Below are 230,686 nucleotides of genomic sequence, written 5' to 3' on the forward strand. Positions count from 1 at the left end.
AGGCTCAACCAGATGGGGGCGCCGCTGCATGACGTGCTGCCTTATCTCGGCGTGCTGCTGTTGCTCGCCCTAGCGGGACTGCTGGTTCTTTGGGCGGCCGCCACGCCGCGCAAGGTGGACCGCGAAACCGCCTAGCGCTGGCTTTCGGCCGCCACGGCGCGCACCAGCCGCGTGGCGGGTGCCACCAGTTCGCGCAGGTCGCCCGCACGGTTTTGCTCGATGGCCTGCAGCACCAGTTCGTTGATGCCGCCTACGACCGTCATCGCCATCTGGCTCGTCAGGTGTGCCGCCGGGCAGCCATCCATGTCGCTGCTGTTGATGGCCACCTGGATGAAGTTGGCGATCTCGTCGTTGACGCGGCGCCGTGCCGCGAGGCCCGGCATGCCCAGGCCCAAAATCTCGACGAAGAGGGTGCGCAGCAGCACCGGGTCCTGCGCCAAGTAGTCGAAGTACGCGGTCATCGCCTGCTCGACCTGCGCATGCCAGGGCTGCGCGGGGTCGAAGGCCTCGCTCACGGCCTGCAGCGCGAGGCGGCTGGCGGTTTCGTAGAGCGCGATCAGGCACTCGGTCTTGGTGCTGAAGTGCTCGTAGAACGTGCGGCGCGAGACGGCGGCCTCGCGCACGATGTCGGCGATGGTCGTGTCCGCGTAGCCCTTGGCCGCCACGGCGTGCGCCATGCCCTGCAGGAGGCGCGCATAGTGCTCGCTTTCCGTGCCCTCGGCGGATTTGAAGGCCACGGTTTTTTCGATGGTGTCGCTCATGGATGGCACATTTTCCTACGCCTCGGTACTTGACAGTACCAGCATCGACCCGCACCATGGAGGCATGCGGTACGAAGCTGTACCAACCTTTCTTCCCCCGCCTGCCCGAGGATTGTTTTCATGACTGAACTCGTTGTCCGCCGCCTGCTGATCGACCTGCAATCGCCCTTTGCCCGCAACTGGTGCGGCGGCGATGCATTCTCCAGCGCCTTCTTCAATGCCCTGTCGATGAGTTTCCCCTTCGGCGAGCAATTCTTCATCGATGCCGTGCGCGATGCGGTGGCCACGCTGCCGCCCGAGGTGCAGGAAAAATACCGCGCCGACGTGCGCGGCTTCATCGGCCAGGAGGCCACGCACCGGCGCATCCATTCGCTCTTCAACAACCACCTCGAGGAACAGGGACTGGTCGACGGCTGGACCTCGCGCGCCAACAAGCGCATGACGCTGATGGAAGAAGCCGATCCGCGCCACGCGCTGGCGGTCACGGCGGCCACCGAGCACTTCACCGCGATGTTCGCCGAGTGGCTGCTGGCGCGCCCCAAGATCCTCGATGGCGCGGAGCCGCGCCTGCGGACGATGTGGCTGTGGCACAGCGCCGAGGAGCTGGAGCACAAGTCCGTCGCCTTCGACATCTACAAGGCCGCGGGCGGCTCGGACGAATGGCGCCGGCGCTGGTTCCGGCGCGTGACCGTGATGTTCCTCGGCGACCTGATGCACCAGACCATCGACAACCTGCGCCACGAAAAGCAGTTGTGGAAGTGGGCGACATGGAAGAGCGCGGCGCGCATCCTGTTGGGCAAGGGTGGCCTGTTGCGCGGCAACCTGCGCGGCTGGCGCAGCTACCTGCGGGCGGACTTCCATCCGGCGCAGCAGGACAGCAGCCTGTCGGTGCGCTGGCTGGCCGACAACCGCGCGCAGTACACGCCCGTGAGCGCTGCGCCTGAAACCGCTGCGGCAGCTGCGGCCTGATCGTTCCTCAGTACATGCTGGCGCGGTGCGTGCCGCCGCCAGTGCCGCTGCGCGCCTGCTGCTGCTCGGGACGCAGCGACAGGTCGTGCAGGGTGTCGAAATCCGACGGGGCGTCGGGCACGCGCATCACCACTTCGAGCTCGTGCATCGACGCGACCCAGCGGCCGGCGGGCGAGTCGGCCGGCTCGTCGTTGGCGAAGGTGCCGTCGCGGATGTAGAAGGTCTCGCCCTCGGGGCGCTCGGCGTGGAGCTCGACCAGGCGCGAGATCGAGAAGTTGTACGTCACGAGCTTCTCGCGCGTCTTGCGATCCTTGCCGCCGCAGTTGAAGGAGCCTTCGGCCGCGATGACGATGCAGGAGCCTTCCACGCCCCCGTCCATGTCGATCTCGTTGCCCGAGCGCCAGATGGCGTTGGGCAGGCGCACCCTCACCTTGTCGATCACCAGGTCGCGCTGCTTGTTGAGGCTGCCCAGGGGCGGCACCAGCGAGCGCAACTGGCGCAGGCGCTCCGCGAAGTTGTCGTCCATGAGGAATTCGACGTGGTGCGTGGCGCTGCCCGAGGAGCGCTTGACCACCTGCATGACGACATGGCGTGGCTTGCTCACGGCAGGCCCCTTTCGCACGCGTCAACGTCAACGTCCACGCCCAATGCCGGGCAGCCAAGGCCTTGCTGGAATTGATTTGTCATCGGCTACAGATTAGAACTTTTGAATGAATGCAATTACATGCATCAATTGTGTCTAACTGTATATCGATTAAGTCCGTTGTGGAAGGAAATCTGCGACATGTTCACGCGGGCATGTCGCCAAAACGTCTCCGCTTCGTGCTAGCCGAAAACTAGCCCGACGACGCTTCCGATTGCTCCAGCGCTTCGTCGAGCGCCTTGCACGAAGGCGCGCACACGGTCTGCGACTTGCCCAGCACCTGGCGCGTGCGCAATTGCGAGCGCACGCGGTGCTTGCCGCACATGAAGCAGGACATGGTCGCCCCGCTGAACGACGCCGAAGCGCGGAACGGGGAACCCGGTGTCTTGGTCTTGTAGCGCAGGCCGTCCGCCACCACTGCCGTCTTCACTTCACCCTTCGCCATGCGTCTTGTCCTTGTTCGTTTTGGCACCGCCCATGGCGCGTGCAATGGCTTCCCTGGCGCTGACTTCTGCCGCCAGGGAAACGTCCAATGCCGAGCGGCAAAGCCCGGCGTGCTGATAGTTGAGGTTCTCATAAACCTCGGATGCGGCCGGATAGGCATCGAGCAGGCGGCCCAGCTCGGCGCCTGGGGCGACATCCTCGAACTCATGCACCAGGTGCTCGACCACCGAGCGGTACTGCTCGGCGCCTACGGGCACGGCGCTGTGCTCCAGTCGCTCCAGCAGTTGCGCCAGCACCTGGGTCACTGCCAGATCGGTCTTGGGGGACGGATTGTGGGTCGTGTTCATGGTTCGCATCTGGGGGCAGCATACGCCTATGCAAGTGGCTGATCGTAGAGGGCCGTCTCCGGCTCCCCTGCTTTTTGGGCCGCCTGCATGCGCTGCAGCAGGCTGTGGAGCATTTCCGTGGACAGCCCGTGGATCACCAGCCGGTGCCCCGCCCGCAGGGTCGACAGGGGCACCAGCGGGTGCTTGTTGTTGACCAAAATCAGGTGCTCGGGCGCGTTCAGGATCGTCGCCGTGTAGATGCCGATGGTTTCGTCCAGTTGCAATGAATTGGCCGCGCGCCAGAAATCGTTGTCGGTCAGCATCAACTGGTAGAGCGGCGTGAACAGCTCGATGGCGCTCTGCAGGTCGAGGAAATTGAGCTTGCCGTGCGGCATGTCCTCCAGCCGCAGCCCCGGCTCCTTGATCATCGAGAAATCGACCTCCTCCGCCTTGCACAGCGCCACGCCCTTCTCGCGCAGCGCCGTGTTCAGGCGGATCACGAAGTTGAAGAGGTTCAGGTCGTGCTTCAAGAACATCTCGTCCTTCAGCGCGTCGATGTCCGCCGGCTCCAGCGGATTGGTGGCGACAGGTGCCGGCGAATTGCGCCCGATGAACGCCAGCACCTGCGACCCCAGGTGAAAGTGCCGCAGGATCAGCCAGTTCGCCTCCGGCGACACGAAGCGCTTCAACCCCCACGCGAGAAAGCGATGCAGCAGCATCGAATGCGACCAGTTGCGCGGCACGAACACCTTCACGATCTGGATCAGGATGATCGTGAGCCGCGCAATCGGCCTGAGGAACGGCAGCAGGTACTGCCGCGAGCCCGAGCTCGAATCGGCCAGCCACGCCGACTTGACGTTGTCCGGCAGCGGCGTGCTCTGGTCCAGGTAGAGCGCGAGCCACGGGCTCGGATCGCGCTCGTCGTGGGCTTGGGTCAGGAATTCAGGCGTTCGGCTCATTGGAAACCTCCGCCTGCGGCTGCGGTATTCGCCTTGGGGCGGCCCGGCGGCTCATGCGGCATCCGCTCCGTGATGTGCTGGAACTGCATCAGGTACAGCGCGGCCGTGTGGCGCGCCGTGTCGATGATCTGGCGGGCCGCGCGGGCCTGCCCCTCGATGGCCATGACCATCTCCACCGCGGCGAGCCAGCGATTGAGGTGGTTCTCGTCGTTGTGGCCGTGGTATTCGAGAAAGCGGAAGGCATCGGGCGGCAGCTTCACGCTCGTCTTGATGAGCGGCAGCAGCGCCGGCACGATGCGCTGGCCCGTGCCTTCGATGATGTAGATCGCCCCCAGCAGGCCGATCGGATCGCGCGTGGCCGCCAGGCCGTGCAGGTACGCATTGAGCGCCTCGCCGCCGGGGTTGCGGCGCAGGTCGTCGATCTGCGCGACCGTGCCGCCGGCTTTCTTGTAGTCGCTGAAGAGGATGTTGAAGTCGTCCTGCTCCTCGCCCGCGTGCACGCCGATCAGCGATGCCAGCATCTGGTACGGCTCGCTCAGCGACGCGGCGCCTTCGCGCATCCACTTGCTGCCTTCGCGCACCTGCGGCACCCATTGCTCCATCCAGTTCAGGTAGTCGGGCAACGCGAGGCGGCGCTCGCGGATCTGGCGGACGAGCGGCGTGCGCCAGACGCGCGAGCGGTAGTCGTGCCAGATGGCGGCCAGTTCCGTCAGCAGAGCGCCCAGGCCTTCGGGCGCGGCCGCCGGATCGTGCGGGGGCGCGATGACGAGATCGTCGTCCGGCACCGCGGCGCGGGGCGCCACCGTCGTCACGGGCGCCGCATCGGCCGCTTCGACTTCCAGCAGCATGTACGCCGCCATGAAGCGCCCCGACTCGGGCACGTAGCAGAAGATCTGCTCGCCGGGCTTCAACGTCTTCGTGTGAAGGAATTCAGCCAGCATGACGAGGATCGACGCAGCCCCCGTATTGCCGCGCCACGCGAGGTTGCTCCACCAGCGCTCGCGCGGAATCGACAGGTCGGCCTTGCTCATCAGGTCCTCGACAACCGGGATGAATTTCTCCGACGAGTAGTGGCACAGGAAGTGATCGATGCGCTTCGGATCGACCCAGCCGTCGCGCACCAGGCCCGCGTATTCGTGGATGCCGATGTCGAACAGGTGCGGCAGCAGGCGGATGTCCTGCCGCAGCGAGAGTGCGCCGGCGGCTTCGGCCTCGGCCCAGGAGCCGAAGTCGAGGTGGCCGCGTGCGCGGTCTTCGGTCAGCCCCATCTGCATGCACACCGGGTAGTCGCCCGAGAACGCGCGCTGGTGCACCCACTTCAACTTCAGGCGCAAGCCGGGCGCGCCCGCCAGTGCGGGTGAGCCATCGGACAGCAGCAACGCGCCCGCGCCGTCGGACAGCATCCAGCGCAGGAAGTGCGAGTCGAAGTCGGTCTCGTAGCCACGTGCCGCGAAACGCGAGCGCTTGAAGAGCCGCGACGGCATCTCGCTCGCCACCGCCATCGCGCTGCGGTGCGCGCCCAGCTCGATGCCCTGCGCAGCCGTCTGGATCGCCGACACGCCGGCCGCGCAGATGCCGTGCACCGAGTGCGTCTCCATCGGCTGCGCCGCGAGCTCGCCCTGAATCATGTTGGCGAAGCCCGGCATCAGCGTGTCGCCGCCCGAGGAGCCGCTTGCCAGCAGCGACACGCGCGACAACTCCGCGCCGCCGCGCCGCAGGCAGTCGCGGATGGCGCCCGCGGCGAGCTGCGCATTGGTGTGCTGCGTCACGCCCTCCGCATCGATGGCGTAGTGCCGCGTGAGGATGCCGTTCTCCGCAAGGATGCGCCGCTTGATGCGCTCGGACATGCGGTTCAGCGGCGCGATGTACGCGTCCATGCGGTCATTGGGAATGGGCTCGCCCGGCATGAAATAGCCGGCGCTCTCGAGGTACACGCGTTGGAATGAAACAGGCATGGTTCAGTGAGTGGAGGAATCGGGAGGCATCAGCGAGCGGCTGCGAAAACGCGGCCACACGGTCCCCAGCACGAAGACCCGCACCATGTAGGGAACCAGCCCGCCCTCGTTGAGCATGGGATCGACCTGGGCGCGATAACGCGTGGCGTGCAGGTGCGTGAGCTCGGACCAATGGGCATGCGGGTTCTCGTGGTGTGCGGTGTGCAGGCCGATGTTGAACAGCAACGGGTTCACCAGTCCTTCGAAATTGCGTGCGTAGTTCAGCCTGCCCCCAGGGGTATCGCGCAACGCTCCTTCGCACGATGGCTTCCGGCCATCGGCGTGCGCATGCTGCAGATAGTTGGTCGCGAGCAGCCAGTGCAGGCCATGCAGCTGCGGCACGATCACGAAGAGCAGCGCCTTGCGCCAGTCGAGCGCGAGCAGCACGGCCCAGCTCGCGAGCCACAGCGCGTACTGCGCGATGCAGTAGCGCCAGGCGCCGCGCCGGTGCGCCCGCAGCCGCGCGAGCCAGCCGACGAATACCGGCATCAGCACCCACACGGCCTGGAACGGATGCAGCAGGTAGCCCCACAGATGGTTGGTGTCGCCGCCGAAGCGGTAGGTGCGCGCGACATCTTTCGGGCCATGCCGGTGGCGATGGTGATTGGCCACGTGCGCAGGCCAGAACACGAAGGTCGGGTGGCCCTGCAGCAGCGTGATCCAGAAGTCGGTCAGCCGGTTCATGCGCCGCCCGCGCCACATGCGCAGGTGCACGTGGTTGTGATGGATCACGCCGACACCCAGCGTGAGGAACAGCATCAGCGCATAGAGCAGCGCGTTGAAGCCATTCACCCACTGCCACGCCGCCAGCGCCGGCAATGCAATCAGGTACGCGAGGCTTTGCCAATCGCGCCAGTGCCGCAGGCGCGGCAGGCGCGGCAGGCGGCGCGACGCCTCAGGCGGGCGTGCCATGCTGCCGCGCCTGCTTGTCCCGAAAGGCCTGGAAGTGCGGCTCGGCCGCGTCCGCCGCGATGCGCGTGCCGAACAGCCGGTCCATGAAGGTGAACTGGAAGCCGTAGTTGCCGTTGTGGCAGGCATGGTGCAGGTGATGCCGCCGGCTCGCGGCGAACCAGTGGCCGTACGACACCCCTGTGAAGAAGTCGTAGTTCGAATGCCCCACGCAATTGAAGAACAGGCTGAACACCGGCACCGCGGCCAGCGACCAGAAGCTGAAGTCGTGCACCACCATCGGCAACAGGATCACGTTGCCCAGCATCAGCGCCTCCATCGGGTGGAAGCTGTAGGTGGCCCACGGCGTGGTCACGAACGAGCGGTGGTGCGGCCCGTGAAAGCGGCGCAGAAGGCGCGTGTGCAAGAGGCGATGGTTGATCCAGAAATGCACGTCGTTCCATACCGCGAGCACGAGGATCTCGAGGGTGATCTGCCGCCATCCCGCATCGGGATCGAGCCGCGCCCAGCCCAACTGGAGCAAGCCCCACGGAAACACCATGCCCAGCCCGAAGATCAACACCGAGATGCCCGACTGCCCCAGCTCCCGCCGCAACTGCCCCGGCTGCAGCGGCCGCGGATCGAGCACCCGCCCGATACGCATCGCCGGCAAAACCCGCTTCGTCAACAGCCAGGTGATGGCGCCGAAGCCCAGGTAGATGCCGCCGAAAAAAAGCACGCCCCACAGCATGACCTGCAGGGCGGGCAGTGAAGTGAAGGTCTGCGCCATCCCCCGAGGCTACAACAGCATCTCGGGAACGATGGGTGCGATGAGCATGTTGTAGAAGCGCTGGAAGAAGCCCGACTCGGGCTCGGAGGTCAGGATCACCTCTTTCTCGCCATCGCTGGTGAGCCACTGCAGCGTGCCGGTGTCCTTGGCCAGCCTGAGGCGGTAGGAGTTCTGCAGCTTGCTGATGTTGATGATGCGCAGCATCTCGCGCGCCAGCTGCGGGCTGTCCACCACCAGCCCCATCTCGGTGTTCTGGCTCGCCGAACGCGGATCGAGGTTCATCGAGCCGATGAAGATGCGCGTCTTGTCGATGGCAGCGGTCTTGGCGTGCAGCCGGCCGAGCGACTTGCCGAACATGCCGAAGCGCTCGCCCTTGCTGGTGCGCTGCGGGCTCAGCTCGTACAGGTCGGCGCCGCTTTGCAGCAGCCGCTCGCGGTAGCGCGCATAGCCGGTGTGCACCAGCGGCTCGTCGTTGGCTGCCAGCGAGTTGGTCAGCAGCGTGAGCTTGACCTTGCGCTTGGCCAGGTCGTCGAACGCCGCCATGCCGCGCTCGCCCGGCACGAGGTACGGCGACGTCAGGTCGACCTCGGTCTTGGCGTCCAAGAGGAGGCCCCAGACCTTCATCGTCACGCTGGTGGCGATGGCCTCGTCGGCCGTCATGGTCGCGGGCTTGGTCGGCGGGTCGGCGATGGCGCGCGCCTCGCCCCACAGGAGGCCCATGCGGCCGCCGTCGAGCTCTTCGGCGATCGGGCCATAGCCCAGGATGTCCGACGGCGGCAGCACGATCTTGGGCGGCGGCGCGGCCATGCCGATCCAGTCGTCGAACTCGGCGCTGCCCGGCATGCGACCGCCCTCGCCCTTCACGATGTCGGCGATGGGCCAGACCTGCACGCTGTTCCAGTAGGCGTCGAAGATGGATTCGAGCTGCGGCACCACCTTGCCCACCACCAGCGCATCCATGTCGATGAAGTTCTGCGCTTCGCTCAGCACGAAATACTCGTCGGCGATATTGCGCCCGCCCACCACCGCCATCGCGCCGTCGGCGATGAAGAGCTTGTTGTGCATGCGGTGGTTGAGCCGCACGATCTCCCAGGGCGAGGCCGCGAAGCGCGAGAGAAAACCGTCGCGCCCGCAGCAGAACGGGTTGTAGAGCCGCACCTGCACATTGGGCGTTTCCGACAGCGCCAGCAGCAGCTGCTGGCTCTTGACGGTGTAGAGGTCGTCCACCAGCACCCGCACCTTCACGCCCCGTGCCGCGGCTTCGCGCAGCGTGCGCAGCAGCAGGCGGCCGACGGCGTCGTTCTCGAGCTGGTAGTACTGCACCACCAGCGACTGCTGGGCGCGCTGCGCGAGCTGGATGCGCGCGTCGAGCGAATAGACGCCCAGCGGCATCAGCCGGAAGCCCGAATGCTCGCCGGGCGGGGTGGAGGCCGCCGCGATCTTCGCAAGCCGGGTCGACGGATCGGCCGAGGCGGCGTGCTCGGCGGGCCGATCTTTCGCCGGCGGCAGCGAGCCGCAGGCAGCGAGCACTGCCAGCAGAAAGCCCGCGAGCGCCATGCGCAGAAGTCGGTCCCAGCCGTTCATGATGATGATTTCCGTCGTTCGTTTTTCAATCGCTGCCATGAATACGCGGGCCGGAGGGCGTCAGTTTCGTTCTGCCCCTGCGAAAGGTGCGCCGTCCTAGAATTCGTGTCACACCCGCACGGAGTTACACCATGGCCCGACCGATCCTCTCACGCATCGCGCTGATGACGGCCCCTGCCGCCCTTTACGCCCTGTCCGCGCTTGCACACCCCGCCTGGGCCGCCCTGGACATCGGCGACCCCGCGCCCAAGTTCACCGCCAACGCGGCCCTTGGCGGCAAGACCTTCCGCTATTCGCTGGCCGACGCGCTCGCCAAGGGACCGGTGGTGTTGTACTTCTTTCCGGCCGCCGACTCCAACGATTGCTCGATCGAGGCCCACGCCTTCGCCGAGGCGGTGGACCAGTTCGCGGCATTGGGCGCCACTGTGATCGGCGTTTCGGCCGACGACATCGACACCCTCTCCAAGTTCTCGGTCAAGTCCTGCCAGAGCCGGTTTCCGGTGGCCTCGGACGAAGCCAAGACGGTCATCAACGGCTTCGACGCGCTGATGCAGACCCGCCCGGACTTCGCCAACCGGCTGTCGTACGTGATCTCGCCGGACGGCAAGGTGGCGTACTACTACCAGAACCTGAATCCGGACAAGCATGTGGAGCGCACGCTGAATGCGGTGCGGGCGCTGCCGAAAGCCACGGCGGCGAAGTAAGGCAAGCCAGCCGCGGGCCCGCGGGTTTGGCGTGCTTCGCGCAAAATCCCGCCCCATGCAGCTCAACTACATCGCCAACGCCGACGTGCCCTCCGCCTCCGGCAGCACCCTCCCCGTCATCGACCCCTCCGACGGCCAGCCCTTCGACGACATCCAGCGCAGCAACGCCGCAGACATCGACTCGGCCGTGCGCGCCGCGCGCGACTGCTTCGAGGGCGTGTGGCACAAGGTCAGCGCCGCCGACCGCAGCCGCCTGCTCTACAAGCTCTCGCTGAAGATCGCCGAGCACGTCGACGAGCTCGCGCTGATCGAGCAGCGCGACTGCGGCAAGCCCGTGAAGCAGGCGCGCGCCGACGCGGTGGCGCTGGTGCGCTACTTCGAGTTCTACGCCGGCGCCTGCGACAAGCTGCACGGCGAGACCATCCCCTACCAGGACGGCTACAGCGTCTTCACCTGGCGCGAACCGCACGGCGTCACCGGGCACATCATTCCGTGGAACTACCCGATGCAGATCTTCGGGCGCAGCGTGGGCGGCGCGCTCGCGGCGGGCAACGTGTGCGTGGTGAAGCCGGCCGAGGACGCGTGCCTTTCGCTGATTCGCGTGGCGCAACTCGCGGCCGAGGTCGGCTTTCCGGCGGGCGCGCTCAACATCGTGACGGGCTACGGCCATGAAGTGGGCGACGCGCTCGCGCGGCACGAAGGCATCGACCACATCAGCTTCACCGGCAGCCCCAAGATCGGCACGCTGATCCAGCAGGTGGCGGCCGAGCGGCACTGCCCGGTCACGCTCGAGCTGGGCGGCAAGAGCCCGCAGATCATCTTCGCGGACGCAGACCTCGATGCGGCCATTCCGGTGGTCATCAACGCCATCGTGCAGAACGCCGGCCAGACCTGCTCGGCGGGTTCGCGCGTGCTGATCCAGCGCAGCATCTACGAACCGCTGCTCGAGCGCCTGGGCCATGCCTTCGAAGCCCTGCGCGTCGGCCCGGCGGCCATGGACCTGGACGTCGGCCCGCTGATCCGCCAGACGCAGCAGCAGCGCGTGTGGGATTTCCTGAGCGACGCCCAGCACGCCGGCATCCCGATGGTGGCGCAGGGCATCGTCGTCGAGGAAGCGCCCGAGACCGGCTTCTACCAGGCGCCCACGCTGCTGCGCGACGTGCCGGTCGGCCACCGTCTCGCGCAGGAAGAAGTGTTCGGCCCGGTGCTCGCCGCGATGCAGTTCGCCGACGAAGACGAAGCGGTGGCGCTCGCCAACGCCACGCAGTTCGGCCTCGTCGCCGGGGTGTGGACGGCCGACGGCTCGCGCCAGTTCCGCATGGCCCGGCGCGTGCGCAGCGGGCAGGTGTTCATCAACAACTATGGCGCGGGCGGCGGTGTCGAACTGCCCTTCGGCGGCGTGAAGTCCTCAGGCTACGGCCGCGAAAAAGGCTTCGAGGCGCTGTACGGCTTCACGACGCTCAAGACCGTCGCCGTCAAGCACGGCTAGGACCTGGCGCTCCCCCAGGCTACGCACACTTCGTGTCGCTTCGCCAACCCCCTCGCCGGGGGCGACACCTGCGGCCCGGCAAAGCCGGTTCCGCGGTGTCCTGCGGATGGGATGCCTACCCCAGCGCGGTGTCCAGCAGCATCATCAGCACGAAGCCGAGCATCAGCCCGCTGGTTGCAAAGGCTTCGTGCCCCTTGCGGTGCGACTCGGGAATGATCTCGTGGCTGATGACGAACAGCATCGCGCCCGCCGCGAAACCGAGGCCCCACGGCAAGAGCAGCGCCGAGTGGCCGACCACCGCCGCCCCCAGCACCGCGCCCAGCGGCTCGACCAGCCCGGAGGCCATGCCGATCGCCACCGCGAACCAGCGCTTGTAGCCAGCCGCCAGCAACGCCACCGCCACGACCAGCCCTTCCGGCACGTCCTGGATCGCGATGCCCGTGGCCAGCGCATCGGCACGCAGACCGTTGTTGCCTGCGTAGCCCACGCCGATCGCCAGGCCTTCGGGCACGTTGTGCAGCGCGATCGCGAACACGAAGAGCCACGTGCGCCGCAGTTGCTTGGCCGACTGCCCTTCACGTCCCTTGATGAAATGCTCGTGCGGCAGCACGCGGTCCATCACCATGAGCACGATGCCGCCCAGCAGGATGGCCGCGCCGATCACGCCGCCCGCCGCCCAACTGCCCCCGCCGAAGACGCCGATGTTCCTGGCCGCATCCAGGCCGGGAATGATCAACGAGAAGGCGCAGGCCGCCAGCATCACGCCGGCGCCGAAGCCGAAGAGCGTGTCCTGCAGCCGCTCGGGCAGCTTCTGCGAGAACACCACCGGAAGCGTGCCCAGCGCCGTCGCCAGCGCGGCGACCGAGCCGCCGAGCAAGGCGTTCCACACCACCTGATCGACCCGCACGAACTGCCAGAACTGCGAGGCCAGCGCCAGCGCGCCTGCCGCGACGATGGCCAGGCCGATCCATTCGCGCACCGAGGGCGTGGGCCGCGCGCGCACGGTGGCGACCTGCGGAAACTGCGGCTCGTCGTTCATGGGCGATGTCCTCAGCCGCCGGTCAGGGCGGCGGCGTGGCGCCGGGCCACCTCGGCCCAGTTGACGACGTTGTAGAACGCCGCGATGTATTCGGGGCGGCGGTTCTGGTACTTCAGGTAGTAGGCGTGCTCCCACACGTCCAGCCCGAGGATCGGCGTGCTGCCCGAGCCGATGCCGCGCATCAGCGGACTGTCCTGGTTGCCGCTGCTTTCCACCGCGAGCTTGCCGCCCTTGGCGACGACCAGCCATGCCCAGCCACTGCCGAAGCGCGTGAGCGCAGCCTTGGTGAAGGCCTCCTTGAAGGCGTCGAAGCCGCCCAGATCGGCATCGATGGCCTTGGCCAGATCGCCCGCGGGTGTGCCCCCGCCGCCCTGGTCGGCGGGCGCCATCACGGTCCAGAACAGGCTGTGGTTGGCGTGGCCGCCGCCGTTGTTGCGCACCGGCGCGCGCAGCGCCTCGGGCAATCGGTCGATGTCGGCGATGAGTTGTTCGACCGGCGTGCCTTCGTGCGGCGTGTCCTCGACGGCCGCATTGAGGTTGTTCACATAGGTCTGGTGGTGCTTGCCGTGGTGGATTTCCATCGTCTGCGCGTCGATGTGCGGTTCGAGCGCATCGAAGGCATAGGGCAAGGCTGGCAGGGTGTACGGCACGGTCGGAGGCTCCTTGGTTGAAGGGCCCTTTGCGTCGTCGACGTGCTGCGTACTCAGGCGTTCAGATGATAGTAATTCTCATTGGCTACGTCAAGACATCGCTCCTGGAGATGGCGCAAACCGGCCAGATCCGGTCACACGACGAAACGGCCCGATACACTGCCCCGCGTTCCCCTGAAAGGCTTTGCACCGATGAAATTGCACCGCATCCTGCCCCTCGTGCCGACCTTCCTGCTGCTGTTCGGCGCGGGCATCGCCGGCGCCCAGGTCGCCACTCCGCCGGCCGGCGACTACATCTACGAGGGCGGCGCCGGTTCGCTGCGCGTCAAGTCCAACGGGCATTTCGACATCACCACCGTCGGCGCCAATGCCCATCTCTGCTCGCTGGACGGCACCATCGTCCGCGGCAAATCCAAGATCGACGACACCGGCTGCGTGGTGAATTTCACCCTCAAAGGCGGCGCGGTCGAGGTCAGTTCCAACGGCTCGGACGACTGCCGCCAGAGCTGCGGCGCGCGCGCCTCCTTCGAAGGCACCTACCTCAAGCCCAGCCCCGCCTGCACCGACAAGGCCGTGGCCGCCTCGCGCAAGACCTTCAAGCGCCAGTACGACGCCAAGGATTTCGCAGCCGCCCAGGCCACCCTCGCCCCCGTGCTTGGCGAATGCAGCAGGACGCTCGACTGGATCACTACCGGCCGCGTGCGCAACGACCTGGCGATCACGCAGTTCAGGCTCGGCGACCGCGCGGGGTGCCTCAAGACCCTGGAGCCGCTGGCCGAAGACGCCGCGAAGACCGACCAGGGCGTGAAGGACTCCTACCCGCCGGCGGACGCCGAGGACATCCTGCCGGTGGCCCGCGCGGCCCGCACGAACCTGAAGCTCTGCAAGGGGTAGCCCCCGCACACTGAAACACCAGGCGGCGCCAAGACCGTCATGCCGACTTTCCATCAACGACAGGACGGAGACACCACCATGAAGTTCTTCCAGCGCACCCTGCGCACGGCCGTGCTCGGCCTGAGCCTGGCCGCACCGCTGCTGGCCGCGGCGCAATCGCTGCCGACCGCCACCCCGGAGCGGGTCGGGCTCTCGACCGAGCGCCTGCAGATGCTCACCGACGTGCTCAAGGCCGACGTGGCCACGGGCAAGATCCCGGGCGCGGTGCTGCTGGTAGCGCGGCAAGGCAAGGTGGCGTGGTTCGAGCCGGTCGGCAAGCTCGACCCCGCGGCCGGCACGCCGATGCAGCGCGACGGCATCTTCCGCATCTATTCGATGAGCAAGCCCATCACCACGGTGGCCGCGATGATGCTGGTCGAAGACGGCCGCCTGAAGCTGGACGACCCGGTTTCGGCCTACCTGCCCGAATACGCCAGCATGACCGTCGGCGTCGAGAAGCCCGGCGCCGACGGCAAGCCGGTGCTGGAGACCGTGCCCGCGCGCCGCCCGATCACCGTGCAGGACCTGATGCGCCACACCTCGGGCCTGACCTACGGCTTCTTCGGGCCGGGCCTGGTCAAGCAGGCCTACAACGCGGCGGGCCTGGGCGCCAACGACCCGACCAACGCCGAGTTCTCGCAGCGCCTGGCCAAGCTGCCGCTGGCCTACCAGCCGGGCACCACCTGGGACTACAGCCAGTCGACCGACATCCTGGGCCGCGTGATCGAGGTGGTCTCGGGCCAGTCGCTCTACCAGTTCGAGAAGGCGCGCCTCTTCGATCCGCTGGGCATGAAGGACACCACCTACTACGTGCCCGAGCCGGCCCGCCAGCCACGCATCGCCGAGCCGCTCCCCACCGACCGCAGCTTCGGCGTGGGCGCCGACCTGAACGATCCGCGCATCGTGCGCAAGCTCGAGTCGGGCGGCGGCGGGTTGGTGTCCACGGCCGGGGACTACGCGCGCTTTTTGCAGATGCTGCTGAACGGCGGCTCGCTCGACGGCAAGCGGTACCTGGGCCCGCGAACCATCGCGCTGATGACCGCCGACCATTCCAACGCCGGCGCCGGCATCGTGCCCGGCCCGCTGTACCTGCCGGGCCCGGGCTACGGCTTCGGCCTGGGCTTCGCGGTGCGCCGCAACGACGGCGAGGCGCCCTACCCCGCGGCCGGCGGCGAATACAACTGGGGCGGCGCGGGCGGCACCTACATGTGGGTAGACCCGAAGAACGAGATGTTCGTGGTGCTGATGCTGCAGTCGCCGAAATACCGGACACATTACAGATCCTTGACCCGGGACATGATTTATGCGGCCGTGATCAAGTAGCCTGCACCGGACAGGTCCTTGAGGCCTGGCGCAAAATCGGGTCCTCCCCTCGAAGCCATGAAGAACAGCAGCAGCACCGTCATCCCGATCGCCCAGATCGGCCGCACGCCACCCGCCGTGGCCGTGCCGGACATCGCCGTGCCCGCCACGGGCCTGCTGCAAGACCGCCTGGGCCGCCCGCTCACCGACCTGCGCATCAGCGTGACCGACCGCTGCAACTTCCGCTGCAGCTACTGCATGCCCAAGGACGTGTTCGACAAGGACTACAAGTACCTGCCGCACAGCGCGCTCCTGAGCTTCGAGGAAATGACGCGCCTTGCGCGCCTCTTCGCCGCGCACGGCGTGCGCAAGATCCGGCTCACCGGCGGCGAGCCGCTGCTGCGCAAGAACATCGAGGGGCTGATCGAGCAACTCGCCGACATCCGCACGCCCGACGGCCAGCCGCTGGCCCTCACGCTCACCACCAACGGCTCGCTGCTCGCGCGCAAGGCCGCCGCGCTCAGGGCCGCCGGCCTGCAGCGCGTGACGGTGAGCCTGGACAGCCTGGACGACGCGGTGTTCCGCCACATGAACGACGTCGATTTCCCGGTGGCCGACGTGCTGGCCGGCATCGACGCGGCGCAGGCCGCGGGCCTGGGGCCCATCAAGGTCAACATGGTGGTCAAGCGCGGCACCAACGAGCAGGAGATCCTGCCGATGGCGCGCTACTTCCGCGAGCACCACGGCGGCAACGTGGTGCTGCGCTTCATCGAATACATGGACGTGGGCGCCACCAACGGCTGGCGCATGGACGAGGTGCTGCCCTCGGCCGACGTCATCGCGCGCATCGCCGAAGAGTTTCCGCTGGTGCCGCTCGAAGCCACCACCCCCGGCGAAACCGCCCAGCGCTGGGCCTATGCCGACGGCGGCGGCGAAGTCGGCGTGATCAGCAGCGTGACCCAAGCCTTCTGCCACGATTGCAGCCGCGCGCGCCTGTCCACCGAGGGCAAGCTGTACCTGTGCCTCTTCGCGAGCGCCGGGCACGACCTGCGCCCGCTGCTGCGCGGCGCCGCCAGCGACGACGACATTTCCTCGGCCATCGGCCACATCTGGCAGGGCCGCGCCGACCGCTACTCCGAGCTGCGGGCTCTCCGCGGCCCCGACCACGCCGCCGATCGCGGCGACGCCAACGACAAGGCGCCGCGCCGCGTCGAGATGAGCTACATCGGCGGATGACGCGGGCTGCCGCCATGCCCGCGCACCCCGCCATCGCGCCCGCCGGCATCACCGGCCTGCTGCTGGCCGGCGGACGCGGCACCCGGATGGGCGGCGTCGACAAGGGCCTGCAGAATTTCAACGGCGAACCCCTCGCCCTGCACGCGGTGCGCCGGCTCGGCGCGCAGGTCGGCCAGGTGATGGTCAACGCCAACCGGAATATCGCGGCCTACGAAGCCTTCGGCGTTCCCGTGCTGACCGACAGCCTCGCGGACTACCCGGGGCCTCTCGCAGGTTTTCTCACGGGCCTGGCGCACTGCGCCACGCCCTTCCTGCTCACCGTGCCATGCGACACGCCGCTGTTCCCGCTCGACCTCGCGGCGCGCCTGTCCGAAGCACTGGCCGCTGACGACGCGGAAATCGCCATGGTCAGCGCGCCGGATTCCGAAGGCGACGGCGGGCCCACGCTGCGCCCTCAACCCGTGTTCTGCCTGATGCGCACGAACCTGCACGAAAGCCTCCTGCGCTTCACCGAAGCCGGCGGCCGCAAGGTGCAGGCATGGACCGCGCAGCACCGCACCGTGCTTGTCCCCTTCGATCGGCCCGGCGACGCGCCCGACGCCTTCTTCAACGCCAACACGCTCGCCGAATTGCAGGCGCTCCAAAACCGATGAGCCCGATGAGCAGCCTCGCCGACATCGCCGCCGCCCTCCCGGGCCATGACACCGACGCGCTGAGCGTCGATGCCGTCCAGGCCTTTTTGGCCCGGCTGGTCGCACCCCTGGTCATCACCGAGCGCGAGAACGTGTCGCTGCGCGAAGCGCTCGGCCGCGTGCTGGCCGAAGACATCGTCTCGCCCGTGAGCGTGCCGCCGCATGACAACTCGGCGATGGACGGCTACGCGTTCGACGGCGCGATCCTCCCGACCGACGCGCCCGCCGACCATTCCATCCAGCTGCGCGTGGTGGGCACGGCGCTCGCCGGCGCGGCCTGGCGCGGCGCGCTGGCACCGGGCGATGCGGTGCGCATCATGACCGGCGCGATGATGCCGGCCGGCCTCGATACCGTGATCCCGCAGGAGTTCTGCCAGGTCGAGGGCGACGTCGTGCGCTTTCCCGACCGGGTGCTGCGCCGTGGCGACAACCGCCGCTTCGCGGGCGAAGATCTGATGAAAGGCCAGCCGGCGCTCAAGCGCGGCGAGCGGCTCTTGCCGGCCGCGCTCGGCATGGTCGCGAGCCTCGGGCTGCCGGGCGTGCGGGCGCTTCGGAAGCTGCGCGTGGCGTACTTCTCGACCGGCGACGAAATCCTCTGCATCGGCGAGCCGCCGCGCGAAGGCGCGGTGTACGACAGCAACCGCTACACCGTCTTCGGCCTGCTCACGCGCCTGGGCTGCGAGGTGATCGACCTGGGCCTCGTGCACGACGACCCCGCCACGCTGGCCGCGACGCTGCAGCGCGCCGCGCGCGAAGCCGATGCCATCGTCACCAGCGGCGGCGTGAGCGTCGGCGCGGCCGACCACACGCGCGACGTGATGCAGCAGGTCGGCGAGATGGCCTTCTGGCATGTCGCGATGCGCCCCGGCCGGCCGCTGGCCGTGGGCCTGATTCCACGCGACGGCGGCGAAGCCGCGAGCCCCGCCGTGCTGTTCGGCCTGCCCGGCAATCCGGTGGCCGTGATGGTCACTTTCCTCGCGTTCGTGCGGCCCGCGCTGCTGCGCATGATGGGTTGCCACGACGCCGCTTCGGCGCCGCCTCCGCTGGTGCGCGCACGCAGCGCGGGCCCGATCCGCAAGAAGCCCGGCCGCACCGAATACCAGCGTGGGTTCGTGAAGACCGTGCCGGGGTCATTGCCCGAAGTCTGCGTCGCGGGCAACCAGGGCTCGGGCGTGCTGAGCTCGATGGTCGAGGCCAACGGCCTCGTGGTGCTGCACCACGACCAGGGCCACGTCGCCGCCGGCGAAGAGGTCGATGTGATGCTGTTCGACGGCGCGATCTAGCGGCTCAGGGCATTCAGGGCGCCAGGTACTGCTTGGAGATGCCCGCGCCCACCGTGTACTTCGGGTCCACGAAGTTGCCGAGCCGCACCTTGCCGCACTGGCTCAGCATCATGTAGGCGTCCCAGCGGTCGTAACCGTACTCCGCCTCCATCCAGAGGATGAGTTCCTTGTAGGCGATGCGGGTCGCGTCCTCCAGCGGCCGCGCGCTGCCGATCGCCATGATCATGTCCTCGGTTTCCAGCCGCGGCCATTCGAGCTTCCAGCCTTTGATGAGATCGACGCGGATGGTCGTGAGGCTCGGGTATTCCACCGCCGTGCCGCACACCTCGCCGTCGCCCTGGCAGGCGTGCGCATCGCCGATGAAAAGGCGACCGCCCGCAGTGCGCACCGGCAGGTAGGTGATGCTGCCGGGCCCCATGTCGGGCAGGTCCATGTTGCCGCCGTGCTGGTCGGGCGTGAGGCTGTTGATCGAGTCGATCTCGGGCGAACAGCTCAGCGTGCCGATGTGCGGCCTGTAGGGCAAGGTGACGCGCTTGCTCCAGTAGACGCCCTCTTCGTCCACGTCGATCTTGCGCACCGTCTCGGGCAGCGGCTGGTTCAGCAGCGCGGTGAAGGCCGTGCCGCTCAGCGCGCCGAAGTCCGGGATCATGCAGCAGGTGCCGCGCGGATTGGGCCCGCGCGGCGCCATCGATTCGATGTGCACCGCGATCGTGTCGCCGGGCTCGGCGCCCTCGATCATGATCGGCCCGTTCTGCGGATTCACGAAGGGCATGGTCAGCACCTTCGAGGGCAGGTCCTGCTCGGTCTTGACCTTGCCGTCGAACGCGTCGCGCGTCTCCACCACGATGCGGTCGCCGGGCTTCACCGTCATCACGGGCTCGGTGTAGGGGCCGATGGTGAAGTGGAACTTGCCCTGCTTCGCCTCGGTGAGTTCGTGCGTGTCCACGCTGCGCCCACGGCCCAGGCCGCGCGTGTGCATGATCGATTGGTCGAGCCAGTTCATCCGGTGTTCTCCTTGAGGGGTTTTGTTCAAAGCATCAGGTGCGCGCGCACCGCCTGCGCATTCATCTGGCCGGGCTCGATGCGCCCGACGATGCGGCCCTTCTCCATGACGTAGGCGCGCTCGCCCACGTCCAGGATCGTGTCCAGGTTCTGCTCCACGAAAAGAATGGTGGTGCCCAGGTCGCGTCGTATCGCGCGCAGCACGTCGCAGATGAGCTGCACGATCGAGGGCTGGATGCCCTCGGAGGGCTCGTCCAGCAGCATCAGCGCGGGGTTGCCCACCAGCGCGCGGCCGATGGCCAGCTGCTGCTGCTCGCCGCCGGACATGGTGCCGGCCTGCTGGTTGCGGCGCTCCGCCAGCCGCGGGAAATACTGGTAGACCAGCTCGGGCTGCTTCTTGCCGCGCGGGCCGCCGACCAGTTCGCCCACCATCAGGTTCTCGGCCACCGTCATGCGCGCGAACACCTCGCGGCCCTGCGGCACGTAGCCGATGCCCAGGCGCGCGCGTGCATCGCTGGAGAGCGCCGCGATGTCCTGCCCGTGCAGCCGCACGCTGCCGCCGCGCGTGCGCAAAAGGCCCATCAGGCAGCGCATGGTGGTCGTCTTGCCGACGCCGTTGCGGCCGATGAGGCTCACGATCTCGCCCTTGCGCACCTTCATGTCCACGCCCTGCAGGATGGGCGTCGCGCCGTAGCTGGCCTGCAGCCCCTGCAATTCCAGGATGGTCTCAGTGGTCATTGGAAACCTCCGCGCTGCGCACTTCGGTATTCGCCTTGGGGCGGCCCGGCGGCTCATGTGTCTTGCCCAAATAGATCTCGGCCACGCGCGGGTCCGCGATGATTTCGCCGATCGAGCCTTCGGCGAACACCTTGCCGAAGTGCAGCACCGTCACGCGCTGCGCGATCTGGCGGATGAAGGCCATGTCGTGCTCGACCACCAACACCGTCATGCCCTCGGCGTTGAGCTTCTGGATCAGCTCGCCGGTCTTGAAGGTTTCCTCGGGCGAGAGGCCCGCGGTGGGTTCGTCCATGAGCAGCAGCACCGGCTTGAGCGCGAGCGCCATGCCGATCTCCAGCCACTGCTGCTGGCCGTGGGCCAACTCGCCCGCGGGCTTGGTGGCGTCCTGCGCGAGATCGAGCAGTTCGAGCAGCCGGTCTTCCTCGCGCTTGAGGTCCGCCAGGCGCGTGTGGTGCTGCAGCGCGATGTGGATGTTCTGCCGCACCGGCAGCTCCTTGAACACGCTGGGCGCCTGCATCTTGATGCTCATGCCCTGCTGCACGCGCTGGAACGGGCGCTCGCGCGTCACGTCGCGCCCCTGGAACGCGATGCTTCCTTCCGAGGCCTCGTGCGTGCCGACGATGAGCTTGAACAGCGTGCTCTTGCCCGCGCCGTTGGGCCCGATGAGGCAATGGATCTCGCCCTGGCGCACCGACAGGTCGACCTCCGACACCGCCGCGTGGCCGCCGAAGCGCTTGGAGAGCGCCCGCGTTTCGAGCAAGGCGTTCATGCGCGCGCCTCCTCTTGGTTGGTTGGCACGGTGGGCACGACAGGCGCCGTGGGCTCCTTCGGACGGCGGCGCCCGAAGAGCCGCCGCGCCGCCTGCACCACGCCGATGACGAAGCCCTGCGGCGCGACCATCACCGTGCACAGCAGCATCGCGCCCATCAGGAGCAGTGCCGCCTGCTGGCTGTAGACGGTGATCGTCTGGAAGGCCCAGAGCACCAGGAACGAGCCCACCAGCGTGGCGGTGATGTCGCCCCGGCCCGAGAACGCGACCCACACGATCGGCATCGCCGCGGCCGGCAGCCCGACGCTCGCCGGCGTGATGAACTGGCCCCACGAGGTGTAGAGCACGCCGCTCAGGCCCGCGAGCGTGGAGCCGATCACGAAGGTGGCGAGTTGGTATTTGCGCACGTCGTAGCCCAGGAGCTCGGCGCGCTGCGGGTCCTCGCGCACCGCGACGATCACGTTGCCGAAGCGCGAGTTCAGCATCATCCGAAGGCCCAGGTACACGATGAGGATCAGGCCCACCACCAGGTAGTAGAGCGCGATCCCGTCGAACACCAGCGGGTCGTCGCCGAACCACGGGATGTTCAGCGGCGCCATGTCCTTCATGCCGTTGAAGCCGTTCAGCCGCGCGCTGCCGATGTGCCATTCGGGCCCGGCCGTCTGCCCGAGAAAGAAGGCCAGCACCAGCGTGGCCGACAGCGTGACGATGCCGAAGAACACGCCGCCCACGCGCCCCCAGATCATGAAGTAGCCCAGCACCGCCGCGGCCACGGCCGCCAGGCACAGCGCGATCGCCAGCGCAAGAAAGGTGGTGCCCGCATCGCCGCCCAGGTTGACCGCGGCCACGCCGTAGCCGTAGCCCGCGATGCCGAAGAAGAAGGTCTGCCCGAACGACAGCATGCCGCCGTAGCCCCACACCAGGCACAGGCCCATGGCCATGAAGACCCAGGTGAGGAGGTAGGCCATGTTGCCCACGTCGTAGCCGTCGGCGAAGGCCGGGTACAGCAGCACGGCCGCGAGCACCGCCATGAAGGGAAGCCAGAAGACGCGGGTGGCACCCAGCGTCTGCGGCCCGTTGATGAGTTGGAACATTCGTGTGACTCCGTGCAGGTTCAGCGCGTCTTGCGGGCCAGCCATCCGGACACCCCTTCGGGCAGGATGCGGATCACCACGATCACGGCCAGCAGCATGCCGATCTGCCCCACGATCTGCCCACCCCAGCCATTGAGGCCGGTGCGGATGACCGCGAGCAAGATGCCGGCCGGCGCGGTGCCCAGGAGCACGTTGGCGCCGCCCACCACCACCGTGACGAAGGCCTCGACCAGGAAGGCCGCACCCATCGTGGGTATCAGCGTCATCGTGGGCGCATAGAGCGCGCCGCACAGGCCCGCCAGCGCCGCGCCGATGCCGAAGCTCAGCGCATACACCCGCCCCACGCGCACGCCGGTGGCCTGCGCGATCGATGCGTTCTGCATCGTGGCGCGCGCATGCACGCCGAAGCGCGTGCGCATGAAGATGAAGTAGATGCCGCCCAGCACCGCCACGGCGGCTGCGAACAGCACCATGCGGTAGACCGAGAAGGTGTAGTCGCCCACCACGAAGCTGCCCTCGGGCGTGCCCACGCCGGTGAGCGTGGAGCCGAAGACCAGCAGCATGCCCTGCGTCACGATGAGGCTCAGGCCCCAGGTGGCGAGCAGCGAATCGAGCGGCCGCTTGTAGAGCTTGCGCACCAGGCTCCACTCCACGGCCACGCCGATGAGCCCTGCGGCGAGCGTGCCGCACAGCTGCGCGAGCGGCAGCGGAAAGCCCGCGTGCACCAGGCCCACGGTGACGTAGGCGCCGCACATGATGAATTCGCCGTGCGCCATGTTGATCACGCCCATCATCCCGAACACGATGGCCAGGCCGGCCGCCGAGAGGATGAGGAACGCGAACACGTCGGCGAACTGGTAGAAGAACGAGAAGATTTCGGCGAACACCGCTGCTCCCTGCTGTACCGGTCGATCGGATGGGGCGAGGCGCGATGCGTCAGAGCTTCTTGGGCAGGTCCGACGGCGTGTACTGCTTGCGGTCGTTCTTCTTGGTGAGGTCGCAGCCGATCTTGCCGAGCCAGTACGGCTGGATCGTTCCGTAGTCCTTGAGCACCTTCACGTTGTGCTTCTCGTCCACCGCGATCAGGCGCATCTCGTGCGAGGCGTGCTGGCTCTTGGGGTCGATGCAGACCTTGCCCTCGGCCGCCTCGATGCAGGCCTCGCCCGCGGCGATCACCTTGCGAATGTCGGCCAGCTTGGTCGACTTGGCCTTCTCGACCATCGTCTTGTACATGTAGAGCGCGTTGTAGGCGTTGTAGCCCATGTCGTTGATGTAGGGCTCGTTCGGGAACTTGGCGTGCCAGCGCTTCTTGAACTCGTTGGCCGCGGGCGTGTCGATTTCCTCGAACCAGTTGGCCGTGGCGTGCATGCGGTTGAGCGCGGGCGGCGCGAAGCGCTTGTGCTCGAAGCCCAGCATGACCTTCACCGACGAGCCCATCGGCAGGTTCAGCTTGGCGGCGGCGGCCTGCTCGAAGAACGAGTCCTGCGCGGCGCCCACGTTGAGCATCAGGAGCCAGTCGGGCTTGGCCTTCTGGATGTTCTGGATGGTCTGCGCGAACTGCGAGACGCCCAGCGGAATGAATTCCTCGCCGACCACCGTGCCGCCCACGTCTTTCAGGATCGTGCGGTTCCACTCGGCGGAGATCTGGCCGAAGTTGTAGTCGGCCGCGACCACGTACACCTTCTTGCCGAACTTCTCGACCATGTAAGGAATGAGCGTGGAGAACTGCTGCTCGGGCACCGCGCCCATGCTGATCATGTTCGCATCGCAGACGCCCCCTTCGTACTGGTTGGTATAGAAGTACGGCGTCTGCGTGCGGTCCACGATCGGGCGAATGGCTTCACGCGAGGCCGAGGTGATGCCGCCGATGAGCACGTCCACCTTGTCCTTGCTCAGGAGGCGCCGCGTGAACTCCTGGTAGCGCGCGTTGTCGCCCTGCGGGTCCAGGTGGATGAGCTCGATCTGCCGGCCCAGGATGCCGCCGGCCTTGTTGATTTCTTCCACCGCCAGTTGCGAGCCGTCGAGCTTGGGCTTGCCCAGCACGGCGAGGTCGCCCGAGACGTCTTCCATCAGGCCGACCTTCAGCGGCTCGGCGGCCACAGCAGCGGCCGCAGCGGCGGCCAGCACCATCGTGCAGCCCAGGGAGAAAAGCGCGTGACGTAGTTTCATGGTGATGTGCTTTCAGGAGAGAGAAAAAAAGAGACAGGGAATCGGGAAGCCGCGGCGGCTCAGAGCGCCGGGTGTCGGCGGTGCCAGTCGGTGACCTCCTGGAAGGCGGCGCCCGCGCGCACCAGCAGTGCCTCGTCGAAATGCCGCGCGACGAACTGGAACGCCACCGGCATGCCGGCCGCGGTGAAGCCGCCGGGCAGCGTGATGGTCGGGCTGCCGGTCATGTCGAACGGGCAGGTGTAGCGCAGCATCGCGGCCATGAGGTCGGCGTCGACGCCCATCTGCGCCATGCGCTCCATGGTCGGCGAAGCGATGCCCGTGGCGGGGATCAGGAGCAGGTCGATGTCCTCGAACATCGCGCGCACCTTGCCGCTGAAGTCATGGCGGCGCAGCACGATCTTCTGGTAGTCCACGCCGCGCTGCGCAAGGCCCAGCTCGATGAGGCCGGCGACCGCCGGGCCGTACATGTCCTTCTGCGCGGGATAGGTCTTCTCGTGCACCACGGCGGCCTCGATGCCGCACAGCGGGAACCAGTCCTCGATGGCCTGCGCGGGATCGGGAAAGCGCACCTCGCGCAAATCGCCACCGAGCGTGCGCACCGCGGCGATGGCGGCGTCGAGCACCTCGCGCGTCGGCGCATCGACGCCCTCGGTGGCCCAGCGCATGTCGATGCCGATGCGCAGGCCCGCGAGGCCCTTGCCCAGGTCGGCGAGGTAATCGGGCACCGGCGCGAGGCTGGCGGTCGGGTCGTTCACGTCGGCGCCGGCAATCGCGCCGAGCATGGCGCCGGCATCGGCGGCGCTGCGCGTCATCGGGCCGATGTGGTCCAGCGTCGCGGCCAATTCGAAGGCGCCGTAGCGGCTCACGCGGCCCCAGGTGGGCTTCAGGCCCGTGAGGCCGTTGGCGGCCGAGGGAAAGCGGATCGAGCCGCCGGTGTCGGTGCCCAGCGAGCCGTAGCACAGGCCGGCCGCGGTCGCGACGCCCGAACCGCTGGACGACACGCCCGGCCAGTGCGCCGGGTTCCACGGATTGACCGGCGGCGAGACCGAGGGGTGATGGTCCGCATAGGCGCTTTCGGTGAGCTGCAGCTTGCCCAGGATGACGGCGCCCGCCTCGCGCAGCTTGCGCACCACGGTGCCGTCGGTGGTGGGCACGAAGTCCTTGTAGAGCGTCATGCCGGCGGCGGTCGGCACGCCTTCGGTCCAGCACAGGTCCTTGATGGCGATCGGCACGCCGTGCAGCGGGCCGCGGATCTCGCCCTTGGCGATTTCCGCTTCGGCACGCGCCGCCTCGGCGAGCGCGGAATCGCCGAGCACCCGCACATAGCTCTTGAGCTTTCCATCGAGCGCGCCGATGCGCTCGAGCTGCGCCTTCGTCACCTCCACGGGCGAGAGTTCCCTGGCCTGGATGCGGCGGCCGACTTCCAGAAGTTCGAGGTAGTGCAGATCGTTGTCCGGCATGGCGGGGAGACTCCGTTTCGTTGGGGATCAGGGCGAGGAACAGGCTTGTCTGAAGCTGCGCGTCGAAGGTATTGAAGGTATTGAAGGTACCGAAGGGCCGACGCGAGCGCTTGGCTCGCAGCGCCATCGCGATGTGCTGGAGCGGCCAGCGACGCTTTTTCTTTCAGCGCAGCACGGGCGCGCGCTGGTGGAAGCCCGTGGCCTGCTGGAAGGCATGGCCCACGCGCAGCAGCGTGGCCTCGGCGAAGGGCCGGCCGATGACCTGCATGCCGATGGGCAGGCCGTCGGGGTCGAACCCGCAGGGTACGTTCAGCGACGGCAGCCCCGTGAGGCTCGCGACGCCGGTGAACTGCATGATGGCCGAGAGCATGTCTTCCTCCTGCCCGGGCTCGATCTCCACGCGCGTCTCGCCGATGCGGGTGGCGACGAAGGGCAGCGACGGGCAGACGAACACGTCCACCTTCCTGAACGCCTCGAGGAATTCGGCGCGCAGCAGCGCGCGATAGCGCTGGGCCTGCAGGTACTGGGTGGCCAGCAGCATTTCGCCAGCTTCCAGCAGGGTGCGCACGTCGTCGCCGTAGTCCTGGGGGCGCTCGCGCAGGTTGCGCTGGTGGTAGGTGCTGGGCTCGGCCGATTCGATGGTGAGCTGCGCGGAGATGTTGCCGTGGATGTTGCGGATGTCGATGTCGACCAGCTCCGCGCCCAGGTCCACAAAGGTGGCCAGCGCCTCTTTCACCGCGTCGTGCACCGGCGCCTGCAGGTGCTCGAAGAAGTAGCCCGGCACGATGCCGATGCGCAGGCCGCGGCAGCCGCCGCCCAGGTCCTTCAGATAGTCGTCGCAGGTGCGTTGCGCGCTGCCTGCGTCCTTCGGATCGAAGCCCGCGATGGCGCCGAACATCAGCGCGCAGTCTTCGACGGTGCGCGTCATCGGGCCCACCGTGTCCATGCTCCATGCGAGCGGAATCACGCCGTGGTTGCTCACCCGCCCGTAGGTCGGGCGCAGTCCCACGATGCCGTTGATGGCCGAAGGCAGGCGGATCGAGCCGCCCGTGTCGGTGCCGATCGCGCCGAAGCAGAAGCGCGCGGCCACGGCGACCGCAGAGCCGCCGCTGGAGCCGGCCGGAAAGCGCGCCGGGTCCCAGGGGTTGCGCACCGCGCCGTAGTGCGGATTGGCCGAGGTGCCGCCCCAGGCGAACTCGTGCATGTTGGTCTTGCCGATGAAGATCGCGCCGGCCTGGCGCAGCCGCGTGGTGACGGTGGCGTCGGCCGCGGGCAGCCAGTCGGCCAGGATCTTGCTGCCCGCCGTGGTGCGGCTGCCGCGCACCGCGACGTTGTCTTTCAGCGCGAGCGGAATGCCCTGCAGCGGGCCGAGCTCGTGGCCCGCGCCCGAGAGCAGTTCGGCGGCGCGTGCCACCTGCATCGCCTGCTCCTCGAACACCGTGATGAAGGAGCGGAGCACGCCGTCGTGCGCGCGGATGCGTGCGAGCGATGCCTCCACCAGCTCCACGGGCGAGACCTTGCGTGCGCGCACCAGGCGCGCGGCTTCGGCGAGGCCGAGTTCGAGCAGCGCGCTCATGCGGCGTCCTCGGGCAACTCATGCGCGTGCGCGAAGGCGGTGACCGGCATCAGCGCGCTGTAGGCCGCATCGCTCATCTTGCGGCTCAGTTCGTTGGCCGCGGGAATCCAGGCGGACAGCACGGCCTGGACCGCAGCGCGGCGCTCGGGGCTCAGGTCCAGGGCCGCGCAGCGGGCGAGCGCACCGACATCGACCGCATCTGCGGGCGGGGAAGCATTCATCGTCGTCTCCATTCGTGAAGGAAGCTTGTGGACTTCACGATAGGGAGCAACGCCGCGCGCGGCTTGGCTGCAAAGGCCAGCGCGATGGGCTGGAACCGCCAACCTCTGCGCGTGCGGCGGATGGCCGGCTGTGGTGACGCGGTGCGCGGTGGCGCGCTGGTGCTAGTGCCCGCGCAGCAGCGTCTGCGGCGTCACCCCATAGGCCTTCTTGAAGACCCGGCAAAAATGCGAGAGATCGCTGAAGCCGTACTGGAACGCCGCCTGCGTGACCTGCCGCACGCGGCCTTCGCGCAGCGCGCTGTGGCTGGCCTCCAGGCGCTGCTTCCAGAGCCACTGGATCGGCGTGGTGCCGTGCTCGGCGAACACGCGCGCGAGCGTGCGGGCGGACACGTGCTGCGCGGAGGCGATCTGCTCCACGTCGAGTTCGCAATCGTCCAGGTGCGCGGCGATGTAGTCGCGCGTCTTCTGGAACAGCGCGTGGTGCGAGGACTGCACGGCGTCGGTGCATCCGACCTGGAACTGCAGCACCGCCGAGAGCATGTCCAGCAGCGAACTCGCAAGGCTGGCCTGCATGCCCTCCTGCCCCGAGAGCTCGAGCACCGCGGCCTCGCGGATCATGCTGCCCAGCAGCCTGGCGATGGGGTGGCCGTTGGCCAGGTGCATGGCCGTGAGGTTCTGGGCCTCGGGAAACCTGCAGAGCAGCTGCAGCCGTGGAATGCGCACGAGCAGGTTCGATTCGGGCGAAAGGTCGAAGGTGAAGGGGCGCGCGGCGTCGTAAAGAATGATGTCGCCGTTGCGCTGCACCACCTCGCGGCCCGACTGCGACAGCACGCCGTGGCCGGACACCATGAGGCTCAGCATGAAGTCTTCGTTCGGCCCGCTGCGCAGGTGCTGCGCGTCGCGCTCCCAGTAGTGGCGCGGCGAGGACATCTCGGCCAGCGTGAGGTTGCCGAGCGAACGGACGGAAAAGTGCGCGTTGAAATGCTCGCGGTCAGGCACGCGGCTCGCGGCGGGTATGAAGTGCTTGCGCACCACATCGCTCCAGTAGTCGAAGCGCTGGCTGCGTTCGACCGTGTCCGTTGAGTAGTCGAGGTTCATGCTGCGAACGAATGGACGGTGCCACCGGCGTGGTGGAATACCAAAACCCAAGCAACAATCGTGCCCCTGCGTCGGCCGGCTTCGCTGCGTTGGGGGCACTCTAGCAAGCGCCCGCCCCGGCAGCGTCGGGGCTGACCCTACGTCAGATCCGTCCCAGTGCCTTGTCCACGCCCTTGTTGGCCAGCATGTCGGCGCGCTCGTTGCCCGGATCGCCCGAATGGCCCTTGACCCAGCGCCATTCGATCGTGTGGCCGCCCTCGGCCACCAACTTGTCCAGCCGCTGCCAGAGCTCGACGTTCTTCACCGGCTGCTTGCTGGCGGTCATCCAGCCCTTGGCCTTCCAGCCGCGGATCCATTCGGTGATGCCCATGCGCACGTACTGGCTGTCCAGGTAAAGCAGCACGTTGCAGGGGCGCTTGAGCGCGGCCAGGCCTTCGATGACGGCGGTCAGCTCCATGCGGTTGTTGGTGGTGTTGAGTTCGCCGCCGAACAGTTCCTTTTCGGTGGCGCCCGATTTGAGCCACGCGCCCCAGCCCCCGGGTCCGGGGTTGCCCTTGCATGCACCATCGGTGTAGATCACGACTTCGTTCAAGCTCTCTTTTCCTTGTTTCTCTTCATTCGATTCAATCTGTCCGGTCCGGCCCTTGCCGATGCACCTTGCCCGCGATCGACACGGGCGCCGTGGCGCGTGCCGCGGCCCGGCGCCAGTCCGCGCTCAGGAGACGCATGCCCCGCACCCGCTTCACGGCCACGAGGAAATACGCCGCGCCGAAGATCGGCCACCAGCGCTCGCCGGCCTTGTCCATCCAGCGGCAGCGCTCCAGCCACGCGTCGCTGCGCACCGCGGGCCGGTAGACGCCGAAGCGCCCCGACTCCACCTCGAAGCTCAGGAGCCGCAGCCAGTCGCGCATGCGCCAGTAGCCGATGAACTCCCCGCCCTCGGGCAGGTAGAGATCGCCGATGCCGAGCTTGCGGTACAGGTGCGCGCGCCGCTGGCGCATGCCCCAGAGGCTGGCCGGGTTGAGCCCGCAGATCACCACGCGGCCCTCGGGCACCAGCACCCGCTCGACTTCGCGGAGCGTCGCGTGCGGATCGGGACTGAGTTCCAGCGCATGCGGCATCACCACCAGGTCCAAGCTGTTGGCCGCGAAGGGCAGCGCGGTGAAGTCGGTCAGGAGCGTCGCCTTGGCGGGCCGCATCGGGTCGCTCAGGGCCAGCCAGCGGTGCGGCATGCGGTTGGTGCGCAGTCCCTCGACCTCGGCCGCGCCCAGTTGCAGCGCGTGGTAGCCGAACACGTCGGCCACCGCCTGGTCGAACTGGGCTTGCTCCCACGCGAGGAGGTAGCGTCCCGGGGGGGTCGCGAACCAATCCTGCAAACCTATAATTTGACCGCTCATGACCCTCGTTCCGCTGCCCGCCTTCGCTGACAACTACATCTGGATGCTGCACGACGGGTCCAGCGCCATCATCGTGGATCCGGGCGACGCCCAACCGGTGTTCGATGCGCTGGCGCACCACCAACTGCAGCTGGCCGCGATTCTAGTCACGCACCATCACGCCGATCACACCGGCGGCGTGGCCGCGCTGCACGCCGCCACGGGCGCGCCGGTGCACGGCCCCGCGCGCGAACGCATCCCCGAGCCCTTCACGCCGTATGTGCAGGGCGACGTCGCCCAGGCGCTCGGCCTCGGCTTTGAAGTGATCGACGTGCCGGGCCACACGGCCGGCCACATCGCCTACTTTCTTCCCGCCGCCGAAGGCCGCGCACCGCTGCTTTTTTGCGGCGACACACTGTTTTCTGGCGGCTGCGGCCGGCTCTTCGAAGGCACGCCCACGCAGATGCTGGCCTCGCTCGATGCGCTCGCCGCGCTGCCGGGCGACACGCGCGTCTGCTGCGCGCATGAATACACACTTGCTAACCTGCGATTCGCCCGTGCGGTGGAACCGGGCAATGCCGATCTGACTCAGTACAACGCGCGTTGCGAAAGCCTGCGTGCGCAGGGGCAGCCCACGCTGCCCGCGCAGTTGGCGACCGAACGCCTGATCAACCCCTTTCTTCGCAGCCGCGAAGCCACTGTCCTTCGAGCGGTGCGCGCGCACGCCGAGCTTTCCGCCGACGCGGCCGAAGCCGATGTGTTCGCCGCACTGCGCCAATGGAAAAACGACTTCCGATGAAATTTCTCGCTGCCACCTGCCTAGCAGGTTCCCTGGTGCTCGCCGGCTGCGCGGCACCCACCGACAACAGCTCCTCCACCACTTCCCCCAAAGCCGGCACCACCGCCGGCGGCACCGGCGCCAAGGTCGCCGGCAGCGCGGCCCCCGTCTATCCGCGCGACGCCCTCTCGCCCCTGTCCAGCAGCGAGGCCCACTCGCAGAGCGTGGTCACGCTGGCACCGCCGACCGACATGTGGGACCGCATCCGCCGCGGCTTCAAGATGCCCAACCTGGAGAGCGACCTGGTGCGCGACCGCGAGCAGTGGTATGCCAGCCGCCCCGACTACATCCAGCGCATGACCGAGCGCTCGAACAAGTACATGTTCCACATCGTCGAGGAACTCGAGCGCCGCAACATGCCGACCGAGCTCGCGCTGCTGCCGTACATCGAGAGCGCGTTCAACCCGCAGGCCGTCTCCAGCGCGCGCGCGGCGGGCATGTGGCAATTCATGCCCGCCACCGGCACCGACTTCGACCTGAAGCAGAACATCTTCCGCGACGACCGCCGCGACGTGGTGGCCTCCACCCGCGCCGCGCTCGACTACCTGCAAAAACTCTACGGCATGTTCGGCGACTGGCAGCTCGCGCTGGCAGCCTACAACTGGGGCGAAGGAAGCGTGAGCCGCGCCATCGCCAAGAACCAGCGCGCGGGACTGCCCACCACCTACAGCGACCTGAACATGCCGGCCGAGACGCGGCTGTACGTGCCCAAGCTGCAGGCGGTGAAGAACATCGTGGCCAATCCGCAGGCCTTCAACGCCGAGTTGCCGCTGATCGCCAACCACCCGTACTTCCAGACCGTCACGCTCACGCGCGACCTGGACGTGGAGCTGGCGGCCAAGCTGGCCGACGTGCGCCTGGACGACTTCCGCGCGCTCAACCCCGCCGCGCACAAGCCGGTGCTGATCGCCGCGGGCACGCCGCAGATCCTCTTGCCCTGGGACAACGCGGCCGTGTTCCAGCGCAACTTCGACGCCTACGCGCAAGGCCAGTACGCCAGCTGGACCGCCTGGGTCGTGCCCAACACCATGACGGTGGCCGACGCCGCCCAGCGCTCGGGCATGAGCGAGAGCGACCTGCGCGCGATGAACAACGTGCCGCCGCGCATGCTCATCAAGGCCGGCTCGACGCTCATCGTGCCGCGCGGCGCCCGCGTGAAGGAAGACGTCGCAGCCGTGGTGGCCGATGGCGGGCACCTGAGCTTCCAGCCCGAGATCGTCAATCGCCGCACCACCGTGAAGGCCGGGCGCAACGACAGCGTGACGAGCATCGCGCGCCGCTACAACCTCAAGCCCACCAACGTGGCCGAGTGGAACGACGTGAAGCCCAACCACGCGTTCAAGCGCGGCTACAGCGTGGTGGTGTACCTGCCGGTTCGCGCGGCGCCCGCGGCCCGTGTCGGCGCCGGCGTGGCGGTGGCGCGCGGCCATGCCGCGGTGGCCTCCTCCAAGCGCGGCGCCGCTCCGGCCCAGGCCAACACGGCCCGCGGCAAGAACGTCGTGAAGGTGCCGGCGGGCAAGCAGGTCGTGCGCGAGAAGCGCGGCGGCACGCCCTCGAAAAAGAAGCGCTGAAGAAGCGCTGAAGAAGCGCTGAGGAAGCGCTGGACAAGGCGACAGAAGCGCTGACGCGGCGGTGCCCGCTCAGTGCGCCTGGGCGACCACCGCCCGGCGGCGCACCACGGCTTCCAGCGCGGCCACGCCGATCATCACCACCGTGGTCAGCGTGCCCACCACCAGCACCGTCAGGTGCGAGGCGAACGCGCCCAGCACCGCGAGCCCGATGAGCCCGAAGAGGTGCGACTGCGGCAAGAAGCCCCGCACCACCCGCTTGAACAGCGCATTGCCGAAGAGATAGATGGCCGGCCCGCCCAGGAGCGGCCCGAGGTACTTGAGCTCGGCATGGTGCGAACCCTCCCCGATCACGAGCTCGTCGGCGACCGCGCACACGATGATGCCGGCCACCAGGATCACGTGCGTGTAGTGGTAGCTGGCGCCCATGCGGCCCGTGTCCTTCGCGTGCTCGATCGCGTGCGTGGCCTCCCTGGCGCTGGTGTCGAAGTACATCCACCACATGGCCAGGCTGCCCGCGAAGCCCACGAGCAACGCGTACACGTCGACCGGATGCCACTCGGCGTGGTGGCCGAACGCGATGCCGCTCGCCAGGATGGATTCGCCCAGCGCCACGATCACGAAGAGCTGGCAGCGCTCGGCGAGGTGGCCGCCGTCGATGGTCCATTCGGCGGTCGACGAACGCCCCAGCCCCGGAAAGACCAGCCCGACCATCGGCGCAACGTATTCGCACAGCACGCCGACGAACCAGAACGCAAGGCGCCACGGCCCTTCGGAGAGTCCGCCCGCGATCCAGAACACGGCCGCCACGCAGTTCCATGCCAGGAGGCGCCGGAAGTTGGGCGCGAGGTCGCTCTTCGGGCCGACCGCGATCAGCATGCACAGGGTGCGCCCGACCTGGATGCCCGCAAAGCAGCAGGCGAACACCAGCCCCCGCTCGGCGAACGCGCCCGGCAGCGCCGACGCCATCACCATGGCCAGCAGCATCACCCCGAACAGCATGCCCCGGATGCGCAGCGACCCGGGGTTGAACCAGTTGGTGGCCCAGGCGGTGTATTGCCAGCCGAGCCAGACGGCGAACCACATCACCAGCGTCTGCAGCGCGCCCAGGAGGCTCAGGTGGTCCAGCAAATAGTACGACAGCTGCGTGACCGAGAACGCATAGACCAGGTCGAAGAACAGCTCTTCGTTCGAGACCCTGGCGGCCTCGTTGCGCGATCGCAAAGTCGTTGGCAGTCCGTTTTTCTTGCGCAACATGACTCTCTCTCCCTTTCAGTTTTCAAATTTCGAGCCGCTAGAGTTTTTCGGTTTCTCCGCTGCGTGGCTGCCACTTCATGAGGCGCTTCTCGATCAGGCCGACCAGCCCGTCGAGCGCCAGCGCAAAGGCCGTTAGCACGACGATACCGGCAAAGACGGTGTTGACATCGAACGTGCCTTCGGCCTGCAGGATGAGGTAGCCCACGCCGCGCGCCGAGCCCAGGTACTCCCCCACCACCGCGCCGACGAAAGCCAGCCCCACCGAGGTGTGCAGGCTGGAGAACACCCAGCTCGTCGCGCTCGGCAGGTACACGGTGCGCAGCAGCTGCCGCTGGTTGGCCCCCAGCATCTTCGCGTTGGCCAGCACCACCGGGCTCACTTCGCGCACGCCCTGGTAGACGTTGAAGAACACGATGAAGAACACCAGCGTGACCGCCAGCGCCACCTTGCTCCAGATGCCCAGGCCAAACCACAGCGCGAAGATCGGCGCGAGGATCACGCGCGGCATCGAGTTGGCGGCCTTGATGTACGGATCCAGGATCAGGCTCGCCGTGGGCGCGAGCGCCAGCCAGAGCCCGCATGCCAGCCCCATCACGGTGCCGATGCCGAAGGCCAGCACCGTCTCCAGCAGCGTGGTGCCCAGGTGCAGGTAGATGTCGGCGTTGCCCTTGAGGCCCTCGGGAAACAGCAGGTTCGGCGGCACCGCGAACGGCAGGAACCAGCTCCAGATGCGGCCCGCCACCTGGATCGGCTCGCCGACGAAGAAGGCGAACTGCTGGTTGCGCGATGCCAGGTGCCAGCCCACCAGGATCAGCACCAGCAGTACCAGCTGCCAGAAGCGCGCGTTGCGTTCGTTCAGGCGCGGGATCATGCGGCCTTCCTCAGCTGCTGCGCGTAGCCCTTGAGCACCTCGTCGCGCAGCACCTCCCAGATCTGCGTGTGCAGCTCGACGAAGCGCGGCTGCGTGCGCACCTCGGCCACGTCGCGCGGGCGCGCGAGATCGATGGCGAATTCGCCGATCGGGTGCGTCGCCGGGCCGGCCGACAGCACCACCACGCGGTCGCTCATCGCAATGGCTTCATCGAGGTCGTGCGTGATAAAGAGCACCGCCTTTTTCTTGGCGCTCCAGATGTCGAGCACCTCGTTTTCCATCAGCTGGCGCGTCTGGATGTCGAGCGCGCTGAAGGGCTCGTCCATGAGGATGATGTCGGGGTCGAGCACCAGCGTCTGCGCGAGCGCCACGCGCTTGCGCATGCCGCCCGAGAGCTGGTGCGGATAGCGGTCGCCGAAGCCCGAGAGCCCCACGCGCGAGAGCCAGGCCTCGGCCTGCTCGCGCGCATCGGCATCGGAGACGCCGCGGTACTGCAGCCCCACCATGACGTTGGCGACGGCGCTGCGCCACGGCATCAGCGCCTCGGTCTGGAACATGTAGCCCGCGCGCGCGTTGACGCCCGAAAGCGTCTCGCCGAACACCTTGACCGTGCCCGACGACGGCTCGAGAAGCCCCGCGCCCACGTTCAGCAGCGTCGACTTGCCGCAGCCCGTGGGCCCGACCACCGAGACGAACTCCCCGGCCTTGATGCGCAGCGTGGTGTCGGCGACCGCGGTGTAGCGCTGGCCCGGATCGTCCTTCGAGTGGAAGGTGCAGCTGATGGAGAGAAGTTCGAGTGCGTGGTCGGACATGTCGGCAGGATTAAAAAACCCGGCCAAGGCCGGGTCGCGGGGACGTTCGGAGTCAGGCTTTGAACCTGTCCTTCGCGCGCCTAGCAAAATCGTTGGTGTAGGTCTTGGTGAGGTCGATCTTGTCGGCCTTCACGCTGGTGTCGAAGCTCGCGATGGCCGCAAGCGCCGTCTTGGGGCCGTCGACCGGCACGAGGCCGTCGGTGGCAATGGATTCGCGCACCTTGTCGAAAGACGCGAGGTACAGCGCGCGATCGCCGAGCAGGTAGGTCTCGGGCACCGTCTTGATGATGTCGCCCGGCCCCGCGGTCTGCAGCCACTTCAGGCCGTGCACGATGGCATTGGCCAGCGCCTGGCAGGTGTTGGGGTTCTTCTGGATGAACTCGCTGGACGCATAGAGGCAGGCCGCCGGCATGGTGCCGCCGAACACCTGCTGCGTGCCCTTGAGCGTGCGCGTGTCGCTGATGATCTTCACGTCGCCCTTCTGCTCGAGCATGGTCATCACCGGGTCGGTGTTGCTGATGGCGTCGATCTGGCCCGAGCGCAGCGCGGTGAGCGCGCCGGCCGCGACGCCCACGCCGATGTAGCTCACGTCGCTCGCCTTCAGCCCGCCGCGCGAGAGCACGAGGTTGGCCACCATGTTGGTCGACGAGCCCGGTGCCGAGACGCCGATCTTCTTGCCCTTCAAGTCCTGGATGCCGGTGTAGCCGGCCATGTTCTTGGTCGACACGCCCACCGCGATCTGCGGTGCGCGGCCCTGCAGCACGAAGGCCTGGAAGAACTGGTTCTTGGCCTGCAGGTTGATGGTGTGTTCGTAGGCGCCCGAGCAGACATCGGCCGAGCCGCCCACCACGGCCTGCAGCGCGCGCGCGCCGCCGGCGAAATCGGAAATCTCCACCTCGAGCCCTTCGGCCTTGAAGTAGCCCAGCTGTTCGGAGATCGTGAGGGGCAGGTAGTAGAACGCGGCCTTGCCGCCGACCGCGATGGAGATCTTCGTTTTCTCCAGCTTGGCTTGCGCAAAAACCCGCGGCAGCGCAATCGCGGCGGCGGCGACTGCGGAGGCGGAAATGAGGGTTCTGCGATGGAGCATGAAGCGGTCCTGCGGGCTCTTTGATTCTTGTGAAGTGAATCGAGCTTAGGGGTGCGCGCCCGTTGCCTGCATCGGGGTCATCCCGTGCGGGTTTCCACGTAAGCATGAAGGCCTCCACGGGCCCTGTGCCGAATGGCCTTTGGCGGCCTATTTCGCGAGGAAAAGAATCGCGATGTTCACGAGGAACGCGAGCGCCCAGACCGCGCTGCGCACGCCGCCCAGGCCCTTGATGTAGATCGCCAGGTAGATCGCGCGCAGCACGACATAGGCCACCGCCAGCATGTCCAGCCGCGCCTGATTGGCGCCCAGCTGGTGCGCGATGATCACCGCGCCGATGAAGAACGGCAGCCCTTCGAAGGTGTTGGCCTGCGCGCTGTTGGCGCGCGCGCGCCAGCCGTTCTGCCGGGCGGCCCATTCGCGCGGATGCACGTTGTCGCGCGGGCCGAAGGCGCCGGCCTTGGCGGTCCACGCGGCCAGGTACGGCAGGCCGCAGGCGACGAACACGCACCAGTAGGCGATGGTGAGGAGGGAAAGGGTCATGGCAGGTTCAGTCGCGCTATCGCTGTTGCTTGCGCTATCGGCGATCGACCAGCGCGTGCGCGATGGTGCCCAGGTCCACGTACTCGAGCTCGCTGCCGGCCGGAACGCCGCGCGCGAGGCGCGTCACGGTGAGGCCGCGCTGCTTGAGCGCTTCGCCGATCACATGCGCGGTGGCTTCGCCCTCGGCGGTGAAGTTGGTGGCGAGGATGACTTCGCTCACCGTGCCGTCGAGCGCGCGGTCGAACAGCTTCTGCAGGCCGATGTCTTTCGGCCCGATGCCGTCGAGCGGACTGAGCTTGCCCATCAGCACGAAGTAATAGCCGCGGAACGCACCGGTGCGCTCCAGCGCGGCCTGGTCGGCAGGCGTCTCGACCACGCAGAGCTTGGTTCCGTCGCGGCGCGAGTCCATGCACACGCTGCAGATCGGTGCTTCCGTGAAGGTGTTGCACAGCTCGCAGTGCCGCACATTGCCCGCCGCCTGCTGCAATGCACGCGACAGCAGCTGCGCGCCGTCGCGGTCGTGCTGCAGCAGGTGAAACGCCATGCGCGAGGCCGACTTCACGCCGACGCCGGGCAGGCGGCGCAGCGCATCGACCAGGGCGTCGAGCGAACTGGCGTCGGCCATGTCAGCGCTTCCCTTCGCGCGAACACCGTGGAACCGGCTTTGCCGGGCCACAGGTGTTGCCCCCTGCAAGGGGGTTGGCGGCCACGCGCAGTGGGCAAGCCTGGGGGTGAGCCATTAAAACGGGAGCTTCATGCCCGGGGGAAGGCCCGGCATGCCCGCGGTGAGCTTGCCCATCTTCTGCTCGCTGGTTTCCTCGGCCTTGCGCACCGCGGCGTTGAAGGCGGCGGCCACGAGGTCTTCGAGCATGTCCTTGTCGTCGGCCAGGAGGCTCGGGTCGATGGTGATGCGCTTGACGTCGTGCTTGCAGGTCATGACGACCTTCACGAGGCCGGCGCCCGATTCGCCTTCCACCTCGATGTGCGCCAGTTCTTCCTGGGCCTTCTTGAGGTTGTCCTGCATTGCCTGCGCCTGCTTCATGAGGCCGGCCAGTTGTCCTTTGTTGAACATCGTTGGTCCTGTGTGTGTGGTGAAGAAAATGGGTGAAGGATAAGAGACGTGGCTGCCCGGCTCAGACTGGCCGCAGCGTTCCGGGGACGATCTTCGCATCGAAGTCGCGCATCAGCATCTGCACCTCGGGGTCGCTGTGGATGGCCTCCTCGGCCACGCGCTGGCGCGCCTCGGCCGCATGCCGGTTGCGGCGCGCGGGGCTGTCGACCACGCCGCCGATCTCGATGGCGAGCTTGATGTCGTGGCCGAGCGCGTTGAGCGCGGCCGTGAGCTTCTCGCGGCTGGACGGTTGGTTGAGCGTTTCGCGCTCGATGCGCAGGATCCACTGGTCGGTGTCGCGCCCCACGAGCTGCGACTGCAGCGCGAGTTCGCGCGAGAGCGCCGTGATGCTTTCGGCCGCGACCAGCTGGGTGACCGTGGCGTACCAGAAGTCGCCGTCTTCGCTGGGCGGGATCGGTGCGGCCGGGCCGCGCTGCTCTTCGGTGCGCGGCGCATCGCGCTGGCCGGGAGGCGGCTGCACGCGGATCGGCATGCCGACAACCTTGGCGGGCGCGTCCGTGGGAGAAGGCCTGTGGTCCGAGGGACGCATGGACTCGTCGACCACCGCCAGACGATGACCCGCGGGCGCCGATGCCGGCGCATTCGATGCGGCGGCGGGTGCTGGAACGGGCGGCGTGGGAGCGGTCGAAGGCGGTGCTTCGGCCGCGGGCCTGGCCACCGGCGCCAGGGCCGGCGCAGCAGGCACAGGACGAGCGACGGGAGCGGGCGCCCTTTTCGCCGCGCCCTGGGCGTCATTCAGAGTTTTTTTTTCCGGGGTGGCCGTCGAAGCGGCCGCATTGGAAGGCTTGAAGGCCAGCAGCCGCAGCAGCACCATGGTGAGCGCGGCGTACTCGTCGGGTGCCAGGCCCAGCTCGCCGCGGCCGTGCAGGCACAGGCTGTAGAGCAGTTGCGTTTCGTCGGCCGGCATCAGCGATGCGAGGCGCGCGGTGTCGGCGGCGTCGGGGTCGGTGGCCGAATCGGCGGACTCCGCCCGCGAAGGCACCGCCTGCAGCACGGCCATGGCCTGCAGCACCGATGTCATCTCCTCGAGCGTGGAAGCAGCCGACATGCCATCGCGGCGCAAGGCCTCGGAGGTGTCGACCACCGTCTTGCCGTCGCCCTCTGCGAGCGCCTCGATCAGCTTGAAGACATGGCCGCGGTCCACGCTGCCGAGCATCTGGCGCACGCCGGTCTCGACCAGTTCGCCGTTGCCGAAGGCGATGGCCTGGTCGGTGAGCGAGAGCGCATCGCGCATCGAGCCGCGCGCCGCGCGCGCCAGGAGGCGCAGCGCCTGCGGCTCGGCCGGCACCTCTTCGGTCTGCAGCACGCCCGTGAGGTGTTCGAGGATCGTCTCAGGGGCCATCGGCCGCAGGTTGAACTGCAGGCAGCGCGAGAGCACCGTGACAGGCACCTTCTGCGGATCGGTGGTCGCGAGCACGAACTTGAGGTATTCGGGCGGCTCCTCGAGCGTCTTCAACATCGCGTTGAACGCGGTGTTGGTGAGCATGTGAACCTCGTCGATCATGAAGACCTTGAAGCGCCCCTGCACCGGCTTGTAGACGGCCTGCTCGAGCAGCGACTGCACTTCGTCCACGCCGCGGTTGGAGGCCGCGTCGAGCTCGGTGTAGTCGACGAAGCGGCCCGAATCGATGTCGCGGCAGGCCTGGCACACGCCGCACGGCGTGGCGGTGATGCCGCCCTGCCCGTCCGGTCCCTGGCAGTTGAGCGACTTGGCCAGGATGCGCGAGACCGTGGTCTTGCCCACGCCGCGCGTGCCGGTGAAAAGATAGGCGTGATGCAGGCGCTGCGTGGTCAGTGCGTTCTCGAGCGCCTGCACCACATGCCCCTGACCGACCATCTCACCGAAGGTTTTCGGACGGAACTTGCGAGCGAGCACGAGATAAGACATTGCGGGCATTCTAAAAGGCGCGGAGAGGCGCTTCACGCTTGTTTCCCCGCCGCCCCCGAAATCATTCACGCCCCCGCGAAGGGGGCAAATTCACCCGGTTAGAATGCAGGTTGACGGGCCTCCCTGCATGGTGAAGTGGCCAACCGGGTCAGGTGGGGAACCAAGCAGCCCTAACTGCGTAGTCAGTGCCAGGGGTAAGGCTCGTCAACCTCTTCAGCCGCTCGTTTCACTTCATGCAAAGTGAAACGCAGCTTGCAAAATCTCTCAGCGAAAAACCCTCGGGCGCGAGGCCTTCACAGGCCCAGCCTCTGGATGGCGCCGCGCGCTGCGGCTGCACCGCTGGCCATCGACGCGGTCAGCAGGTAACCGCCGGTCGGCGCTTCCCAATCGAGCATTTCCCCCGCCACGAACACGCCCGGCAATGCGCTCGCCATGAGCTGCGCATCGAGCGCATCGAAGCGCACGCCGCCCGCAGTGCTGATCGCTTCGTCGATGGGCCGCGTCGCGACAAGCTTCAGCGGCACGGCCTTGATCGTCGCTGCCAGTTGCACCGGGTCCTGCATCGCCTCGCGGCTCAGCGCCTCGTGCAGCACACCGGCCTTGATGCCTTCGAGACCCAGCCGGCTCTTGAGGTGACTGCTCAGCGACCGCGCGCCGCGCGGATGCTTCACGGCCGCCAGCACCTGCTCTGCGCTGCGATCAGGCAACAGATCCAGCAACAGCGTGGCACTGCCCTGCGCGGTGATCTCGTCGCGCAGCAAGGCCGACGCCGCGTAGATCAGGCTGCCCTCGATGCCCGTCGCCGTCGCAACGAACTCGCCCTTGCGCGCAAAGCTGCGCCCTTGGCTGTCGGTGAACGAAATCGCCACCGACTTGAACGGCTGTCCCGCGAAGCGGCTGGAGAAATGCTCGCTCCACCCTGCCCCGTCGAAGCCGCAGTTGGCCGGCAGCAGCGGCGCGACTTCGATGCCGCGCCCTTGCAGCCACGGTGCCCACGCGCCATCGGACCCCAGCCGCGCCCAGCTCGCGCCGCCCAGCGCCAGCACGACCGCGTCCGCCTTCACCGAGGTCTCGCCGGTCGGCGTGGCGAACCGCAGCGCGGCCGCATCGAACGATGCATCGCCCAGCCAGCGATGGCGCATATGAAACTGCACGCCCGCCGAACGCAGCCGATGCAGCCACGCGCGCAGCAGCGGCGCGGCCTTCATGTCCTTTGGAAACACGCGCCCCGAGGTGCCGACGAAGGTCTCGATGCCCAGGCCCGTCGCCCAGTCGCGCGCCTCCTGCGGCCCGAACTGCGCGAGCATCGGTTCGAGCTGCGCACGGCGCTCGCCGAAGCGGCTCATGAAGACATCGAAGGGCTCCGAATGCGTGAGGTTCAGCCCGCCGCGGCCGGCCAACAGGAACTTGCGGCCCACCGAGGGCATGGCGTCGTAGACGTACACTTGCGCGCCGGATGCGCCAAGGACTTCAGCCGCCATCAGGCCGGCAGGTCCGCCGCCGATCACGGCGACGGTTGGGGAAAGGGTCATTCGAGATTTACCAGTTCGCCCTGCCCGGTGAGGAACGCGACGCGGACCGTGGCACCGGGGTAGGCATGTTGCACGGCCGCGCGGTAGCGCTGCATCTGTGCGATCAACGTCGCGTCCCGTTCGGGGCGCGCTGCGGATTTGTAGTCGAGGATCCACCAGGCACCGCCCTCGCGCTCGCGCACCAGACGGTCGATGCGCAGGGTCTCGCCTTCGTGGACCAGCGTGACTTCATTGCCATGCCAGTCGACCCTGCGATCGTCCCACACCCAGGCGCCGGCTCCCGCGCGGATGCGTTCGGCCAGCGTCGCGGCGCCGCGCGCCTGCTGCGGATCGAGCATGAACTCGCGGGCCGCGGCGCGCACGTGGGCAGGCGGCAGCGCCTCGCCCGGCACCGCCCATTCGAGCAGCCGGTGCATGGCCTGGCCGAAGGCGGCGGCGCGCGCGTCGACCGTGGCGTCGGCCGCTTTCCTGGCGGAAGGCTGATCGATGGCGGCGGGCGCCGGAGGCATCTGTTTCATCGAGAAGCTGGCCACGCCGGTCTCGACGGGCAGTGCCACCAGCGGCTCATCGGCCTCGGTCGGTTCGCAAGCCGATTCCAGCCGCGCCCACCAGCTGCCCTCGTTGGCACGCGCCGGCTTCACCGACGAGAGCACCAGCCGCTCGCGCGCCCGCGTGGTCGCGACGTAGAGGCCGTTGAGCTCTTCGCGATGGCGCGCGCGCTGCTCTTCTTCGAGCAACGATGCCGCGCAAGCCGGCGGCGTTTTCTCGCTCGCAAGGAACACGAAGCGCGTCGGCGCGCTGTCGCTGCCCTTCCACTCGACCAGCACGCCCATGGTCTGCGCGCGCGGCGGTGCGGCGTCGCAGTCGAGCATCAGCACGGTGTCGGCTTCCAGCCCCTTGGCGCCGTGCACGGTCAGCAGTTGCACCGCATCGGGCGCGGCCACCGACGGCGCGCGCACGCCGCCGGCACGCAGCGCCCGCACCAGCGCATACGGTGTGGCGAAGCGCGCGCCTTCGATCTCGAGCGATGCGGACATCAGCCCGCGCAGGTTGGCCAGCGCGCTCTGGCGCATCGCGGCGGGCACGGCGGCGCCGAACTTCGCGAGCACATCGCCATCGTGAAAGATCGCGTCGATGGCGTCGTGCGGCGGCAGGGTCACGAGCCAGCGCTGCCACTTCTTCAGGCTCGCGCCCGCCTCGACCAGCACCGGCGGAAGGCCCTCGCCTTTCTGGATCAGCGCGAACCAGCTCGACGCGTGCTCGCGCTGCCGCAGCGCCAGTTGCACCAGCGCCTCGTCGTCGATGTTGAAGAGCGGTGACTTCAGCGCCCGCGCGAGCGAGAGATCGTGCGCGGGCGACACCAGCGCGTCGATCAGCGCGACCATGTCCTGCACCTCGGGCGCATCGTGCAGCTCGTTCTTCTCGGGCTGCTGCACGGGGATGTGGCGCTGGCGCAGCGCGTCCTGCATCGCGGAAAGGCGATTGCGCCGGCGCGCCAGCACCATGATCTGCCGCGGCGGTATGCCATCGGCGATGCGCTGCGCCACCCAGCGCGCGGCCTGCTCGCATTCCTTTTGCAGCAGTTGCTCTTCGGGCAGCACGCGCGGCGTGACGAGGCTGTCGCGCCAGTGCAGCATGCCGTCGTCGGCGGGCGCGGCTTCGGCCACATCGCCGAGCGCATCGCGGTCGATGGCTGGCAGCTTGAGCAATTCGCCCTCGTCGCCGCGCTCTGTCGTGTGGGCGCGGTAGCCGTCGAACTCGCCCGCGTCCTGCGCGGCCAGCATCGCCTGGTTGACCAGCCCGACCACAGCGCGTGCGTTGCGGTGCGTGTGGTCGCAGTTGAGCAGTTCGCCATCGAGCCCTTCGCGCACGAATTTCTTCGCGGCGATGAACACCTGCGGCTCCGCGCGGCGAAAGCGGTAGATGCTCTGCTTCGGGTCGCCCACGATGAACACGCGCGGCGCGCTGCCGCCCGCGCCGGTGTAGGCGCTGAGCCAGCCGTAGAGCGCCTGCCACTGCAGCGGGTTGGTGTCCTGGAACTCGTCGATCAAAAGGTGCGCGATGCGCGCGTCGAGCCGCTCCTGCACCCAGCCCGACAGCGCCGATTGGCCCAGCAGCAGCTGCGCGGCCTGCTCGACGTCGTTCATGTCGACCCAGCCATGGGCGCGCTTGACGTCGGCGAAGGCGGCGATCAGGAGGCGCGTGAGCCGCGTCATGCGTCGCTGGTAGAGCCACGCCGCGTGCTGGGCCTGCGCGGCGCACAGCACCTGGAGCTCGGCCTCTGCCTCCTGCGCGGCGGGAAATTTCTGCAGGTTCTTGGTGAGACGGTCTTCGCTTGCGACGAAGAAGTTCTTTCTCAGGTGCGCGAGTGCCGCCGAGAGCGATTCGGCCGGCGGCTCGCCCACGCCGAACACGTCGATGATGGCCTCGGCGGTCTTCTGCGGCGTCTTGTTGCTTTCCTTGCCGAGCGCCGCGGCGCGATCGAGCCACCGGCGGCGGACCGGTTCGCCGCGCAGCGCATCGGTCGGCTGGTCCAGGCCTTCGAGCGACGGATGGAGCGCACTGAAATGCTGCACGGCGTTTTCGGCATCGGCCAGCGAGAACTCGACGCGCTTGGTCAGCGCTTCACCCAGCGCCTTGGCCGTCTGCGAGCGGCCGTGCGTCGCGACGACGGCGTAGTAGTCGGCCAGTGCGTGCTTGTCGGCCGTGACCGCTTCGAAGAAGGGCCGCCAGGTGTGGCCGCGCGCCTCGGCGTCGTCTTCGAGCAGTTCGTAGTTGGATGGCAGGCCCAGTTCGCGCAGCACCGCGAGCGGCGCGTTGCGCAGCAGGCCCGCGAACCAGGCGTGGAAGGTGCGGAACTGCACCGGGCGGCCGCCTTCGAGCAGGCGCCTGTAGAGGCCCTTCAGTCGCGGCACGGCAGCGAGCGCGGCGGCAGGTTCGACGCCGCGCATCACGAGTTGCTTGACCAGTTCTTCGGGGCTCTCTTGCGCGAACTGCTCGAGCCATTGATCGAGACGCTCGCGCATCTCGCCGGCCGCCTTCTTGGTGAAAGTGATCGCAAGGATCTCGTGCGGCTCGCAGGCGGAGTCGCCCTCTTCGAGCAACGCGCGCAGGATGCGCGACACCAGCATCCACGTCTTGCCCGCCCCCGCGCAGGCTTCGACGGCCACCGAGCGACGCGGATCGCAGGCGACGGTGTAGAAGGCCTCGCGCGTGACGTGCCGGCCGTTGTGTTCGTAGGCTGCGCCGTTCACTTCGACACCTCCCAGAAGTCCTTGCGACAGAGGCCACGGGCCGCGCAGTAGTCGCAGACCGCACCCTCGCCCAGCGGCGGCAGCGCCGCGCCCTCGGCGATGCGCGTGAAGTCGCTCATGATGCCGGCCACCAGTGCGTCCCTTGCCTCGACCACCGCGGGCTGCTCGACGGTCTGCGTGCCGGAGGATTTCTCGCCCACGTTGACGTAGGCGGCGCGCAAGGTGTCGTCGGCCACAAGGGCCGCGTAGAAGGCGAGCTGCGTGTCTTCGGTCGGGTCCTTCACGCGCTCTTTGGTGACGCTTGCGGACTCGGTCTTGTAGTCGATCACGAAGGCCTGGCCGTCGGAGGTGCGGTCGATGCGGTCGAGGCGGCCGACCAGGCGCAGGCCACCGAGTGGCTGCTCCTTCCAGGGCTCGGATTCGACGAACACCGCGCCGCTTGCCTCATGTCCTGCGAGCCATTCGAGATAGCCGTCGCGCACCGCGGGCCATGCCGCGGCAAAGGGGAGGAACTCAGCGTCGGAGAGTGCGTACTCGCGCGTGGCGCGTTGCGCGGCTTCTTCGATGCTTGCCACGCGCTCCTGTGCATCCTGCGTCGGGCTTTCGATCAATGCCTCGTGGAAATGGCCGAGCACCGCGTGCAGCCAGTTGCCGAAGTCGCGCTTGTCGACCTCCACATCGAGCTCGTCGGCACTGCGCAGGCCCAGTTGCCGCAGCGCGAAGAAGCGATAGGGGCAGCGGCGCAGGTCTTCGTACACGCTGGTCGAGATGTTCTCCAGCGGGAGCAACGCGCCCGAGGGCGTCGGATATGCGGTCGGCTGCACGGGCACGTCGCGCCCGGGACGCGGATCGACCGCGGGCTGCAGCACGTGGTCGAGCTGCAGCGCCTGCACCAGCGGGCTCGGGCGGACCGGCTCGCCGCTGGCGTCGGACTGGCGCCAGACCAGCTCGCACCAGGGGTTGTGCAAGGCCGCGGTCCAGGCCGAGCGCTGCGCGGCTTCGAGGGTATCGCGCGAAGGAAGGCCCAGTTCGAGGCGCTGGGCGGCGCTCCAGTTGCCGGGCGGCTCGGGCGATGCGGGCAGGCGGCGGTCGTCGCAGCCGGGGATGACCACGGCGCCGAATGCGCGGCCGAGCAGTTGATAGAGCGGCAGCACGATCACCCGGGGCGCCAGGTCGCCGGTGGGCGGCACGAAGCTCGCGTCTTCGAGCACGTCGCGCACCCAGGCGGTGAACTCGGCCAGCGTGTGGCGGCCGCCGGGGAACTCGTCGGCATCACCGTGCGAATCGGCATCGAGCCACAGCGCGGCGATGACCTTGCCACCAGCCATGTCGTCGGCCAGCGGCGTCCATTGCCCGCTGCCTTCGAGCAGCTCGCGCAGCGCGCGCAGCCATTCGGCCACGGGCCTGGACTTCATCATCGATGCGCGGCGTGCCTCGATGGCTTCGGTGTAGGGCAGCAACGCGATGTCCTGGGGCTTCTCGCTGCGGGCCGCGAGGCCGCACCAGGCGGACCAGTCGCGCAGGCCTTCGCGTCGCAGGCGCACTTCGAGCGCCTGCACGGCCAGTGCATCGCCGTCGGCGCCGCTCTTGAGCCATTCCAGAACCTGATCGCTCGCCGCATCGTGGGCGCAGGCGCGCAGCGCGCTCATCAACGTGGCGGCGGCGCGGGTGGTCGAGAGCTTCCAGCCGGTTTCGTCGTGCGTGACGATGCCCTGTGCCTTGAGCTGGGCGCTGATGCGGCGCGTGAGCGCGCGGTCGGTGGCGATCAGCGCGACCGGTGCACGGCCCTCGGCGAGATGGCGCAGTACGCAGGCGGCGGAGAGTTCGGCCTCGTCCTCGGGGTCTGCTGCCACATGCGAAGCCGCGGGGTCCACGGGCGTGTTCGCGGGCACCAGCGAGAGATGCAGCGCGTGGTCGCCCCACAGGGTGCACAGCGTCTGGGTGAGCGGATCGGTCTGGAAGCCTTCGAGCACGATCAACGCATCGACCTGGTTGCGCGTGCTCTCGCGCAGCAGCACGTCGGTTGCATAGCCCGAGGTCGCGGCCCAGGCGACGGCGATGCGGATCAGCGCGCTCTCGATGCGGAACCACTCCGACTCGCTGCCCGCTTCGGCCACCTGCCCAGCCCGCTGGGCCCATTCGCCGACGCGCGCGTCGGGCAGCGATGCCGATGCAAGCGGCGCGAGCTGGTAGGCCAGCTCGACGACGCGACCTGCCAAGGCGAAGCGCTCGTTGTTGAAGCCGGCCTGCGACAGCAGCGCCTGGGCGGTGATGAGATCGCGCGCCATGTCGAACGCGATGTCGTAGCCTGTCGGGAGAAAGCCGCCCGCGCTGCGCGCCCAGTTGTGCGTGGTCTCGAAGCGCGGCACGAAGCCCGCGCTGCCGCAGCGCGCCCACATGCCGCGCGCCACGCCCATCAATTGCGCATACGGCACCAGCACCACGGTGCGCGCCGCGTGCAGCTCGCGCTCGGCGAGCGCGCGGACGATGCGCGTGACGACGCCTTCGGCGGGGTCGCACCACAAGGCGTGGACGGGGTGGCCTTCGTTCATGTTCTATCGAGGGGTTTGAGAGGGCGGTGAGGTGACATGCCGGGCCTTTGGCTATCGCCGCCATAGCGGTTGCGCATGGCACGTCACCCCTTGGTTTCTGTCACAATGACCTGCACTTTAGCTGCACCGAAACTCTCTGCGCACAAGGACACATCACATGGCCAGCGAACTCATCAAACACATCTCCGATTCCTCTTTCGAAGCCGACGTGCTCAAGTCCAGCCAGCCTGTGCTGGTCGACTACTGGGCCGAATGGTGCGGCCCCTGCAAGATGATCGCCCCGATCCTGGACGAAGTGTCGGCCACCTACGAAGGCAAGCTGCAGATCGCCAAGCTGAACGTGGACGAGAACCGCGACATCCCCGCCAAGTTCGGCATCCGCGGCATCCCCACGCTCATGCTGTTCAAGGACGGCCAGCTGGCCGCCACCAAGGTCGGCGCCATGAGCAAGGCGCAACTCACGGCCTTCATCGACCAGCAACTCGCCTGAAGGCATTTCACCCGGCCAATGCGCAATGCATTGGCCGGCGCGTTTTTCCTGTCATAATCTCCCACAGATCACCGGCCCTTTCAGGCAACCGGTTCGAGTTCCCCGGTTAGTGCAGCAGTTCTCGCTACACATTCAACCTCCCCCCGTTTTCCGTTTCGATTACCCCGCGAGGGGTCATTCCATGCACTTAAACGAACTCAAGGCACTCCACGTGTCTGAAGTCCTCAAGCAGGCTGAAGCGCTTGAGATCGAAAACGTCGGCCGCATGCGCAAGCAGGAGCTGATGTTCGCGATCATCAAGAAGCGCGCAAAGGCCGGCGAACAGGTCTTCGCCGACGGTGTGCTCGAAATCCTGCCCGACGGCTTCGGCTTCCTGCGCAGCCCCGACACCAGCTTCACCGCCAGCACCGACGACATCTACATCTCGCCCAGCCAGGTGCGCCGCTTCAACCTGCACACCGGCGACATGATCGAAGGCGAAGTGCGCACGCCCAAGGACGGCGAGCGCTACTTCGCGCTGACCAAGCTGGACAAGGTCAACGACGGTCCGCCCGAGCAGAACAAGCACAAGGTGATGTTCGAAAACCTGACGCCGCTGTTCCCCAAGGAACAGATGAAGCTGGAACGCGACGGCGTCAAGGGCGAAGAGAACATCACGGGCCGGATCATCGACATCATCGCCCCCATCGGCAAAGGCCAGCGCGCCCTGCTCGTGGCGCCGCCCAAGAGCGGCAAGACGGTGATGATGCAGCACATCGCCCACGCGATCAGCGCCAACTACCCCGACGTGCACATGATGGTGCTGCTCGTGGACGAGCGCCCTGAAGAAGTGACCGAAATGCAGCGCACGGTGAAGGGCGAAGTCATCGCTTCGACCTTCGACGAGCCTGCTGCCCGCCACGTGCACGTCGCCGAAATGGTGATCGAGCGCGCCAAGCGCCTGGTCGAACTGAAGAAAGACGTGGTGATCCTGCTGGACTCGATCACGCGTCTGGCCCGCGCCTACAACAACGTCGTGCCCTCGTCGGGCAAGGTGCTGACCGGCGGTGTGGACTCCAACGCGCTGCAGCGTCCCAAGCGCTTCCTGGGCGCCGCGCGCAATGTGGAAGAAGGCGGCTCGCTGACTATCATCGGCACCGCGCTGATCGACACCGGCAGCCGCATGGACGAAGTGATCTTCGAAGAGTTCAAGGGCACCGGCAACTCCGAAATCCACCTGGACCGCCGCCTGTACGAAAAGCGCGTGTTCCCCTCGATCCAGCTCAACCGCAGCGGCACGCGCCGCGAAGAACTGCTGCTGGCTCCCGAGATCCTGCAGAAGACTCGCATCCTGCGTCAGCTCATGTACAACATGGACGAGATCGAGTCGATGGAGCTGATGCTCAAGAACATGAAGGCGACCAAGACCAATGTCGAGTTCTTCGACATGATGCGTCGCGGCGGCTGAGCACCACGCTCTCCCGCAAAAGCGCGTCGGCCCCCACGGGCCGACGCGCTTTTTTCATGGGCGCTCGATGCGGATGGCGCGGCCTTCGACTGCACTTCGGCGGCCGATGTCGAGCAGTTCCATCAGCGCGACGGCCTGCTCGGGCGGGACCGGGTTCGGCCCGTTGCCCAGGATCGCATCGCGAACTGCCGCGTAGTAGTCGACGTAGTTGCCGAGCCGCGTCGGCAACGCGCGAAAGTGCGGCGCCCCGTCGCTGCCGATCAGCGTGAGTTCGCCATCGAGCGGATCGGCGCCCCACCCTTCGGCGGGCGGCCGCTGGCCGGCACGCAGCGCATCTTCCTGCGGATCGACGCCGTGCTTGACATAGCTGCCTCGCGTGCCGTGCACGATGTAGCGCGGCGCCGCATGGGCCGCGAGCGTGGTGGCGTGCAGCACCACGCGCAGGGGTGCGTGCGGGCCGCTCTCGTAGCGCAGCACGGCATGGAAATAGTCTTCGACCAGCGCGCCGTCGCGCAGAGCGGCCGTGTCCAGTTGCAGCGTGTCGGGCCGGCCGAAGAGTTGCACGGCCTGGTCGACCAGGTGCGAGCCCAGGTCCACCCAGAGGCCCGAACCCGGCACCGGTTGCTCCCGCCAGCGCTCGCGCACCTCAGGGCGGAAGCGGTCGAAATGCGACTCCAGGTACACCGGCCGGCCCAGCTCGCCGCTCGCAAGAAGGTCCTTCAACGTCAGGTAATCGGCGTCGAAACGCCGGTTCTGATAAACCGCCAGGACACGATTGTTGCGCCGAGACAACGATTCGAGCTCCTTCGCCTCGGTCACGTCGAGCGTGAAAGGCTTGTCCACCACCACGTGCTTGCCGGCCTCCAGCGCCGCCTTGGCGACCGGATGGTGCTGGGCATTGGGCGTGGCGACCACGACCAGGTCGATATCAGCCCGGGCGACGAGTGCCGCCACGTCCGGCACCACGGCCACGCCGGGCCAGTCCGCGTGGACCTTGTGCGGCTGCGAACTCGCCACGGCGGCCAGTTCGAGCCCCGGAACCGCCGAAAGCACCGGCGCATGGAAGGTCTGGCCGGCAAAGCCGTAGCCGACGAGGCCGGCGCGCAACGCTGTGGAAGTCATCTGTGGGCCGCTTTTCGCTCAAAACGGCCAGTATGCGATAATCGCTGGCTCCGCGAAAAGTGCAGCCGGGCGTCCTGCCCAGCGATCCCTCACCCCGGGACAGCCGCCGACCCAGTCCATCTCGACCCGTCGACGCGCTTGTGGCTCTCGCATCGACCGCGCATTGATTCCAACAGCGCAAAAGGAAACACCATGGCAAAAGAAGGCATCCACCCCAATTACCGCGAAATCCTGTTCGTCGACATGTCGAACGGTTTCAAGTTCGTGACCCGTTCGTGCGCGAACACCAAGGAAATGGGCAAGACCGACGACGGTCGCGAGCTCCCCCTGTTCAAGCTGGACACCACCAGCGAATCGCACCCGTTCTACACCGGCACGCAGAAGTCGGTCGACAACATGGGCGGTCGCGTCGAGAAGTTCCGCAACCGTTTCGGCAAGACCACCGGCGCTGCTTCGAAGTAAAGCACGCGCTTTGGCGTCGAGGGCAGCCCGGTTTACCGCGCTGCCCTTTTTCATTCCGAATCTCCTTCCCCCCTTCCCCCCTTCCCCCTTTCTGCCCGCCCCCCGCCCTTTGAACCAGCCCACCCCCGCGATCGTTGCCCAGAATGCCGTGCGCCGGCTGCCGCGCATCGCGCTGCTGCTGCTGTGCGCGGCCTACCTGCTGCCGGGCCTGGTCGGGCGCGGACCGTGGAAGAGCGCCGACATCACCGCCTTCGGCTACATGGCCGAACTGGCCCGCAGCACCGAAGGCATCGCGCGCTGGTTCGATCCCCTGTTGCTGGGCATGCAGCCCGAGACGCCCGCGCTGGTCCCTTACTGGATCGGCGCCATCGCGATCAAGCTCGCCCCCGCGTGGCTGAACCCCGACCTGGCCGTGCGATTCGTCTTCGCGCTGATGCTCTGGGGCACCTTCACCGCCACCTGGTACGCCGTCTACTACCTCGCCCGCACGGCACGCGCCCAGCCGGTGGCGTTCGCCTTCGGCGGCGAGGCGCGCCCGACCGACTACGCGCGCGCCATCGCCGACGGCGGCCTGCTCGCGCTGATCGCCTGCCTGGGCCTCGCCCAGCTCGGCCATGAAACCACGCCGGCGCTCGCCCAGCTGTACTTCGCCTCGCACCTGTTCTATGGCGTGGCCGCATTGCCGTACCGCCGCGCGGGCCCGGTGATCGCGCTCGTGGTCGGCACGCTCGGCATGACGTTGAGCGGCGCACCGACCGTCGGCCTGGCGCTCGCCACGGGCAGCGCGATCTACATCGCCTACGAGCGGCGCCGCACCGCCAAGGCGGGCGCGGACGCCAGCACCGACGACGGCCCCGGCTACACCCGCGGCGCCCTCTTGACGATGATCGGCGTCACGCTGCTGGCGGCGGCGCTGGTGTTCGGCCTGGGCCTCTCGCAGTGGAAGATCACGCTGGACGGCAACTCCATCGGCGGCGAAATCCGCAGCCAGGCCAAGCTCTTGCTGTGGTTCACCTGGCCGGTCTGGCCGCTCGCCCTCTGGACGCTCTGGCGCTGGCGGCGCCAGCTCACGGCGCGCCACGTCGCGCTGCCGTTCTGGTTCGCGCTCGTGCCGCTGGCCGCCACCTGGACCACCGACTACTCCGACCGCTCGCTGCTGCTGGCCCTGCCCGCCTTCGCCACGCTCGCGGCCTTCGCGCTGCCCACCTTCCGGCGCAGCGCCGCGGCGCTGATCGACTGGTTCAACGTGCTCTTCTTCAGCGGCCTGGCCGTGCTGGGCTGGCTCTACTGGATCGCCATGCTGACCGGCATGCCACGCAAGCCCGCGGCCAGCGTCGCGCGGCTGGTGCCGGGCTTCGTGGCCGAGTTCTCGCCGATCGCGTTCGTGCTCGCGCTGGCCGCGACCATCGCCTGGTGCTGGCTCGTGCGCTGGCGCACCGGCCGCCACCGCGCCGCGCTCTGGAAGACGCTGGTGCTGCCGGCCGGCGGCACGGCCCTTTGCTGGATGCTGCTGATGACGCTCTGGCTGCCGCCCATCGACTACGCACGCAGCTACCTGCCCCAGGTGCGCGCCGTCGCCGAGCGCGTGGGCCAGCCCAGCTGCATCGCCGAACTGGCACTCAGCCGGCCGCACGCGGCTGCGCTGCGCCACCACGGCAACTTCAACCTGCAACCACTGTTGCTGGGCACCGACTGCCCCTGGCTGCTGGTGAGCCCCGACACGATCGAGCGGCTGCACACCATCATCCCGCTCGAGAAGTGGCGCTTCAGCGGCACCCTGCGCCGTCCCAGCAGCGCGACGGACGACCTGCTGCTCTACCAAAAGATCGTGCCCTGAACGGTGACGGGCGAACGGGGACTGATCGCACGCCACGCCGGCACGGTGCTGGTCGGCCAGCTGGCCGTGATGGCGTTCGGCGTGACCGACACCATCATCGCGGGCCGCTATTCGGAGCACGCGCTGGCCGCGCTCTCGGTCGGCGCGGCGATCTTCGTGAGCGTGTACGTCTCGCTGATGGGCGTGCTGCAGGCGCTGCTACCGGTGTGGGCCGAGCTGCACGGCGCGGGCCGCAGCGGCGAGGTGGGCCGCTCGGTGCGGCAGTCGCTCTACCTGGCCGGCATCGCCATCGCGGTGGGCATGGTGGCGCTGCTGCTGCCTGGCGGCGCGCTGCGCTGGACGCAGGTACCGGCGGAGATGCGCGGCGAGGTCGAAACCTACCTGGCGGTGCTCGCCTTCGCGCTGGCGCCCTCCCTTCTCTTTCGCCTCTTCAGCACCCTGAACCAGAGCCTGGGCAAGCCCCAACTGGTGACCTGGCTGCAGCTCGCGTCGCTGGTGGTGAAGCTGCCGCTATCGATCTGGTTCACCTTCGGCGGCGCGGGCCTGCCGGCGATGGGCCTGGTCGGTTGCGCCTGGGCCACGTTGTGCGTGAACTGGGCGATGCTCGGTTGCGCGGTCTGGCTGTTGCGCAGCAGCGCCTTCTATCGCGGCTATGCGCTCTGGGAACGCATCGAGCCGCCCGACTGGCACCAGATCCGCCAGTTCGCGCGCCTCGGTGTTCCCGGCGGCTTGGCGGTGCTCGTGGAGGTGACCTCGTTCACGCTGATGGCGCTGTTCATCGCGCGCCTGGGCACCACGGCGGCGGCCGCGCACCAGATCGCCTCGAACCTGCTGGCGGTGGCCTACATGATGCCGCTCTCGCTCGCCATCGCGACCAGCGCGCGCGTGAGCTTCTGGCTCGGCGCCGGCGATCGCGCGAAGGCGCGCCATGCCTGCCGCCTCGGCTTCGAGCTGGCCATGCTGTGCGCGCTGGTCTATGCGGGCGCGATGGTCGCGCTTCGCCACCAGCTTGCGAATGTGTATTCGGACAATCCCGCCGTGATCGCGCTGGCCGCTTCGCTGCTGCTGGCCGTGGCGGTCTACCACGTTGCCGATGCGCTGCAGACGCTCTGCGTCTTCGTGCTGCGCTGCTACCGCGTGACGCTCGCGCCGCTGGTCATCTATTGCGCGATGCTCTGGGGCCTGGGCCTGGGCGGCAGCTATCTGCTGGCCTACCGCGGCCTCGGTCCCTGGGCCGCGATGCAATCGCCGCTGGCGTTCTGGATCATGAGCGCCGGGGCGCTGGTGCTCACAGGCCTGCTCTTCGCCGCGCTGCTGCGGTGGACGATGAAGAAGCGGGCGGGCTGAAGCTCACTTCGCAAGCACGCGCGCCTCGCGCACCCGCGCCGCCGGAAACACCAGCGCGAACCGGCTCCCCTTGCCCACCATGCTCTCGATGCGCAGCTCGGCCCCGTGCCGCTGTGCGATGTGCTTGACGATCGCCAGCCCCAGCCCCGTGCCGCCCGTCTCGCGCGAGCGGCTGCGGTCGATGCGATAGAAGCGCTCGGTGAGCCGCGGAATGTGCTCGGCGGCAATGCCCGGCCCGGTGTCCTTCACGGCGTACTCGCCGCGCCCATCGGGCAGCACCCGCCAGCTCACCGCCACCTCGCCGCCGCCGGGCGTGTAGCGGATCGCGTTGCTCAGCAGGTTCGACATGGCGCTCTGCAATTCGGTCGGCGCACCCGAGAGCTCCGACTCGGCGTCGATGGTGAACGACAGGCGGTGGCCCAGCGGCGCGAGCCGGCCCGAGAGGCCGCGCCCTTCGTCCTCGCACTGCGCGAGCAAGGCGCGGATGCGAATCCACTGGTTGCCCGACGGCGAGGCGCTGCCCTCCAGGCGCGACAGCGTCAAGAGGTCGTTCACCAGCGTTTCCATGCGGTGCGACTGCTGCCCCATCAGCGAGAGGTAGCGCGTGCGCTCGTCCGCATCGAGCGGCAGGTTCTGCAGCGTTTCGACGAAGCCCGCGAGCACCGTGAGCGGCGTGCGGATTTCATGCGACACGTTCGCGACGAAATCGCGCCGCATCGCCTCGGCCTGTTCCAGCGCCGTGATGTCGCGCGTGAGCAGCATGCGGCGGTTGCCCGCGTAGGGATGCACCTGCACCGACAGCCGCACCGGATGGCTGCGCTGGTGCGCATGACCCGGGCCGGAGGCGTCGATGACGACGTCGCGGCTGTAGTTCCAGGAGGCCAGGTACGCCACGAACGCCGGGTCGCGCACGAGGTTTGCCAGGTGCTGCAGCAGGTCGCGCTCGGCGTCGATGCCGAACTGGCTGGCCGCCGTCTGGTTGCACCATTCGATGCGGCCCTGCTCGTCCAGCAGGATCACGCCGTTGGGGGATGCCTGGATCGCGGCCAAAAATTCTTGCAACCGGTCTTCGGCCTGGCGCGTCTGCTGTTCGCGGTCGCGCAGCAGCTTGCGGATGCGTTCGGCCAGCTCGCCCCAGACGCCCGGTCCGCGGGTCGGCAGGCCCGCCGCGTCGTTGCGCAGCACCTGCAGCAGCCGCTCGGCACGCCAGGCGTCGAGCGCGAGCCACAGCACCGCGCCCAGCCAGGCGCCCAGCCACCCGAACTTCCAGCCAAAAATGCCGACAGCGCCCGCGCCTATTGCAAGGGACGCTATTAAAAAAGTAGCGATTCGGAAGGGCATGGCGGGCGATTATCCGCGCCCGCGGCCAAGAGACGCCACGGCGTTCAAACCGTGACTTGGGCGGTCAGGCGGTAGCCTGCTCCCCGGACGGTTTCGACCATCGGCGCGGCGGCACCCAGCGATTCGCGCAGGCGCTTGACGTGCACGTCGACCGTGCGTTCCTCGATGTAGACGTGGTCGCCCCACACCTTGTCGAGTAGCTGTGCGCGGCTGTGCACGCGCTCGGCGTGCTGCATCAGGTAGGCCAGCAGCTTGAACTCGGTCGGGCCGACCTTCAGCGCAGCGCCCTGCCAGGTCACGCGGTGCGTGGAGGTGTCCAGCGCGAGCTCGCCGATTTCCACGCGCTCGGTCACCACCTCGGGGGCACGGCGGCGCAGCACCGCACGGATGCGGGCCAGCATTTCCTGCGTGGAGAAGGGCTTGGTGATGTAGTCGTCGGCACCGGCATCCAGGCCCGCGACCTTGTCGGGCTCGTCGCCGCGCGCGGTCAGCATCAGGATCGGGATGGCCTTGGTGCGCGGGTCCTTGCGCCACTGGCGTGCCAGCTGCAGGCCGCTCTGGCCCGGCAGCATCCAGTCGAGCAGGATCAGGTCGGGCAGGAAGGCGTCGATTTCGCGCTGCGCTGCGGCACCGTCTTCCGACCAGATCGGCTCGAAGCCGTTGTGGCGCAGGTTGACGGCGATCAGCTCGGCGATCGAGGACTCGTCTTCGACGATCAGGACTCGGGGTTTTTTCATGTTATCTGCTCACTTGATGGTCACCCCGGTCCCTTCCAGCGAACGCCGCGGAACCGGCTTTGCCGGGCCGCAGGCGTTGCCCCCTGCAAGGGGGTTGGCGGCCGCACGAAGTGGGCAAGCCTGGGGGTTTGTCATTGAAGCGCGGACTCGATTTCCTGCATCGAAGTGTGCCGCACATCGGCACCCTTGACGATGTAGATGATGAATTCGGCGATGTTCTTGGCGTGGTCGCCGATGCGCTCGATGGCCTTGGCCAGGAACAGGAGGTCCAGGCTGGCCGAGATGGTGCGGGGGTCTTCCATCATGTAGGTGACGAGCTTCCGCACGAACCCGTCGAACTCCTTGTCGATCAGGTCGTCGTCCTTCAGGATCGACAGCGCCGCGGCCGTGTCCAGGCGCGCGAACGCGTCCAGCGCGGTGCGCAAGAGGCCCGAGGCCAGGTCGGCGGCGATGCGCAACTCGGTCGTGGGCAGCTGGCGGGCCGAACCGCTCTCGATGATCGACTTGACCATGCGCGCGATCTTGTTGGCCTCGTCGCCCACGCGCTCCAGGTTGGCGGTGGTCTTGCTGATGGCGATCAGGAGGCGCAGGTCGCGTGCGGTCGGCTGGCGGCGCGCGATGATCGACGAGAGCTCGCGGTCGATGTCGATTTCCATCGCATTGACGCGGTGCTCGGTCTCCATCACGCGGTCGGCGGCATCGGCGTCGAACTGCAGCAGCGCGTAGACCGCCGTGTGGATCTGCGACTCGACCATGCCGCCGAGCTCCATCACGCGCGACGAGACGCCGTTGAGTTCGCTGTCGAACTGGCTGGAAAGATGTTTCTCGCTCATGGTGTCTCCTTAGCCGAAACGGCCGGTGATGTAGTCCTCGGTTTCCTTGCGCTGCGGCTTGAAGAACATCTGCTCCGTCGCGCCGAATTCGATCAGGTCACCCAGGTACATGTAGGCGGTGTAGTCGCTGCAGCGGGCCGCCTGCTGCATGTTGTGCGTCACGATGACCACGGTGTACTCGTTTTTGAGCTCGGCGATCAGTTCTTCGATCTTCGCGGTGGAAATCGGGTCGAGCGCGGAGCACGGCTCGTCGAGAAGCAGCACTTCGGGCTTGATCGCGATGCCGCGCGCAATGCACAGGCGCTGCTGCTGGCCGCCGGAGAGGCCCGAGCCGCTTTGCTGCAGCTTGTCGCGCACTTCGGTCCAGAGCGCGGCCTTCTTCAGGGCCCACTCGACGCGGTCGTCCATCTCGCTGGCCGAGAGGCTCTCGAACAGCTTCACGCCGAAGGCGATGTTGTCGTAGATCGACATCGGGAACGGCGTGGGCTTCTGGAACACCATGCCGACCTTGGCACGGATGAGCGCCACGTCCTGCTTGGAGGTCAGCAGGTTTTCGCCGTCCAGGGCGATCGTGCCCTCGGCGCGCTGCTCGGGGTAGAGCTCGAACATGCGGTTGAAGGTGCGCAGCAGGGTCGACTTGCCGCAGCCCGACGGGCCGATGAAGGCCGTGACCTTGTTCTCGGGAATCTCGAGGTTGATGCCCTTGAGCGCGTGGAATTTGCCGTAGTAGAAGTTCAGGTCCTTGACCGAGATCTTCGAGCGCGACGGTTGTGCGACGGTATTTGGCATGGGAGATCTTCTTCTTCAGTCAGTGTTTGTTGCGCGTGAGGACCCGCGCCAGGATGTTGAGGGCGAGCACGGCCACGGTGATCAGGAACACGCCGGCCCAGGCCAGCTGTTGCCAGTTCTCGTACGGGCTCATCGCGAACTTGAAGATCGTGACCGGCAGGCTGGCCATCGGCTGGCTCACGTCGGCGGTCCAGAACTGGTTGTTCAGCGCAGTGAAGAGCAGCGGCGCGGTTTCACCCGCGATGCGCGCCACGGCCAGCAGGATGCCCGTGACCACACCGGCGCGCGCGGCGCGCAGCGTGATGCTGATGATGACCTTCCACTTGGGCGTGCCCAATGCGTAGGCCGCTTCGCGCAGGCCCGGCGGCACCAGCTGCAGCATGTTCTCGGTGGTGCGGATCACCACCGGGATCACGATCAGCGCAAGCGCCAGCGCACCGGCCAGGCCCGAGAAGGTCTTGAAGTAGGCCACCACCACCGCGTAGACGAACAGGCCGATCACGATCGATGGCGCCGACAGGAGGATGTCGTTGACGAAGCGCGTGACCGAGGCGAGCCAGCCCTTGGGGTTGTACTCGGCCAGGTAGATGCCGGCCATGATGCCGATCGGCGTGCCCACGAAGGTGGCGAGCATCACCATCACGAACGAGCCGAAGATCGCGTTGGCGATGCCGCCCACTTCGTTGGGCGGCGGCGTCATTTCGGTGAAGGTGGCGATGGCCAGCCCGCCGATGCCAAGGCGCAGCGTTTCCCAGAGGATCCACACGAGCCAGAACACGCCGAACACCATCGCGGCGAGCGACAGCGTGAGGGCGATCTTGTTGACGCGGTTGCGCGAGGCGAACCGGGCCTGGCGCGTCTCGTTGAGCGCCTTGGCGTTGAGGAGGTCTTGCGCAGTGCTCACGACTTGGTTCCTTCGCTCTTCTTCATCTTGGCCAGCAGCACCTTGGAGAGCGTCAGCACGACGAAGGTGATGAAGAACAGGACGAGGCCCAGGTACATCAGCGCCGCCTGGTGCAGGCCCGCGCCGGCTTCGGCGAATTCGTTGGCCAGGGCCGAGGTGATGCTGTTGGCAGCCTCGAACACCGACAGCGAGTTGAGCTGGTTCATGTTGCCGATCACGAACGTGACCGCCATCGTTTCACCGAGCGCCCGGCCGAGGCCGAGCATGATGCCGCCGATGACGCCGGCCTTGGTGTACGGCAGCACGACCTTGGAGACGACCTCCCAGGTGGTGGAGCCCAGGCCGTAGGCGGACTCTTTCAGGAGCGGCGGCGTCACTTCGAACACGTCGCGCATCACCGAGGCGATGAACGGAATGATCATGATCGCCAGGATGATGCCGGCCGACAGGATGCCGATGCCCACGGGCGGGCCGGACACCAGGGCGCCCAGGTACGGCACGCCGGCCAAGAGCTTCTGCAGCGGCTGCTGCACCCAGGTCGAGAGAATCGGGCCGAACACCAGGAGGCCCCACATGCCGTACACGATGGACGGCACGGCGGCGAGCAATTCGATGGCCGTGCCCAGCGGGCGCTTGAGCCAGTTGGGCGACAGCTCGGTCAGGAACAGGGCAATGCCGAAGCTCACCGGCACCGCGATCACCAAGGCGATGAACGAGGTGGCCAGCGTGCCGTAGATCATCACGAGGCCGCCGTACTCTTCCTTGACCGGGTCCCACGTGCTGTTGACGAGAAAGCCGAGGCCGTACTTGGAAATGGCGGGCCAGGCGCCGGCGATGAGCGACACCAGGATGCCGATCAGCATCGCCAGCGTCAGCAGCGCGGCGCCTTTGGCGGCCCAGCCGAAGAGGCGGTCGGCCATGGGGCCGGAACGCGGCGCCTTCACCGGCGGTGGCGGCGCAGTGGCGCGGCCACGGTCGGCCGCCAGGTCGTAGGTGGCGGCAGCAGGAAGAGTGGATGACACGGGTCGCTCCGGCAAAGACGAAAGCGGCGCGTCCTCGAGCGAAGTGCTGCTCATGGATGCGCCGTTCTGGGCTGGTGGGTGGGTGGCTTACTTGAACGCGACGGGCTTGCCCGAAGCGTCCTTCACGTCACCCCATGCCTTGGCGATGGTGGCCTTCACGGCGTCGGGCATCGGCACGTAGTCCAGGTCGTCGGCGGTCTTGTCGCCACCCTTGTAGGCCCAGTCGAAGAACTTGAGCACCGTGGTCGCGCTGGCGGGCTTGTCCTGCACCTTGTGCATCAGGATGAAGGTCGCGCCGGTGATGGGCCATGCGCCCTTGTCGGCCTGGTTGGTCAGCACCTGGTAGAAGCTCTTGTTCCAGTCGGCAGCGGCGGCGGCGGCCTTGAAGGCGGTGTCGTCGGGCGAGACGAAGTTGCCGGCCGCGTTCTGCAGCTGGGCGTAGGTCATCTTGTTCTGCTTGACGTAGGCGTACTCGACGTAGCCGATCGAGTTGGGCAGGCGGTTCACGAAAGCGGCGACGCCTTCGTTGCCCTTGCCGCCCGCGCCGGTGGGCCAGTTCACGGCCGTGCCTTCGCCGACCTTGGTCTTCCACTCGGCGTTGACCTTGCTCAGGTAGTTGGTGAACAGGAAGCTGGTGCCCGAACCGTCGGCGCGGCGAACCGGAGCGATGGCAGCGTCAGGCAGGGCGAGCGAACCGTTCAGTGCCTTGATGGCGGGGTCGTTCCACTTGGTGATCTTGCCCAGGTAGATGTCGCCCAGGACCTGGCCGTTGAGCTTGAGCTCGCCCGGCTTGATGCCGGTGATGTTGACCACGGGGATCACGCCGCCGATGACGGTGGGGAACTGCATCAGGCCCTTGGCCTGGAGTTCGTCGTCCTTCAGGGGAGCGTCCGACGCGCCGAAATCGACGGTCTTGGCTTCGATCTGCTTCAGGCCCGCGCCCGAGCCGACCGACTGGTAGTTGATCTTGACGCCGGTGGCCTTGTTGAAGTCCGAAGCCCACTTGGCATACAGCGGTGCCGGGAAGCTGGCGCCGGCGCCGGTCACGTCTTGTGCGAGGGCGGGAATGGAGAACAGCGCGGCCACGAGACCGGCGGTTGCAAATTTGAACGTCGTTTTCATGAAGCTTCCTTTAGAAGTAAGAAGTAGTCCCTTTCGGGCTTGGGACGGACTCTAGAAAGCTTGTGTGACATCAATATGACACCCCGCTGTCGAGGGAAAATGCCGGCATTCCCCTCCCCGGCCGTGTGACGCTGTCACATAACCGTCATGCGGCGCGCCTAGCCTTCCCGACCTCGCCGCTGCGCGATTCGGGAGGCGGCGCGCCTGTCACGGCGCTACGATCAAAGACAACGCCCTCTTCACTACAACTACATGCAAAACGGCACCCGCCTCGCCGCAGTCGATCTCGGTTCCAACAGCTTCAGGCTCGAAATCGGACAGGTCGACCATGGCCAGATCCACCGCACCGAGTACCTGAAGGAAACAGTGCGCCAGGGCAACGGCCTGGACAGCGCCCGCAATCTCACGACCGAAGCCATGCAGCGCGGCTGGGATGCGCTGGCGCGTTTCGGCGAGCGGCTGGCCGGCTTCAAGCGCTCGCAGGTGCGCGCCGTGGCCACGCAGACGCTGCGCGAAGCGCGCAACCGCGAAGAATTCCTGCTGCGCGCGCGCACCATCCTGGGCTTCGGCATCGACGTGATCCCGGGCCGGGAAGAAGCCCGCCTGATCTACCAGGGCGTGGCGCACATGCTCCCGCACACCGACGCCTCCGACAGCGAACGCCGCCTGGTGGTGGACATCGGCGGGCGTTCCACCGAAATGATCATCGGCCGCGCGCTCGAGGCCGAACTGGTGGAGTCGTACCGCGTCGGCAGCGTCGCCTGGTCGATGAAGCACTTCGCCGAAGGCCAGTTCACGCCCGCGGCCTTCCGCGCTGCCGAAGTGGCCGCCAAGGCGGTGCTCGACGACGCGCTCGGCAGCTACACGCGCGACCAGTGGGACGTGGCCTACGGTGCCTCGGGCACCATCGGCGCGGTCGGCGACGTGCTGGCCGCGGCCGGCGCGGAGCCCGGCCTCGTCACCCGCGAGGGCCTCGACTGGCTGCTCGACCGCCTGCTCAAGGCCGGCAGCGCCGACAAGCTGCGCATCGACGGCATGCGCGAAGACCGCAAGGCCGTGATCGGCGGCGGCGTGAGCGTGCTGCGCGCGGTGTTCGACCTGCTCGGCATCGAAGAAATGAAAGTGGCCCAGGGTGCGCTGCGCCACGGCGTGCTCTACGAACTGCTGGAACGCGACGAGAGCGTGGCCGACATGCGCACCGCCACCGTGGCCCGGCTCGCTACGCGCTTCGCGGTCGATGCCGCGCAGGCCAAGCGGGTGGGCGAAGCCGCCGCAGGCCTCTTCGTGCAATTGGCCCCGGCCGCACGCGGCGGCAGCACCTCCAACCGCGCGGGCCGCGCGCTGCGCAAGCTCGGCTGGGCCGCGCAGCTGCACGAGATCGGCGCGCTGGTGTCGCACAGCGACTATCACAAGCACGGCGCCTACATCCTCGACAACACCGACGCCCCCGGCTTCGCGGTGAACGAACTGCACGCCCTCGGCCAGCTGGTGCTGGGACAGCGCGGCAAGCTGCGCAAGCTCGAGGCGGCGCTCGACGACGAGACCTTCGTGATGCAGTTGCTGGCGCTGCGGCTGGCCGTCATCCTCTGCCACGCGCGGCGCGATCCCGATCCGCAAGCGCTGCACCTCGCGGCACTGGGCGCGCGTGCGTTCACGATCGTGTGCGCACCCGACTGGGCCGATGCCTATCCGCAGTCGGCACACCTCCTGCGCGAAGAAGTGCTGGCCTGGCAGAAGACCAGCAACTGGCGCGTGGAACTGAGCGGCGCTTGAGCCGGACCTAAAGGAGTTCGGGCGACTGCACCGTCACCACGACGGTCTGCACGTCCCCGTCGCGCTCGCGCGTGCGGATCCACCACAGCGCGCCCTTGCGCACCGGGCAGCTGTCTTGCTTGAGGCCCAGCAAGAGCGAGATGGCCTGCCCCACCGAGGGCTGGTGGCCGATCATCAGCACCACCGACTTGCCGTTGGGCCAACCCGCGGCACCCAGCATGGCCTCGGCCGTGGTGTCGGGCGCCAGCTCGTCGCGCAGCTTGTACTTGCGGCCCAGCGCCAATGCGGTCTGCTCGCAGCGTCGTGCAGGGCTGCAGATGATGCGGGTGCCGTCGGGCAGTTGCCGATCGAGCCAGCTGGCCATGCGCTTGGCCTGCTTTTCGCCACGTGCGGTGAGCGAGCGCTGCATGTCGTCGCAACCCTCGGTCCAGTCCTCGGCTTCGGCGTGGCGCCAGAAGATCAAGTCCATGGTCATCGTCTTTCGAACATCAGTTGCTGGATGCATCATCGTGATGCCCTCGTGATGCATAGCGGTTCATGAGTGCAGTCTGGGCGCCGTGCGCCTCGATGGCGCGCGACGCACCCTCTTCGCCCGGGTGCGTGTCGCGTTCCACGCGCGTGTAGATGCCGTCGCCGCCCAGGTCCCAGGCGTCGCGCCCATCGTGCAGGTAGGCCACCAGGCACTCGTCGATGAGGCGCTGGCGCAGGCCCGGGTCGGTCACGGGCCAGGCCAGCTCGATGCGCCGCATCATGTTGCGGTTCATCCAGTCGGCGCTGGAGAGGTAGAGCGATTCGTCCTCGCCGCTGCGGAAATAGAAGACCCGCGAATGCTCCAGGAACCGCCCGATCACCGAGCGCACGCGGATGTTGTCGGTGAGCCCCGGCACCTGCGCCGGCAGCGTGCACGCGCCGCGCACGATGAGGTCGATCTTCACGCCCTTCTGCCCTGCAAGGATCAGCGCGGCGATCAGCGCGTCGTCGGTCAGCGCGTTCATCTTGGCGACGATGCGTGTCGGCTCGCCGTTCGACGCGGCCAGGCCCAACGCGTCGATCTGCGCGACCAGGTTCTTGTGCAGGTCGAAGGGCGCGAGCCACATGCGGTTGAGCTTGGGCAGCCGGCTCTGGCTCGCCAGGTGGACGAACACCGCCTCCATGTCGGCCGTGAGCAGCGGATCGGCCGTGAGGTGGCTGATATCGGTGTACAGGCGCGCGGTGCGTGGGTTGTAGTTGCCGGTGGACAGATGCCCGTAGCGGCGCAGTTGCTTGCCCTCGCGGCGGGTCACCAAGAGCATCTTGGCGTGGGTCTTCAGGCCCACCACGCCATACACCACCTGCGCGCCGATCGACTCGAGCATCTCGGCCCAGTTGATGTTGGCCTCTTCGTCGAAGCGCGCCTTCAGCTCCACCACCACGGTGACTTCCTTGCCGCGGCGCACGGCTTCGCGCAGCAGGTCCATCAGCTCGGAGTCGGCGCCGGTGCGGTAGATGGTCTGCTTGATGGCCAGCACCTGCGGGTCGAGCACCGACTCGCGCAGGAAGGCGAGCACTCCGTCGAAGCTCTCGAAGGGCTGGTGGATCAGCACGTCGCCGCGCTGCAGGCGCTCGAAGAACGACTGGGCGGGCGACAGCGTGACGGGGAACGAGGCGGAATACGGCGCAAAGCGCAGCTGCGGCTCGTCGATCAGGTCGATCAGCTGCGTGAGCCGCGCCAGGTTCACCGGCCCGTGCACGCGGTACAGGGCCTCGGGCGGCAGGTTGAACTGCGCCAGGAGGAAACTCGCGAGCGATTCGGCGCAGCTGGCCGACACCTCCAGCCGCACGGCCTGCCCGTAATGGCGATGCTGCAGGCCCTGGCGCAGCGCGGTGCGCAGGTTCTTGACGTCTTCCTCGTCCACCGCGAGATCGGAATGCCGCGTGACGCGGAACTGAGAGAAGTCGCCCACCTCGCGGCCCGGGAACATGCTCGAGAGGTGCGCGCGCACCACGCTGGAAAGCGCCACGAACAGCGTCTTGCCGTCCGACACCTTGGCCGGCATCTTGATCAGGCGCGGCAGCACGCGCGGCAGCTTGACGATCTGGATCGGGTTCTCGCGTCCGAAGGCGTCCTTGCCGCCCAGGCGCACGATGAAGTTGAGCGACTTGTTGGCCACCTGCGGAAACGGGTGCGCCGGGTCCAGCCCGACGGGAATCAGCAGCGGGCGCACCTCGCGCTCGAAATACTCGCTCACCCATTTGCGCTGCGCCGGGTTGCGCTCGCCGTGCGAAATGATGTGGATGCCGTGCGTCGCGAAGGTCGGCATCAGCTCGTCGTTGTACAGCGCGTACTGGCGTGCCACCAGGGTGTGCGCCGCCTCGGCCAGCCGCTCGAACGAATCGACGGTGTAGGTGCCCTTGTGGTCGCCGGCGCTGCCGGCGATCAGGTGCGGCGCGGCGCGGACCTCGAAGAACTCGTCCAGGTTCGAAGACACGATGCACAGGTAGCGCAGCCGCTCGATCAGCGGCACCTCGGGCCGATGGGCCCAGTCGAGCACGCGCTCGTTGAACGACAGGATGCTGTGATCCCGGTCGAGCAGGGTGAACGTGGGCGCCGCGACGGCGAGCGACCGGTCTGCGGGGGCTGGTGACATGGACACTGATTCTGGAGCAAGCGGCACGGGAGCAGACGTAGACTGAAATATGACAGTGTCCATGTCATTTGTGACAGTTGAATGACGCTCGCGTGACGCCGCATCGCCCGCCTTGTGCGGCTCCATCATGCCCGGGGAGTGGGCCGGCGGCCCGTCGTCAGGACGGACGGCCGACGGTTTCATGCGCCGAGAAAATGCTTGCGGTAGCGTGCCGGCAGGTCGTCGATGCGCATCAGCATCGGCAGGTCGGCGGCGTTGAAGTCCGGGTCCCACGCGGGCGCCCCCAGCACCTTGGCGCCCAGGCGCAGGTAACCCTTGATGAGCGCCGGCGGCTCCACGTCGAGCGTGCTGTCCAGCCGCTCGACCGGCAGCGGCAGGCGCGGCTGCACCTGGTACTGGATCGGCGCCATGTGGCTGGCCGAAACCTGCCGCCAGATGCTGGCGGCCGCGTCACCATTCGTCACACCGTTGTGTGACATCGGGATGCTCGCGCAGCCGATCATGGTGTCCAGCTTGTTGCGGTGCATGAAGCCGGCCAGGGCCCCCCACAGTGCGAGGATCACCCCGCCCTGGCGGTGCTCGGGGTGCACGCAGCTGCGGCCCAGCTCGACCATGCGCTCGCGCAGGTCGCGCAGGCGGGTCAGGTCGAATTCGGTGTCGCTGTAGGTGCTGCCGACGCGGCGCGCCTGCGCCGGCGTCAGCACGCGGTAGGTGCCGATGACCTGGTTGGTGAGTTCGTCGCGCACCAGGAGGTGCTCGCAGAAGTCGTCGAACAGGTCGATGTCGTGGCCGGCCAGCGGCGAGGAGACGCGGGCGCCCATTTCGCCGACGAACACGTCGTAGCGCAGGCGCTGCGCGGCGCGCACGTCGTCCAGGTGACGGGCCCAGCCGACCGTGATGCCTTGCCGGGCTTCGACGGGCGGGGGAAGAATGACGGCGGGCGCCTGCGGCACCGACACGCGGGCCGCGGTGGAAACACTGGCGGCAGCGACCGTGGGCGCAGGCCACAGGGCCGCGCGCAGCCCGATCTGCGAAAGCGGAAACGTCGGGTTGGGCAGTTCTTTCATGGGGAACCCTTTCTGCCGAGGGAGTCTCCGCACCTGCGATGAAGCCGGCGTGTCAGGAAGATTGCACGCGTATGACGGTGTTACAGCCGGTCTGGCGCACTTCGTCGTTTAATTCGGTGAACCCGCGACATGGAGCTTGGACACATGGCCACCGCAGCAAACGGCACCGATAGCAGCCGCTTTCACCAGACCTTTCCCGTCCTCAGTGACACCGAGATTGCACGCATCGCGCGCTTCGGCAGCGTGCAGCAATTCGCGCGCGGGGAGCGGCTTTTCACCGCCGGCGAAACCGGCCCCGGCATGTTCGTGCTGCTCAAGGGCGTGGTCGCTGTCACGCAGCGCGACGGGCTCGGGCGCGTGGTGCCGATCGTGCGGCAGGGCCCGGGCGAATTCCTGGCCGAAGTCGGCCAGCTGAGCGGCCGCCCTGCCCTGGTCGACGGCCAAGCCGACGAAGACGTGGAGGCGCTCCTCGTGTCGCCGCAGCAATTGCGCGCGTTGCTGGTGGCCGAAGCCGATCTGGGCGAACGCATCACCCGAGCGCTGATCCTGCGGCGCGTGGCGCTGATCGAATCGGGCGCCAGCGGGCCGGTGCTGATCGGCAAGCCGCAGTCGGCCGACATGGCGCGGCTGGAAAACTTCCTGCGCCGCAACGGCTATCCCTATCACCTGGTCGATGCCGCCGAAGACCCCGACGCGGCCGCGCTGCTCGAACAATATGGCACCTGCCAGCTGCTGGCCGTGTGCCCCGACGGCTCGGTGCTGGTGAACCCGGCCGAGGATGCGCTGGCACGGTGCCTGGGCATGGTCGACACCGTCGAGCACAACGAGCTGTTCGACGTGGCCGTGGTCGGCGCCGGGCCCGCCGGCCTTGCCACCGCGGTGTACGCCGCCTCCGAAGGCCTGCGCGTGATCGTGCTCGACTGCCGCGCCTTCGGCGGCCAGGCCGGCGCCAGCGCGCGCATCGAGAACTACCTGGGCTTTCCGACCGGCATCTCAGGCCAGGCGCTGGCCGGGCGCGCGTTCGTGCAGGCGCAGAAGTTCGGCGTCGAGATGCTGATTCCGGCAAAGGTCACGTCGCTGGACTGCTCGCGCGAGAACGAGCGCGAGAGCCTGGGCATCGCCCTGGCCGACGGCCGCACGATCCATGCGCGCACGGTGGTCATCGCGAGCGGCGCGCGCTACCGGCGGCCCGACGTTCCACGCCTGGCCGAGTTCGAAGGCCGCGGCATCTGGTACTGGGCCTCGGCGATCGAAGCGAAGATCTGCTCGCAGCAGGAAGTGGCGCTGGTCGGCGGCGGCAACTCGGCGGGGCAGGCGGCGGTGTTCCTCGCGCGCCATGCAGCCAAAGTGAACGTGCTGGTGCGCGGACCGTCGCTGGCCGCCAGCATGTCGCGCTACCTCATCGACCGCATCGAGGCCACGCCCAATATCGAGCTGCAGCCCCACACCGAACTCGTGCGCCTGCACGGCGGCTCCGACGAAGGCCTCACGGGCGCGACATGGCGCTGCCACACCACCGGCAACGAGCACGACTGCCCGGCGCGCAACATCTTCCTGTTCGTCGGCGCCGAACCCGAAACCTCGTGGCTTGAGGGCTGCGCCGTCGCGGTCGACAAGCATGGCTTCGTGCTGACCGGCGCGGCGGCGAGCAGCGGCTTTCCGGCGCGGCCGGCCACGGCGCTCGAATCCAGCGTGCCCGGCGTGTACGCGGTGGGCGATGTGCGCTCGGGCTCGGTCAAGCGCGTGGGTGGCGCGATCGGCGAAGGTGCGGCCGCGGTGGCGCTGATCCACCAGCACCTGTCGCAAACCTCTGCCGTCGCCTGATCCCGTTATCTTCAACCCGTCATCCATCAAGGAGTTTTTCGGTGCCCATCAAAGCCTGCGACCACGTGCCCGCCACCATCGCGCAACCCCATACCCAGCACGGCCAGCGCGGCTGCGAGGACTGCCTGAAGACCGGCGATACCTGGGTCCATCTGCGCCTGTGCGTGCACTGCGGCCACGTGGGCTGCTGCGACTCGTCGAAGAACCGGCATGCCACGCAGCATTCGCGGGCCGAGGATCACCCGGTCATCAAGTCCCTGGAACCCGGCGAAGACTGGATGTGGTGCAACGCGCACCGGCTGCAGGTGGGCTGAAGCGCGCTGCCGCAACGCGAATTCCCGGGCCGGCACGGGTTTGGATGCGCACGTATAAGCTGCGTCCCTCCCATCACATCCCTCCCCTGGAGCCCGAGACATGCCCGCATCGCCCATCGAGGTCTATTCCTGGCCCACGCCCAACGGACACAAGGTCCACATCATGCTGGAGGAGTGCGGCCTGCCCTACCGCGCGCATCCCGTGAACATCGGCAAGGGCGACCAGTTCGCGCCCGAGTTCCTGCAGATCAGCCCCAACAACAAGATCCCCGCCATCACCGACCCCCAGGGGCCGGACGGCAGACCGATCTCGCTGTTCGAATCGGGCGCGATCCTCGTCTACCTCGCGGGCAAGACCGGCAAGCTGCTGCCCACCGGCGACCGCGAACGCTACGACGTGCTGCAGTGGCTCATGTTCCAGATGGGCGGCGTCGGCCCGATGCTCGGCCAGGCGCATCACTTCCGCCTGTATGCGCCCGAGAAAATCGCCTACGCGATCGACCGCTACACCAACGAAGCCAAGCGCATCTACGGCGTGATCGACAAGCAGCTGTCCAAGACGAAATTCATCGCCGGCAAGAGCTATTCGATTGCCGACGTCGCCATCTTCCCGTGGCTGCGCAGCTGGGAAAACCAGGGCATCACGCTCACCGACTTCCCGCACCTGAAGGCCTGGTTCGATGGCATCGCCGCGCGCCCGGCCGTGCAGCGCGGCGTGAAAGTGCTGGCCGATCTGCGCCAGCCGCTGACCGGCGACAAGGAGCGCCAGGTTCTTTTTGGCAAGACCCAGTACGAGAAACGCTGAGAAAGCCCGGGAGCCGGTCAATATCCGGGCTAGAATAGAAGGCTTGTCGGGGTGTAGCGCAGCCTGGTAGCGCATCTGGTTTGGGACCAGAGGGTCGAAGGTTCGAATCCTTTCGCCCCGACCAAGTTTTCTTTTCGGTATTTCTCGTTTTTGCTTCTGTCCGGCCCGGAATCTGCCCGTAGCTCAGTTGGATAGAGCACCTGCCTTCTAAGCAGGTTGTCGGGGGTTCGATCCCCTCCGGGCAGGCCAATCCCTCATTTCTTGCAGCTTCACGCTGCCTCGGAACTTGCACTTCTCACAGGGGTGGCGGGTTTTTCTTTGCCTCTTGCGATGTCGGTGTGTAGCCCCTCAGGGCCGCATATGACCGGGCGGAATTCATGGACAAGCGCAAAGACATGATGCAGCGCTGGGCAGACTATTCGGACCAACCTTGCCGCTGGCGCACCAGTCCTCGTGCCCAAGGCGGCCTAGAGCAGAAAGAAGCTCGCCGTTCACCCGCAGCAGCGAAGCCTGCGTATCTCCTGCTTCAGAGACAAGGGCCATCCGAGGCGGTCCGCATCAACGCTGCGTGGCAACTATGGATCCTCACGCTCAGGTCAGCGAAGTCGGCTCGGAGTCCGCGTTCACAGTGGGCCTGGGCGCGGCGCCTTCAAGGGAAGCCACAGCCGGAAGCGCGTCCCACCCTCAGCCGCCTCCCAGGTCACTGTCCCCCCAATGGCACGTGCCCGGCGCAGCATGTTCGAGAGCCCGTGCCCCGTGGCGCCCTCTGGCTGTGCAGAGATGCCACGGCCGTTGTCGAGCAAGACCACAGCCACACCGTCTGCCTCGCGCACCGTCGCCACACGCAGTTCAGTCGCGCCAGCATGCTGAATCACATTCGAAATTCCCTCCTGCAGGATGCGCAGGATGTGAAGCGCACTGCGCGGGTCGAGCCATTCGAGCGGTGGCACGTCGATGACTTCCCAGCGCAGGCTCAGGCTCGAATCGCGCAGCCGAGGCAGCAGCCGGTAGCGCAGCGTCGCCAGCAACAGCAACAGGTCAGCCTCGACTGGCTCGAGCGAGTCGACCGTGAGCTTCAGATCGTCGATGCATTCGCGCAGCACCAGTGCCATCTGCGGCTCGCTGAGCTTGCCGGCCTCGGCCACCTTCAGCGCGCTGATCAACTGGGAGCCCATACCATCGTGGATGTCCTGCATCAGCCGCTGGCGCTCGCGGCTTAGCGTTTCGCGCTGCTGCACCTCACGCAGCGTCGCGTAGTTGACCGCCAATTCAGCCTCGCGTTCCCGCAGGCGTTCGGCCAGATGGGCGTTGGCCTTCTCCACGTCGTCAACGGCGCCGACGTAGCGTCGCAGGATGATGTAGATGAACATCAACAGGCGTGCGGTCGTCGAAACCGGCCAGAGGTAGATATCCTCCGGACTCACGAAGTAGTTCTGCATCAGCCAGTCGTGGATGGCCACCGGCAGATCGATGACTCCCACGAACGAGGCCAGGATGCCTTCGCGCGCGCCCTGCCTCCAGGCGGCCCACGCAATGATCAGCACGGCCGGGATGCCCGCCAAGATGGTCAGCAGGTACGACAGCGGCGCCAACGCCTCCATGCCCGGCACCACCTGCAGCAACGGCATCGTCACGGTCCACGAGAGTGCCAGCAACACCAACAGCCCGCGCCCCACCCAGCGCGGCGCGCGCGGCACCAGCGTCGCGACGAAGAAATACCAGGTCACCAACAGCGCGTTGACCGAATTGACTGTGATCCAGCCGAACCACGCTGACGGGATCGGCAGTGGTTCCAGTCCCGTGTAGTAGTGCACCCCGCGCAGCACCATGAACAGTGTGTACAGCGCGAACAGCAGGTAGATGCTTTCGCGGCGGCGCAGGAGCCAGACGGAAAAAGCGAACAGCCCCAAGCCCATCACCGCGATGCTCATGACCTCGGAGATGCGCGACTGCAATGCGCTGCGCCACCGAAAGCGCGGCTCCAGGTCAGCCTTCGGGCCGACCCACGCTGTGGAGACCGCGCCGCCGGCGCTCCTGAGGCTGTCGATGCGGATGCGCAAGGTGCGCGGTGAACCGGTTTCGCGGTCCTCGTCGCCATCGACCGGCATCCAGAGCGGGAAGTTGAAGCTGTTCCATACCGTGTCGCCGGACGACTTGTAGATCAGTCGATCGTCCGCATAGACCGCGACGCGGCCGATGGTCTGCCAGCGCGGCAGGTAGAGGAACGCGTCGTGCGCCTGCACGCCGCTCAGGTCCAGCTCGATCCAGGTGCGCAGCCACTCCTGGGCGCTGCTCGAAGGCACCACGGCACGCGGCCAGGTGTAGGGCAAGGCGACCTGCTTCCATTCGCCCGCCAACGCAGCTGCGTCGAGCTGCCTTGGCAGTTGGCCGTAGGGAGCGTCGATTGGCTGCGTAAGTACGCGCGCCTGGGTGAAGTGTTGTACGCGCGGCGCGTTTGCATCGGTCAGCGCAATGGCGACGGACGGCCCCGCCAGAAACGCGGCGGCGAGCAGCAGCAAGCCCGCGAAGGCCCGCCTAAGGTGCGAGAAGGCCCTGGCTGCGGGCTTCATGGATGGCTTCGACCTGCGAGCGCACTTCCAACTTGGCGTAGATGCGCCGCACGAAGCTCAGAACGGTGTTGCGCGTCACGTCCATCAACCCGGCGATCTCTTCGTAGCTGAAGCCCTTGGTGATGTACTCGAGCACTTGTCGCTCGCGTGGCGAGAGCTGTGCCTGCTCTGCCGCGGGCACCTCGACCGCGGGACTCGCGGGCGTGCGCGCCTGCTTGAAGCGCGTGAGCAGCTGGCGCGCGATGAGCGGACTGATCGGGCTCCCACCGGCCTGCGCGGCGCGGATCTCGTCGACGATGTGGCGCGGAGCACTGTCCTTGAGCAGATAGCCGGTCGCGCCGGCTTCAAGGCTATGCATCACGAGCTCCTGGTCGTTGAACGACGTGCTCACCACCACGGCGCAGTCGGGCCACAGCCTCTGCGCCATGCGGATCACCTCGATGCCCGAGCCATCGGGCAGCCCCAGATCAACCACGAGCACATGCGCGGGCGGCAGAGCCAGCAGCGTTTGCGCCTCGCCCACGCTGCGGGCCACGCCGTGCAGTTGCAGGCCGTCGGCGGTGCGGATCGCCGTTGCCAGGGCGTCGGCGATCAGCGGATCGTCTTCGACGAAAGCAACACGGATCGTTGGCAAGGCGGGGGGATTCGGCATGACAGCGGCGTTTGGGGGTGCCGGATTGTCACCGAATGTGATTCATCGCGCCCATTGGAATGATCCGTGAGGCACGCTCGCGCCGATGACACCGCCGCACACGGAGGCGGTGCATCGACGCTTGCCCGGCGCCCCGCGTCTCTACTTGACCGACATCGTCAACGGCGTATGCGCGACCGATCCATTCGCCTGCGGCACGTTCACGACCACCTGAATGTCGCCCTTGAAGCCAGCGGGCGGCGTACCCGTGACCTTGCCGGTCTTCGCGTCGAAACTGAGCCACGAAGGCAGCGGCTTGCCGTCGGACGTGGTGGCCGTGACACGTGTTCCCTTGGGCAGTTGACTGGGCAGCGGCACCTGGGCAGTCACTGTCGGCACGCCGCTTTTCGTGTTCGAGACGATCGTCATCGCGCCGAGATTTGTCTGCTGCTTGCTCTTGTCGTTCTGCACGTCGACGTTGAAGGTGCCGGAACCGTTGCCGCCGCTGAGCTGCTGGTTGGTGATGGTTTTCTCGGTCCCTGGCGCGGGCGCGGGGGTGCCGGCGGCGGCGGGTGGCGCCGCGGCCGCTGGCGCAGGCGCAGGCGGCGTGCCAGACGCGGGGGGAACCGAGGCGGTAGCGGCAGGCTTGGGCGCCGGTGCCGGTGTGGTCGATGTGGTCTGTGTGGCCGGCGTATTCGGTGTAGCCGGTGTGGCTGTTGGCGTGGTCGCCGGCGGGGTTGCCGGTGCCGCCGTGCCGCCGTCGGTCTTCGGCCGCGTGCCCTTCTTCTCCGTGTCCTCGCTCGCTCCCGCGGCGGCGAACTGCGCTCCGAAGGCAAAGCCCTTGGTCGTGCTGACCGCATCCTTGATGACGACGTTTCCGCCGGCTTCCACCGATGTCGGTGCAACGCCGCTGGCCTGCGTGCCCGTCATTGTGGTGTCCCCGCCCGAACTGAAGCCGACCTTGCCGCCCTTGCTGTCGAACGTGGCGCCGGTGGCGGTGTCGCTCCTGGACATCTCCACGCCGCCCGAGGCCGACGCGCCACCGCCGACGCCTTGAGCGCCGCCTCCGACCGTGGCCGCTACCGACACCTGCACCGCGCTGCTGTCGGTCTTGCCGCTTGCGGCCTGGATGTCCAGATTGCCACCGGCCGCAACCTTGATGTCACCGCCCGCGGTCACCTGGGTGCCGGCCAGCGTGGTGTTGCCGCCGGACTTGAGCGTGACGCCTTGGCCGCTGGCAATGGTGGCGACCTGGTCGCGCCGGCCCGAGGTGTTCGACTGCCCGTAGTCGAGGCTGGCGCTGGCGCTGACCTGGTCGGCGCCAGCGGTCGCGGACGCGGTGGCGCCTGCGGATCGCGTGCCGGCCTCGAAGGTGTCGCGCGCGGCATCGATCTTCAGTGCCCCGCCTGCGGCGATGTCGATCGGGCCCGCGGCCGCGATCTTCGTGCCTTCCAGGCGGGTGTCGTTGCGCGTCACGATATTGACGCCGCCCGTGCCCGCCGTGATGCTGCCGGCCACCGCCGTGTTGGTCCGGGAGCCCGCCTGGCTGTAGTTGCCGTAGCCGCTCACGGTGCCGGTCGAGTTCACTAGGTCGACGCTGACCGCGCCGCCGACGCCGGCGGCCATGCTGTCATCGCGGGTGGTGTTGCCCGCCGCCTTGAAGTCGAGCGAGCCCGCCTCGATGTTCACGCCCTTGCCCGCCTGGATCCTGGTGCCTTCGAACACGGTCTCGTTGTTCGACCTGCTGTTGACGCTGCCGCCGACCTGGATGGTGCCTTGGCGTGCAGTGCTGCTCGATGAAGCATTGCTCGTCGTGGCCACATCGAGCGTCATCGTGATGCCGGCGCCGGCCATGGCGCCCGCGCCCAGACCGGAATTGCCCTTGCTCACCTGGTTTGCGGAGCCGGTGTCCGACGGCGAAGCGCTGGGCGCCGCCGGCGCGGCGGCAGGTGCAGCCGCGGCCGTGGTGGCGCCGGCGCCGGTGGCAGCGGTCGTCACCGCGCCGGTTCCTGCCGTAGCGGCCGTCCCAGCAGGTGCGGCGGTTCCTGCCCCCGTGCTGGGGACGGTCGTGCCCGGCGTCACTGTCGGCTTGGCCGGCGCGTTCGCCTCGGGGTCCAGCGTGGTCGTGGCCTGACCCCTGTGTTCGGCGCGGCCCTGGGCCTGCGCGTTCGCACTCGATTCGCCGTAGAAGCCCGTCTTCGTCTCGAATGTCGTGCTGCTGGCACTGCTGCTGTGCGTGTCCCGGGCGGCACTGCTCACGATCCTGTCTGCCGACTGGTCCAGGTTGCCCTTCACCACGATGTCGGTGCCGACGTCGGCGATGGTGTCGCGCGCGGTGCGCGTCAAATTGCCGCCCGCTTCGATCTTCGACACGCTGGCCTTGGTGTCCGTCGTCGCGCTGTTCGACAGCGTGATGTTGGTGTACGAGCCGACCTCGCCATGCACGCCCGCGGCCGCCGTGGACCCCACGGCCGTGCCGGCGCCGGTCGCCGCGCTGGTCTGCGTGTCGGCGCTGCCGCCGGCACTCGCATAGAAACCGCTGGCGGTCTGCATGCTGTCCACCTGGGTCTCGTGCACGTCCTCGGCCGCCCGGGTGATGATGTTCCCGGCCTTCAGCACCATGTCGCCGCCGGATGCGACGCGCGAACCCTCTACCGTCATCGTGTCGTTGACGTTGGCCTGCAGGCCCTTGCCCGCCGTGAGGTTCGAGCCGACATGCACGACGTCGCGCGTCTTCGTGTCGACGATGGACTGCTCCATGTAGCTCACGCGGTTGTCGCTCGATGCGCCCAGGTTGGCGCCTGTGCTCGCGTTGCCGCCCGGCATGCCCTGGCCCGATGCCGAGGAGTTCGCCGTGGCGCCGCCCGAGCCCTGGTTGCTGGTGCTGCTCATGAGCCCGACGTTGCTGGTGTTGACGTTGGTGTGCGAGCTCTTGGTGTCCTGCCCGGCCAGCACATCGAGCCGGTTCGCGTTGACGACGAGGTTGCCGTCCGACGCCACGTTGGATCCCTTGAGCGTCACCGTGCCGCTGGCGTCGATCTGCCCGTTGCCGCCGAAGTGGATCACCGAGGCGAGGTTGCGCGTCTGGCTGGTGTCTGTCACCTTGATCTCGTGCGAGACCGCCGCCACGCCGGCCGAGGCATTGGCGCCGCCACCGGCGCCCGCTCCTGCGTTGGCCTGCGCGGCGCCTTTGCCTGCGCCCGCGGTGGTCACCGTGCCGGCATCGGTGCTGGTGTTGGTCGAGGGCCCGCCGACGTTGCCCCTGGCCTGGTTGGAGCCGACGATCTTGCCGATGCCGGTGGTCACGTCGCGCCGGTGCGAGGTATCGCTGTTGGTCCCAGCCAGCACGTTCACGTTGGTGCCGGCGACGTAGCCGTCCTTGGCGATCGCCAGCACCGAGCCTTGCAGCGTCACGTCACGGCCGGCCACCACCGCGCCGTCGCCGCCCACTTCCACGCTGCCGCCGTTGTTGCGCGCCGAGTTCTTGTTGATGGTCGTCTTCTGCACGCCGAAGGCAGCGCCCCCAACGCCGATGCCCGAGCGCTTCCTGCTGATGTCGGTGGTGGTGGTGTTGTCGCGCGAGACGATGTTGACGTTGTTGCCCGCCTGCAGCACAGCATCGCCCGCCACCTTCGTCTGACTCCCGGCGATCGTGATGTCGCGGCCCGCGGCCATCGCAAGATCGCCGCCCACCTCCAGCTGCGAGCCGACCTGCCTGACGGTGGTGACGGTGGTGGCCTTGGTGCTCGAGCCGAAAAGGCTCGACGAGCGCTTGACCGTGGTGTTGCTGCTCTTGTCCTGGAGGGTGTCGAAGGCGATGTTGCCGCCGGCCGCCAGCACCGCGTCGCCGCCGGCCGAAACCTTGGCGCCTGTCACCAGAATGTCGCGCTTGGCGCTCAGCACCAGCGAATCGGTGGCCTCGATGGTCGCGGTCTTGCCGATCTGTGTGCTGCTGTTCTTCGCATTGCCGCTGGTCACCGCCGTGGTGCGGTTGACGATGTTGCCTGCCGTCGAGGCCAGTGCCACGTTGGTGGCTTTGATGGTGCCCGAGACGTTCTTGATGTCGCCCACCGCGACCACCTTCAGCGTGTTGGACGCAACGATGGTGCCGCCGGTGTTGGTGAGCGCTGTGAGGTTCAGGTTGGCGTCCTTCACCGAGATCACGGTGCCCTGCACCACGCTGTTCTTCGTCGCGGCCGACAGGTACACCACGGGCGCGAGCACGACCTTGCCGCCGATCTCGGTGGCCACCATCCACACCATGTCCTGCTTGAGCGATGCCTGTTGTTCCGGCGTGAGGGCCACGCCGTAGGTGAGCTTCAGCTCGGTGCTCTGCTGCGCGGCGCTGTCCATCAGGCCCTGCATCTGCGCCCCGGCGTTCTGGTAGCCGTCCAGCACGTCTTCGCCAGTGCGAGCGATCAGCTGCTGCTTGACCAGGAAAGCCTCGTAGCTCGCATCGCCCAGGCGCAGCACCGTCTGGTCAGGGCTGAAGCCGAGCAGACCCGCGAGGTAGTCGGAGCCCGGCGTCGTGGGCGCGACCTGGAACAGCGGATTGCTCTGCACGAGGTAGCGTGCGTCGGGTTCCCGCGCGATCACGAAGAAGCCGTTCGGGTTGGTCGGCAGCGTGATGCGGATGCCGCCGAAGGAAGTGCCCGAAACGCCGTTGGCCGCGTTGGCAGCCAGCGTGCCGGCGGTCACCGGCCGGATGGTGGCGGTGCCGCCGGTAGCCACGGCGGCGGAGGTGGTGGCACGGCCGCTGGCGGTGCCGGCGCCGCCGGTGGGGGCGGCGGCGTTGCCGGTGGTCACCGTGCCGCCGCTCACCGATGTGGACGAGCCGGAGCCCGCGGCCACCGCGGTCGTCGTCGGTGCCTGCCTGGTGTTCACGGCATTCGCCGGGCCGGCCGTCATCGCCTTCAGGTTCTGCGCTGTCGGCGCGGGCGTGCTCAGGCCGTTGTTGATGAGTTCGAAGCCGCTGCCCGTGAGCGTGCCGGCGTAGACGCCGCCCCCCACCGCGACGCCGCTCGGCGCGACGGCCGGCAGGAGCCGGCCGTTGAGCATGGCCTCCTCCTTGGTGGCCCAGGCCTTGCTCACCGCCGGGAAGGCGCAAAGCGACTGGCAGCCGGAGAACCACTGCCCGTTCGACTGGTAGTAGTAGCTTATGCCGCCCGAACTCGTGGGCAGCGCGAGCGCGTCGTTGGTGAATGCCGCGGCAGCGCCCTGGCCCGTCAGGCTCACGTCGTTGGCCGAGAGCACCGCGCCAAGGTTGTAGAACTTGTTGAACTTCGCCACGATCGCGCCGGCGGTGATCTGCGCCTTGATGCCGGGCGTCGTCGCATAACCCGGCGAGGACGTCCACCCGGTCTGGTAGACGAGCGGCGCGTTGCTGAACACCGTCTCCTGGCCAAAGGTCACATTGGCTTGCCGCGTATCGCCGCCCAGCACCTCGTTGCGGATCGTCGTGGCCGCAAGGCTCACGGTGCCCGGCGTGCTGATGGTGCTGTTGTTGACGATGGTCTTGGCGCTCAACGCGATGCCGGCGCCCGCGTCCATCGTGCCCAGGTACTGGGTCGCCGTGGCCGCGTTGGTGATGGTGCCCGCTGCGGCATAGCCGTAGAGCGTGCCGCCCGCGTACAGCGCGCCCCGGTTCAGCAGGTTGCCTTCAGTGGCGTTGACGATCAGGTCACCCAGCGCCGCGACGCCGCCGGTGGCGGTGTTGGTGAGCGAGGTGCCGCGCAGGCTGAAATTGCTGGCCGAGAAGATCAGCCCGATGTTGCTGAAGCCGCCCGGGCCGGTCACGGAGAGGCCGCTGTTGGTCACCGCCCCGGTGTCCAGGCTGCCCATCGAGGCCATGATGCGGCTCGTGCTGTCGGCCTGCGTCAGTGTCTCGGTGCTGATGCCCATTGCGCCGCGGGTCTGCAGCACGGCGCCCTTGCCGAGCGTGAGGCTGTGCAGGCTGAAGTCCATCGCGTTGGCGGCCAGTTGCTCGCCATCGCCGAGCGCAAGGTTCGCGCCCACGAGCTTGAAGGTGCCCCCAGCGTAGAGCTTGCCTTCGGGCGTGAAGTCGAAATAGTCGCCACCAACGCGGGTGATGATCGACAGGTCGCCCTCGCTCACGATGCTGCCATTGCCGTGCACGCCGGCGGCGCCGACACGCAGTCCCAGGTCGCCTGCCGATTGCAGCGTGCCGCTGTTGTCGATGCGCGCGCCCGAAAGTTCCGTGTAGCCGGAAGACGTGGTGCCGAAAGTGATCGTGCCCGTGTTGGTGACGTTCGAGGACGCGAACACGCTGCCCAGCGCGGAGCTGCCGTTCTGGATCGTTCCTTCGTTGACCAGCGTGCTGCGCGACTCGAGATCGAGCCGGTCGCCCAGCATGAGGCTGCCGGCGCCGCTGTTGCGCATGCCGGCAAGCGAATAGGCTTTCAGTGTGCCGCCAGCCTGCATCGTGCCGGCGTTGACGAAGCTGTCCGCCGCGCCGGTGTCGTCGTGGGCGCTGATGGTCAGATTGCCGCCCGCGACGATCGTGGCGTTGCCACCGGGGTCGCCCACGCGCTGTGCGTTGTCGATCGTGCCTACTCCGAAGGCGGCATGGCCCACGGTCTGGATGTCGCGCGTGTTCGTGAGCGCGCCGGTGAGCGTGACGTAGGAGTACGAGCTCGCGTCCTTGGAGCCGAGCAGCCACACGCCATCGTTCTGCAGGCTCGTGCCAGTGATCGTCGTGCCTCTGGCCGACTCGATGCGTGCGCCGGCCGCGTTGCCCAGCGCCGTGCCCTGTAGCGTCATGGTGTTGTCGCTGTAGATGGCGCCGGCGTTGTTCAGCGATTCGCTGCCGCCGCCCGCGCGGTCGGCAATGTCGACCAGCTGCTTGCCGTAGATGGTGCCGCTGTTGGCGATCGTGCCGTTCACGCGCAGCGTGACGCCGCCGTCCCGTGCGTTGACGGTGCCCTGGTTGTCCAGGCCGTTGGGCTCGAAGGCCGTCCCGCTGGAGCTCAGTGCCACGCTGTTGCCGGCGAGCAAGGCGCCGGCGCCGTTCTTCAAGGTGGCGCTGCTTGCAAGGCTCAGTGCCTGGCCGGCCTGGATCGCGGCGCCGGCCTGGTTGTCGATCGCGCCCGCAGGCGCGTTGACGCTCAGGTTGCCGACGGCAGAGACCGTGCCGCTGTTCGTGAGGTTGCCGCTCATGCCGAGGCTGCGCCCGCTTTGCAGCGTGCCGCTGTTGTTTGTGTTCGCGCCGATGGCCAGTGCGTCGTCGCTCGTGCCTGCCTGCGTCGACAGCAGCCACGTGCCCGCGTTGTCCACGAAGTTGCCCGTCACCGTGCTGCCGTCGGTGGCCTGGATCCAGGCCTTGCTGGCGTTGGTCACGCTGTTGCTGGCGATCGTCATGCGGCCACCGGCCAGCAGGCTGCCGGCGCCGGTGTTGAGCAACTGGATCGCCGCGCCTGCGCCGGCCCCGGCACCATCCCCCGCGATGACGAGGTCTTGCGCCGCGCTGACCGTGCCTTCGTTCTGCACGGTGTTCTGGCCGCGCAGCGTGACATTGCCCGTGTTGGCCGCGACGGTTCCGTTGTTGTAGAGCGTGTCTCGCGATGCGAGCGCTACGGCGCCCTGGTCGCTCACGATATTGCCCCGGTTGGTAAGGGCGCGCGCCCGCGCACCCAGGTCCTTCTGTGCCGCAAGGTCGCCGTTGTTGATGAGTTCGTCGCCCGCATCGAGCGATAGCTGACCCACGCGCGCCGCGATCACGCCGTCGTTGGCGAGCATGCCGGTGCTGCCCAGCGCCACGTTGCCGCCGGTGCTGACCAGGTTGCCGCTCGCCGTGTTGGCGATGCTGCCCGCCTGCGCGCCCAGATCCAGCGCGGCCGTGACGAAGTTGTTGTTGGTCAATGCGCCGGTCGCATCGAGGCGCACCGCTCCGTTGGTGGCAACGATCTCGCCGTCGTTGGTGAGCGCGCCAGTCGAGCCGAGGGTGACGGCGCCGCTGTCGCTGAGCACGTAGCCGGTGGCGGCATTGGTCAGGCCGCCGGCCTGCACCGTCAGCGCCCCCTTCGCGGCGAGGTTGCCGCTGTTGGTCAAGAGCCCGCCGGCCGTGAGCGTGGCGCTGCCCGCCTCGGCCAGCACGGTGCCTGCGTTGTCGAGCGTACTGGCGGTGGTGAGGATCACCGCGCCATGGCCGCTGCCGATGTCGGCGCCCGCGCGGTTGGCAATGTTGTCGGCCTGGACACGTGTGGTCTGCGCGGCGCCCACATAGCCGCTGTTGTCGAGCGTGCCGGCCAGCGTCATGTCCAGCGACCCGGCCACGGCATAGATGGCGCCCGTGCCGCGGTTCGTCACGTCCGTCGCGGCGACGCTGTTGTCGCCCGCCGAAGCCTGCAGGTAGCCGCTGTTGTCGATGCTGCCTGCCTGGATGGCGAGGCCAGCGCCCCCGATGACCTTGGCGCTGTTGTCAAGGAGGCCGGCGACCGCCAGGGTCTGCGTGCCACCGGACTGCATCACGTTGCTGTTGGTGAGCGCCCGGGCTTGCACGTTCAGCGCCTGGACGGCGAGCATGAGGCCGGCGTTGTCGACGGTCTGGCTCGCGCCGCCCGCGGCGTCTGCGAGTGACAGGTTACGGCCGGCATTGAACGTGCCGGTGTTGTTGATGGCGATGCCGGCACGCACCGCAAGGCTGCCCGCGTCGGCCGTGACGATGCCCGCGTTGTCCAGGCCCAGGCCAGCGTTGATGGTGATGTCGCCACCGGTGCTTTGCACACCGCCATTGCTGCTGGCCGCGATCTGCGTGGCGCCGGCACTGTCGAGCCGGATGCCGTTGGCGGCCACGATGGCAGCCGTGCCCAGGCCCAGGTCGCCCGCCGTCGCGCGCGCGGTCAGCGTGTTGCCGGACTGCAGCACCACGCCATCGCCCAGCGCGACGGTGCCCGCGCCCGCATCGACATTGTTGCCTGCCTGGATGCTGCTTCGTGTGAGCAGCGCGTGGCCGGCTCCGCCGGAGACAGTCGCATCGCGCGTCGCGCTGAGACGGCTGTCAGTGAGGGAGAGCGCGAGGACGCTGGCGTCGGCCGCGGCGGTGGCAATGCGCAGGTCCTGGCCAGCGACGAGCTGGCTGCCGTCGATGGCAATGGCCCCTTGCCCGGCCGCGACCGCGATGTCGCGGCTGGCCGTGAGACTCGCGCCCGACAGCGCGATGGTCGATGCAGCCGGCCCGGCGGCGGCGATCGCGATGTCGCGCTGCGCCGAGATGCGATTCACCAGTTCGATGCGGCCCGCCGCTGTGAGCGTGAAGTCGTCGATCGTGGCTGCCGCTTCGCCCAGCATGCGCACGCCGACGCCGGCCTCGGTGGCACTGATGCGGATGCGGTTGGCGTACATGCCGCCGAGCGCGGTGCTGTCAATGGCATAGCTGCCGGCCACGCCGACCGCGCCCGCGTTGCCGGTGACGGTCCGGCTCGCGTAGTCCCAGTTGTTCGTGCCGGTCGTGATGCCCAGGTCGCCGGTGCGCACCGCGCCGTCGATGCGCACCGTGCGCGCCACCAGGTCAAGGATCTGCTGGGCCGTCGCGTTGAGCCCGCTGCCGTTCACCAGGATGTCGCCCTGCTGGACCGAGAACCCGCGCAGGCTGCCGTCCGCATTGAGCGTCGGCAGGCCTGTGGTGAGCGTGACGCGGTCGGTGTTCAGGAAGCCGCAGCCCGAGCAGGTGATGCCGTAGGGGTTGGCGAGCACCACGTCGGCCCGGCCGCCGAGCACCTCGGTGAAGCCAGCGAGCGTGCTGCGGTTGTTCGAGGTCACCTCGTTCAGGATGATGCGCGCCGCCGCGCCGAGGTTCGGGTTGGCCGCCACCTGTGCGTTGGCGAGCACCGAGGCCCAGGCGGCCTGCGCGGCGTTGCCATTGTTGAGCACCAGACCGGCGGCGTTGACGTTGAAGGACTGGTAGCGGTTGTGCGAAAGCCCGGCCGCATTGGCCGCGTTGATGTTGACCACGGTCGCACCGTTGGGCGCGAGGAAGGCGCGCAATGCGCCGCCCGCGGGCACCGCCGAAGGCTGCGCCTGTGCGTGGACGAGTGTCGGCAGTACAAGGGCGGCGGCGGCGCTCAGCATCGCGGCGCTCGCGCTCTTTCCCCTGCCGCGGGCGGTCTCGCACACGGCGGTCCAGAGGCCCAGACTGGCATTCCAGACGACGCGATAGATGTGGTTCATGGCAGCACCTCAGAGGGAATAGGAAAGACGCAGGCCGACCTGCGTGGACTCGCGGCGCATACCGGTGGGCAGGCGGATCGCACGTGACACGAACAGGTCCACACTGGCGCCCGCGGCCTGCACCGACACGCCGACCGTTGCGCCGGACATCGAGCCCGAGGGCACGCCCGCCGCGCGATTGCTCACGCGCCCGGCGTCCAGGCCGATGTAGCCGCGCCCAACCACCGGCACACCGCCGACCTGCTGCGAAAAGGGCAGCGCGAGTTCGTTGCGCCATAGCAAGCCGTTGTCGCCGCTGAGCGTGTTTACGAGCGAGCCGCGCACGCTGCCCGGGCCGCCGATGAGGAACTGCTGCGAGCCGTAGAGCGTGTCGAAGGCCTTCTGGGCGCTGAACTGGCTGGACCAGGCGAATGTCGTCTCGGCCAGCTTGAAGCGGCGGTCGAAACCCAGCTCGACATTGAGCTTGTCGAATTGCGCATGCGGCTGGTCGCGCGCCAGGTCCGCCGGGTCGTGCAACGCGCCCAGCCCCTTGAGGCCATGCGCCCAGGCCAGTCGCCCGTTCAGCACGCCGCCGCCCAGCGCGACGAAGCCGCTCACGCTCACGTCCGAGATGGCGAGCTTGCGGCTGGCGACACCGAGCAACTCGCCGCCGACGTAGCTGGTCGTGTCCTGTGTGCCGATGCGCGCGCTCGCATTGAGGCGGCTGCCGGCATTGCGGAACAGCACCCGGTCAACGGTCAGGCCGATCGTGTCGGTTCGGCCCTCGGCGAGCAGGGTGTTGCCGCTGGCTTGCGTGATGCGGTTGCCGTAGCTGGTGCGACTCAGGTCAGCGCCGAAGTTCCAGTATCCCCATGGCACCGAAAACAACAGCGCCGTGGCCTTGGAGCGGTGGTCCGCGTCATGTGGCACCGAGTTACGCTGCGTGATCGCAATGAGTTCGTTCAGGCCGAGCAGGCTGCCCAGGCTCAACGTGCCGGTCAGGCTGTCGCGGCCCGTGGCGGGCGTGCCCAGGTTGTCAGCCGAAAGGAACAGGCGCGCCGGCGATCGCGAGGGGTTGCGCACGACGACGATGCTTTCGCCGGGCTGCTGGCCGGGACGGATGTCGAGCGTGGCGCTGTTCGATGCGAGGCGGTTGAGTTGATCGGTGCCCTGTTCGAGATCGCGAAGGTTCAGGAGGTCGCCAAGCGCCGCCGGAAAGGCGCCAGACAGCGAAACGCCGCCGGGACGCGTGGCGTCCAGTTCGTATTTCTCGATGCGGCCTTCCACCACTCGGATCGTCAGCGTCCCTGTGCGCAGGTCTTGCGCCGGCAGGTACGCACGGCTGGTGATGAGACCCTGGTCGATGTAGCTCTTGGTGATGAGGGCGAGGATGTTCTCCAGCTTCTTCGAGTCGAGACACTGTCCGGCGTAGTCGGTGTCGATCTGCTGGCGCAGAGTGGCGGGCAATTGCGTCGCACCGTCGATCGCAATGCGCTGGATGTCGCGGCAGCCGCCGAGATCAGGCACGGTGATGCGCGGCGCTTCGACCTCCAACTCGGTGCCCGGACGTGCCGGCACGGCATTGCGGGCCCGATCCTGTTCTTCGCGCAGACGATCTTCGAGCTGGCGTTGCACAGTGTCGTTTTGCCGGAGCACTGCCGGTGGGACGATCTGTGCCAAAGCCGAGGGCCCGGCCAGCGTGCAGACCAGTGCCGCAAGGCCGATTGCAAATGCGCGGGAGAACCCCTTCGCCGATGGCTGCGGCTTCTTCATGAGCGTCCACAGATGAATCGAGAGTCCACTTGCGAAGGCTGACAACCAACGCACTGGGCGTGCGGGGTCGGTGGACTACTTACCGATAAGTTCTAAATTGTGAGAATTTGTTGGCGACGTGTATGTCGCTATCCATAGCTACACCGAACGGCAAGCATTGGGTGCACCCACCCTCCGCAAGCTCTGGCAGCCGGAAGCGCCAGGCGCGATGTGGTCGTCAGTTCATCCGTCGCTTTGGTGAATCTCGAGGCTACTCAGCTACCGACGCAGTCGATCACGAGATTGATGCCGCTGCTGCCTGAAGCGTCTCCGTGAACCGATTTGGCGATTCAGGATCCACCAGCAAGAATGGTTATCCTGACTGCGAGTTTTTTTCGCCTACCTTGTCAAAAGAGATCTACCTGATGCCAGATGCAAGAAATATGAGTTACGCGGAAATCCAACAGCGCATCAAGGACATGGATGCCGAGCGCGTAGAACTCGAGACCGCGCTCCAAGCCAAGCGCGGTGAGGAAATCAAGGTTCTCGCTGACGCATATGCGAAGAAGCTCCAGGCCGGAGGATTCTCGATCTCCGAAGGTATCAAGGCATTGGCGCCCTACGACACGTCAACGGCCAAGCGTTCAGGCGCCGCACCGCGGCCGCCGCGCGAGGTCGAAACCGGCACAACATACAAGAATCCTGAGACCGGCGAGACATGGAAGGCCGGCGCGAAAGGTCGTGTAGTCGGATGGCTCCAGGCGCAGATCGACGCGGGCAAGCGCGCAGCATCCTTCGCAACGGAGCCAGGCTAGCACTGTCGCTCCGAGCGACTTGATGTGACTGCGCTCGTCGAGCCCTGACTGCCATCGTGACGCTAAAAAAGATGGCAGCGCAAGGCGTGCCGAAGGTCGGTATCGCCAACCTCGTGCATCGCAACGACGACGCGCTCATCGACGATCTGGCGAGAGATGGAATTGCGTATGTTCCATTCTTCCCGCTCGGCGGATTCACTCCGCTTCAGTCCTACGCACTGTCCGACATCGCCCAGCGCCTTGGCGCTATTCCGATGCAGGTGGCGCTCGCCTGGCTCCTGCGCCGATCACCCACATCCTGCTCATCCCGGGGACTTCGGTGGTCGGGCATCTGCGTGAGAACCTGGCTGCCCAGAAGCTGGCGCTGCCGACGGATGCAATGGAGGCGCTCGACCGCGTGGCTGTGCCCCTGGTCGGATAGCGGCGTTTGCTGCACGCACAAGAACCTGCTTACGCAGCCGATGCTCGCCGAGCCGGCTGCGGGAAGCGGCGCCGTTGCCTTCTTGGGTCAGTAGGAGCCGGGCGGCTCCGACTTGCGAAAGAGCTTGTAGCGTGTAGCGCCGAGCACGTGCCCCAGCGGCGCCTTCAAACTGTCCCGCAAGACCGAGCTGCCGGGTTCGGCCGGCGAGAGCTTCAGTGTCCGGCGCAGGAACCTGTTGAGATGGTGAACTTGGGCATGGCGCCTGGTGACCGACGTGAAGAACGTCACCCCGAGAGAAACAGAGACGCCGTCATCGGACTTGACCCAGTCCGGGTCGGACCGCGTCATGTGCGGCGAAGTGCTCGGAAAATAGATGCCATCGCCCGGCGCCGTTTCGAAGTCGTGGCTGCGTTCGCGATGCTCGTCTTTAAGGCGCACCCCTTCGAGCGTCTGGCCGACGATGAAGTCTTCGATGGCCGAGGCGCCCACGACGGAACGATCGGTGCGATCCCACACGCTCATGGTTTTGCGGCCATGCAATTGCAGCCAGAAGTTGTTTTCGCGATCGATGTGAAATGGCGTGACCGAGGGCGGCGCCGACAAGAAGATGAAACCTGTGACCAGGAAGATGCCCGGCTGCTCGCGCTCGATGCTCGGCCGCACGGTGTTGATGATCTGTTCCAGCAAGGCAGCGTAGACCGGATGCGCTTCGATGTTATAGAGCGCCACCCACGACCTCGGCTCATGGATGCGTTGGAACACCTCGTAGATGCTCTTGCCTTGGGGATCCCTTGGGTCATGCTCGAAGCTCGACGCCTGCGTGATACCCGGCCGCACGAAGCGGCACTGGTTTCGGGGCGCGAGGTATTTGGCCAAGTCCGCCAGCGCCGACAACTGCAGCAGCGGATGCTCATGGAAGTCATGCTTCAGCTGGCCGATTCGATCGATGCTGAATTTGGCTGGGTCGGCAGGCCTGACGTGATAGTCGGTGCGCAGATCGCGTGGATGGGCTTGCCGTATCCGGCCAAGCTCAATGACCTGGGCAGAACGCGAGTCCAGTAGTTGGGAAACCATTCTTCTCTCTCCATTTTTTTCTCTGACCGAGGAAGAAGATTAGGCGTAATACAAAAGTACGGCGATACCCTGCTGCCGCAGTTGCTTTGCAACAAATGCAACATACTGAAAGAAAGTCGATGTGAGTGTCGGCAGAGTCTTTCGGAGCGTCGAGGGCGGGGCCATGGAATCCACGACGTCGCCGCGTGCGGCCGGCGGCCCTTGTAGAAGTGGTGCAAGGCCGCGCGGTGCTATTTCGATCTGGCGCGCGGTGGGCCCATGGGAGATGAAACAACACGGCGTCCCTGCCCGGGAAGCGCCCCGAACTCAACCCCTGATCGTGACGTGCGTATGGAAGCGGTCCGACGGTCCGCGCAGGATCTGGAATTCGAAGGGCCTCCCCTTCTTGTCGTAACCAATGCGCATGACGTCGACCAGCGCAGAGCCGATGGCCACGTCGAGCAGCTTCGCGAGCGAGACGTCGGCCAGCGTGGCGCGGGTGACCATCTCGATGCGGTCGTCAAGACCATGATGGTTTGCTGCTCGCGCGCTTGCAGTTCGACGCTGGTGCTGGATCTCTAGAGCACCTTGCGACCAGCACTGCCGCAGGGCCTTCCCGCTCCCGATTTCGCCTGACGACGCCGTCCGTCCAACCGGATACGGGGCTTCTCAGAGACTACGGCGCGGCCTACACACCGCTGCGTAGACGCCAGACTCATTCGGCCGTGACGTTCGCCGTCTTGATGATCTGCGCCCACTTGCGGGTTTCGCTCGCAATGAACGCACTGAAATCCTCGCTCGTGCTCCCGCGAAGTTGCAGTCCCGCGGCATCGGCCTTGCGACGGACATCCGCGTCGGTGACCGCGGCATTGATCTCCGCATTCAGCCGCGCAACGACGCTGGCCGGCGTGCCGGCCGGCGCGAGCATGCCGTACCAGCCGTAGCCCACCACGGAAGGCAGTCCCTGCTCCCGGATCGTCGGAGCCTGCGGGTAGAGCGGCGTGCGCTCTTCCGTGGCCACGCCCAGAACGCGCAGCTTGCCGGCCTGTATGTGCGGAATGGCGGTCGAGATGGCGGTCAGCGTGGCGTCGATCCGCCCGGCAAGAAGCTCGGTGTAGGCCGCCGCGTCGCCGCGGTACTGCACCACGATGCCCTTCGCGCCGGAGGCACGCAGGAGCAACTCGGCCGTCAGATGCGGCGCGGACCCCGCGCCGGGCGACCCGAAGGTCGCGCCCTTCGGGTCGGCCTTCGCGTGCTTGAGGAACTCCGCAAGCGACTTGTACGGCGCGTCGGCATTGACCACCAGGAACAAGGGAGCGATGGCCGTGCTGGCGATCGAGGCGAAGCTCTTGTGCACGTCATACGGCAGGTCCTTGTAGAGCGCCTCTCCGATGGCGATCGGTGCCGCCGCATGAAGCAGCGTGTAGCCGTCCGCCGGTGCCTTGGCGACGAAATCGTTGGCAATCCGCGTGCCGGCGCCGGCCTTGTTCTCCACCACCACGCCCTGCCCGAGCCTTCGCGCGAGGAAGTCGCCAAGCACGCGCGTCAGGATGTCGTTCGATCCGCCCGCGCCATAAGGAGAGATCAGGCGTATTGGCCGCGCCGGCCAAGCCTGCGCGAATCCCGAGGCACTCCACGGCAGTGCCAGGCCGGCTGCGGCGGTTGCGAGAAGGTGTCTGCGATTCATTGTCATGTTCTTGTCTCCGTTTGATTTTCTAGGCTTCAGATGCGCTGGATCGGCGGATAGTCGAATCGCAGCGCCAGGTGATCGGCATGCGGTTGATAGAGCCGCAGCACGACATAGAACGATTCACCCTTCGGCGTGGGAAGCCAGTTGGCCCCGGGTCCCGGATCCTCGGCCTGGAGCCTGATGGCAAGGCCGCCGTCGGCGTCGCAGTGCAAGCCCGGCGTGCGATCGCCGATCGAGTACCGATGGATGGGGTTGGCAACAAAGAGGCAGTCGCTGCGACGGTACATCGTGAGCGACCAGAAAGCGTCCACCTTCAGCCCTTTTCCCTGCGCGAATCGCAGTTCGTAGCGCTGCGATCCATCCAGCGGCGCCCCGCGCGAGTCCACTTCCGCGGTCGGGTACATCGCCTCCTCCACGCCCAACGCACCGATGAAGTTGCGCGCGATGCGCGCGCGCGTCAGGTAATCGTCACCCCAGTTGTCCTTCACCATGACAGGGATGGCCCAGCCGCCGCCCAGATCGTGAGGCTGATTGCTCTTTCGCAGCCGCTCGTAGACGGCCACAAGCGCCGGTGCGAGATCGTCGGCCGCTGGAGGCCATGTCAGGTTCTCGCTTGGCGCCGGCGGATTGCGTCGCAGCACAGCGCTCACGATGCGCAGATACAGGTCTGCCGACGGGACAGCCGCATCGCGGCCATCGATCCACGTGTCCACCCGCATCGCCGCATCGGCGCCATCCAGGCGGACGAGACGCATCGAGGATTGCGACGCGCGCACGCGAGCGGCATCTTCGCCGTCGTCCTCCACGAGGTGGCGACCGATCATCCAGACGTCGTTTCCCGGCGCGGCGATCGTGCTGGTGATGTCGGCCGGAACGATGCCATGCCAGCCGGGGCCGTGCACCAGCGTGCGCTGAGGCCGGTTGCCTGTCGTGCGTCGCCCCACATAGGCGAAAGGGTTGGTCCACGCGTCAAGCAGCCCCAGCGTCCAGTAGCGATCGCCCATCTCGGGCGTCTCGACGATCACCGGTCCTTCGGACAGATCCAGCCAGGCGTTGCTGTAGACCGTGTCATTGTTCGGACTCACGACCTCCTTGTCTTCGGGACCCAGGCGACGATGCGTATGGGTGAACTGGTTGACCCACCGCGCGTTGGACTTCGGGTCCGCCGCGGCGAATCCGAGCGTGGAATGACGGCGCGCGGTCGTTGCGGCACGCATCCTCATCATCTCGAAAAGCGGCAGCGTCTGGATCACCAGGTTCTCGCAGCCTTGCGAGATGGAAAAATTCTTCAGGTTCATGGAATTTATTTCTCGCGTCATGCCACCGCCCCGTCGCGGCGAAGCTCGTCGATCTCGCTCTGCGCGAATCCGAGTTCGGCAAGAAGCCGATCGGTGTCGGCCCCGCAGGAAGGCGCGGCGGCCGGAGTGGCCCGGGGCGCATCGCCCAGCCGGTAGGGCAACGCCAGAGAGGGGTAGCTGTGGCCGTCGGCGCCGATGGCATCGACCAGGATTCCGCTCGCCTTGACGTCCGCGCTTTGAAGCACTTGCCCGTAGCTGCGCACGAAGCCGACAACGATCTGGTTGCGGCTCAACAGCGCCACGCACTCCTCGCTGGTGAAGGACGAGAGGCACTCGCGCAGCACGATGCGAAGCTCTGCGCGGTGTTGCACCCGCAGCGCGTTGGTGCGAAACCGTGGGTCCGCGGCGAGCGGCTCGCGCCCCACCACGCGGCAAAACCGCGCCCAGTGCTCCTCGGCATACGCAGACAGCACGATGTGTCCGTCGCGCGTCGGCACCACCTCTGCCGCGGGCGCATTGTTCGGCTGGCCGTCGCCGATGCGCGTCGGCTCGGGTGCGCCCCCCAGGTAGTCGCACCAGGTGGTGGCCTGCAAGTGCATCGCCACCTCGAGCAGCGAGGTGCGCAGCGTCTCGCCCCGGCCCGTCTGCGCGCGGCCATAAAGCGCCGCGAGCACCGCCTGGGCGCCCAGGTGCGCAGCGGCCGCGTCGATGATCGGAACGCCCACCTTCTGCGGCAGGCGGTCCGGCTCGCCCGTGACCGACATCAATCCGCTTTCCGCCTGCGCCGCGATGTCGTAGCCGGGGCGTTCGCTCGAAGGCCCCAGGTCTCCGAAGCCCGAGATCGACAGGTAGATGACCCTGGGGAAACGCTCCCGCACCGCAGATGGCCCGAGGCCCAGCGCCTCCACCGCGCCGGGGCGCAGGTTCTGGATCACGACGTCGCTTTCACCGATCAGGCGCCAGGCGATCTCCAGGCCCTCCTTGCGCTTCAAGTCGAGCGCGATCGACTGCTTGCCGCGGCTGTAGGCGCGGATCATCGACTCGCCATAGCGGCCGATGTGCCGGGCCTGGTCCCCCGCCACCGGCTCGATCTTGATCACCTGCGCGCCAAGCTCCGCGAGGACCATGGCTGCGCCGGGTCCGGCGATGTATTGCCCCATGTCGATCACGCGCACGTTCTTGAGCGGGGCGGCGGGCCTGATTGTCTCTCTGGATTCGAATGTCATCGGGGCAACGTTATCGCCTGCCCCGATTCTTGAAAATTCGATAATCGTGAGGGAGTGATCACGATTGGCTATGACCCAGGATTCCCGAATGGACACGAAAACCGACCGGCTCGTCCGCACCCTGCGCCTGAGGCACCTCGAGTTGCTCGTGGCACTGTGCGAAACACCCACGATGCGCGGCGCCGCGGCACGGCTGCACTTGAGCCAGCCTGCCATCAGCAAGATGCTCGGCGAGCTCGAAGGCTGTTTCGGCGCCAGGCTGTTCGAACGCAGTCATCAGGGCATTCATGCGAATGCGCTGGGTTCGAGTGCCGCATCCAGGGCACGCGCGGTGCTGCACGAATTGTCCCGGGCCACCGAAGACGTCGAGGCCATGCAAAGCGGCGTGACGGCGGTTCTGCGGGTGGGCGCGCCGTCCGTCACTGCTGCTGTTCCGGCGGCCATCGTCAGGCTGCGGGAGCGGCTGCCGCGAGCGGCCGTGCAGTTGCGTGAAGGCCGGGTCCATGAACTCATCCATCGCTTGCTCGATGGGGAGCTCGATTGCGTTTTCGGTGCCATCACGCCCGAGTTGATCGCCAGCGACCTCATTCCCTTGCTCGAGCCAGTCGTGCTGTTGAAGGACGAGCTCTGCGTTCTCGCTTCCACCTCCAACCGCAGCTACGCCGGGCGCAAGTTGAAGTGGGCCGACCTGCAAGCGGCGCAATGGGTGCTTCCGCCCAAGGAGACGCTGGTGAGGCAGGCTTTCACGACGGCCTTCCTGAACAGCGGCGCGACACCGCCCGTTCCGGTCATCGAAGCGATGTCCTCGGTGACGATCGGCACTGTGCTGCGCCAGGATTCTTCTCTGTTGTGCGCGGTGCGGCTGGAGCACGCCGTCGACGAAGTTGCCAGAGGCAGCGTGCAGCGGCTCAAGCTTGCGCCGCGGGTCGTGCTTCCTTCGTTCGGCTTGTTCTTTCGCCGGGATGGACTGGAAAGACCGGAAATTCTCACGGCGTTCGCGGATGCCATACGGAGCGTCAGCAGAGCTGCCGCATCAGGAAACGAGCGACGAACCAAGCGTTGACCTGGATTGGATGATCGAGCGCCGGCGGGCCGCGTCTGCCCGAGGTTTCAGCCAACCCCGCCAAGCGATGGGATCTTCGTCGCAGGCGCGCTCGGGTTCAAGTTGGGATTCGTCTGCGTTGTGCCGCTCGCAACGTTGCGCTTGCACTTTCGGTCCCACCATTCGTGCGCGACCTTCCGCACGACGGCTTGCTGCCGCGGTCATCGCAACAAGGGAATCTTTGATCATTGGCATGGCGCCATTCAAGTGTCTGACTGCCAGGCCCGATCGGGCCTGGTAGTCAGCCGCTTGGGCTGTCGCATCTGTTTAAGCCCGCCTTTTCAAGGATGAAATGTCGACGGGTTGTTCCCCAGCTTCCTTCGGAACATGGTGGAGAAAGCGCCGGGACTGTCGTAGCCCAGCTGAAGCGCCACGGTGGTCACCGGCTGCCCCATGGCCAATTGCGCCATGGCCCACAGGAGGCACGCCTGCCCTCGCCATTCGAGGAACGACATGCCGGTCTGCGCGCGAAAGTAACGGCTGAACGTGCGTTCGCTCTGGTGCAGTTGTCGCGCCCAGGCGATCGGAGAAATGCGCACGTCTGGCCGATGGAGAAATTCGATGCACAAGGCGGCCAACCGTTCATCGCTTGGCAGCGGCGCAAAGAACGGCAAGGCTTCGGCACGACCGACCTCCTGCAGCGTCAAGTCCATCAGCAGGCCATCGCGGCCGCGCTTGTCGTAGAGAGCCGGCAAGTCCGTGGCCTCGATCAGGAGGTGGCGCAGCAACGCAGACACGGCCAGCACCTCGCACAGCGTGCCGCGGCGCGGCGCGGCCGCCGGCTCGATGTAGAGGCTTCGGGTACTGACACCGACCATTCGCACCCGGTGCGGCTTGCCGGCCGGGATCCAGACGCCGCTGTGTGGCGGCACGACCCAGGCGCCGTCGTCGGTTCCCACTTCCATCAGCCCGGTCGCACCGTACAGAAACTGGGCGCGGCGATGGCTGTGAGTCTCCAGCATGGTGCCCGGCGCGTAGTCGGTGCCGATGGCCAGCACTGCACGAGGGGTGTGATCGAGGCTCTCGAGCGATTGGTTGCGCACGGCATTGAATGATTGGCGAAAACGCGAATATTGTTGGCCAAACATCGCAAGCGCGCCAGATCGTTCGACCCTAACCTGAGGGCTCTCGTATCCATGGAGGCCTCGTGTCGCTGTATCTCTTGTTGGCAGTTTGCGGATGCCTGACGGGCATCACCACCGTGTTGTTTGGCTTCGGCGGCGGATTTGTCGTCGTGCCGCTGCTCTATCAACTCCTGTCCCAGGTGAACGCCGTTGACAGTGTCATCGGGCGGTCCGCCATGCAGATCGCGGTGGCGACCTCCACCTGCGTCATGATCTTTGGCGCCCTCCTGGCCACTTTGCGCCACCAGCGCGCAGGGACGTTGGATTGGTCGCAGTTGAGGCCCCTGCTGGGATTCATTGGCGCGGGCGCGGTGCTTGGCGCGCTGGCTGCAGCTGCCGTCCATGGGGATTGGCTGCGTTGGGCCTTCGCGGCCTACCTGGCGCTGACCATCCTCGACTGCTGGCTGCGACCCGGGTTTCTGTCGCAGCCTGCGGAGGGTCGTGCGGCGCCCTCTTCCATCGCCACAGCGTTGTCGGGGCTGGTCATCGGCTGGATTGCCGCATTCCTCGGCGTCGGCGGCAGTGTGATGACGGTTCCGCTCATGCGTCGTCGCGGCATCGCGATGGGGCGCGCGACGGCCATGGCGAACCCGCTGTCGCTGCCCGTTGCGCTGGCGGGCACGGCCACCTATGCGACGTTGTCTGCGGGATCGACCCCATCCTTCGGAGCCTGGCATCTGGGGTACATCGACCTGCGCGCCACGGCGGTCCTCATGGTCGGCTCCTGGATCGGCATTCGAGTGGCTACACCATGGATCGGAAGGATCCCAGATCAGGCGCACGCGAAGATCTACCTTGCATTGCTCGTCATTGTGCTCATCGCCATGGTGGCGCGCTGAGCAGGGCTGGTCATGCGAGGGATAGGCGCAGGTCAGTCGGTCCGAGGCCCCACTGAAAGGGATCGGGCGGCGTCGATTGCCGCTCGCTCGAGCTGGGGCGCGCCGAGGTTCTCATCCGTTCTAGGCGGGCCGCGCGGGCCTGGGCACCATCGGCGCCATGAACTCTTCCACATGGTCCCATCAAAGCTTCACCGCGCCATTCACCACCACGGGCCGTTCTGCGCTGGTGCCCAAGCCGCCCTGGCACTATGCAGGCTGGCTGCTGAACGTTGCCTTCCGCTTCGATGCCACGACTGCGGCGCCTCTCGTGCCGCCCGAAGCAGGCAAGGCCGTGGGCACAGGGTGCGTGCACTTCGCAGACTGGCAGGCCTGCACCGACGGCCATGAATTGCTGGACCCGGTGCTGGCGCAGTACCGCGAAACCATTGTGGTGCTCGAGATCGAGCGTCCGGACGGAAGCCGTTGCATGTATTGCCCTGCCATCTGGGTGGATCAGGACATTTCCTTGTTGCGCGGCCTGTTGCAGGGGTGGCCCAAGAAAATGGGGAGCACCTGGCTCACCCGAAGCCTGCCCCTGGAGCACCCTGCCGCGGCGCCGATGATTTCGGGCAGCCGGTTGGGAGCCAGCCTGGCAGTGAAGGACCGCCGCGTGTTCGAAGCCCAGGCCACGCTGACGGGACAGGCTGGCCGTCCGCTGGGTTTTCTGACGCAGCCGACGATAGGCGCCGTCGGATGGCCAGACCTGCGACAACCGCGGCAGCTGCCCGACCTCGTACTCGTCAAGCCCGACATTGGTCAACGCGTGGCCAGCGACTGGCACCACGCCACGGCGTCGCTGCGCCTGATCCCCCACCCCGAAGAAGACATCGGTCTGCTGGGAAACATCGAGGCGCAAGAGGCCAGCGCAGGATGGATGGGTCTCACCGTGGCCGGGGCACACGATGCCTGAAGCCAGCGCCTCTGCGGCGCCGGACAAGGTTGCCATCGTGCTGGCCGAAGGGCTGACGCCTGGCCCGGCCGCCAACATTGCTTCATGCATTGCCGCCGGCCTGGCGGCCTCAAGCCCGGGCTGGGCCGGGCAGTCGCTGATGGACGCCGCGGGGCTCCAATCGGCCGCCCCTTCCCACCTGCCGATCGCAATCCTCCGTGCCGAGGCGGCCACCATGCATGCGTTGACTCAGCGTCTCGCCGCTGGCGCCATTGCCGAGGGCGGCGCGCTGTCGCTGTTCCCCGCTTACGCGCAGGCCATCCATGAGTGCGGTGAATACTGGCATCGCCACGGCCTTTCCGCACATGCGGATGAAACGATGCTTGGCATTGGCCTCGCGGGGCCCAGGCGCTGGGTGAATCGCATGACTGGTAATCTGGCGTTGTGGCGTTGAATCGATCTGAAGTCCGGCGGCTGCGTGTGTTCGATCTGGAGCAGGTGCGGCATCACCAGGACGGACAGGAGTGGATTCCCCATTGGCACGACGAATGGTCTTTCGGCGCTGTCGTGGAAGGCGAATGCCGTAGCAGCGTGGCGGGCCGTTCCATCCTGGCTCGCGCGGGCGACCTCATCGCGATCGCGCCAGGCATCGTCCATACGGGCGCACTCACCGCCCACTCCAACAGCGCCTCGGTGCTGGTAATGATGCTGTACGTACCGGTAGGATGGGTCGAGCAGACAGGCCTCACAGGGCCTGCGTGCAGCGGACTGACCCGAGCGCCCGCGCTGGCCAGCGAAGCACGCCATCTGTGTTCCCCGGAAGCTGCGCAGGCTTGGTTGCGCCAGGCAGTACCGGCCCTTGCGAGGGCACTGCGGCCACAGCCTTCTGCCGCGAGCGAGGCCGTTCCAAGCGAGGCCGTGCGCGCGCTACTCGGCCGCGTGCAGTCCGCTGTCCTGGGTGGAGAGCAGACCGTCGCCGGCCTGGCCATCCGATGCAACGTCAGCCGCGAGCGAATCCACAGAGTGCTCACACAGTGGATCGGCATGGCGCCGGCGGACTACCTGCGTGCCGTGCGCCTGCACCGAGCCAAGCAGATGGTGTTGAGCGGTGAGTCGGTCGCTGCGGTGGCCGCCGATTGCGGGTTCGCCGACCAGGCACACTTCACGCGCTGGTTTCGCAGAACGTTCGGATATACCCCAGGCGATCTGGTGCAGGCCTCGTTGCAACAGGCCACCGCGCTTCCTGGCCAGCGCCATTGAGCCTCGCCTTACGCAGACCGCCATGTGCTCCTGCTAGCTTTGCGGCACAGCGAATACCAACGTGACTTGGCGCTGCGCCTGACATCGGCAGGGCAGCCGTTGATCTCGCTAACGCCCTGGGCTAGGTCGCCGCTCTGCTGGTGACACAGCCCCCGTCCTCGATCTCCCGGAAACTCATTGCATCTTTACGTGAGCGTCAGGCACGCGACGAGCAACTTTTGTCAGGGCCAGCTTGATCTGCAGACGTGGCGCGTGTTCGCGGTGTTGAACTCCGTGAACTGTTGATTGCCACCGAAAACTGACCCTCTAAACACTGTAATTTCCGTCTGAGACCGACCCATGCAAAACCCTGAACTGCTAATTTTTAAAGCAAGGATCCTCGGAGTGATAGACGTGGCGACATTGAGTGCCATCAGACCCTGGGCCCTGCGCGAACCGATGTCGATCCGCGAGATAGCCAGGCGCACAGGCCTGCCTCGCAACACCGTCAAGAAGTACCCGCGCGCCGGCGCTGAAGAGCCCGTTGCATCAAGCGGGCAAGCTCAAGCGAGCTCGACCTCCATGAAGAGAAGTTCGCGACCTGGCTTGCGATCCAGGCCACCAAATCGCGCAAACAGCGGCGCGATCTGCGGCAGATTCACACACACCCGCTACTCGTCCAGTCCCCGCAACCCCTCCAGCCCCCGTACGACTCGACGACACGACAACACGACGACCCACTGTCACTGCCCGAGGCACTTCATTGCACATTCGCAGGACGCTCGATAAGCCTTAGACCCGCCTCTAAGTGTCTAACGACTAGGTGTTTCTACTATCGTTAACAACATTGTCGACATTGTTGTTGACGTCAATTTCGACAAAGCCTAAATTCCGCTCCACAGCCTCGGTGGCGCACTGGCCCGGACCAGCCCGACCCGCGACTGCAAAGTTCGCCAGCGTGCCGGGTCTTTTCCTTGCAGGTTGGCATCCGTGCCACTGCAAGGAGACAAACCGATGCAAAACACCATGACGGACGGCGCCAAGGCGACCGCCGCAGCGCCAGACGCCGCTCTTCAGCCCACCAAGGTGCGCTGGAAGATCTTCCTGATGATGTTGTTCCTCATCTCGATCAACTACATCGACCGGGCCTCGCTCTCGGTGGCCATGCCGCTGATCGCCAAGGAATTCGACATCGGCCCGGCCTTGCAAGGCTTGCTGCTCAGTTCGTTCTTCTGGACCTATGCGCTGATGCAGATCCCGGGCGGAATGCTGGCGGACCGCTATGGCCCACGCGTGGTGATCGCCGGTGCAACACTGGGCTGGGGCTTCTTCCAGGCCATCGCCGCCCTCTGTACGGGCTGGGTCCCCTTGTTGCTGACCCGACTGGGCCTAGGCGCGGCCGAGGCCCCGATCTACCCGGCCGGCGGCAAACTCAACGGCATCTGGATGACCCAGACAGAACGCGGGCGCGGCGCCACCTTGCTCGACGGCGGCGCGCCCTTGGGTGCGGCGCTGGGAGCGATCCTGATCTCCGCTCTGATCGCCGTGCTCGGATCCTGGCGCCTGGCGTTCGTCATCGCTGGCGTGGGCACCGTGCTTGCCGGCTATTTCGCCTGGAGCTACATCCGCAACCATCCGCGCCAGCATCCCGGCGTGAACGAGGCCGAAGCCCGCTACATCGAGGCCAGCCATGCCGCCGACGCCGCCAAGGAATCAGCCGACGCGAGCGGTCGCGTGCTGGACTTCTTCCGCTACCGCTCCGTGTGGGGCATGTTCTTCGGGTGGATGTGCTTCAACGCTCTGTTCTACGGCCTGCTCACGTGGATGCCGAACTACCTGTCGAAGGTTCACGGCTTCGACATCAAGCAGATGGGCGGCGCGGTGTTCATCATGTTCTTTTCGGGCTTCGTCGGCGAAATGTTCGGTGGTTGGCTGGCCGACAAGTGGATGGCGGCCGGCGCCTCGCAAAGCAAGGTGCTGCGCACGCTGTTCGGCATCTCGTCGATCATCGCCACTGTTGCAATCTTCATGGTGACGCAGATCAAGGACCCGATCGCCGTGGTCGTGCTGCTGTCGGTGACGCTGTTCTTCCTGCGGTGGTGCGGCCTGTTCTGGTGCGTGCCGTCGATCCTGGGCACACGCGCCCGGGTCGGCTTCCTCGGCGGCACCATGAACCTCGGCGGCAACGTAGCGGGTATCGGCGTGCCGATCGTGGTTGGCTTGATCGTGCAGGCGACCGGTTCCTACTTCATGGCACTGATGCTGTTCACGGCGGCCGGTGCTGGCCTGTTCATCTGCTCGACGGTGCTGATCGACTACAGCAAGAAGCTGCCGGTCTGATTCATGCGCCCCCAGGAACAGACAACCATGTCCACTTCCCACGTCGGTCTTGCAGCGGTCGCAATCGCCCTGCAAATCGCCTTCGCTGGCACAGCCCTGGCGCAGCCAGAGGCCGATGCGGAGCCCGGTATCGCCATCGCGGCGCCCGAAGCCGTCGGCGTCGACTCTGCCCCGCTGGTTCGCATGTCCGAATGGATCCGCAAGGACAAGCTCGACGTGCGCAGCCTTCTGGTCATCAAGGATGGCAAGCTGATTTTCGAGCGTTACGCCGCCGGCCTCGGCCGCGGGCATAACTACGAGCTGTATTCGGTCACCAAGACGATCACTGCCCTGACCTTCGGCACGCTCGCGGGACAGGCGAAGATTGCAACCACCGATCGCGCCGCGACATGGATCACCAAGACCCATCCGCAATTCAAGGATGCACTGAGCGATAAGAAGGACATCGAGCTGGGGCATTTGATGTCGATGTCCAGTGGATTGCTCTACAAACAGGTCGAAGGTTCCGACCCGCTGTACTTCCAGGCGCCCGATCGGTTGAAGGTGGCGCTCTCCACGGTGCCGCGCATTCCGCCGGCCACGCGCTTCGAATACACCGACGCCAACCCGGTGCTGGTCGGCGCGGCCATCGCGGCCGCTGCCGGCCAGCGCGAAGACCGCTACGCCGAGGAGCACCTGTTCAAGCCGCTGGGCATGCGCAACTACCGCTGGACCGGCGCGGACCAGACCGGCACCGTCTCGGGCGGCTGGGGGCTGCGCCTGCGCGCGATCGACATGGCCAAACTCGGCATGCTGATGCTCGACGAGGGGCGCTGGCAGGGGCGGCAGGTCGTCCCGGCGTCGTGGATCCGGCAGATGACCGCGCCGCAGCCCGGCGCCACGGCACAGGACTACGGCTACTACTGCTGGATCAACCACATCGTCGAATCCGAGCCCGAGTTCGGCGCCATGGGCTTCAAGGGCCAGTTCATCACCGTCCTGCCCAAGGAGCATGCGGTGGTTGTAATGACCGCAATCCTCCCCACCGACGGCGGCCTTCGCACCGGCACATACCTGAACATTTACCGGCGCATGGTCAACGACTTCATCCTTCCGGCCATGCAGACCCTTCCGCCGGCCCAGCCCGGCGAGGGCGCCCGGCAGGCGCTCAAGCGCGAGCTCGATCTCAGCGCCCGGGTCGCCGGTTTGCCGGGTACCGATCTGGCCTTCAACGATGCCCCCGAAAAGTAAACGTCGCAACGCGCTTCGCCAACACGCGGCATGCGCGCCCCCACCTCTCAACGAAGGTTGACTCGCCATGAACATTGCAAAGCCTCCGGGCTATCGCGTTGCCCTGTTGGCCACGCTCGCCGCACTCGCCGTCCCGCTCGCCTGCGCCGCTGCAAGCAGTTCGGATCTGCCCTCCTCCACGCCCGAAGCCGTGGGTGTCGATTCCCAGCCGCTGGTGCGGCTGTCGGAGTGGATTCGCAAGGAAGACCTCGACGTGCGCAGTTTCCTCGTGGTCAAGGACGGCAAGGTGGTCTTCGAGCGCTACAGCCAGGGGCTCACGCGCGACCACAACTACGAGCTGTACTCGATCACCAAGAACGTCACTGCGCTGGCCGCCGGCGTGCTGATCGACGAAGGCCGCACACGCCTGGACGAGAAGATCGCCCCCATCCTGGCCAAGGCACGCCCCGACCTGCATGACGCACTTGCGGACAAGCAGGCGATCGAGCTGCGGCACGTGATGTCGATGTCGACCGGCCTGTTCTACGACTTCAAGCCGACTGACGACCCGATCTACTACAGCGCGCCCGACCGCTTGAAGCTCGCGGCCGGAACCACGCCCCGGCGCCCGCCCGGCGAGGCCTTCGACTACACAGACGTCAACCCCATTCTCGCGAGCGCAACGCTCGGTGCCGATGCCGGCATGCCCCTGCAGGAATTCGCCGAACAGAAGATCTTCAAGCCGATGGGCATGACGCACTACGCCTGGGAGCGCGCCGACGCTAAGGGGCTCGTGTCCTCCGGCTGGGGTTTGCGGCTGCGCGCCGTCGATATGGCCAAGCTCGGCATGCTGGTGCTCTCCGGTGGCCGCTGGAACGACCGGCAGATCACGTCGCAGGCCTGGGTGCGGACCATGACCGCACCGTCGTCCGCACCCTGGTACGGACAGTACTGGTGGATCAACGACATCGTCGCCACCGAACCCGAGGTACACGCGATGGGCTTCAAGGGCCAGTTCATCGTCGCGCTGCCACAGCGCAACGCGGTGGTCGTCATGACCAGCATGCTGCCCATCGAGGGCGGCCTGCGCGAGTCGAAGAACGTGCTTGCAATCCGACGCATGGTCAACGAATTCGTGCTGCCAGCCCTGGACAACGCCTCGCATGCGAACCCGACGCCCGCGCGCCGCAAGGCCTTGGCGCGCGAACTCGACCTGGCCGCGCACCACCAGGGCAAGCCCGACGCACCGGCCGACCCCACGGACACCCCCCGACTTTGACGATCCTCACGACCATGCCCTCCCGAAAACTCATCGGCGTGCTCACGCCTTCCTCGAATACCGCGCTCGAGCCGCTGACCAGCGCGATGGTCGCGGGCGTACCCGGCGTGTCGGCGCATTTCTCACGCTTCACTGTCACCGAGATCTCGATGCGCGACGCCTCGCTGAACCAGTTCGACGACAGCAAGATCCTCGAGGCTGCACGGCTGTTGGCCGACGCGCGCGTCGACACGATCTGCTGGAGCGGCACCTCGGCCAGTTGGCTCGGCTTCGAGAAAGACCAGGCACTGTGCGCGCGCATCACCGAGGCAACCGGCATCCCTGCAACGACCTCGGTGCTGGCGCTCAACGAACTGCTGGCCGCGCAAGGCGCGCGCACGCTGGGCCTGGTATCGCCGTATGTCGAGGACGTGCAGCGGCGCATCATCGCCAACTATGCGGGCATCGGCATCGATTGCGTGGCCGAGCGGCACCTCGACCTGACCGTCAACTTTGCATTCAGCGAGGTCGAGCCTCACACGTTGCGCCGCATGCTGCGCGAGGTTGCTCAGCAGCGCCCCGATGCCATCTCCATCATGTGCACGAACCTGAGCGGCGCGCAGCTGGTCCAGGAGATGGAGCGCGAGCTCGGCATTCCGATCTACGACTCGGTGGCCACCGTGGTATGGCGTGCGCTGAAGACGGTCGGTGTCGATCCGAGTGCCGTGAAGGGCTGGGGTCGCCTGTTCGACGCGAAGGCCTGAGCCGTTGCTCCAAATCCATCGACCACCCAAGACAGACCCACAAAGCAAAGCAAGCAAAGACCATGACTTTTCGTGACCTCGATCTCGTAGTGCGCAACGCCCGCGTTGCCACCGCCAGCGACACCTTCGATTCGGACATCGGCATCCGCGACGGCCGCATCGTGCAGCTTGGCCTCGGCCTGCCGCCCGGGCGCCAAGAGATCGACGCGGCCGGGCGCTACGTGACGCCCGGCGGCGTGGATGCCCATTGCCACCTCGACCAGCCGATGGAGCCGCCCGTGCGCATGGCCGACGACTTCGACACCGGCACCCGCGCTGCGGCCTGCGGCGGCACGACCACGGTGATCCCCTTCGCTGCGCAGCACAAGGGCCAGTCGCTGCGCGCTGCGGTTCTGGATTACCACCAGCGCGCCGAAGGCCGCGCGCACGTGGACCATGCCTTCCATCTGATCGTCAGCGACCCGACCGAGGAGGTGCTCAAGCACGAGCTGCCGCAACTGATCGCCGAGGGCTACACCTCCTTCAAGATCTACATGACCTACGACGATCTGAAGCTGGACGATGGCCAGATCCTCGACGTGCTGTCGGTGGCCAGGGAGCAAGGGGCGATGGCAATGATCCACGCAGAGAATGCGGACTGCATCGAGTGGCTTACCAAGCGGCTCGAGGCCAGTGGTCGCACCGCGCCGCGCTTTCATGCGCATGCGCGGCCGATGCTGGTCGAGCGCGAGGCGACCCATCGCGCGATCGCGCTGTCGGAGCTGGTCGACGTACCCATCATGATCGTGCATGTGTCCGGGCGCGAAGCCGTCGAGCAGATTCGATGGGCGCGTGCGCACGGCCTGAGCGTATTTGCCGAAACCTGCCCGCAGTACCTGTTCCTGACCGCCGAAGACCTGGGCATCGACGACAGCTACCAGGGCGCGCGCTGCGTCTGCAGCCCTCCGCCGCGCAACCGCGAGAACCAGCAGGTGATCTGGAACGGGCTGTCCGACGGCCTGTTCACGATCTTCTCCTCGGACCATGCGCCGTTTCGCTATGACGCACCCGAGGGCAAGAAGCCCGGCGGCGAAGAGGTGGCGTTTCGCCACATCCCGAACGGCATTCCCGGCATCGAAACGCGGTTGCCGCTGCTGTTCTCGCACGGGGTGCTCGATGGGCGCATCACCATCAACAAGTTCGTCGAGCTGACGTCCACGAACCCTGCCAAGGCCTATGGGCTGCACCCGCGCAAGGGCACGATCGCCGTGGGTGCCGATGCCGACCTCGTGGTCTGGGGCACCACACCGCGCCCGATCCGCAACGTCGACCTGCACCACGATGTGGACTACACACCCTACGAAGGCATCGAGGTCAAGGCTTGGCCGGCGCTCACGTTGGCACGCGGCGAGGTTGTCTGGGACGGCGAACGCTTCCATCCGCGCGCCGGACGCGGAGAATTCCTGCGCCGGGGCGAGCCCACCTTGCTGCCGAGCCGCCGGCCGGCCTGAGCCATTCGTCTGGAGACATTGCCATGAACCTGCTGCTGATCAACCCCAACACCTCGCAAAGCGTCTCCGACCTGATCGCGGCGGAAGCCCGGCGCGCGGCCGCGAGCGACACGCACATCGAGGTGCTGACCGCACCATTCGGCGTGGCCTACATCGAGACCCGCTTCGAATCGCTGATCGGCGCCTATGCCGCCGCCACGCTCGCGGCCGAGCACCACGCGCGGCACGACGCCATCGTGGTCGCGGCCTTCGGCGACCCCGGCATCGACGGCCTGCGCGAGGTGCTCGACATTCCCGTGGTCGGCCTGACCGAGGCCGCGCTGATGAGCGCATGCCTGCTGGGCAAGCGCTTCTCGATCGTCGCGATCTCGCGCCGCATCACGGCCTGGTATCGCGAGTGCGTGCAGGCCAACGGCCTGATCGATCGGCTCGCGAGCATCCGCAGCCTCGACGGACCGCTCAAGGACATCGGGCACGTGCAGGACGACCACGGTCAGCGCCTGGAGGCCTTGTGTCAGTCGGCGATCGACGACGACGGCGCGGACGTGATCATCATTGCCGGTGCGCCGCTGGCAGGCTTGGCGCGCTCAATCAAGGACCGCATTCCGGTGCCGGTGGTCGATGGCGTGTCGAGTGCGGTGTGCCATGCCCAGACGCTCGTGTCCCTGGCGCCCGCGCCGACACGCCTTGGCAGCTTTGCGCCGCCGCCGAACAAGCCGAACCAGGGACTTCCCGAGGCGTTGGCGCGGCTGTTGGCACGCGATGCCGGCCGCGCTCCGAGGTGAGGTGATGGGCTCCGTGGCGCTCTGCAGTCCAGAGGAGCCATCGATAGAATCGGCGCCGATGTCCACCAAAGCCTCAGCCCGTAAGACCAGTGCGACCGCTACCACTGGTGCCACCAGCGCGCGCGAACACACCGTTGACGAGATCGTCGAGAAGATCTCGGCTGCCATCCTCGAGCACCGGCTCGCCCCGGGCACGAAGCTGGGAGAAGACCGGCTGGCCACGATCTTCGTGACCAGCCGCGCCAAGGTGCGCGAAGTGCTTGCCCGGCTGGCGCACGAGCAGATCGTCGAGCTGGTTCCGCAGCGCGGCGCCTTCGTCGCCAAGCCGACCATCGAACAGGCACAAGACGTGTTCGAGGCCCGCCGCCTGATCGAACCCGGCGTGCTGCGCCGACTCATCCGCACGCTCGATGACGTGAAGAAGCAGCGCCTGCATCGCCACATCGAGCTCGAGGCCGACGCGCGGCGCCGCGACGACAAGCGCGCCATCGTCCGGCTGTCGGGCGAGTTCCACGTGCTGCTGGCCGAGCTGGCCGGCAACTCGGCGCTGGCACGCTCGATGCGCGAACTGTCGGTGCTGACCTGCCTGATCATCTCGCTGTACGACGCGCCCACGGCCACCAGTTGCCGCGCCGACGAGCATGAGGAAATCGTCGCCGCCGTGAACCGCGGCGACGCCCAACGGGCCGAGAAGCTGATGTTGCATCACCTCGATCACATCGAGCAAAGCCTCAAGCTGGACGACAGCGCGGAAGAGGTCGATCTCGAAAGCGTCTTCAGCTGAACGCCGTTGTGCGATCGAGTCGGAAGTCTTTGGCATTTTGAATGCACCTCGATAGGTACCTGCGTCGTTCAGATAGGCAAGCGGGATGCCTCACACCATGTCTGAGGTGGGCTGACTCGACCACGTTGAGGATGTAATCTGTGACGACCCCTATGCATGCGAAGCGCCAGGACCCCTCGGCCATTCAGATAGGTGCGCTGGTGCCTCTCACGCGACCCGGCTGGGTGGAAGCCGGCCAGCAGTTGCTGGCCGGGCTCGAGTTGGCGGTTGCTGATGTCAACGACGCCGGCGGACTGAACGGCAAGCGCCTCAAGCTGATCGTTCGCGACTCTGCGGCAGACCCCCAGAAAGCATCCGCCGCCGTGGACGAAATTTCCGCCCTCGGTGCCGTCGCCGTGGCGGGGGAATATCACAGTGTCGTTGCGCGAGCGGCGGCTGCGCGCGCGGAAGCAATCGGTCTTCCATTCCTCTGTTCCTCGGCAGTGCTCGACGCGCTGACCGAGCAGCCCAGCCGATGGGTTGCACGGCTCGCACCGCCGCAATCGCGCGGCTGGCGGTTCTACGCCGACCATCTCCTGGAGTCGGGCTGCAAGCATGTGGCCGTCGTGAGCCAGTCCAGCGTCTACTGGGCAGCGGGCATCCAGATCCTGAGAGACCATTTGGGCCCGCGAGGTGCCACCCTCGTCGAGCTGAGCAGCCAGTCGCCCTCGAGCGTCTGCAACGAACTCGCCGGCAGCAAGGCCACAGCGCTTGTGCTTCTGGTCGGTTACCCGGAACCGGCAGTGTCGATAGCCAAGGCTGTTCGGCAGGATGCGCGCCTCGCCGGCCTGCTGATCGGCGCACCGGCAGGGCAACCGGAGTTCGCCGATTGGGCCAAGTTGCTGGACGGCCAAGGCGCTGCCGTGCCGTTCTTGCGCTACCTTCCCGAGCGGCTCAGCCCCCTCGGGCAACGCGCGGGCGCGGCCCTGCAGGAACGTCTCGGCGGAACGCCCTCCTTCGTGGCATTCGAGGGCTACGACTCGGTCGCGGTCCTTGCCCAGATGATTCAGACCTACGGCGAAGATCGCGCGCAGATTGCCGACGCCTGGCCGCGGGTCGCAGTCGAGGGCACACGCGGGACCATCCGGTTTTCCCGCCTGCCCGGGATCAGCGTTTGGCAGTGGGCGTCGGCCCCGGTGCAAGTCGCTGATCGCGATCCTGCCGATACCGCTCGCTTCCGGATTCTCCGATCGGGCTGATCAGCTTCTTTGCCTGAAGGCCGCCGCCTTATGGTGAAGGTTGTTACCAGGTCGAGAGGCGCCGCAAGCAGTTCGAGAAGATCGGCCTCTGGCTCCCGCGTGCGCCTTTACGTGTCGCCCGCGTCGAATCACAGCGGTACGGCGGCAAGCCTTGCGACAGGCGCCGAAATTCCCACCAACCACGATTTGCTCACGACGCTCGACAACTGGGTGACGAGCGGCAGCGCGCCGGCCGACGCACTCGTGCAGGTGCGCAACTCGCCCGCCGCCCCCTTTGCCACTCTCGCGACGCGCCCCATGTGCCGCTACCCGAACTACCCGGCGTACGTGTCGGGCGACGTGACGAAGGCGGAAAACTATCGTTGTGGTCCGTCGTTGCCATGACTCGATGCGCTTTCAGCGGCAGCACGCTCGCTGTTCGATTTTTTCGAACGGACTCCTCGCAATTCTGATCCCACGCGCCCCACGCCCGCTGTTAGCCTTTGAGGAATGAAACGATGCGTTCGCCCCGATCGAACGCCTCCGAAACAACCCCCCATCCCGCACATGACCGACCGCGCCCAATTCATTCGTCAACTGCCAAAGGCTGAGCTGCACATGCATCTCGAGGGCAGCATCGAGCCGCAGATGATGCTCAGCCTCGCCGAACGCAACGGCATGACCCTGCGCTGGCAAACCGCAGATGCGCTCCGCAGCGCCTATGAGTTTTCGAACCTGCAGGACTTCCTGAACCTGTACTTCGAAGGCTGCAAGGTGCTGGTGCAGCAGCAAGATTTTTACGACATCACGCGTGCCTACCTTCGCCGGTGCGCGGCGGACAACGTGCTGCATGCCGAGATGTTCATCGGCCCGCAGAGCTTTACCGAGCGAGGCGTGACGATCCGCGCTCTGATGGACGGCGTGCTGGGTGCCGTGGACGATGCGCGCCGCGAAGATGGCGTGAGTTCGGGTCTTCTCATCAGCGCCCATCGCCACCGCACCGAAGCAGATGCCTTTGCGCTCCTGGACAGCATCGCGCCCTGGCAAGACCGCGTCGCGGGCGTCGGCATGGGCGGGCCCGAAGTGGGGAACCCGCCGTCGAAGTTCGTGAACTTCTTCGCCGAGTGCAAACGCCGTGGGTTCAAGACCTCCATTCACGCCGGAGAAGAGGGCCCCGCCGCATATGTCCGCGAGGCCGTCGAGCTGCTGGATGTCGATCGGATCGATCATGGCAACGCTGCCCTGAGCGATCCTTCATTGGTCGAACTGTTGAGGGCACGCGCCATTCCCTTGACCGTGTGCCCGCTGTCCAATCTCCGTCTGAAAGGCGTGAGTTCGCTTACCGAGCATCCGCTGCGCGAGATGCTGCAGAAGGGCCTGTTCGCGACGGTCAATTCGGACGATCCGCCCTACTTCGGCGGCTACGTCAACGAGAACCTGATCGAGGTCCAGCGCAGCCTGGACCTTGGCCGCGACGACATCGTCACGCTGGCGAAAAACAGTTTCCGCGCTGCGTTCATCGACGAGGCCGACAAGGCCCGCTATCTGTCGCTCATCGACCAATACGTGAAACAGAACGCGCACTTCTGACCGCCGCGCACTGCACAGCAGTGCGTTCGACCTCGCCGAACTTCCTGCATCGCCCCCGGCCGGTGGGCGCATCGCATTCCCATGCACAGCTTTTCCGATCCGGGCACCGAGACAGCCCGGTTTCAGCGGCGCGTTGCCGTCGCGCGCGCGCTCACGCTGATCTGTTTCGGGCTCATCGCTGCCCGGCTTTTCTACCTGCAGGTCCGGGAGCATTCGTCCCTCAGCGCCAAAGCCGAACGCAACAGCACAGCCATCGTTCCCATCGCTCCGGAGCGGGGCCTGATCTTCGACCGTCAAGGCGTGGTGCTGGCGGCGAACAAGCCCGTGTTCTCGCTTGAGATCACGCCGGCAAAGACGCAAGGAAATCTCGACGCGCTCTTGATCAGCCTCGCCGAGTTGGTCCGGATCGAAGCACGCGACATCGGTCGCTTTCGAACGCTGCTGGCGGAATCGAAGGGGCTGAATCCGATCCCGCTGCGCACGATGCTCAGCGAAGAAGAGATCGCGATCGTCTCCGCGCAACGCTTCCGTTTTCCGGGCGTGGAGATCAACGCACGAAGTCTTCGAACCTATCCTTTCGGCCCGCTGGCAAGCCACGCGCTGGGCTACATAGGCCGCATCAACGACGCAGACCGCCGCGCACTCGAAGATGCCGAACCGACGCGCCAGAACTACCTCGGCTCGGACCACATCGGCAAGCTGGGCATCGAGCAACGCTATGAACCCCAACTGCACGGCACCACAGGATTCGAGAGGATGGAGACTGCGGCGTCCGGTCAAGCCATGCGCAGCCTGTCGGTGCAGGCTGCCCGCGCAGGCCAGGGCGTGCAGTTGGCGCTCGATATCCGATTGCAGCGGCTCGTCGAACTTCTGCTGGGCAACCGCCGCGGTGCGGCCGTGGTGCTGGACCCGCGCAATGGGGATGTGCTGTCCTTTGCAAGCACCCCCACATTCGATCCCAACATCTTCGTCACCGGCGTCGACCGGGACACATGGAAAGCATTGAACGAATCGCCCGATCGTCCGCTGCTCAACCGCGCTTTTCGCGGCACCTATCCGCCCGGCTCGACCTACAAGCCCTTCATGGCCATGGCCTCGCTGCAACTCGGAAAGCGCGCTCCGGGTGTCCTCATCAACGATCCCGGCTACTGGGACTTCGGTAACCATCGATTCCGCAGTCACGAAGGTGGCCTGGGCCCGATGAACCTGTTCACCAGCCTGGTCTATTCAAGCAACGTGTACTACTACACGCTGGCCAACGAGATGGGCGTCGAGACCATCCACGACTTCATGTCGCCCTTCGGTTTCGGACAGCCGACGGGCATCGACCTGGACGGCGAGGTTCGCGGCGTGCTGCCCAACCAGGCGTGGAAGCGAAAGGCCTATCGCACCGCGGCGCAACAGAAATGGCAGGCCGGCGAGACGATCTCCCTGGGCATCGGCCAGGGGTACAACAACTTCACCATCCTGCAACTCGCGACCGCCACGGCTGCCCTGGCCAACAACGGCCTCCTCCACACTCCCCGCATGGTGACGGGGCTGCAAGACCCCGACACGCACGCGATCCATCCGACCGAACCGCCGGCGCCGCGCGACCTGAAGCTGCGACCCGAGAACCTGGCGCTCGTGCGCGACGCGCTCATCGGCGTGACGGTGCAGGGCACCGCGAGAAAGTCGTTCCTCGGGGCCAGGTACGTCAGTGCGGGAAAGACCGGCACCGCGCAAGCGGTGACGATCAAGCAAGGCCATCGCTACAACGCCGCGCGCATGCAGGAGCAAGAACGCGATCACGGGCTCTACATGGGCTTTGCGCCCGCCGGCGCACCGCGCGTGGCGGTCGCGGTGATCGTCGAGAACGCCGGCGGCGGCGGACAGGTCTCCGCGCCCATCGCGCGGCGCATCTTCGACTACCTGCTCGAAGGCGAATACCCCAGCGAGGAGGACATCGAAGCCGTGCAGCAGGGCATCGGCACCACACCGCGCGGAAAGCCCGTGCGCGTCGAAGACGTCAGCTGGCCCGAGGGCATGGCGCTTCATCCGGACGACATACCGCCTCAAGAACGAATGTCAGCCGGAGGGCGCTGAACGCCGATGGCCCGGGCAACGATCCTGAACTTCGAAGCCCGCCATCCCCTTGCATGCCCGTGCCGCGGCGATGATCGTTACCGATCGGAAAAGGAGGGTCAGTCGTCAGCCGTAGCGCGCCGCACCGCCTCTTGCAGGTGCTCGAGAAAGATGCGCACCGCCACCGGGAGATTGCGGTCCGTGTGCACGCAGATGTTGAGCGGCCACTTCTCGACACCCCTGCCCCGCAGCGGCACGTACTTCAGGCCGCGCGGCGGCGTCGGACCACCGAAGTATTTGTTGACGATGGCCACGCAAAGCCCCGTGGCGGCCGACGCGCGCATCAACTCGAAGGAGTTCGTCACCATGACGCCGCGCGGCTTGATCTTCGCCTTTGCGAACATCCGCACATAGCTGCCGCGGATGGTCAGCGTTTCATCCGGCAGTGCCATCTCCTCATCGCCGCACTCGCTGATGTCCACGAACTCGCGCTTGGCGAAAGGATGGCTTCCCGAGACGAGAAGGCATGGCTTGATGAACCGTTGCTCCACGACCGTGACGTCGAACGTGTCGGGGCTGATGTACGACAGCGAAATGTCGAGCTCGTCCTTCGACAGCTGTTCCACCAGCCTGGACCCTCCGGCCACCACGACCTCGAAATTGATGCCCGGGTACTGCGTGTGGAAGGTCCGCAGGAACTGCGGAAGAAACTCCCTCGTGAAGGACTCCGATATGCCCAGCCGCACCGTCCCGCGCTGCAGGGTCTGGATGGACCGGATGTCCGTCCTGACCTGGTCGAGCCCGTTCTCCACGGTGCGCGCGTAGGCCAGCACGACCTCGCCGGCCGAGGTGAGCTTCATCACCTTCTGGCCGCGGTGCCGCTCGAAGAGCGGGCTGCCCAGGTCTTCTTCCAGCAGGTGGATCTGGCGCGATATGGCGGATGCTGCAACGTGCAGTTCCTCTGCCGCGCGCCGGATGGACCCCACCCGCGCGACGCCTGCGAAATACCGCAACCCAATGCTGTTGATCAAGGAAAAAGACCTCCGACGATGTCTGCGCTTCTGCGCGGCCTGCAAATCTTATACAGGACACAAAGCAAACCTTGTGCCGTCTGCCAAAAGATCGCAACGCTGCGCGAGCCCTCGATCCACCGCGCCTGGGGCATGCGCCCAGCGGCCGCATCCACGGACGCGATCAGACGCGATCAGACGTTCCTACGCGCGATAGCCGAGACCGTCGGCAGCTTCCAGCCGCCGCTTGAAGGCATTCCATTCCCGTGCGTGCGGATCAGCCTGCGAGGCGTTCGCGCCGCCCTTCTCGAACTGCAATGCCGTCTTCTCGGACACTTCGGGCGACAGCGGCCGCACCGGCTGCCCGGAAGACTGGATGGCGAGCTGCACCCGGCATGCCCGCTCCAGATTGAACATGAGGATGAATGCTTCCGCGACGGACCGCCCCACCGTCAACAATCCATGATTGCGCAGGATCAGCGCCTTGGCCTTGTCCCCGAGGCTTGCCACCAGCCTCGCCCGCTCGTCCAGATCGAGCGCCAGTCCTTCGAAGTCGTGGTAGGCCACCCGGCCGTAGAACTGCAAGGCCCACTGGTTCGTCGTCTGAAGGCCATCGCGCAGCGACGCCACCGCCATGCCGCCCACCGTGTGCGTATGCATCACGCAGGCGGCATCGTGCCGCGCCGCGTGAACCGCGCTGTGGATCGTGAAGCCCGCGGCGTTGACTTCGCTCTCGCTGGCGTCCACCTTGTTGCCATCCAGATCGATCTTGACCAGCGAAGACGCCGTCACCTCGCTGAACAGCAAACCGAAGGGATTGATCAAAAAATGATCATGCCGGCCGGGCACACGCACCGAGAGATGCGTGTAGATGGCGTCGTCCATTCCGAACAACGCGAACAGACGGTAGGCGGCGGCCAGGTCTTCTCGCACCGACTGCTCGCTGCGTTCGCGCTGTTCGCCTGAAACAGCATCGTGCTGCGTTGTGCTCATGACTGCGTTCTCGGTGTTCATGACCCGCACCCTCAGGCCTGCGCGAAACGGCTCGCGGCGCGCTTCTCGACGGCGATCTTCGGCGCGATGGCCCGTGCATGCGTTCCCTTGCCGATGATCCCCGCACCATCTTCGGCCCACACCTCGAAGAGGAAGAGAGGCCCCTTCTTCTCCAGGAACCTCGCGTGCGCGGTGATCTTCTGGCCGATCGGCGTCGGCGCGAGATGCTCCAGCTCCACCTTCGCACCGACGGAGAGCTGCCCTTCCGCAAGAAGCGGCCGGAGTACCTTTGCGGCGGCGCGTTCGAGCTGCGCGAGCAGCCACGGCGTCGAGAAGACCTCGGGAAAGGACTCGCCGGGCTCGGAAGAAAGGCCGGCTGCGAGATGGGTTTCGGTGACCGTGACGTCGACCGATGCGTGTGCGTTTTCTTGAAGTTGTTCCATGGCTTGAGGTCCTGTGTGTAGAGAGGGGGAAAAGCCCCTCGGATCAGCGCGCGTCGGCTTCAGGCGCCGACGATTTTTTCGGCTTCATGGTTGACCCAGAAAACCACCTTGCGCTTGATGAGATCGACGGCGCCGTGCAGCAGGATGCCCATCACGGAAAGGATGATGAGAATGGCGAACACACCCGCGGTGTCCATCGAGAAATTGCGCTGCAGGATCAGGTAGCCCAGCCCGGCTTGCGAGCCCACGAACTCGCCGACGATGGCACCGATCACGGCCAGCACGATGCCCACGTCGAGACCGACGAAGATGTACGGAAGCGCATTGGGTACCTTCACGTACTTGAAGGTCTGCCACCGAGAACCGGTGAACGCGGTGATCAGGTCGATCTGCTCCCGGGGCGAGGAGCGCAGACCGACGATCGTGTTCGCCAGCACCGGAAAGAACACGATGGTTGCGGTGATGACGATCTTGGACGTGACGCCGAAGCCGAACCAGATCACGAACAACGGCGCGATGGCGACCTTGGGAATGGTCTGGAAGGCCACCACGTACGGATAGAGCGTTCGCTCCACCAAGGTGAACTGTCCGATCAGGGCGCCCAGAACGAGGCCGAACAACGCGCCGACAAAAAAGCCCACGAGCGTTTCGTACAAGGTCACGCCGGTGTGCCACACGAAGGTGTTGTCGGCCAGGCCGTTCCACAAGGAGATCACCGTTGCGGTCGGCGACGGAACCACGAGGGACGAGACTTCGAGAAGCCTGACCGCGAGTTCCCACCCGCCGATGATGACGATGAACAGGAGGATGGAGAGCGGGCGCTCGGGCTTGCTGCCAAGAAGCCCCGGGCCGCCGCGTTTTGGCGTGCTGGTGGTGGTCATGCGTCGAGCGCTCCTTGTGAACTGAAATACTTGCGGATGTGGGAGACGACCTCTCCGAACGGCGCCGAGTTGATCATCTCCAACCTGCGTTCCGCCGGCAGGTCGACGTTGAGGATTTCGGTGATCCGCCCCGGACGCGGCGACATCACGATGACCCGGTCCGCCAGGAAAACCGCCTCGGGAATGCTGTGCGTCACGAGCAACACGGTCTTCTTGCTGGCGGCGCGAATGCGCAGCAGGTCGAGGTTCATGTTCTCGCGCGTCATGGCATCCAGCGCACCGAAGGGTTCGTCCATGAGCAGCAGCGCCGGATCGTGGGCCAGCGCCCGTGCGATCCCCACGCGCTGCTGCATGCCGCCCGACAGTTCATTGGGGTACTTGTCCTCGAAGCCGGCGAGCCCGACCATGGCCAGGTACTTCCTGGCGTCGGCGCGGTTCGCATCCGTGATGGCGCCATGCAGCTGGCTCGGCAGCAGGATGTTCTCGAACACCGTGCGCCACGGCAAAAGTACCGGCGCCTGGAACACCACGCCGATCTGGCGATTCGGCCCGTCGATCGGACGTCCGTCGATCTCGACCGAGCCGGACGTGCGACGCAGGATGCCCGCAAGAATCTTCAGCAACGTCGATTTGCCGCAACCGCTGGGGCCCACCACCGTGATGAACTCTCCATCGGCCACCGAAAAATTGACGTCGGACAGCGCGTGGATCTCGTTCCCCTCGCGTGTCGCGTACATCTTGTTCAGGCCTGAAACATGAATCATCGGGTCTCCTCAAGCGGCGTTGTCGCCGGACCGGGAAGCGGTGACGGGTGAAGCGAAGCGCTCGTCTCGCCACTTGAACGCAGCCTTCATGCCATCGCGCCCCATGCGTTCGAAGAATTCCTTCGCTTCGTCCGACTCCGACATCAAGACCTGGGTGAAGATCTCCGCGCCGTATTCGATCGCCGGCTGGAACCCGCGCAGCTCGTAGGAGCGATTGAGTCCGAGCTTGTTGAGCTCGACCGCCGGTGGAGGCAGCTTCGCAAGGCGCAGGGCAGTGCTCATCGCTTCGGCGCGAAGCCGGTCGGCAGGAACCACGCGGTTCGCAATGCCAAGGCGCACCGCGTCCTCGGCCGACACCCGATCGCCGAAGAGCAGAAACTCCTTGGCGCTTTTCATTCCCATGATCCAGGGCGTGATGTTGAAAGGCGGCGCGGACTGGAACTGGATCTCCGGCTCGCCGAACACCGCCGCCTCCGAGGCAAGCGTGTAGTCGCAGACCATGGACAGGTCGCACCCCCCGCCGAGCGCGAAGCCGTTCACGGCCGCGATCACCGGCAGGCGCGACTTCCAGATTCGCCACCACGTGTCGTTTCCGAGCTTCACGTGACCGCGCCAGTCCTGCACGCTCGTGAACGGCTTGTCGCGCGGCGCGAGATCGAAGCCCGCGCAGAAGGCCCTGCCCTGCCCCGTGATGATCAACACTCGCACGCCGGTGTCGTTCTCCAGCACGTCCAAGGCATGCTGCATGTCGATCAGGATCTGATCGTTCAGCGAGTTCATCTTGTCCGGCCTGGCGAGCTCGAGCGTCGCCACCGTGTTCTCGATGCTCAGTTCGATGCATTCATATTTCATTTTTGCTTGTCTCCTGGTTTTTTCGATGCAGGCACCTTCGGCGCGGCTATTGCCGAGCCTTCGGGATCACCAGCGCGTCCAGCACCACCGCACCCTGGCCTTGCGCTAGGACTGCGACGGGATTCAGGTCGATGGCTTCGATCTCGTTGGCGTAGATCACTGCGATGTCGGACAGCCGCTCCAGCGTTCTTGCCAACGCGTCACGGTCCGCCACGACACCGCCTCGATAGCCCGCCAGCAACTTGCCCAGCCGCGTCTGGTCGATCAGCGCGGCGGCGGTCTTCACGTCCACCGGCGCGAGTTCGAACGTGGCGTCCTGCAGGATCTCGACCAGCACGCCGCCGGCGCCGACCACGACACCCGGTGCAAAGGGTCGATGCGTCACGACACCCAGGATCGCTTCGACACCACCGCGAACCATCTGCTGCACCAGCACGCCGGCAACCCGCGCTTCGGGCGCCTTCCTTGCAACGCTGTCCAGGATCTGACGGTATGCCGCTCGCACAGCGGCTGCGTCCGGTAGATCGACGACGACGCCACCTACTTCGCTCTTATGGGGAAGGTCCGCGGATTCGATCTTCAGCACCACGGGGTACCCGATGGCATCGGCGTGTGCGACGGCGTCTTCCTCGCTCGATGCCAGGCGCTCGGCGGTCACGCGGATTCCGTGCGCCTCCAGAAACGACTTGCTTTCACGTTCGGTCAGCGGCTCCGCGGATTCGAAGCGGCGCGCCCATTGCTGTTGACGATCAATACCCGGCGTCTTGGGAATGACCTCGGTGGCGATGAACGCCGCATGGTCCACCAGATGCTTGATGGCACGCAACGCATTGCGCATTCCGCACAGCGTGGGCACTTCGCTCAATGGCGCGAGCACGGCCGGATGAATCCTGGCAGACAGGTTGTTGAAGAACACGACGGGCTTGTGCGCCCGCGCGCTGCGTTCGGCCACGGTGATCGCGAGCTTCTCGTAGATCGCCGCCTGGTCTTCCCCCATGGAGGCCGGGCAATCCTGCGACACGGCGACGATATGGATCGCAGGATCGTTCAGCAGCGCATCCAGGCAATCGCCGTACATCCGGGTGTCGAACACACCGACACCCGTTGCATCGAGCGGATTGCGCGGAGCGCCGAACGCGGGGAGCACGGTCTTGAGGTGCGCCACGGTCGCATCGTTCAATTCCGGCAGAACGAGGCCGCAGCGCTCGGCGATGTCGCAGGTCATCGACAGTTCGCCGCCGCTCACATTGAGAACGCCGAGTCCCGCGCCCTGCGGCATGGAGCCGATCGTGGAAAACAGCGCGACGGTCTCGACCAGTTCGTCGTAGTCTTCGACCAGGGTGACGCCGTGGCGCCTGAAGAATGCCAGCAGCGCCGTGTCGGAGCTCGCGATCGCACCGGTGTGCGCGGCGCTCGCGGCAGCACCGGACACGGACCGGCCGACCTTCAACGCCACGATCGGCTTGCCTGCCTTTCGCATCTGCGCGGCGGCGCGTGCGAAGGCCGAAGGATCGCGCAACGTCTCCACGAAGAGCGCGGCGACCTTGGTGCGCGGGTCTTGCGCCACATAGTCGAGGTACTCGGGAATATCGGTCACCGCCCCGTTGCCCAATGACACCAGATGGCTGAACTTGAAGCGGTTCAGGCTGCTCAGGGCGATGCATGCCGAACCCGAATGCGAGATGAGCGCGATGTCGCCCGCCTCCAGCCCCTCCGGCACGGCAGCGCTGTACAACGCCACGCCGTTCTCGACACTGAAAATTCCCAGGCAGTTGGGCCCGCAAAGATTGATCTGGTTGTCGCGGCAGAAGGTGCCGATCTCCGCCTGCAGAGCCGCCCCTTGTTCTCCGGTCTCGGCAAACCCGCTCGCGTACAACACCGCACTGCGCGCACCGGCGGCATGCGCGTTCTTGAGGGCGTCGAGGGCCTTGTCCGCGCCCAGCGCGATCACCACGCAATCCACCGATCCGGACAACGCCGTCAGGTCGCGATGGCATGCCAGACCCAGCACGGACTCGGCGCTGGGATGAATGGGATAGATGGCCCCGGCATACCCGACGCGCAGGAGATTCCTGATCACGGTATTGCCCATCGCCTCGGGTCGCGGCGACGCGCCCAACACCGCGATGGACTTGGGATTCATGAGCGTGGACAGGTAATGCAAAGAGGGGCTCCTACGGGCTTGAGAGGCATCGCTCGATCGCCGCGAGAGATGCGGCACCGATGTCGAGAACCGCGACTCTAGGGAGCGCACATGTGCGGGTCAATCACAGATTTTCGGCATCCGCGTACTAATTTTTGACACACACCAGGAGCGGTCGAACACTAGAATTTTTGTTCACCGAGGAGCGCTGCAACGATCACGCCCGCCACTGCGCGAGCTGCGATCCGTCAGGCTCGGAAGACTGCCCGAACCGGCATCCTTAACTGCGCTCACCGACAGAGTGCGGTGAGCCCCGGTGTTCATCTCGCTCTGACGACAACCCATCACAAGGAGCAAGAGATGAGCGAAAGATTGACATCGAGCCAGCCCGGCGATCACGTCGTGGCGGACATCGCGCTGGCCGATTGGGGCCACAAGGAACTGCGCATCGCGGAGACGGAGATGCCGGGCCTCATGGCCATCAGAAACGAGTTCCTCGAGCAGCAGCCGCTCAAGAGCGCACGCATCGCCGGGTCCCTGCACATGACCATCCAGACCGGCGTTCTCATCGAGACGCTGCAAGCGCTGGGCGCCACCGTGCGCTGGGCGTCGTGCAACATCTTTTCGACGCAGGACCACGCCGCGGCGGCGGTGGCTTCGAAGGGAACTCCCGTCTTCGCCTTCAAGGGCGAAACGATGGAGGAGTACTGGGACTACACCCACAGGATCTTCGAGTTCGGAGGGGCTCGCGGCGAACCTGAAGAGGGCCCTAACCTGATCCTTGACGACGGTGGCGATGCGACCACGCTGATGCACCTGGGCAGCCGCGCAGAAAAGGATCGCAGCGTGATCTCGCAGCCGGCGAGTTCGGAGGAACGCATCCTCTTCGCAGCCATCGAGAAGAAGCTGGCCGCTGACCCCACGTGGTACAGCCGCCGTCTTCGTCACATCATCGGCGTGACCGAAGAAACGACCACCGGTGTCTTCAGGCTCAACGACATGAGCATCAAGGGCGAACTCGCCATCCGCGCCATTGCCGTGAACGACTCCGTGACCAAGAGCAAGTTCGACAACACCTATGGCTGCAGAGAATCTCTGGTCGACGCGATCAAGCGCGCGACCGACGTCATGATCGCCGGCAAGGTTGCCGTGGTGGCCGGCTTCGGCGGCGTCGGCAAGGGCTCCGCGCAGGCGCTGCGCGCCCTCAGCGCCCAGGTCTGGGTGACGGAGATCGATCCCATCAATGCGCTGCAGGCGGCCATGGAGGGCTACCGCGTCGTGACCATGGACGAGGCGGCCAGCCAGGCGGACATCTTCGTCACAGCGACCGGCAACCGCGACGTCATCACCTTCGCGCACATGAAGCGCATGAAGGACCAGGCGATCGTCTGCAACATCGGGCACTTCGACAACGAGATCGACGTGGCGTCGCTCGAGGCCTGCCAATGGGACGAGATCAAGCCGCAGGTGGACCATGTGATCTTTCCCGATGGAAAGCGGATCATCCTGCTCGCCAAGGGCCGCCTCGTGAACCTGGGGTGCGCGACGGGCCACCCCAGCTTCGTGATGTCCGCCAGCCTTGCGAACCAGACGCTGGGACAGATCGAGCTTTTCACAAGACAGGCGGCCTATGAAAAAGGCAAGGTCTACGTGTTGTCCAAGCTCCTGGACGAGAAGGTTGCGAAGTTGCATCTTGCAAAGTTGGGCGCGCAGTTGACAGAGCTCTCCGACGCGCAGGCCACCTACATCGGCGTGAGCAAGACGGGCCCGTTCAAGCCCGAGGCCTACCGCTACTAGGGCACATGCCGCACATGCCGCACATAGCCTTTGCCCGGCGATGTGCGGCAAGTGCTTCGCCGATCAGTCAGCGGTCGGCGGCAACCGAACGCACCGCCGTGCGCAGGTGCTCCACGAAGATGCTCGCGGCCGCAGGCAGGTCGCGGTCGGCATGGATGCTGACGTTCAACGGCCAGCGATCCAGCCCCTGCCCGCGCAGCGGCACATAGGCCATCCCCGCGGGCGCTTCGTGATCGCCGAAGTACCTGTCCACGACGGCAATCGTCAAACCCGCGCCCGCCGACGCGCGCATCAGCTCGAACGAATTGGTGACCAGCAACCCACGCGGACGGACCCTGGCTTTCGCGAACATGCGAACGTAGCTCTCCCGAATGGTCAGCGATGCATCGGGCAATGCGATGTCTTCGCCGGCGCACTCCGCAACATCGACGAACTCCCGCTGCGCGAACGGATGACTGCGCGCCACCAGCAGGCAAGGCGTTGTCATGGCCTGTTCGACCACAGAGACATTGAAGGCGTCCGGTGTGATGTACGACAGGGACACGTCGATGTCGTGATTGGCCAGCATTGCAGTGAGCTTGTTGCCGCCCGCGACGATGACCTCGAACACGATGCCCGGGTACGCGGCATGAAAGCGATGCAGGAACTGGGGAACGAACTCCCGCGTGAAGGATTCGGAAATGCCGAACCGGACCTTGCCGGTCCGGATGGTCTTGAGCGACCGGATATCGTCGCGAACCGCGTCCAGGCCCGCTTCGATGCTCTTCGCATAGTTCAGCACCACCTGGCCTTCGGCCGTGAGCTTGAGACCCTTGTGCCCCCGGTGCCGCTCGAGCAGTTCGGCGCCCAGTTCCTCCTCCAGCAACTGGATCAGCCGGGAGATCGCGGAGGCCGCCACTTGCAGTTCTTCCGCGGCGCGGCGTATCGAGCCCGACCTCGCAACGGCCACGAAGTATTTGAGCGCGTTGCTGCTCACCGGGCGCAGTTCCGCCTTTCGGCGGCCGTGCGGCCCGACGGCCCCCGGACCCGTCGCAGTCACCAGTTCGCGCACTTTTCGGCGGCCTGTCGGATCGCCGATGCATCGAACTGATTGGCTCTCCGATAGAAATCCGCGTCGGCAATCATCAGTGCGCTTGCCGGCACCGCGCGGCTGACCTGGCCCGACTTGCGCATGAATTGCTCCAACCGGGACACCGCGGCTGCGTCGACGTTGCCCCAGTATTTCCCGCCGTTGACCTTGTATGCGTCCCGGAAGGAATCGAGCTGGGCCTTGAGCAGATTGGCATCCCACTGCGCCAGCACCGACGGCTCCACCTGCCCCGTGGGCTTCGTGTTCGGCCAGGACTTCCACTGGATTCGGCGAACGCAGTCGGGGTTGGCAAATGCAAACTCGGAAGCTTTCGCCATGCCGCGCGCGATGGCTTCCACCATCTTGGGGTCCGATTCGATCGTTTTGGACATCGCCGCGATGCTGAAGTCGGGCAACGCACGCCAGTCTTCACCGCGCAGGTAGCGCATCTTCAAGCCCGCGTTCTCGAAGCCCGCCATGGCAGAGGCCCAGAACATCAGGCCTTGTACCCGCCCGCTCTTGAGCGCATCGATGGCCGGTGCGCCCGCGCCGGTGGCGATGAACTGGACGTCCTTGTCCGGATCGATGCCCTTCTCCTTGAGGTAGGCGCGCAGGATGGCGACCCCGCCCGAGCCCAGGCCGAACACGCCGATGGTCTTGCCCTTGAAATCGGTGATCGAGCGCAGGGGCGAATCCTCGAGCACGCCGATGCTCCAGTCGACCACGCCGTTGTTCACCACGAGCTTCACCGGCTGGCTGTTGAGCGACTGCGCCTGCACGGCAACGCTCGCGTTGATCTGCGCGAAATCTGCTTGCCCCGCAATCAGCAGCGCGATGGTTTGTGCCGGCGGTGCCAGCGGAATGAGTTCGACGTCGTAGCCTTCGTCGCGCCAATAGCCGAGCGCCAGGGGAAGGTTCAGCGTCGGATAGGAGATGTTGAGAACCTGCGTCCCCACCACGATGCGCACCTTCTTCCTTGGCGTCTGCGCCTCTGCGTGCGTGGCCGAGAGCATCGCGACGGCTCCCATCAAGATGCCGATCCATCTGACTGCGCTTTTGAACATTTGCTTCACCTGTGAGGAAATCGGATCGACCAGAACTGATCCATACCGGCCATCGGTTCTGCCTTGCGTTCCGTTGGCGCGAAGGAAGCTTGAAAGCCATTGCGCAACAGCGAAGAGACATCGCCATCCGACAGCTGAAGTGCGGACGCGACGTGCATGAGGTTCTCGTGCATGCGCGCGAGATGGCTCTTTGGGGAGGCCGCCACGCATCGATGATTTCGTCTGCGTCGCCTCGCCGGCCTGTTGGGGTGGGTTCATTTCACAATCCTAGGGATTGTGAAAGGTGCCCGGGTTAGCATTTTTCGGTGGCCGCGTTCGCAAAAGTCGCACACCTGCGAAGACCTCGGCAACCGGTCGGCTCGTTCCGTGAAAGTTCTGTCGCCTTGGTTGGCTGTGATGTTGAGCCGGCAGGAGCGACAGGAGGCCGAAGCCGCGATCGCGCAGGTCTTCAGCTCCCGGTCGCGCCCGCGCAGAGCCATTGCGACGGCGAGCTCTGGTCGAAGGCGCGTTGGGAGTTGGCCGCGTTGGCCGCGTTGCCTGCGCTGTCGTTCGCGGTGCCGCCTGCGGCGACGTTCACCGTCGCGCGACCGGTGTGGCGCTGTCCGACGGAGAACTGTCGCTCGTTCCAGCGGAGTTGCTCGCCGTCACGGTGTAGTAGTAGGTGGTGCCGTTGACCACGGAGGTGTCCGTGTAGCTGCTGCCAGCAACGCCGGACGCGACGGCCTCGTAGGGCCCGCCGCTGAAGGCGGAGCGGCCGACCGTGTAGCCGGTGGCCCCGAAGGACGCCTGCCAGCGCAGCGGCACGGCGCCATCGCCCGGCGAGGCCAGCAGCATGGCGGGCGCCGCGGGGACGACGCTCGGCGCACCGCCGTCGCCACCTGTGATCTGCACATTGCTGAAGACGCTGTTGTTCAGCTTGCCCGTGACCGACGAGACCACCAATCCAACATAGACCGTGTCGGGAACGGGGGCGTCGATGCGGCCGACATCGGTGGCGGCCCAATTGGTGCCGTCGGGAGAAACGTAGCCGGTGATGATGTTCCCGATGCGCTCGAGCTTCACCCAGTGAGTGGGCCCGGAGCTCGCAACCTTGTTCGCGTAGTTGGAGCCCCCGTACACCGCCAGTTTCGTCATGTTCTGCAAGACTTCACTTTTGTAGTTCATCGCCATCCAGGCGCGCGGAGCGCCTGGTTCCAGGCTTGTGCGCATCATCACGCCCGCCACCGCGGACGGGTGGGTGTTCTCGAGCGACTCGACCTTCGCGACGATGGTGCCGTTGCCGGTGAGCGCCTTGTAGGCGAAGTGGCAACTGTCGCGTTCGCCCCAGATGTCGTAGCCCGCCCCGGCCACGTTCCATTTGCCGGCGGCGTAGGTGGCCGAGCCGGCCGGGCTGGCGCCCCCGATGTCGGCACTGCTGAACCCCGAGGTGATCGATGCGGCCGAGGGAATGGGCAGCGCCGGCGGCGGCGCCGCCTTCGACGTGTCGGCGTCCTTCAGGAACATGAAGCTGGCGCCGTCCACCGGCATCCGAAGGCGCCTCTGCGCGATGAAGGGTGCCTGCAGGCCCTTGCGCAGCACGTAGGCGCCATAGATCTGTGTCAGCGCCAGGCTCCCGCCATTGGCGCCGTCCCAGCCGTGCCCGGTGACGTCGGTGAGGTAGTAGCGATCGGTCGTGCCGAAAGGAAGCGCCGGCGTGGGCACGCGCTCGTTCACTCTCGCGAAGTACTCGCCCGCGGCCAAGAGGCGGTTGTCGAAATCGGAATAGATGTCGATGCCTTGGCTCCAGAGCGCCTCGGCCAGCACGGTCAGCGACTTGAGCTGCCCATAGGCATGCCCCTGGTCGCGCAGCGAGTCGCCCAGCATGCCGATGTCGTTGGAGTTGCGCAGCCCGATATGGGCGAGCGTGCGGGTCTGGTAGACGACCCTGTCCAATGTCTCGATGTCGTCGGTGTAGATCGCCATCAGCCCCAGCGCGGCGAGGGACAGCGCGCCCTTGTTGGCTGCGCCGAACGAGCTTTCGCCGTAGGGGTTCGCCGCCGGCATCAGCACGTCCTTGAAGTACTTCTTGACGACCGCCGTGTCGGCCTCTTTCCAGCCCGACCAGGTGGTGCGCAGGATTTCTGCGCCGCCCACGAACTGGAGCGCGTAGTCGCCCAGGTCGAGCATCGACTCGCGACCCGAGAACTCCGTGTGGGTGGTGGCCCACCCGAGCAGGAACTTGCGCGCGTTCACCGCGTACCGCTCGTCACGGGTGAAGTACCACATCAGCGAGAGATTCGATATCGCGACCATGTCGTTGCGCCAGGCCCAGAGGTTCTCGTCAGGGGCGCGGCTCACCTTCGCGAACGGGCCATACCCTCCGTAGCTGAGCCTGGACATGGGGTTGCCCGCCACTTGCTTGAAGCCGGACGTCCACGGCTCCCTGCCCTGGTCGATGTATGTCTTGAGCGTCGCGAGATCCGAGAGGGAGACCCCAACGCCCGGGTGCTTGATCACGCGGGCCACCGGCGTGTCTGCCGGGGCGGCGGGAATCTCCGGTGTGCCTCCCGTCGCAACGGGCACCGCGGGGGCGCCTCCGGTCGCAACGGGAACCGCTGGTATCTCTCCTGTCGCAGCGGGGGTCTGCTGCGTGCCGCCCGGCAGGGCAAACCCCTCGCTTCCGCCACCGCAACCCGGGAGCACGACCGAGCCCAACACGAGCAACGCAGCAGCAAAGTTTTTTTTATCGAACATGGAAGCCTTCTCGGCGAGTGCATGGAAAGTCGCGAAGCCCGCTATGGCGCCGCAAGCTTTTTTCGAGGTGTTGATTTCAGCGATGAGCCTGCGATCCGCATCGGAGGCTTTTCGGCGCGCGAGGCGGGCCAATCCTGGCACCCGTCCAAGAGGGAAATATGAGCACCGAAGTATCGATTTCCATCGAATGTGAATCCGCCTTCTTTGCGGGCCATGGCTCAGCTGGGGACAAGGTTAAGCCTTTGGTTTTCTATTGAAGTAGGACTGCATAGATGAGGTGCGCCGCCCCGTGTTGTACCGGGCGCTGCGATCAAGAGGCCACCCCTTGAGACGAGGCGACAGATGGGACGACCCCTCCCACCGAATCAACAGTTTCACATATGGCAACAAAATAGCAGGCACCGGATTGCACTGAAAAATGAGTGGCTGAATTTCATTTTTGGCGCAATGGCTGCCCTCGCGCGATGCTGGAGGCGCACGAGGAACCGGATCGCTCGACGGGCTCTCAGCCGAAACGATTTATCGGGAGCGGACTCAAGGCGGGCGCGTGTTTCATGCGGGGCGGCATAGGCCTGGTGCCGAAGCGACACCTTCCACGGCTCGCGCGCTCAACCAGTTGGCGACATCGGCGTAAAGACGCCTTGGAACGGAACCGGAATTTGAGTTGGAGCTGGGCGGCTAGTCGGGCAGCCTTGCCGACTGGCTGCAGCCCCGCATGGGAGATGGGAGCTGGAGCGTTGGAGCGGGTGAAGGGAATCGAACCCTCGTATGAAGCTTGGGAAGCTGCCGTTCTGCCATTGAACTACACCCGCATTGGCAACCCGTTGAATTCAGACGGGTTGCAGACCCAAGCGCGCGATTCTACAGAGGAATCACGGGCGCTCTGCGCCGGGCGTCGCCGCTGCGCGGGGCGGCCCGCATCACTTTGCGCATATCGAAGCACGTTTTTGTTCGTTAACGAAAGAAGCACCGCTGCCTAGCATCCGGCCTCATTCAACCGGTCATGACAGGTCAGCCGCATGTCTTTCGCCAGGGCGCTTGAGCCCATCGCCTTTTCACCCGTTCCGCTCTACACACAGGTGCGCGAGACGCTGCGCGAGCGCATCCTCGATGGCACCTACGCGCCGCATGCGCAGTTGCCCTCCGAGAGCGAGATGGTCGCGCTCTTCAAGGTCAGCCGCATCACGGTGCGCCAGGCGCTCAGCGACCTGCAGCGCGAGAACCTGATCTTCAAGATCCCGGGCAAGGGCACCTTCGTCGCCAAGCCCAAGGCATTCCAGCAACTGGGCCAGCTCGAAGGTTTTGCCGAATCGATGGGCCGCATGGGCTACGAGATCCGCAACCAGGTCACCAGCCACAAGACCGTGCCCGCCTCGCCGCGCGTGGCGCAGCGCCTGGGGCTGGCCGAGGGCACGCCGGTCGCGCAGATCAAGCGCGTGCGGCATCTGAACCGCGCCCCGGTGTCCTACGAGGTGACCTACCTGCCCCACGCCATCGGCGAGCGGCTGCGGCAGGCGGACCTTGCGGGGCGCGACATCTTCCTCATCCTGGAGAACGACTACGGCATCGCGCTCGGCCACGCCGACCTGCAGATCGACGCGATGCTCGCCGACGAACTCCTCGCCCGCTCGCTGAGCGTGCCCGAAGGCACCGCCGTGCTGCGCGTGGAGCGCCTCACGCACACGGCCGAGGGCGCGCCGCTGGATTTCGAAGACCTTTATTTCCGCGGCGATGCGTTTCAGCATCGCCTTCGCATCGCGCGCAGCCACCCCACGAAGGCCCACCCATGAACATCCTCACCCGCACCGTAGACGTGCTGGTCATCGGCGGCGGCACGGCCGGCCCGATGGCGGCCGTGAAGGCCAAAGAAGCCAACCCCAAGCTCGAAGTGCTGCTGCTCGAGAAAGCCAACGTCAAGCGCAGCGGTGCCATCTCGATGGGGATGGACGGCCTGAACAACGCGGTCGTCCCCGGCTTCGCCACGCCCGAGCAGTACGTCAAGGAGATCACCACCGCCAACGACGGCATCGTCAACCAGAAGACGGTGATGGCCTATGCGCGCAACAGCTATTCGATGATCGAGGAGCTCGACCGCTGGGGCGTGAAGTTCGAGAAGGACGAGACCGGCGACTACGCGATGCGCAAGGTCCACCACATGGGCACCTACGTGCTGCCGATGCCCGAGGGCCACAACATCAAGAACGTGCTGTACCGGCGCCTGAAGCGCACGCGCGTGGAGATGTCGCAGCGCCTGGTGGTCACGCGCCTCTTGACGGCGGCCGACGGCAGCATCGCGGGCGCGATGGCCTTCGACTGCCGCACGGCCGAGTTCCACGTGATCCGCGCCAAGTCGGTGGTGCTGGCCACGGGCGCGGCCGGACGGCTGGGCCTGCCTGCGTCGGGCTACCTCTTCGGCACCTACGAGAACCCGACCAACGCGGGCGACGGCTACAGCATGGCCTACCACGCGGGCGCGGAGCTCTCGGGCATCGAGTGCTTCCAGATCAACCCGCTCATCAAAGACTACAACGGCCCCGCCTGCGCCTACGTGACCGGCCCCTTCGGCGGCCACACCACCAACAACAAGGGCGAGCGCTTCATCGAGTGCGACTACTGGAGCGGCCAGATGATGATGGAGTTCTACAACGAGCTGCAGGGCGGCAACGGCCCCGTCTTCCTCAAGCTGAGCCACCTGGCCGAGGAGACCATCGCCACCATCGAGCAGATCCTGCACACCAACGAGCGCCCCAGCCGCGGGCGCTTTCACGCCGGGCGCGGCACCGACTACCGGGAGCAGATGGTGGAGATGCACATCTCCGAGATCGGCCTGTGCAGCGGCCACTCGGCCTCGGGCGTGTGGGTGGACGAGCACGCACGCACCACGGTGCCGGGCCTGCACGCGGCGGGCGACCTGGCCTGCGTGCCCCACAACTACATGCTCGGCGCCTTCGTCTACGGCCGCCTCGCGGGCGAGAGCGCCGCGCGGCATTGCGCGGAGACCGAGCTGCCCGCGCTCGATGAAGAACAGGTCGCACGCGAGCACGCCCGCGTCAGCGCCCCGCTCCTTCGCAGCGGCGGCCTGCCCCCCGCGCAAGTCGAATACAAGCTGCGCCGCATGGTCAACGACTACCTGCAGCCGCCCAAGGTCACGCGCAAGATGGAGATCGGCCTCTCGCGCTTCGAGCAGATCCACGAAGACCTCGAACAGCTCGCCGCGCCCGGCCCGCACGAGCTGATGCGCGCGATGGAGGTGCACGCGATCCGCGACTGCGCCGAGATGGCCGCGCGCGCCTCGCTCTACCGCACCGAGAGCCGCTGGGGCCTGTACCACCACCGCGTGGACTTTCCCGAACGCAACGACCGCGACTGGTTCTGCCACACGCAATTGCAGAAGCAAGGCGACGCGATGGTGAGCTTCAAGCGCCCGGTCGACGCGTACATCGTGCCGCTCGACGCGCACGAGATGTCGGCCTACCAGCACCTGCGCGTGCCCGCCGCCGCGCGCGAGCCGGTCGCGGCCTGACGCCTGCACCACGACAAAAAAGAGAACCCCACATGCCCATCGCCTTCAACCCCACCAGCGTGCCCGTGCGCATCGACGACGACAAGTGCATCGCCCACAAGGGCTGCACCGTCTGCGTGGACGTGTGCCCGCTCGACGTGCTCGCCATCGACCTCAGCAAGGGCAAGGCCTACATGAAGTTCGACGAGTGCTGGTACTGCATGCCCTGCGAGAAGGACTGCCCCACCGGCGCGGTCACCGTCGACATCCCCTACCTGCTGCGCTGAGCCGCCGCGCCCGCATTTCAACCCGGAGCATCACGATGAAGACCCAGAGAATCCTGTCCCTGTGGGGCGCAACCCTCGGCCTGCTGCTGACCCTTCCCGCAGCGCAGGCCGAGACCATCCGCATCGCCATCGGCACGCAGGACACCACCATCAACTGCGCCACCGGCGGCCTCCTGATCCGCAAGCTCAAGCTGCTGGAAAAATACCTGCCCCGCACCGGCAAGTACAAGGACGCGCAGTACCAGATCGAGTGGAAGAACTTCACCTCCGGCGCGCCGCTCACCAACGAGATGGTCGCGGGCAAGCTCGATCTGGGCTCGATGGCCGACTTTCCGGGCAGCTTCAACGGCGCGGCCTTCCAGAAGGCGGGGCGCAAGAGCATCTTCATCACTGTGCTCTCGGGCAGCACCACGGGCAGCGGCAACGGCATCGTCGTGCCGAAGGATTCGAAGGTGCAGTCGCTCGCCGAATTGAAGGGCAAGACCATCTCCGTGCCCTTCGCCTCGACCTCGCACGGCATGCTGCTGCGCGCCATTCAGGCGCAGGGCTGGGACCCGCTGAAGGACGTGAACATCACCACCCAGGCGCCCGAGGTGGCCGGCCCCGCGCTGCAGGCCGGCAAGGTCGAGGCGCATGCGGACTTCGTGCCCTTCGCCGAGCTCTTTCCGTACCGCGGCTTCGCCCGCAAGATCTACGACGGGTCGCAGGCCAACGCGCCCACCTTCCACGGCAGCCTGGTCGACGAGGAGTACGCGAAGAAGTACCCCGAGGTCGTCACCGCGTACCTGCGCGCCGCACTGGAGGCCGACCGCCTCGTGGCCGCCGAGCCCGAGAAGTACAGCGAGCTGATCGCCAAGGTCACGGGCATCGAGGCGGAGGTCAACTACCTCTTTCACGGCCCGCTCGGCCTGCAGACGCGCGACCTGAGCTGGAAGCCCGAGTACCGCCAGGCGGTGAAGACATCGCTCGACACGCTGCGCCTCTTGAAGCGCACCGACAACGACATCGACGCCAACGCCTTCGTGCAGGACGGCTACATCCGCACTGCGTTCACGGAGGCGGGCATGGACTACGACAAGCAACTGAAGAACTACGCCCGCGCCCCGCTGGTGGCCAAGGACGCATCGACCGGCAAGCCCATCACCGACGTGAGCCGCGTGGCCCAGGTGTGGGTCGCAGGCGAGCCGCTGGTGCGCCACTACGCCTCGCCCGAGAACGCGCTGGGCGACCTGCAGAAGCTGGAGAAGGCCGGCAAGAAGGCGCGCGTGGTCTATGCGCAGGACCGCAACAGCGGCAACAAGCTGCTGGCCGCCGACGCGTGGTTCGTGCTCGGCGCCAAGGGCGAAGTCGATGCCTTCCTGCTCAAGGACCAGGCCGAGGGCTGGGCCGCCAAGCACGGCGGCAAGGTGCAGGACTTCGCGGGCGTGCGCGCCGCACTCGCGGGCTGACGCCCTCCTCTGTTCAGAGAACGTCACCATGGCCAGCTCCTTGAACGACAAGCTGCCGCGCGCCGCGTGGCGCATCGCCGCGCTGCTCCTGTGTGTGCTCGCATGGCACCTGGCCACGCGCGAGCGCATGAACCTGGGCTTCATCACCTTCCAGAACGTGCCGCCGCCGCGCGAGGTGGCCGAATCGGCGTGGTCGCTGGTGCAGTCGCCGCTGGTGCTGCAGCACCTGTCGGCGAGCTTGCGCCGCGTGTTCATCGGCTTCGGCCTTGCGGCCGTGGCCGGCGTGGCGCTGGGCCTGGCGATCGGCCGCGCCCGCTGGGCCGAAGACACGCTGCTGCCGCCGCTCGAAGTGCTGCGGCCGATTCCCGCCGTCGCGTGGATTCCGCTGGCCATCCTGATGTTTCCGTCGTCGGAGGCGTCGATGGTCTTCATCACCTTCGTCGGCGCGCTCTTTCCCGTGCTGCTCAACACCGTGCACGGCGTGGAGGCGGTGGATGCGCGCCTGGTCGCCTCGGCGCGCAGCCTGGGCGCGGGGCGCCTTGCGGTGTTTCGCGAGGTGATCCTGCCGGGCGCGCTGCCCAGCGTCGTTACGGGCCTTGCCATCGGCATGGGCACCGCGTGGTTCTGCCTGGTCACGGCCGAGATGATCTCGGGCCAGTTCGGCATCGGCTACTACACGTGGATGTCGTACACGATCCAGAACTACGCGGACATCGTGGTCGGCATGCTCTTCATCGGCGTGCTCGGCATGGGCAGCAGCGCGCTGGTGCGCCGGGTCGGCCAGTCGCTGATGCCCTGGCGCGCCGTGCAGGAGCAACGCGCATGAAGGCCGACGTGCAGACCGGCCGCATCGCCATCGACGATTTGCGCGTGCGCCTCGGCCAGGGCGCGCAGGCCTTCGATGCGGTGCAGGACATCACGCTGCATGTGGAGCCCGGCGAGTTCGTCTGCCTGCTCGGGCCTTCGGGCTGCGGCAAGTCGACGCTGCTGGGCGCGCTCGCGGGGCACCTGACACCTGCGAGCGGCGCGATCCGCGTGGACGGCGAGCCGGTGCGCGGACCGCACCCGGACCGCGGCCTCGTCTTCCAGCACCACACGCTCTTCCCCTGGAAGAAGGTGCTCGACAACGTCGCCTTCGGCCTGAAGATGCAGGGCGTCGGCCGCCGCGAGCGCCATGCGCGCGCGCACGAGATGCTGCGGCTCGTGGGCCTGGACGACTTCGCGGGCTTCTACCCCTCGCAGCTCTCGGGCGGCATGCAGCAGCGCGCGGAGATCGCGCGGGTGCTCATCAACCACCCGCGCGTGATGCTGATGGACGAGCCCTTCGGCGCGCTCGATGCGCAGACGCGGCTGATGATGCAGCGCCAGCTGCTCGACGCGTGGGCGCGCGTGCGCACCACCATCGTCTTCATCACGCACGACATCGACGAGGCGCTGTTCCTCGGCGACCGCGTGCTCGTGATGGGGCCGCGGCCGGGGCGCATCGTGGCCGAGTTCGCGCTCGACTTCGCGCGGCCGCGCGATCCGTCGCTGGTCACCTCTTCCGAATTCACCGCGCTCAAGCGGCACTGCCTGCAGTTGCTGCATCCGCACGCGGCCGCCAGCGCGCCGCTGGAACGCCTCACGCCGCTGGGCGCGCCCACCGCTGCGCAACTGCGCTTTGCCATCTAGAAAAAGAATGAACCCCTCGACCCTCGACGACCCCGAACTGCAGGCCATCGCCGAACGGCTGGCCTCGCCCGACGCCGAAGTGCGCCGCATCGCCGTGATGGACCTGGGCGACCTCTCCGACGAGGCGCACACGCCGCTGCTGGTCGCGGCCCTGCGCGACGACACGCCGGCTGTGCGCGCCGCCGCCGCATTGGCGCTGGAGACCATGGAGAACCAGTCCGCCGTCGAAGGACTGGCAGAGGCGCTCGACGATGCCGATGCGCAGGTGCGCGAAGCCGCCGCCCACAGCCTGGCCGAGCTGAAAGAGCCCGCATCGGCTGCGTGGCTGCTGCCGCATGCGGGCACCGGGCCGGCGCGAGTGCGCGCCGCCGTGCTGCGTGCATTGCGCGAACTGCGCGTGCCTGCGAGCGCCGCGCCCGCGCTGGCGGTGCTGCAGGAGCCGCGCGCCGCGCAGGACACCGCCGATGCCATCGCCCTGCGCCGCGAAGCGATCGGCGTGCTCGGCTATCTGAAGCACGCGGCCGCGCTGCCTGCGCTGGCCGCGCTCGCCGCCTCCGACCCCGTGGACGAAGTGCGCCGCGCGGCCGTGGGCGCCCTCGCCTTCGCGGCCGGCGACACCGATGCGCGCGAGGCACTGGAAACCGCGCTGCGCGATGCGAGCTGGCAGGTGCGCGAGGAAGCTGCCACGGCGCTTGGCAAGCTGCAGCAGCCCGCCGCGACCGCCGCGCTGCTGGTGGCGCTGGACGATCCTTACTGGCAGGTGCGCCTGCGTGCGGCCCGCAGCCTGGGGCGGCTGCGCAGTGCCGAGAGCGTCACGCCGCTGCTCGTTGCGCTGGGCCACAGCATCAGCAACCTGCGCAAGGAAGCCGCGCTGGCGCTGGGCGAGATCGGCGATGCAGCGGCGCTGCCTGCGCTCGAACTTGCTGCGGACGATGCCGATCCCGAAGTGCGCAAGTCCGCCCGGCTGGCGATCGTGCAGATCGGGAAGGCGGGCCATGGCGCCTGAGTCCATCGTCGACCATCGCGCGCGGGCTGCGCTGGAGTTTTGCTGGGGCGATGGGGAGCGGTATCTGGCCACGTACCAGCTGCTGCGGGACAGTTGCCCTTGTGCGGATTGCAAGGCGCTGCGTGCGGCTGGTCGCGGTGGCGATGCAGTCGATGTGCAACTCGCGGACATACAGCCGGTGGGGGCTTATGGCGTGCAGTTCGTGTTCAGCGATGGGCACGACCGGGGGATTTTTCCTTGGGGGTTTTTGAAGGAGCTGCTGGAGGAAGATGTGCAATCGGCCGTGACACCATGACCACTTCATAGCCTTTTTGCTCCAAGGCCGTCGCTATTCCATTCTTCTGATTTCTGTGACTATTGCAGGCCGGCTTCCAAAGTCTACTTTGGCCGAACACCGATATACGGTGCAAATGGAATTGATTTACTGATAACACCCCTGACTCACGCGTGAACTAGTCTTTATGCCATTTTTTGGCTAAATCCTCGTTAGTATTCCACTACCAGGAGTGCGTAGCGCTTTAAGCCAACGAGCAAGTGAGGCTCTTTCTTCAAACCTCACTGGATATGACCGTGCACTACACACCCGTTGAGATCCAGGAGCAATGCGAGATGACGTAACTATTAATCCGGATTCTGCTCCTTCGTGAACCACATCGGCCCAAAGAGCCTTGACAATCAGCTGCTCAATTGAAGATTTTTGCCTCTTGCATTGAATGAGGATTGTTGGAGGATCGCTATTTCGGTCAATTTCTGGCTTCCACGCCCGGATATCCACCCCCCCATCTCCACGACCAGGCCCCATTTCCACGTCGTATCCAGCACGCGAAAAAAATTCGCCGACCAAGCCTTCGAACTTTCGCCAGTTCATCGCGTCAATGGCTGAAAAATTCGCCCCTAAGTAGTCAAGAAGCCGTTGATCGATAAAACGTCCATCAGATGCATCTAATGATTCACTTGAAAATAGTTCTTTTAATTCTATTGTATTCGTCCAATCTATTCTTCTGAAGCGGTCGAACTCGCATAAGGCGCCGATTCGATAGAGGTACATCATATCGATGATCTCTCTTGCCAGTTTTTGCCCCAAATGACCCCACCTTTCTTCTGTATTTCTAAGAAATTGACTCAACTCCAATCCGGGCTTTGGTAATAGCCAATCACTCTCCCCTGCGAGTAAGTCAAAAATTCCATCGATCACTGGCTGACGAATCGCATCATTTTTGGATGAAAACCGAAAGAATGTTGGGGCATGATAGGCGACTGGATGGGGCAGCACTCCCAATCGATGAAGAATTTTCTGAAATGACTCCAGCAATTCGTCGTGATGTATGGACACATGAGTGGCTTCAGCGCTGGAAAGTTGGGTGCGCAGGTTGCTTTTGATGTCGGTATGCGATATCAACTCATCAAGCGACAAAGCCAGTCCGGATTTGAATCCAATTTGTTCGCTGATGTATGCAACAAAGAGGTCGCGAGGCATAAGAAAGCCGCTCATAAGATTTTTTTGGGATTCATTTTTATAATTGACTGCCATTTCAAAATGGCAAAAATAAACGGCGGCTCGAATCTTGTGTTGATCCACCTATCGGGAAGGGGCGCGGCCTATTTCGAACTAAATTTCTGCTCCTGGTCGGCTGCAGCCATATCGGTGCATCAATTATGCTACTGCGTGCCGATGCAGCCTTTCGGCGAGATCTCCACTACTGGATCGTGGCAACGTATTTGTCGCATTCCTTGATAACAAAGTGCGGCACCAATTGATATTCACGCGGGTTGAGTTGATAAATATAGTTGTTCTCGATGTGAAAGGCCTCGTTGATAAACTTCAAGATGACATTGGACTTGACCTTGTCTTCTTCATGATCAAAAAGAATGCGGTAGAGGTGCAGCTTCTCGTAGTTGCTGGTTGAAGCGTGGTAGAGCTGCTTCATTTGCTGTTTATCAGTGACCAGACTAAGAGCTGCCGCGTAACTGAAGTCGGGGATTTTTTCGACGACAGCCTCACATCCTGCTTTGATTTCTTCTTCGGTCATATCTCGCAGTTCTCCATCGTCGAATTTCTTTGGAGCGGGACGCTTGTGAAAGACGTTTGACAGAATGTCAAACGCATCGCCCTTTTGCTGGGTAACTTCCAGCAAGCGGCGAAGGTAGACAAGTCGGTTTAAAAGCGGGATCGGCTGGGTAATATTTTCATGATTGATGTCAATGAAAGTCTTAACCTGCGCCCGCGTAACGATCTTCTCGGAAAGAATGCCATCCTTGTTTTCAAGGAAGGCGACGGCTGGTTTGGTGAATCGGTCTGCATGGTGAACGACCATGTCCACCACGGGGTCCAGATCATGAGTCAGCAAAAGCACGGTTTTCCCGCGCAGTGACTGGGCCCCCCGGAAGAGCATTTCGATGATGGCGTACTTCTTGTTCTTATCGAACGATGAAATTGGGTCGTCCAGTACGATCAATTTGGGATCGGACTTGACCGCATCGAACATGAAAAGGACCAAGGCGATGGCATTTCTTTCGCCAAAACTCAGGTGATCCCGCACATTGCTGACCGATTGCTCGGGAAATTCTAAATGCGTGAGCAGTAGCTTGTGCCTGGAGTCCGCACCTGCTCGCAGTTCAACTCTATAAGAGTAGCCCGCATTCGCGAGGAAGTCATTAATGTGCGTGCTGTAGGCTTTGACTAGACGTTCAATCGTAGTCCGTTGCTTAATAATGGCGCCCTGCAATGCTCCCGCCTTTTCGATCAAAGGCTGAATACTCTCGTTGATGATCTGGACCTTGACTGCGGTTTCTTCCGATTGCAGATGGTAATAAAGTCCTAAATCAATCTTGTATGATCCTAATTCGTCAATAATTTTTGTGACATCTTTGAGCGAACTGAAGCCGATGGCTCGGTTTTGCTTGAACTTCCCGGCTAAGCGTTCAATTTGCGTTTTAACCTCATTCAGAAAGGCGACTTGCTCGTCCGTATACTTTTCCGTATTTTTGACGAATTCTGAGATCTTGTCTTTTGTGGCCGCTGAGAAGTATTTGTTAAGGCGGTCGAAAGTGCTGACGATCTTGTTGAGCGTTTCAATGGATTTCGGGTCGTAGGCTTGAGCGACCTTGTCTATTGTTTCGCGTTTGGTCTTGATGTCGCTGGTGCAGTACGGGCAATCTGAGCCGAAGGGGAGGTAGCTTGCTCCCTCTTGCTGCCACCGAATCCACTTGTATCCAGATTCGTGGCGGATGTACGGCGTATATGCTTCCAGTCCGGCAGGGATGTTTGCAACCTTGTTTCCATCCTTAAAGGCCTTTGCGATGTTGCCGGCTGCGTGGATTCCGGTCTTAACCGGCCTGCCGAAACTGCTGCTGATCTCCTCAAAGTCGGCAAGAAGGATATCGACTTCGGGGTCCGTCGAAATCGAACTCTTGAAGTCTTGAATCAGTTCCTCGATCTTCTGCAGTCCATCGTCATAGTCCTGCGTCTTGATAAAGATCTCGAAGCTGCCTTTCAGCAAGTCATCTTGCTGAAAAACAAAGCTGTTGATGTAATCTTCGTTGAAGATCCTCGTGGCCGCGATGTCGTCTATACCCGTGATGCTGGGGACTGCCGTGGCATTTGCGCGGTGTTTGAACGGGATCAGGTTAGCGAGTTTCTTTGCGGCACCATTTTTTTCTTCGACTGCGTATGCTATTGCCTTTGCGATGGTGCTTTTGCCTGTGCCGTTGATCGCGTATTTGATGTTGAGTACGCCCTCGGCGATCTCGATTTGACCGCGTTCGATGTTATTGCAATGCTCTAGTTGGATCTGCATCCCGCCCTCCGTTGTAAGTACTCGTCACATATCGGAAGGGTAGCCGGAAATCCCGATATTTGCGCCTTCTTCGATTAGGTTTTTCCGCCGAAGATGAGCCGGTGTGCGGCGGCTATGCGCCACCTTCGCTCGGTCGAAGTGAACCTCGGTGCGGCTTTATCTGGCAACACACGAGCACATCATCGTTGTCCAACTAACGGCCAATGACCTTTGCCTTCTTGCCCCGGAGGGGGGTACGTCCGTGAGCTTCCGTTCCAACTGGCGCTGGAGTGCGGGAAGGCCGAGCGGATGGTTCAGGCACCGGAAAGGCAGTCGCCAGTTCAGACTTTCAGGACTAGTGGCAATACTCGCGCGGCGCTTCGACAAGCTCAGCGTGAACGGACAGTGGTTCCGTCCTGATCTCAATCGCCGTTCGTGGCGGAGATCACGCGGGCTGCAAAGGCAAATACATCCGCGTAGCTATACTCCGCCCCGTCACGTCAAAAACAGGCGTGATCGGGATTGGACTCCCGTTGAAATCACTGCGACGAAAGCCGCAGTTACCGCAAGGACTGCGGCTTTCTCATTCGTGCAACCTTTTTTAGGCGGCTCGATGAGCGGGCGCAAGCCCGGCCGGTTTCACGCAAGTGGTTTCCCGGTAGTCCAACTCGTCGAGCCGCCGCCCTCGATTGGACTCGGGTGCGGTGGTTTCAGTAAATCGAAACCCTTGGAGGCCATACATGGCTCACGTCCCCTCGTCCCCCGAATCCTTCGCCCCTCACAGCGCCGCATCGCTCGCGCTCCAGACCTGCGACGACATCGACAGCCTGCACGACGTGCGGCTCGCCTACGCGTGCATCGAGAAGCTCGTCGTTCCGACGCATGCGAGCGACGCGGAAGATGCCTACCCCCTCCGCACCGAATTGAGCGCCCTGATGCGGCTGGTGAACGAGGCGCTGCAGCGCCGCATCGAGACGGCCGATGCCACGATGCAGGCGCTGCGCCTGGCAGTGAACAAGGCCGACGCGGCGCCGTGCTGAGGCCTTCGATCGTCGGCGTTCGTCAGAAGGCGCTCTTGACGACGCCGCCATCGACGCGAAGGGCCGCACCCGTGGTCGCCGAGGCGAGCGGACTTGCCACGTAGGCCACGAGCGAGGCCACCTCCTGTGGCGTCGCGAAGCGCTTGATCAGCGAGGTCGGGCGCACGTGGTCGAAGAACTCCGCCTCGACCTGCTCGAAGCTCTTGTCGCTCGAGCGCGCCATGCCCTCCACGAAGTCGCCGACGCCGCGCGATTTCGTCGGGCCGGGGAGCACGCTGTTCACCGTGATGTTCGTGCCGGCGAGCGATTCCGCGAGCCCGCGCGACACGGCGAGCTGCGCGGTCTTGGTCATGCCGTAGTGGATCATCTCGGTGGGGATCTGCACCGCGCTTTCGCTCGAGATGAAGATGATCCGCCCCCAGTTCGTGCGCTTCATGTCCGGCAGCACCAGGCGTGCGAGGCGCACGCCGCTCAGGACGTTGACGTCGAAAAAGCGCTGCCAGTCTTCATCGGGAATGTCTTCGAATGCCTTGGCCTCGAAGATGCCCAGGTTGTTCACCAGGATGCCGATGCCGGGGTGGCGGCGCACGGCTTCCTCGGCAGCATCGGCCCGGCTGAGGTCCCCGGCGTAGCCGAGAACGGTGCCGTTCGTCTCCGAGCGGATGCGCTCGGCCGCCTCGTCGACCGCCGCCTGCGACCTGCCGTTGACGATGACGCTCGCGCCCTCCTGGGCCAGCGTGCGCGCGATGGCATAGCCGATTCCTGCGGTGCTGCCGCTTACCAGCGCGAGCTTGCCGTTGAGTTGAAGGTCCATGTCGATGCTCCTTGGTCAGTTCGAGGTTGGTGTCCGTTGGCGGCATGCGGTGGGCAGCGGCCGTTCGGCGACGAGGCCCATTTTTCGCTATGCCAGGAAGTTGATCAACGCCGGAATGACCTGCTCCGGCGCCTCTTCCATGAGCCAGTGCCCGGACCCCTTGACGATCACGCCCTGCACGTTGGTCGCCACCATCCTGCCCTGCTCGATCAGGAAGGTACCGCCGGCCTTCTCGCCGGAGAGCACCAGCATGGGCATGGGCAGCGGCGTCTTGCCCAGTTCTGCGAACTCGGCCGCGTCCTGCTCGAAGGCCTTGAAGTATTCGAATCCGGCGCGCATGCCGCCGGGCTGCGCGTAGGCCTTCGCGTAGAACCGGCGATCGGCCTCGGGCACCGAGTGCTTGGGGTCGGCCGCGAAGTCGTTCCAGAAGTGCTCGAAGTAGATGCGCTCGCGCCCGCTCACGAGCGCCAGCGGCGTCTTGCCGTGGAAATGGAAGTGCCAAAGGTCGCGCAGCAGCCACACGTTCTGCCATTGGCCGATGCCGGGCAGGAAGGCGTCCATGAGCACCACCTTGTCGGTCTCCGAAGGGAACTGGGCGGCATACGCGTAGGCCACCATCAGGCCGATGTCGTGGCCGACGATGCTCGCGCTGCGGATGCCGAGCGAGCGGACGAGCTCGTGGATGTCGACGGCCATGTTCTTCTTGCCGTAGCCCGTCTCGGGCTTGGACGAACTGCCGGCGCCCCGAAGGTCGGGCACGACCACGGTGTGCGTCTTCGCGAGCAGCGGCATCAGCGGGTTCCACATGTGCGCGGTCTCGGCGTAGCCGTGCAGCAGCACGACGGCCGGCCCGGTGCCGCCGATGCGGTAATGGATGCGGGTGCCGTTCACCTCTGCGGAGCCCGCGCGAAAGCCCGGCACCGCGTCGGCGGCAGGTGCGGCGTGCGCTGCGGAGCCCACCGTCAGGGTGGCGCCGAGCGCGACTGCGCCGGCAATCAGCGAGCGGCGGGTGGGTGCGGGGGTGAGAGTGGCATCGGTCATTTTCGAAGGTCCTTTCTGTTGGGGATGGCGTGAATTTATGATTCAGCTTCGCTTTCAGGAAGGGCGCAAAGATGGTTAAATCATTCAGCTTTACTGAATGATCAAAGACCACCCCCATGGACCGATTGCGCGCGTACGAGGTCTTCGTCACCGTCGTGGCGAAGGGCAGTTTCACCAAGGCGGCGGACGCGCTGGACACCTCCCCGGCCAATGTGACGCGCTACGTCAACGAGTTGGAAGCGCACTTGCGCACGCGGCTGATCAACCGCACATCGCGCCGCCTGTCGCTCACCGAAGGCGGCGAAGCATTGTTCGAGCGGGCCACGTCGATCCTTGAAGAAGTGGCGGAGACCGAGGCGCTGGCCACCACCGCGTCGCTCCAGCCCCGTGGGCGCCTGCGCATCAACGCGCCGCTGAGTTTCGGCAGCCTCGTGCTGGCGCCCCTGTGGCCCAAGTTCATGGCGATGTACCCGGATGTGGAGCTCGACATCGCGCTCATCGACCGCGTGGTCGACATCGTCGAAGAGGGCTACGACCTGGCCATCCGCATCTCTCGCACCACGTCGGGCAACCATATCGCGCGCCGGCTGGGCGGCTCGCAGAACCTGGTCTGCGCTTCGCCCGCATACCTGGCGACCCACGGCATGCCCAAGGTCCCGGCGGATCTTTCGCGGCATGCGTGCCTGGGCTACACGTACGGTGCGACCTCCGACGAGTGGCAGTTCGCCGGGCCCGGCGGGACGCTGGAATCCGTGCGCGTGCGCTGGGCCCTGCGCGCCAACAATGGCGAGACCGCCCGCGCCGCGGCGCTCGCTGGTGCCGGCGTCATCTGGCAACCGAGCTTCGTGATCGGCGAGGATGTGCGGGCCGGTCGATTGGTCGAGGTGATGACCGGTTATCACATGCCGCCCGTCGACATCCTGGCGATCTACGCGAGCCGCCGGCATCTGAGCGCGAAGGTGCGGGTGATGGTCGACTTTCTGGTCCATGCGTTTCACGGCTCGCCGCTGGTGGTGAAATAAATCGACGCGGCGCCATGCCGAGGTCTTCGATCGTCGGCCTGGCGTCGCCGCGATCCGTGCACTGAACCCGGCAGCCTCACCGCCCCAGGATCAACACCCCGAACAGCACCACCGACACGATCGCCAGCAGCGCGGTGGTGCCCTGCCAGAAGCGCACGGGGTGCCTTTCAATCAACGGCGGCAGGCGCGGGCGCAGAAACTCCTGCCCCGGTGCCCGCAGGTCGTGCGCGAGCTCCGACACCGCCTCCTGCCGCTTGGCGGGGTTGGGGTTCAGCGCCTTCTGCAGCACCGCATCGACCCACTCGGGCAGCTCGGGCCGCAGGTGGCGCGCCGGCACGTAGCGCAGCCGGTTCACATCGGCCGGCGACCGCACGCGCGACACGTGCAGCCCATACGGCAACTGGCCCGTGAGCATCTGGTAGACGATCACCGCCATCGAGAACAAGTCGGACCGCGCACTGCCGCCCTGCCCCGTGAAGTACTCGGGCGCCGTGTACTGCAGCGTGCCCGTGATCGCGAGCGGCCTGCCCTCGCCCGCGCCATCGGCGAGCCCCGCTACATGCGTGGTCGCGAGGTCGATGATCCGCACGGTGCCGGTGCGGTCGATCATCACGTTCTCGGGGCGCACGTCCTGGTGCAGCATCTCCTTGCCGTGCAGCGCCTGCAGGCCGCTCGCGAGCTGCTCGGCGATGCGGCGCACGCTGTCGAGCGATGGCTTGGGGTGGTCGACCATCCACTGCGCGAGCGTCTGGCCATCGACGTATTCCATCGCGACGTACAGGTGCCCGCGCGCACGCTCGATCGCGCTGGCCTTGAGCACATGCACGTTGTCGATGCGCCGCGCCACCCACTCCTCGAGCACGAAGCGGTCGAGGTACTCTGGGTCGTCGCCCAGGTCGACCGACGGGAGCTTCAGCACCACCTGCTGCCCGCTCGCGTCGTCCACCGCCAGGTGCACATGGCTGCGCGAGCTCACATGGAGTTCGCGCACGAGCGTGAAGCCCTCGAAGCGCGCGCGGGGCGCGAGCGGCGGCGCGATGGCGAGGCCCTCGCGCTGCAGGGGCAGCGGCGCGGCGTCGGCGGGCGGGAGTTCGTCGATGCGCACGAGCTGCACCGTGCAGTCGTCGTCGCTGCCGCGATGCCGTGCGGCCTCGGTGAGCAATCGCGCGGCTTCGTCCAGGTCGTCATCGCACCGCGCGATCGCGTCGTGCACCGCGGCGGCATCGAGGTACGCATAGGCGCCGTCGGTGGCCAGCAGATAGACCTCGCCCACCTCCGCCTCCCAGCAGCGGTAGTCGATCTCCACGTTCGGCCCCGCGCCCAGCGCGCGCCCGAGGTACGACTCCACCGACGACAGGTGCACGCGGTGGTCTTCGGTCAGCTGCTCCAGCCCGTTGGGATGCAGGCGATGGATGCGCGCATCGCCCACGTGCAGCATGTGCACGTCGCGGCCCTTGAAGATGAGCGCGCTGAAGGTGCAGACGTAGCCGCTGTCCTTGTCGAAGCGCGCATCGCTGCGCATGGTCTGCGCGTGCAGCCACGAGTTCGTGGCGCTCAGCACGCGCTGGGCCGCGCGGCGAACCGACCACGCATCGGAGGTGGCGTAGTAGTCGTCCAGAAAACCCCGCACCGCCGCCGCGCTCGCCACCTGGCTCACGCGGCTGGAGCCGATGCCGTCGGCCAGCGCCACCGCGATGCCCTTGGACAGGCGCGGCGTTCCCTCGGGCAGCATCGCGCCGTGGAAGTCCTGGTTGACCTGGTTCACTGCATCGGGCTTGGCCAGCGAGTGCTGGCCGAGCGCGACGCGCAGCGCCTTGTGCGTGGGCATCAGCATCGAAGCGATGCGTGCGGGTGTGCGTGGCCGCGACCGGTGTTCAGCTGGCCTTGCGCTTGGGCGCCGTCTTGTAGTGCGTCGAGTACAGCGTCAGGCCCACGAAGGTGAGGCCGCCCACGAGGTTGCCGATGACGGTGGGAATCTCGTTCCAGATCAGGTAGTCCATCAATGTGAACTTGCCGCCCAGCAGGAGGCCTGTGGGGAACAGGAACATGTTGACGATCGAGTGTTCGAAGCCCATGTAGAAGAACACCATCACCGGCATCCACATGCCGATCGCCTTGCCCGACACGGTGGTGGACATCATGGCCGCGACCACGCCGGTGGAGACCATCCAGTTGCACATCACGCCGCGGATGAACAGCGTCAACATGCCGGCCGCGCCATGCGCCGCATAGCCCACGGTGCGGCCTTCGCCGATGTGGCCGAGCTTCTCGCCGATGGCGTTGGGCGCCTCGCTGAAGCCGAAGGTGAAGATGATCGCCATGAACACGGCCACCGTGAGCGCGCCCGCGAAGTTGCCCACGAACACCAGGCTCCAGTTGCGCATGACGCCGCCCCAGGTGGCGCCCGGGCGCTTGTCGAGCACCGCGAGCGGCGCGAGCGTGAACACGCCCGTCAAGAGGTCGAAGCCCAGCAGGTACAGCATGATGAAGCCGACCGGAAAGAGCATCGCGCCCACCAGCGCATTGCCGGTGTTCACGGTGATGGACACGGCGAAGGCCGCGGCCAGCGCCAGAATGGCGCCGGCCATGTAGGAGCGGATGAGCGTGTCGCGGGTGGACATCAGCAGCTTGGATTCGCCGGCATCGACCATCTTGGTCACGAACTCGGCGGGGGCTAGGTAGGCCATCAGGGTTCCTTGAAGAAGCGGGGAAGAAAAAGAAATCGAAAGTGCGCGGCTCAGCCGAGCGCGACCAGCACGCGGCCTTCATGCACGCGCACCGCATGCGCGCGCACCGAGTACTCGGGCGCTTCGAGGCACTCGCCATTGCGCAGGTCGAAGTGGTTCTTGTAGAGCGGCGAGGCGACGACGATGCGCTCACCCAGGCTGCCCACGAGGCCGCGCGACAGCACGCTGGCGTTGGCCTTCGGGTCCACGTTGTCGATGGCGTAGAAGGCCTGCTCCCGGCCCACGTTGAAGATCGCGACATGCACGCCCTCCACGAGCGCGCAGACGCCGGTGTCGGGGAGGATGTCGGTGGCCGCGCACACGGCGGTCCATTGGAGGGTGTCGGTGGTCATCGGTGTGGTCCTCTCGGTTCGTCGTCAGACGGTTTCGGCATCGGCTTCGGTGCTGCGCTCTTCCGCACGGGCCGGGCGGATCTGGCCGCGCTCCTTCACGAACACGATGTGCTCGTCGGGCTTCTCGCTGTTGACGAAGGAGCGGAAGCGCTGGCGCACGGCAGGGTCGTTCACCGCGGTCTTCCATTCGCACTGGTAGGTGTCGACCACGTTCTGCATCTGCGCTTCGAGTTCGCCCGTGATGCCGAGGGTGTCTTGCAGCAGCACGCCCTTCAGGTAGTCGAGCCCGCCTTCGAGGTTCTCGCGCCAGGTGCTGGTGCGCTGCAGGCGGTCGGCTGTGCGCACGTAGAACATCAGGAAGCGGTCGATCAGCTGGATGAGCTGCGCCTTGGTGAGATCGGAGGCGAAGAGCTCCGCGTGGCGCGGCTTCATGCCGCCGTTGCCGCAGACATAAAGGTTCCAGCCCTTCTCGGTGGCGATGATGCCCACGTCCTTGCCCTGCGCCTCGGCGCATTCGCGGGTGCAGCCCGAGACGCCGAACTTGATCTTGTGCGGCGCGCGCAGGCCCTTGTAGCGGTTCTCCAGTTCCACGGCCAGGCCCACGCTGTCGTCCACGCCGTAGCGGCACCAGGTGGAGCCCACGCAGCTCTTCACCGTGCGCAGCGACTTGCCATAAGCGTGGCCCGACTCGAACCCCGCGGCGATGAGCTCTTCCCAGATCGATGGCAACTGCTCCACGCGCGCGCCGAACATGTCCACGCGGGCGCCGCCGGTCACCTTGGTGTAGAGGCCGTATTTCTTGGCGACCTGCCCTACGGCGATGAGCCCGTCGGGCGTGACCTCGCCGCCGGGCATGCGCGGCACGACCGAGTAGGTGCCGTCTTTCTGGATGTTGCCGAGGAAGTAGTCGTTGCTGTCCTGCAGGCTCGCGAGGTTTTTCTTCAGCACGAACTCGTTCCAGCACGAGGCGAAGATGCTCGCCGCCGTGGGCTTGCAGATGTCGCAGCCCAGGCCCTTGCCGTGTTTGGCCAAGAGGTCGTCGAAGGTGCGGATCTCGCCCACGCGGATGAGGTGGTAGAGCTCCTGGCGCGAGTACGCGAAGTGCTCGCACAGGTGGTTGTTCACGGCCATGCCGCGCTTGGCCATCTCCACCTTCATCACCTGCCCGACCAGCGCCACGCAGCCGCCGCAGGTGGCGCCCGCCTTGGTGCAGGCCTTCATGTCGGCGACGGTGCAGGCGCCCTCGCCCACGGCCGCGCAGATCTGGCCCTTGGTCACGTTGTTGCACGAGCAGATCTGCGCCGTGTCGGGCAGCGCATCGACGCCGAGGCCCGGCCGCGCCTTGCCATCGCTCGAGGGCAGGATCAGGAACTCCGGGTCCGCCGGCAGCGCGATGCCGTTGAGCGCCATCTGCAGCAGCGTGCCGTACTCGGCCGCATCGCCGACCAGCACCGCGCCCAGCAGTTGCTTGCCGTCTTCGCTCACCACGATCTTCTTGTAGATCTGCTTGTGCTCGTTGATGTACTGGTAGGCGCGCGAATGCGGCGTCTTGCCGTGCGCATCGCCGATGCTGGCAACGTCCACGCCCATGAGCTTGAGCTTGGTGCTCATGTCCGCGCCGATGAAGGCGGCGTCCTGCTGTCCGGCGATGTGTCTCGCGGCAACGCGCGCCATGTCGTAGCCGGGCGCGACGAGGCCGAAGGTCTGCTCGTTCCACGAGGCGCATTCGCCGATGGCGTAGACGTCGTGGTCGCTCGTGCGGCAGTGGCTGTCGATCGCCACGCCGCCGCGCGGGCCGATGGCCAGCACCGACTGGCGCGCCAGCTCGTCGCGCGGGCGGATGCCGGCGGAGAACACGATCATGTCGGTCTCCAGGTAGGTGCCGTCGGCGAACACCATGCGGTGGCGCGCGGCGGCGCCGTCGACGATCTCCACGGTGTTGCGGCCCGTGTGCACATGCAGGCCCAGCGCCTCGATGCTGCCGCGCAGCGCGCGGCCGCCGCCCTCGTCGACCTGCACGGCCATGAGGCGCGGCGCGAACTCGACCACGTGCGTCTCCAGGCCCATGTCGCGCAGCGCCTTGGCGCATTCCAGGCCCAGCAGGCCGCCGCCGACCACCACGCCGCTCTTGGAGCGCGCGCCGCAAGCCTTCATCGCCTCGAGGTCTTCGATGGTGCGGTAGACGAAGCAGTTGGCGCGGTCGCGCCCGGGCACGGCCGGAACGAACGGCGAGGAGCCCGTGGCCAGCACCAGCTTGTCGTAGGCCACCACTTCGCCGTCGGCGGTGGTGAGCGTGTTGTTGCGACGCTCGATGGCCACGGCCTTGGCCGCGAGACGCAGCGTGAAGCCGCTGCGCTCGAAGAAGCCGGGCTCCACGAGCGACAAATCTTCGGCGGTCTTGCCCGCGAAGAATTCGGACAGATGCACCCGGTCGTAGGCCGCGCGGGGCTCTTCGCAGAACACCGTGACCTCTGCGCTCGCGACGCCGAGTTCGTGGAGCTGCTCTAGAAACTTGTGGCCCACCATGCCGTGGCCAATGACTGCGATTTTCATGTCGGATCCTGCGTTCGGTGCAGCCGGCCATGCGTCAGTCCGCCGAGAACCCCGTCGGGAAGACGGCAGTCAGGCGAGCCCCCGCAAGGGACGGATGCGAATCGGGTTGGAACGGACGCACTGCCGGCCTTGGTTGAACAAAGCTTGCAGTGCGCTCGGGTCCGCCGTCGTTAGCGGAGGCACTGTGAGTGCCGCGGCGGCGTTGCCGCGGAACAGTGCAAGACCCTGCGCAACATCCGTGCCAGGCGATTCAGCCGAAGGTCGGGTCCCCAGCCCTCAGGTCGCACAAAGATGGCGCCGCCGCGGGCGTGGCGCGCGGCGGCGTGCGCCGTTGTGGCGCATGCGTCGTCCCGTTTGGTGCAGGAAAGCGAAGGCGCTCAGCGCAGGTAGCGCCCGCCCGGCGCCACCATCACCAGCTCGACGAAGTGCGAGCCATGGTGGTTCTCGGGGCTGTAGTCGACCGTGTAGCCGCCGATGTCGGCCATGCGCATGCCCTCCATCGCCGCGACGAGCTTCTGGGGCGTCACGCCCCGGCCCGCGCGCTTCAGGCCCTCCAGCAGCACGGTGATGTTGAGGTAGCCGAAGAAGTGGTCGTAGTCCACCGGCAGGTCCGCGGCCGCCATGGCCGCGTGGTAGTTGCGCGTGAGCGTGCTCGTGGCGCGAAAGGGGTACGGCACGATCTGCGCGACGGCCAGGCCCCGCGCCTCGTCGCCGAGCGCTTCGATGAGCGTGCGCGAATTGGCGATGCTCACGCAGTAGATGGGCGCGGCGATCTTCTGCCGCGCCGCCTTCACGAACGGCACCATCGACGGCCCGAAGGACATGAAGATCAGCGCCCGCGGCTTGGCGGCCGCCAGCGTGGCGACGGCGGCCGCCGCATCGCTGCCGCTGACTTCGAGCGGCACCTTGGCCACGAGCGTCGCGCCCAGCTCCTTGCAGGTTTCCTCGACCACCGGCGCCATGAGCTGGCCGAAGGGGCTGTTCTGGTAGACGAGGCCGATCTCGGCCTGGTGCAGCGTGACGAGGTTGCGCACCATCTGCACCACCTCGTCGCGGTAGCTCGCCATGGTCGTGAAGAAGTACGGGTTGTGCTTGGCGCGCAGCGCGGGCGAGCCGCTGTACACGCCCACGAGCGGCACCTTTTTCTCCACGAGCAGCGGCAGCACCGCGCCCGCGCCGGCCGTGTTGGTGAGGCCGAAGAGCGCGACCACGTCGGGGCGCGCGAGCAGTTCCTTCGCGTTGGACACCGTCTTCTGCGCGTCGTAGGCGTCGTCCAGCGTGACGAGGCTCACGCGCCGGCCCTCGACGCCGCCCTTTTGGTTGAACGCCTCCAGCGCCATCTCCTGGCCGCGCAGCACGGCCCGCAGCGTGGGCGCGAGCGGGCCGCTCAGATGGGCGCTCTGGCCGATGACGATGTCGCCGCCGGGCTTGGTTGCGGTGGAGGCCGTGGTGGCCGTGGTGGCTGCGGTCGTGGCAGCGGAGGCGGGCCGTGCCGCCATGCCGAGGGCCGCACAGGCCATCGAAATGGCCGCTCGCCGCCGGGTGATCGGACGCACCGGTTCCTGGGTCATGAATGTCTCCTCGTTCTTGTTGAAGGCGCCGGATGCTGCGGCCCTTGCGAGGTCTGACAATGTCCTTTGGGCGACAACGCGCCCGAAAAAGTCGGGTGGGTTGCCTACTTTTTCACTAACCCGCCCGCCCGAGTGCTACCAATAGTGAAAACAAAGGGTTGCACCTATTGATCGACCCGGCCGGCTTGTTTTACGGCGCCCCGCGCCTCCTGCACGAACGCTTCGGCAAGCTCTCCAACGCCCTGCGGCCCGCAATTGCGCGCTGCTACATTGCTTGCCGTTCGCACATCACTTGGAAACGCAATGGCCAGCCCACGGGGAAGCATCGACAAGCAGCACTTGGAGGCACTGTCCGATTTCAGGTTCAGGCTGCGCAGCTTTCTGCGCTTCAGCGAAGACGCCGCGCGGGCCGAGGGCATCACGGTGCTGCAGTACCAGCTGATGCTTCACACGCAGGGATTCGCGGGCCGCGAATGGGCCACGGTCAGCGAGATCGCCGAGCGATTGCAGGCGCAGCCGCACGGCGTTGTGGCGCTCGTGTCGCGCTGCGAGGAGGCGGGGCTGGTCAGGCGCAAGCCCAGCAACATCGACCGGCGGCAGGTCGAGGTGCACCTCCTGGCCGCAGGGCGCAAGAAGCTGGAGCGCCTCGCGGTGCTGCACGAAGACCAGGTGGCACAGCTGGCGCAAGTGGTCGCGCTCGCGCGCAGGGGCGGCGCGTAGCGGACCGGAACCCGCGGCCGGCCCGCCGCAGCGGGCGTCAGCGCCCCGCCGACACCTCGATCTCCACGCGGCGGTTCGGCGCCAGGCAATCGATCAGCGCCGCGCGGCTGGTTTGCGCGCACTGCACCTTCGGCTCCGATTCGCCCCTGCCCTGCACCTGCACGCGCTGCGCGGGCACGCCGGCCTGCACAAGGTAGTCGCGCACGGTCTCGGCGCGTGCGAGCGACAGCGCTTGGTTGTAGCTGGCGCTGCCGAGCCGGTCGGTGTGGCCCGTCACGCGCACCGCATCCACCGGTTGCGCGCTGGCCTTGATATCGCTGGCCAGCGCATCGAGCTTGCGGCGGCCTTCGGGCAGCAGGTCGGCCAGCGAGCGGCCGTCGAAGCGAAAGAGCCCGTCGGCGCCGAGCGTCGTCGTCTTCGCGGGCGAGGACTGAATGACCGCGGCAGGCCTCGCGGCCACGGGCGCCGGCTTCAGCAAATCGGCGCAGCCCGGCCCCTTCCAGTACATGCCATTGGTCAGCACGTCCGCGTTGTAGCGGACCATGTACTGGCAGGTGATGTACGCCGGCCCCGCGCCGGTGCGGAAGTGAAAGATGTAGTTCCACTCGCGCACGCCGGCCAGCCCTTCGCTGAAGTGCGGATAGCCCAGCAGCCCGCGCACCTGGTCCTTGCCCATGCCGGTGTGCATGGCGCGCAGCGCCTCGATGCTGGGGAAGGCGCCCTGCTGCCACTTGGCCGAATCGAGCGCGGGAAAGTCCGCGTCCTTCGGCGGCGCCGGGTTCTCCGCGGCGGCGCGGGCCTGCATCTCGGGGGTGATGGTGTAGCTCGCGCAGCCGGCGGCCAGCAGCGCGGCGAGGCAGAGCGTGGCGAGCGAGGTTGCGCGGATCGCGTGGATCGCCAAAGAGGTCCTGGCTTGGGAATGCTTGTTCATGGTGAGTTCGTCCAGTTCTTCTCGATGGCGATCAGTTGAAGACCCATTCCGCGCCGACGGTCGCACCGACGCCCGCGCGGCTGGTGGCCACGCCGCCGGTGATGCTCCAGGCGTTGTTCTCGGCGGTGCGCCGGAAACTCACGCCCACCGCGCTCTCGCCCTTGAACGAACCCGCGCCGATGCGCATCACCGTCTTGCCGGGCACGTAGCTGCCGGGCATCTGCAGCGCCATGGCCGCGGCCACGCCGGCATAGGCGTTCTTCTCGACGCCGTCGATGCGGTCGTTCACCGCGTTGATGCGGTTGTTCAGGCCCCCGCCCAGCGCGTTCAGCTGGTTGACGTTGACCGCATCGGTGCCCGCCACGCCCGGCGCCACGTTGTGCACCGTGACCGGGCCGGTGGCGTTGCTGCCGCCCATGCTCACGCTGTTGTAGTTGACCGAGCCGTCGGCGTTGCTGTCGTACTTGACCGTGGACTGGTCGATCGCCGCGACCGTGCCCTGCACGCCGCGCAGCTGCGACACGTTGACCGCGTCGCTGTCGGCCGTGCCCGCGGCCACGCCGGTGATCTGGCGGAACTGCCCGCTCGCCGCATTGCCCACCGAGACGGCCGCCAGCGTGCTGGTGGTCGCGCCGATGGCGATGCGTTGCGCGTCGGTGGCCGTGGGCGGCACGTAGCCCGCAACGCCCGCGGCCGTCGATGCGACCGCGCCCGCGCCGAGGGCCACGCCACCCGCCTGCGTCACGCTGCTGCCCGCGCCAAGCGCCACGCCCTGCACGCCGGCCGCCGAGGCGCCCGTGCCCATCGCGATCGAATCGGCCAGGTGCGAGGTGGCGCCCTGCCCGATCGCGATGCCGCCCGGCGCGCTTTGCTGCACCACGGCGCCGTTGCCGATGCCCACGCCGTTGTTGCCGTTCACAACTGTCTGCGGCCCGACCGCCACCGACTCCGCGCCGACCGCGAGCGAATCGGCCGCCGCCGAGTTGGCGTGGAAGTACTTGATCGGCGTGACCGCGAAGGACTGCAGCGCGCCGCTCAGCTGCCGCACCGTGACCGCGTCCTGCGCCTGCGTGCCGTCGGCCACATTGGTGATCTGGCGGTAGGTGGTGGCGCTGCCCACCGAGAGCGCGCCCAGCAGCGTGCGGTCGGTCGTGTTGAACGGGATCAGCGCGCTGCCCGCGGGAATGTTGCCGGTGCTGCCCGCGATCGCGCGGTCGGAGACCGCGCCCGCGCCGATCGCCACGCCGCCATCGACGGTGGCGCTCGCGTCCTTGCCCGACGCGATGGCGTCCGCGCCGGTTGCGCCCAGGTTGTCTTCGTTGCCGCCGCCCTTGGAGTTGACGCTGTAGTAGCGGTTCTTGTTCGCCGTGACCGTGCTGCTCAGGTTCTCGATCGACTGGTTGGTGGCAAAGAGCTGCGAGCCGTTGATGGCATCGGTCGAGGTGCCCGAGATGCGCCCGGCCGCCACGTTGGTGATCGTGCGTTCGTTGCCGGCCGTGCCGACGCTGACCGTGCCCACCGGTGCGACGCCCTGGAAGTTGTAGACCTTGCCGTCGATCGTCGTGCTGGCGGTTCCCACTGCCGTGTCGGTGACCGAGCCCGCGCCCAGCGCCACGCTGTTGGCCGTGCCGGCCGTGGCGCCCAGGCCCATCGCCACGCTCGAGGTGCCCGCGGCCGTCGCGTTCTTGCCCGAGGCGATCGCATCGGTGCCGGTGGCGCCGTCGTTCAGTTCGTTGCCGCCGCCCACCGAGTTGACTTGGTAGTACTTGGTCTTGCTGCCGGCCACCGTGGTGTTCAGCTGGTTGATGTTCACTGCATCGGTGCCTGCGACGCCGGGTGCCACATTGGTGATCTGCGTGCCGCCGGCATTGATGCCGGTGTTGGTCACGCTCGGGCCGCCGACGATCGTGAGGCCGTTGTTGTCGATCTTGGTGTTGCCCGTGGTCACCGAGTTGAAGACCGGGTCCGCCGACACATCGACGCGGATCTGGTTGCCCGTGCGCGTGACCGTGGTGTTGCTGCCGTTGGCGAAGTCCGCCGTGCCGCCCGGCGCGATGTTCTGCGGCGCGCCGCCGTTGGCGCTCAGGTTCCAGCCCTTGGCGACCGTGCCCGCCACATCGGTGATCGCCGAGTTGGTGGCAAAGAGCTGCGAGCCGTTGATCGCGTCGGTCGAGGTGCCCGAGATGCGCCCGGCCGCCACGTTGGTGATGGTGCGCTCGTTGCCGGCCGAGCCGATGCTGACCGTGCCCACAGGCACCGCGCCCTGGAAGTTGTGGACCGTGCCGTTGATCGTGGTGCTCGCCGTTCCCACTGCGGTATCGGTCACCGAGCCCGCGCCCAGCGCCACGCTGTTGGCCGTGCCGGCCGTGGCGCCCAGGCCCATCGCCACGCTCGAGGTGCCCGCGGCGGTCGCGTTCTTGCCCGAGGCGATGGCGTCGGTGCCGGTGGCGCCGTCGTTCAGTTCGTTGCCGCCGCCCTTGGAGTTGACCTGGTAGTACTTGGTCTTGCTGCCGGCCACCGTGGTGGTCAGCTGGTCGATGTTCACCGCATCGGTGCCGGCCACGCCGGGCGCCACATTGGTGATCTTCGTGCCGCCGGCATTGATGCCGGTGTTGGTCACGCTCGGGCCGCCGACGATCGTCAAGCCGTTGTTGTCGATCTTCGTGTTGCCCGTGGTCACGGAGGTGAACACCGGATTGGCGGACACGTCGACCCGGATCTGGTTGCCCGTGCGCGTGACCGTGGTGTTGCTGCCGTCGGCAAAGTCTGCCGTGCCGCCCGGCGCGATGTTCTGCGGCGCGCCGCCGTTGGCGCTCAGGTTCCAGCCCTTGTTCGCGGTCGCGGCCACGTCGTCGACGGCCGAGTTGGTGGCGGCGAGCTGCGAGCCGTTGATGGCGTCGGTCGAGGTGCCCGAGATGCGCCCGGCCGCCACGTTGGTGACGGTGCGCTCGCCGCCGCCCGCGCCCACGCTCACAGTGCTCGTCGGCGCGATGCCCTGGAAGTTGTAGAGCTTGCCGTTGATCGTCGCGCTCGGCGTGCCGACCGCCGTGGCCGTCACCGAGCCCGAGCCCAGCGCCACGTCGTTCTTGTTGGTGGCCACCGCCGTGTCGCCGAACGCGACCGCGCCCGCGGCCAGCGCCTTGCTGGTGCTGCCGATCGCAACGCTGCCCTGGCCGACCACGGTGTTCTGGTAGCCGATGCCCACCGCGCCTTGCGCCGGCGTGCCGGGCACGCTCACGTCCTGCCCGCCGCCGCCGACCTTGTTGGTGTTGCCCATGGCCACCGAGCCGTCGCCGGTGGCGGTGTTGTCCAGGCCGTTGGCGATGGCGCCGTTGCCGGTGGCGGTGTTCGGATCGCCGATGGCCACCGCGCCGTTGCCGTTCGCGACGTTGCCCGAACCGATGGCCACCGCCTTGCCGCCGGTGGCCGTGGAGCCGTTGCCGATGGCGACGGCATCGGCCGAATTGGCGACGGTGTTGTTGCCCATCGCGATCGCATTGAGCGCCGAGGCCTTGGCGCTCGCGCCGATGGCCACGGCCTGGTCGGCGGAGGCGCTCGCGAGCGCGCCCACGGCGGTGGCGTTCTGGCCGGCCGCGGCGGTGCCGAACCCGAGCGCGGTGGCACGGGTGAGCGTTGCCGCGGCGTTGTTGCCGACCGCGACGGCGCCGTCGGTCGCGGCATTGGCGCCCGAGCCCGCCGCCACGGCGCCCACGCCGGACGAGAGGGCCTGATTGCCCAAGGCGACCGCGAAATCCGCAGACGCATTGGCCAGGTTGCCGAACGCTGCCGAGCTGATGCCCGATGCGTTGGACAGCGTACCGACGGCCACCGCATCGGTGTTGCCGGCGTTGGAACCCCAGCCGCCGGCGAAGGCGCGCGCGGCGCTGGCCGTCGAGCTCACGCCGACCGCGGTGGAGTTGCCTCCCGTGGCCTTGGACAAGGTGCCCAGCGCACTGGCGCCGGCCGAGGTCGCCGTGGCGGTCGCGCCGAGCGCGACCGCGTTGGTGTTGCTTGCCACCGTGCCGGTGCCCAGGGCCATCGCAGAGGTGTCAGAGGCCGCCGCGTTCGGGCCGACAGCCACCGAGCTGGCTCCGGTCGCCTTGCTCTGGAAGCCCACGGCCGTCGCATTGCCGTTGGACGCGGTCACGTCCGTGCCGATGGCGATGGCGCCTACCCCCGTGGCCCCCGTTCCCGCAGCGGTGCGCGAGCCGATGTAGACCGAATTCAATTGGCTCGCCACCGACTGGAAGCCGACCGCAATGGCATTCTGGGCGCTCGCGGCCGCCGAATTGCCTTGCGCCACGGCGTCCAGATCGGATGCATTGGCCTTGTAGCCCATGGCGAGGCTGCGCAACCCGGTCGCCCTCGCGGTGGAGCCGACGGCCGTCGCGTTGTCTTGATTGGCGAGCGCAAAACTGCCGGCGGCGATGCTGTTGCCGCCGCTGGCGGTCACGTCGGTGCCGATGCCGATGGAGCCCCCGCCCAATGCGCCCGTCGTGGGGCCTGTCCGCGCGCCCAGGTAGATCGAATTGGCGGCCGCGGAATACGCCTGGAAGCCCAGGGAGATGGAATTCTGCGCGGCGCTGTGGGCGTTGTAGCCGACCGCCAGGCCGCCGAGAACGTCGCTGGCTGCGAGCGAGCCCAGTGCGGTGGCGCCGATCCCCGAGGCCCGCGACTGGAAGCCCATGCACGACGCGGTGCCGTTGTATGCGTTGTACGGCGGCCCGCTGCAATCGACCGCCTGCGCCTGCGCGAGCGAAGACCACCCCAGACCGCTCATCGCCACCAGCGCCGCCGCAAGGCCCGCCAGCAGCCCGCCCGCCGGTCGCGGACGCGCGACGCACATGCTTGGCGCCGCGCCCAGCGCCACGTGGCTGCCGCCGGGTTTTCCGCGAGCGTGGGAAACCTCCGAGGCCGCCACCCAGGCACCGAGGGATTCATTCCAGAGAGAGCGATAAGTTCGATTCATGACCTGTCCATCCGTTTTGAAGAATCGTTGAATGGCGCAATGCCATTTCGCTCCCTGTGCAATTTATTTGAATTGTTTTATCAATTGATCTTAGGAAATGGATGGAATGTTGCAACTGGCAACGTTGCATTTTGGAGTCATTGAGTAGAATTGATTTATATTTTTTATCGATCTATGATTATGAATAGTAATATGAAGTTACTAATGAATAGAACGCTTACCACGTCTTTTTTCGAGGATCAATGTAGTTATATTTATTAATCATCATTCGGGTATCGAAGGATGCTGAAACGGGTATGCCTCATTGGCGGCAACCGCTCGTCGACCACTTGACGAAAACTTGTCAATCGTCCAAATCAATTCAATAGATATTTGAAATCGGCCGGCATGCGCGCAATTCGACGTGGCGGATGAAGCTAATTCTTATTTGGCAGAAAAATCAACGCGCCAGGAAGACCAGCGCCCTGGGCACGAAATCGGCGTGGAATTGAAATACCGCGCCGTGCCCCGAGTCCGGGTAAATGACCAACTCGCCGTTCGGCAGGCGCCGGGCCAATTCACGCGTATTGCTGCTGGGCACCATGCGGTCGCTGTCCCATTGGCCACCAGCACCCATCCCGGCCCATCGAGGAGCCGAAGAGATCGACCGGCGGTCCGGCGTTCCGCGCCCCGAGTTCGCGTCAGACGAGCCGCGCGCCGCCCGCGGTGACCGTGCGCGTCGGAACGTTCCAGGTCGCGGGCGGCTCGCGCTTCATGCCGCGAGGCTCCGTTTGATTTGCTGGGTGATCTCGTCGGCCAGCACTTCGCTCAGGCCCGCTTGGAGCCCGTCGAGCGCGCGGCCGACGATGTCTTCGGGGCTGGACTTGGGCACCTCGAAGCCGCGCGTAAGGTCGGTATCGACGTAGCCCACGTGCAGCCCCAGCACCTGCGTCTTCTGCGGCGCGAGTTCGCTGCGCAGCGCGTTGGTGAGCGACCAGGCGGCGGACTTGCTCGCCGAGTACGCGGCCAGATCGCCGCCGTTCATCCACGAGGCGACCGACAGCACATTGAGCAATGCGCCGCCGCCGTTGGCCGCGAGCACCGGCGCGAAGGCCTTGCTCACGCGAAGCACGCCGAAGAAGTTGGTCTCGAAGATGCGCCGCGCAACCTCTTCGCTGTCCGGCGCCAGGAAGCCGCCGGCTTGCGCGATGCCCGCGTTGTTGATCACGAGCGTGACATCCGAGGCCAGCGCCGCCGCGGCGGCCACCTCCTCGGGCTTGGTGACGTCCAGCCGCAGCGGTTGAACACCGGCTTGCGTGATGGTGGCCGGGTCGCGCGCGGCCGCGTAGACCTTGCGGGCACCGCGTGCGAGCAGTTCGCGCGTGAATACCAGGCCGATGCCGCGATTGGCGCCCGTGACGAGGACGACGGCGTTTTCGATGTTCATGGGAATGCTCCAGGTTTGCAGGATTGCGGGGTTGAAAAAAACAGCTTCACTTGACCTTGACGACGACCTTGCCCTTGGCACGGCCGCCTTCGACATAGGCCAGCGCCTCGTTGGTCGAATCGAATGGAAAGACGCGATCGATCACGGGGCGGATGGCGCCGGACTCGATGAGCCGGGTGATCTCGCGCAGTTGGTCGCCGCTCGCCCTCATGAAGAGAAACGAATAGCCGATGCCGCGTGCGCGCGCCCTTCGCCGGATGCCCGCGCTCAGCAACCGCATGACCAGCCCGACGAACGCGGACGCCGCGATGCGCTTGGCGAATTCGGGGTCGGGCGGGCCGGAGATGGAGATGAGTTTTCCGCCGCGCTTGAGCACGCGCAGGGACTTCGCGAGCGTCTTGCCGTCCTGGCTGTTCAGCACCACGTCGCAGTTGCTCAGCAGGTCTTCGAAGTCCTGCGTGCGGTAGTCCACGACCACGTCCGCGCCCAGGCTCTTGGCGAACGCGACGTTGCCGGTGCCGGTGGTCGTGGCGACGGTGGCGCCCAGATGCCGCGCCAGTTGGATCGCAAAGCTTCCCACGCCGCCGGAGCCGGCCTGGATGAAGACCTGCTGCCCCTTCTTCAGCCCGGCCTTCTCGACCAGCGCCTGCCACGCGGTCAAGCCGACCAGGGGGATGGAGGCGGCCTCCTCCATCGTGAGGTTCCTGGGCTTGAGCGCGAGCGAGGCTTCCTTCACGGGCACGAACTGCGCGAAGGTGCCGATGCGGAAATCGTCGACCCGCGCATAGACCTCGTCGCCCGGCTTGAACTGCTGCACCTGAGGGCCCGTCTTGACGACGACGCCCGCGACGTCGTGCCCCAGCACGAGCGGCAGGCGGTACGGCAGGATGAGCTTGAACTCGCCGTCGCGGATCTTGGCGTCCAGCAGGTTCACGCCCGCGGCGTGGACCTCGACCAGCACCTCGTCGTCGCGCAGGGTGGGCATCGGCACGTCCGCCGACCGCAGCGCGCCCTTCTTGCCATATCGATCGAGAACGAATGCCTTCATGGTGTTTCCTTGTTGCGGAGCGGTTCACAAAACTCAAAAATCCGAATTGGCATGATGATCGTCATATTAAAAGACAAGCGAAAGGCCGACGTCCTTCCGATGGAATCAGGCGTCGGCGGGGAGCAGTTGGTTCAGCGCGGTTTCCCGCAGGCGGTCCGCGAGGCCGGGCTCGTCGACCGCGCGCGCCAGCATCAAGGCGCCGACCATGGTGGCGATGGCCACGAGCGCCTGTTCGTGCGCGCTGGGCTGGCCCCAGTCGGGCGACTGGCGGGCGACAAGATCCACCATCGCCTTGACGTGCCGCGTGGTCGTGCGGCGCACTTCGGGCGTCTGGCGCGGCGTTTCCGAGCCCAGCGCGGCCAATGGGCAGCCGATGTCCGCATGCGCCTGATGCTCCTTCGAGAGATAGGCGCGCAGCATGCGCTCCAGGGCCTTGCCGTCGGGCGCGCTGGCCACGGCATCGGCCGCGGCGGCGGCGGATTCCGCGCAAGCGCGGCCCGCAGCTTCGGCCAGCATGGCTTCGCGCGAGGGAAAGTGCGCATAGAAGGCGCCGTGCGTGAGGCCCGCCTCCTTCATGATGTCGGCCACGCCGGTGCCGTCGTAGCCGCTGCGGCGGATGGCCCGCGCGGCCACGGCCACGATGCGTTCGTGCGACGCCTCCTTGGCGGCGGTCCTGGCATTGATTTTTGCGTTTGGCATGACGCGCATCATATTAGATTTGCGTGAGATGCGCAACGCCCGCCGGCGCCCCTGCCCCGTCAACCCAGGGCGTCGTTCACCTGCTCGTTGAATTCGGTCTGGTTGAGCGCCGCGCCGACTTCCCGCGGCAGCGCATCGCGCACCGAGAACACGCCCAGGATCTTCGCGCCCGACACCAGCGGCAGATGGCGAAAGCCGCGCTCGAGCATCAGCACCACGGCATCGGACACCAATGTCTCCGGCGGCACGCAGATCGGGTTGGGCGTCATCACCTCGCGCACCGGCGTGCGGTCGGGGTCAAGCCCCTTGGCGAGCACGCGGGTCATGAGGTCGCGCTCGGTGAGGATGCCCAGCAGCGTGTCGGGCAACTCCATGACGAGCACGCTGCCGCAGTTGGCCCGGGTCATCACGCAGGCGGCATCGCGCACGCTGGCCTGGGGGCCCAGACTGATGACGTGCTTGCGCGTGACGGATTGGAAAACAGTGCGCTCGGCCATGGTGCACCCTCCAGAAAGTCAGGTCGATCGGGCCGCCCGCGCGGTGTCAGCGCAAGGAGGCGTTCAGCTTTTCGAGTGCGCCCGCGCCGGGGCAGAGCGCCTCGGCCTCCAGCGTGTTGAGCGGGCGGTCGCAGGTGTTGAGCGCCGTGTGCAGGTCGGTGGCGAGCGGGTCGACGTAGAGCAGCCCCGTCACCACCTCGCCCATTTCGTGATGACGCTGCATGTAGGCCATCGCGGCGTAGCGGTCGCCGGGGTTGTAGTCGGGGTGCAGGCTGCGCAGCCGCAGCAGCGTGCCGTCGTGCTGGCGCACGTCCATCACTTCGCCCGGGCCGATGTCGGCGGTGATTTCCTCGCGCCCGCTGATGAAGTCGATGCGGCTCACCGCCTCGTTGTGCTCGCGCACATAGTCGTAGCTCTTGGTGCTGCCGGGGTGGTTGTTGAAGGCGACGCAGGGGCTGATGACGTCGATGAAGGCCGAGCCGCCGTGGCTGATCGCGCCCTTGATGAGCGGCACCAGCTGCGCCTTGTTGCCCGAGAAGCCGCGCCCCACGTAGCTCGCGCCCAGCTGCAGCGCGAGGGCCACCAAGTCCACCGGGCTGTCGGTGTTGACCACGCCCTTCTTGCTCTTGGAGCCCTGGTCGGCCGTGGCCGAAAACTGGCCCTTGGTGAGGCCGTAGACGCCGTTGTTCTCCACGATGTAGGCCATGCGCACGCCGCGCCGCATCGCGTGCGCGAATTGGCCGAGGCCGATGGAGGCCGAATCGCCATCGCCAGAGACGCCCAGGTACAGCAGGTCGCGGTTGGCCAGGTTGGCGCCGGTCAGCACGCTGGGCATGCGGCCGTGCACGGTGTTGAAGCCGTGCGAGGCGCCGAGAAAGTAGTCGGGCGTCTTGGAGCTGCAGCCGATGCCCGAGAGCTTGGCCACGCGGTGCGGCTCGATGTCCAGTTCCCAGCAGGCCTCGATGATGGCGGCGGAAATCGAGTCGTGGCCGCAGCCCGCGCAGAGCGTTGAGATCTTGCCCTCGTAGTCGCGCCGCTTGTAGCCGACCTTGTTGGTGGCGAGCGTGGGGTGGTGCAGCCGGGGCTTGGCCAGATAGGTCATGCGGACTCCTTCGGGGTGGCTACAAGCGCCGCCGTCTTTCGCACATGCGCGGCGATCGCCTGGCCGATGAAGCGCGCCGTGATCGGCGTGCCGTCGAAGTGCAGCACGCGCACAAGCCGCGCCGGATCGAACTCCAGCTCGTTCACGAGCAGGCTGCGCATCTGCGCATCGCGGTTCTGCTCGACCACGAACACCTGCCGGTGGTCGGCGAGGAACTGCGCGACGCTCTCCGGAAACGGAAACGCGCGCAGCCGCATCGCATCGAGGTGGATGCCCTCTTCTTCCAGCGCGTCGAGCGCCTCGTGCATCGAGGGACTGGTCGAGCCGAAATAGATCACGCCCAAATCGGTCTTCTCAGCCGCGGGCCGCAGCACCGGCTGGGGCACCATCGTGGCCGCGGTCGCGAACTTCTTGAGCAACCGCTCGACGTTGTAGATGTAGTCCGGCCCGCGCTCCGAATACCGCGCATAGGCATCGCGCGTGGTGCCGCGCGTGAAGTAGCTGCCCTTGCTCGGGTGCGTGCCCGGCAGCGTGCGCCAGGGAATGCCGTCGCCGTCCACGTCCTTGTAGCGGCCGAAGTCGCGGCCCGCCTCCAGCTCTTCGGCGGTCATGACCTTGCCGCGGTCGTAGGCCTTGGCGTCGTCCCATGCGAAGGGCTCGCACAGGCGCTGGTTCATGCCGATGTCCAGGTCGGTCATGAGGAACACGGGCGTCTGCAGGCGGTCGGCCAGGTCCAGCGCGGCGGCCGCATGCTCGAAGCACTCGTGCGGGTCCTCGGGGAACAGCAGCACGTGCTTGGTGTCGCCATGCGAGGCGTAGGCGCACGAGAGGATGTCGGCCTGCTGCGTGCGCGTCGGCATGCCCGTCGAGGGCCCGCCGCGCTGCACGTTGATGAGCGTGACCGGAATCTCCGCGAAGTACGCCAGGCCGATGAACTCGGTCATCAGCGAAATGCCCGGCCCTGAGGTCGGCGTGAAGGCGCGCGCGCCGTTCCATCCGGCGCCCACCACCATGCCGATGGAGGCGAGTTCGTCCTCGGCCTGCACGATGGCGAAGCGGTGCTGGCCGGTGGCCGGGTCCACGCGGAACTTGGTGCAGTACTTCTGGAACGCCTCGGCCACCGACGACGAAGGCGTGATCGGGTACCAGGCCGCGACCGTCGCGCCGCCGTACACGCAGCCCAGGGCCGCCGCGCTGTTGCCGTCCACGAAGATGCGGTGGCCCACGCGGTCGGCGCGCCGCACCTTGATGCCCAGCGGTTCGCGCAGGTTCTCGCGCGCGAAATCGCAACCCAGGTGCAGCGCCTGCACGTTCGACGCGAGCAGTTTTTCCTTGCCCTTGTACTGCTCGCCGAAGAGCTTCTCGACCACCTCGGGCTCGATGCCCAGGAGGATGGCCAGCGCACCGACGTACACGATGTTCTTGAAGAGCTGCCGCTGGCGCGGGTCTTGATAGACCGCGTTGCAGATCTCTGTGAGCGGCATGCCGATCACGCGGATGTCGGTGCGGAACTTCGAGGGCGGCAGCGGCCGCGTGCTGTCGTAGAAGAGGTAGCCGCCGGGTTCCAGCTCGGCCAGGTCGGCGTCCCAGGTCTGCGGGTTCATCGCCACCATCATGTCGGTGCCGCCGCGCCGCCCGAGGTGCCCCGCCTCGGTCACGCGCACCTCGTACCAGGTCGGCAGGCCCTGGATGTTGCTCGGGAAGATGTTGCGCGGGCTCACCGGCACGCCCATGCGCAGGATCGCCTTGGCGAAGAGTTCGTTGGCCGAGGCCGAGCCCGAGCCGTTGACATTCGCGAACTTGATGACGAAGTCGTTGATGCCTTCGATCTGCGGGATGAGACTCGGCGCGCTCGCCGAGGAAGCCTTCGCGCCTTCGGGCGGTCGCACGGCGCTCATGCCGCCACCTCCTGCCCCTGCCCTTGCCCTTGCCCCGCCGGCGTCATCTTCAGCAGGAACTTCTGCATGTCCCACGCGCCTGTCGGGCAGCGCTCGGCGCACAGGCCGCAGTGCAGGCAGACGTCTTCGTCCTTCACCATCACGCGGCCCGTCTTGAGGCCGCCCGACACGTACAGGTCTTGCGTGAGGTTCAGCGCCGGCGCCTTCAGGCGGGTGCGCAGCTCGGCCTCCTCGCCGTTGGCGGTGAAGCTGATGCAGTCCATCGGGCAGATGTCCACGCAGGCGTCGCACTCGATGCAGGCGGGTTCGGTGAACACCGTCTGCACGTCGCAGTTGAGGCACCGCTCGGCCTCCTTGAAGGCGGTGGCGGCATCGAAGCCCAGCTCCACCTCCACGCGGATGCTCGCGAGCGCCGTCTCGGCCTGCGCCCACGGCACCTTGTAGCGCAGGTCGTTGGAGGTGTCGTTGTCGTAGCTCCACTCGTGGATGCCCATCTTCTGCGACACGAGGTTGGTCATCGGCGCGGGGCGCACGTACACGGGCTCCGCGCGCAGCAGCTTGTCGATCGACACAGCCGCCTCATGGCCGTGCGCCACGGCCGTGATGATGTTCTTGGGACCGAAGGCCGCATCGCCGCCGAAGAACACGTTGGGCACCGTCGACTGGAAGGTGTTCTTGTCGAGCGTCGGCAGGCCCCACTTGTCGAAGGCGATGCCGCTGTCGCGCTCGATCCATGGGAAGGCGTTTTCCTGTCCCACCGCGACCAGCACCTCGTCGCACTCGAAGAAAGCGTCGGGCTCGCCGGTGGGCACCAGCGTGCGGTGGCCCTTGTCGTCGTACTCGGCGCGGACCACCTCGAAGCTCATGCCCTTCAATTGCCCCTGGTCGTGCACGAAGGCCTTGGGCACGTGGAAGTTGATGATCGGAATGCCCTCGTGCTGCGCGTCTTCCTTCTCCCAGGGCGAGGCCTTCATTTCGTCGAAGCCGCTGCGCACGATGACCTTCACATCGGTGCCGCCCAGGCGCCGCGCCGAGCGGCAGCAGTCCATGGCGGTGTTGCCGCCGCCCAGCACGATCACGCGCCGGCCGATGCTGCTCACATGGCCGAAGGACACGGAGTTGAGCCAGTCGATGCCGATGTGGATGCTGGCCGCCGCGTCCTTGCGGCCCGGCACATCGAGGTCGCGCCCGCGCGGTGCGCCGCAGCCGATGAAGATCGCGTCCCACCCCTGCGCGATCAGCGCCTTCATCGAATCGATGCGCTCGCCGCCGCGGAATTCGACGCCCAGGTCCAGCACGTAGCCGGTCTCCTCGTCGATCACCGATTCAGGCAGCCGAAAGCGTGGAATCTGCGTGCGGATGAAGCCGCCGGCCTTGGCCTCGGCGTCGAACACCGTCACCTCGTAGCCCAGCGGCGCGAGGTCGCGCGCCACGGTCAGCGAGGCCGGCCCCGCGCCCACGCAGGCCACGCGCTTGCCGTTCTTCGCCGCGCTCTTGGGCATGCGCGCGCGCACGTCTTCCTTCATGTCGGCGGCCACGCGCTTCAAGCGGCAGATGGCCACCGGCTCGGGCATCTTCGCGTTGCTCTCCTCCACCCGCCCGCGCCGGCAGGCCGGCTCGCAGGGCCGGTCGCAGGTGCGCCCCAGGATGCCCGGGAAGACGTTGGAGGCCCAGTTGATCATGTACGCGTCGCCGTAGCGGCGCTGCGCGATCATGCGGATGTACTCGGGGACGGGCGTGTGCGCCGGACAGGCGTACTGGCAATCGACGACCTTGTGGAAATAGGCCGGGTTGGCAATGTCGGTTCGCTGCAATGCGTGTCTCCTGACAGTCGCCCTGGCCCCGAAGGGGCCGTCATGTGGGTTTGGCGCAGTATGCGCCGCACTGGCGGCTGCACCACCTTGGTGAAATCCCGCAGCCAGCGCGCCCCGGCGGGAACCGTCAGGCGGGTTTTGCGCCCCGGGATGAATGCTTTTTCGCGCCCGCCCGCGCAAAGACCGACGGCGCCGCCAGCAGGAACCCGCGCACCCGGTCGGCCAGCACCGCGTCCAGGTCCGTGGGCATCGGCTGCCCGTAGATCCAGCGCCGGAGGCCGATGTAGAAGATGCCGCCGTGCATGCCCCACATCAGCTCGAGCTCGCGCTCGGTGGGCTTGTCGCGGTTGGAGATGCCCAGCTCGTGGCGCACCTCGCGCCAGATGTGCGGAAAGAGCCGCTCCTTGAGCAGCTGCATGTACTGGTCGGGCACATAGCCGTCCGAGAGGCCCGAGAACACCAGGATGCGCACCCACTCCTTGGTGAGGATGGCGTGCGCGTAGTCGATGTAGAAGCGCACGAGCCGGTCTTCCAGCGGCTGCGAGCGGTCTTCGATCCACGCCTCCCATTCGTTGCGCCAGCGCCCGAGATAGACCTCCTCGTACACCCGCTCGATGAGCGCGCGCTTGTTCGGAAAGTAGTGATAGAGCAAGGGGTGCGTGATGCCGATCTGCTGGGCGAGCTCGCGCGTCTGGCCATCCAGGCCGCGCTCGGAGAAGAACGCGATCGCGCCGTCCAGGATCTGCCGCTCCCGGTTCTCGGTCGAGAGCCGCTGGCGCAGCGGCTTGGCGGCCACCGCGATCTTCGTGTCCCCGGCTCTCTTGCGACGGCCCCCGGCCGTGCGCGGGCCGGTGTCGTCTTCTGGTGGCAGTTCTTTCATGGATGCCTTGTTGGTTTGAGCAGTCGCTAATTTACCTCATGGTAAGTACCGATGATCTTATTGACCAAACGTTAAACACTAGCACCAACAAAGACGGAGACACGGATGGAACTGCAAGGCGAACAGTGGGTGCAGGCTTCTCGCGAAGCGGTCTGGCGCGCGCTCAACGACCCCCTCGTGCTCGCCAAGTGCGTTCCCGGGTGCGAGGAAATGCGCCGCGTGAGCGAGACCGAGATCGAGGCGCGCCTGCTCGCCAAGATCGGCCCGGTGCGCGCGCACTTCAGTGGCCGCATCCAGATGCACGACGTGGTGGCGCCCGAGCGCTGCCGCATCGCCTTCGAGGGCAGCGGCGGCGCGGCCGGCATGGCCAAGGGCGAATCGAAGGTCACGCTGACCGAAGACAACGGCGGCACGCGCCTGTCGTACACGGCCGAAGCGGCGGTCGGCGGCAAGCTCGGGCAGATCGGCGGGCGCCTCATCAATGCATCGGCGCGGAAGATGGCCGACGAGTTTTTCCAGGCGCTCAACGCGCAGCTGGCGCCGAGCGCACCGCCCGCCCCCGCGGCCTCTGCAACGCCAGCGAACGACGCGGTTGCGACCGCAGCTCCGGCACGCGCGGCAGCGCCCGCCGTCGCGCCCTCTCCTGCCGGCGGCCCCGTCTGGGCCAACGAGTTCCAGCGCATCCTCTGGCTCGCGATCGGCATCGGCGTCGGCTGGCTCGCCTGCCGCGCCTTCTCCTTCTGAGCGACGGACCGGCACGATGAAGGCCCCCGCTTTTTCCTACCTGCGCGCAGAGAGCCTCGCGCACACCTCGGCGCTGCTGCGCGAGCACGGCGACGCGGCGCGCCTCCTGGCCGGCGGCCAGACGCTGCTCGCGACGCTGAACATGCGGCTGTCCAAGCCGCAGCTGCTGATCGACATCAGTTCATTGGTCGAGCTGCGCGGCATCGGCCTGCGCGGCGAGTACCTGCGCATCGGCGCGCTCGCGCGGCACGTCGACATCGAATGCTCCGACGTGGTGGCGCGGCACCTGCCGCTGCTGACGCAGGCCGCGCCGCACGTGGCGCACGCGGCCATCCGCAACCGCGGCACGATCGGCGGCTCGATCGCCTTCGCCGACCCCGCCGCCGAGTGGCCCGCGTGCGCGCTCGCGGCCGATGCGGAGCTCGTCCTCAGCGACGGCCAGCGCGAGCGCCGCGTGATGGCCGGCGACTTCTTCATCGACCTCTACGAGACCGATCTGCGTCCGCACGAGGTGCTGGTCGCGCTCGAATTCCCGCTGCCGGGCCCGGCGCGCCGCTTCGCATTCTCCGAACTCGCGCGGCGCCACGGCGACTACGCGATCGTCGGCATCGCCATGGCCGCGGACGTGACGGCCGGCGTGCTGTCGGACCTGCGCATCGCGTTCTTCGGCATGGGCAACACGCCGATGCGCGCGCTCGGCGCCGAGACCTGCCTGACGGGCACCGCGGCCGATGCGACCGCCATGTACACCGCCATCGAAAGCCTCGACGAAGACATGCACCCCGACGCCGACCTGCACAGCAGCGCCGCCGCCAAGCGCCACATGGCGGGCGTGCTGCTGCAGCGCGCGGTGCGCGCCATCCTGAACCCCGAAGCGGCGCCATGAACGAATCGAAGATCCTCACCCGCATCCGCGTGAACGGCGAGTTGCACGCGCACTGGGTCGAGCCGCGCCAGCACCTGGTGGACTACCTGCGCGACGAGATCGGGCTCAAGGGCACTCGCGTGGGCTGCGAGCACGGCGTGTGCGGCGCCTGCACCGTGATGCTCGACGGCGAGATCGCGCGCGGCTGCTTGATCCTCGCCGTGCAGGCCGACGGCCATGAGGTGCAGACCATCGAGGGCGTCTCCGACGCCGGCGCCATCTCCGACTTGCAGCAGGCCTTCGTCGCGCGCAACGCCGCGCAGTGCGGCGCATGCACGCCGGGCATGCTGCTCACGGCCCACGCCCTGCTGCGCCACGAACCGAACGCGGGCCGCGCCGAGATCCGCGAACAGATCTCGGGCAACTACTGCCGATGTACCGGCTACCACGCGATCGTCGATGCCATCGTGCTCGCGCGCGACCAGCGGCTTCAGGACGGAGGCGCACATGAATGACGTGACCGCCCCCGCACCGGTGATCGACACCGAGGCCGAGCGCTTCATCGGCAAGCCGGTCACGCGCACCAACATCCATCGCCTCGCGCAGGGCCGCGGCCAGTACGTCGACGACCTGGTGCTGCCGCGCATGCTGCACGTGGTGTACCTGCGCAGCCCGCATGCGCACGCGCGCATCGTGCGCATCGATGCCGAGGCGGCGCGGCGCATGCCGGGCATCGCCGCGATCGTCGACGGCCGCGAAATGGCCGCCGTGTGCGCGCCGTGGGAGGCCACGCTCAAGCACCTGACGGGCATGCGCTCGCCGCCGCAGCATGCGATCGCCATCGACCGCGCCACCTGGCAGGGCGAGGCGGTGCTGGCCATCGTCGGCCAGACCCGCGCGCTGGCCGAGGACGCGCTCGACGCCGTCACGGTCGAATGGGAGCCCCTGCCCGCCGCCGTGCACATGGACACCGCGCTGGACGCCGCCACGCCCGTGATTCATCCCGAGCTCGGCAACAACCTGTGCTTTCACCGCGAGATCGACACCGGCGGCGTCGAGGCGATGTTCGATGCGGCCGACGTGGTGGTGGAAGAGGTCTTCCGCTTCGGCCGCCACACCGGCGTGACGCTGGAGCCGCGCGCGGTGCTGGCCGATTTCGCGCCCACCGACCGGCACCTGACGGTGCACCACTCGCACCAGGCGCCGCACATGATGGCCGACCTGTACGCGCGCCAGCTGGGCCTGCACGAGGCCGACGTGCGCGTGATCTGCCGCGACGTGGGCGGCTCCTTCGGCATCAAGGTGCATGCCTACGCGGACGACTTCGCGACGGTCGCGCTCTCGGTGATGCTCGGGCGGCCGGTCAAGTTCGTCGCCGACCGCCTCGAATCGTTCGTAACCGACGTGCATGCGCGCGAGCACCGCGTGAAGGCCCGGCTCGCGCTCGCCCACGACGGCCGCATGCTGGCCTTCCAGATCGACGACCTCACGGGCATCGGCCCGTACTCGATGTTTCCGCGCACCAGCGCGATCGAGGGCAACCAGGTGCTCAACATCACGGGTGGCCCCTACAAGCACGACCACTACAAGGCCGCGCTCGACGTGGTGTTCCTCAACAAGGTGCAGACCAGCCAGTACCGGGGCGTGGGCCATCCGATCGCCTGCGCGGTCACCGAAGGGCTGGTCGACCTGGCCGCGGCGAAGCTCGACATCGACCCGCTCGAGCTGCGCCGCCGCAACGTGATGGAAGACGACAGCTATCCGCGCAAGGGCGCCTCCGGCATCCTGCTCGAAGGGCTGTCGCACCAGGCCTGTCTCGACAGGATCGAGACGATGATGGACTACCAGGCGCTGCGCCGCGAGCAGGCCGAGCTGCGCGCGCAAGGCATCCATCGCGGCATCGGCATCGCGGCGCTCATCGAGCTGACCAACCCGGGCCCCGCGTTCTACGGCGTGGGCGGCGCGCGCATCGCGGCGCAGGACGGCGCCACGCTCCGGCTCGACCCCACGGGCATCGTGCACTGCGCCACCGGCGTGGGCGAACAGGGCCAGGGCACCGAGACCATCTTCGCGCAGATCGCGGCCGACACGCTCGGCGTGCCGATGGCCTCGGTGCGCGTGCTGACCGGCGACACGGCCGCCACGCCCTACGGCGGCGGCACCTGGGCCTCGCGCGGCGCGGGCATCGGCGGCGAGGCCGTGCTGCTGGCGAGCCGCCAGCTGCGGCAGAACATCCTCGAGCTGGCCGCCGCGCACCTGAAGCGCCCGGCCGAAGGCATGCAGATCGCGCGGGGCGAGGTGATGTGCCTCGCGACGGGCGAGGCGCTGGTCTCGTTCGCGGAGCTGGGCCGCATCGCGTACTTCCGCCCCGACCTGCTGCCGCCGGGCTTCCAGCCCGAGCTGGTCGTCACACGCCATTACGCGCAGCGCGACTACCCCTTCGTCTTCACCAACGGCGTGCAGGCGTCGTATGTGGAGGTCGACGTGGAGACCGGCTTCGTCAAGCTGCTGCGCCACTGGGTGGTGGAGGACTGCGGGCGCGTGCTCAACCCGATGCTGGTCGACGAGCAGATCCGCGGCGCCGTGGTGCAGGGCATCGGCGGCGTGCTGTACGAGGAGTGCCTCTACGACGACAACGGCCTCATGCGCAACGGCAGCATGGCCGACTACCTGGTGCCGATGGCCTGCGAGATGCCCGATATCGAGGTGGCCCACATCGAGACGCCCACCCGCACCTCGCAGCTGGGCGCCAAGGGCGCGGGCGAGGCCGGCACCGCGGGCGCGCCGGCGGCGGTGCTGAACGCCATCAACGACGCGCTGCGGCCCTTCGGCGCGCACGTCTCGGACCAGCCCGTGACGCCCGACAAGTTGCTGCGCGCGCTCGGGCGCATCTGAACGCGCTTGCGTTTTTTGCTTTTGCTTCCACTCGAACGACAGGAGACGACGACCATGGCTTCCACACCTCTGAACCCCTCTGCGCTGCTGCGCCGGCGCTCCGTGCTCAAGGCCGCCGGCGGCGCGCTGCTCGCCACGGGCGGCACCGCATCGATGCCGCTCTGGGCGCAGGCCGAGACGATCCGCGTCGGCCTGCCCATTCCGCTGACCGGCCCGTTCGCCAACGAGGCGCGCGCGGTGCAGCAAGGCGCGGAGCTCGCGATCAAGGAATTCAACGCCGCGGGCGGCGCCGGTGGCCGCAAGGCCGAGCTGCTGGTGCGCGACGACAAGCTCAACCCGCAGGAGGCCGTGACGCGCACCGTCGAGTTGATCGAGAAAGATCGCGCGCACTTCATCGTCGGCTCCGTCTCGGCGGCGGTGCAGCTGTCGGTCAACAACGCGACCAAGCAGCGCAAGATCATCTACAACTCGGTGAGCCAGTCCGACTCGATCAACGAGGCCAAGGACTTCAGCAAGTACACCTTTCACGAGTGCCTGAACCCGCACATGACCGCGGGCGCCGTGGCGCGCTATGCCTTCCCCAAAATGGGCAAGCGCGTGGTGTTTCTCACGGCCGACTACGCCTACGGACAGGAGATGGCGCGCGGCTTCGTCACCGCCGGCAAGGCCTTCGGCATCGAGGTGCTGGCGGACATCCGCCATCCGCTCGGGCAGACCGATTTCTCCAGCTACTTCCCGCGCATCCTCGCGCTCAAGCCCGACGTGCTGGTGGTGTGCAACTTCGGGCGCGACCAGTCGATCGCGTTCCGCCAGGCCGGCGACTTCGGCGTGAAGCAGAAGGCCAAGCTCATCGCGCCGCTGCTCATGCACTCGGGGCGCATGGTGGACGGGCACGACGTGTATGCCGACGTCATCGGCGGCACCGGCTACTACTGGGGCATGGAAGAAACCACGCCCTCCGCGCGCGCCTTCAACGCCGCGTTCCGCGCGGCCAACGGCGGCGTGGCGCCCACCGACTACGCCGGGCTCGGCTATGCGGGCGTGCGCAACGTGCTGGCCGCGGCGAAACAGGCCAACAGCACCGACAGCGACCGCGTGGCCGAGGCGCTGCAGGGCATCAAGGGCGATGTCTACAAGGGCAGCACCTACTACCGCGCCTGCGATCACCAGTCGGTGCAGTCGGTGCTGATCGTCGAGTCGAAGCCGCCCGCGCAGGCCAAGGGCAAGGACGACATCTTCCGCATCGTGGCCACGGAGGCGCCCGACGAATCGCGCATGCGCAGCTGCAGCGAACTCGGCCACGCCTGAGCGGCCTTCGACGCGTCCGCCCCCTTTTCGGAATCCGCCGTGGAAATCTCCGCCTCCCTCCTCGTCCAGCAACTGTTCGTCGGACTGGCGCTCGGTGCCATCTACGTGCTCGTGGCGGTCGGCCTGTCGCTGATCTTCGGGCTGCTGGGCGTCGTCAACTTCGCGCACGGCGCCTTCTACATGCTGGGCGCCTATGTCGCCGTGTACGTGTACGGGCTCACCGGCAGCTTCTGGTGGTGCCTCGTGCTGGTGCCGCTGGCGGTGGGCCTGCTGGGCCTCCTTGCGGAGCGCTGGCTGATCCGGCCGCTCTACGGGCGCGGCGTCGACTATCCGCTGCTGCTGACCTTTGGTCTCGCCTACGTGCTGGTCGACAGCGTGCGCATGGTCTGGGGCGTGCAGGGCGAGGCCTTCGCCACGCCCGAGGCGCTGCGCGGCGCGGTCGACGTGGGCTTCGGCGTGTTCCCGCTGTACCGGCTGTTCCTCATCGGCCTGTGCGCGGTGCTGCTGCTGGCGCTGTGGCTCTTCATCGAGAAGACGCGCCTGGGCCTGGTCATCCGCGCCGGCGCGCGCGACCCGCTGGTGCTCAAGGTGCTGGGCATCGACGTGGGCCGCGTGTGGCTGCTGATCTTCGGGCTGGGCACCGCGCTCGCGGGGCTGGCCGGGCTGCTCGCGGCACCGCTGCGCGGCGTGAACCCCGAGATGGGCGGCTCGGTGCTCATCGAGGCCTTCGTCATCACGGTGATCGGTGGCATGGGCTCGCTGGTCGGCGCGATCGTCGCGGGCCTGCTGGTGGGCGTGGTGGTCGCGATGACGACGCTCTTTCAGCCCGACTTCGCCGAGCTCGCGATCTTCGCGCTGATGGCGGCGGTGCTCATCCTGCGGCCGAACGGGCTGTTCGGAAAATCATGATGAAAACACGCTCCACCCTTTCTGCTCTGGCTCCCGCCGCGACGCGCCACCGCGTGCTGCTGAGCATCGCGGTGCTCGCGCTCTTCCCGCTGGTCATGCCCTTCCATGCGCTGGCCATCAACATCCTCCTGTTCGGCCTGTTCGCCGCGGGCTACAACCTCACCTTCGGCTACACCGGCAAGCTCTCGTTCGGGCACGCGGCCTTCTACGGCACCGGCGCCTACGGCTGCGGCATCCTGATCGCGAACCACGGCGTGCCCTGGCCGCTCGCGGTGGCCGCGGGCGTCGTGCTCGGTGGTCTCGTGGCGCTCCTGATCGGCATGCTGGCCATCCGCACGCGCGGCATCTACTTCGCGATGGTGACGCTGGCGCTCGCGCAGTGCGTGTACTTCGCGGCCTTCCATTCCACGTCGTTGACGGGCGGCGACAACGGCCTGCGCGGCGTGAACGTGCCCGCGCTGCAGCTGGGCGGCTGGCAGCTCGATTTGCTGCAGCCGCTGAACCGCTACTACTTCATGCTGGTGTTCGTGGCCGTCGCCATCTGGGTGCTCTCGCGCATCCTCAACTCGCCGTTCGGCGCGGTGCTGGAGGCGATCCGCGAGAACGAGCAGCGCGCCCGCGCCTCGGGCTTCGACGTGGAGCGCACCAAGCTGCTGTCGTTCGTGATCTCGGGCCTGTTCTGCGGGTTGGCGGGCGCGCTCACCGCGATCAACCTGGCCACCGTGGGCATCGACATGCTCTCGTACCACACCTCGGGCCAGGTGATGATGGTCGCGCTGCTCGGCGGCATGGGCACCTTCTTCGGGCCCTTCATCGGCGCGGGCACCTTCCTGGCGATGGAGCATGCGCTGACGGCCGTCACCGAGCGCTGGCAGCTCATCGTGGGGGTGATGTTCATCGGGCTGGTGCTGTTCTTTCCGAAGGGCATCTGGGGTTCGCTGCTCGCGAGGATGGAACGATGACCACAGGCACCACCGATCAGGACGCCATCCTGGAGACGCGCGGCGTCACCAAGCGCTTCGGCCAGTTCACCGCCAACGAGGGCATCAGCGTGGTGTTTCCGCGCGGCAAGCTCACGGCCATCATCGGCCCGAACGGCGCGGGCAAGTCGACCTTCTTCAACATGGTCTCGGGCGCCTTCGCGCCGACCGAGGGCGCGATCTGGTTCGACGGGCGCGAGATCACCGGCCTCGCGCAGCACCGCTTCGCGCACCTGGGCATCGCCAAGTCGTTCCAGGTGACGAACCTCTTTCCGGACCTGAGCGTGCTGGAGAACGTGCGCGTGGCGGTGCAGGCGCTCGAATCGGGCTTCGATTTCTGGCGCCCGCGCGCCGTGCGCCGCGACTGGACCGACAAGGCCGAGCGACTGCTGCAACGCGTGGGGCTGCAGGACAAGCGCGCCTTCCGCGCGGCGCGCCTGTCGCACGGCGAGCAGCGCGCGCTGGAAATGGCGGTGGCGCTCGCCGCCGACCCCAAGCTGCTGCTGCTGGACGAGCCCACCGCCGGCATGAGCCCCGAGGAGACGCGCACGATCATGGACCTGATCCTCGCGCTCGCAGAGGAGCGCACGGTGGCGCTGGTCGAGCACAAGATGAAGCTCATCATGGGCGTGAGCGACCGCATCGTCGTGCTGCACCAGGGCCGGCTGCTGGCCCAGGGCAGCCCCGACGACATCCGCGCCAACGAAGAGGTGCGGCGCGTCTACCTCGGCAAGGGAGCCCACTGATGCACGAAAAGAACGACAAGCAGCAACCCCTGCTCGCGGTGAAGAGCCTGGAGGCCTGGTACGGGCGCAGCCACATCCTGCAGGGCGTGGACCTGGAGGTGCTGCCGGGCGAGATCGTGTGCCTGGTGGGCCGCAACGGCGCGGGCAAGACCACCATCATGCGCAGCATCATGGGCCTCATGGACAAGGCGCGCGGCAGCGTGGTGTTCGACGGGCTCTCGCTCCTGGGCCTGCCGCCGCACCGGCGCTTTCGCCAGGGCCTGGCCTATGTGTTCGAGGAGCGCCGCATCGTGCCGGGGCTGACCGTGCTGGAGAACATCCGCCTGGGCATCCTCGCCTCGGACCAGCGCCACCGCGAACGCGAACTGATCGACGAGATCGCCGAGACCTTTCCGCGCCTGAAGGAGCGGCTCTCGCAGGTCGCCATCACCATGTCGGGCGGCGAGCAGCAGATGCTGGCGATTGCGCGGGCGATGGTGGCGCACCCCAAGCTCATCATGCTCGACGAGCCCAGCGAAGGGATCATGCCGGTGCTGGTGGACGAGATGTTCGAGCTGTTCGCGGCATTGAAGCGAGGGGGCAAGACGCTGCTCCTGGTCGAGCAGAACGTCGAGCTTGCGCTGTCGATCGCGGACCGCGCCTACATCATCGACCAGGGGCGCGTGGCGCACCACGCGCGGGCCGATGTGCTGCTGGCGGACCGGGAGATCCAGGACCGGTACTGCTCCGTGTAGCTACCTGGAGGGAGCGTGGCGCAGCCGCGCTCACATAGAACACCGCCGAACGATGTGCACGCGCCACATTGGTTTCGCGCTCCGCTCTGCCCAGACTGTGGTCGCCCGCCGCCATTGCCTTGGAGGCCGGGTCAAAGACGGCCGGCAGCCGCGCTGACGGCCATGACAACAGAGACAAACGGAGACATCACCATGATTCGCCACTTGCGCGCTGGCACCGCCTGCGCCGTCCTTGCCCTGCTGCAGCTGAGCGCCTGCGGCGGCGGGGGGAGCAACAACCCCGTGTTCACGCCCATTCCCCCGGCCACGACACCGCCTGCGACCAACCCGCCACCCAGCGAACCGCCCCCGGTCTCGAGCTCGCCCCTGCAGCGCGCTACCGTCTACGGCAGCGTGCTGGGCACCGACGATGCCGCCGCGACCGGCACCTACAGCTGGAAGGGCGTGCCCTTCGCCAAGCCGCCGGTCGGCGAGCTGCGCTGGAAGGCGCCGGTCGATCCCACGCCGTGGACCACGGTGAAGACGACGCAGAAGCTGGGCAACGCCTGCGTGCAGACCGGCCGCCTCTACGGCCCGGGCCAGAACAACCAGTACGACGCGACCATCGGCGCCTCCATCGGCAAGACCACGGGCGCCGAGGATTGCCTGTACCTCAACATCTGGGCGCCCTCGACGGCGGCGGCGACCGACAAGCTGCCTGTCATCGTCTTCGTCTACGGCGGCAGCAACATCACCGGCTACACGGGCGATCCGGTCTACGACGGCGCGGCGCTCGCGAAGGCGGCCAACGCGGTCGTGGTCACGGTGAACTACCGCCTCGGGATCATGGGGTTCCTGGCCTCGCCGCAGCTCAAGACCGGCGCCGATGCGAACGACGACTCGGGCAACTACGCGATCCTGGACCTCATCAAGGGCATGAAGTTCGTCAACGCGAACATCGCGGCCTTCGGCGGCGACCCCGGCAACGTCACGCTGATGGGCCAGTCGGCCGGCGCCGTCAACATCTACGCGCTGATGGTCTCGCCGCTGGTGGCCAACGCCAAGCCGGCCCTCTTCCAGCGGCTGGTTCCGCTGAGCGGCGGCGTCGCGACGGCCACGACCCAGCCGAACCAGGTCAATGCGCTCCTGAGCGCCCTCTTGGTGGCCGATGGCACCGTGGCGGACACCACCGCTGCGGCCACCTACATCGCCGGCCAGAGCAATGCCGATCTCGCCGCCTACCTGCGGTCCAAGAGCGCGGACACGCTGCTGCAAACGGTGCTGAAAAAACTGGTGCCGCTGGGCCTCTCGGCCTCCAACCCGCTGAACGACGGCACGGTGGTCCCGGTCGATCCGATCGCGGCGATCAACGCCGGGAAGTTCCTGAAGGTGCCGGTGCTGGCCGGCTACACGCGCGACGAGACCAAGCTGTTCCCGCAGAACCTGGCCACCTCGCCCGCGTTCGGCGGCATCAGCGGCCGGCTCATCGACGACCCGACCGTGTTCTCGATGGCCTACAGCTACGACCCGAACGCCGCGCCGACCACCTCGCTGGAGCAATGGATCCCCGGCCAGTACCTGCCCGTCACGACGCCGGTGACCGGCTTCAACGCGCGGACCGACCTGTACAACCAGTACTTCTTCATCGCGCTGCGCAAGCAGATCTTTCCGGTGCTGCAGGCGCAGAACGTGCCGCTCTGGTGGTACCAGTTCAACTGGGACAAGTCGCCCGCGCCGTTCAACGACATCTTCGGCGCGGCGCACACCTTCGACCTGCCGTTCGTGTTCGGCAACTTCGGCCCGTCGCTCTATTCGAAGTTCGCGAACTCGAAGGCCAACGAGCCGGGGCGGCTGGAGCTCTCTGACGCGATGATGAAGAGCCTCGCGGCGTTCGCCCGCGGCGGTGACCCCAACAACGCAGCGCTGGGGGTCAACTGGCCGCAGTACCCGGCGATGCTGAACTTCGACGCGTCGCTGACGGCCAAGGCGATCACGGTGCAGCCGTAACGCCCTACCGTTGCCGGCATCGTCAGGCCGGTGCCGGCGCGGTGTCCAGGCCGCTTTCTCCCGCGATGTCGTGGAACAGCTCGCGCGAGGCAAAGAGCCAACGCCCGCCGGCCTTCACCAGCCGGTCGGCGTAGGTGCCGGCCACCGCGATCACCGGCCCCGCGGCGCTGTCGCGCACCACGAGGAAATTGGAGCGCACCTGCGCGGACGCGCCCGCCAGGTCGATCACGATGTTGCAGGTCAGGTGCTTGCGCCGCGCGCCCTCGCGCGGCACGGGCACGAGGCCGTCGAGCAGCGCTTCGATGGCCGCCCTGCCCGCGGCGCGGCCGTTGCGGGAGATCCATTCGCCGTCTTCCGCGAAGAGCTGCGCGAAGGCGCCGAGGTCGCGCGCATCGAGCAGGAAGCAGTAGCGCGCAAGCAGTTCGCGGATCTCCTCGCGGTCTTGCAGTTCCATGAGCGTCATGGCGCGAATCCCTCCTTCGCGCCGACGGCATCGCGTGCCGCAACGTCATCGGCCGGCACGATGGGATGGCGTGTCATCGTGAGACACACCGTCACACCGATCAGCAGCAACGCGCCGGCGATGAAGAACGCCACATCGTAGCTGCCGGTGAACGACACCACGTAGCCCGTGACGATCGGCGCGAGCACGCCGAACAGGTTGCCCCCCGTGACCAGGAAGCCGTGCGCCTTGCCGGTGTTGGCGGGGTTGGGCAGCAGGTCGCTCGCGAGCGCGATGTTCAGGCCCACGGAGCTCCCGATGCTCGTGAGCGACAGCGAGAACAGCGCGAGGATCAGCGTGATGTCGTTGATCCACGGCGTGGCCAGGATGCACGACGAGCACAGCAGCATGACCGCGACCAGGTTGCGCCTGCGGCCCGAATTGACCGGCGCGTTGCGCAACAGGCGGTCGCTGAGCCAGCCCACGAAGATCGTCCCGGGCACCGCGACCGCGTAGGGAATCGCGGTGTAGAAGCCGGTCTTGAGCACGCCCAGACCGCGCGTGGCCTGCAGGTAGCTCGGCAGCCAAGAGAGGAACAGGTACACCGTGTAGACCGCGCAACCCTGCACGATGAACAGGCCCCACAGCGTGCGCGAGCGCATCAGCGCCGAGAGCGCGTCGCCCTTGGAAGCCTGCACCGAGCCGCCGCGCTGCGCGAGGATCTGCGCGCGCTCTTCTGCGCCGATGAAGCCCGCCTCCTCCGGCGACCGGTACAGCAGCAGCCATGCAGCCACCCATGCGAAGCCGATGGCCGCGGCCAGGTAGAAGCCGCCGCGCCAGCCGAGCTCGCCGACCACGTAGCCCATCACGAGCGAACCCACGGCCGGGCCGGCGTAGCCGCCGCAGTTGAAGACGGTGGTCGCGAGACCCCGCTCGCGTGCCGGCATCCATTCGCGGATGGTGCGCGCGCCCGCCGGATAGGTCGAGGCCTCGCCGAAGCCCAGCACCAACCGCGAGAGGCACGCGCTGACGAAGCCGCCCGAGAGCCCCGTAAGCACCGTCGCAGCCGAGAAGATCGCCATGCCGGACGCGGTCGCGCGCCGCGTGCCGATGCGATCCACGAGCGCGCCCCATGGCAACACGAACAGCAAGTACGACCAGAGGAAGGCCGAGAACAGATAGCCCAGCTGGATGGTCGAGAGGCCGAACTCCTTGGCGATCGGCTGCGCCGACACCGAGAGCACCACGCGGTCCACGTAGTTGATCGAGCAGCCGGTGAAGAGCAGCAGGTAGATGAGCAGGCGGCCCGGTTTGAGCGTCACGGTGCGCCTCCTTCTTGGGCTTCGGCGACCACGCGGAACATGGTCCGCTTCGTGTTCGTGAAGTGCGGCCGCGCGATGTCGCTCCACGCGGTCGCGCGCACCGCGAGCCAGGGCGGCGAGCCCAGCACGTCGTCGCGCAGCAGGTCGTAGCAGGCGAGCGACAGCGGACCGGCGCCGTGGTTCAAGAAGCGCATGGCCCGCACGCAGCCGGGCACCGCGGCGAGGCCGGGCATGTGCTCGGTGTCGTACCAGCGCGAGATCTCGTCGAGCCAGCCCGTCTCGGGGTCGGTCTCGACGACGTAGTGAAAACGCGGGCGCTCCCCGGTGGAGGCGCCCGCGAAGTCGCGCATCGCCTCGAGCGGCGACGCGCGCAGCTCGCTCGCCCAATCGCATCGCGCCTGGAACGCCGCGGCGATCGCCTCGCCATCGGGCGCTTCGGCTGCGTGCGACTCCAGGTAGACGTAGGCCTGCGATCCATCGAGGCTCGATGCCGCGCGGTGCAGCGCGAGCGCGGCGCCGTTGCCGGCGCAGAACGCGCGCACATCCGCATCGATGCGCGCGGCCGCAGCGGGCGCGGTGCGCATCTGCAGAAGAACGAAACAGGGTTTGCTGTCTTGCATCGCCATCAATCGGGTTTGATCTTCTTGGCGCGGACCACCGCCGACCACTTGGCGCTGTCGCGTGCCAGCAGCGCGCTCAACTCGGCCGGGCTCGAGGGCGCGGGCTCCGCGCCCGATGCCATGAGGCGGCTCTTCACGCCCTCGTTGGCGAGCGTGCGGCGCAGCGCCTGGTTCATCGCGTCGGCCACGCCGGCCGGTGTGCCCTTGGCCGCGAACAGCGCATACCAGTTGTCCGAATCGACGCCGGGAATGCCCATCTCCAGGAAGGTCTTGACCTCGGGCAGCAACGGGTGCCGCTTCGATGCGGCGATGCCGATGGGCTTGAGCTTGCGGCTGGTGATGAACGGCAGCAGGCCCGGGATATCACCGAAGAACCCGTCCACATGGCCCGCGAGCACGTCGGTGATGGCGGGCGCGGCGCCCTTGTAGGGCACATGCAGCAGCGGCGTCTTGGCGGCGTCCGAGAGCAGCTCCATCGCCAGATGCGGCACGCTGCCGGTGCCCGATGAAGCGAGCGTCAACGGCTGCTTGCTCTTCTTCGCGGCGGCTACGAACTCGGCGCCGGTGTTGTAGGGCGCGTTGGCACCGACCACCAGCACCTCGACGTTGCGCACCACCAGCGAGATGGGCGTAAGGTCCTTCGCGGGGTCGTACATGAGCTTCTCGTACAGCGACGGGTTGATCGCGACCGCGCCCACGCTGGTGAGCCACAGCGTCTGCGCATCGGGCGCGGAACGCGACACGTACTCGGCCGCGATGCCGCCGTTGGCGCCCGCCCTGTTCTCGACGATGACCTGGTGCCCGGTTTCCTTGCCGAGCTGCTCGGCGATCGCGCGGGCCACGAAATCGACGGGGCCACCCGGTGGAAACGCGACCACGATGCGCGTGATCTTGTCCTGCTGCGCGCGCACGGGAAGTCCCGTCGCCACGAGCGCGGCGGCGGCCAGGCCGTGCAGGCAGTGGCGCCTGCGAACGAACACATTCTTCATTCGGTGTCTCCTGATCTTTTTAGGAATGTCAGTCGCAGCGCACGGACATGCCGCCGTCCACCACGATCTCGGTGCCCGTGACGAAGCGCGCTTCGTCCGAGGCGAGAAAGAGCGCCGCCGCGGCGGTGTCGCGCCCGTCGCCCATGAAGGGCAGCGGAATGCGCGCCTGGCGCTCCTTCAGCAGCGCCTGGACGTCGCCGCCTGCGCGCTGCCCGGCCAGCCGTGTCTCGACCATCGGCGTGTGCAACTGCCCCGGCACCACCGTGTTCACGCGAATGCCCTGCCCCGCGTACTGCACCGCGAGCACGCGCGTGAACTGCATCACCGCGGCCTTGGTGGAGGCGTAGGCGATCTGCGCAGAGCCGGTCCAGCGCGTGGCCGACGTCGAGGCGAGGTTGACGATGGCGCCGCCGCCCTGCGCCAGCATGTGCGGCAGCACGTGCTTGCAGGTGAGGAACACGCTCTTCAAGTTGTGGTTCACCTGCGCGTCCCACACCTCCTCGGACATCTCGACCGGCCCGCCCTTGGCCGAGCCGCCCACGTTGTTGACCAGCACGTCGATGCGCCCGAAGCGCGCGATGCACTGCGCGACCATCGCCTCGATCGATGCGGCCTGCGTCACGTCGCAAGCGGCCGCAGCGAACACGCCGCCGGCCTTGGCGATGAGCTCGGCGGTCTCGCGCATGCGCTCGACATCGCGGTCCACGCCGAACACCTGCGCGCCCTCTTGCGCGAAACGCACCGCGATCGCGCGGCCGTTGCCCCAGCCGGTGCCGACCGAGCCCGCGCCGGTGACGAGCGCGACCTTGCCTTCGAGGCGGCGCGCGGTGGGTTGGAAGAAGTCTGCTGCTGTTGCTGCTGTAGTGGTCATGCGTCGAACCGGTAGAAGTCGAGGGGATTGCGCACCAGGATCTGTTCGCGCAGCGCCGCATCCGGCGCGATCTGCGCCAGTGCATCGACAAGCACGCCGTCGTCCGGCACGTGGTGATGGTTGGGGTGCGGCCAGTCGCTGCCCCAGAGGCATTGCTCGGGGAACTCGCGGGCCAGCACGTGCGCGAGCGCGATGCCGGCGGCGTAGTCCGCGCCGGCCGAGATCCGGTCGATGCCGCTCAGCTTCACGCGAAACAGCGGGTTGCGCAGCAGCGCGCGCAGTGCCGCGAAGTCGGCATGGTCCGCGCCGAGCGATGCATCGACGCGCCCCATGTGGTCGATGACCACCGGCACCGCACTGCGCGCGAGCGGCGCGGCCAGCGTGTGCACCAGGCTGCTCTCGAAATGCACCTGCAGGTGCATACCCAGTGGCGCGAGCCGGTGCGTGAAGGCAACGATGTCGTCCACGCTGGATGAGGCGCCCAGGTGCTTCATGAAGTTGAAACGCACGCCGCGAAAGCCCGCCGCGGCCAGGCGCGCGAGCTCGGCATCGGCCACATCGAGCGGTACCAGCGCCACGCCCAGGTAGCGTCCGCCGCCCGCGGCGATCGCATCCTCGATCACGCGGTTGTCGAAGCCGTGCACCAGCGACTGGACGATCACGCAGCGGTCGATGCCCAGGTGCTTGTGCAAGGCGAAGAGCGCCTCCTTCGGCGCGTCTTCGGGCGTCCAGTTCAGTGATTCGGAAAATGGGAACTGCGCGGCCGGGCCGAAGATGTGCACATGCGCGTCGCATGCGCCCGGCGGCAGCCGCAGGTGCGGCGCCGAGGGCCGCGGGTTGTAGGTCAAAGTTGTTGGCATGTCGTTGTCTCTCGGTGAATTGTCTGGCGCTGCCTTGGGTCCGAGTCCTGCTTTTTTCGGATATCAGCTATCCGTAAAATGCATTTCCCATGGACCTCTCGCGCCTCAACTATTTCGTCGCCGTCGTCGAGGCGGGCAGCTTCAGCCGCGGCGCCGCATCGCTGCACATGTCGCAGCCCGCGCTGAGCCGGCAGATCCTGCTGCTCGAAGAAGAAGCCGGCCAGCCGCTGCTCGTTCGCACGGGCCGCGGGGTCGAAGCGACCGAGTCGGGCCTCGCGCTGCTGGCGTATGCACGGGCGATCCTGGAGATGGCCGAGCGGGCGCGCGCCGACATGCAGGAGCGCCGCGCGAGCCCGCACGGCCGCGTCGTGGTGGGCCTGCCGCCGCGCGTGGCGCACGTGCTCGCGGCCGACTTGGTGGAGCGCTTTCGCGAGAAGTTTCCCGATGCGGTCATCAGCGTGGTCGAGGGCCTGAGCATCCGCCTGCGCGAATGGCTGGTCGCGGGGAAGCTCGACCTTGCAATCCTGTTCGATCCGCCCCCCTCGCCACAGATGCAGGAGGAAACGCTGGCGCGCGAGCCGCTCGTCGTGATCGGCCCCGCGCCGCTGCCGCGCCGCATGAAGCTGGCCGACGTGGCCGCGCTGCCGCTGGTGATGCCCAGCGGCCCCAACGCGCTGCGCCAGTTGCTCGAACGCGAAACCAAGCCGCGCGGCATGCCGCTGTCGATCGTCGCGGAGGTCGATTCGGTGCAGACGGTGCTGTCGCTGGTGGCGCGCGGCGTGTCGTACACGGTGCTGCCGCAGAGCGCCGTGCGCCTCTGGACCTACGACCAGCCGCTGCATCGCGCGGCCATTCATGCGCCGGCCATCCGCAACCGCATCGTGCTGGCCATTCCGAAGGCGCGGCCCGCGACGCGCACCAGCCGATGGGCCGCGCAGGTGCTGCGCGAGCTGGCGTTGGAGCACTACGGAAGCACCAAGGCCGACTGAGGTTCAGTGCCCGATCTCGAGCGCCACGAGGAAGCGCGACACCATGTTGTACGCGCCGACCGTGACCATCGCATCGACCACCTGCTGCGGCGTGAAGCGCGCGCTGACCTGCTGGTAGAGGACGGCGGGCACCTCGATGCTGTTCGTCATCGCATCGGTGAGCTCGATCAGCAGCGCCTCGTCGGCCGACAGGCCCGGGCCGATGGACGCCGGGTCCGACAGCGCATTGACCGCCGCCTGCGAGGCGCCCGCCTGCAGCGCGATCGGCACGTGCGCGTCGTATTCGTAGCGCGCGCGGTTGAGCACCGCCACGCGCAGGATGACCAGCTCGCGCGCCGCCTCGGGCAGGCTGTTGTGGCGGCGCACGGCCGTCAGCAACTGCTCCCAGCCATGCGCCATCGGAGGGCTGTTGAGCAGCACCTGGTACAGCGGCGAGACGCGGCCGCGCTGCCTGGCGATTTCCGCTTCGAGCGTGGCGAGTTCGGGGCGGCTTCCGGGTTCGACGGGAGAGATTCGCATGATGGTTTCGGTTCGAGGATGTGAAGAAAAAAGAGGATGCGTTCAGATCATCGGCGTGGCCGCGCCGTCCATGGCGATGGTCGCGCCGGTCACGTAGCTCGCGCGGCCCGAGGCGAGAAAGACCACCATGTCGGCGATCTCGCGCGGCTCGGCGGGCCGGCCGATGGGAAGCATGGCGCCCGGAGCGGCAGGCGCGGGCCGGCCTTCGAGCGCGGCCAGTCGCGCTTCGGCTTCCTGCCGCTGGCGCAGCCGCTCGGTGGCCACCTGGCCCGGATTGAGCGCGTTGATGCGCACGCCCTGCCGCGCATACGCCGCCGCCATGCCGGCGCTCGCGAGCAGCAGCGCGGCATTCGCTGCGCCGCCGGCCAGGTGCGTCGGATTGGCGACCTTGCCGCCCGCGCCGACGATGTTGACCACGCTGCCCGCGCCGCGCGCGGCCATGCGCTGCACGGCCGGCGCCATGACGTGGATGTAGCTGAAGAACTTGGCCTGCATCGCGTCGCTCCACGCCGCGGCATCGAGCTCGTCCGGCGGCCTGCGCTTGGCGGCGCCGGCGCAGTTGACCAGCACGTCGAGCGGGCCCGACGCGGCCTCGATCCCATCGAGCGCGGCGAGCGCCGATGCGGGGTCGCGCAGGTCGGCGGCATGCCATGCGACGCGGCCTTGCGTCTCCAGCGACAGCGCGGCCGCGCGCAAGGCGGTGTCGTTGCGCGACAGCATCGTCACGCGCGCGCCTTCGGCCAGAAAAGCCTGCACGCACGCGAAGCCGATGCCGCGGCTCGCGCCCGTCACGAGCACGTGGCGCCCGGCAAGTCCGAGGTCCACGCGCTCAGCCCCGCTTCTCGAGCAGCCCGCCGTCGACCGGCAGGATCACGCCCGTGATGTAGCGCGCCTCGTCGGACGCGAGAAACAGCGCCGCGTTCGCCACGTCCCACGCCGTGCCCATGCGGCCCATCGGCACCAGCGCCTCGCGCTCGGCGCGGATCACGTCGCGCGAGACACCGCGCTCCTGCGCGCGCCGCTCGATGGCCATGGGCGTGTCGATCAGGCCCGGCAGGATCACGTTGGCGCGGATGCCGTGGCGCGCGTTCTCCATCGCGATGTGCTGGGTCATCGTGTTGACCGCGCCCTTGCTGGTCTTGTAGGTGATGCTCGGCCGCGCCGCCAGCGACGAGGTCGAGGAGATGTTGACGATGCAGCCCGACTGCCGCTCGATCATGTGCGGCAGCACGTGCTTGCAGGTCATGAACATGCCCTTCAGGTTCATCGCCATGATGGCGTCCCACGCGTCGGCGTCCATCTCGACCGTCTTGCGGTCGCCCTTGGAGCGGCCCACGTTGTTGTGCAGGATGTCGATGCGGCCATGGCGCTCGATGCACGCGGCCGCAATCGCCGCGCAGTCGGCCTCGCGCGTGATGTCCGCGCGCAGCACCGAGGCGCTGCCGCCCAGGGCGACGACGGCATCGCGCGTGCTCTCGGCCCATTCTTCGTTGATGTCCACCAGCAGCAGCGTCGCGCCCTCTTGCGCGAAGCGCTCGGCGGTCGCGCGGCCGTTGCCCACCGTGTCGCCCGGTTGCTGCCCCGCGCCCACGATGATGGCGATCTTGCCTTCCAGTCTTCCTGTGCCCATGTCGTTCCTGTGTATGTGATTCGTCGCCTTGCTTGCAGCGGCGTTCAGTCGATCGTGATGTGGCCGTCGGTGACGACCTTGCGCCAGCGCGCTTCTTCCGCGCGCATGAACTTCGTCATCTCCTGCGGCGAGTTGACGGCCACGGTCAGCCCTTCGTTTGCGAGCCGCTCGCGGTACGCCGGCGCCTCGGCCGCCTTGCGCAGCGCGGCGTTCAGTCGGTCGAGCACTGCGGGCGGCGTGCCGCCCGGCGCGAAGATCGCGTACCAGACCTCCGCGCTGTAGCCGGGGATCGTCTCGGCGATGGTGGGCACGTTCTTGTAGGCGCTCGATCGCTGCGGCGAGGTCACCGCCACCGCGCGCATCTTTCCGCTCTCGACGAACTTGGCGACGCCGCCGGCCGTGCCGAACACCATGTCGATCTGCCCGCCGAGCAGGTCCGTGTAGGCCGGGCCTGCGCCGCGGTAGGGCACGTGCGTGATGTTCACCTGCGCCATGTTCTTGAACAGCTCGCCGGCCAGGTGCACGGCCGAGCCGTTGCCCGAGGAGCCGTAGTTCAGCTTGCCCGGATTGGCCTTGGCCGCCTTGACGACATCGGCAATCGTCTTGTAGGGGCTGTTGGGCCGCGTGACCAGCACGTTGGGGCCGTGGCAGATGAGGCCCACTTCGGTGAAGCCCTTCTCGGTGTCGTAGGGCAGGCTCTTCACGAGCGAGGCGTTGATCGCGATCGCCGAGGTGGTGAGGAGTAGCGTGTAGCCGTCGGCGGATGCCTTGGAGACGATGTCCGAGCCGATCACGGTGCCGGCGCCGGCGCGGTTGTCGATGACGACCGGCTGCCCCAGTTCGACCGCGAGCGCCTGGCCGAGCACGCGGCCGACCACGTCGGTGCCGCCGCCGGCGGTGAACGGAATCACGACGCGCAGCGGGCGCGAGGGAAAGGCATCGGCGGCGCGTGCGGTTGTGCCGATGAAGAGGGCCGGTGCGCCGGCGAGGGCTGTGCCGGCCGTGGCCATGCGCAGCACGGCGCGGCGCTGCAGGCTGGGGAATTTCAAAGTCGTCTCCTTGTTCTGTCTGGCGACGCCCTTCATGAAAGGCATCGTGGCGAACAGGAAGTCTAGGAACGCGTGAGCGCCCTGCTTTGACGATTCGGCAAAGCTCCTTTTCCGGCGCCTAGGCGCCGCGGCCTTCGCCCGACACCAGGTGCGCGAGAAATTCCTGTGCCGCCGGCGACAGCGCCGCACGGTCGCCGACGCACACCCACAGCTGCCGGTGCGCCCAGTCGTCTTCGAGTGGCAGCACCACGAGGCCCATGCGCGCCTCGTAGTTGCGCGCGATGCCCACCGGCACGATTGCCAGGCCCAGGCCCTCCCGCACCAGCTCGCACCGGGCCTCGGGGTTGGACACCTGCGCGCGCACCCGCAGCGGACGCGTCAGCGCGGGCGCGATGAGCTGCATGAACTCCTCCACGCTGTGGCGCGGGAAGTAGCCGAGGAAGTCGTAGTCGAGCGCGTCTTCGAGCCGCAGCGTTTCCCGCCGGGAAAGCGCATGGCCCACCGGCACGACGAGGCCGACGCGGTCGGTGCGGTAGGGCATCGACACCACGCCGGCCGCCGGATGCGCCGCGTGATAGACGCCGATGTCCGCCTCGCCGTCGGCCACGATGCGTGGCACGTCGTAGCTGAAGGCCTCCATCAGATCGACGCGCGAGTCCGGCGCCTTGCGCGAGAAGCTGCTGATCTCCGAAGGCAGGAACTGCTGCACCGCCGACGAATTGGCCACGAGGCGGATCTTGGGCACGCCGCTGGCCGAATACGCGCCGAGTGATGTCTGCACCTGCGCGAGCGTGCGCAGGATTGCCTTGGCCTGCTGATAGAGCATCGCGCCCGCGGGCGTGGCCTCCACGCCCCGGCCGTGGCGGCGCAGGAGGCGCGTGCCCAGCTGGCGTTCGAGTTCGGTGATGCGCTTGCTCGCGGCGGAGGTGACGACGTGCACCCGGTCGGCCGCACGCGAAAGGCTTTTCTCCTCGATGGCGGCCACGAGGATTTCGAGTGAGGCGATGTCCATCGCGCGATTTTCAGTCATCGGGTGGACGGAGGTGACAGTGTTGAATTGAACATTCTTTAGCCACTTCAGAAGAATTCATTGAGTATTTTTCACAATCGTGTAACGCGCAAACAGCATCCTTTGGTTCCCATTTCGGGCGGCATCTCCCGGGCGATCAGCGCCTCGCGGCGTGCCGCCTTCATTCCAGAGGTTCACGGTGACGGCGACTCAAACATTCTCAAAACGCTTCCTGGTGGTGGCCTGCGCGGTCTTCCTCGCTTCGTGCGGGGGAGGCTCGGGCAACGGCGGCGGCTCGTTCTTTCCGCTGCTCCCGCAGGGTCCGAATTCCGGCAATCCCGGCGGCCCGGCGACGCCGGACAATCCGCCCCCTTCCGGTGACGCGGGCGCCAAGCACGCCGCCTCCGTGAGCGTGCAAGGCGACGGCAGCGGCGACGTGGAATCGCTGGACACCGCCATCGCCTGCGACACGCAGTGCAGCGCCGACTACGCCGCGGGCGCGAGCGTCAAGCTCATCGCCACCGCCGCGCGCGGCTCCGTCTTCGCCGGCTGGCAAGGCGCCTGCGAAGGCACCACCGATGCCTGCGAGCTCACGATGGACGAGGCCCGCACCGTCGTCGCGAAGTTCTCGCTCGCCGAAAAAGCCGCGCCCACCGGCACCTGGTTCAAGGGCGACACGCACGTGCACGACGACCACTCCGACGACGGCAGCGCGCCGCGCCAGCTGAACCACGACATCGCCAAGGGCAACCTCTCGCTGGCCGACCAGATCGGCCAGGCCGGCCGCACGGGCCTGGACTTCATGCCCTTCACCGACCACCGCACCTACGACCAGCACTACGACCCGCTGTGGGAATCGTCGTCGCTGCTGCTGCTGCGCGGCGAAGAGGCGAACGGCAAGCCGCACGCCATCTCGCTGGGCGGCGTGGATTCGGTCGTGCAGGGCGCGATGCACCCCGACCGCGCGCAGTTCGCGCTGGTGCAGCAATCGATCTGGGATGCGCATGCGCAAGGCGCCATCTGGTCGATCGCGCATGCCGACGACGGCGAGATGAATGCCGACGGCTCGCCCAACATCAACGCCAGCGTGCAGGGCGTGAACCTGGTCGAGGTGTGGAACCGTTCCAAAAGCCCCGACAAGCAGATGGACTACGCCGAGAACCGCTGGAACGCGGGCTTCCGATTCGGCGTGGCCGGCGCGAGCGACAACCACTTCCGCGAATACTGGGGCGCGCCCTACCTCAACAGCCCCGGCATGCCCGTGACCAAGGTGCTGGCCAAGGCCTACAACGAGCGCGGCATCCTCGAAGCCATGCGCGCGGGCTACACGAGCCTGTCGATCAACCCGACCGGCCCCGCCGTCTCGATGACCTCCGACCTCAAGGGCGGCGGCTACACGGCCATGAGCGGTGACGAGGTCTTCGTTCCCGCGGGCACCGCGGGGCACCTGCGCATCAACGTGCAGCGCGCCGCGGGCATGGACGTGCTGGTGTTCCGCATGCCCGGCAAGAGCGCCGGCCCCTTCAAGACCTTCAAGCCCACGCGCGACGACGAGACCTACAGCGTGGACGTCACCGCCGGTTCGCAGCCCGACTGGTACCGCGTCGAAGTGCGCGGCCTCAACGTGCCGATTCCGCCGGCCGCGCAGGTCGTGGAGCTGAAGGCGGCCGTGTCGCCGATCTTCGTGTCGCCCGCGCCGGTCGAGGCGAAGGCGGAAGTGGCCGTGCCGAAGGAAGACAGCGTGGCCGACGGGGCCCTGCGCGTGGCGGGTGCGCGCGGCGATTTCGCGGGCTTCCCCGACATCGTGACCGCCGAAGGCGTGGTGCATGCCGTCACCGAGATGCACGGCGATGCGAGCAGCACCGTCGTCTACCGCCGCCGCGATGCCAAGGGTGCCTGGAACGACGCCGGCCGCACGCTGAGCGGCAAGGGCATCGCGCGCTTTCCGCGCGTGGCCGTGCGCGGCACCGACGTGTGGGTGGCGTGGGAGGAAGACACCGTGCAGGTGCCGCATCGCCCCGTCGTCAACCTGCGCCATTCCGCCGACGGCGGCATGACCTGGGCATCGACCGAAACGGTGCGCTCGCTCGAGGGCCGCGCCGAGCATCCGGACCTCGCCATCGCAGCCAGCGGCAAGCCGGTGGTCGCGTGGCAGGAAATCCAGAGCGGCCAGCCCTTCGACATCCTGGTGCAGGAAGTGGGCACCGACGCGCAGCCGCGCAACCTCTCGCGCGCCGGCAAGTCCGTCGATGCCGGCGTGCTCGACGACACGCGCTCGCCGCACTACCCCGCCTCGGTGCTGCCGAACGTGACGGTCGCGGCCGATGGCCGCGTGGCCGTGGCATGGCAGGACAACCGCAACGACCAGGACCCGCTGTGGACCGGCGCGGCCGCCTACGGCGACGGCTCCAACCCCGACGACTGGCAGATCCAGGTCGCGGTGCGCGCCGCGGCCGGTGCATGGACTGCGCCCGTGAGCCTCGGCGCCACGGACCGCGCCGACCGCCACCCCGATGTGGCGTTCGCGGGCAACGGCGACCTCGTCGTCGCCTGGGAAAGCAAGGAGCAGGAGCCGGCCGGCAAGAACCTCGCGGTGCTCGCGGCGGTATCGGGCGACGGCGGCGCGACCTTCTCGGCACCGGCCGTGCTGGCCGCCGAGCCGACCACGATGAGCCAGCGCCCGCGCCTGGGCGTGGACACCGACGGCGCGGTGCGCGTGGTCTGGTTCGACTCGCGCTCGGCCGACTGGCGCTGGCGCGTGATGACGGCGGTCTACCGCAAGCCCGTGGGCTGGGACGCGGGGACGCTGCTGAAGGGTTCGGGCATCAATACGTGGCCCGTGACTTCGGGCGGCGTGATCGCCTTTGCGAGCACGCGCAATGCGACGCGATTGCAGCGAGATCAGACGCAACAGGTGATCCTGCTGTCTGCGAAGTGAGCTGCCATCGCGCATGAAAAAAGCCCCGCCATGGCGGGGCTTTTTTTCGTCCGGTTGGCGATGCCTGTCGATCACTCCGCCTCGATCTTCGCGGCCTCCACCACTTTGCCCCAGCGCACGTACTCGGCCTTGCTGAAGTCGGCGAGCTGCTTCGCATCCATGTAGTCGGCCGTCGCGCCGAGCTCGGCCGCCTTCTGCTGGAAGGCCGGCGTCGCCACGATCTTGGAGATCTCGGCGTTGAGCCGGTCGATGACGGGCTGCGGCGTCTTGGCCGGCGCGAACACCGCGAACCACGAGGTCGCGTCGAGGTTCGGCAGGCCCACTTCCGCGGCCGTCGGCACGCCCGGCAGCGACGCGACGCGCGTCTTGCCCGTGACGGCGATGGCGCGCAGCTTGCCCGACTGGATGAACGGCATGAACGGCGGCGGCGTGCCGAAGGTCATGTCCACCTGGCCGCCCAGCAGGTCCTGCAGCGCCGGCCCCGTGCCCTTGTAGGGAATGTGCGTGATGCGGATGCCGGCCTGCTGCTCGAGCATGGCGCCGGTCACGTGCTGCAGCGAGCCGGGGCCCGACGATGCGAAGGTGAGCTTGCCCGGGTGCGCCTTGGCGTAGGCGATGAGCTCGGTCATGTTCTTGACCGGCACGTCCGCGCGCACCACCACCACCTGCGGCGCGCTCAGCACGTTGGCCACCGCGCGCAGGTCTTCGGGCGCCCACTGCTTCTGCTTGATGACGTGCGGGGAGATGACGTGGTAGCCCGAGTACTGCATGAGCAGCGTCTGGCCGTCGGGCTCGGCGCGCTTGACCTGCACCGCGGCGATCACGCCGCTCGCGCCCGCCTTGTTGTCCACGATGACCGACTGGCCCAGCGCCTTGCCCAGCGGATCGGCCAGCATGCGCCCCGCGATGTCGGTCGTGCCGCCGGCCGCGGCGCCCACGACCATCGTGACGGGGCGCGTGGGATAGGTCTGCGCGAGGGCGCCGGTGCCGATCAGCGCTGCGAAAGCGGTCAACGCGCAGACGCTGCGGCGTGACACGGATGAAGGGTTCGGATGCAGTTTCATGTCGTTGTCTCCTGGTTTCTATGAAGTTGAAATCGATGGGAAATCAGTGATCGCGCGCCAGGGCCCGCGCACGCGTGGCTTCGAAATCGGCCGGCGCCGGATGCAGGTCGAGCCGGCGTCCGGCCTTCGCGATCTGGCTCGGCGTGTCGTGACCGATGAGCGACGGCAGGCGGCGTGCGGCCGCCAGCAGCGCCGGCACGTCGATGCCGGTGTCGTAGCCCATGAGTTCCAGCGCGTGCGCGATGTCCTCGCTGCACACGTTGCCCGAGGCGCCCGGCGCATAGGGGCAGCCGCCGATGCCGCCGATCGACGCGTCGAAGCAGCGCGCGCCCGCGTCGATGGACGCCAGCACGTTCGCCAAGCCCATGCCGCGCGTGTTGTGGAAGTGCAGGGTCAGGTCGGAGGCGGGCCAGCGCGCGATGAATGCGCGCACCATGCCTGCCACTTGACCTGGATACGCCATGCCCGTGGTGTCGCACAGCGTGATGCCGGTCGCGCCGATCTCGTCGATGAAGCGGCCGCACCATGCGAACACGTCGCTCTCGGCGAGGTCGCCTTCGATCGGGCAGCCGAAGCTGCACGAGAGCGACACGTTGACTGCCACGCCGGCCTGCCGCGCGAGCGCCGCCACTTCGGCGAGGCCGCGCAGCGATTGCTCGCGCGTCATGCGCAGGTTGGCGAGGTTGTGGCTTTCGCTGGCCGACATGACGAGGTTCATCTCGTCCGTCTGCGCATCGATGGCGCGCTCGGCGCCGCGCACGTTGGGCACGAGCGCGCTGTAGACGACGCCCGGCACGCGCTCGATCTCGCGCAGCACGATCTCCGCATCGGACAGCGCGGGAATCGCCTTCGGCGACACGAAGGCCGTGACCTCGATCTTCGCCATGCCCGCGCGCGAGAGCGCGTTGACCAGGGCGATCTTGTCCTGTGTCGGCACGAAGGCAGCTTCGGCTTGCAGGCCGTCGCGCGTGCCGACTTCGTACATCCTGATGCGCTGCGAGGCGCCGTTCCACACCGCGTTGTCTGCGTTGTTCATGCGACCACCTTTCTGCCGCGCAAGGCGGCGATGTCATCGGCGGTGAAGCCGAGTTCGTCGAGCACCGAATCCGTGTCGTCGCCCAGCCCCGGCGCCGAGGAGCGCACCGTGCCCGGCGTGCCCATGAGCTTGGGCACCACGCCCGGCACCTCGATGTCGTGGCCGTCGCGCGTGCGTTGTTGCAGCAGCATGCCGCGCGCGCGGTAGTGCGGGTCTTCGCAGATGTCCTTGGCGGTGTAGACCTTGCCGGCGGGCACGCGCGCCGCGCCGAGCACGTCGAGCACCTCGGCCACCGAGCGCCCCTGCGTCCAGGCCTCGATGGCGCTGTCGAGTTCTTCCACGCGCGCCACGCGGCCCGCGTTGTCGGCCAGCGCCGCATCGGCGCCGAGGTCCTCGCGCCCGATGGTTTGCATCAGCCGCTTGAAGATGCTGTCGCCGTTGCCCGCGATCAAGACGAAGCCGTCGCTGCAGCGGTAGGCGTTCGATGGCGCGATGCCGGGCAAGGCGCTGCCCGCGGGCTCGCGCACCGCGCCGAACGCGCTGTACTCGGGCACGAGGCTCTCCATGACGTTGAACACCGCCTCGTTGAGCGCGACGTCGATCACCTGCCCCTTGCCGCCATTCACCTTGCGGTGGTAGAGCGCCGTGAGCACGCCGATGGTGCCGTGCAGCGCGGCCAGCGTGTCGCCGATGGAGATGCCGCAGCGCACCGGCACCTGCCCCGGCTCGCCGGTGAGGTGGCGCAGCCCGCCCATCGCCTCGCCGATGGCGCCGAAGCCCGGCAGGTCGCGGTAGGGGCCGGTCTGTCCGTAGCCCGAGATGCGCAGCATCACGAGGCCGGGGTTCAGCGCCGAGAGCACGTCGTAGCCCATGCCCCAGCCCTCCAGCGTGCCGGGGCGGAAGTTCTCGATCAGCACGTCTGCTTCGGCGATGAGCTTGCGCGCGATGTCCTGGCCTTCGGTGCTGCGCAGGTCCAGCGCGATGGAGCGCTTGTTGCGCGACTGCACCTGCCACCAGACCGAGGTGCCCTCCTGGATCAGCCGCCAGTTGCGCAGCGGGTCGCCGCTGCCCGGCGGCTCGATCTTGACGACGTCGGCGCCGAATTCGCCGAGCGTCTTGCCCGCGAAGGGGCCGGCGATGAGCTGGCCCATCTCGATGACGCGCACGCCTTGCAGGGCGCTGGGCGTTGGTGTGGGGGTGGGTAGCATGGAAGCCATGTGTTGTCTCCGGGTGGAGTGCAGACGGTGTGCTGCATCCGATGCCCGGATTCTGAGCAGCGGGCTCTCCGGAGGGAACGACAAAGGCACGCACCCAGCTTTCGCGGATCGCGAAAGCTGGAAGGGGTTAACCCGCGCAGAGGTGGTCGATGAGGGTTCGCACGTGGCGCGGCACCGCGCCCGCGTCGCGCAGGCCGATCACCAGGCGACGGCGGGTCCAGTCGTCCTCGAGCGTGATCTCGCGCAGGTTCATCGAGCGCAGGTGCGGCTGGATCGCCTCGCGCGGCAGCACCGCCACGCCCATGCCCGCGGCGACCATCTGGCACATCGCATCGAAGCTGCGCACCTGGATGCGCAGCTTCAGGCGCCGCCCGAGCGTCTCGGTCGCGGCCTGCAGGCGCTGCGCGAGCGAGGTGGCGCCCGAGAGGCTCACGAAGTCGCAGTCGCAGGCCTCCTCGAAACGCACGCTCTTGCGGCGCGCGAGCGGGTGGCCGCGCGGCACCACCAGCACGAGGCGGTCTTCGCGGTAGTTCACGATGTCCAGGCCCAGCGTGGGCGTGCGGTCCGCGAAGATGCCGACGTCGGCGCGGCCGTCGAGCACGGCCAGCACGATCTCGCTGCTGTTCTGCTCCTCGAGCTCGATGCGGATGCCGGGGTTGGCGGCCACGAAGCTTGCGAGCTCGCGCGGCAGGAACTGCGTCACGGCCGAGGTGTTGACCCACAGGCGCACCACGCCCACCACGCCCGAGGCGTAGTCCGACAGGTCGGCCGAGAGCTGCTCGACGTCGTTGAGGATGCGCTGCGCATGCCGGCGCAGCGCATCGCCCGCGACGGTGAGCGTGACGCCGCGCGAATGCCGCTCGAAGAGTTCGGTGCCCACCGCGGCCTCGAGGTCGGAGATGCGCTTGCTGGCCGCACCCACCGCCAGGTGCGCGAGTTCGGCGCCCTTGCTGATGCTGCCGGTGCGCACCACGAGGTTGAAGAGCGAGAGCGAGACGAGGTCGAGGCGGTGCAGGTTCACGGCTGCGTGCGGTGCCTGGAGGCGGAGTGAAAAGCGGGAGGCCATTGTGCGCGCCGGAACCTGATCGGCCCCTCAACGCTTTCCCTTTCCCCTTCGCTTTTGTTAGGCCCGAATGAGCATCCGAGCACGCTGCCTGGTTATTGCAGCAGGCGAAAACACACGAGGTTTCGATCCGTAAGATCGCGCCCCAACGCCGCGAGGCGCAACGAGAGCTCGCATGAAATTCAGGTTATGGATGGCAACGCTGGCCGTCATCGCGGCTGCGGCCGTCGGCGCCGGCGCCTATGCATGGCAGCCGTCCATCGACGCCCTGCCCGACCGCCCCGTACCGACCGACAACCCCGCGCTGCTCGCGCAAGGCGCACGCATCGCGGCGCAGGGCGACTGCATGGTCTGCCACACCAGCGCACATGGCAAGCCCTACGCGGGCGGCCTGCCGCTGAAGACGCCCTTCGGCACGATCTACAGCACCAACATCACGCCCGACACGGCCACCGGCATCGGCAGCTGGTCGCTCGCGGCCTTCGAGCGCGCGATGCACTCGGGCGTCTCGCGCGACGGGCACCTGCTGTATCCGGCCTTTCCCTACGCGCACTTCACGCGGATGACGCAAGAAGACGTCGGCGCGCTCTATGCGTACCTCATGGCGCGCACGCCGGCCGAGTCCAGGCCGCCGGAAAACGAGCTCGTGTTTCCGCTCGGCTTCAGGCCGCTGGTGGCGGGATGGAACCTGCTGTTCCTGCAGCGCGGGCCGCTGCCTGCACCGGCCACGCCGCAGTCCGCCGAATGGCTGCGCGGCCAGTACCTCGTCGAAGGCGCGGGGCACTGCGCGGCCTGCCATACGCCGATGAACATGCTCGGCGCCGAGAAAAGCGGCCAGGCCTTCGCCGGCAACCTGATCGACGGCTGGGAAGCGCCGCCGCTCAATGCGCTGGCATCGAAGTCGCCCAGGCCGTGGACGCGCGAACAGCTCGCGGCGTACCTGCGCACCGGCCTTTCGAGCGAACACGGCGCCGCCTCCGGCCCGATGCGTCCGGTGACTCAGCACATGGCCGATGTGCCCGAGGACGATGTGCGCGCGATCGCGACGTACATCCTCGCGCTCGACACCAAGGCGCCGGCACCATCCGCATCGACAACACCCGCACCCGCACCGGCCGTCGCCACGGCAGGCCAGCGCGTCGACAGCGGCGCAGCCCTGTTCGCCGGTGCGTGCGCCGGCTGCCACGCCGCCACCGCCCCGATGGGCACGATCGGCGAGCGGCCTTCGCTGGCCCTGAGCACGGCCATCAACGCCGACAGCGCGCGCAACGCGATCCGCACCGTGCTCGGCGGCAATCCATGGAACGGCTCCACGGCGGCGCATTTCATGCCGCCCTTCGCCGACGCACTGAGCGATGCGCAGATCGCCGAAGTCCTGACCTACGTGCGCGCCAGTTCCACGAAGCGGCCGCCCTGGCCCGACCTGGAGAAGGACGTCGCCCACATCCGCAACGAGGCATCGCCGAAATGATCACCCTGACCGTCAACGGCACCGACCACGCGCTGGACATCGACCCCTCGATGCCGCTGCTCTACGCGCTGCGCAACCACCTGAAGCTCAACGGCGCGAAGTACGGCTGCGGCCTGGGCCAATGCGGCGCCTGCACCGTCATCGTCGACAAGCGCCCGGTGTTCTCGTGCCTCATGCCGGTGTCGGCCGTGGGCAAGCGCGCGGTGCGCACCATCGAAGGTCTGGGCAGCGCCGAGAAGCCCGCGCCGATCCAGAGGGCCTTCATGGACCAGCAGGGCGCGCAGTGCGGCTACTGCATCGCGGGCATGGTGATGCGCGCGCAGGCGCTGCTCGACGAGCAGCCCGGTGCGAACGAGGAAGAAATCCGCCGCCACATGCAGCCCAACCTCTGCCGATGCGGCACGCACATGCGCATCGTCGCGGCGATCGTGCAGGCCTCGCAGACGATGGCGCGCAAGGGAGCGGCCGCATGAGTGCGCAACCCTTAGAGACCGTTCGCGGTCCGTCGCGCCGCCACTTCCTCGCGGCCGGCTCGCTGACGGTGAGCTTCGCGCTCTGGCCGGCTGCTTCCGCATTGGCGCAGCAAGCCACAGAGGCCGCCGCACCCGTCGCTGTAGATGGCGGCGCGGCCAAGCTGCCGGGCGACCTCGGCAGCTCGCCGATGCTCGATGCGTGGATTCGCATCGACGAGAAAGGCGCGATCACCGTCTTCACCGGCAAGGCCGAACTCGGCACGGGCATCCGCACCGCGTTCATCCAGATCGCGGCCGAGCAGTTGGGCGTGCTGCCGCCGGCCATCCACCTCGTCACCGCAGACACCGGCGCAACGCCCAACGAGGGCTACACCGCGGGCAGCCACTCGACGGCCGACAGCGGCACGGCGATCCTGCATGCGGCCGCGCAGGTGCGCGCGCTGCTGCTGGGTACGGCAGCTACCAAGCTCGGCGTGGCGGCCGATCAGCTCACGGCGCGCGACGGCAAGATCACTTCGGCCGACGGGCGCAGCCTGAGCTACGGCGATGCCGTCAGCGGCCTGGACCTGCACCGCCGCGCCGAGCCGCGCTCCGAACTGGTCGAGCCTGCGAAGCACCGCGTCATCGGCCAGTCGCTGCGCCGCGTCGACATTCCCGGCAAGGTCACGGGCGGCGCGAGCTACGTGCAGGACATGCGCCTGCCGGGCATGGTGCATGCGCGCATCGTGCGGCCGCCGTCGTACGGCGCCACGCTCACGGCGCTCGACAGCGCAGCCGTCGAGAAGATGCCGGGCGTTCTGAAGGTGGTGCGCGACGGCAGCTTCGTCGCAGTCGTCGCGGAGGACGAGTGGCAGGCCATCCAGGCGATGCGCGCCTTGACCGGCGCCGCGCGCTGGCAGCCGCAGGCCGCGCCGCTGCCCACGCCCGCCACCATCGCCGAGACGCTGATGAAGCTGCCGGCCCGCGAGATCCACGTCGGCGACCGGCATGGCACCGCGGCGCCCTCAGCAAAGACGCTGCATGCGCGCTTCACCAAGCCCTATCTCGCGCACGCATCGATCGGCCCTTCGTGTGCGGTCGCGCAGTTCGACGCCGAGGGCGCCAAGCTCAGCGTCTGGACGCATTCGCAGGGCGTGTTCCCGATGCGCGCGGCGCTGGCCGAGCTGCTGTCGATGAAGCCCGAGGACATCCGCTGCATCCACGTCGAAGGCTCGGGCTGCTATGGCCACAACGCCGCCGACGATGCGGGCGCCGAGGCCGCGCTCATCGCGCGCGCCCTGCCCGGCAAGCCGGTGCGCGTGCAGTGGATGCGCGAAGACGAATTCACCTGGGAGCCCTTCGGCCCCGCGATGGTCACCGACGTGAAGGCCTCGCTCGATGCCGACGGGCGCGTGGTCGACTGGCAGTACGAGATCTGGAGCAACTCGCACAACCAGCGGCTGGACAACGCGGGCCGCTTCATCTCCGCGCAGTACCTGGCCAAGCCCTTCGTGCCCGCGCCGCCCAAGCCGATCCCGATGCCCGAGGGCGGCGGCGACCGCAACAGCCTGCCGCTGTACAACTTTGCGAACTACGAGGTGCAGCACCACTTCCTGCCCGACATGCCGGTGCGCGTCTCGGCGATGCGGGGCCTGGGTGCGTTCATGAACGTCTTCACCATCGAGAGCTTCATGGACGAGCTGGCCGCGGCCGCGGGCGCCGACCCGGTCGCGTTCCGGCTCAAGCACCTCGATGATCCGCGCGCGCGCGATGTGGTCAACCTGGCCGCGCAGCGCTTCGGCTGGGATGCGAAACGCAAGCGCGTGCCCCACCGCGGCGTGGGCTTCTCGTTCGCGCAGTACAAGAACCTCATGAGCTACCTCGCGCTCGCGGTCGAAATTTCGATCGTGCCCGAGACCGGCGAGGTGCGCATCGAGCGCGCGGTGGCGGCCATCGATTGCGGGCAGGTGGTCAACCCCGACGGCGTGCGCAACCAGGTCGAGGGCGGCATCCTGCAATCGTCCAGCTGGGCGTTGTTCGAGCAGGTGCAGTACGACAGCCAGCGCATCCGCAGCCACGACTGGAGTGGCTACCCGATCATGCGGTTTTCCGAGGTACCGCGAAAGGTAGAGGTGCACCTCATCGACCGCCCGGGCGCGCCGTTTCTCGGCACCGGCGAAGCATCACAAGGGCCTGCGCCGGCGGCGATGGCCAATGCGATCGCCGATGCCACCGGACGGCGGCTGCGCACGCTGCCTTTGGCGGCCGAGGGCCGGCTCAAGGAATACCGCACGGGCTGAGACGCACGGTCACGCGCATCACGTAGCATCGCGGCCCATGAGCTACACCGTGAAACTGATCGACTTCCCCGACGCGCCGCACGACGTCATCGCCACCGCCGAGACGCGCTTTCGCCGCGAACTGGACAAGCTGCTGGGCGACAACGTCGAGCCCGCACTGAAAGCGTTCGAGAACGCGAGCGAATCCAGCGCCGACGAACTCACCAAGGACGAGATCGCGCTGGCCGCGAGCTGGGCCAAGGCCTACGAAGCGGCGAAGACGGCGGGCTTTCGCGCGCTCGGCGAAGCCGACGAGGCGTACTTCGAAGTCCGCGTGGCGTGATGCCGCGCTGATTGCGCTTCAGGCGCTGCGCACAGGCGGCACGCCGGTGTCGATGGCCTTGTAGTTGACCAGCCCGCCCAGGTCGAGCACCGTGAGGCCGCGCTTCTCCAGGCGAATGAGCTGCAATGCCTGCAGGCGCTGCAGCGCCACGTTCACGCGCTGCCGAGACACATTGGCCAAAAGGCCGATCTCGACCTGCCCCACTTCCAGGAAGCGCGGGGCGTCCGGGTACAGGTCGGGGTTGAAAAGGCTCGCGAGGCAATTGGCGACGCGCGCATCGGTATCGAGCAGCCGCTCGTGCGCGAGCGCGCCGATGAAGAGGCTCAGCCGCGCATTCAGCAAATCCTGCAGGTAGTGGTTGAACGGCACGCTGGTGCCGCGCAGCCATTCGAAGGTGCGGCGCGGCATCAGCGCCACGCGCGTGGGCCGCAGCGCCATCACGTCGTAGCGGCGCGCCTCGTGCTTGAAGAGCGAGCCTTCGCCGAACCACACGCCGGCCGAGACGCCTGTGAGCGTGGAGACGCGCCCGTCTTCCGAGGCCACCGACATCTTGGCGAAGCCGTCGATGAGCCCCATCCAGTGCTCGACCATCTGACCCGCCCGCGCGATGCAGGCGCCGCGCGCGAACTGCCGCTCCTGCATGCTGCCGAGCACATGCTCGACGTCGGCGGGCGAGAGGCCCGCCGCCCAGCGCGAGTGCCGGACCATGTCTTCCATCGCATGCGCCGCCGGCGCCGGTGCGGAATCAGGGATTACCTCTAGCGATTGGCGCCTCATGTGTCGTCGCGACGACCGCAGCGTGGAACGTCCATCCTTAATCTTCCAATACACATAACAGAAGGAGACATCCATGCTCGCTACACCTCGCCGCCCGCACAAGCGGGTTTCTCCGTGGCCCCGTGCCCAGGTCGCCGCCGCAGGCATCGCGATGGCCGGCGCGCTGCTCGTCGCAGGCTGCGGCGGCGGGTCCGATGGCGGCTCGGTGTTTCCGTTCATTCCCGGCGCGAGCCCGCCGCCTGCCACGCAGACGCCTGCCGCGTTCCAGGTCAAGACGCTCTCTTCGGCACCCGACATGGTGAGCGGCGGCGACGCGCTCGTCGAAGTGACCGCGCCCGTGGGCGTCGCGCTCGACAAGGTGCGCGTGAGCCTCAACGGAAAAGACGTGACCTCGCAGGTGCCCGTGGTCAACCCCACGACGCGCGTGCTGCGCGGCCTCGTGACCGGCCTCACGACCGATGCGGCCAGCACCACCGGCAGCGTCAACACGCTCGTGGTGAGCAACGCCGACGTGGCGGCGCAGCGCACCGAAGCCAAGCTGGTCAACTACCCGATCACCGGGCCGATCCTCTCGGGCCCGCACATCTCGCCCTACGAATGCCGCACGGTGCAGAACGGCCTGGGCGCGGCGCTCGATGCCGACTGCTCGGCCGCGACGCAGGTGGTCTGGTACTACCGCACCAACACCAACGTCTTCAAGCCGCTCGCGGACCCCACCGGCGCGCGCCCGGCAGATCTTGTGACCACCACCACCAACGACGGCACCATGGTGCCCTACATCGTGCGCGTGGAGTCGGGCACCATCAACCGCGGCGTGTACCGGCTCGCAGTGCTCGACAACCCCAGTAAGGATGCGCCCGCCGCGTGGAAGCCCGGCCCGGGGTGGAACAAGAAGCTCGTCGCCTACTTCGACTGCTGCGGCTCGGCGCAATACAACCAGGGCGTGCACCCGATCGAGACGATCCTGGGCGACGTCGGCCACATCCAGCTCTCGCGCGGCTTCGCCTTCATGAATTCGACCGAGCTCTGGAACAACCAGCACGCCAACCCGCACCTGCAGGGCGAGACGCTGATGATGATGAAGGAGCACGTCATCGAGGAATTCGGCGAGGTGCCCAAGTGGACCGCCGGCTTCGGCGGCTCGGGCGGCGCGATCCAGCAGTACCTGATCGCGCAGCTCTACCCGGGGCTGCTGGACGGCATCCAGCCCATCGTGTCGTTCCCCGAGACGCTGATGCCCGAGGTGATGGAGTGCCGGCTGCTCAACAACGTCTACAAGCTGGACGCCGCCTGGACGCCCGCCAAGCAGAACGCGGTGAACGGCTTCAACACGAACACCTGCCTGTCATGGGACGCGGCCTTCGCGAGCATCATCAAGTCGGACAACGCAGCGGGCTGCGGGTTCATCGAGCCGGCCAACGTGGCGAACGTCTTCAACCGCGCGACCAAGACGACCGGCATCCGCTGCGACCTGTTCCAGACCAACGTGAACCTGCTGGGCAAGCGCCCCGGCACGCAGGAGGCACGCCGGCCGCTGGACAACATCGGCCTGCAGTACGGCCTGAAGGCGCTGAACAGCGGCGCGATCTCGGTGAAGGAATTCCTCGACCTGAACGAGAAGGTCGGCGGCTACGACGGCGACGGCAATCCGCAGGCCGCGCGCTCCGAGGCCGACCCCGATGCGCTCAAGCTCACCTACGCGGGCGGCTTCAAGAACGGCTTCAGGGGACCGGGCCTGGCAAACATTCCGATCATCTCGCAGCGCGGCAACGCCGATGCGGTGGGCGACATCCACGACACGACGCAGGACCTGATCATCCGCGCCCGCCTGCAGCGCGCCAACGGGCGCAGCGACAACCAGATCATCTGGACGCTGGGCTCCACCTCGGGCTACGACTACATGAGCGGCTCGATCGACCTCCTGAACAAGTGGCTGGACAACATGGCGGCCGACCCAGCGCCCGCCTCGATCGACAAGGTGGTGCGCAACAAGCCCGCGGGCGCCAACGACGCCTGCTGGAACAAGACCGGCACGCGCATCGACGAGCCCGCATCGATGGACCCCGCGGCCAGCTGCAACACGGTGTACCCGCGCTTCACGACGCCGCGCCTCGTGGCCGGCTCGCCGATGGTGAACGACGTGCTCAAGTGCCAGCTCAAGCCGGTCAACGCCGCCGACTACTCGGTGACGATCGCCGGTGCCGATCTCGCCCGGCTGCAGACGATCTTCCCGAGCGGCGTGTGCGACTGGAGCAAGCCCGGCGCGGGCCAGGAGCTGCTGCGCGGCACCTACCTGCGCCTGCCGCTCGTCAACTGACGAGGGCTCCTTCCCGGCAGTTGCGCCACGCGCTCTGCCAGGAAGTCCACCAGCACGCGCACGCGCAGCGGCTGGTGGCGGCGCGGCGCATAGAGCAGGTGCACCTCCTGCGCCGGGCCGGTATGGCGCGCGAGCACGCGCACCAGGCGGCCATCGGCCAGGTGGTCGGCCACCATCCACGTGGGTTGCAGCGAAATGCCGGCGCCGCCGAGCACGCTGTCGAGCATGGCCACCGCGTTGTTCACGCGGTAGCGGCTGCGCACCGGCACGGTCACCACGCCTTCCGGGCCTTGCAGCAGCACGCCGTCGTCGCCGGCGGCGTAGCGGATGTAGTCGTGCGAGAGCAGGTCCTTCGGGTTGCGGGGCTTGCCGCGCGCGGCCACGTAGCCGGGTGACGCGACGAGCACGCGCGGCCATGCGCCGAGGTGCTTGGCGACGAGGTCCGGCGGCAATGCGCCGCCGACGCGCAGCGATACATCGATGCGCTCCTCGCGCGGATCGACGAAGCGGTCGTCGAGCACCAGTTCGAGTTCGATGTCCGGATACAGCCGCAGGAACTCGACCGCCATCGCGTTGAGATGCCGCTGCCCCATGGTGACCGGCGCGCTCACGCGCAAGAGGCCTTGCGGCTGCTGCACCTGCTCGCGCGCATCGGCGACCGCGTCGCCGTAGTCCTCCAGCACGCGGCGGGCGCGCTCGTGAAAGCGCTGGCCTTCCTCGGTGAGGCTCAGGCCCGTGGCGGCGCGGCGCAGCAGGCGAACGCCCAGCGAGCGCTCCAGTCCCGCGACCAGCTTGCTGATGGTGGGCTGCGTGGTGTCGAGCGCGCGGGCCGCGCCCGAGAGGCTGCCGAGTTCGACGCTGTGCACGAAGGCCGAGAGCGCGCGCAAGGTGTCCATGGTGTATTCGATTCGGGAATGCGGTGGATGCAATTTTGCCATCTACCCATCCGAAATCGCATGGCAGAAAGTCGAGGCCTCGCTTCACTTTCAAGGACACCACATGAACGCCTCCACCCTCGGATCGATCCTCAAGCACGGCGCCGCGGCGCTGACCCTCGCGGGCATGGCTGCCGCATCGGCGGCGCCGGCCTACTGGAGCCCCAGCTGGATGGCCAGCACCCAACCGATCTGGGGCGGCGACTTCGTGCTGCCGAGCGGCCTGCCCTTCCAGTTCAACCAGCAAACCATTCGCCAGGTGGCGCGCCTGAGCATCGGCGGCGCGAAGCTGCGCGTGGTGATCAGCAACGAAGGCGGCACGGCGCCGCTGTACATCGGCGCGGCGCGCGTGGCGCGGCATGCCGAAGGTTCGGCCATCGTCGATGGCACGGACCGCGCATTGCGCTTCGGCGGACAGGCCGACGTGACCGTGCCGCCCGGCGCGCGCCTTGTCAGCGACCCGGTCGACCTGCCGCTGCCCGCGCTCAGCGAGGTCGCGGTGTCGCTCTATCTGCCGAAGCCGAGCCAGCCCGCGGGCTTTCATTTCGATGCGCGCGAGACGGCGTACGTCGCGAGCGGCGACCTGACCGGCGCCGCGCGAATGCCGGCTGCGGCGTCGCAATGGAGCACGCGCGTCTACGTCAGCGGCCTGATTGTCGAAAGGCCCACGCCGCCGGCCACCGTCGTCGCGCTCGGCGACTCGATCACCGACGGCAACGGCGCCACGCCCGGCGCCAACACGCGCTGGCCCGATGCCTTGGCCGAGCGCCTGGCCCCGCGCGGCGTCGGCGTGCTGAACGCCGGCATCTCCGGAGGCCGACTGATGAAAGACGGCATGGGCCGCGCCGGGCTCGAGCGCGCGGCGCGCGATGCGTTCGCGCAGCCGGGCGTGCGCGCCGTGATCGTGCTGCTGGGCACCAACGACATCGGCTGGCCCGGCGGCCCGTTCGCACCGCAGGAACCAGCGATGCGCGCGGAAGAACTCATCCAGGGATTCCGCCAGTTGATCGCGATGGCCCATGCCCACAACGTACGCATCGTGGCCGGCACGATCACGCCCAACGAACGCGCACTGGAAGGCACGCCGCTCGAAGGCCATCACTCGGCCGAGAAAGACAAGGTGCGCCAGGCCGTGAACCGCTGGATTCGCGAGAGCGGCGCGTTCGATGCGGTGGTCGACTTCGATGCGCTGCTGCGCGATCCGGCGCGCCCGATGCGCCTCAAAGCTGCGATGGATTCGGGCGATCACCTGCACCCGGGCGATGCGGGCTACAAGGCGATGGCGGCCGCGATCGACCTCGATGCCCTCTTGGGTAACGATTCAAAATAGGCCGCAAATATACTGTACATAAATACAGTCTTTTCTCTAGAATGGATCGTCTCCAAGAACAACTTCGAGGCGACTCCATGACCACCGCCAATCCGCCTGCGCCCTCTGCGCAGGTTCTTTTTTTCTCTTCCGCCCGGCGGCATCCGATGCAGCCGCGGCAACGCGCAGGCCGGATCTCCACCTGGCCCTTCCGCGTGGTCCGGGAACACGGCCACGGCGACAGCAACGAGAGGGATGACGTCCGCGTTCAGGCGGCGCGCGTCATCCGCACGACGGCCGAGCATTGGTGGCCGCCGGAGACCTGAACCGCCTTTCACTTCATCCTTGCCAGGAGAGATCCAATGGACGACTTCAACCGTGGCGACGACTTCCCGGACGAGCCGGAGCCCGAGTGGGATTCCCCCTCTTTCGAGAGAAGGCGGCACCTTCTCATCGCGCTGTTTCCCGATCGCAACGTGCAAGCAGCCATCGAGAAACATCGCGAAGACTGGATCTGGCCGAAGGGCCACTACTTTCCAAGCAGCGAGCGAATGCATCTGACGCTTCACTGTTTCGCGGACCAGCCGCCAGCGATGGAGAAGCGCCTGCGCGACGCGCTCGCACAGGTGCCGATGCAGGCGATGAATCTCGTGCTGGACAACTCACGCACCTGGCGCAGCAAGATCGCTGTCGTGCGGCCCGCCGAGCACGAGGGCCTGAAAGCGCTGTACACGAACATCAGCCGTGCTGTGCAGAAGGCGGGCATCGTCACCGAAACACCGACGTTCACGCCGCACATCACCATCGCGCGGCGAACCGAGGGCGCGGCGTATCCGATGAGCCTGCAGCCGATCCCGTGGCGCGTGAGGAAATTCCTGCTCGTGCGCTCGTTCACGTCGCATCCCGTCGAGCACCAGGTGCTGGCCACCTACGAGGCTGACGAAGAAGACAAAGAAGACGGCGTCTGACACGGGGAAGTCAGCTTTCGTGGCCTTATCGGGTGAGACAATTTTCGGCGCCCATCGAACGAACGCCCTCACCCTGCATGCTGACACCCCCCGATATCGCCCACGACACCATTCAAAAGTGCCTCGCCGAAACCTACGGCCTCCAGGCGACGCACACCGAATTTCTCCCTCTGGGCGCCGACGTCCATTCCGCGGTTTTTCGCGTGCAGGCGAACGACGGCACGGCGTACTTCCTGAAGCTGCGCAGCGGCGATTTCGACACGGCGGCCGTTGCCGTGCCGGCCTTTCTTCATCACGACAAAGGCATCACCGCGGTGATGGCGCCGCTGCCGGCAACGGACCGCCAACTCAGCGTGCAGCGCGACGGCTTCGACTGGATGCTCTATCCCTTCTTCGAAGGCCGCAACGGCTTCGAACGCGCGTTGACGGCGGCGCAATGGACCGCCCTCGGCGCAGCCTTGAACGCCATTCATCGCACCGATTTGCCGCCCGCCCTGCTCGCCAGCATCCCCAAGGAAACCTATGCGCACCAGTGGCGCGAAGGCGTCAGGCGCTACCAGCGCCGCTTCATCAACGGCTTCGGGGGCGACGCCATCGTCCAGCGGTTCCAGGCCTTCTGGGCGCAGCATGACGAGGAGATCGACACGCTGGTCTATCGCAGCGAGCAGCTTGCGTCGATCCTGCTGGAGAAGGCATTGCCGCAGGTCGTGTGCCATGCGGACATCCACGCCGGCAATGTGCTGCTGGGAGACGACGACCGGCTGGCCATCGTCGACTGGGACACGCTGGTGCTCGCGCCCAAGGAACGCGACCTGATGTTCATCGGCGGCGGTGTCGGGCACGTGTGGAACCAGTCGCAGGAAGAGGCGCAGTTCTACCAGGGCTATGGCGCGGCGGACATCGACCCGGTCGCGCTCGCCTATTACCGCCACGAGCGCATCGTGCGCGACATCCTCGAGATCAGCGACCAGGTCTTCGATGCGTCCGCGAGCACCGAAGACCGCGAAGAGGCCATGCGCCAGATGGCGAGCCAGTTCCAGCCCGGCGACGTCGTCGCCATCGCGCACCAAAGCTACGAAGCGGTCACCTGATCCGGTGCTGATCCCGTGCGGGTCCTCTAGATCAGCATGTCCTGCACGTCGTCGTCGAAGCCCGCAATGGGCTGCGCCTTGGCCAGCGCGAGCCACACCCCGAACGGAATGCGCTCGATCGGCCGGTGCACCGCGGCGCGCGCCACCACGAGGCGTTCGCCTTCGAGCACCAGCACGCCGCACTCGGCCGGAATCTCCTCGGGCGTGGCGATGCAGCGGCCACGCGCATCGTTGCCCAGCACGTACCAGCACTCGCCGCCCAGGTCGAGGTAAGCGGCGCGCTTGTCGGGCTTGCGCAGGTCGCCCAGCAGGTCGGCGCGGCTGACCTTCACCTCGTGGACGATCGGGTGCGCATAGGCCTCGACGCTGGTGTTGCGGATCGAAAACACATCGGGCCGCGCCATGCACCAGCGCGGCTTGCCGCCCTCACCCTCACCCTCTCCCTTTCCTTTTTCATCTTCCAGCGGCGGCAGGCGCGCGCGCAGGCCCAGGCCGCGCCATGCGATGCGGCCGCCGCGCGTCATCTCGCGCGCGACGCGTTCGACCAGCGCCTCGTGCGGCGTCAGCGCCGCGCGGTTGAGGGTGAGCGTGGTCGCGATGCGGGCGATGCCGGCATCGGTCACGCGCAGGGTCTCGTGGCCATGCGATGTGCGCACGCGTTCGAGAAAACCGCCGGCCAGCAGTTCGACCTCGATGCCGTCGCAGCACGGCCAGCCGGCCGAGCGGTAGATCTCGCGCAGGCGCCGCGCATGCAGCTTGCCGAAGGGCACCGCCGCATCGGGTGCCGCGGTCTGCATCGGCGGCGGCTCGACCACGGGCGGTGGAAATCCGGGGTCGGTGACCGGTGGCACGACGGGTGGCGGATCGCCTTCGGGCGGAGGCGGCGGTGGTGGCTGCGGCACCGGATTCGGAACGTCCGGCGCGGGCGGCGGCGGACCGATCGGCATGGCAACGAGAGGGTCGATGGGATCGAGTGCTAGTGCGAGTGCGGACATGGGGGAACAGGTTAGCGAAAAGTCGTGGGGCGCGCGAGGCGTGGAACGATCGGTTGCATCCGTCGCCGTCGCCCGTGTCGTGGCCCGCTCGGTCAATGGAAATCCCGGCTGGTGTTGCTTTGCGCGAGCCGGCCCATGAGCGGCGTCAGGTCCTTGAAGCCGGTGGCGACCAGGTGCTGCACCTTGCCGCCGCTGTCGTCGTCGCGCTGCCAGGTGCCCTGCACCGCGAGCAGGTGCGACTTCAGCAAAGGCTCGCGCCACGCGTCGATGACATGGTTCCAGACGATCACGTTGACGTTGCCCGTCTCGTCCTCCAGCGTGACGAAGATCGTGCCGTTGGCCGTTCCGGGCCGCTGGCGCCCCTTGACGATGCCGCAGGCGCGCACGGTGCGGCCGGTGGGCTGCGCGCGCAGCTCCTCCGCGCTCATGAGCTTCATGCGCGCCAGGCGCGGGCGCAGCAGCGCGAGCGGATGGCGGCGCAGCGTGAGGCCGAGCGATGCGTAATCGCCGACGATCTCCTCGCCCTCGGGCGCCGCGGGCAGCAGCAGCACCTGCTCGTTGATCGGCACGCCCTTGAGCAGGGCCGGCGCGCGGCTCCCCATGCCGCGCGTGGCGGTGGCGTCCCACACCTGCTGGCGGCGATGGCCCGAGAGCGACATCAGCGCATCGGCCGCGGCGAGCGCGGCCATGTCCTTGCTGTCGAGTTCGGCGCGCAGGGCGAGGTCTTCGGTGCTGGTGAAAGGCGCCTGTTCGCGGGCGTTGAGCAAGCGTTCGACGCCGCCTTTGCTGAGGCTGGCGATGCGGTTCAGGCCGAGCCGCACCGCGGGCTGGTTCTCGTTGCCCAGGCGCTCGGCGTAGCGCGCATCGGTGCCCGGCGGCACGCGCGGTGCATCGTGGGCGCGGGGTTCGAGCGTGGTGTCAAGGTCGCTGCACGTGACATCGACCGGGCGCACTTCGACGCCGTGCCTGCGCGCGTCCTGCACCAGCTGCGAGGGGCTGTAGAAGCCCATCGGCTGCGAGTCGAGCAATGCCGCAAGAAAGCACGCGGGCTCGTAGTTCTTGAGCCAGCTGCTCACGGTGACCAGCAGTGCGAAGCTCGCGGCATGGCTTTCAGGGAAGCCGTAGTCGCCGAAGCCGAGGATCTGCTTGAAGATGGCTTCGGCGAATTCCAGCTTGTAGCCATTGCCCGTCATGCCTTTGACGAGCTTCTCCTGGAATTTTTCGAGCCCACCTTTGCGCTTCCATGCGGCCATCGCGCGGCGCAACTGATCGGCCTCGTCGGCCGTGAACTTGGCCGCGATCATGGCGATCTGCATCACCTGCTCCTGGAAGATCGGGATGCCCAGCGTGCGCTTCAGCGCCGGCTTCAGTTCGTCTTTTTCATAGAGGATCGGCAAGCCCTTGCGCACCCGCTCGCGCTGCTTGAGATACGGATGCACCATGCCGCCCTGGATGGGACCGGGCCGCACGATCGCCACCTCGATCACCAGGTCTTCGTAGCAGCGCGGCTTCAGGCGCGGCAGCATCGACATCTGCGCCCGGCTCTCGATCTGGAACACGCCGATGGTGTCGGCGTCGCAGATCATGTCGAACACTTTCTGGTCGTCGTTGGGGATGTGGTGCATCTGCACCATCGAGTTGCGCCAGCGGTTCATGTGGTCGAGCCCGCGACGGATCGCGCTGAGCATGCCGAGCGCGAGCACGTCGACCTTGAGCATGCCCATGGCTTCGAGATCGTCCTTTTCCCACTGGATGACGGAGCGGTCTTTCATCGACGCCTTCTCGACCGGCACGAGCCGCGTGAGCTTGGTGTGCGTGAGCACGAAGCCGCCCACGTGCTGGCTCAGGTGGCGCGGAAAGCCCTTGAGCCGCTGCGTCATCTCGATCCACTGCACGAGCTTGAGTTCGTCCTCCTTCACGCCGGCGCGCGCGCATGCGGCATTCAACTGCTCGCCGAGCACGGCATCGTCGAACCAGTAGTGGTCCTTGGCGAACTCGTCGACCAGCCGCTCGTCGATGCCGATGGCCTTGCCCACGTCGCGCAACGCGCTTCGCGAGCGATAGCAGATGACGACGGCGGCGATGGCGGCGCGCTCGCGGCCGTATTTCTTGTAGATGTACTGGATGACTTCTTCGCGGCGCTGATGCTCGAAGTCCACATCGATGTCGGGCGGTTCGTTGCGGTGGCGGCTCAAGAACCGCTCGAACAGCAAGGTGCCTTTGTCGGGATCGATCGCGGTGATGCCGAGGCAGAAACACACCGCCGAATTGGCCGAGGACCCGCGTCCCTGGCAAAGGATGTCCTGCGAACGCGCGAAGTTCACGATGTCTTCCACCGTGAGGAAGAACATCTCGTACTTGAGCTCGACGATCAGCGCGAGCTCCTTCTCCACCTGCGCGCGCACCTTGTCGGGAATGCCGTTCGGATAGTGCCTGGCGGCGCCTTCCCAGGTCTTGCGCACCAGCGTCTGCACGGGCGTCTCGCTGTTGCCCACGGTTTCGAGCGGGTATTTGTAGTTCTCCCGGATCACCGCCGGATCGAAGCTGCACCGACTGGCCACCACCAGCGTATTGGCCAGCATTTCGGGCAAATAGAGCTCGGCAAGTTGCATCCGCAATCGCAGATGCCGCTCCGCATTCGACTGCAGCGCAAAGCCGCACTCGGCCACGGTCTTGCCTTCGCGCACGGCCGTCAGCACGTCGTGCAAGGGCTTGCAACTGCGCGCGTGCATGTGCACATCGCCGGCCGCCACGAGCGGCACGCCGGCCTGCTCGCCCGCCTGCATCAGCGTGACGAACCACAGGTCGTCATCGAGTTCGTTGAGCATCTCCACGGCCAGCCAGAGGTTCTCGCCATAGAGCGCCTTGGCGGCCAGCAGGTCTTCCAGCAGCGTGGCGGCATCCATCGCGCCGCCCGGGTTGCGATGCGGCGCGAAAAGAATCTGGCAGCGCTGCAGCGAGGCCACGTCGCTGTCCTCCCAGCTCACGCGGTACTCGCCCTTGGGCAACTCGGTGTTGCGCGCGGCGGTGATGAATTCACACAGGTTGCCCCACCCCTCGGTGTCGTTCGCGATCACCACGAGCCTGAAGCGCTCGAAGCGGAACTCGCTGCCGTACAGCAGGCGGAAATCGAGGTTGCGCGGGATCGGCGGCTCGTCGGGGTTCTCGCGTTCGTATGCGTCGAGCGTGCGTTCCATGTCGCGCCTGCAGACGTACGCCCGCACGATGCCGGCCACCGAGCACTCGTCGGTGATCGCCAGCGCCGCATACCCCAGCTGGTACGCGCGCTCGACCACTTCCTCGGGCGTCGAGGCGCCGCGCTGGAAGCTGAAGTTCGTGAGGCAGTGCAGTTCGGCGTAGTCCGGCAACGCCGCCACGGCTTTCTTGCGCAACGGCACCGGCAGCGCATGCACCTTGGCGGGCTGGCGCTTGCGTTCCTGCTTGTCGCTGAGCTCAGGCATAGAGCCCCTGCAGATACCAGCGCACCTCGCCCGAAGAAAACCGCGCCGAGGGTCGTTCGCGAAAGATCCACACGAGCCCCGCTTCGGGGCTTTCGGCGACGTAGTAATCGCGTATCGCCGGCTGGCCGCCGTCTTCCTTGCCGCCCCACCAGCCGGCCTCCACGCGCTGCGGCCCGACGAGCTTGCTGAGCGGGCCGCGGTAGCACGGGCGCTCGCCGTCCATCTCGAGCAAAAGCGGTTCGGGCAGCAGCCACGGCGGGTAGATCGCATCGGGCTGCTGCGACTGAGACTGCGCCGCGGCCTTCGCTTCCTTGCGGGACTTGTCCAGCGCCTTGTCTTTCTGCAGCGCGGGCCGCCAGGCCTGCTTGCGCTCGGGCCGGTGGTCGGCCTCTGCGCAGGGCACCACCACCTGGTGCGCGCCGAGCCGCACGCTCAGGCGCTCGACCATCTCGTGCAGCTTGTCGCCCTTGCGGTTGTCCTCGGGCAAAAAACTGGTGCTGGCGCCGGCCCACGGATCGGTCTCCAGCGTACGCAGCCGGAGCCAGCTCGCGGGCGCGGCGAGCGTGGTGAGGGCCAGTTTCTCGGACAGCAGGCGGCGCAGGTGCGCCAGGTCCTGCGTGGGCTCGGCCGTGCGCACGGTGACCTGCTGGTGCGGCGGCAGGTTCACGCCGTTGAAGCGCTTGAGGTCGAGCGTCCACTGCAGCTCGAGCGCGCGCGCGCCGCGCTGGCGGGCGCGCAGCCAGATCTGCAGCGCCGAGAGCAGGCGGTTGGCCGACCACATGAGTTCGGGCGCGGTCTCGGCGAGCGCGGGCAGCTCCAGCTTCTGCTCGAACACATCGGGCAGCGTGAGCCAGTCGTGGCTTTCGGGGCGCAGGCCCCAGGCCGTGTCGAGCGCCGTGCGCAACTCGGTGCCGAAGCGCCGCGTGAGGCCGCCGCGCGGCAAGGCGGCCACCTCGCCCCAGGTGCGGCAGCCCAGGCGCGCGAGCAGGTCGAGGTGGGGGCGCGCGGCGGTCAGCGTGTCCAGCGGCAGGCCGGCCGGGATGTCTTTGGGCCGCGGCTCGTTGTCTTCGAACAGGCGCAGCCGCGCGAGCGCGATGAGGCTAGTGGCGCCTTGGGCGCCGAGCATGCGCACATCGGGCGCGGGATTGACGGCGACCAACTGGCGCATCAACTGCAGCCGCCCGCCCCACAGACGCTCGCAGGCAGAGACTTCGAGCATGAGCGCCTCGTCCTGCCAGGCGACGTGCGGCGTGTATTCCAGCGCCCACCAGCCCAGCGCCTCGGGCGTGGGCAGCTGCGGCGCGTCGGGCGCGTCGGTTTCAAGCGACCACCGCAATGCGATCCAGTGCATTGAGGCCTCCCTTCCATGCGTCGATGCGCACCACGGTCGACGAGCCCGCCGATTCGCCGACCGGCACCGTGCCCTGCTGCTGCAGGCGCAGCTTGCGGCGCAGCCGGGCGGCGGCCAGCAGCGCGGTCATGCGGTCATTCCGCGCCGGCAGCATCACCGGCGAAGCCAGCGGCGGGCCGCGGCGCTTGAGGATGCGCAATTCGATCTGCGATGCATCGGCCTCGCAGGTCTCCACCTGAAGACGCAGCCGCGCGGGAGACGCGCCCCGCGCGGCCGATTCGGGCCGGCATACGAAAAGCAGCACGTCATGCTGCGCGGCCGCCAGCTGCAGACGCCGCAACTCGCCCACGCGCGCCTGCGGCAACCACGCCAGCACGGCGGCCACGTCCGCGCAGCGCAGCGCCTGCTCGCAGGCCCAGAGGCGCGCAGCGGGCGCCTCGCTCCTGACCCACATCAGCGCCTCCACCGGCAGCCCCTGCGCCGCGAGCGACGGTCCGCAGGGCTCGTAGGGCGCGCCGATCAGCACCACCGGCCCGCCGCGCGCCTCCACGGCCTGCGCCAGCGCGGGCAGCAGCAGCCGCCAGACATGCGCTTCGGGCGCGCCCTGCAGCAACTCCGTCATCGCGCCGACCGGCCAGCCGCCGCCGGGCAATTCGGCGTCGAGCGCGGCGTGGCCGGTCGCGACGACCTGCGCGTCGGCCAGGCCGAGTTCGTCGGCATGCCAGACGCCACGGCCTGCGGCGGCGGAAAAGGAGTCGAGGAAAGGGAGGCCCATGATGCAACTGTTAACTGTATTTTTATACAGTATTTCATGGCCTGGCAAGACGGAAGAAGGCTTTCTTCGCGGCAGGCCTTTTCATATTCCTTTGGCTCATGCCAAGGCGCGCAGAAGTCGTTTGAGCCGGCACCGCGCTTTCGCTCCAATGCCCTGAGGAAAAGGAGCCCCGCATGAACCACCCCACCGTCACCGCCGGCCTGAACTACCTGCAGCCTTGCGCGCTGCGCCCCTTCAGCTACACCTTCGCGCCGCCGCCCGGCACGCCCTGGGAAAGCGGCACCTACGAGCTGCGCGCCACACCGATCGCGGATGCACGCGCGGCGGCCACGCCGCCCGACATCGAGCGCGAAGGCTTCGTGCTGCGCGATGCGCCCACGGCCGTCTCCGATTTCCTGGACGACGCCCAGGTCACCGCCATCTACCACCGCGAAGTCGCCGAACTGGCGCTCGCGGTCACGGGCGGCGCGCGGGCCCATGTGTTCGACCACCTGGTGCGCCGGCGCGAGGCCGATCGCACCGCCCTGAGCTTCGGGCGGCGCGCCACCGACGGCAAGGCGGCCGCCAACGGCCGCATCCACAACGACTACACCGAGGACTCCGGCCGCCGCCGGCTGGCCATGGTGCTGACCGACCCCGCCGAAGCCGCGGCCGTGCGGCGCTACTGCATCGTCAACATCTGGCGCTCGATCAAGGGGCCGGTGCTCGACACGCCGCTGGCCGTCTGCGACGCGCGCTCGGTGATGGCGAAAGACCTGGTGAATGCCGAGGTGCGCTACCCGCGCCGCACCGGCGAGATCTACCTGGCCACGCATTCGCCCATGCACCGCTGGTCGTACTTTTCCGCGATGGACCGGCACGAGGCGCTGGTCTTCAAGCAGTACGACTCGCAACTCAGTGGCGTCTCGCGCTACACGCCGCACGCGGCCTTCGACCACCCCGATGCGCCCGCCGACGCGCCGCTGCGCGAGAGCATCGAGGCCCGCTGCCTGGTGGTGTTCGAATGACGCCGCGCGCCCTCCCCGTGCTTGATTTCTGGTTCGACTTCGGCAGCAACTACAGCTACCTGAGCGCGATGCGCATCGAGGACGAAGCGGCCCGCCACCACGTGCGCATCCGCTGGCAGCCCTTTCTGCTCGGGCCGATCTTCCGGTCCTTCGGCTGGGCCTCGTCGCCCTTCGTGCTGCAGAAGGAAAAAGGCGACTACACGTGGAAGGACATGGCGCGCCAGTGCCGCAGGTACGGCCTGCCGTGGCGGCAGCCCACGCAATTTCCGAGGTCCGCCGTGCTGCCGCTGCGCATTGCGCTCGTGGGCGCGGCGCAGCCCTGGATGGGCGAGTTCTGCCGGCGCACGATGGCCATGAACTTCGCCGAAGACCGCGACATCGATTCGCCGCAGGCCATGCGCGACCTGCTGGCCGCGCTCGGCCTGCCCGCGCACCGGATCATCGAGGAGGCGCTGTCCGACGCGAACAAGGCGCGGCTGCGGCGCCAGACGGACATCGCGGCCGAGAAAGGCATCTTCGGAGCGCCCACCTTCTTCGCCGGCGACGAGATGTTCTGGGGCAACGACCGCCTCGACGAGGCGATGGCATTCGGCTCAGGGAACGGCGCCCACGGCCTCGCGTGACTGCCGCGCCTCGGCCACCAGCCAATCGGCCACGTGGCGCACCTCTTCGCGTGGCGCGTCTTCGGCCTGGATCAGCCAGTAGGCGTGCCCCGAGGCCTGCGCGGGCGCCGGCGAATCCACGCGCACCAGGCGCTTTTCGTCGAGCAGCGGCTGGATCAGTTCGAGCCGCCCCAGCGCCACGCCCTGCCCGGCCAGCGCGGCCTGGATCAACTGGTCGTACTGGTTGAAGTGCAGCACGGCCTGCGGTTTCGCCTCGGCCCACCCGACCGAGGCCAGCCAGCCGTGCCATTGCAGCCACGGGTGCTGCGGATCGTCGAAGTCGAGCAGGCACAGGCGCGAGATGGCCTCGGCCGCGCGCAGCGTCTTCAGGCGCAGCGAGGGATGCGCCACCGGCGCCACCGTTTCCCCGAAGAGCCGCAGCGCCCCGGCCGGTGCCAGCGCGGGTGTGGTGTAGCGGATCGCGAGGTCGATGCCCTCGCGGCGCAGGTCGGCGAGCCGGTTGTTGGCCGAGACGCGAACGTCCACGCCCGGATGCAGCTTCTGCACCCGGCTGAGCCGCGGCAGCAGCCAGAGCCCCGTCATGCCGATGCTGGCGCTGAGCGTCACGGGACGCTGCTCGCCCGCCTGGCGGATGCCGCCCATCACGTCCTGCAGCTGCTGCACCGCGCCGTCCGCGCTGCGAAAGAGCCGCTCGCCCTCGGCGGTGAAAGAGATCGAACGGTGGCCTCGCACCAGCAGCTTCACGCCCAGTTGCTCCTCGAGCGCATGGACCTGCTTGCTGACCGCCGACTGGGTGAGGCACAGGTCTTGCGCCGCGAGCGAGATGCTCATGCGCCGCCCCACCGCGACAAAACCCCGCACGAGGTCCAGCGAAGACAATCGGAGGAGCGAGAGTGGCATTCCCATGGTGAATATGAGGCCGGATTCTGATGCCGCGCGTGCTGCACCGCAACCAAAGAGCGATTTACCCGGAAGGTCTCGCGCTTTAAGATGACTTTATTAACAGTTTGTGACCATGACACACAAAAAGATTCATCTGATGGCTTCCGCCTTTGCCGCCTCCGTCCTCGCTGTCTTTCTCGGACTGTCTGCTTCGGCGCATGCCCAGACCGGCAAGCCCCTGCTGATCGGCCAGACCTACGTGCAGACCGGCCCGCTCGCGTCGCTCTCGACCGAGCCGCTGGTGGGCATCCGTGCCATGTTCACCGCGCTGAACGCGAACGGCGGCATCAACGGCCGGCCGGTCGAGTTGCGCCAGCTGGACGACGCCTACGACCCCGCCAAGGGCGCCGAGAACGTCAAGACCTTCGCGAAAGACGGCGCTATCGGCGTGCTGATGCCCATCGGCACCTCGTCGTCGGTCGGCGCGATCAAGGCGGCCAACGAACTGAAGATTCCCGTCGTCGGCCCGTACACGGGAGCGGGCCCGGTGGTGAAGTTCACCGAGTACGGCTTTCCGGTGCGCATCAGCTTCGACGAGGAGTACAGCCGCATCGTGAACCACCTGTTCACCATCGGCCTCTCGCGCATCGCCTTCGCGCACAACGACAACCCGGGCGCGCGCTCGGCGATGGAGAGCACGCAGAAGTTCATTGCCGAGCGCGGCGAGAAGATGGTCGGCAGCGTCGCCATCAAGAACGACGGCTCCGACGCCGCCGAGCGCGCGGCCGAGCTGGCCAAGCTCAAGCCCAAGGCGGTGGTGCTGTCGGCCACCAACGACGTGGCGGCCAAGTTCATCACCGCCTACCGCGCGGCGGGCGGCGAGACGGCGTTCTATTCGTTCTCTTTCCTGAACGGGCAAAAGCTCTTCCAGGACATCAAGAAGGACGCGGCCGGCGTGGTCATCTCGCAGGTCGTGCCCTACCCGTGGAACAGCGCAATGCCCGTCATCGCCGAGTACCAGGCCGCGATGAAGAAGATCGGCGTGAACGATTTCAGCTACGCGAGCCTGGAGGGCTACGTCACGGCCAAGGTCATGGTCGAAGGCCTGAAGCGCGCGGGCGCGAACCCCACGCCCGAGTCGCTGCAGAAGGGCCTGGAGTCGTTCAAGACGCTGGACATCGGCGGCATCGCCGTCTCGTACCGGGCGGGCGAGCACCGCGGGCTGACGTTCTCGGAACTCTCGATGCTCAAGGCCGACGGGCGCTACCTGCGCTGAGGCCTTTCGCCCGGGGGCCTGGCGGGCGCAGAATTTCGTTCGTGACGACGCCCATCACGAACGAGCCCCACCTTCCGGTCATTCCCGCGATGACGCGCGCGCAGCTGCTGCGCCTCGGCGCGGCGCTCTGCGCAGGCGCCGCGCTCCCCTCCTTCGCCCAGCAACCAGGCAGGCCCGCGATGCAGATGACCACCCGCCCCATTCCCTCCACGAAGGAAGCCCTGCCGGTCATCGGCTGCGGCACCTGGATCGGCTTCGACCAGCGCCCCGGCACCGACGAGTACAAGCGCCTGCCTGGCGTGCTCGAGGCGCTCTTCGCGGCGGGCGGCACGGCGATCGACAGCTCGCCGATGTACGGCCGCTCCGAGGAAACCACCGGCGAGCTGCTGGCCGCCACGAAGCCTCGCACCAGGCCCTTCCTCGCGACCAAGGTCTGGACCTCGGGCCGCGAGGCCGGCATCGCGCAGATGGAGCAGTCGTTCGCGCGGCTGCGCACCAAAGAGCTGGACCTGATGCAGGTGCACAACCTCGTCGACTGGCGCACGCACCTGGCCACCCTGCGCGGCTGGAAGGACAAGGGCCGCGTGCGCTACATCGGCATCACGCACTACACCGTCTCGGCCTACGACGAGGTCGAGGCCGTGCTGCGCGCCGAGAAGCTCGACTTTCTGCAGATCAACTACTCGCTCGACGCGCGCGATGCCGAACAGCGCCTGCTGCCGCTCGCGGCCGAGCGCGGCGTGGCGGTGATCGTCAACATGCCCTTCGGCGGCGGCGGTTTGCTTCGGCGCCTGCGCGACAGGCCGCTGCCCGCCTGGGCCGGCGAGATCGGCTGCACGAGCTGGGCGCAGGTGCTCTTGAAGTTCGTGCTGAGCCACCCGGCCGTGACCTGCGCGATCCCCGGCACGGGCCGCGCCGAGCACATGGCCGACAACGCCGCGGCCGGCGCGGGCACCTTCCCCGATGCGGCCTTCTGGCGCCGCGAAGCCGCCGCTATTCGAACTTGACGTTGTGCTCCCGCACCGTCGCGCCGAAGGCGTCGTACTGCGTGCGGAAGAACTCGGTGAACTTCGCGGGGCTCATGCCGTAGCCCTCGAAGCCCTGCTGCACCAGCTGCGCATGCACGTCGGGCCGCTTGAGCGTGTTCTGCAGCTCCTGCGAGAGCCTGTCGGTGATCGCCTGCGGCAGCCCCGGCGGCCCGAAGAAGCCGGCCCACGGCGTGATGGTGAGCTTGCCCAGCCCGAGCTCGCCGCCCGTGGGCACATCGGGCAGCAAACCGCTGCGCTGCGGCAGCAGCGTGACCAGCGCGCGGATGCGCCCCTCCTTCACGAAGCCCGGCGCCAGCGTGCCGGTGGTGAACATCATGTGGATCTGCCCGCCCAGGAGGTCGGTCATCGCCTGCATGTCGCCCTTGTAGCGCGCGTTGACCACCTTGCGCTCGCCCAGCAGTTGCAGCATCGCGAGCTCCGAGGCGCTGTTGCTCGATGCCGAGTTGTAGGCGCCGGGCTTCGCGGCCACCATCGCCAGCAGCTCGTTCACACTCTTCACCGGCAGGCTCGATGGCACCACCAGGAACATCGAGAACTGCCCCGCCGAGCTGATCGGCGTGAAGGCCTTGAACGGGTCGTAGGGCGAGGTCGGCCGCAGCGTGGGCGCCGCGACCATCGCGGTGTTGGTGCCCATCAGCAGCGTGTAGCCGTCGGGCTTGGCCGATGAAGTGGCCTGCGCCGCGAGCACGCCGTCGGCGCCCGGGCGGTTCTCCACGATCACCTGCTGGCCGAGCTGTTTCGAGAGCCCCTCCGCGATGATCCGCGTGAGCGAATCGGCGCCGCCGCCGGGCGCGAAGCCGACAATCAGCCGCAAGGGCTTGTTCGGATAGGCGTCGGCGCTCCACGCTGCCGTGCCGGGCAGCACCGTCGTTGTGAGGGCGGCAACGGCCGCGAGGGCCAGGTCTCTGCGTCGCATGAAAGGCTCCTTTCAAAAGAGATCAGAAGAGATGCCGCACACCGAACTCCCACCCCGACGAGCGCCGCCCGCCCGCCGGCGCCACGCCGCCGCTCACCACGTAGCGCGCCTGCCCGCTGTTCATCAGCCGCGCGTAGGTGCCGTAGAGCGCGGTGCGCTTGGAGAGGTTGTGCACGTAGCCGATGCCGAACTGGCGCGCGTCGTCGCGGTTGCGCGGCATGCCGTTGGCGTTGCGCAGGCTCTCGTCGCTGCGGTCGTCGAGATACGCGTAGCTCACGCGGATGCGCCCGACCTCGAAGGCCGGGATGTGCGCGCCGATCTCGGCGGTGTTCTTGCGCACCGTGCCGCCGGCGATCTTCACCGTCACCTTGTTGTAGAGCGCGAAGAACTTCGCAAAGCCCGCGTCCCACGAGCCGCCGATGTTGGCGTGCGTGTAGTTGCCGATGGTGGAGGTGGCGTTGAAGTGCGAGCGCGTCACGGCCGCCGCGATGTCGAACGCGCCCGAGGCGAACCCGAAGCGCGCGCCGCCGAAGTTGCCGTCGTCGCGGTTCGGCGCGGTGGAGTCGTTCTCGCCCGTGCCGACCATCGCCATGCCGTAGAAGCCCCCCAGCTTGGCCGGCAGCCAGTAGCTCACCGTGTTGCTGCCGGTGATGGCCGTGGGCAGCGGCCCGGTGCCCGCGCCCGCGAACGTGAGGTTGCCCGCGCGCGCCACACCGTTGGCGTTGAAGGGGTCGAAGTAGATGCTGTTGTAGTGCGTTGGAATGAAGTCGTGGCCCAGCCGCACCTCGCCCAGCGAATCGTGCGAGAGGCTCACGAAGGACATGCGGTCGAAGCTGATCGGCCCCGCCGCGCCCGCGCCGCTCGTCTGGTTGTTGCTGTTGCTCGGCCGGCCGGTGCCCAGGTCCGGGTTCAGGCTGCCTTCGAGCCAGAAGCCCGCGCGCAGGCCGCCACCCAGATCCTCGGTGCCGCGAAAGCCGATGCGGCTGGTCGAGAGGCCGCCGTTCGACAGCGCCTTGACCGAGCCGCCGCCCTCGCCCTTGGTGTACTGCACGCCCAGGTCCATCACGCCAAACAGCGTGACGCTCGATTGCGCATGCGCCGCGCCGCTGCTGGCAAGGCCGAGGGCCGACCACATCAAAAGTCTCTTCATGGTTTCTTGTCTCCTGCTCTTTTCTTCGTTGAAAACTCGGGATCGCGCGCAGGGCTGCGCCACCGGGTGCGCACGGGGGCGCGCGCCGGTTGGCGAAGCCGGGGGTGAAAAAGGTCTAGCTGGCGGGCTGCGGGCGCTCGGTGCGCACCAGCACGGCGCCCTTGGACAGCGGGCTCACGTTGCGCCGGTACTGCTGCAGCCAGCCGGTGTCGAAGGCCGGCGGCGGCGCCTGCCAGTCGGCGCGGCGGGCGGCAAGCGCTTCATCGGTCAATGCGATGTCCAGGCGCCGTGCGTCGAGGTCGATGGTGATCACATCGCCGTCGCGCACGAGGCCGAGCGGCCCGCCGAGCGCGGCCTCGGGCGACACCTCCGCCACCACGAGCCCCTTGCACACGAGGCCCGAGAGATGCCCGTCGGTCAGCAACGCGACCTGGTCGCCCAGCCCCGCGCCATCGACCGCGAACACCACGCGCGATGCACCGCCGCCCATGGCCGGGCCGCCGCACGCGCCGGCGCCGCGCATCACGACCACCTGCCCGGGCACGATCTCGTTGTTCTTGATCGCGGCGATGGCGGCGTCCGAGGTCCAGAAGCACACGGCCGGTCCGGTGAATCGCCGCACCTTGCGCTCGGCGATGCCGGTCTTGATGAGGCCCGACTCGGGCGCGAGGTTGCCGCGCAAGAGCACGATGGCCGGCAGCGGCGCGACCGGGCGGTCGATGGGGCGGATCACCTCGGCGTCCATCACTTCGGCGTCGCGCAGGTTGTAGTCGACGGTGCCGCCGGTCACGGTGAGCGCGCCTGTGTCGAGCAGCGGCGCGAGCTGCTTCATCAGCGCGCGGCAACCGCCCGCCGCCTCGAAGGCCTCGATCGAATGCTCGCCGATGGGCCGCACGCCGGCCAGCACCGGTGTCGTCGGCCCGAGGCTTTCGAAGAGGCCGTACACGTCGACGCCGCACTCGCCTTCGGTCGATATCGCCTGCAGGTGCTTGGCCGTGTTGAGCGAGCCGCCCACCGACAGCACCGCGCGCACCGCGTTGGCGAAGGCGCCGGGCGAGAGGATGTCGCGCGGCTTCAGGTCGTCCAGCACCATCTGCACGATGCGCGTGCCTGCGGCGCGCACGTCGGCCATCATCTTCGGGCTCAGCGCGGCCACCGGCGCGCTGCCGGGCAAGGCCATGCCGAGCGCCTCGCAGACGATGTGCATCGAGTTCGCCGTGCCCAGGCCCGAGCACACGCCCGGCCCGCGGATCGCCTCGCGGCTCATGCCCACGAGTTCTTCGATGGGCAGGTTGCCGGTGACCGCGTGCATCGCGCCGATGAACACCTCCTCGATGTCCATGTGCTTGCCGCGGTACTCGCCGCTCGGCTGGTAGCCGCAGGGCACGAGCAGCGTAGGAATGTTGAGCCGGGCCGCCGCCATGAGCTGCCCCGGCACGGTCTTGTCGCACGAGGTGAGGCAGACCATGCCGTCGAGTTGCGCGCCTTCGACGGCCACTTCGATGTCGTTGGTCACGAGGTCGCGCGCGCCGAGCATGTAGGCGCCGCGCGCGCCCGCGCCGGTGATGAAGTCGCTGGGCGCCGCGGTGCGGATCTCGAACGGCACGCCGCCCGCCGCGCGGATCGCGGTCTTGATCTCCGCCGCCACCTTGTCCAGGTGGCTGAAGCATGCGGCCAGCTCCGAGGAGCTGTTGACGATGGCGATCTTGGGCTTCTCGCAATCTTCTTCGGGAATGCCGAGCGCGCGCCAGTGCGCATTGCGCACCGACCACAGATAAGAGCCGCGCGGGAAGTTGCTGCGCAGGGGGCGATTCATGAGCGGTCTCCGGTTCTGTTGTTCTTCTTGGTGATCTCGATCACGCCGCGGTCGGCGTCCACGCGCACCCAGTCGCCGGTCTCGATGCAGGCGAGCGGGTCGCGCTCGAAATCGGTCATCGAGGGCGCGTGCGTCACCACGGCGCCCAGCGCCATCTTGGTCGTCATCTCGTTGAACAGAAACGCGGCGGGCGCCGAGTTCATGAGCCGCGTCATGTGGAACATTGCGGACCAGCCCGACGAGCCCTTGGCGCCCGGAAACACCAGCACCTTGTCCGCGAAGCTCTGGCCGCGCAGCGCGTGGCGCGTCTCGATGACGGTGCCCGTGCGCGGGTCGATGCCGCCCCAGCCCGAGATGCGGTCGCGCGTGACCAGCGCTTCGCCCTCGGCGACGCCGCCCACCACCTTGCGGCCGCGGATGACGATGGTCTTCTCTTCGGTCATGACTGCGTCGCTCATTGGAATACCTCCGTGCTTCGCACTGCGGTGCGAGCTTGCTTGGGGCGGCCCGGCGCGGCGCTCATGCGTAGCCCCCGTTCCAACGGCCGGTGCAGGCCGCATCGATGCATTCGGCCGTGGTGCCGAACCAGGCCTGCACGCCGAGGATGGCGGGCAGGTAGTGCGCCTGCTTGGCAGAATCGAGCGCCACGGTCTTCGTGCCCTTGGGCACGGCGCGGCTCATGGCCGAGCAGCTGTCGGTCATGAGGATGCCGCCGGCGTCCTCGATGATCTTGGTGTAGCCATTGCGATCGGCCAGTGACTTGATGGCGCGCGGTGTGAAGATCCACAGCTCGCAATCGGGGTGCACGCGACGCCCTTCGATGAGCTGCGCGGCCTCCCAGATCTGCTCGATGGTGTAGTGCGGGCAGCCCAGCATCACGTACTGCACTTCCGCATCCTTGCCCGTCACATTGATCTTCTCGTAGGTCGCGCGGCGCTCGGCCTCGCCGTAGCGCAGCACCTCGATGGGCGCTTTGCCGCCGAGCGCCTGTTCCAGCGTCAGCGCCTCGGGCGTGACGCCGGCGATGTGGTACATCTCCACGCCGCCCGAGGACGACGCGGCCGCGCCGAAGTGCTTGAGCCGCGGCAGGTTCGGCACGCGGCCGATGCCGCGCTGGCTGTGCACCACCGGCACGCGTTCCTGCACGTGCTCGCCGATGTAGTAGCCGAGCAGCCCCCAGTCCTGCACCGACTCGACTTCGATGTCGAGCTCGATCACATGCGTGGCACGCCGGTTCTCGTCCAGGTGATAGCCCCAGTACGGAATGCGGCCGGTGAGCATCGCCGCGCCCGTGCTCTCGCGGCCTTCGGTGTTGGTGCGCGCGCCCAGCACCGAATTGCAATACACCACCGCCGACGATTCCATCCACGCGCAGTGTTCGCCGCGCGTGGGGATATTGCCCACCTGGTAGGGCGTGCAGGTGTTCATGATCTGCGCGCCGAGGCCAGCCGCATGGCGCTCGCTGCGGTTGTAGAACTGCACGATCTCCTCGCTCACGCCCATGCGCTCGGGCTGGCCCGGGTCGAAGCCCAGCTGCAGGTGGCTGGTGAAGACCTTGAACTTGGGGATCTCGACCGTCTCCTGGCTGTCGAGGCTGAATTCGGAGAACACCGCGTCCATGCCGCCGCCCTTGGCGAGCGCGAAGTCGCGCTGGAAGGGCGTGGTCGAGGTGATGGTGGCGCAGACGTTGCGCGTCTCGACCAGTCGCTCGGCGCCCAGGGCTTCGCCGTAGCGCATCAGGAGGTCCATCGCCTTCTGCACGGCCGGTCCGTCGCGGCCGTCGTACATGGCTTTTTCTTCATCGCTCAGGTGCATGACCTGTGTCTCCGTTCTTCTGTCGTCGTGGGGAAAGGTCCCCGGCCGGGCGGCTAGCCCGGCGAGGGTGATGGCACGTGCCCGCCGATGTCGCGCGCGATCGTGAGCGCGATGTCGTGCAGGTGCGGTGCGAGTTCGTTGCGCAATCTGTCTTCGGTGAACACGAAGGCGGCACCGCCGCCGTTCAGCGCCATCACCTCGCCGTCGGGGCCGATGAGCGGCACCGACACCGAGTTGATCTCGCGGTGGAATTCGCCGAGCGAGAGGCAGTAGCCCAGGCGCCTGGCCTCGCCGATGGCGCGCGTCATGGGCACCGCGATGCCGTCCCATTCGGGGCCGCGCAGGAGGCGCATCGAATCGACCAGCTGGTTGCGCTGCGCATCGGGCAGTGCCGAGAGGTAGGCACGGCCGAGCGCCGAATTCGGCAGCGGTGCGCGCGAACCCACATCGAGCCGCGCCGAGAGCATCGACGAGCGCGGCCGGCAGGCTTCGATCAGCACCATCTCCATGCCGTCGCGCACCGCGAGGTAGACGGAGGCGCCCACCTCCTCGGCCATCGCCTGCATGCTGGGCCGCGCGGCGGCGCGCACATCGAGGCTGCCGAGGAACACGCGCGAGAGCGACACCACGCCCGGCCCGAGCATGAAGCGGTCGGGCGCCTGCGCGGGCTTGAGCATGCCCAGCGAGAGCAGCGTCGCGACCAGCCGGTTGACCGTGGGGCGCGGAATGCCGGTGATGCGCGCCACGTCGGCGTGGCCGAGCACCGGGCGCTCTTCGCTGAAGCAGCGCAGCACCGAAATACCGCGCTCCAGCGCGCTCACGGTGTCGGAACGTTCGCCGCGCGAATCGGAGGCGTCGGCCGCGGAAAGAGAGCTGTCGTTTTTGTCGTTGGACATGAAGGGACCCTTTGAACGCTTTGCAAGACTCTGCAATGTAGAGGCTCGCGAAACGAGATCGGCCGGGTTCATGGCGAAGAGAAGTGAGTTCAGACGCTGGCTTCGGCCGCGACGGATGCCGCGCCCTGCCCAACTCCGCCTTCGCCGCCGGTCCGCAGGTACACGCCCTGCGCCAGCAATTCGGACTGCAGCGCGCCGGTGTCCACGAAGCGCGGCGCGATGCCGCCGCGCGAGGCCAGCGCCGCCGCCACGCCCGCGGCCTGGCCGGTGATCCAGCACTGCGGAATCTCGCGCATGAAGCCGTGCGAATTGCGGTCGCACGAGATGTGGCGGCCGCAGGCCACGAGGCCGTCAAGCTGCTGCGGCACCAGCGCGCCGTAGGGAATGGAGATGTTCGGGAATTTCGGCGACACCGCAGGCGACACGCCGATCTCGTCCGCGAGCGGCACGCCGTCGGGCCACTGGCTGCGCAGCACCGCGCCCACGCCCGAGAGGCGCCGCGCATGGCGCACGCCGATCTGCGGCGCGCTCAGCATGAGGTATGCATCCTCGAAGCCCGGCGCATGCGCCTTGAAGTAGTCCAGGTGCGCGGCCATGGCGCGGTGCGATCGCACTTCCACCGCCGTGAGATCGTCCACGTCGAGCGCCGAGTAGCCCGACTGGCGCGGCCCCATGAAGAGCGCCACGTCGTTGCGCCACGAGACGAACGGCCGCTCGAAGAGGCCCAGCTGCTCCCGCCCGCGCGCCATGAAGCCGGCGAAGGCTTCGGGCTGGCCGGCCTTGAATTCGATCCAGCGGTTCATGTCCACGCCGCCGAAGAGCCACGAGGTGTTCATGCAGTGGTGCACGTCGGCCTCTTCGATGTCGTTCACGTAGGTGGCACCGGCGCGGGCGAACAGGTCGCCGTCGCCGGTGGCGTCCACCACCACGTCGGCCATGATGGCCATGCGGCCTTCCTTGCTCTCGAAGACCACGCCCTTCACGGCGCCGTCCTGCACGATCGGGATCGCGGCCCACGAGTGGTAGATGAGCTTGACCTTGCGCTCCAGCACGATCTCCTGCGAGAGCAGCTTCAAGCGCTCGGGGTCGATGGTGGGCGACCAGGTGACCACGCCGTGGTAGGCGGCGGTGCGCTGCGACCAGTGCGCGGCCTTGGCCGTGTCCTGCGAGCCCCAGTCCTCGCGCTGCGGGCCGGCGATGGCGTCGGCGGGGAGGCGATCGAACAGCTCTTCGGCGAAGCCGCGGATCACCAGCTTGCCTTCCCAGTCGGTCATGCGGTCGATCCAGATCACGAGGCCGCCGGTCGAGAGGCCGCCCAGGTGGTTGTAGCGCTCGAGCAGCGCCACGTCGGCGCCCGCGCGGGCCGCGGCTGCGGCGGCCGCGGTGCCCGACGGGCCGCCGCCGACCACCAGCACGCCGCAGCGGTGATAGACCGGAATGTTCTTGCCGGGCTCGGCCCAGCTGCCGTGGTCAGGGCGCTTGACGCGGCTGTCGCGGTCGAAGATGTCGGAGGACAGGATGCGCTCGTCGGTGCGGACGACAGTTTTCATGGATGGTTGTCTTGGATGGGCTGTTTCGTCGTATTTTGATTTCAATGTTCATTTTGTCAAACACAAAAGGCCATAAAAGCCATTTCTTCGGGGTATTCCCTAGTTAATATGGATTTTTATGATTTTCTAAATCAATATAAGAAGAACATTCCAACGGAGACATCGATGAAGACACCCAACGGCACCCGCCGTGCATTCGGCGCGGCCCTCGGCGCCGCAGCCTTGCTGGGCCTGGCGCCGCTCGCGTTCGCGCAGGACTTTCCGTCGCGCAGCAAACCGATCCGCATCGTCGTGGGCTTCACCGCCGGCGGCGGCACCGACGCGCAGGCGCGCATCGTGGCGCAGAAGCTCGGCGAGGTGCTGGGCACCAGCGTGATCGTGGACAACCGCCCCGGCGCGAGCACCATGCTCGCGGCCAACGAGGTGTCGCGCGCACTGCCCGACGGCTACACGCTGCTGTACGCGCCCTCCTCCACGATGGCGCAGAACCCGCACACCTTCGCGCAGGTGCCCTACGACCCGTTCAAGGACTTCACCGCCATCTCGATGGGCGGGCGCGGGCCGCTGGTGCTGTCGGTCAGCACCACGGTGCCCGCCAACAACGTGAAGGAACTCGTGGCCTACGTGAAGGCCAACCCCGGAAAGGTGAGCTACGCCTCGTTCGGCGCGGGCACCTCGTCGCACATCTACGGCGAGGCCTTCGTGAAGAAGACCGGCGTCGATGCGGTGCACATCCCCTACAAGGGCGGCTCGGACGCGGCGAAAGACCTGATCGGCGGGCGCGTGCAGTACATGTTCGACTCGGCCTCCTCGGCCGTCATCACCTCGGCCTCGGGCAAGGTGAAGATCCTGGCGATCGCGGCGAACGCGCGCATCCCGGCGCTGCCCGACGTGCCCACCTTCGCCGAGCAGGGCATCGCGGGGCTGGACCTGCCCAGCTGGCTCGGCTTCTACGGGCCGGCGCACATGCCGGCACCGGTGGTCGCCAAGCTCAACGCGGCGCTCACGCAGGTGCTGGCGATGCCGCAGGTGCGCGAGTTCTATCGCACCGGCGGCTACGAAGCGGGCGCGACGACGCCGGAAGAATTCGCCGGCATCACGCGCTCGACCTACGAGCGCTGGGGCGCGATGGTGCAGCAGGTAGGCTTGGCCAAGCAATGAGCGCTTCTTCTTTCTTCATCACCCGACGCAGCGCGGCCGCGTGGCTCGCGGTCGGCACGATCGGCGCGTTCGGCGCGGTCGCCTCGCCGCTGTCTTCGCTCGCAGCCTCGCCCGCGGCCTTTCCCGAAAAGGGCCGCAATATCCGCATCGTGCTCGGCCTGGCGGCGGGCGGCGCCTCCGATTCGCAGGCGCGCTTCGTCGCCAACAAGCTCGGCGAGGTGCTGCAGACGCCGGTCATCGTGGAGAACCGGCCAGGCGCGAGCTTCATTCTCGCGACCGAAGAGGTGATCCGCGCGGCGCCCGACGGCTACACCTTCATGTACGCGCCCTCCTCTGTCGTCGCGCAGAACCCGCAGACGTTGGCGCAGGTGCGCTACGACCCGTTCAAGGACCTGACGCCCATCTCGCTCGGCGCGCGCGGGCCGCTGGTGCTCACGGTGCACGCGAGCGTGCCGGCGCGCAACGTGCAGGAATTGATCGCCTACATCAAGGCCAACCCCGGAAAGATGAGCTACGCCTCGTTCGGCACCGGCACCTCGTCGCACATCTACGGCGAGGCCTTCGCGCGGCAGGCGGGCCTGGACGTGGTGCACGTGCCCTACAAGGGCGGCGCCGATGCGGCGAAGGACTTTCTCGCGGGCCGCGTGCAGTACTACTTCGACGCGGCGCCCAACGCCATCCAGAACACGGCCACCGGCAAGGTGCGCATGCTGGCGGTGGCGGCGCCCAAGCGCAGCCCGATGCTGCCCGACGTGCCCACGATGACCGAGCAAGGCGTGAGCGGCGTCGACATGGCCAGCTGGCTCGGCTTCTACGGCCCGGCGCGCATGCCGGCGCCGGTGGTCGCCAAGCTCAATGCGGCGCTCGCGCAGGTGCTGGCGATGCCGGCCACGCGAGACTTCTTCCGCCAGGGCGCTTACGAAGCCGAATCGTCGACCCCGCAGCAGCTGGCCGACCTGACGCGCACGACCTACGACCAGTGGGCCGAGACCATCCGCAAGCTCGGCCTCACGAAGCAGTAAATGCAGTAACCGCCGCAACCCGCGGCGAAGTTCAGCCGAAGAACTTCACGAGCCGCGCGTTGGTCTCGGCGGCGCGCTCGTACTGCACCCAGTGCCCCGCGCCGTCGATCACCACGCCTTCGCGGTCCGGCCCCTCGCTCGCGAGCAGCGCCACCAGCGGGCGCGGATCGGCCGTGACGTCGTATTCGCCCCAGAGCAGCAGCGTCGGCACGCCCAGCGTGTCGATCGCCTTGCGCAAACCGCCGGCCTGCGACACCTCCTTGCTGCGAAAGCGTGTGCCGTGGCAGGAGATGTCGTGGATCTCGAAGGCCAGCGGGTCGACGGTCGCGGTGTCGTGCAGCATCAGCGCGCCCAGGTTGTGCAGGAGCGCGGCGCGCTCGGCCTCGCGGTCGGGGGCGGTGCGCCAGTTGATCATCTGCGCGGTCATGCGGCGCAGCGTGCCGTGGCCGCCGCTGCCCAAGAGCGCGAGCTTGCGCACCGCGCCGCGCTGCACCGCGAAGCGCGCGGCGGTGAGGCCGCCGAACGAGAAGCCACCCAGGTCGATGGGCGTGCCCGCGCCGACGAGCGCATCGAGCGTGCCGCCGAGGGCGTTCAGCAACGGCAGCAGCGAGTCTTCGCCGGGTGCCACGCGCGGCGGCGCATCGGAATCATGGAAACCCGGCATGTCGGGCAGGAGCAGCGTGCGCCCGGCCGACAAGGCATCGGCGTTGCGCAGCCAGTGCATCCAGCTGCCGTGGCCGCCGTGCAGCAGCACGATGGGCGGCTTGGTCGTGTCGGTGCCGAAGCGGCGCCAGCGCACGCGCACGCCGTCGTGCACGGGGTCGTGGTGGGTGGAGAGCGCGTCGATGCGCGCGATGTCGTTGCGCGCCGCGGACGCTTCAGGGGTGTCAGGGCTGTCGGGGGTCAGAGGCATCCCCCGATTTTGCCGCGCGGCCTTCCGCGCCGCAGCGGGCCGCCAGGATGCCCTGCATAGAATCCGCCGCAGCGCCCGCCGAACAGGTCGCCCGCCCTTCAACGAATAAAAAAGCAGAGAGGCCAACGGCCTGCCCCCGATGCGTGGCGCAGGCCGCCCCATCCATGACCCTGTTGAATCGCCGCCAGCTCGCGCTGCTCGCCCTGTCGCAGCCCCTCGTCCAACCGCTCGCCGCCTGGTCGCAGGACACCACCGATCTTTCCACCGCACTCGAACAACCCGACGGCGCCGAGGCGCTGGCCTGGGTGCAGGCGCGCACGGCCGAGGCCCGGCAGCTGATCACCGGCCTGCCCGACTACGCGCGCCGCTACGAGGACACGCTGTCCGCCGTGTCCGCGCGCGACAGCAATATCCAGTTCGTGCGCCCGCACCGCGGCCACCTCTACAACTTCTACAGCACCGCCAGCCAGCCGAGCGGCGTGTGGCGCCGCACCACGCTGGAGGAGTACCGCAAGGAGCGGCCCTACTGGCAGGTGCTGATCGACCTGGACAAGCTCGGCCAGCAGGAAGGCCGCGCCTGGACCTTCTCCTCCTACGTGCTGAGCCCCAACGGCGAGCGCGCGCTGGTCTACCTCTCGCCCGGCGGCGCGGACCGCACCGAGGTGCGCGAGTTCGACCTCGCCTCCCGGCAGTTCGTCGCGGCGGGCTTTCGCCTGCCCCTGGCCAAGCAATGGGCCGACTGGTACGGCGACGACGAGGTGCTGGTGGCCACCGAGTCCGCCGGCGGCGCGCTCAGCCGCAGCGGCTACCCGCTGACCATTCGCCGCTGGCGCCGCGGCAGCGCACTGGCCGAAGCGCCCGAGCTGGTGCGCGGCGAGGCGGCCGACATGAGCATGTCGATCGACACCCTCGACCCCAGGGAGGGGCGGCCCGCCGCCGCGCTGGTCGGGCGGCGCCTGAGCTTCTTCCAGAACCGCTACCAGCTCTTGCAGGGCGACACGCTCTCGCCGCTGCTGGACCTCCCGCTCGATGCGACCACCTGGCTGAGCGAAGGCTGGCTGGTGCTCTGGCTGCGCAGCGACTTCGACGACGGCACCGCGCGCCACCCCGCGGGCAGCGTGCTCGCCACGCCCATCGCCACCGCGACGCAGCCGCAGCGGCGCTTTCACGTGCTGCTGTCCACGGCACCGCGCCAGCGGCTGATCCGCTGGGAGCGCGTGCGCGACGGTTTCGCCATTGCATGGTCCGACAACCTGCAACCGCGCCTCTTGTTCCTGCGCTGGACCGGCGAGACCTTCGAGCCCCGCGAAGTGGCGCTGCCCGACACCGGCGTGGTCGGCATCCGCGCCGACCGCTCCGACCAGAACGACCTGGTGTGGCTCACCACGCAGGCGCCGCTCGTGCCGCAGACCTTCGGGCTGATGGACGTCGCCGAGCCCCAGCCCTGGGCGCCGCTCAAGCGGCAGGCCACCTTCTTCGATGCCGCAGGCCTCCGGGTGCAGCGGCTGGAGGCGCGATCGGCCGATGGAACGCTCATTCCCTACACGGTGATCGCGCCCGCCGCGCTGGCCATGGACGGCCATGCGCCGACGCTGCTGTACGGGTACGGCGGCTTCGGCATCGCGCTCGAGCTGGACTACCAGCGCATGCCCGGCATCAACTGGCTGCGCTACGGCGGCGTCTACGTGCTGGCGCACATCCGCGGCGGCGGCGAGTTCGGCGCCAGCTGGTACGAGGCGGCGAAGGGAGCGCGCCGGCAGGCCGCGTTCGACGACTTCATCGCGGTCGCCGAAGACCTGGTGCGGCGCGGCATCACGCGCCCCCGGCGGCTGGGCATCTACGGTGCGAGCAACGGCGGCGCGCTGGTGTCGGCCGTGCTGGTGCAGCGGCCCGAGCTCTTCGGCGCCGCGGTCGCGCGCGTGCCGCTGACCGACATGCTCGAGTTCACGCGCTTCACCGCGGGGCCGTCGTGGATCGAGGAGTACGGCGACCCGGCGGTGGCGGCGGACCGCGCGGTGCTCGCGCGCTGGTCGCCGCTGCAGAACCTGAAGAACGCGAGCGGGGGCGTCGCCTATCCGCCGACGCTCTTCATCGGCAACCGCAACGACGACCGCGTGCACCCGTCGCACGCGCGCAAGATGGTGGCGCGCATGCGGGCGCTGGGCCATGCACAGGCGTGGCTGTACGAGGAGACCAGCGGCGGGCACCTGGGCCGTGCGACGCCGCAACTGCTCGCCACGCGCGAGGCGCTGCTGCACACCTTCCTCATGGGCATGCTGCAGCGCAGCCCGGCCGAGCCGGCCGCGTAGTCCGGTGTAGTCCGGCGTGTTCCGACCTTCGCGAGGCGGTCAGGGAAGCATCCGCTGGAGCTCGGCTTCGCCGTCGAAGAACTGGTGCTTCAGCGCGCCCAGCACGTGCAGGCCGAAGAGCACATACAGCACATAGCCGGCCCAGGTGTGCACGCCACCCAGCACCGTGTGCCAGCTTTCCTTCAAGGTCGGCTCGATGGCCGAGATCCAGCCGATACGCGGCCACTCGAACAGCCCGAAGAGCTGCATCGGGTGTGTGGCCGCATCCTTCCAGGCCGAATCGTGCATCCAGCCCGACAGCGGCAGCAGGATCATCAGCAGGTAGAGGGCACCGTGCGCCGCATGCGCGGCCGCGCGTTCGAGCCGCCCGTAGGAGCCGGGCATGGCCGGCGGCCGGTGCGTGGCGCGCCAGAGGATGCGAAGAATCACCAGCCCCAGCACCGTGATGCCGATGGACTTGTGGGTGTCGACGGCGGGCCGCACCCACTCGTCGGGATAGTGGTCCACCAGCAGGATCAGCGCGATGTTGAGCGCCATGAGCACGGCCACCAGCCAGTGCAGTGCGATCGCGGTTCGGGTGTAGCGGTTTTCTTGTTGGGGCATGCGGGGAATTTTCAGGGCAGGACGCACTCAGTCTTCGGCACGCCCGATTGTCCCGGCATTGCGCTGGACCTTCCCGCCGCCTTGAAACCGCTGGTCGGGTTCTTGCGTACTCCGTTCGCCGCCGACCACCCTCGGCCTCGTCATTTTTTTGCGGCTTTGTCTTGAACGATTCACTCCAACGCGCCTTCGAGGCCGCATCGCCGCGGATTTCCCCGCCCGCCACGCCGCTGCGAAGCTGGCTGATCCATGGCGGCGTGCTCGTGCTCTGGGCACTGCTGTTCGCGATGGCGTTTCGCATCGGCAACGTGCGCGCCTGGTCGGTGGGCGTGGCCTATGTGCTTTACGACACCGTGCTGCTGCTGTTCGTGGGGTGGAAGACCTTGCCTATCCTGCGGTCGCTGCGCCCGCCTGCTCCTGCCCCCGGAGGCAGCCCGCGCCGCACCACGCTGGGCGTGATCGTCGCCTCGCACAACGAGGCCGCGGTGCTGCCGGTCACGCTTGCTGCGCTGCTCGGGCAGGACGACCGGCCCGACCGCATCGTGATCGCGGACGACGGCTCCACCGACGCCACAGCAGAACTGCTCGCCGCGCGCTATGGCCTCACGGCGCCCGCGCCCGGCGCGTTGAGCGAGGCGAGCACGCTGCACCCCGGTCTTTACTGGCTGCGCCTGCCCCATGGCGGCAAGGCGGTGGCGCTCAATGCGGCGATGCTGTGCATCGACACCGACACCGTGCTCACCGTGGACGGCGACACGCTGCTGGACAAGGGCGCCATCGGCGCGGTGCGCCGCGCCTTCGCCGCCGAGCCCAACCTGGTGGCCGCCACCGGCGTCATCACCCCCGTGTGCAGCCGCACGCTGGCCGGGCGCTGCCTGCAGTGGTTCCAGACCTACGAATACATCCGCAACTTTCTCTCGCGCTATGCGTGGATGCGCGTCAACGGGCTGCTGCTGATCTCGGGCGCCTTCGCGGGCTTTCGGCTCGAGGCGGTGCGCGCGGTGGGCGGCTTCGACACCGACTGCCTGGTGGAGGACTACGAGCTCATCCACCGGCTGCACCGCCATGCAGAAGCGCATGGCCTCGCGTGGACCGTGCGCGTGCTCGGCGACGCACAGGCCCACACCGATGCGCCCAGCAGCACCGGCGCCTTCCTGCGGCAGCGTCGCCGCTGGTTCGGCGGCTTCCTGCAAACGCAGTACTGGTACCGCGCCATGGTGGGCGACCGGCGCTACGGATGGCTGGGCACGCTGATGCTGCCGGTCAAAGCCATCGACACGCTGCAGCCGCTCTACGGGCTGGCGGCCTTTGGGCTCTTGCTGATGTACCTGGTGCGCGGCGACTTCGGCGTGCTCGCGCCGGTGGCCGGGGTGATCGGCGCGAAGATCGTGCTCGACCTGGCCTTTCACCTGTGGTCGGTGCACCTGTACCGGCGCTGGATCGGCCGCCCCGGCGAAGCCCACATGGCGCACGCCTTGCTGGCCGCGCTGGTGGAGCCCTTCACCTTCCAGATCCTGCGGCACACCGGCGCCGCATGGGGCTGGTGGACCTTCCTGACCGGTCGCGGCACCTGGGGCAAGCAAACCCGCGTCGGGCTGGTCGATGCCGAGGGCGCCGGGCGCCGGCCTTGACCTGCGGCGCGCGCCGAAGCGACCCGGTGCGAGTACCCGCAATGCCTCAGGCCGCGCCGAAGCGGTAGCTCGACACCACCAGCCCGCCCATGAAGGCGTCCTCGTGGTACACGCGCTCGCCGGCATCCGCCTCGGCCGCGCCGACCGCGACCATCAGCGGAATCAGGTGCTCCTCGCGCGGATGCGCCATGCGCGCGGCGGGCGCCGCTTCCCAGTTCTTCAGGTGCGCGGCGCGCTCGGCCGGCGCGCCCTTCACCACCGCGGCGTCGAGCCAGTCGTCGAAGGCCTTCGAGACGCCATGCGCCTGCGGGCCGAAGTTGCGCAGGTTGTGATAGCTCAGGCCACTGCCGACGATCAGCACGTCTTCGTCGCGCAACGGCGCGAGCGCGCGGCCCAGTGCGAGATGCTCGGCCGGATCGAGCCCGCGCCGCAGCGACAGCTGCACCACCGGCACGTCGGCCTTCGGATAGATCGCGGCCATC

195 protein-coding genes, 3 tRNA genes, 1 other RNA gene, 3 pseudogenes and 1 riboswitch (2 of these 203 cut by a window edge) are annotated in these 230,686 nt (G+C 67.4%); of the genes and pseudogenes, 83 read left to right on the forward strand and 119 right to left on the reverse strand.

Going from position 1 to position 230,686, the window contains the following annotated elements; translation table 11 throughout:
• Positions 1–135, forward strand: partial view of an ABC transporter permease gene (locus tag JC881_RS03440; protein WP_198784285.1) — the final stretch only. The gene continues 1,020 nt to the left of window position 1, outside the view; 135 of the gene's 1,155 nt are visible here — the last part of the coding sequence; the start codon falls outside the window, past its left edge; its stop codon occupies positions 133–135.
• On the opposite strand, the gene JC881_RS03445 is transcribed toward JC881_RS03440, so the two are convergent.
• Entirely contained in the window at positions 132–761 is a 630-nt protein-coding gene (locus JC881_RS03445; RefSeq protein ID WP_198784286.1) for a TetR/AcrR family transcriptional regulator, read from the reverse strand. The two genes, JC881_RS03440 and JC881_RS03445, sit on opposite strands and share 4 nt — an antisense overlap.
• Before the next feature lie 120 nt (positions 762–881).
• Here JC881_RS03445 and JC881_RS03450 point away from each other — a divergent pair, with 120 nt between their 5' ends.
• Positions 882–1,730, forward strand: a complete 849-nt coding sequence (locus JC881_RS03450) for a metal-dependent hydrolase (RefSeq protein WP_198784287.1) — start codon at positions 882–884, stop codon at positions 1,728–1,730.
• 7 nt (positions 1,731–1,737) lie between these two features.
• Here JC881_RS03450 and JC881_RS03455 read toward each other — a convergent pair whose 3' ends face one another.
• From JC881_RS03455 to JC881_RS03490, 8 genes are all read right to left on the reverse strand, one after another.
• Complete coding sequence (locus tag JC881_RS03455) at positions 1,738–2,334, reverse strand: hypothetical protein (RefSeq protein ID WP_198784288.1); 597 nt, start codon at positions 2,332–2,334, stop codon at positions 1,738–1,740.
• Positions 2,335–2,566: 232 nt separating this feature from the next.
• Positions 2,567–2,818, reverse strand: a complete 252-nt coding sequence (locus JC881_RS03460) for a hypothetical protein (RefSeq protein ID WP_013540963.1) — start codon at positions 2,816–2,818, stop codon at positions 2,567–2,569.
• Positions 2,805–3,173 (reverse strand): hypothetical protein, encoded by a 369-nt coding sequence (locus JC881_RS03465; protein WP_198784289.1) that lies wholly within the window; start codon positions 3,171–3,173, stop codon positions 2,805–2,807. Before JC881_RS03465 ends, JC881_RS03460 begins: the two co-directional genes overlap by 14 nt.
• Before the next feature lie 17 nt (positions 3,174–3,190).
• On the reverse strand, positions 3,191–4,102 hold the full coding sequence (locus tag JC881_RS03470) for a DUF6999 family protein (RefSeq protein ID WP_198784290.1): 912 nt from the start codon (positions 4,100–4,102) through the stop codon (positions 3,191–3,193).
• On the reverse strand, positions 4,099–6,057 hold the full coding sequence (locus tag JC881_RS03475) for an iron-containing redox enzyme family protein (RefSeq protein ID WP_198784291.1): 1,959 nt from the start codon (positions 6,055–6,057) through the stop codon (positions 4,099–4,101). Before JC881_RS03475 ends, JC881_RS03470 begins: the two co-directional genes overlap by 4 nt.
• 3 nt (positions 6,058–6,060) lie before the next feature.
• Complete coding sequence (locus JC881_RS03480) at positions 6,061–7,008, reverse strand: fatty acid desaturase family protein (RefSeq protein ID WP_198784292.1); 948 nt, start codon at positions 7,006–7,008, stop codon at positions 6,061–6,063.
• A complete protein-coding gene (locus JC881_RS03485) occupies positions 6,992–7,774 on the reverse strand; it encodes a sterol desaturase family protein (protein WP_198784293.1) in 783 nt (260 codons plus the stop codon). The genes JC881_RS03480 and JC881_RS03485 overlap by 17 nt, the downstream gene beginning before the upstream one ends.
• A 9-nt stretch (positions 7,775–7,783) precedes the next feature.
• The gene (locus JC881_RS03490) at positions 7,784–9,358 is read right to left on the reverse strand and encodes a phospholipase D family protein (protein ID WP_198784294.1); all 1,575 of its coding nucleotides are present in this window, start codon (positions 9,356–9,358) and stop codon (positions 7,784–7,786) included.
• Positions 9,359–9,489: 131 nt separating this feature from the next.
• Here JC881_RS03490 and JC881_RS03495 point away from each other — a divergent pair, with 131 nt between their 5' ends.
• Together JC881_RS03495 and JC881_RS03500 are read left to right on the forward strand one after the other, a co-directional pair.
• On the forward strand, positions 9,490–10,062 hold the full coding sequence (locus JC881_RS03495) for a peroxiredoxin (protein ID WP_198784295.1): 573 nt from the start codon (positions 9,490–9,492) through the stop codon (positions 10,060–10,062).
• A gap of 55 nt (positions 10,063–10,117) precedes the next feature.
• Entirely contained in the window at positions 10,118–11,551 is a 1,434-nt protein-coding gene (locus JC881_RS03500) for an aldehyde dehydrogenase family protein (protein WP_198784296.1), read from the forward strand.
• Between the two features lie 115 nt (positions 11,552–11,666).
• On the opposite strand, the gene JC881_RS03505 is transcribed toward JC881_RS03500, so the two are convergent.
• Together JC881_RS03505 and JC881_RS03510 are read right to left on the reverse strand one after the other, a co-directional pair.
• Positions 11,667–12,590, reverse strand: a complete 924-nt coding sequence (locus JC881_RS03505; protein ID WP_198784297.1) for a ZIP family metal transporter — start codon at positions 12,588–12,590, stop codon at positions 11,667–11,669.
• An 11-nt stretch (positions 12,591–12,601) separates the two neighbouring features.
• Complete coding sequence (locus JC881_RS03510; protein ID WP_198784298.1) at positions 12,602–13,240, reverse strand: superoxide dismutase; 639 nt, start codon at positions 13,238–13,240, stop codon at positions 12,602–12,604.
• A 192-nt stretch (positions 13,241–13,432) separates the two neighbouring features.
• Here JC881_RS03510 and JC881_RS03515 point away from each other — a divergent pair, with 192 nt between their 5' ends.
• The 5 genes from JC881_RS03515 to moeA all read left to right on the forward strand — a co-directional run bounded on the left by JC881_RS03515 (position 13,433) and on the right by moeA (position 18,686).
• Positions 13,433–14,134: a hypothetical protein gene (locus tag JC881_RS03515; RefSeq protein ID WP_198784299.1), complete on the forward strand. Its 702-nt coding sequence runs from the start codon at positions 13,433–13,435 to the stop codon at positions 14,132–14,134.
• A 78-nt stretch (positions 14,135–14,212) separates the two neighbouring features.
• On the forward strand, positions 14,213–15,496 hold the full coding sequence (locus tag JC881_RS03520; RefSeq protein ID WP_198784300.1) for a serine hydrolase domain-containing protein: 1,284 nt from the start codon (positions 14,213–14,215) through the stop codon (positions 15,494–15,496).
• A gap of 57 nt (positions 15,497–15,553) precedes the next feature.
• Complete coding sequence (moaA, locus tag JC881_RS03525; protein WP_198784301.1) at positions 15,554–16,711, forward strand: GTP 3',8-cyclase MoaA; 1,158 nt, start codon at positions 15,554–15,556, stop codon at positions 16,709–16,711.
• Entirely contained in the window at positions 16,708–17,364 is a 657-nt protein-coding gene (gene mobA / locus JC881_RS03530; protein WP_198784302.1) for a molybdenum cofactor guanylyltransferase MobA, read from the forward strand. The genes moaA and mobA overlap by 4 nt, the downstream gene beginning before the upstream one ends.
• Positions 17,365–17,369: 5 nt before the next feature.
• Entirely contained in the window at positions 17,370–18,686 is a 1,317-nt protein-coding gene (gene moeA, locus JC881_RS03535; protein ID WP_198784303.1) for a molybdopterin molybdotransferase MoeA, read from the forward strand.
• Between the two features lie 13 nt (positions 18,687–18,699).
• Here the strand turns inward: moeA and JC881_RS03540 are convergent, their stop codons facing one another.
• The 12 genes from JC881_RS03540 to JC881_RS03595 form a co-directional block, all read right to left on the reverse strand.
• Positions 18,700–19,689, reverse strand: a complete 990-nt coding sequence (locus JC881_RS03540; RefSeq protein ID WP_198784304.1) for an acetamidase/formamidase family protein — start codon at positions 19,687–19,689, stop codon at positions 18,700–18,702.
• A 26-nt stretch (positions 19,690–19,715) separates the two neighbouring features.
• Positions 19,716–20,426: an ABC transporter ATP-binding protein gene (locus JC881_RS03545; protein ID WP_198784305.1), complete on the reverse strand. Its 711-nt coding sequence runs from the start codon at positions 20,424–20,426 to the stop codon at positions 19,716–19,718.
• A complete protein-coding gene (locus JC881_RS03550; protein ID WP_198784306.1) occupies positions 20,416–21,195 on the reverse strand; it encodes an ABC transporter ATP-binding protein in 780 nt (259 codons plus the stop codon). The genes JC881_RS03545 and JC881_RS03550 overlap by 11 nt, the downstream gene beginning before the upstream one ends.
• Positions 21,192–22,289, reverse strand: a complete 1,098-nt coding sequence (locus tag JC881_RS03555) for a branched-chain amino acid ABC transporter permease (RefSeq protein ID WP_198784307.1) — start codon at positions 22,287–22,289, stop codon at positions 21,192–21,194. Before JC881_RS03555 ends, JC881_RS03550 begins: the two co-directional genes overlap by 4 nt.
• Before the next feature lie 20 nt (positions 22,290–22,309).
• Positions 22,310–23,176 carry an ABC transporter permease subunit gene (locus JC881_RS03560; RefSeq protein WP_093432021.1) on the reverse strand — a complete coding sequence of 289 codons (867 nt, stop codon included), beginning with the start codon at positions 23,174–23,176 and terminating at the stop codon, positions 22,310–22,312.
• 49 nt (positions 23,177–23,225) lie between these two features.
• Complete coding sequence (locus tag JC881_RS03565) at positions 23,226–24,458, reverse strand: urea ABC transporter substrate-binding protein (protein WP_198784308.1); 1,233 nt, start codon at positions 24,456–24,458, stop codon at positions 23,226–23,228.
• Positions 24,459–24,517: 59 nt separating this feature from the next.
• Positions 24,518–25,918 carry an amidase gene (locus JC881_RS03570; protein ID WP_198784309.1) on the reverse strand — a complete coding sequence of 467 codons (1,401 nt, stop codon included), beginning with the start codon at positions 25,916–25,918 and terminating at the stop codon, positions 24,518–24,520.
• Between the two features lie 163 nt (positions 25,919–26,081).
• Entirely contained in the window at positions 26,082–27,494 is a 1,413-nt protein-coding gene (locus tag JC881_RS03575) for an amidase (RefSeq protein WP_198784310.1), read from the reverse strand.
• The gene (locus tag JC881_RS03580; RefSeq protein WP_198784311.1) at positions 27,491–27,715 is read right to left on the reverse strand and encodes a hypothetical protein; all 225 of its coding nucleotides are present in this window, start codon (positions 27,713–27,715) and stop codon (positions 27,491–27,493) included. Before JC881_RS03580 ends, JC881_RS03575 begins: the two co-directional genes overlap by 4 nt.
• 162 nt (positions 27,716–27,877) lie before the next feature.
• Complete coding sequence (locus JC881_RS03585; RefSeq protein ID WP_198784312.1) at positions 27,878–28,813, reverse strand: helix-turn-helix domain-containing protein; 936 nt, start codon at positions 28,811–28,813, stop codon at positions 27,878–27,880.
• Positions 28,814–28,955: 142 nt separating this feature from the next.
• Positions 28,956–29,405, reverse strand: coding sequence for a ribonuclease HI (rnhA, locus tag JC881_RS03590; RefSeq protein ID WP_198784313.1), 450 nt, complete (start codon positions 29,403–29,405; stop codon positions 28,956–28,958).
• A gap of 31 nt (positions 29,406–29,436) precedes the next feature.
• The gene (locus tag JC881_RS03595; protein WP_198784883.1) at positions 29,437–30,189 is read right to left on the reverse strand and encodes a class I SAM-dependent methyltransferase; all 753 of its coding nucleotides are present in this window, start codon (positions 30,187–30,189) and stop codon (positions 29,437–29,439) included.
• A gap of 19 nt (positions 30,190–30,208) precedes the next feature.
• Here JC881_RS03595 and gloB point away from each other — a divergent pair, with 19 nt between their 5' ends.
• Together gloB and JC881_RS03605 are read left to right on the forward strand one after the other, a co-directional pair.
• Entirely contained in the window at positions 30,209–30,988 is a 780-nt protein-coding gene (gene gloB / locus JC881_RS03600) for a hydroxyacylglutathione hydrolase (RefSeq protein WP_198784314.1), read from the forward strand.
• Positions 30,985–32,598, forward strand: coding sequence for a transglycosylase SLT domain-containing protein (locus JC881_RS03605; RefSeq protein WP_198784315.1), 1,614 nt, complete (start codon positions 30,985–30,987; stop codon positions 32,596–32,598). Before gloB ends, JC881_RS03605 begins: the two co-directional genes overlap by 4 nt.
• A gap of 69 nt (positions 32,599–32,667) precedes the next feature.
• On the opposite strand, the gene JC881_RS03610 is transcribed toward JC881_RS03605, so the two are convergent.
• The 8 genes from JC881_RS03610 to dnaX form a co-directional block, all read right to left on the reverse strand.
• Entirely contained in the window at positions 32,668–33,852 is a 1,185-nt protein-coding gene (locus JC881_RS03610) for a low temperature requirement protein A (RefSeq protein WP_198784316.1), read from the reverse strand.
• Positions 33,853–33,889: 37 nt separating this feature from the next.
• Entirely contained in the window at positions 33,890–34,723 is an 834-nt protein-coding gene (locus JC881_RS03615; protein ID WP_198784317.1) for an ABC transporter permease, read from the reverse strand.
• Positions 34,720–35,535 (reverse strand): ABC transporter ATP-binding protein, encoded by an 816-nt coding sequence (locus tag JC881_RS03620; RefSeq protein ID WP_198784318.1) that lies wholly within the window; start codon positions 35,533–35,535, stop codon positions 34,720–34,722. Before JC881_RS03620 ends, JC881_RS03615 begins: the two co-directional genes overlap by 4 nt.
• Before the next feature lie 52 nt (positions 35,536–35,587).
• Positions 35,588–36,622 carry an ABC transporter substrate-binding protein gene (locus JC881_RS03625; protein ID WP_198784319.1) on the reverse strand — a complete coding sequence of 345 codons (1,035 nt, stop codon included), beginning with the start codon at positions 36,620–36,622 and terminating at the stop codon, positions 35,588–35,590.
• 147 nt (positions 36,623–36,769) lie between these two features.
• Positions 36,770–37,162, reverse strand: coding sequence for an MAPEG family protein (locus JC881_RS03630; RefSeq protein ID WP_198784320.1), 393 nt, complete (start codon positions 37,160–37,162; stop codon positions 36,770–36,772).
• A gap of 34 nt (positions 37,163–37,196) precedes the next feature.
• The gene (gene recR / locus JC881_RS03635) at positions 37,197–37,787 is read right to left on the reverse strand and encodes a recombination mediator RecR (RefSeq protein WP_013540938.1); all 591 of its coding nucleotides are present in this window, start codon (positions 37,785–37,787) and stop codon (positions 37,197–37,199) included.
• Positions 37,788–37,901: 114 nt separating this feature from the next.
• Complete coding sequence (locus tag JC881_RS03640) at positions 37,902–38,234, reverse strand: YbaB/EbfC family nucleoid-associated protein (protein WP_007836669.1); 333 nt, start codon at positions 38,232–38,234, stop codon at positions 37,902–37,904.
• A 61-nt stretch (positions 38,235–38,295) separates the two neighbouring features.
• Positions 38,296–40,182 carry a DNA polymerase III subunit gamma/tau gene (gene dnaX / locus JC881_RS03645; RefSeq protein ID WP_198784321.1) on the reverse strand — a complete coding sequence of 629 codons (1,887 nt, stop codon included), beginning with the start codon at positions 40,180–40,182 and terminating at the stop codon, positions 38,296–38,298.
• Between the two features lie 112 nt (positions 40,183–40,294).
• Between dnaX and ffs the strand changes: the two genes are divergently transcribed.
• Positions 40,295–40,391, forward strand: an RNA gene (gene ffs, locus JC881_RS03650) — signal recognition particle sRNA small type.
• A gap of 84 nt (positions 40,392–40,475) precedes the next feature.
• On the opposite strand, the gene JC881_RS03655 is transcribed toward ffs, so the two are convergent.
• From JC881_RS03655 to JC881_RS03665, 3 genes are read right to left on the reverse strand one after another with little or no spacing between them, the layout of a single operon-like run.
• Positions 40,476–41,714: a TIGR03862 family flavoprotein gene (locus JC881_RS03655; protein ID WP_198784322.1), complete on the reverse strand. Its 1,239-nt coding sequence runs from the start codon at positions 41,712–41,714 to the stop codon at positions 40,476–40,478.
• Positions 41,711–44,968 carry a UvrD-helicase domain-containing protein gene (locus JC881_RS03660; RefSeq protein WP_198784323.1) on the reverse strand — a complete coding sequence of 1,086 codons (3,258 nt, stop codon included), beginning with the start codon at positions 44,966–44,968 and terminating at the stop codon, positions 41,711–41,713. Before JC881_RS03660 ends, JC881_RS03655 begins: the two co-directional genes overlap by 4 nt.
• Positions 44,965–47,520, reverse strand: a complete 2,556-nt coding sequence (locus JC881_RS03665) for a PD-(D/E)XK nuclease family protein (protein ID WP_198784324.1) — start codon at positions 47,518–47,520, stop codon at positions 44,965–44,967. Before JC881_RS03665 ends, JC881_RS03660 begins: the two co-directional genes overlap by 4 nt.
• 157 nt (positions 47,521–47,677) lie before the next feature.
• Between JC881_RS03665 and trxA the strand changes: the two genes are divergently transcribed.
• Both trxA and rho read left to right on the forward strand, forming a co-directional pair.
• Positions 47,678–48,010 carry a thioredoxin TrxA gene (gene trxA, locus JC881_RS03670; RefSeq protein WP_042578306.1) on the forward strand — a complete coding sequence of 111 codons (333 nt, stop codon included), beginning with the start codon at positions 47,678–47,680 and terminating at the stop codon, positions 48,008–48,010.
• 181 nt (positions 48,011–48,191) lie between these two features.
• Complete coding sequence (rho, locus tag JC881_RS03675; RefSeq protein WP_013540932.1) at positions 48,192–49,457, forward strand: transcription termination factor Rho; 1,266 nt, start codon at positions 48,192–48,194, stop codon at positions 49,455–49,457.
• 54 nt (positions 49,458–49,511) lie between these two features.
• Here the strand turns inward: rho and JC881_RS03680 are convergent, their stop codons facing one another.
• A complete protein-coding gene (locus JC881_RS03680) occupies positions 49,512–50,579 on the reverse strand; it encodes an oxidoreductase (protein WP_198784325.1) in 1,068 nt (355 codons plus the stop codon).
• 192 nt (positions 50,580–50,771) lie between these two features.
• On the opposite strand from JC881_RS03680, the gene JC881_RS03685 reads away from it, so the two are divergent.
• From JC881_RS03685 to JC881_RS03695, 3 genes are all read left to right on the forward strand, one after another.
• Positions 50,772–51,041: a type B 50S ribosomal protein L31 gene (locus JC881_RS03685; RefSeq protein WP_007836661.1), complete on the forward strand. Its 270-nt coding sequence runs from the start codon at positions 50,772–50,774 to the stop codon at positions 51,039–51,041.
• A gap of 109 nt (positions 51,042–51,150) precedes the next feature.
• Positions 51,151–52,878, forward strand: coding sequence for a hypothetical protein (locus JC881_RS03690; RefSeq protein WP_198784326.1), 1,728 nt, complete (start codon positions 51,151–51,153; stop codon positions 52,876–52,878).
• 3 nt (positions 52,879–52,881) lie between these two features.
• Positions 52,882–54,225, forward strand: a complete 1,344-nt coding sequence (locus JC881_RS03695) for an MATE family efflux transporter (RefSeq protein ID WP_198784327.1) — start codon at positions 52,882–52,884, stop codon at positions 54,223–54,225.
• Positions 54,226–54,228: 3 nt separating this feature from the next.
• On the opposite strand, the gene phoR is transcribed toward JC881_RS03695, so the two are convergent.
• From phoR to pstS, 7 genes are all read right to left on the reverse strand, one after another.
• Positions 54,229–55,566 carry a phosphate regulon sensor histidine kinase PhoR gene (gene phoR, locus JC881_RS03700; RefSeq protein ID WP_198784328.1) on the reverse strand — a complete coding sequence of 446 codons (1,338 nt, stop codon included), beginning with the start codon at positions 55,564–55,566 and terminating at the stop codon, positions 54,229–54,231.
• A gap of 44 nt (positions 55,567–55,610) precedes the next feature.
• Positions 55,611–56,303 (reverse strand): phosphate regulon transcriptional regulator PhoB, encoded by a 693-nt coding sequence (gene phoB / locus JC881_RS03705; protein ID WP_056580146.1) that lies wholly within the window; start codon positions 56,301–56,303, stop codon positions 55,611–55,613.
• Between the two features lie 131 nt (positions 56,304–56,434).
• The gene (phoU, locus tag JC881_RS03710; RefSeq protein ID WP_198784329.1) at positions 56,435–57,136 is read right to left on the reverse strand and encodes a phosphate signaling complex protein PhoU; all 702 of its coding nucleotides are present in this window, start codon (positions 57,134–57,136) and stop codon (positions 56,435–56,437) included.
• A 9-nt stretch (positions 57,137–57,145) separates the two neighbouring features.
• On the reverse strand, positions 57,146–57,925 hold the full coding sequence (gene pstB, locus JC881_RS03715) for a phosphate ABC transporter ATP-binding protein PstB (RefSeq protein ID WP_093435048.1): 780 nt from the start codon (positions 57,923–57,925) through the stop codon (positions 57,146–57,148).
• Positions 57,926–57,944: 19 nt separating this feature from the next.
• On the reverse strand, positions 57,945–58,829 hold the full coding sequence (pstA, locus tag JC881_RS03720; protein WP_198784330.1) for a phosphate ABC transporter permease PstA: 885 nt from the start codon (positions 58,827–58,829) through the stop codon (positions 57,945–57,947).
• Complete coding sequence (gene pstC / locus JC881_RS03725) at positions 58,826–59,905, reverse strand: phosphate ABC transporter permease subunit PstC (protein ID WP_198784331.1); 1,080 nt, start codon at positions 59,903–59,905, stop codon at positions 58,826–58,828. Before pstC ends, pstA begins: the two co-directional genes overlap by 4 nt.
• A 33-nt stretch (positions 59,906–59,938) precedes the next feature.
• Positions 59,939–60,973 (reverse strand): phosphate ABC transporter substrate-binding protein PstS, encoded by a 1,035-nt coding sequence (pstS, locus tag JC881_RS03730; protein ID WP_198784332.1) that lies wholly within the window; start codon positions 60,971–60,973, stop codon positions 59,939–59,941.
• A 252-nt stretch (positions 60,974–61,225) separates the two neighbouring features.
• On the opposite strand from pstS, the gene JC881_RS03735 reads away from it, so the two are divergent.
• Positions 61,226–62,746, forward strand: coding sequence for a Ppx/GppA phosphatase family protein (locus tag JC881_RS03735; RefSeq protein ID WP_198784333.1), 1,521 nt, complete (start codon positions 61,226–61,228; stop codon positions 62,744–62,746).
• A 7-nt stretch (positions 62,747–62,753) separates the two neighbouring features.
• On the opposite strand, the gene JC881_RS03740 is transcribed toward JC881_RS03735, so the two are convergent.
• The 3 genes from JC881_RS03740 to JC881_RS03750 form a co-directional block, all read right to left on the reverse strand.
• The gene (locus JC881_RS03740; protein WP_198784884.1) at positions 62,754–63,215 is read right to left on the reverse strand and encodes a SixA phosphatase family protein; all 462 of its coding nucleotides are present in this window, start codon (positions 63,213–63,215) and stop codon (positions 62,754–62,756) included.
• Between the two features lie 19 nt (positions 63,216–63,234).
• A complete protein-coding gene (gene ppk1 / locus JC881_RS03745; RefSeq protein WP_233101509.1) occupies positions 63,235–65,373 on the reverse strand; it encodes a polyphosphate kinase 1 in 2,139 nt (712 codons plus the stop codon).
• 179 nt (positions 65,374–65,552) lie between these two features.
• Positions 65,553–66,440 carry a GNAT family N-acetyltransferase gene (locus tag JC881_RS03750; RefSeq protein WP_198784335.1) on the reverse strand — a complete coding sequence of 296 codons (888 nt, stop codon included), beginning with the start codon at positions 66,438–66,440 and terminating at the stop codon, positions 65,553–65,555.
• 144 nt (positions 66,441–66,584) lie between these two features.
• Here JC881_RS03750 and JC881_RS03755 point away from each other — a divergent pair, with 144 nt between their 5' ends.
• The 5 genes from JC881_RS03755 to JC881_RS03775 all read left to right on the forward strand — a co-directional run bounded on the left by JC881_RS03755 (position 66,585) and on the right by JC881_RS03775 (position 69,632).
• Positions 66,585–68,264, forward strand: coding sequence for an FAD-dependent oxidoreductase (locus JC881_RS03755; RefSeq protein ID WP_198784336.1), 1,680 nt, complete (start codon positions 66,585–66,587; stop codon positions 68,262–68,264).
• A 41-nt stretch (positions 68,265–68,305) separates the two neighbouring features.
• On the forward strand, positions 68,306–68,578 hold the full coding sequence (locus JC881_RS03760) for a UBP-type zinc finger domain-containing protein (protein WP_332875185.1): 273 nt from the start codon (positions 68,306–68,308) through the stop codon (positions 68,576–68,578).
• Between the two features lie 100 nt (positions 68,579–68,678).
• Entirely contained in the window at positions 68,679–69,383 is a 705-nt protein-coding gene (locus tag JC881_RS03765; protein ID WP_198784337.1) for a glutathione binding-like protein, read from the forward strand.
• 47 nt (positions 69,384–69,430) lie between these two features.
• A tRNA-Pro gene (locus JC881_RS03770) sits at positions 69,431–69,507 on the forward strand.
• A gap of 48 nt (positions 69,508–69,555) precedes the next feature.
• Positions 69,556–69,632: transfer RNA gene (locus JC881_RS03775), tRNA-Arg, on the forward strand.
• A gap of 374 nt (positions 69,633–70,006) precedes the next feature.
• Here the strand turns inward: JC881_RS03775 and JC881_RS03780 are convergent.
• The 4 genes from JC881_RS03780 to JC881_RS03795 form a co-directional block, all read right to left on the reverse strand.
• Positions 70,007–71,953: a sensor histidine kinase gene (locus JC881_RS03780; RefSeq protein ID WP_198784338.1), complete on the reverse strand. Its 1,947-nt coding sequence runs from the start codon at positions 71,951–71,953 to the stop codon at positions 70,007–70,009.
• Positions 71,919–72,605, reverse strand: a complete 687-nt coding sequence (locus tag JC881_RS03785) for a response regulator (RefSeq protein ID WP_198784339.1) — start codon at positions 72,603–72,605, stop codon at positions 71,919–71,921. The genes JC881_RS03780 and JC881_RS03785 overlap by 35 nt, the downstream gene beginning before the upstream one ends.
• A 141-nt stretch (positions 72,606–72,746) precedes the next feature.
• Positions 72,747–82,769 carry a two-partner secretion domain-containing protein gene (locus JC881_RS03790; protein WP_198784340.1) on the reverse strand — a complete coding sequence of 3,341 codons (10,023 nt, stop codon included), beginning with the start codon at positions 82,767–82,769 and terminating at the stop codon, positions 72,747–72,749.
• A gap of 9 nt (positions 82,770–82,778) precedes the next feature.
• Entirely contained in the window at positions 82,779–84,521 is a 1,743-nt protein-coding gene (locus JC881_RS03795; RefSeq protein WP_198784341.1) for a ShlB/FhaC/HecB family hemolysin secretion/activation protein, read from the reverse strand.
• A gap of 311 nt (positions 84,522–84,832) precedes the next feature.
• Between JC881_RS03795 and JC881_RS03800 the strand changes: the two genes are divergently transcribed.
• Together JC881_RS03800 and JC881_RS03805 are read left to right on the forward strand one after the other, a co-directional pair.
• The gene (locus JC881_RS03800; RefSeq protein WP_198784342.1) at positions 84,833–85,315 is read left to right on the forward strand and encodes an H-NS histone family protein; all 483 of its coding nucleotides are present in this window, start codon (positions 84,833–84,835) and stop codon (positions 85,313–85,315) included.
• A 107-nt stretch (positions 85,316–85,422) separates the two neighbouring features.
• A pseudogene (locus JC881_RS03805) lies at positions 85,423–85,736 on the forward strand (aldo/keto reductase); the annotation flags it as partial.
• Positions 85,737–85,823: 87 nt separating this feature from the next.
• Here JC881_RS03805 and JC881_RS03810 read toward each other — a convergent pair.
• The 5 genes from JC881_RS03810 to JC881_RS03830 form a co-directional block, all read right to left on the reverse strand.
• The gene (locus tag JC881_RS03810; protein WP_198784343.1) at positions 85,824–86,810 is read right to left on the reverse strand and encodes a JmjC domain-containing protein; all 987 of its coding nucleotides are present in this window, start codon (positions 86,808–86,810) and stop codon (positions 85,824–85,826) included.
• Positions 86,811–87,116: 306 nt separating this feature from the next.
• A complete protein-coding gene (locus JC881_RS03815; protein ID WP_198784344.1) occupies positions 87,117–87,296 on the reverse strand; it encodes a UTRA domain-containing protein in 180 nt (59 codons plus the stop codon).
• 208 nt (positions 87,297–87,504) lie between these two features.
• Positions 87,505–88,482: a Bug family tripartite tricarboxylate transporter substrate binding protein gene (locus JC881_RS03820; protein WP_198784345.1), complete on the reverse strand. Its 978-nt coding sequence runs from the start codon at positions 88,480–88,482 to the stop codon at positions 87,505–87,507.
• 29 nt (positions 88,483–88,511) lie between these two features.
• Positions 88,512–89,777, reverse strand: coding sequence for a DUF1254 domain-containing protein (locus JC881_RS03825; RefSeq protein WP_198784346.1), 1,266 nt, complete (start codon positions 89,775–89,777; stop codon positions 88,512–88,514).
• Positions 89,778–89,794: 17 nt separating this feature from the next.
• Positions 89,795–91,003 carry a CaiB/BaiF CoA transferase family protein gene (locus JC881_RS03830; RefSeq protein ID WP_198784347.1) on the reverse strand — a complete coding sequence of 403 codons (1,209 nt, stop codon included), beginning with the start codon at positions 91,001–91,003 and terminating at the stop codon, positions 89,795–89,797.
• Positions 91,004–91,091: 88 nt separating this feature from the next.
• Here JC881_RS03830 and JC881_RS03835 point away from each other — a divergent pair, with 88 nt between their 5' ends.
• Entirely contained in the window at positions 91,092–92,066 is a 975-nt protein-coding gene (locus tag JC881_RS03835; RefSeq protein WP_198784348.1) for a LysR family transcriptional regulator, read from the forward strand.
• Positions 92,067–92,386: 320 nt separating this feature from the next.
• Here JC881_RS03835 and JC881_RS03840 read toward each other — a convergent pair whose 3' ends face one another.
• Positions 92,387–93,148, reverse strand: a complete 762-nt coding sequence (locus JC881_RS03840) for an AraC family transcriptional regulator (protein ID WP_332875199.1) — start codon at positions 93,146–93,148, stop codon at positions 92,387–92,389.
• A 104-nt stretch (positions 93,149–93,252) separates the two neighbouring features.
• On the opposite strand from JC881_RS03840, the gene JC881_RS03845 reads away from it, so the two are divergent.
• The 16 genes and pseudogenes from JC881_RS03845 (at position 93,253) to mrdA (ending at position 109,757) form a co-directional block, all read left to right on the forward strand.
• Positions 93,253–94,068: a sulfite exporter TauE/SafE family protein gene (locus JC881_RS03845; protein WP_198784350.1), complete on the forward strand. Its 816-nt coding sequence runs from the start codon at positions 93,253–93,255 to the stop codon at positions 94,066–94,068.
• Positions 94,069–94,225: 157 nt separating this feature from the next.
• Positions 94,226–95,017, forward strand: coding sequence for an acetoacetate decarboxylase family protein (locus JC881_RS03850; RefSeq protein WP_198784351.1), 792 nt, complete (start codon positions 94,226–94,228; stop codon positions 95,015–95,017).
• Positions 95,010–95,450, forward strand: coding sequence for a DUF2000 domain-containing protein (locus tag JC881_RS03855; RefSeq protein ID WP_198784352.1), 441 nt, complete (start codon positions 95,010–95,012; stop codon positions 95,448–95,450). Before JC881_RS03850 ends, JC881_RS03855 begins: the two co-directional genes overlap by 8 nt.
• Positions 95,447–96,256, forward strand: coding sequence for a helix-turn-helix transcriptional regulator (locus JC881_RS03860; protein ID WP_198784353.1), 810 nt, complete (start codon positions 95,447–95,449; stop codon positions 96,254–96,256). The genes JC881_RS03855 and JC881_RS03860 overlap by 4 nt, the downstream gene beginning before the upstream one ends.
• Before the next feature lie 384 nt (positions 96,257–96,640).
• Positions 96,641–96,897, forward strand: a pseudogene (locus tag JC881_RS32295) (helix-turn-helix domain-containing protein); the annotation flags it as partial.
• A gap of 352 nt (positions 96,898–97,249) precedes the next feature.
• Entirely contained in the window at positions 97,250–98,575 is a 1,326-nt protein-coding gene (locus JC881_RS03870) for an MFS transporter (protein WP_443083326.1), read from the forward strand.
• Positions 98,576–98,578: 3 nt separating this feature from the next.
• Positions 98,579–99,805 carry a serine hydrolase domain-containing protein gene (locus JC881_RS03875; RefSeq protein WP_233101510.1) on the forward strand — a complete coding sequence of 409 codons (1,227 nt, stop codon included), beginning with the start codon at positions 98,579–98,581 and terminating at the stop codon, positions 99,803–99,805.
• A gap of 67 nt (positions 99,806–99,872) precedes the next feature.
• Entirely contained in the window at positions 99,873–101,063 is a 1,191-nt protein-coding gene (locus JC881_RS03880; RefSeq protein WP_198784354.1) for a serine hydrolase domain-containing protein, read from the forward strand.
• A gap of 14 nt (positions 101,064–101,077) precedes the next feature.
• Positions 101,078–101,806 (forward strand): maleate cis-trans isomerase family protein, encoded by a 729-nt coding sequence (locus JC881_RS03885; RefSeq protein ID WP_198784355.1) that lies wholly within the window; start codon positions 101,078–101,080, stop codon positions 101,804–101,806.
• Positions 101,807–101,868: 62 nt separating this feature from the next.
• On the forward strand, positions 101,869–103,296 hold the full coding sequence (gene hydA, locus JC881_RS03890; protein ID WP_198784356.1) for a dihydropyrimidinase: 1,428 nt from the start codon (positions 101,869–101,871) through the stop codon (positions 103,294–103,296).
• A gap of 23 nt (positions 103,297–103,319) precedes the next feature.
• The gene (locus JC881_RS03895) at positions 103,320–104,081 is read left to right on the forward strand and encodes an aspartate/glutamate racemase family protein (protein ID WP_198784357.1); all 762 of its coding nucleotides are present in this window, start codon (positions 103,320–103,322) and stop codon (positions 104,079–104,081) included.
• Between the two features lie 58 nt (positions 104,082–104,139).
• Positions 104,140–104,865 (forward strand): GntR family transcriptional regulator, encoded by a 726-nt coding sequence (locus tag JC881_RS03900; RefSeq protein ID WP_198784358.1) that lies wholly within the window; start codon positions 104,140–104,142, stop codon positions 104,863–104,865.
• Between the two features lie 152 nt (positions 104,866–105,017).
• Positions 105,018–106,103: an ABC transporter substrate-binding protein gene (locus JC881_RS03905; RefSeq protein WP_198784359.1), complete on the forward strand. Its 1,086-nt coding sequence runs from the start codon at positions 105,018–105,020 to the stop codon at positions 106,101–106,103.
• Positions 106,104–106,133: 30 nt separating this feature from the next.
• On the forward strand, positions 106,134–106,487 hold the full coding sequence (locus JC881_RS03910; RefSeq protein WP_233101511.1) for a tannase/feruloyl esterase family alpha/beta hydrolase: 354 nt from the start codon (positions 106,134–106,136) through the stop codon (positions 106,485–106,487).
• A gap of 162 nt (positions 106,488–106,649) precedes the next feature.
• Complete coding sequence (locus JC881_RS03915) at positions 106,650–107,672, forward strand: adenosine deaminase (protein ID WP_198784361.1); 1,023 nt, start codon at positions 106,650–106,652, stop codon at positions 107,670–107,672.
• Positions 107,673–107,753: 81 nt separating this feature from the next.
• Positions 107,754–109,757, forward strand: coding sequence for a penicillin-binding protein 2 (mrdA, locus tag JC881_RS03920; RefSeq protein WP_198784362.1), 2,004 nt, complete (start codon positions 107,754–107,756; stop codon positions 109,755–109,757).
• 98 nt (positions 109,758–109,855) lie between these two features.
• Here the strand turns inward: mrdA and JC881_RS03925 are convergent, their stop codons facing one another.
• The 7 genes from JC881_RS03925 to JC881_RS03955 form a co-directional block, all read right to left on the reverse strand.
• Positions 109,856–110,812, reverse strand: a complete 957-nt coding sequence (locus JC881_RS03925; RefSeq protein WP_233101512.1) for a LysR family transcriptional regulator — start codon at positions 110,810–110,812, stop codon at positions 109,856–109,858.
• Between the two features lie 138 nt (positions 110,813–110,950).
• Positions 110,951–111,739, reverse strand: coding sequence for a class II aldolase/adducin family protein (locus JC881_RS03930; RefSeq protein WP_198784889.1), 789 nt, complete (start codon positions 111,737–111,739; stop codon positions 110,951–110,953).
• A gap of 32 nt (positions 111,740–111,771) precedes the next feature.
• Positions 111,772–112,182 (reverse strand): thioesterase family protein, encoded by a 411-nt coding sequence (locus JC881_RS03935; RefSeq protein ID WP_198784363.1) that lies wholly within the window; start codon positions 112,180–112,182, stop codon positions 111,772–111,774.
• Positions 112,183–112,241: 59 nt separating this feature from the next.
• On the reverse strand, positions 112,242–113,063 hold the full coding sequence (locus JC881_RS03940; RefSeq protein ID WP_198784364.1) for an ABC transporter permease: 822 nt from the start codon (positions 113,061–113,063) through the stop codon (positions 112,242–112,244).
• Complete coding sequence (locus tag JC881_RS03945) at positions 113,060–113,827, reverse strand: ABC transporter ATP-binding protein (RefSeq protein WP_198784365.1); 768 nt, start codon at positions 113,825–113,827, stop codon at positions 113,060–113,062. Before JC881_RS03945 ends, JC881_RS03940 begins: the two co-directional genes overlap by 4 nt.
• Positions 113,828–113,836: 9 nt before the next feature.
• Entirely contained in the window at positions 113,837–114,640 is an 804-nt protein-coding gene (locus JC881_RS03950; RefSeq protein ID WP_332875186.1) for an enoyl-CoA hydratase/isomerase family protein, read from the reverse strand.
• Positions 114,641–114,725: 85 nt separating this feature from the next.
• Positions 114,726–116,822, reverse strand: a complete 2,097-nt coding sequence (locus JC881_RS03955) for an acetate--CoA ligase family protein (RefSeq protein ID WP_233101513.1) — start codon at positions 116,820–116,822, stop codon at positions 114,726–114,728.
• Positions 116,823–117,016: 194 nt separating this feature from the next.
• Positions 117,017–117,121: riboswitch (S-adenosyl-L-homocysteine riboswitch) on the forward strand.
• 61 nt (positions 117,122–117,182) lie between these two features.
• Here JC881_RS03955 and ahcY point away from each other — a divergent pair.
• Positions 117,183–118,619, forward strand: a complete 1,437-nt coding sequence (gene ahcY, locus JC881_RS03960; RefSeq protein ID WP_198784368.1) for an adenosylhomocysteinase — start codon at positions 117,183–117,185, stop codon at positions 118,617–118,619.
• Positions 118,620–118,686: 67 nt separating this feature from the next.
• On the opposite strand, the gene JC881_RS03965 is transcribed toward ahcY, so the two are convergent.
• The 5 genes from JC881_RS03965 to JC881_RS03980 form a co-directional block, all read right to left on the reverse strand.
• Positions 118,687–119,670: a LysR family transcriptional regulator gene (locus JC881_RS03965; protein ID WP_332875187.1), complete on the reverse strand. Its 984-nt coding sequence runs from the start codon at positions 119,668–119,670 to the stop codon at positions 118,687–118,689.
• Positions 119,655–121,010, reverse strand: a complete 1,356-nt coding sequence (locus JC881_RS03970; protein ID WP_233101514.1) for an ABC transporter substrate-binding protein — start codon at positions 121,008–121,010, stop codon at positions 119,655–119,657. The genes JC881_RS03965 and JC881_RS03970 overlap by 16 nt, the downstream gene beginning before the upstream one ends.
• 190 nt (positions 121,011–121,200) lie before the next feature.
• Positions 121,201–121,329 (reverse strand): hypothetical protein, encoded by a 129-nt coding sequence (locus JC881_RS32555; protein ID WP_269823122.1) that lies wholly within the window; start codon positions 121,327–121,329, stop codon positions 121,201–121,203.
• Entirely contained in the window at positions 121,326–123,314 is a 1,989-nt protein-coding gene (locus JC881_RS03975; RefSeq protein ID WP_332875188.1) for an alginate lyase family protein, read from the reverse strand. Before JC881_RS03975 ends, JC881_RS32555 begins: the two co-directional genes overlap by 4 nt.
• Before the next feature lie 909 nt (positions 123,315–124,223).
• Positions 124,224–124,297: transfer RNA gene (locus JC881_RS03980), tRNA-Gly, on the reverse strand.
• A 207-nt stretch (positions 124,298–124,504) separates the two neighbouring features.
• On the opposite strand from JC881_RS03980, the gene JC881_RS03985 reads away from it, so the two are divergent.
• From JC881_RS03985 to JC881_RS04020, 8 genes are read left to right on the forward strand one after another with little or no spacing between them, the layout of a single operon-like run.
• Positions 124,505–125,275 carry a GntR family transcriptional regulator gene (locus tag JC881_RS03985; RefSeq protein ID WP_198784369.1) on the forward strand — a complete coding sequence of 257 codons (771 nt, stop codon included), beginning with the start codon at positions 124,505–124,507 and terminating at the stop codon, positions 125,273–125,275.
• Positions 125,272–127,008 (forward strand): fumarate reductase/succinate dehydrogenase flavoprotein subunit, encoded by a 1,737-nt coding sequence (locus JC881_RS03990; RefSeq protein ID WP_198784370.1) that lies wholly within the window; start codon positions 125,272–125,274, stop codon positions 127,006–127,008. The genes JC881_RS03985 and JC881_RS03990 overlap by 4 nt, the downstream gene beginning before the upstream one ends.
• A gap of 32 nt (positions 127,009–127,040) precedes the next feature.
• On the forward strand, positions 127,041–127,274 hold the full coding sequence (locus JC881_RS03995) for a 4Fe-4S dicluster domain-containing protein (RefSeq protein ID WP_093082546.1): 234 nt from the start codon (positions 127,041–127,043) through the stop codon (positions 127,272–127,274).
• Between the two features lie 35 nt (positions 127,275–127,309).
• Positions 127,310–128,722: an ABC transporter substrate-binding protein gene (locus tag JC881_RS04000; protein ID WP_198784371.1), complete on the forward strand. Its 1,413-nt coding sequence runs from the start codon at positions 127,310–127,312 to the stop codon at positions 128,720–128,722.
• Positions 128,723–128,750: 28 nt separating this feature from the next.
• Complete coding sequence (locus JC881_RS04005; protein ID WP_198784372.1) at positions 128,751–129,548, forward strand: ABC transporter permease; 798 nt, start codon at positions 128,751–128,753, stop codon at positions 129,546–129,548.
• Positions 129,545–130,393, forward strand: coding sequence for an ABC transporter ATP-binding protein (locus tag JC881_RS04010; protein WP_198784373.1), 849 nt, complete (start codon positions 129,545–129,547; stop codon positions 130,391–130,393). The genes JC881_RS04005 and JC881_RS04010 overlap by 4 nt, the downstream gene beginning before the upstream one ends.
• Positions 130,394–130,400: 7 nt before the next feature.
• On the forward strand, positions 130,401–131,399 hold the full coding sequence (locus tag JC881_RS04015) for a HEAT repeat domain-containing protein (RefSeq protein ID WP_198784374.1): 999 nt from the start codon (positions 130,401–130,403) through the stop codon (positions 131,397–131,399).
• The gene (locus JC881_RS04020) at positions 131,389–131,694 is read left to right on the forward strand and encodes a gamma-butyrobetaine hydroxylase-like domain-containing protein (RefSeq protein ID WP_198784375.1); all 306 of its coding nucleotides are present in this window, start codon (positions 131,389–131,391) and stop codon (positions 131,692–131,694) included. The genes JC881_RS04015 and JC881_RS04020 overlap by 11 nt, the downstream gene beginning before the upstream one ends.
• Positions 131,695–131,874: 180 nt before the next feature.
• Here JC881_RS04020 and JC881_RS32665 read toward each other — a convergent pair whose 3' ends face one another.
• Together JC881_RS32665 and JC881_RS04030 are read right to left on the reverse strand one after the other, a co-directional pair.
• On the reverse strand, positions 131,875–132,978 hold the full coding sequence (locus JC881_RS32665) for a restriction endonuclease (RefSeq protein ID WP_198784376.1): 1,104 nt from the start codon (positions 132,976–132,978) through the stop codon (positions 131,875–131,877).
• Between the two features lie 118 nt (positions 132,979–133,096).
• On the reverse strand, positions 133,097–135,196 hold the full coding sequence (locus JC881_RS04030) for an AAA family ATPase (protein ID WP_198784377.1): 2,100 nt from the start codon (positions 135,194–135,196) through the stop codon (positions 133,097–133,099).
• A gap of 719 nt (positions 135,197–135,915) precedes the next feature.
• On the opposite strand from JC881_RS04030, the gene JC881_RS04035 reads away from it, so the two are divergent.
• Positions 135,916–136,215 (forward strand): hypothetical protein, encoded by a 300-nt coding sequence (locus JC881_RS04035; RefSeq protein ID WP_198784378.1) that lies wholly within the window; start codon positions 135,916–135,918, stop codon positions 136,213–136,215.
• 22 nt (positions 136,216–136,237) lie between these two features.
• Here the strand turns inward: JC881_RS04035 and JC881_RS04040 are convergent, their stop codons facing one another.
• Together JC881_RS04040 and JC881_RS04045 are read right to left on the reverse strand one after the other, a co-directional pair.
• A complete protein-coding gene (locus JC881_RS04040; protein ID WP_198784379.1) occupies positions 136,238–137,029 on the reverse strand; it encodes an SDR family NAD(P)-dependent oxidoreductase in 792 nt (263 codons plus the stop codon).
• Positions 137,030–137,116: 87 nt separating this feature from the next.
• Positions 137,117–138,070: an alpha/beta fold hydrolase gene (locus JC881_RS04045; RefSeq protein ID WP_198784380.1), complete on the reverse strand. Its 954-nt coding sequence runs from the start codon at positions 138,068–138,070 to the stop codon at positions 137,117–137,119.
• A gap of 116 nt (positions 138,071–138,186) precedes the next feature.
• Here JC881_RS04045 and JC881_RS04050 point away from each other — a divergent pair, with 116 nt between their 5' ends.
• A complete protein-coding gene (locus JC881_RS04050) occupies positions 138,187–139,092 on the forward strand; it encodes a LysR family transcriptional regulator (protein WP_198784381.1) in 906 nt (301 codons plus the stop codon).
• A gap of 76 nt (positions 139,093–139,168) precedes the next feature.
• Here the strand turns inward: JC881_RS04050 and JC881_RS04055 are convergent, their stop codons facing one another.
• The 5 genes from JC881_RS04055 to JC881_RS04075 form a co-directional block, all read right to left on the reverse strand.
• On the reverse strand, positions 139,169–140,926 hold the full coding sequence (locus tag JC881_RS04055; protein ID WP_198784382.1) for a bifunctional protein-serine/threonine kinase/phosphatase: 1,758 nt from the start codon (positions 140,924–140,926) through the stop codon (positions 139,169–139,171).
• Positions 140,927–140,966: 40 nt separating this feature from the next.
• Positions 140,967–141,779 (reverse strand): formate/nitrite transporter family protein, encoded by an 813-nt coding sequence (locus tag JC881_RS04060; protein WP_013540903.1) that lies wholly within the window; start codon positions 141,777–141,779, stop codon positions 140,967–140,969.
• A gap of 50 nt (positions 141,780–141,829) precedes the next feature.
• Entirely contained in the window at positions 141,830–142,171 is a 342-nt protein-coding gene (nirD, locus tag JC881_RS04065; protein WP_198784383.1) for a nitrite reductase small subunit NirD, read from the reverse strand.
• Positions 142,172–142,195: 24 nt separating this feature from the next.
• Positions 142,196–144,724: a nitrite reductase large subunit NirB gene (gene nirB / locus JC881_RS04070; RefSeq protein ID WP_198784384.1), complete on the reverse strand. Its 2,529-nt coding sequence runs from the start codon at positions 144,722–144,724 to the stop codon at positions 142,196–142,198.
• Between the two features lie 377 nt (positions 144,725–145,101).
• Positions 145,102–146,295 carry an ABC transporter substrate-binding protein gene (locus tag JC881_RS04075; RefSeq protein WP_198784385.1) on the reverse strand — a complete coding sequence of 398 codons (1,194 nt, stop codon included), beginning with the start codon at positions 146,293–146,295 and terminating at the stop codon, positions 145,102–145,104.
• Positions 146,296–146,598: 303 nt separating this feature from the next.
• Between JC881_RS04075 and JC881_RS04080 the strand changes: the two genes are divergently transcribed.
• On the forward strand, positions 146,599–147,015 hold the full coding sequence (locus tag JC881_RS04080) for a MarR family winged helix-turn-helix transcriptional regulator (RefSeq protein WP_198784386.1): 417 nt from the start codon (positions 146,599–146,601) through the stop codon (positions 147,013–147,015).
• A 37-nt stretch (positions 147,016–147,052) separates the two neighbouring features.
• On the opposite strand, the gene JC881_RS04085 is transcribed toward JC881_RS04080, so the two are convergent.
• The 11 genes and pseudogenes from JC881_RS04085 to JC881_RS04135 form a co-directional block, all read right to left on the reverse strand.
• Positions 147,053–147,946 carry an OmpA family protein gene (locus JC881_RS04085; protein WP_198784387.1) on the reverse strand — a complete coding sequence of 298 codons (894 nt, stop codon included), beginning with the start codon at positions 147,944–147,946 and terminating at the stop codon, positions 147,053–147,055.
• A gap of 31 nt (positions 147,947–147,977) precedes the next feature.
• The gene (locus JC881_RS04090) at positions 147,978–152,915 is read right to left on the reverse strand and encodes an ESPR-type extended signal peptide-containing protein (RefSeq protein ID WP_198784388.1); all 4,938 of its coding nucleotides are present in this window, start codon (positions 152,913–152,915) and stop codon (positions 147,978–147,980) included.
• 439 nt (positions 152,916–153,354) lie between these two features.
• Positions 153,355–153,527: pseudogene (locus JC881_RS04095) on the reverse strand (alpha/beta fold hydrolase); the annotation flags it as partial.
• 139 nt (positions 153,528–153,666) lie between these two features.
• Complete coding sequence (locus JC881_RS04100; protein ID WP_198784389.1) at positions 153,667–154,341, reverse strand: SDR family oxidoreductase; 675 nt, start codon at positions 154,339–154,341, stop codon at positions 153,667–153,669.
• Between the two features lie 46 nt (positions 154,342–154,387).
• Positions 154,388–155,389 carry an NADP-dependent oxidoreductase gene (locus tag JC881_RS04105; protein ID WP_198784390.1) on the reverse strand — a complete coding sequence of 334 codons (1,002 nt, stop codon included), beginning with the start codon at positions 155,387–155,389 and terminating at the stop codon, positions 154,388–154,390.
• Positions 155,390–155,494: 105 nt separating this feature from the next.
• The gene (locus JC881_RS04110) at positions 155,495–156,100 is read right to left on the reverse strand and encodes a TetR/AcrR family transcriptional regulator (RefSeq protein ID WP_198784391.1); all 606 of its coding nucleotides are present in this window, start codon (positions 156,098–156,100) and stop codon (positions 155,495–155,497) included.
• A gap of 47 nt (positions 156,101–156,147) precedes the next feature.
• Positions 156,148–156,585, reverse strand: coding sequence for a CBS domain-containing protein (locus JC881_RS04115; RefSeq protein WP_198784392.1), 438 nt, complete (start codon positions 156,583–156,585; stop codon positions 156,148–156,150).
• Between the two features lie 46 nt (positions 156,586–156,631).
• Positions 156,632–157,687 carry a 2-oxoacid:ferredoxin oxidoreductase subunit beta gene (locus tag JC881_RS04120; protein ID WP_198784393.1) on the reverse strand — a complete coding sequence of 352 codons (1,056 nt, stop codon included), beginning with the start codon at positions 157,685–157,687 and terminating at the stop codon, positions 156,632–156,634.
• A complete protein-coding gene (locus JC881_RS04125) occupies positions 157,684–159,585 on the reverse strand; it encodes a 2-oxoacid:acceptor oxidoreductase subunit alpha (protein WP_233101515.1) in 1,902 nt (633 codons plus the stop codon). Before JC881_RS04125 ends, JC881_RS04120 begins: the two co-directional genes overlap by 4 nt.
• On the reverse strand, positions 159,582–161,399 hold the full coding sequence (locus JC881_RS04130) for an FAD-dependent oxidoreductase (RefSeq protein WP_198784394.1): 1,818 nt from the start codon (positions 161,397–161,399) through the stop codon (positions 159,582–159,584). Before JC881_RS04130 ends, JC881_RS04125 begins: the two co-directional genes overlap by 4 nt.
• A gap of 127 nt (positions 161,400–161,526) precedes the next feature.
• Positions 161,527–162,279 carry a TetR/AcrR family transcriptional regulator gene (locus JC881_RS04135; protein WP_198784395.1) on the reverse strand — a complete coding sequence of 251 codons (753 nt, stop codon included), beginning with the start codon at positions 162,277–162,279 and terminating at the stop codon, positions 161,527–161,529.
• A 105-nt stretch (positions 162,280–162,384) separates the two neighbouring features.
• Between JC881_RS04135 and JC881_RS04140 the strand changes: the two genes are divergently transcribed.
• The 10 genes from JC881_RS04140 (at position 162,385) to JC881_RS04185 (ending at position 173,446) form a co-directional block, all read left to right on the forward strand.
• Positions 162,385–163,023 carry a CoxG family protein gene (locus JC881_RS04140; RefSeq protein ID WP_198784396.1) on the forward strand — a complete coding sequence of 213 codons (639 nt, stop codon included), beginning with the start codon at positions 162,385–162,387 and terminating at the stop codon, positions 163,021–163,023.
• 16 nt (positions 163,024–163,039) lie between these two features.
• Positions 163,040–163,909, forward strand: coding sequence for an FAD binding domain-containing protein (locus JC881_RS04145; protein ID WP_198784397.1), 870 nt, complete (start codon positions 163,040–163,042; stop codon positions 163,907–163,909).
• The gene (locus JC881_RS04150; RefSeq protein WP_198784398.1) at positions 163,906–164,403 is read left to right on the forward strand and encodes a (2Fe-2S)-binding protein; all 498 of its coding nucleotides are present in this window, start codon (positions 163,906–163,908) and stop codon (positions 164,401–164,403) included. Before JC881_RS04145 ends, JC881_RS04150 begins: the two co-directional genes overlap by 4 nt.
• Positions 164,396–166,783, forward strand: a complete 2,388-nt coding sequence (locus JC881_RS04155) for a xanthine dehydrogenase family protein molybdopterin-binding subunit (RefSeq protein WP_198784399.1) — start codon at positions 164,396–164,398, stop codon at positions 166,781–166,783. Before JC881_RS04150 ends, JC881_RS04155 begins: the two co-directional genes overlap by 8 nt.
• A gap of 54 nt (positions 166,784–166,837) precedes the next feature.
• Complete coding sequence (locus tag JC881_RS04160; RefSeq protein WP_233101516.1) at positions 166,838–168,091, forward strand: ABC transporter substrate-binding protein; 1,254 nt, start codon at positions 166,838–166,840, stop codon at positions 168,089–168,091.
• A 39-nt stretch (positions 168,092–168,130) separates the two neighbouring features.
• On the forward strand, positions 168,131–169,000 hold the full coding sequence (locus JC881_RS04165) for a branched-chain amino acid ABC transporter permease (RefSeq protein ID WP_443083327.1): 870 nt from the start codon (positions 168,131–168,133) through the stop codon (positions 168,998–169,000).
• Positions 169,000–169,962, forward strand: a complete 963-nt coding sequence (locus JC881_RS04170) for a branched-chain amino acid ABC transporter permease (protein WP_233101517.1) — start codon at positions 169,000–169,002, stop codon at positions 169,960–169,962. The genes JC881_RS04165 and JC881_RS04170 overlap by 1 nt, the downstream gene beginning before the upstream one ends.
• Positions 169,959–170,726: an ABC transporter ATP-binding protein gene (locus JC881_RS04175; protein ID WP_198784401.1), complete on the forward strand. Its 768-nt coding sequence runs from the start codon at positions 169,959–169,961 to the stop codon at positions 170,724–170,726. Before JC881_RS04170 ends, JC881_RS04175 begins: the two co-directional genes overlap by 4 nt.
• A complete protein-coding gene (locus tag JC881_RS04180; RefSeq protein WP_233101518.1) occupies positions 170,726–171,460 on the forward strand; it encodes an ABC transporter ATP-binding protein in 735 nt (244 codons plus the stop codon). The genes JC881_RS04175 and JC881_RS04180 overlap by 1 nt, the downstream gene beginning before the upstream one ends.
• Positions 171,461–171,652: 192 nt before the next feature.
• On the forward strand, positions 171,653–173,446 hold the full coding sequence (locus tag JC881_RS04185; RefSeq protein ID WP_198784402.1) for a carboxylesterase/lipase family protein: 1,794 nt from the start codon (positions 171,653–171,655) through the stop codon (positions 173,444–173,446).
• 22 nt (positions 173,447–173,468) lie between these two features.
• Here the strand turns inward: JC881_RS04185 and JC881_RS04190 are convergent, their stop codons facing one another.
• Genes JC881_RS04190 through JC881_RS04215 form a run of 6 tightly spaced genes read right to left on the reverse strand, consistent with a single transcriptional unit; the run spans position 173,469 to position 178,550 of the window.
• Complete coding sequence (locus tag JC881_RS04190) at positions 173,469–173,909, reverse strand: nuclear transport factor 2 family protein (protein ID WP_198784403.1); 441 nt, start codon at positions 173,907–173,909, stop codon at positions 173,469–173,471.
• Positions 173,906–175,210 (reverse strand): MFS transporter, encoded by a 1,305-nt coding sequence (locus JC881_RS04195; RefSeq protein WP_332875189.1) that lies wholly within the window; start codon positions 175,208–175,210, stop codon positions 173,906–173,908. The genes JC881_RS04190 and JC881_RS04195 overlap by 4 nt, the downstream gene beginning before the upstream one ends.
• The gene (locus tag JC881_RS04200; RefSeq protein ID WP_198784404.1) at positions 175,207–175,830 is read right to left on the reverse strand and encodes a hypothetical protein; all 624 of its coding nucleotides are present in this window, start codon (positions 175,828–175,830) and stop codon (positions 175,207–175,209) included. Before JC881_RS04200 ends, JC881_RS04195 begins: the two co-directional genes overlap by 4 nt.
• A gap of 5 nt (positions 175,831–175,835) precedes the next feature.
• Positions 175,836–176,819, reverse strand: a complete 984-nt coding sequence (locus JC881_RS04205; protein ID WP_198784405.1) for a Bug family tripartite tricarboxylate transporter substrate binding protein — start codon at positions 176,817–176,819, stop codon at positions 175,836–175,838.
• A 28-nt stretch (positions 176,820–176,847) separates the two neighbouring features.
• Entirely contained in the window at positions 176,848–177,690 is an 843-nt protein-coding gene (locus JC881_RS04210; RefSeq protein WP_198784406.1) for an SDR family NAD(P)-dependent oxidoreductase, read from the reverse strand.
• Positions 177,687–178,550 (reverse strand): amidohydrolase family protein, encoded by an 864-nt coding sequence (locus JC881_RS04215; protein ID WP_198784407.1) that lies wholly within the window; start codon positions 178,548–178,550, stop codon positions 177,687–177,689. Before JC881_RS04215 ends, JC881_RS04210 begins: the two co-directional genes overlap by 4 nt.
• Before the next feature lie 89 nt (positions 178,551–178,639).
• Between JC881_RS04215 and JC881_RS04220 the strand changes: the two genes are divergently transcribed.
• Positions 178,640–179,539: a LysR family transcriptional regulator gene (locus JC881_RS04220; RefSeq protein ID WP_198784408.1), complete on the forward strand. Its 900-nt coding sequence runs from the start codon at positions 178,640–178,642 to the stop codon at positions 179,537–179,539.
• 3 nt (positions 179,540–179,542) lie between these two features.
• Here the strand turns inward: JC881_RS04220 and JC881_RS04225 are convergent, their stop codons facing one another.
• The 5 genes from JC881_RS04225 to JC881_RS04245 all read right to left on the reverse strand — a co-directional run bounded on the left by JC881_RS04225 (position 179,543) and on the right by JC881_RS04245 (position 183,749).
• Complete coding sequence (locus JC881_RS04225) at positions 179,543–180,058, reverse strand: carboxymuconolactone decarboxylase family protein (RefSeq protein ID WP_198784409.1); 516 nt, start codon at positions 180,056–180,058, stop codon at positions 179,543–179,545.
• A 42-nt stretch (positions 180,059–180,100) separates the two neighbouring features.
• Positions 180,101–180,883 (reverse strand): SDR family NAD(P)-dependent oxidoreductase, encoded by a 783-nt coding sequence (locus JC881_RS04230; protein ID WP_198784410.1) that lies wholly within the window; start codon positions 180,881–180,883, stop codon positions 180,101–180,103.
• A 4-nt stretch (positions 180,884–180,887) separates the two neighbouring features.
• Positions 180,888–181,688: an SDR family NAD(P)-dependent oxidoreductase gene (locus JC881_RS04235; protein ID WP_198784411.1), complete on the reverse strand. Its 801-nt coding sequence runs from the start codon at positions 181,686–181,688 to the stop codon at positions 180,888–180,890.
• 44 nt (positions 181,689–181,732) lie between these two features.
• Positions 181,733–182,737, reverse strand: coding sequence for a tripartite tricarboxylate transporter substrate binding protein (locus JC881_RS04240; protein WP_233101519.1), 1,005 nt, complete (start codon positions 182,735–182,737; stop codon positions 181,733–181,735).
• A gap of 118 nt (positions 182,738–182,855) precedes the next feature.
• On the reverse strand, positions 182,856–183,749 hold the full coding sequence (locus tag JC881_RS04245; protein WP_198784412.1) for a LysR family transcriptional regulator: 894 nt from the start codon (positions 183,747–183,749) through the stop codon (positions 182,856–182,858).
• A 403-nt stretch (positions 183,750–184,152) separates the two neighbouring features.
• Between JC881_RS04245 and JC881_RS04250 the strand changes: the two genes are divergently transcribed.
• A complete protein-coding gene (locus JC881_RS04250) occupies positions 184,153–186,684 on the forward strand; it encodes a CehA/McbA family metallohydrolase (RefSeq protein WP_332875190.1) in 2,532 nt (843 codons plus the stop codon).
• 71 nt (positions 186,685–186,755) lie between these two features.
• On the opposite strand, the gene JC881_RS04255 is transcribed toward JC881_RS04250, so the two are convergent.
• From JC881_RS04255 to JC881_RS04270, 4 genes are all read right to left on the reverse strand, one after another.
• Positions 186,756–187,748, reverse strand: coding sequence for a Bug family tripartite tricarboxylate transporter substrate binding protein (locus JC881_RS04255; RefSeq protein ID WP_198784414.1), 993 nt, complete (start codon positions 187,746–187,748; stop codon positions 186,756–186,758).
• A gap of 43 nt (positions 187,749–187,791) precedes the next feature.
• The gene (locus tag JC881_RS04260; RefSeq protein WP_198784415.1) at positions 187,792–188,784 is read right to left on the reverse strand and encodes a hydroxymethylglutaryl-CoA lyase; all 993 of its coding nucleotides are present in this window, start codon (positions 188,782–188,784) and stop codon (positions 187,792–187,794) included.
• Positions 188,781–190,001 carry a CaiB/BaiF CoA transferase family protein gene (locus JC881_RS04265; RefSeq protein ID WP_198784416.1) on the reverse strand — a complete coding sequence of 407 codons (1,221 nt, stop codon included), beginning with the start codon at positions 189,999–190,001 and terminating at the stop codon, positions 188,781–188,783. The genes JC881_RS04260 and JC881_RS04265 overlap by 4 nt, the downstream gene beginning before the upstream one ends.
• 127 nt (positions 190,002–190,128) lie before the next feature.
• Positions 190,129–191,022 carry a LysR substrate-binding domain-containing protein gene (locus tag JC881_RS04270; RefSeq protein WP_198784417.1) on the reverse strand — a complete coding sequence of 298 codons (894 nt, stop codon included), beginning with the start codon at positions 191,020–191,022 and terminating at the stop codon, positions 190,129–190,131.
• 217 nt (positions 191,023–191,239) lie between these two features.
• Here JC881_RS04270 and JC881_RS04275 point away from each other — a divergent pair, with 217 nt between their 5' ends.
• From JC881_RS04275 to JC881_RS04290, 4 genes are read left to right on the forward strand one after another with little or no spacing between them, the layout of a single operon-like run.
• Positions 191,240–192,535 (forward strand): c-type cytochrome, encoded by a 1,296-nt coding sequence (locus JC881_RS04275; RefSeq protein WP_198784418.1) that lies wholly within the window; start codon positions 191,240–191,242, stop codon positions 192,533–192,535.
• Entirely contained in the window at positions 192,532–193,008 is a 477-nt protein-coding gene (locus JC881_RS04280) for a (2Fe-2S)-binding protein (protein ID WP_198784419.1), read from the forward strand. The genes JC881_RS04275 and JC881_RS04280 overlap by 4 nt, the downstream gene beginning before the upstream one ends.
• Positions 193,005–195,287, forward strand: coding sequence for a xanthine dehydrogenase family protein molybdopterin-binding subunit (locus tag JC881_RS04285; RefSeq protein WP_198784420.1), 2,283 nt, complete (start codon positions 193,005–193,007; stop codon positions 195,285–195,287). The genes JC881_RS04280 and JC881_RS04285 overlap by 4 nt, the downstream gene beginning before the upstream one ends.
• Positions 195,288–195,324: 37 nt before the next feature.
• Positions 195,325–195,609, forward strand: coding sequence for a hypothetical protein (locus JC881_RS04290; RefSeq protein ID WP_198784421.1), 285 nt, complete (start codon positions 195,325–195,327; stop codon positions 195,607–195,609).
• A gap of 18 nt (positions 195,610–195,627) precedes the next feature.
• On the opposite strand, the gene JC881_RS04295 is transcribed toward JC881_RS04290, so the two are convergent.
• Complete coding sequence (locus tag JC881_RS04295; RefSeq protein ID WP_233101520.1) at positions 195,628–196,326, reverse strand: Crp/Fnr family transcriptional regulator; 699 nt, start codon at positions 196,324–196,326, stop codon at positions 195,628–195,630.
• Between the two features lie 133 nt (positions 196,327–196,459).
• Here JC881_RS04295 and JC881_RS04300 point away from each other — a divergent pair, with 133 nt between their 5' ends.
• Positions 196,460–198,703: a DUF6351 family protein gene (locus JC881_RS04300; RefSeq protein ID WP_198784423.1), complete on the forward strand. Its 2,244-nt coding sequence runs from the start codon at positions 196,460–196,462 to the stop codon at positions 198,701–198,703.
• Here the strand turns inward: JC881_RS04300 and JC881_RS04305 are convergent.
• Positions 198,676–199,599, reverse strand: coding sequence for a LysR family transcriptional regulator (locus JC881_RS04305; RefSeq protein WP_198784424.1), 924 nt, complete (start codon positions 199,597–199,599; stop codon positions 198,676–198,678). The two genes, JC881_RS04300 and JC881_RS04305, sit on opposite strands and share 28 nt — an antisense overlap.
• A gap of 103 nt (positions 199,600–199,702) precedes the next feature.
• On the opposite strand from JC881_RS04305, the gene JC881_RS04310 reads away from it, so the two are divergent.
• From JC881_RS04310 to JC881_RS04325, 4 genes are all read left to right on the forward strand, one after another.
• A complete protein-coding gene (locus JC881_RS04310) occupies positions 199,703–200,968 on the forward strand; it encodes an SGNH/GDSL hydrolase family protein (RefSeq protein ID WP_198784425.1) in 1,266 nt (421 codons plus the stop codon).
• A gap of 77 nt (positions 200,969–201,045) precedes the next feature.
• Positions 201,046–201,273 (forward strand): hypothetical protein, encoded by a 228-nt coding sequence (locus JC881_RS04315; protein WP_198784426.1) that lies wholly within the window; start codon positions 201,046–201,048, stop codon positions 201,271–201,273.
• Positions 201,274–201,309: 36 nt separating this feature from the next.
• Positions 201,310–201,915: a 2'-5' RNA ligase family protein gene (locus tag JC881_RS04320; RefSeq protein ID WP_198784427.1), complete on the forward strand. Its 606-nt coding sequence runs from the start codon at positions 201,310–201,312 to the stop codon at positions 201,913–201,915.
• Positions 201,916–201,992: 77 nt separating this feature from the next.
• A complete protein-coding gene (locus JC881_RS04325; protein WP_198784428.1) occupies positions 201,993–203,006 on the forward strand; it encodes a phosphotransferase enzyme family protein in 1,014 nt (337 codons plus the stop codon).
• Positions 203,007–203,032: 26 nt separating this feature from the next.
• Here JC881_RS04325 and JC881_RS04330 read toward each other — a convergent pair whose 3' ends face one another.
• The 4 genes from JC881_RS04330 to imuA all read right to left on the reverse strand — a co-directional run bounded on the left by JC881_RS04330 (position 203,033) and on the right by imuA (position 209,588).
• Entirely contained in the window at positions 203,033–204,001 is a 969-nt protein-coding gene (locus tag JC881_RS04330; RefSeq protein WP_198784429.1) for a hypothetical protein, read from the reverse strand.
• A 92-nt stretch (positions 204,002–204,093) separates the two neighbouring features.
• Positions 204,094–207,462: an error-prone DNA polymerase gene (locus tag JC881_RS04335; protein ID WP_233101521.1), complete on the reverse strand. Its 3,369-nt coding sequence runs from the start codon at positions 207,460–207,462 to the stop codon at positions 204,094–204,096.
• Positions 207,455–208,813, reverse strand: coding sequence for a Y-family DNA polymerase (locus tag JC881_RS04340; RefSeq protein WP_198784430.1), 1,359 nt, complete (start codon positions 208,811–208,813; stop codon positions 207,455–207,457). Before JC881_RS04340 ends, JC881_RS04335 begins: the two co-directional genes overlap by 8 nt.
• The gene (imuA, locus tag JC881_RS04345) at positions 208,782–209,588 is read right to left on the reverse strand and encodes a translesion DNA synthesis-associated protein ImuA (RefSeq protein ID WP_198784431.1); all 807 of its coding nucleotides are present in this window, start codon (positions 209,586–209,588) and stop codon (positions 208,782–208,784) included. The genes JC881_RS04340 and imuA overlap by 32 nt, the downstream gene beginning before the upstream one ends.
• A gap of 173 nt (positions 209,589–209,761) precedes the next feature.
• On the opposite strand from imuA, the gene JC881_RS04350 reads away from it, so the two are divergent.
• Both JC881_RS04350 and JC881_RS04355 read left to right on the forward strand, forming a co-directional pair.
• Positions 209,762–210,595 carry a CmcJ/NvfI family oxidoreductase gene (locus JC881_RS04350; protein ID WP_198784432.1) on the forward strand — a complete coding sequence of 278 codons (834 nt, stop codon included), beginning with the start codon at positions 209,762–209,764 and terminating at the stop codon, positions 210,593–210,595.
• On the forward strand, positions 210,592–211,218 hold the full coding sequence (locus tag JC881_RS04355) for a 2-hydroxychromene-2-carboxylate isomerase (protein WP_198784433.1): 627 nt from the start codon (positions 210,592–210,594) through the stop codon (positions 211,216–211,218). Before JC881_RS04350 ends, JC881_RS04355 begins: the two co-directional genes overlap by 4 nt.
• On the opposite strand, the gene JC881_RS04360 is transcribed toward JC881_RS04355, so the two are convergent.
• The gene (locus JC881_RS04360; RefSeq protein ID WP_198784898.1) at positions 211,189–212,118 is read right to left on the reverse strand and encodes a LysR substrate-binding domain-containing protein; all 930 of its coding nucleotides are present in this window, start codon (positions 212,116–212,118) and stop codon (positions 211,189–211,191) included. The genes JC881_RS04355 and JC881_RS04360 overlap by 30 nt on opposite strands.
• Positions 212,119–212,257: 139 nt before the next feature.
• Here JC881_RS04360 and JC881_RS04365 point away from each other — a divergent pair, with 139 nt between their 5' ends.
• On the forward strand, positions 212,258–213,376 hold the full coding sequence (locus JC881_RS04365; protein WP_233101522.1) for an ABC transporter substrate-binding protein: 1,119 nt from the start codon (positions 212,258–212,260) through the stop codon (positions 213,374–213,376).
• A gap of 89 nt (positions 213,377–213,465) precedes the next feature.
• Positions 213,466–214,383, forward strand: a complete 918-nt coding sequence (locus JC881_RS04370; protein WP_198784899.1) for an aldo/keto reductase — start codon at positions 213,466–213,468, stop codon at positions 214,381–214,383.
• Here the strand turns inward: JC881_RS04370 and JC881_RS04375 are convergent.
• From JC881_RS04375 to JC881_RS04405, 7 genes are all read right to left on the reverse strand, one after another.
• Complete coding sequence (locus JC881_RS04375) at positions 214,370–215,341, reverse strand: Bug family tripartite tricarboxylate transporter substrate binding protein (protein WP_198784435.1); 972 nt, start codon at positions 215,339–215,341, stop codon at positions 214,370–214,372. The two genes, JC881_RS04370 and JC881_RS04375, sit on opposite strands and share 14 nt — an antisense overlap.
• Before the next feature lie 22 nt (positions 215,342–215,363).
• A complete protein-coding gene (locus JC881_RS04380; protein ID WP_198784436.1) occupies positions 215,364–216,491 on the reverse strand; it encodes a porin in 1,128 nt (375 codons plus the stop codon).
• A gap of 115 nt (positions 216,492–216,606) precedes the next feature.
• Positions 216,607–218,307: a dihydroxy-acid dehydratase gene (gene ilvD, locus JC881_RS04385; RefSeq protein WP_198784437.1), complete on the reverse strand. Its 1,701-nt coding sequence runs from the start codon at positions 218,305–218,307 to the stop codon at positions 216,607–216,609.
• Positions 218,304–218,765 (reverse strand): aconitase X swivel domain-containing protein, encoded by a 462-nt coding sequence (locus JC881_RS04390; RefSeq protein ID WP_198784438.1) that lies wholly within the window; start codon positions 218,763–218,765, stop codon positions 218,304–218,306. The genes ilvD and JC881_RS04390 overlap by 4 nt, the downstream gene beginning before the upstream one ends.
• 61 nt (positions 218,766–218,826) lie before the next feature.
• On the reverse strand, positions 218,827–220,122 hold the full coding sequence (locus JC881_RS04395; protein ID WP_198784439.1) for an aconitase X: 1,296 nt from the start codon (positions 220,120–220,122) through the stop codon (positions 218,827–218,829).
• Between the two features lie 53 nt (positions 220,123–220,175).
• Positions 220,176–221,018, reverse strand: coding sequence for an IclR family transcriptional regulator (locus tag JC881_RS04400; RefSeq protein ID WP_198784440.1), 843 nt, complete (start codon positions 221,016–221,018; stop codon positions 220,176–220,178).
• Positions 221,019–221,107: 89 nt separating this feature from the next.
• Complete coding sequence (locus tag JC881_RS04405) at positions 221,108–222,568, reverse strand: FAD-dependent oxidoreductase (protein WP_198784441.1); 1,461 nt, start codon at positions 222,566–222,568, stop codon at positions 221,108–221,110.
• A 165-nt stretch (positions 222,569–222,733) separates the two neighbouring features.
• Between JC881_RS04405 and JC881_RS04410 the strand changes: the two genes are divergently transcribed.
• Positions 222,734–223,729: a Bug family tripartite tricarboxylate transporter substrate binding protein gene (locus tag JC881_RS04410; protein WP_198784442.1), complete on the forward strand. Its 996-nt coding sequence runs from the start codon at positions 222,734–222,736 to the stop codon at positions 223,727–223,729.
• Positions 223,726–224,751: a Bug family tripartite tricarboxylate transporter substrate binding protein gene (locus JC881_RS04415; protein WP_198784443.1), complete on the forward strand. Its 1,026-nt coding sequence runs from the start codon at positions 223,726–223,728 to the stop codon at positions 224,749–224,751. Before JC881_RS04410 ends, JC881_RS04415 begins: the two co-directional genes overlap by 4 nt.
• A gap of 31 nt (positions 224,752–224,782) precedes the next feature.
• Here JC881_RS04415 and JC881_RS04420 read toward each other — a convergent pair whose 3' ends face one another.
• The gene (locus JC881_RS04420; protein WP_198784444.1) at positions 224,783–225,664 is read right to left on the reverse strand and encodes an alpha/beta fold hydrolase; all 882 of its coding nucleotides are present in this window, start codon (positions 225,662–225,664) and stop codon (positions 224,783–224,785) included.
• Positions 225,665–225,828: 164 nt separating this feature from the next.
• Between JC881_RS04420 and JC881_RS04425 the strand changes: the two genes are divergently transcribed.
• A complete protein-coding gene (locus tag JC881_RS04425; protein ID WP_198784445.1) occupies positions 225,829–227,973 on the forward strand; it encodes a prolyl oligopeptidase family serine peptidase in 2,145 nt (714 codons plus the stop codon).
• A 39-nt stretch (positions 227,974–228,012) separates the two neighbouring features.
• Here JC881_RS04425 and JC881_RS04430 read toward each other — a convergent pair whose 3' ends face one another.
• Positions 228,013–228,576: a cytochrome b gene (locus JC881_RS04430; protein ID WP_198784446.1), complete on the reverse strand. Its 564-nt coding sequence runs from the start codon at positions 228,574–228,576 to the stop codon at positions 228,013–228,015.
• A gap of 161 nt (positions 228,577–228,737) precedes the next feature.
• On the opposite strand from JC881_RS04430, the gene JC881_RS04435 reads away from it, so the two are divergent.
• Positions 228,738–230,204 (forward strand): glycosyltransferase family 2 protein, encoded by a 1,467-nt coding sequence (locus JC881_RS04435; RefSeq protein WP_198784447.1) that lies wholly within the window; start codon positions 228,738–228,740, stop codon positions 230,202–230,204.
• Positions 230,205–230,250: 46 nt separating this feature from the next.
• On the opposite strand, the gene JC881_RS04440 is transcribed toward JC881_RS04435, so the two are convergent.
• Positions 230,251–230,686: the 3' portion of a DODA-type extradiol aromatic ring-opening family dioxygenase gene (locus tag JC881_RS04440; RefSeq protein WP_198784448.1), read on the reverse strand. 389 nt of this gene lie beyond the right edge of the window; the window shows 436 of its 825 coding nt (coding positions 390–825); the start codon falls outside the window, past its right edge — the gene reads right to left on this strand; the stop codon is at positions 230,251–230,253.

This window comes from Variovorax sp. IB41 (assembly GCF_016405905.1).
Taxonomy (GTDB): Bacteria; Pseudomonadota; Gammaproteobacteria; order Burkholderiales; family Burkholderiaceae_C; genus Variovorax.

Bases quoted from the DNA above. Each gene is read 5' to 3' on its own strand.
- JC881_RS03445 (WP_198784286.1), bottom strand. From the start codon at position 761: ATGAGCGACACCATCGAAAAAACCGTGGCCTTCAAATCCGCCGAGGGC.
- JC881_RS03450 (WP_198784287.1), top strand. From the start codon at position 882: ATGACTGAACTCGTTGTCCGCCGCCTGCTGATCGACCTGCAATCGCCC.
- JC881_RS03460 (WP_013540963.1), bottom strand. From the start codon at position 2,818: ATGGCGAAGGGTGAAGTGAAGACGGCAGTGGTGGCGGACGGCCTGCGC.
- JC881_RS03465 (WP_198784289.1), bottom strand. From the start codon at position 3,173: ATGCGAACCATGAACACGACCCACAATCCGTCCCCCAAGACCGATCTG.
- JC881_RS03470 (WP_198784290.1), bottom strand. From the start codon at position 4,102: ATGAGCCGAACGCCTGAATTCCTGACCCAAGCCCACGACGAGCGCGAT.
- JC881_RS03475 (WP_198784291.1), bottom strand. From the start codon at position 6,057: ATGCCTGTTTCATTCCAACGCGTGTACCTCGAGAGCGCCGGCTATTTC.
- JC881_RS03480 (WP_198784292.1), bottom strand. From the start codon at position 7,008: ATGGCACGCCCGCCTGAGGCGTCGCGCCGCCTGCCGCGCCTGCCGCGC.
- JC881_RS03485 (WP_198784293.1), bottom strand. From the start codon at position 7,774: ATGGCGCAGACCTTCACTTCACTGCCCGCCCTGCAGGTCATGCTGTGG.
- JC881_RS03490 (WP_198784294.1), bottom strand. From the start codon at position 9,358: ATGAACGGCTGGGACCGACTTCTGCGCATGGCGCTCGCGGGCTTTCTG.
- JC881_RS03495 (WP_198784295.1), top strand. From the start codon at position 9,490: ATGGCCCGACCGATCCTCTCACGCATCGCGCTGATGACGGCCCCTGCC.
- JC881_RS03500 (WP_198784296.1), top strand. From the start codon at position 10,118: ATGCAGCTCAACTACATCGCCAACGCCGACGTGCCCTCCGCCTCCGGC.
- JC881_RS03505 (WP_198784297.1), bottom strand. From the start codon at position 12,590: ATGAACGACGAGCCGCAGTTTCCGCAGGTCGCCACCGTGCGCGCGCGG.
- JC881_RS03515 (WP_198784299.1), top strand. From the start codon at position 13,433: ATGAAATTGCACCGCATCCTGCCCCTCGTGCCGACCTTCCTGCTGCTG.
- JC881_RS03520 (WP_198784300.1), top strand. From the start codon at position 14,213: ATGAAGTTCTTCCAGCGCACCCTGCGCACGGCCGTGCTCGGCCTGAGC.
- moaA (WP_198784301.1), top strand. From the start codon at position 15,554: ATGAAGAACAGCAGCAGCACCGTCATCCCGATCGCCCAGATCGGCCGC.
- mobA (WP_198784302.1), top strand. From the start codon at position 16,708: ATGACGCGGGCTGCCGCCATGCCCGCGCACCCCGCCATCGCGCCCGCC.
- moeA (WP_198784303.1), top strand. From the start codon at position 17,370: ATGAGCAGCCTCGCCGACATCGCCGCCGCCCTCCCGGGCCATGACACC.
- JC881_RS03540 (WP_198784304.1), bottom strand. From the start codon at position 19,689: ATGAACTGGCTCGACCAATCGATCATGCACACGCGCGGCCTGGGCCGT.
- JC881_RS03545 (WP_198784305.1), bottom strand. From the start codon at position 20,426: ATGACCACTGAGACCATCCTGGAATTGCAGGGGCTGCAGGCCAGCTAC.
- JC881_RS03550 (WP_198784306.1), bottom strand. From the start codon at position 21,195: ATGAACGCCTTGCTCGAAACGCGGGCGCTCTCCAAGCGCTTCGGCGGC.
- JC881_RS03555 (WP_198784307.1), bottom strand. From the start codon at position 22,289: ATGTTCCAACTCATCAACGGGCCGCAGACGCTGGGTGCCACCCGCGTC.
- JC881_RS03565 (WP_198784308.1), bottom strand. From the start codon at position 24,458: ATGAAACTACGTCACGCGCTTTTCTCCCTGGGCTGCACGATGGTGCTG.
- JC881_RS03570 (WP_198784309.1), bottom strand. From the start codon at position 25,918: ATGCCGGACAACGATCTGCACTACCTCGAACTTCTGGAAGTCGGCCGC.
- JC881_RS03575 (WP_198784310.1), bottom strand. From the start codon at position 27,494: ATGAGCGCGCTGCTCGAACTCGGCCTCGCCGAAGCCGCGCGCCTGGTG.
- JC881_RS03580 (WP_198784311.1), bottom strand. From the start codon at position 27,715: ATGAATGCTTCCCCGCCCGCAGATGCGGTCGATGTCGGTGCGCTCGCC.
- JC881_RS03585 (WP_198784312.1), bottom strand. From the start codon at position 28,813: ATGAACCTCGACTACTCAACGGACACGGTCGAACGCAGCCAGCGCTTC.
- gloB (WP_198784314.1), top strand. From the start codon at position 30,209: ATGACCCTCGTTCCGCTGCCCGCCTTCGCTGACAACTACATCTGGATG.
- JC881_RS03605 (WP_198784315.1), top strand. From the start codon at position 30,985: ATGAAATTTCTCGCTGCCACCTGCCTAGCAGGTTCCCTGGTGCTCGCC.
- JC881_RS03610 (WP_198784316.1), bottom strand. From the start codon at position 33,852: ATGTTGCGCAAGAAAAACGGACTGCCAACGACTTTGCGATCGCGCAAC.
- JC881_RS03615 (WP_198784317.1), bottom strand. From the start codon at position 34,723: ATGATCCCGCGCCTGAACGAACGCAACGCGCGCTTCTGGCAGCTGGTA.
- JC881_RS03620 (WP_198784318.1), bottom strand. From the start codon at position 35,535: ATGTCCGACCACGCACTCGAACTTCTCTCCATCAGCTGCACCTTCCAC.
- JC881_RS03625 (WP_198784319.1), bottom strand. From the start codon at position 36,622: ATGCTCCATCGCAGAACCCTCATTTCCGCCTCCGCAGTCGCCGCCGCC.
- JC881_RS03630 (WP_198784320.1), bottom strand. From the start codon at position 37,162: ATGACCCTTTCCCTCCTCACCATCGCCTACTGGTGCGTGTTCGTCGCC.
- recR (WP_013540938.1), bottom strand. From the start codon at position 37,787: ATGGCCGACGCCAGTTCGCTCGACGCCCTGGTCGATGCGCTGCGCCGC.
- JC881_RS03640 (WP_007836669.1), bottom strand. From the start codon at position 38,234: ATGTTCAACAAAGGACAACTGGCCGGCCTCATGAAGCAGGCGCAGGCA.
- dnaX (WP_198784321.1), bottom strand. From the start codon at position 40,182: ATGTCTTATCTCGTGCTCGCTCGCAAGTTCCGTCCGAAAACCTTCGGT.
- JC881_RS03655 (WP_198784322.1), bottom strand. From the start codon at position 41,714: ATGACCCTTTCCCCAACCGTCGCCGTGATCGGCGGCGGACCTGCCGGC.
- JC881_RS03665 (WP_198784324.1), bottom strand. From the start codon at position 47,520: ATGAACGAAGGCCACCCCGTCCACGCCTTGTGGTGCGACCCCGCCGAA.
- trxA (WP_042578306.1), top strand. From the start codon at position 47,678: ATGGCCAGCGAACTCATCAAACACATCTCCGATTCCTCTTTCGAAGCC.
- rho (WP_013540932.1), top strand. From the start codon at position 48,192: ATGCACTTAAACGAACTCAAGGCACTCCACGTGTCTGAAGTCCTCAAG.
- JC881_RS03680 (WP_198784325.1), bottom strand. From the start codon at position 50,579: ATGACTTCCACAGCGTTGCGCGCCGGCCTCGTCGGCTACGGCTTTGCC.
- JC881_RS03685 (WP_007836661.1), top strand. From the start codon at position 50,772: ATGGCAAAAGAAGGCATCCACCCCAATTACCGCGAAATCCTGTTCGTC.
- phoR (WP_198784328.1), bottom strand. From the start codon at position 55,566: ATGCCCTTCCGAATCGCTACTTTTTTAATAGCGTCCCTTGCAATAGGC.
- phoB (WP_056580146.1), bottom strand. From the start codon at position 56,303: ATGAAAAAACCCCGAGTCCTGATCGTCGAAGACGAGTCCTCGATCGCC.
- phoU (WP_198784329.1), bottom strand. From the start codon at position 57,136: ATGAGCGAGAAACATCTTTCCAGCCAGTTCGACAGCGAACTCAACGGC.
- pstB (WP_093435048.1), bottom strand. From the start codon at position 57,925: ATGCCAAATACCGTCGCACAACCGTCGCGCTCGAAGATCTCGGTCAAG.
- pstC (WP_198784331.1), bottom strand. From the start codon at position 59,905: ATGAGCAGCACTTCGCTCGAGGACGCGCCGCTTTCGTCTTTGCCGGAG.
- pstS (WP_198784332.1), bottom strand. From the start codon at position 60,973: ATGAAAACGACGTTCAAATTTGCAACCGCCGGTCTCGTGGCCGCGCTG.
- JC881_RS03735 (WP_198784333.1), top strand. From the start codon at position 61,226: ATGCAAAACGGCACCCGCCTCGCCGCAGTCGATCTCGGTTCCAACAGC.
- JC881_RS03740 (WP_198784884.1), bottom strand. From the start codon at position 63,215: ATGGACTTGATCTTCTGGCGCCACGCCGAAGCCGAGGACTGGACCGAG.
- ppk1 (WP_233101509.1), bottom strand. From the start codon at position 65,373: ATGTCACCAGCCCCCGCAGACCGGTCGCTCGCCGTCGCGGCGCCCACG.
- JC881_RS03750 (WP_198784335.1), bottom strand. From the start codon at position 66,440: ATGAAAGAACTGCCCAACCCGACGTTTCCGCTTTCGCAGATCGGGCTG.
- JC881_RS03755 (WP_198784336.1), top strand. From the start codon at position 66,585: ATGGCCACCGCAGCAAACGGCACCGATAGCAGCCGCTTTCACCAGACC.
- JC881_RS03765 (WP_198784337.1), top strand. From the start codon at position 68,679: ATGCCCGCATCGCCCATCGAGGTCTATTCCTGGCCCACGCCCAACGGA.
- JC881_RS03780 (WP_198784338.1), bottom strand. From the start codon at position 71,953: ATGAAGCCCGCAGCCAGGGCCTTCTCGCACCTTAGGCGGGCCTTCGCG.
- JC881_RS03785 (WP_198784339.1), bottom strand. From the start codon at position 72,605: ATGCCGAATCCCCCCGCCTTGCCAACGATCCGTGTTGCTTTCGTCGAA.
- JC881_RS03790 (WP_198784340.1), bottom strand. From the start codon at position 82,769: ATGAACCACATCTATCGCGTCGTCTGGAATGCCAGTCTGGGCCTCTGG.
- JC881_RS03795 (WP_198784341.1), bottom strand. From the start codon at position 84,521: ATGAAGAAGCCGCAGCCATCGGCGAAGGGGTTCTCCCGCGCATTTGCA.
- JC881_RS03810 (WP_198784343.1), bottom strand. From the start codon at position 86,810: ATGGTTTCCCAACTACTGGACTCGCGTTCTGCCCAGGTCATTGAGCTT.
- JC881_RS03815 (WP_198784344.1), bottom strand. From the start codon at position 87,296: ATGGTCACCCGCGCCACGCTGGCCGACGTCTCGCTCGCGAAGCTGCTC.
- JC881_RS03820 (WP_198784345.1), bottom strand. From the start codon at position 88,482: ATGACAATGAATCGCAGACACCTTCTCGCAACCGCCGCAGCCGGCCTG.
- JC881_RS03825 (WP_198784346.1), bottom strand. From the start codon at position 89,777: ATGAACCTGAAGAATTTTTCCATCTCGCAAGGCTGCGAGAACCTGGTG.
- JC881_RS03830 (WP_198784347.1), bottom strand. From the start codon at position 91,003: ATGACATTCGAATCCAGAGAGACAATCAGGCCCGCCGCCCCGCTCAAG.
- JC881_RS03835 (WP_198784348.1), top strand. From the start codon at position 91,092: ATGGACACGAAAACCGACCGGCTCGTCCGCACCCTGCGCCTGAGGCAC.
- JC881_RS03850 (WP_198784351.1), top strand. From the start codon at position 94,226: ATGAACTCTTCCACATGGTCCCATCAAAGCTTCACCGCGCCATTCACC.
- JC881_RS03855 (WP_198784352.1), top strand. From the start codon at position 95,010: ATGCCTGAAGCCAGCGCCTCTGCGGCGCCGGACAAGGTTGCCATCGTG.
- JC881_RS03870 (WP_443083326.1), top strand. From the start codon at position 97,250: ATGCAAAACACCATGACGGACGGCGCCAAGGCGACCGCCGCAGCGCCA.
- JC881_RS03875 (WP_233101510.1), top strand. From the start codon at position 98,579: ATGCGCCCCCAGGAACAGACAACCATGTCCACTTCCCACGTCGGTCTT.
- JC881_RS03880 (WP_198784354.1), top strand. From the start codon at position 99,873: ATGAACATTGCAAAGCCTCCGGGCTATCGCGTTGCCCTGTTGGCCACG.
- JC881_RS03885 (WP_198784355.1), top strand. From the start codon at position 101,078: ATGCCCTCCCGAAAACTCATCGGCGTGCTCACGCCTTCCTCGAATACC.
- hydA (WP_198784356.1), top strand. From the start codon at position 101,869: ATGACTTTTCGTGACCTCGATCTCGTAGTGCGCAACGCCCGCGTTGCC.
- JC881_RS03895 (WP_198784357.1), top strand. From the start codon at position 103,320: ATGAACCTGCTGCTGATCAACCCCAACACCTCGCAAAGCGTCTCCGAC.
- JC881_RS03900 (WP_198784358.1), top strand. From the start codon at position 104,140: ATGTCCACCAAAGCCTCAGCCCGTAAGACCAGTGCGACCGCTACCACT.
- JC881_RS03905 (WP_198784359.1), top strand. From the start codon at position 105,018: ATGCATGCGAAGCGCCAGGACCCCTCGGCCATTCAGATAGGTGCGCTG.
- JC881_RS03910 (WP_233101511.1), top strand. From the start codon at position 106,134: ATGGTGAAGGTTGTTACCAGGTCGAGAGGCGCCGCAAGCAGTTCGAGA.
- JC881_RS03915 (WP_198784361.1), top strand. From the start codon at position 106,650: ATGACCGACCGCGCCCAATTCATTCGTCAACTGCCAAAGGCTGAGCTG.
- mrdA (WP_198784362.1), top strand. From the start codon at position 107,754: ATGCACAGCTTTTCCGATCCGGGCACCGAGACAGCCCGGTTTCAGCGG.
- JC881_RS03930 (WP_198784889.1), bottom strand. From the start codon at position 111,739: ATGAGCACAACGCAGCACGATGCTGTTTCAGGCGAACAGCGCGAACGC.
- JC881_RS03935 (WP_198784363.1), bottom strand. From the start codon at position 112,182: ATGGAACAACTTCAAGAAAACGCACACGCATCGGTCGACGTCACGGTC.
- JC881_RS03940 (WP_198784364.1), bottom strand. From the start codon at position 113,063: ATGACCACCACCAGCACGCCAAAACGCGGCGGCCCGGGGCTTCTTGGC.
- JC881_RS03945 (WP_198784365.1), bottom strand. From the start codon at position 113,827: ATGATTCATGTTTCAGGCCTGAACAAGATGTACGCGACACGCGAGGGG.
- JC881_RS03955 (WP_233101513.1), bottom strand. From the start codon at position 116,822: ATGAATCCCAAGTCCATCGCGGTGTTGGGCGCGTCGCCGCGACCCGAG.
- ahcY (WP_198784368.1), top strand. From the start codon at position 117,183: ATGAGCGAAAGATTGACATCGAGCCAGCCCGGCGATCACGTCGTGGCG.
- JC881_RS03970 (WP_233101514.1), bottom strand. From the start codon at position 121,010: ATGAACCCACCCCAACAGGCCGGCGAGGCGACGCAGACGAAATCATCG.
- JC881_RS03985 (WP_198784369.1), top strand. From the start codon at position 124,505: ATGTCTTTCGCCAGGGCGCTTGAGCCCATCGCCTTTTCACCCGTTCCG.
- JC881_RS03990 (WP_198784370.1), top strand. From the start codon at position 125,272: ATGAACATCCTCACCCGCACCGTAGACGTGCTGGTCATCGGCGGCGGC.
- JC881_RS03995 (WP_093082546.1), top strand. From the start codon at position 127,041: ATGCCCATCGCCTTCAACCCCACCAGCGTGCCCGTGCGCATCGACGAC.
- JC881_RS04000 (WP_198784371.1), top strand. From the start codon at position 127,310: ATGAAGACCCAGAGAATCCTGTCCCTGTGGGGCGCAACCCTCGGCCTG.
- JC881_RS04005 (WP_198784372.1), top strand. From the start codon at position 128,751: ATGGCCAGCTCCTTGAACGACAAGCTGCCGCGCGCCGCGTGGCGCATC.
- JC881_RS04010 (WP_198784373.1), top strand. From the start codon at position 129,545: ATGAAGGCCGACGTGCAGACCGGCCGCATCGCCATCGACGATTTGCGC.
- JC881_RS04015 (WP_198784374.1), top strand. From the start codon at position 130,401: ATGAACCCCTCGACCCTCGACGACCCCGAACTGCAGGCCATCGCCGAA.
- JC881_RS04020 (WP_198784375.1), top strand. From the start codon at position 131,389: ATGGCGCCTGAGTCCATCGTCGACCATCGCGCGCGGGCTGCGCTGGAG.
- JC881_RS04030 (WP_198784377.1), bottom strand. From the start codon at position 135,196: ATGCAGATCCAACTAGAGCATTGCAATAACATCGAACGCGGTCAAATC.
- JC881_RS04035 (WP_198784378.1), top strand. From the start codon at position 135,916: ATGGCTCACGTCCCCTCGTCCCCCGAATCCTTCGCCCCTCACAGCGCC.
- JC881_RS04040 (WP_198784379.1), bottom strand. From the start codon at position 137,029: ATGGACCTTCAACTCAACGGCAAGCTCGCGCTGGTAAGCGGCAGCACC.
- JC881_RS04045 (WP_198784380.1), bottom strand. From the start codon at position 138,070: ATGACCGATGCCACTCTCACCCCCGCACCCACCCGCCGCTCGCTGATT.
- JC881_RS04050 (WP_198784381.1), top strand. From the start codon at position 138,187: ATGGACCGATTGCGCGCGTACGAGGTCTTCGTCACCGTCGTGGCGAAG.
- JC881_RS04055 (WP_198784382.1), bottom strand. From the start codon at position 140,926: ATGCTGATGCCCACGCACAAGGCGCTGCGCGTCGCGCTCGGCCAGCAC.
- JC881_RS04060 (WP_013540903.1), bottom strand. From the start codon at position 141,779: ATGGCCTACCTAGCCCCCGCCGAGTTCGTGACCAAGATGGTCGATGCC.
- nirD (WP_198784383.1), bottom strand. From the start codon at position 142,171: ATGACCACCGACACCCTCCAATGGACCGCCGTGTGCGCGGCCACCGAC.
- nirB (WP_198784384.1), bottom strand. From the start codon at position 144,724: ATGAAAATCGCAGTCATTGGCCACGGCATGGTGGGCCACAAGTTTCTA.
- JC881_RS04075 (WP_198784385.1), bottom strand. From the start codon at position 146,295: ATGACCCAGGAACCGGTGCGTCCGATCACCCGGCGGCGAGCGGCCATT.
- JC881_RS04080 (WP_198784386.1), top strand. From the start codon at position 146,599: ATGGCCAGCCCACGGGGAAGCATCGACAAGCAGCACTTGGAGGCACTG.
- JC881_RS04085 (WP_198784387.1), bottom strand. From the start codon at position 147,946: ATGAACAAGCATTCCCAAGCCAGGACCTCTTTGGCGATCCACGCGATC.
- JC881_RS04090 (WP_198784388.1), bottom strand. From the start codon at position 152,915: ATGAATCGAACTTATCGCTCTCTCTGGAATGAATCCCTCGGTGCCTGG.
- JC881_RS04100 (WP_198784389.1), bottom strand. From the start codon at position 154,341: ATGAACATCGAAAACGCCGTCGTCCTCGTCACGGGCGCCAATCGCGGC.
- JC881_RS04105 (WP_198784390.1), bottom strand. From the start codon at position 155,389: ATGAAGGCATTCGTTCTCGATCGATATGGCAAGAAGGGCGCGCTGCGG.
- JC881_RS04110 (WP_198784391.1), bottom strand. From the start codon at position 156,100: ATGATGCGCGTCATGCCAAACGCAAAAATCAATGCCAGGACCGCCGCC.
- JC881_RS04115 (WP_198784392.1), bottom strand. From the start codon at position 156,585: ATGGCCGAGCGCACTGTTTTCCAATCCGTCACGCGCAAGCACGTCATC.
- JC881_RS04120 (WP_198784393.1), bottom strand. From the start codon at position 157,687: ATGACCTATCTGGCCAAGCCCCGGCTGCACCACCCCACGCTCGCCACC.
- JC881_RS04125 (WP_233101515.1), bottom strand. From the start codon at position 159,585: ATGAGCGCCGTGCGACCGCCCGAAGGCGCGAAGGCTTCCTCGGCGAGC.
- JC881_RS04135 (WP_198784395.1), bottom strand. From the start codon at position 162,279: ATGAAAGAACTGCCACCAGAAGACGACACCGGCCCGCGCACGGCCGGG.
- JC881_RS04140 (WP_198784396.1), top strand. From the start codon at position 162,385: ATGGAACTGCAAGGCGAACAGTGGGTGCAGGCTTCTCGCGAAGCGGTC.
- JC881_RS04145 (WP_198784397.1), top strand. From the start codon at position 163,040: ATGAAGGCCCCCGCTTTTTCCTACCTGCGCGCAGAGAGCCTCGCGCAC.
- JC881_RS04150 (WP_198784398.1), top strand. From the start codon at position 163,906: ATGAACGAATCGAAGATCCTCACCCGCATCCGCGTGAACGGCGAGTTG.
- JC881_RS04155 (WP_198784399.1), top strand. From the start codon at position 164,396: ATGAATGACGTGACCGCCCCCGCACCGGTGATCGACACCGAGGCCGAG.
- JC881_RS04160 (WP_233101516.1), top strand. From the start codon at position 166,838: ATGGCTTCCACACCTCTGAACCCCTCTGCGCTGCTGCGCCGGCGCTCC.
- JC881_RS04170 (WP_233101517.1), top strand. From the start codon at position 169,000: ATGAAAACACGCTCCACCCTTTCTGCTCTGGCTCCCGCCGCGACGCGC.
- JC881_RS04175 (WP_198784401.1), top strand. From the start codon at position 169,959: ATGACCACAGGCACCACCGATCAGGACGCCATCCTGGAGACGCGCGGC.
- JC881_RS04180 (WP_233101518.1), top strand. From the start codon at position 170,726: ATGCACGAAAAGAACGACAAGCAGCAACCCCTGCTCGCGGTGAAGAGC.
- JC881_RS04185 (WP_198784402.1), top strand. From the start codon at position 171,653: ATGATTCGCCACTTGCGCGCTGGCACCGCCTGCGCCGTCCTTGCCCTG.
- JC881_RS04190 (WP_198784403.1), bottom strand. From the start codon at position 173,909: ATGACGCTCATGGAACTGCAAGACCGCGAGGAGATCCGCGAACTGCTT.
- JC881_RS04200 (WP_198784404.1), bottom strand. From the start codon at position 175,830: ATGCAAGACAGCAAACCCTGTTTCGTTCTTCTGCAGATGCGCACCGCG.
- JC881_RS04205 (WP_198784405.1), bottom strand. From the start codon at position 176,819: ATGAAGAATGTGTTCGTTCGCAGGCGCCACTGCCTGCACGGCCTGGCC.
- JC881_RS04210 (WP_198784406.1), bottom strand. From the start codon at position 177,690: ATGACCACTACAGCAGCAACAGCAGCAGACTTCTTCCAACCCACCGCG.
- JC881_RS04215 (WP_198784407.1), bottom strand. From the start codon at position 178,550: ATGCCAACAACTTTGACCTACAACCCGCGGCCCTCGGCGCCGCACCTG.
- JC881_RS04220 (WP_198784408.1), top strand. From the start codon at position 178,640: ATGGACCTCTCGCGCCTCAACTATTTCGTCGCCGTCGTCGAGGCGGGC.
- JC881_RS04225 (WP_198784409.1), bottom strand. From the start codon at position 180,058: ATGCGAATCTCTCCCGTCGAACCCGGAAGCCGCCCCGAACTCGCCACG.
- JC881_RS04235 (WP_198784411.1), bottom strand. From the start codon at position 181,688: ATGGGCACAGGAAGACTGGAAGGCAAGATCGCCATCATCGTGGGCGCG.
- JC881_RS04245 (WP_198784412.1), bottom strand. From the start codon at position 183,749: ATGGACATCGCCTCACTCGAAATCCTCGTGGCCGCCATCGAGGAGAAA.
- JC881_RS04255 (WP_198784414.1), bottom strand. From the start codon at position 187,748: ATGAAACTGCATCCGAACCCTTCATCCGTGTCACGCCGCAGCGTCTGC.
- JC881_RS04260 (WP_198784415.1), bottom strand. From the start codon at position 188,784: ATGAACAACGCAGACAACGCGGTGTGGAACGGCGCCTCGCAGCGCATC.
- JC881_RS04265 (WP_198784416.1), bottom strand. From the start codon at position 190,001: ATGGCTTCCATGCTACCCACCCCCACACCAACGCCCAGCGCCCTGCAA.
- JC881_RS04275 (WP_198784418.1), top strand. From the start codon at position 191,240: ATGAAATTCAGGTTATGGATGGCAACGCTGGCCGTCATCGCGGCTGCG.
- JC881_RS04280 (WP_198784419.1), top strand. From the start codon at position 192,532: ATGATCACCCTGACCGTCAACGGCACCGACCACGCGCTGGACATCGAC.
- JC881_RS04285 (WP_198784420.1), top strand. From the start codon at position 193,005: ATGAGTGCGCAACCCTTAGAGACCGTTCGCGGTCCGTCGCGCCGCCAC.
- JC881_RS04290 (WP_198784421.1), top strand. From the start codon at position 195,325: ATGAGCTACACCGTGAAACTGATCGACTTCCCCGACGCGCCGCACGAC.
- JC881_RS04295 (WP_233101520.1), bottom strand. From the start codon at position 196,326: ATGGAAGACATGGTCCGGCACTCGCGCTGGGCGGCGGGCCTCTCGCCC.
- JC881_RS04300 (WP_198784423.1), top strand. From the start codon at position 196,460: ATGCTCGCTACACCTCGCCGCCCGCACAAGCGGGTTTCTCCGTGGCCC.
- JC881_RS04305 (WP_198784424.1), bottom strand. From the start codon at position 199,599: ATGGACACCTTGCGCGCGCTCTCGGCCTTCGTGCACAGCGTCGAACTC.
- JC881_RS04310 (WP_198784425.1), top strand. From the start codon at position 199,703: ATGAACGCCTCCACCCTCGGATCGATCCTCAAGCACGGCGCCGCGGCG.
- JC881_RS04315 (WP_198784426.1), top strand. From the start codon at position 201,046: ATGACCACCGCCAATCCGCCTGCGCCCTCTGCGCAGGTTCTTTTTTTC.
- JC881_RS04320 (WP_198784427.1), top strand. From the start codon at position 201,310: ATGGACGACTTCAACCGTGGCGACGACTTCCCGGACGAGCCGGAGCCC.
- JC881_RS04325 (WP_198784428.1), top strand. From the start codon at position 201,993: ATGCTGACACCCCCCGATATCGCCCACGACACCATTCAAAAGTGCCTC.
- JC881_RS04330 (WP_198784429.1), bottom strand. From the start codon at position 204,001: ATGTCCGCACTCGCACTAGCACTCGATCCCATCGACCCTCTCGTTGCC.
- JC881_RS04335 (WP_233101521.1), bottom strand. From the start codon at position 207,462: ATGCCTGAGCTCAGCGACAAGCAGGAACGCAAGCGCCAGCCCGCCAAG.
- JC881_RS04340 (WP_198784430.1), bottom strand. From the start codon at position 208,813: ATGCACTGGATCGCATTGCGGTGGTCGCTTGAAACCGACGCGCCCGAC.
- imuA (WP_198784431.1), bottom strand. From the start codon at position 209,588: ATGGGCCTCCCTTTCCTCGACTCCTTTTCCGCCGCCGCAGGCCGTGGC.
- JC881_RS04350 (WP_198784432.1), top strand. From the start codon at position 209,762: ATGAACCACCCCACCGTCACCGCCGGCCTGAACTACCTGCAGCCTTGC.
- JC881_RS04355 (WP_198784433.1), top strand. From the start codon at position 210,592: ATGACGCCGCGCGCCCTCCCCGTGCTTGATTTCTGGTTCGACTTCGGC.
- JC881_RS04360 (WP_198784898.1), bottom strand. From the start codon at position 212,118: ATGCCACTCTCGCTCCTCCGATTGTCTTCGCTGGACCTCGTGCGGGGT.
- JC881_RS04365 (WP_233101522.1), top strand. From the start codon at position 212,258: ATGGCTTCCGCCTTTGCCGCCTCCGTCCTCGCTGTCTTTCTCGGACTG.
- JC881_RS04370 (WP_198784899.1), top strand. From the start codon at position 213,466: ATGACGCGCGCGCAGCTGCTGCGCCTCGGCGCGGCGCTCTGCGCAGGC.
- JC881_RS04375 (WP_198784435.1), bottom strand. From the start codon at position 215,341: ATGCGACGCAGAGACCTGGCCCTCGCGGCCGTTGCCGCCCTCACAACG.
- JC881_RS04380 (WP_198784436.1), bottom strand. From the start codon at position 216,491: ATGAAGAGACTTTTGATGTGGTCGGCCCTCGGCCTTGCCAGCAGCGGC.
- ilvD (WP_198784437.1), bottom strand. From the start codon at position 218,307: ATGAATCGCCCCCTGCGCAGCAACTTCCCGCGCGGCTCTTATCTGTGG.
- JC881_RS04390 (WP_198784438.1), bottom strand. From the start codon at position 218,765: ATGAGCGACGCAGTCATGACCGAAGAGAAGACCATCGTCATCCGCGGC.
- JC881_RS04395 (WP_198784439.1), bottom strand. From the start codon at position 220,122: ATGCACCTGAGCGATGAAGAAAAAGCCATGTACGACGGCCGCGACGGA.
- JC881_RS04400 (WP_198784440.1), bottom strand. From the start codon at position 221,018: ATGTCCAACGACAAAAACGACAGCTCTCTTTCCGCGGCCGACGCCTCC.
- JC881_RS04405 (WP_198784441.1), bottom strand. From the start codon at position 222,568: ATGAAAACTGTCGTCCGCACCGACGAGCGCATCCTGTCCTCCGACATC.
- JC881_RS04410 (WP_198784442.1), top strand. From the start codon at position 222,734: ATGAAGACACCCAACGGCACCCGCCGTGCATTCGGCGCGGCCCTCGGC.
- JC881_RS04415 (WP_198784443.1), top strand. From the start codon at position 223,726: ATGAGCGCTTCTTCTTTCTTCATCACCCGACGCAGCGCGGCCGCGTGG.
- JC881_RS04420 (WP_198784444.1), bottom strand. From the start codon at position 225,664: ATGCCTCTGACCCCCGACAGCCCTGACACCCCTGAAGCGTCCGCGGCG.
- JC881_RS04425 (WP_198784445.1), top strand. From the start codon at position 225,829: ATGACCCTGTTGAATCGCCGCCAGCTCGCGCTGCTCGCCCTGTCGCAG.
- JC881_RS04430 (WP_198784446.1), bottom strand. From the start codon at position 228,576: ATGCCCCAACAAGAAAACCGCTACACCCGAACCGCGATCGCACTGCAC.